The 230,686-nt window shown below is 61.2% G+C and carries 195 protein-coding genes, 1 tRNA gene and 5 pseudogenes (2 of these 201 only partly in view); 94 read left to right on the forward strand and 107 right to left on the reverse strand.

The genetic code is table 11. The features are described from left to right. Together J3Q04_RS05045 and J3Q04_RS05050 are read right to left on the reverse strand one after the other, a co-directional pair. Window positions 1-725: the start of a multidrug efflux RND transporter permease subunit gene (locus J3Q04_RS05045; RefSeq protein WP_434607635.1), read on the reverse strand. Its footprint begins 2,389 nt before the window's first position; 725 of the gene's 3,114 nt are visible here — the first part of the coding sequence; its start codon is at window positions 723-725; the stop codon falls past the left edge of the window. Continuing rightward, on the reverse strand, window positions 722-1,879 hold the full coding sequence (locus J3Q04_RS05050) for an efflux RND transporter periplasmic adaptor subunit (protein ID WP_434560503.1): 1,158 nt from the start codon (window positions 1,877-1,879) through the stop codon (window positions 722-724). Before J3Q04_RS05050 ends, J3Q04_RS05045 begins: the two co-directional genes overlap by 4 nt. Before the next feature lie 230 nt (window positions 1,880-2,109). Between J3Q04_RS05050 and J3Q04_RS05055 the strand changes: the two genes are divergently transcribed. After that, window positions 2,110-2,364: a hypothetical protein gene (locus J3Q04_RS05055; RefSeq protein WP_420765407.1), complete on the forward strand. Its 255-nt coding sequence runs from the start codon at window positions 2,110-2,112 to the stop codon at window positions 2,362-2,364. 27 nt (window positions 2,365-2,391) lie between these two features. Here J3Q04_RS05055 and J3Q04_RS05060 read toward each other — a convergent pair whose 3' ends face one another. After that, window positions 2,392-3,360 carry a LysR family transcriptional regulator gene (locus J3Q04_RS05060; RefSeq protein ID WP_420765406.1) on the reverse strand — a complete coding sequence of 323 codons (969 nt, stop codon included), beginning with the start codon at window positions 3,358-3,360 and terminating at the stop codon, window positions 2,392-2,394. A gap of 319 nt (window positions 3,361-3,679) precedes the next feature. On the opposite strand from J3Q04_RS05060, the gene J3Q04_RS05065 reads away from it, so the two are divergent. From J3Q04_RS05065 to J3Q04_RS05080, 4 genes are read left to right on the forward strand one after another with little or no spacing between them, the layout of a single operon-like run. Then, on the forward strand, window positions 3,680-5,251 hold the full coding sequence (locus J3Q04_RS05065; RefSeq protein WP_434607632.1) for an efflux transporter outer membrane subunit: 1,572 nt from the start codon (window positions 3,680-3,682) through the stop codon (window positions 5,249-5,251). Continuing rightward, window positions 5,245-7,443: an FUSC family protein gene (locus tag J3Q04_RS05070; RefSeq protein ID WP_434607630.1), complete on the forward strand. Its 2,199-nt coding sequence runs from the start codon at window positions 5,245-5,247 to the stop codon at window positions 7,441-7,443. Before J3Q04_RS05065 ends, J3Q04_RS05070 begins: the two co-directional genes overlap by 7 nt. Continuing rightward, window positions 7,433-7,633, forward strand: coding sequence for a DUF1656 domain-containing protein (locus J3Q04_RS05075; protein WP_003205331.1), 201 nt, complete (start codon window positions 7,433-7,435; stop codon window positions 7,631-7,633). The genes J3Q04_RS05070 and J3Q04_RS05075 overlap by 11 nt, the downstream gene beginning before the upstream one ends. Before the next feature lie 10 nt (window positions 7,634-7,643). Beyond that, window positions 7,644-8,507, forward strand: a complete 864-nt coding sequence (locus J3Q04_RS05080; RefSeq protein WP_434607628.1) for an efflux RND transporter periplasmic adaptor subunit — start codon at window positions 7,644-7,646, stop codon at window positions 8,505-8,507. Between the two features lie 35 nt (window positions 8,508-8,542). Here the strand turns inward: J3Q04_RS05080 and J3Q04_RS05085 are convergent, their stop codons facing one another. Both J3Q04_RS05085 and J3Q04_RS05090 read right to left on the reverse strand, forming a co-directional pair. Next, a complete protein-coding gene (locus tag J3Q04_RS05085; protein WP_434607626.1) occupies window positions 8,543-9,367 on the reverse strand; it encodes an SDR family oxidoreductase in 825 nt (274 codons plus the stop codon). Window positions 9,368-9,398: 31 nt separating this feature from the next. Further along, the gene (locus J3Q04_RS05090) at window positions 9,399-9,863 is read right to left on the reverse strand and encodes a multidrug transporter (RefSeq protein WP_434560493.1); all 465 of its coding nucleotides are present in this window, start codon (window positions 9,861-9,863) and stop codon (window positions 9,399-9,401) included. A 166-nt stretch (window positions 9,864-10,029) separates the two neighbouring features. Between J3Q04_RS05090 and J3Q04_RS05095 the strand changes: the two genes are divergently transcribed. Beyond that, window positions 10,030-12,789, forward strand: coding sequence for an RHS repeat domain-containing protein (locus tag J3Q04_RS05095; RefSeq protein WP_434607624.1), 2,760 nt, complete (start codon window positions 10,030-10,032; stop codon window positions 12,787-12,789). A gap of 115 nt (window positions 12,790-12,904) precedes the next feature. Here the strand turns inward: J3Q04_RS05095 and J3Q04_RS05100 are convergent, their stop codons facing one another. The 13 genes from J3Q04_RS05100 to yaaA form a co-directional block, all read right to left on the reverse strand. Further along, window positions 12,905-14,356 carry a mannose-1-phosphate guanylyltransferase/mannose-6-phosphate isomerase gene (locus J3Q04_RS05100; protein WP_420765398.1) on the reverse strand — a complete coding sequence of 484 codons (1,452 nt, stop codon included), beginning with the start codon at window positions 14,354-14,356 and terminating at the stop codon, window positions 12,905-12,907. Between the two features lie 152 nt (window positions 14,357-14,508). Next, the gene (locus J3Q04_RS05105; RefSeq protein WP_420765397.1) at window positions 14,509-15,174 is read right to left on the reverse strand and encodes an alginate O-acetyltransferase AlgF; all 666 of its coding nucleotides are present in this window, start codon (window positions 15,172-15,174) and stop codon (window positions 14,509-14,511) included. 14 nt (window positions 15,175-15,188) lie between these two features. Beyond that, the gene (locus tag J3Q04_RS05110) at window positions 15,189-16,364 is read right to left on the reverse strand and encodes an alginate O-acetyltransferase (protein ID WP_434560489.1); all 1,176 of its coding nucleotides are present in this window, start codon (window positions 16,362-16,364) and stop codon (window positions 15,189-15,191) included. An 11-nt stretch (window positions 16,365-16,375) separates the two neighbouring features. After that, window positions 16,376-17,941 carry an MBOAT family O-acyltransferase gene (locus J3Q04_RS05115; RefSeq protein WP_420765395.1) on the reverse strand — a complete coding sequence of 522 codons (1,566 nt, stop codon included), beginning with the start codon at window positions 17,939-17,941 and terminating at the stop codon, window positions 16,376-16,378. A gap of 213 nt (window positions 17,942-18,154) precedes the next feature. Beyond that, window positions 18,155-19,279 carry a mannuronate-specific alginate lyase gene (locus J3Q04_RS05120; protein WP_420765417.1) on the reverse strand — a complete coding sequence of 375 codons (1,125 nt, stop codon included), beginning with the start codon at window positions 19,277-19,279 and terminating at the stop codon, window positions 18,155-18,157. A gap of 23 nt (window positions 19,280-19,302) precedes the next feature. Next, window positions 19,303-20,754, reverse strand: a complete 1,452-nt coding sequence (locus tag J3Q04_RS05125) for an alginate O-acetyltransferase (RefSeq protein WP_434607621.1) — start codon at window positions 20,752-20,754, stop codon at window positions 19,303-19,305. A gap of 12 nt (window positions 20,755-20,766) precedes the next feature. Continuing rightward, a complete protein-coding gene (algG, locus tag J3Q04_RS05130) occupies window positions 20,767-22,359 on the reverse strand; it encodes a mannuronan 5-epimerase AlgG (RefSeq protein WP_420765393.1) in 1,593 nt (530 codons plus the stop codon). Between the two features lie 26 nt (window positions 22,360-22,385). Then, window positions 22,386-23,870, reverse strand: a complete 1,485-nt coding sequence (locus J3Q04_RS05135) for an alginate export family protein (RefSeq protein WP_434564143.1) — start codon at window positions 23,868-23,870, stop codon at window positions 22,386-22,388. A gap of 5 nt (window positions 23,871-23,875) precedes the next feature. Then, a complete protein-coding gene (algK, locus tag J3Q04_RS05140) occupies window positions 23,876-25,381 on the reverse strand; it encodes an alginate biosynthesis TPR repeat lipoprotein AlgK (RefSeq protein WP_420765392.1) in 1,506 nt (501 codons plus the stop codon). A 15-nt stretch (window positions 25,382-25,396) separates the two neighbouring features. After that, complete coding sequence (locus J3Q04_RS05145; protein WP_420765391.1) at window positions 25,397-26,566, reverse strand: PilZ domain-containing protein; 1,170 nt, start codon at window positions 26,564-26,566, stop codon at window positions 25,397-25,399. A gap of 35 nt (window positions 26,567-26,601) precedes the next feature. Then, window positions 26,602-28,083 carry a mannuronan synthase gene (alg8, locus tag J3Q04_RS05150; protein ID WP_420765390.1) on the reverse strand — a complete coding sequence of 494 codons (1,482 nt, stop codon included), beginning with the start codon at window positions 28,081-28,083 and terminating at the stop codon, window positions 26,602-26,604. A 100-nt stretch (window positions 28,084-28,183) separates the two neighbouring features. Beyond that, entirely contained in the window at window positions 28,184-29,500 is a 1,317-nt protein-coding gene (locus tag J3Q04_RS05155) for a nucleotide sugar dehydrogenase (protein ID WP_434607617.1), read from the reverse strand. 808 nt (window positions 29,501-30,308) lie between these two features. Continuing rightward, window positions 30,309-31,088 carry a peroxide stress protein YaaA gene (gene yaaA, locus J3Q04_RS05160; protein WP_434607615.1) on the reverse strand — a complete coding sequence of 260 codons (780 nt, stop codon included), beginning with the start codon at window positions 31,086-31,088 and terminating at the stop codon, window positions 30,309-30,311. Between the two features lie 190 nt (window positions 31,089-31,278). Here yaaA and J3Q04_RS05165 point away from each other — a divergent pair, with 190 nt between their 5' ends. From J3Q04_RS05165 to J3Q04_RS05190, 6 genes are all read left to right on the forward strand, one after another. Further along, entirely contained in the window at window positions 31,279-32,403 is a 1,125-nt protein-coding gene (locus J3Q04_RS05165) for a polysaccharide deacetylase family protein (RefSeq protein ID WP_434564142.1), read from the forward strand. Between the two features lie 337 nt (window positions 32,404-32,740). After that, on the forward strand, window positions 32,741-34,135 hold the full coding sequence (locus tag J3Q04_RS05170) for a PhoH family protein (RefSeq protein ID WP_030139644.1): 1,395 nt from the start codon (window positions 32,741-32,743) through the stop codon (window positions 34,133-34,135). 185 nt (window positions 34,136-34,320) lie between these two features. Continuing rightward, on the forward strand, window positions 34,321-34,794 hold the full coding sequence (gene moaC, locus J3Q04_RS05175) for a cyclic pyranopterin monophosphate synthase MoaC (protein WP_434607614.1): 474 nt from the start codon (window positions 34,321-34,323) through the stop codon (window positions 34,792-34,794). Beyond that, complete coding sequence (locus J3Q04_RS05180) at window positions 34,791-35,033, forward strand: MoaD/ThiS family protein (RefSeq protein WP_434607612.1); 243 nt, start codon at window positions 34,791-34,793, stop codon at window positions 35,031-35,033. Before moaC ends, J3Q04_RS05180 begins: the two co-directional genes overlap by 4 nt. A gap of 3 nt (window positions 35,034-35,036) precedes the next feature. Beyond that, window positions 35,037-35,489 carry a molybdopterin synthase catalytic subunit MoaE gene (gene moaE / locus J3Q04_RS05185; protein WP_420765385.1) on the forward strand — a complete coding sequence of 151 codons (453 nt, stop codon included), beginning with the start codon at window positions 35,037-35,039 and terminating at the stop codon, window positions 35,487-35,489. Window positions 35,490-35,758: 269 nt separating this feature from the next. Continuing rightward, the gene (locus J3Q04_RS05190; protein ID WP_434607610.1) at window positions 35,759-36,535 is read left to right on the forward strand and encodes an ABC transporter substrate-binding protein; all 777 of its coding nucleotides are present in this window, start codon (window positions 35,759-35,761) and stop codon (window positions 36,533-36,535) included. Window positions 36,536-36,662: 127 nt separating this feature from the next. Here J3Q04_RS05190 and J3Q04_RS05195 read toward each other — a convergent pair whose 3' ends face one another. The 5 genes from J3Q04_RS05195 to J3Q04_RS05215 all read right to left on the reverse strand — a co-directional run bounded on the left by J3Q04_RS05195 (window position 36,663) and on the right by J3Q04_RS05215 (window position 41,994). Further along, complete coding sequence (locus J3Q04_RS05195; RefSeq protein ID WP_420765383.1) at window positions 36,663-37,289, reverse strand: helix-turn-helix transcriptional regulator; 627 nt, start codon at window positions 37,287-37,289, stop codon at window positions 36,663-36,665. Between the two features lie 87 nt (window positions 37,290-37,376). Then, on the reverse strand, window positions 37,377-38,504 hold the full coding sequence (locus tag J3Q04_RS05200; protein WP_434607608.1) for an NAD(P)/FAD-dependent oxidoreductase: 1,128 nt from the start codon (window positions 38,502-38,504) through the stop codon (window positions 37,377-37,379). Window positions 38,505-38,651: 147 nt separating this feature from the next. Further along, entirely contained in the window at window positions 38,652-39,599 is a 948-nt protein-coding gene (locus tag J3Q04_RS05205) for an ornithine cyclodeaminase family protein (protein WP_434607606.1), read from the reverse strand. Between the two features lie 165 nt (window positions 39,600-39,764). After that, window positions 39,765-41,240: an ATP-dependent RNA helicase RhlB gene (gene rhlB, locus J3Q04_RS05210; protein ID WP_420765380.1), complete on the reverse strand. Its 1,476-nt coding sequence runs from the start codon at window positions 41,238-41,240 to the stop codon at window positions 39,765-39,767. A gap of 97 nt (window positions 41,241-41,337) precedes the next feature. Next, window positions 41,338-41,994, reverse strand: a complete 657-nt coding sequence (locus tag J3Q04_RS05215) for an alpha/beta hydrolase (protein ID WP_434607604.1) — start codon at window positions 41,992-41,994, stop codon at window positions 41,338-41,340. A 470-nt stretch (window positions 41,995-42,464) separates the two neighbouring features. Between J3Q04_RS05215 and J3Q04_RS05220 the strand changes: the two genes are divergently transcribed. The 4 genes from J3Q04_RS05220 (at window position 42,465) to J3Q04_RS05235 (ending at window position 46,626) form a co-directional block, all read left to right on the forward strand. Then, the gene (locus tag J3Q04_RS05220) at window positions 42,465-43,496 is read left to right on the forward strand and encodes an amino acid ABC transporter substrate-binding protein (protein ID WP_186610954.1); all 1,032 of its coding nucleotides are present in this window, start codon (window positions 42,465-42,467) and stop codon (window positions 43,494-43,496) included. A gap of 65 nt (window positions 43,497-43,561) precedes the next feature. Further along, on the forward strand, window positions 43,562-44,743 hold the full coding sequence (locus J3Q04_RS05225) for an amino acid ABC transporter permease (protein ID WP_420765378.1): 1,182 nt from the start codon (window positions 43,562-43,564) through the stop codon (window positions 44,741-44,743). Window positions 44,744-44,753: 10 nt separating this feature from the next. Beyond that, window positions 44,754-45,851, forward strand: coding sequence for an amino acid ABC transporter permease (locus J3Q04_RS05230; RefSeq protein ID WP_434607601.1), 1,098 nt, complete (start codon window positions 44,754-44,756; stop codon window positions 45,849-45,851). A 10-nt stretch (window positions 45,852-45,861) separates the two neighbouring features. Further along, the gene (locus J3Q04_RS05235) at window positions 45,862-46,626 is read left to right on the forward strand and encodes an amino acid ABC transporter ATP-binding protein (protein WP_003178331.1); all 765 of its coding nucleotides are present in this window, start codon (window positions 45,862-45,864) and stop codon (window positions 46,624-46,626) included. A gap of 40 nt (window positions 46,627-46,666) precedes the next feature. Here the strand turns inward: J3Q04_RS05235 and J3Q04_RS05240 are convergent, their stop codons facing one another. Both J3Q04_RS05240 and J3Q04_RS05245 read right to left on the reverse strand, forming a co-directional pair. Next, a complete protein-coding gene (locus J3Q04_RS05240) occupies window positions 46,667-47,167 on the reverse strand; it encodes a type II toxin-antitoxin system MqsA family antitoxin (protein ID WP_434607599.1) in 501 nt (166 codons plus the stop codon). Continuing rightward, complete coding sequence (locus J3Q04_RS05245; RefSeq protein WP_434607597.1) at window positions 47,164-47,484, reverse strand: type II toxin-antitoxin system MqsR family toxin; 321 nt, start codon at window positions 47,482-47,484, stop codon at window positions 47,164-47,166. Before J3Q04_RS05245 ends, J3Q04_RS05240 begins: the two co-directional genes overlap by 4 nt. Window positions 47,485-47,640: 156 nt before the next feature. Between J3Q04_RS05245 and J3Q04_RS05250 the strand changes: the two genes are divergently transcribed. The 5 genes from J3Q04_RS05250 (at window position 47,641) to J3Q04_RS05270 (ending at window position 51,556) form a co-directional block, all read left to right on the forward strand. Beyond that, complete coding sequence (locus tag J3Q04_RS05250; protein ID WP_434607595.1) at window positions 47,641-48,300, forward strand: FadR/GntR family transcriptional regulator; 660 nt, start codon at window positions 47,641-47,643, stop codon at window positions 48,298-48,300. Beyond that, window positions 48,290-49,606 (forward strand): CynX/NimT family MFS transporter, encoded by a 1,317-nt coding sequence (locus J3Q04_RS05255; protein ID WP_434607593.1) that lies wholly within the window; start codon window positions 48,290-48,292, stop codon window positions 49,604-49,606. The genes J3Q04_RS05250 and J3Q04_RS05255 overlap by 11 nt, the downstream gene beginning before the upstream one ends. Before the next feature lie 97 nt (window positions 49,607-49,703). Beyond that, window positions 49,704-50,174, forward strand: coding sequence for a nuclear transport factor 2 family protein (locus J3Q04_RS05260; RefSeq protein WP_434607591.1), 471 nt, complete (start codon window positions 49,704-49,706; stop codon window positions 50,172-50,174). 40 nt (window positions 50,175-50,214) lie between these two features. Then, a complete protein-coding gene (locus tag J3Q04_RS05265) occupies window positions 50,215-50,538 on the forward strand; it encodes a GIY-YIG nuclease family protein (RefSeq protein ID WP_434607589.1) in 324 nt (107 codons plus the stop codon). 79 nt (window positions 50,539-50,617) lie between these two features. Continuing rightward, the gene (locus tag J3Q04_RS05270; protein ID WP_434607587.1) at window positions 50,618-51,556 is read left to right on the forward strand and encodes a glutathione S-transferase family protein; all 939 of its coding nucleotides are present in this window, start codon (window positions 50,618-50,620) and stop codon (window positions 51,554-51,556) included. A gap of 775 nt (window positions 51,557-52,331) precedes the next feature. Here the strand turns inward: J3Q04_RS05270 and yejK are convergent. Further along, on the reverse strand, window positions 52,332-53,336 hold the full coding sequence (yejK, locus tag J3Q04_RS05275; protein ID WP_030139623.1) for a nucleoid-associated protein YejK: 1,005 nt from the start codon (window positions 53,334-53,336) through the stop codon (window positions 52,332-52,334). Between the two features lie 395 nt (window positions 53,337-53,731). On the opposite strand from yejK, the gene J3Q04_RS05280 reads away from it, so the two are divergent. Then, complete coding sequence (locus tag J3Q04_RS05280) at window positions 53,732-54,013, forward strand: HU family DNA-binding protein (protein WP_030139622.1); 282 nt, start codon at window positions 53,732-53,734, stop codon at window positions 54,011-54,013. Window positions 54,014-54,184: 171 nt separating this feature from the next. On the opposite strand, the gene rlmF is transcribed toward J3Q04_RS05280, so the two are convergent. Then, entirely contained in the window at window positions 54,185-55,210 is a 1,026-nt protein-coding gene (gene rlmF, locus J3Q04_RS05285; RefSeq protein WP_434607585.1) for a 23S rRNA (adenine(1618)-N(6))-methyltransferase RlmF, read from the reverse strand. 253 nt (window positions 55,211-55,463) lie between these two features. Here rlmF and J3Q04_RS05290 point away from each other — a divergent pair, with 253 nt between their 5' ends. Further along, a complete protein-coding gene (locus J3Q04_RS05290; RefSeq protein ID WP_434607583.1) occupies window positions 55,464-55,853 on the forward strand; it encodes a hypothetical protein in 390 nt (129 codons plus the stop codon). Window positions 55,854-55,897: 44 nt separating this feature from the next. Here the strand turns inward: J3Q04_RS05290 and J3Q04_RS05295 are convergent, their stop codons facing one another. From J3Q04_RS05295 to J3Q04_RS05310, 4 genes are all read right to left on the reverse strand, one after another. Further along, window positions 55,898-58,744, reverse strand: coding sequence for a valine--tRNA ligase (locus J3Q04_RS05295; protein WP_434607581.1), 2,847 nt, complete (start codon window positions 58,742-58,744; stop codon window positions 55,898-55,900). Between the two features lie 221 nt (window positions 58,745-58,965). Then, the gene (locus J3Q04_RS05300) at window positions 58,966-59,331 is read right to left on the reverse strand and encodes a DNA polymerase III subunit chi (protein ID WP_434607579.1); all 366 of its coding nucleotides are present in this window, start codon (window positions 59,329-59,331) and stop codon (window positions 58,966-58,968) included. 7 nt (window positions 59,332-59,338) lie between these two features. Then, complete coding sequence (locus J3Q04_RS05305; RefSeq protein WP_420765365.1) at window positions 59,339-59,767, reverse strand: DNA polymerase III subunit chi; 429 nt, start codon at window positions 59,765-59,767, stop codon at window positions 59,339-59,341. A gap of 58 nt (window positions 59,768-59,825) precedes the next feature. Beyond that, window positions 59,826-61,316, reverse strand: coding sequence for a leucyl aminopeptidase (locus tag J3Q04_RS05310; RefSeq protein ID WP_420765364.1), 1,491 nt, complete (start codon window positions 61,314-61,316; stop codon window positions 59,826-59,828). 361 nt (window positions 61,317-61,677) lie between these two features. On the opposite strand from J3Q04_RS05310, the gene lptF reads away from it, so the two are divergent. The 8 genes from lptF (at window position 61,678) to pdxJ (ending at window position 70,127) form a co-directional block, all read left to right on the forward strand. Beyond that, on the forward strand, window positions 61,678-62,799 hold the full coding sequence (lptF, locus tag J3Q04_RS05315) for an LPS export ABC transporter permease LptF (protein ID WP_434560445.1): 1,122 nt from the start codon (window positions 61,678-61,680) through the stop codon (window positions 62,797-62,799). Further along, window positions 62,792-63,853 carry an LPS export ABC transporter permease LptG gene (lptG, locus tag J3Q04_RS05320; protein ID WP_420765362.1) on the forward strand — a complete coding sequence of 354 codons (1,062 nt, stop codon included), beginning with the start codon at window positions 62,792-62,794 and terminating at the stop codon, window positions 63,851-63,853. Before lptF ends, lptG begins: the two co-directional genes overlap by 8 nt. Window positions 63,854-63,994: 141 nt before the next feature. After that, the gene (gene lepA, locus J3Q04_RS05325; protein WP_245142437.1) at window positions 63,995-65,794 is read left to right on the forward strand and encodes a translation elongation factor 4; all 1,800 of its coding nucleotides are present in this window, start codon (window positions 63,995-63,997) and stop codon (window positions 65,792-65,794) included. 5 nt (window positions 65,795-65,799) lie between these two features. Further along, a complete protein-coding gene (gene lepB / locus J3Q04_RS05330) occupies window positions 65,800-66,654 on the forward strand; it encodes a signal peptidase I (RefSeq protein ID WP_420765361.1) in 855 nt (284 codons plus the stop codon). 184 nt (window positions 66,655-66,838) lie between these two features. Continuing rightward, window positions 66,839-67,528: a ribonuclease III gene (gene rnc, locus J3Q04_RS05335; RefSeq protein ID WP_245142433.1), complete on the forward strand. Its 690-nt coding sequence runs from the start codon at window positions 66,839-66,841 to the stop codon at window positions 67,526-67,528. Further along, window positions 67,521-68,423, forward strand: a complete 903-nt coding sequence (gene era, locus J3Q04_RS05340) for a GTPase Era (RefSeq protein ID WP_039591481.1) — start codon at window positions 67,521-67,523, stop codon at window positions 68,421-68,423. Before rnc ends, era begins: the two co-directional genes overlap by 8 nt. 220 nt (window positions 68,424-68,643) lie before the next feature. Continuing rightward, a complete protein-coding gene (gene recO, locus J3Q04_RS05345) occupies window positions 68,644-69,333 on the forward strand; it encodes a DNA repair protein RecO (RefSeq protein ID WP_420765360.1) in 690 nt (229 codons plus the stop codon). Between the two features lie 50 nt (window positions 69,334-69,383). Next, window positions 69,384-70,127: a pyridoxine 5'-phosphate synthase gene (pdxJ, locus tag J3Q04_RS05350; protein ID WP_434560439.1), complete on the forward strand. Its 744-nt coding sequence runs from the start codon at window positions 69,384-69,386 to the stop codon at window positions 70,125-70,127. 123 nt (window positions 70,128-70,250) lie between these two features. Here the strand turns inward: pdxJ and mltF are convergent, their stop codons facing one another. Then, window positions 70,251-71,711, reverse strand: a complete 1,461-nt coding sequence (gene mltF, locus J3Q04_RS05355) for a membrane-bound lytic murein transglycosylase MltF (protein WP_420765358.1) — start codon at window positions 71,709-71,711, stop codon at window positions 70,251-70,253. 288 nt (window positions 71,712-71,999) lie between these two features. Between mltF and purL the strand changes: the two genes are divergently transcribed. Beyond that, window positions 72,000-75,896: a phosphoribosylformylglycinamidine synthase gene (gene purL, locus J3Q04_RS05360; RefSeq protein WP_434607573.1), complete on the forward strand. Its 3,897-nt coding sequence runs from the start codon at window positions 72,000-72,002 to the stop codon at window positions 75,894-75,896. 4 nt (window positions 75,897-75,900) lie between these two features. Next, a complete protein-coding gene (locus tag J3Q04_RS05365; RefSeq protein WP_434560437.1) occupies window positions 75,901-76,212 on the forward strand; it encodes an NGG1p interacting factor NIF3 in 312 nt (103 codons plus the stop codon). Window positions 76,213-76,418: 206 nt separating this feature from the next. On the opposite strand, the gene nagE is transcribed toward J3Q04_RS05365, so the two are convergent. The 7 genes from nagE to J3Q04_RS05400 all read right to left on the reverse strand — a co-directional run bounded on the left by nagE (window position 76,419) and on the right by J3Q04_RS05400 (window position 85,482). Continuing rightward, entirely contained in the window at window positions 76,419-78,134 is a 1,716-nt protein-coding gene (gene nagE / locus J3Q04_RS05370; RefSeq protein ID WP_434607571.1) for an N-acetylglucosamine-specific PTS transporter subunit IIBC, read from the reverse strand. Between the two features lie 32 nt (window positions 78,135-78,166). Continuing rightward, window positions 78,167-80,680 carry a phosphoenolpyruvate--protein phosphotransferase gene (gene ptsP, locus J3Q04_RS05375; RefSeq protein ID WP_434607570.1) on the reverse strand — a complete coding sequence of 838 codons (2,514 nt, stop codon included), beginning with the start codon at window positions 80,678-80,680 and terminating at the stop codon, window positions 78,167-78,169. 49 nt (window positions 80,681-80,729) lie between these two features. After that, the gene (locus J3Q04_RS05380) at window positions 80,730-81,752 is read right to left on the reverse strand and encodes an SIS domain-containing protein (protein ID WP_434607568.1); all 1,023 of its coding nucleotides are present in this window, start codon (window positions 81,750-81,752) and stop codon (window positions 80,730-80,732) included. After that, the gene (nagA, locus tag J3Q04_RS05385; RefSeq protein ID WP_434560431.1) at window positions 81,733-82,839 is read right to left on the reverse strand and encodes an N-acetylglucosamine-6-phosphate deacetylase; all 1,107 of its coding nucleotides are present in this window, start codon (window positions 82,837-82,839) and stop codon (window positions 81,733-81,735) included. The genes J3Q04_RS05380 and nagA overlap by 20 nt, the downstream gene beginning before the upstream one ends. A gap of 16 nt (window positions 82,840-82,855) precedes the next feature. Beyond that, window positions 82,856-83,584, reverse strand: a complete 729-nt coding sequence (locus J3Q04_RS05390) for a GntR family transcriptional regulator (RefSeq protein WP_420765351.1) — start codon at window positions 83,582-83,584, stop codon at window positions 82,856-82,858. Between the two features lie 655 nt (window positions 83,585-84,239). Continuing rightward, a complete protein-coding gene (locus tag J3Q04_RS05395) occupies window positions 84,240-84,746 on the reverse strand; it encodes a L,D-transpeptidase family protein (protein ID WP_420765350.1) in 507 nt (168 codons plus the stop codon). A 184-nt stretch (window positions 84,747-84,930) separates the two neighbouring features. Continuing rightward, complete coding sequence (locus J3Q04_RS05400; RefSeq protein ID WP_434607565.1) at window positions 84,931-85,482, reverse strand: NUDIX hydrolase; 552 nt, start codon at window positions 85,480-85,482, stop codon at window positions 84,931-84,933. A gap of 146 nt (window positions 85,483-85,628) precedes the next feature. Here J3Q04_RS05400 and J3Q04_RS05405 point away from each other — a divergent pair, with 146 nt between their 5' ends. From J3Q04_RS05405 to J3Q04_RS05415, 3 genes are read left to right on the forward strand one after another with little or no spacing between them, the layout of a single operon-like run. Then, window positions 85,629-86,228 carry a CoA pyrophosphatase gene (locus J3Q04_RS05405; RefSeq protein ID WP_420765348.1) on the forward strand — a complete coding sequence of 200 codons (600 nt, stop codon included), beginning with the start codon at window positions 85,629-85,631 and terminating at the stop codon, window positions 86,226-86,228. 16 nt (window positions 86,229-86,244) lie between these two features. Next, the gene (locus J3Q04_RS05410; protein ID WP_434607563.1) at window positions 86,245-86,769 is read left to right on the forward strand and encodes a gamma carbonic anhydrase family protein; all 525 of its coding nucleotides are present in this window, start codon (window positions 86,245-86,247) and stop codon (window positions 86,767-86,769) included. Continuing rightward, complete coding sequence (locus J3Q04_RS05415; RefSeq protein ID WP_420765346.1) at window positions 86,766-86,975, forward strand: DUF1289 domain-containing protein; 210 nt, start codon at window positions 86,766-86,768, stop codon at window positions 86,973-86,975. Before J3Q04_RS05410 ends, J3Q04_RS05415 begins: the two co-directional genes overlap by 4 nt. A gap of 63 nt (window positions 86,976-87,038) precedes the next feature. Here the strand turns inward: J3Q04_RS05415 and J3Q04_RS05420 are convergent, their stop codons facing one another. Together J3Q04_RS05420 and J3Q04_RS05425 are read right to left on the reverse strand one after the other, a co-directional pair. Beyond that, window positions 87,039-87,683 (reverse strand): Pr6Pr family membrane protein, encoded by a 645-nt coding sequence (locus tag J3Q04_RS05420; protein WP_434560425.1) that lies wholly within the window; start codon window positions 87,681-87,683, stop codon window positions 87,039-87,041. A gap of 3 nt (window positions 87,684-87,686) precedes the next feature. Beyond that, entirely contained in the window at window positions 87,687-87,917 is a 231-nt protein-coding gene (locus tag J3Q04_RS05425; RefSeq protein ID WP_434607560.1) for a VF530 family DNA-binding protein, read from the reverse strand. Window positions 87,918-88,411: 494 nt separating this feature from the next. Here J3Q04_RS05425 and J3Q04_RS05430 point away from each other — a divergent pair, with 494 nt between their 5' ends. Further along, window positions 88,412-90,826 (forward strand): glucose/quinate/shikimate family membrane-bound PQQ-dependent dehydrogenase, encoded by a 2,415-nt coding sequence (locus J3Q04_RS05430; protein WP_434560423.1) that lies wholly within the window; start codon window positions 88,412-88,414, stop codon window positions 90,824-90,826. Window positions 90,827-91,121: 295 nt separating this feature from the next. Here J3Q04_RS05430 and purT read toward each other — a convergent pair whose 3' ends face one another. The 4 genes from purT to J3Q04_RS05450 form a co-directional block, all read right to left on the reverse strand. After that, window positions 91,122-92,303 carry a formate-dependent phosphoribosylglycinamide formyltransferase gene (gene purT / locus J3Q04_RS05435; RefSeq protein ID WP_434560421.1) on the reverse strand — a complete coding sequence of 394 codons (1,182 nt, stop codon included), beginning with the start codon at window positions 92,301-92,303 and terminating at the stop codon, window positions 91,122-91,124. Between the two features lie 92 nt (window positions 92,304-92,395). Further along, window positions 92,396-92,863, reverse strand: a complete 468-nt coding sequence (locus tag J3Q04_RS05440; protein WP_434607558.1) for a preQ0 transporter — start codon at window positions 92,861-92,863, stop codon at window positions 92,396-92,398. Window positions 92,864-93,103: 240 nt separating this feature from the next. Beyond that, window positions 93,104-93,889, reverse strand: coding sequence for a siderophore-interacting protein (locus J3Q04_RS05445; protein ID WP_434560419.1), 786 nt, complete (start codon window positions 93,887-93,889; stop codon window positions 93,104-93,106). A gap of 4 nt (window positions 93,890-93,893) precedes the next feature. Beyond that, window positions 93,894-94,463 (reverse strand): helix-turn-helix transcriptional regulator, encoded by a 570-nt coding sequence (locus J3Q04_RS05450; RefSeq protein ID WP_434607556.1) that lies wholly within the window; start codon window positions 94,461-94,463, stop codon window positions 93,894-93,896. Between the two features lie 419 nt (window positions 94,464-94,882). Between J3Q04_RS05450 and J3Q04_RS05455 the strand changes: the two genes are divergently transcribed. The 5 genes from J3Q04_RS05455 (at window position 94,883) to J3Q04_RS05475 (ending at window position 100,664) form a co-directional block, all read left to right on the forward strand. Then, window positions 94,883-95,374, forward strand: a complete 492-nt coding sequence (locus J3Q04_RS05455) for a CS1 type fimbrial major subunit (protein WP_434607554.1) — start codon at window positions 94,883-94,885, stop codon at window positions 95,372-95,374. Window positions 95,375-95,498: 124 nt separating this feature from the next. Next, complete coding sequence (locus tag J3Q04_RS05460; RefSeq protein WP_434607552.1) at window positions 95,499-98,033, forward strand: CS1-pili formation C-terminal domain-containing protein; 2,535 nt, start codon at window positions 95,499-95,501, stop codon at window positions 98,031-98,033. Window positions 98,034-98,110: 77 nt separating this feature from the next. Beyond that, window positions 98,111-99,346 carry a hypothetical protein gene (locus J3Q04_RS05465; RefSeq protein WP_434607550.1) on the forward strand — a complete coding sequence of 412 codons (1,236 nt, stop codon included), beginning with the start codon at window positions 98,111-98,113 and terminating at the stop codon, window positions 99,344-99,346. Window positions 99,347-99,405: 59 nt separating this feature from the next. Further along, window positions 99,406-100,149 (forward strand): molecular chaperone, encoded by a 744-nt coding sequence (locus J3Q04_RS05470; protein ID WP_434607548.1) that lies wholly within the window; start codon window positions 99,406-99,408, stop codon window positions 100,147-100,149. 32 nt (window positions 100,150-100,181) lie between these two features. Next, complete coding sequence (locus tag J3Q04_RS05475) at window positions 100,182-100,664, forward strand: CS1 type fimbrial major subunit (RefSeq protein WP_434607546.1); 483 nt, start codon at window positions 100,182-100,184, stop codon at window positions 100,662-100,664. A gap of 45 nt (window positions 100,665-100,709) precedes the next feature. Here J3Q04_RS05475 and J3Q04_RS05480 read toward each other — a convergent pair whose 3' ends face one another. After that, window positions 100,710-103,817 carry a transglycosylase domain-containing protein gene (locus tag J3Q04_RS05480; RefSeq protein ID WP_434607544.1) on the reverse strand — a complete coding sequence of 1,036 codons (3,108 nt, stop codon included), beginning with the start codon at window positions 103,815-103,817 and terminating at the stop codon, window positions 100,710-100,712. Window positions 103,818-103,965: 148 nt separating this feature from the next. After that, window positions 103,966-104,427, reverse strand: a complete 462-nt coding sequence (locus tag J3Q04_RS05485; RefSeq protein ID WP_420765337.1) for an REP-associated tyrosine transposase — start codon at window positions 104,425-104,427, stop codon at window positions 103,966-103,968. A gap of 559 nt (window positions 104,428-104,986) precedes the next feature. On the opposite strand from J3Q04_RS05485, the gene J3Q04_RS05490 reads away from it, so the two are divergent. The 4 genes and pseudogenes from J3Q04_RS05490 to J3Q04_RS05505 form a co-directional block, all read left to right on the forward strand. Beyond that, entirely contained in the window at window positions 104,987-106,408 is a 1,422-nt protein-coding gene (locus tag J3Q04_RS05490; protein WP_420765336.1) for an amino acid permease, read from the forward strand. A 172-nt stretch (window positions 106,409-106,580) separates the two neighbouring features. Further along, window positions 106,581-106,946 carry a GtrA family protein gene (locus tag J3Q04_RS05495; protein WP_434607541.1) on the forward strand — a complete coding sequence of 122 codons (366 nt, stop codon included), beginning with the start codon at window positions 106,581-106,583 and terminating at the stop codon, window positions 106,944-106,946. Then, window positions 106,943-107,329 (forward strand): GtrA family protein, encoded by a 387-nt coding sequence (locus J3Q04_RS05500; RefSeq protein ID WP_434607539.1) that lies wholly within the window; start codon window positions 106,943-106,945, stop codon window positions 107,327-107,329. Before J3Q04_RS05495 ends, J3Q04_RS05500 begins: the two co-directional genes overlap by 4 nt. Beyond that, window positions 107,326-107,690, forward strand: a pseudogene (locus tag J3Q04_RS05505) (glycosyltransferase); the annotation flags it as partial. The gene J3Q04_RS05500 and the pseudogene J3Q04_RS05505, both read left to right, overlap by 4 nt. 146 nt (window positions 107,691-107,836) lie before the next feature. Here J3Q04_RS05505 and J3Q04_RS05510 read toward each other — a convergent pair. The 7 genes and pseudogenes from J3Q04_RS05510 to J3Q04_RS05540 form a co-directional block, all read right to left on the reverse strand. After that, window positions 107,837-109,456 (reverse strand): FMN-binding glutamate synthase family protein, encoded by a 1,620-nt coding sequence (locus J3Q04_RS05510; protein WP_434607538.1) that lies wholly within the window; start codon window positions 109,454-109,456, stop codon window positions 107,837-107,839. Between the two features lie 225 nt (window positions 109,457-109,681). Then, window positions 109,682-110,350: an ATP-binding protein gene (locus J3Q04_RS05515; RefSeq protein WP_434635630.1), complete on the reverse strand. Its 669-nt coding sequence runs from the start codon at window positions 110,348-110,350 to the stop codon at window positions 109,682-109,684. A 57-nt stretch (window positions 110,351-110,407) separates the two neighbouring features. Continuing rightward, window positions 110,408-110,494 (reverse strand): annotated as a pseudogene (locus J3Q04_RS05520) (hypothetical protein); the annotation flags it as partial. A gap of 590 nt (window positions 110,495-111,084) precedes the next feature. After that, window positions 111,085-112,884 carry a DAHL domain-containing protein gene (locus J3Q04_RS05525; protein ID WP_434607536.1) on the reverse strand — a complete coding sequence of 600 codons (1,800 nt, stop codon included), beginning with the start codon at window positions 112,882-112,884 and terminating at the stop codon, window positions 111,085-111,087. Continuing rightward, entirely contained in the window at window positions 112,881-113,840 is a 960-nt protein-coding gene (locus J3Q04_RS05530; protein ID WP_420765327.1) for a cytochrome-c peroxidase, read from the reverse strand. The genes J3Q04_RS05525 and J3Q04_RS05530 overlap by 4 nt, the downstream gene beginning before the upstream one ends. A 57-nt stretch (window positions 113,841-113,897) precedes the next feature. Beyond that, window positions 113,898-115,772 (reverse strand): EAL domain-containing protein, encoded by a 1,875-nt coding sequence (locus tag J3Q04_RS05535; RefSeq protein WP_420765326.1) that lies wholly within the window; start codon window positions 115,770-115,772, stop codon window positions 113,898-113,900. Next, window positions 115,769-118,060, reverse strand: coding sequence for a GGDEF/EAL domain-containing response regulator (locus tag J3Q04_RS05540; RefSeq protein WP_420765325.1), 2,292 nt, complete (start codon window positions 118,058-118,060; stop codon window positions 115,769-115,771). Before J3Q04_RS05540 ends, J3Q04_RS05535 begins: the two co-directional genes overlap by 4 nt. Before the next feature lie 226 nt (window positions 118,061-118,286). Here J3Q04_RS05540 and J3Q04_RS05545 point away from each other — a divergent pair, with 226 nt between their 5' ends. The 4 genes from J3Q04_RS05545 to J3Q04_RS05560 all read left to right on the forward strand — a co-directional run bounded on the left by J3Q04_RS05545 (window position 118,287) and on the right by J3Q04_RS05560 (window position 121,434). Beyond that, the gene (locus J3Q04_RS05545) at window positions 118,287-119,654 is read left to right on the forward strand and encodes an HD domain-containing phosphohydrolase (protein ID WP_434607533.1); all 1,368 of its coding nucleotides are present in this window, start codon (window positions 118,287-118,289) and stop codon (window positions 119,652-119,654) included. A gap of 211 nt (window positions 119,655-119,865) precedes the next feature. Continuing rightward, window positions 119,866-120,282, forward strand: a complete 417-nt coding sequence (locus J3Q04_RS05550) for an NUDIX hydrolase (protein ID WP_434607531.1) — start codon at window positions 119,866-119,868, stop codon at window positions 120,280-120,282. A 19-nt stretch (window positions 120,283-120,301) separates the two neighbouring features. Further along, complete coding sequence (locus J3Q04_RS05555) at window positions 120,302-120,940, forward strand: LysE family translocator (RefSeq protein ID WP_434607529.1); 639 nt, start codon at window positions 120,302-120,304, stop codon at window positions 120,938-120,940. Next, a complete protein-coding gene (locus tag J3Q04_RS05560) occupies window positions 120,937-121,434 on the forward strand; it encodes a GNAT family N-acetyltransferase (protein ID WP_434607527.1) in 498 nt (165 codons plus the stop codon). The genes J3Q04_RS05555 and J3Q04_RS05560 overlap by 4 nt, the downstream gene beginning before the upstream one ends. Before the next feature lie 37 nt (window positions 121,435-121,471). On the opposite strand, the gene metR is transcribed toward J3Q04_RS05560, so the two are convergent. After that, window positions 121,472-122,389, reverse strand: a complete 918-nt coding sequence (gene metR, locus J3Q04_RS05565) for a transcriptional regulator MetR (protein WP_434607525.1) — start codon at window positions 122,387-122,389, stop codon at window positions 121,472-121,474. 193 nt (window positions 122,390-122,582) lie between these two features. On the opposite strand from metR, the pseudogene J3Q04_RS05570 reads away from it, so the two are divergent. Further along, window positions 122,583-123,140: pseudogene (locus J3Q04_RS05570) on the forward strand (5-methyltetrahydropteroyltriglutamate--homocysteine S-methyltransferase); the annotation flags it as partial. 150 nt (window positions 123,141-123,290) lie between these two features. Further along, a complete protein-coding gene (locus tag J3Q04_RS05575; protein ID WP_434607523.1) occupies window positions 123,291-124,310 on the forward strand; it encodes an alpha/beta fold hydrolase in 1,020 nt (339 codons plus the stop codon). A 30-nt stretch (window positions 124,311-124,340) separates the two neighbouring features. Here J3Q04_RS05575 and J3Q04_RS05580 read toward each other — a convergent pair whose 3' ends face one another. Then, entirely contained in the window at window positions 124,341-125,222 is an 882-nt protein-coding gene (locus J3Q04_RS05580) for a LysR substrate-binding domain-containing protein (protein WP_434607521.1), read from the reverse strand. A 157-nt stretch (window positions 125,223-125,379) separates the two neighbouring features. On the opposite strand from J3Q04_RS05580, the gene J3Q04_RS05585 reads away from it, so the two are divergent. Both J3Q04_RS05585 and J3Q04_RS05590 read left to right on the forward strand, forming a co-directional pair. Continuing rightward, window positions 125,380-127,017 (forward strand): 5-guanidino-2-oxopentanoate decarboxylase, encoded by a 1,638-nt coding sequence (locus J3Q04_RS05585; RefSeq protein ID WP_434607519.1) that lies wholly within the window; start codon window positions 125,380-125,382, stop codon window positions 127,015-127,017. Then, window positions 127,014-128,462, forward strand: a complete 1,449-nt coding sequence (locus J3Q04_RS05590; RefSeq protein ID WP_434607517.1) for an aldehyde dehydrogenase family protein — start codon at window positions 127,014-127,016, stop codon at window positions 128,460-128,462. Before J3Q04_RS05585 ends, J3Q04_RS05590 begins: the two co-directional genes overlap by 4 nt. Window positions 128,463-128,504: 42 nt before the next feature. Here J3Q04_RS05590 and J3Q04_RS05595 read toward each other — a convergent pair whose 3' ends face one another. After that, entirely contained in the window at window positions 128,505-129,434 is a 930-nt protein-coding gene (locus J3Q04_RS05595; protein WP_420765315.1) for an AraC family transcriptional regulator, read from the reverse strand. A gap of 327 nt (window positions 129,435-129,761) precedes the next feature. Here J3Q04_RS05595 and J3Q04_RS05600 point away from each other — a divergent pair, with 327 nt between their 5' ends. Both J3Q04_RS05600 and J3Q04_RS05605 read left to right on the forward strand, forming a co-directional pair. Beyond that, window positions 129,762-130,115: a putative quinol monooxygenase gene (locus J3Q04_RS05600; protein ID WP_420765314.1), complete on the forward strand. Its 354-nt coding sequence runs from the start codon at window positions 129,762-129,764 to the stop codon at window positions 130,113-130,115. A 41-nt stretch (window positions 130,116-130,156) separates the two neighbouring features. Continuing rightward, window positions 130,157-130,390: a hypothetical protein gene (locus J3Q04_RS05605; RefSeq protein ID WP_434560385.1), complete on the forward strand. Its 234-nt coding sequence runs from the start codon at window positions 130,157-130,159 to the stop codon at window positions 130,388-130,390. A gap of 43 nt (window positions 130,391-130,433) precedes the next feature. On the opposite strand, the gene J3Q04_RS05610 is transcribed toward J3Q04_RS05605, so the two are convergent. The 8 genes from J3Q04_RS05610 to J3Q04_RS05645 form a co-directional block, all read right to left on the reverse strand. Next, a complete protein-coding gene (locus tag J3Q04_RS05610) occupies window positions 130,434-131,054 on the reverse strand; it encodes a flavin reductase family protein (protein WP_434607514.1) in 621 nt (206 codons plus the stop codon). A 129-nt stretch (window positions 131,055-131,183) separates the two neighbouring features. Further along, window positions 131,184-131,402: a hypothetical protein gene (locus J3Q04_RS05615; protein ID WP_434607512.1), complete on the reverse strand. Its 219-nt coding sequence runs from the start codon at window positions 131,400-131,402 to the stop codon at window positions 131,184-131,186. Between the two features lie 147 nt (window positions 131,403-131,549). Then, on the reverse strand, window positions 131,550-132,869 hold the full coding sequence (locus tag J3Q04_RS05620; RefSeq protein WP_420765310.1) for an MFS transporter: 1,320 nt from the start codon (window positions 132,867-132,869) through the stop codon (window positions 131,550-131,552). 287 nt (window positions 132,870-133,156) lie between these two features. Then, a complete protein-coding gene (locus J3Q04_RS05625; protein ID WP_434607510.1) occupies window positions 133,157-134,302 on the reverse strand; it encodes a CfaE/CblD family pilus tip adhesin in 1,146 nt (381 codons plus the stop codon). Window positions 134,303-134,461: 159 nt separating this feature from the next. Further along, window positions 134,462-135,607, reverse strand: coding sequence for a CfaE/CblD family pilus tip adhesin (locus tag J3Q04_RS05630; RefSeq protein ID WP_434607508.1), 1,146 nt, complete (start codon window positions 135,605-135,607; stop codon window positions 134,462-134,464). Continuing rightward, window positions 135,604-138,291: a TcfC E-set like domain-containing protein gene (locus J3Q04_RS05635; protein WP_434607506.1), complete on the reverse strand. Its 2,688-nt coding sequence runs from the start codon at window positions 138,289-138,291 to the stop codon at window positions 135,604-135,606. Before J3Q04_RS05635 ends, J3Q04_RS05630 begins: the two co-directional genes overlap by 4 nt. Window positions 138,292-138,363: 72 nt before the next feature. Next, window positions 138,364-138,861, reverse strand: coding sequence for a CS1 type fimbrial major subunit (locus J3Q04_RS05640; protein WP_434607504.1), 498 nt, complete (start codon window positions 138,859-138,861; stop codon window positions 138,364-138,366). Between the two features lie 78 nt (window positions 138,862-138,939). Continuing rightward, on the reverse strand, window positions 138,940-139,695 hold the full coding sequence (locus tag J3Q04_RS05645; protein WP_434607502.1) for a hypothetical protein: 756 nt from the start codon (window positions 139,693-139,695) through the stop codon (window positions 138,940-138,942). Between the two features lie 326 nt (window positions 139,696-140,021). Here J3Q04_RS05645 and J3Q04_RS05650 point away from each other — a divergent pair, with 326 nt between their 5' ends. Next, window positions 140,022-140,348 carry a hypothetical protein gene (locus J3Q04_RS05650; RefSeq protein WP_434607500.1) on the forward strand — a complete coding sequence of 109 codons (327 nt, stop codon included), beginning with the start codon at window positions 140,022-140,024 and terminating at the stop codon, window positions 140,346-140,348. A gap of 63 nt (window positions 140,349-140,411) precedes the next feature. Here the strand turns inward: J3Q04_RS05650 and J3Q04_RS05655 are convergent, their stop codons facing one another. Further along, entirely contained in the window at window positions 140,412-141,746 is a 1,335-nt protein-coding gene (locus J3Q04_RS05655; RefSeq protein ID WP_434607498.1) for a sigma-54-dependent transcriptional regulator, read from the reverse strand. Next, window positions 141,739-143,505, reverse strand: a complete 1,767-nt coding sequence (locus J3Q04_RS05660) for a sensor histidine kinase (protein WP_434607495.1) — start codon at window positions 143,503-143,505, stop codon at window positions 141,739-141,741. Before J3Q04_RS05660 ends, J3Q04_RS05655 begins: the two co-directional genes overlap by 8 nt. A 204-nt stretch (window positions 143,506-143,709) precedes the next feature. On the opposite strand from J3Q04_RS05660, the gene J3Q04_RS05665 reads away from it, so the two are divergent. Beyond that, window positions 143,710-148,203 carry an NEL-type E3 ubiquitin ligase domain-containing protein gene (locus tag J3Q04_RS05665; RefSeq protein ID WP_434607493.1) on the forward strand — a complete coding sequence of 1,498 codons (4,494 nt, stop codon included), beginning with the start codon at window positions 143,710-143,712 and terminating at the stop codon, window positions 148,201-148,203. Here J3Q04_RS05665 and J3Q04_RS05670 read toward each other — a convergent pair. The 5 genes and pseudogenes from J3Q04_RS05670 to J3Q04_RS05690 all read right to left on the reverse strand — a co-directional run bounded on the left by J3Q04_RS05670 (window position 148,196) and on the right by J3Q04_RS05690 (window position 157,285). After that, the gene (locus J3Q04_RS05670) at window positions 148,196-149,971 is read right to left on the reverse strand and encodes an RHS repeat-associated core domain-containing protein (RefSeq protein WP_434635631.1); all 1,776 of its coding nucleotides are present in this window, start codon (window positions 149,969-149,971) and stop codon (window positions 148,196-148,198) included. The two genes, J3Q04_RS05665 and J3Q04_RS05670, sit on opposite strands and share 8 nt — an antisense overlap. A gap of 701 nt (window positions 149,972-150,672) precedes the next feature. Then, entirely contained in the window at window positions 150,673-152,532 is a 1,860-nt protein-coding gene (locus tag J3Q04_RS05675; protein ID WP_434607491.1) for a hypothetical protein, read from the reverse strand. Between the two features lie 6 nt (window positions 152,533-152,538). Next, window positions 152,539-152,649: pseudogene (locus J3Q04_RS05680) on the reverse strand (hypothetical protein); the annotation flags it as partial. Next, window positions 152,610-155,459, reverse strand: coding sequence for a SpvB/TcaC N-terminal domain-containing protein (locus J3Q04_RS05685; RefSeq protein WP_434607489.1), 2,850 nt, complete (start codon window positions 155,457-155,459; stop codon window positions 152,610-152,612). The gene J3Q04_RS05685 and the pseudogene J3Q04_RS05680, both read right to left, overlap by 40 nt. A 302-nt stretch (window positions 155,460-155,761) precedes the next feature. Then, window positions 155,762-157,285, reverse strand: coding sequence for a fumarate hydratase (locus J3Q04_RS05690; protein WP_434607486.1), 1,524 nt, complete (start codon window positions 157,283-157,285; stop codon window positions 155,762-155,764). Window positions 157,286-157,751: 466 nt separating this feature from the next. Here J3Q04_RS05690 and J3Q04_RS05695 point away from each other — a divergent pair, with 466 nt between their 5' ends. Together J3Q04_RS05695 and J3Q04_RS05700 are read left to right on the forward strand one after the other, a co-directional pair. Continuing rightward, window positions 157,752-158,858 carry a GGDEF domain-containing protein gene (locus tag J3Q04_RS05695; RefSeq protein WP_420765296.1) on the forward strand — a complete coding sequence of 369 codons (1,107 nt, stop codon included), beginning with the start codon at window positions 157,752-157,754 and terminating at the stop codon, window positions 158,856-158,858. Further along, entirely contained in the window at window positions 158,851-159,798 is a 948-nt protein-coding gene (locus J3Q04_RS05700; protein ID WP_434607483.1) for an iron-sulfur-binding ferredoxin reductase, read from the forward strand. The genes J3Q04_RS05695 and J3Q04_RS05700 overlap by 8 nt, the downstream gene beginning before the upstream one ends. A 174-nt stretch (window positions 159,799-159,972) precedes the next feature. On the opposite strand, the gene pyk is transcribed toward J3Q04_RS05700, so the two are convergent. After that, the gene (gene pyk, locus J3Q04_RS05705; RefSeq protein ID WP_039591415.1) at window positions 159,973-161,424 is read right to left on the reverse strand and encodes a pyruvate kinase; all 1,452 of its coding nucleotides are present in this window, start codon (window positions 161,422-161,424) and stop codon (window positions 159,973-159,975) included. 326 nt (window positions 161,425-161,750) lie between these two features. Here pyk and J3Q04_RS05710 point away from each other — a divergent pair, with 326 nt between their 5' ends. Together J3Q04_RS05710 and J3Q04_RS05715 are read left to right on the forward strand one after the other, a co-directional pair. Beyond that, on the forward strand, window positions 161,751-162,125 hold the full coding sequence (locus J3Q04_RS05710; protein WP_420765293.1) for a tetratricopeptide repeat protein: 375 nt from the start codon (window positions 161,751-161,753) through the stop codon (window positions 162,123-162,125). A 267-nt stretch (window positions 162,126-162,392) separates the two neighbouring features. Continuing rightward, complete coding sequence (locus J3Q04_RS05715; RefSeq protein WP_420765292.1) at window positions 162,393-162,752, forward strand: PilZ domain-containing protein; 360 nt, start codon at window positions 162,393-162,395, stop codon at window positions 162,750-162,752. A 164-nt stretch (window positions 162,753-162,916) separates the two neighbouring features. Here the strand turns inward: J3Q04_RS05715 and J3Q04_RS05720 are convergent, their stop codons facing one another. The 7 genes from J3Q04_RS05720 to J3Q04_RS05750 form a co-directional block, all read right to left on the reverse strand. Beyond that, window positions 162,917-163,273, reverse strand: coding sequence for a DUF6124 family protein (locus J3Q04_RS05720; protein WP_434607478.1), 357 nt, complete (start codon window positions 163,271-163,273; stop codon window positions 162,917-162,919). A 579-nt stretch (window positions 163,274-163,852) separates the two neighbouring features. Continuing rightward, complete coding sequence (locus J3Q04_RS05725) at window positions 163,853-165,184, reverse strand: DUF58 domain-containing protein (RefSeq protein WP_434607476.1); 1,332 nt, start codon at window positions 165,182-165,184, stop codon at window positions 163,853-163,855. Between the two features lie 289 nt (window positions 165,185-165,473). Next, complete coding sequence (locus tag J3Q04_RS05730; RefSeq protein WP_434607474.1) at window positions 165,474-166,481, reverse strand: AAA family ATPase; 1,008 nt, start codon at window positions 166,479-166,481, stop codon at window positions 165,474-165,476. 21 nt (window positions 166,482-166,502) lie between these two features. Continuing rightward, a complete protein-coding gene (locus J3Q04_RS05735) occupies window positions 166,503-167,666 on the reverse strand; it encodes a DUF4350 domain-containing protein (protein WP_434607471.1) in 1,164 nt (387 codons plus the stop codon). After that, window positions 167,663-169,198, reverse strand: a complete 1,536-nt coding sequence (locus J3Q04_RS05740) for a DUF4129 domain-containing protein (protein WP_434607468.1) — start codon at window positions 169,196-169,198, stop codon at window positions 167,663-167,665. The genes J3Q04_RS05735 and J3Q04_RS05740 overlap by 4 nt, the downstream gene beginning before the upstream one ends. Further along, window positions 169,185-170,159: a stage II sporulation protein M gene (locus J3Q04_RS05745; protein WP_434607466.1), complete on the reverse strand. Its 975-nt coding sequence runs from the start codon at window positions 170,157-170,159 to the stop codon at window positions 169,185-169,187. Before J3Q04_RS05745 ends, J3Q04_RS05740 begins: the two co-directional genes overlap by 14 nt. Beyond that, window positions 170,156-170,881, reverse strand: a complete 726-nt coding sequence (locus J3Q04_RS05750) for an RDD family protein (RefSeq protein ID WP_420765279.1) — start codon at window positions 170,879-170,881, stop codon at window positions 170,156-170,158. The genes J3Q04_RS05745 and J3Q04_RS05750 overlap by 4 nt, the downstream gene beginning before the upstream one ends. Window positions 170,882-171,203: 322 nt before the next feature. Between J3Q04_RS05750 and sbcB the strand changes: the two genes are divergently transcribed. Further along, complete coding sequence (gene sbcB, locus J3Q04_RS05755; RefSeq protein WP_434607463.1) at window positions 171,204-172,631, forward strand: exodeoxyribonuclease I; 1,428 nt, start codon at window positions 171,204-171,206, stop codon at window positions 172,629-172,631. Window positions 172,632-172,749: 118 nt separating this feature from the next. Here the strand turns inward: sbcB and mvaT are convergent, their stop codons facing one another. Next, a complete protein-coding gene (mvaT, locus tag J3Q04_RS05760) occupies window positions 172,750-173,127 on the reverse strand; it encodes a histone-like nucleoid-structuring protein MvaT (RefSeq protein WP_420765277.1) in 378 nt (125 codons plus the stop codon). A 307-nt stretch (window positions 173,128-173,434) separates the two neighbouring features. Between mvaT and purU the strand changes: the two genes are divergently transcribed. Then, window positions 173,435-174,283 (forward strand): formyltetrahydrofolate deformylase, encoded by an 849-nt coding sequence (gene purU / locus J3Q04_RS05765; protein ID WP_420765276.1) that lies wholly within the window; start codon window positions 173,435-173,437, stop codon window positions 174,281-174,283. 69 nt (window positions 174,284-174,352) lie between these two features. Continuing rightward, window positions 174,353-174,532, forward strand: a complete 180-nt coding sequence (locus J3Q04_RS05770; RefSeq protein ID WP_420765275.1) for a hypothetical protein — start codon at window positions 174,353-174,355, stop codon at window positions 174,530-174,532. A 4-nt stretch (window positions 174,533-174,536) separates the two neighbouring features. On the opposite strand, the gene J3Q04_RS05775 is transcribed toward J3Q04_RS05770, so the two are convergent. From J3Q04_RS05775 to J3Q04_RS05785, 3 genes are read right to left on the reverse strand one after another with little or no spacing between them, the layout of a single operon-like run. Next, the gene (locus J3Q04_RS05775) at window positions 174,537-175,532 is read right to left on the reverse strand and encodes a lysylphosphatidylglycerol synthase transmembrane domain-containing protein (protein WP_420765274.1); all 996 of its coding nucleotides are present in this window, start codon (window positions 175,530-175,532) and stop codon (window positions 174,537-174,539) included. Further along, window positions 175,529-176,302: a DUF2334 domain-containing protein gene (locus tag J3Q04_RS05780; RefSeq protein ID WP_434607460.1), complete on the reverse strand. Its 774-nt coding sequence runs from the start codon at window positions 176,300-176,302 to the stop codon at window positions 175,529-175,531. The genes J3Q04_RS05775 and J3Q04_RS05780 overlap by 4 nt, the downstream gene beginning before the upstream one ends. Before the next feature lie 10 nt (window positions 176,303-176,312). Next, window positions 176,313-177,404, reverse strand: coding sequence for a glycosyltransferase family 4 protein (locus J3Q04_RS05785; protein WP_420765272.1), 1,092 nt, complete (start codon window positions 177,402-177,404; stop codon window positions 176,313-176,315). Window positions 177,405-177,723: 319 nt separating this feature from the next. Here J3Q04_RS05785 and J3Q04_RS05790 point away from each other — a divergent pair, with 319 nt between their 5' ends. Further along, a complete protein-coding gene (locus J3Q04_RS05790) occupies window positions 177,724-179,211 on the forward strand; it encodes a helicase HerA-like domain-containing protein (protein WP_420765271.1) in 1,488 nt (495 codons plus the stop codon). 137 nt (window positions 179,212-179,348) lie between these two features. Here J3Q04_RS05790 and J3Q04_RS05795 read toward each other — a convergent pair whose 3' ends face one another. Further along, window positions 179,349-179,804, reverse strand: coding sequence for a DUF721 domain-containing protein (locus tag J3Q04_RS05795; RefSeq protein ID WP_434607456.1), 456 nt, complete (start codon window positions 179,802-179,804; stop codon window positions 179,349-179,351). Window positions 179,805-180,112: 308 nt separating this feature from the next. On the opposite strand from J3Q04_RS05795, the gene secA reads away from it, so the two are divergent. The 3 genes from secA to J3Q04_RS05810 all read left to right on the forward strand — a co-directional run bounded on the left by secA (window position 180,113) and on the right by J3Q04_RS05810 (window position 185,255). After that, the gene (secA, locus tag J3Q04_RS05800; protein WP_420765269.1) at window positions 180,113-182,854 is read left to right on the forward strand and encodes a preprotein translocase subunit SecA; all 2,742 of its coding nucleotides are present in this window, start codon (window positions 180,113-180,115) and stop codon (window positions 182,852-182,854) included. 118 nt (window positions 182,855-182,972) lie between these two features. Then, window positions 182,973-184,190, forward strand: coding sequence for a bifunctional glutamate N-acetyltransferase/amino-acid acetyltransferase ArgJ (gene argJ, locus J3Q04_RS05805; RefSeq protein ID WP_434607452.1), 1,218 nt, complete (start codon window positions 182,973-182,975; stop codon window positions 184,188-184,190). A gap of 120 nt (window positions 184,191-184,310) precedes the next feature. Next, the gene (locus tag J3Q04_RS05810) at window positions 184,311-185,255 is read left to right on the forward strand and encodes a Nudix family hydrolase (RefSeq protein WP_420765267.1); all 945 of its coding nucleotides are present in this window, start codon (window positions 184,311-184,313) and stop codon (window positions 185,253-185,255) included. A gap of 113 nt (window positions 185,256-185,368) precedes the next feature. Here J3Q04_RS05810 and J3Q04_RS05815 read toward each other — a convergent pair whose 3' ends face one another. Genes J3Q04_RS05815 through J3Q04_RS05825 form a run of 3 tightly spaced genes read right to left on the reverse strand, consistent with a single transcriptional unit; the run spans window position 185,369 to window position 188,954 of the window. Next, on the reverse strand, window positions 185,369-185,950 hold the full coding sequence (locus tag J3Q04_RS05815) for a cob(I)yrinic acid a,c-diamide adenosyltransferase (protein ID WP_420765266.1): 582 nt from the start codon (window positions 185,948-185,950) through the stop codon (window positions 185,369-185,371). 3 nt (window positions 185,951-185,953) lie between these two features. Further along, window positions 185,954-187,990, reverse strand: coding sequence for a sensor histidine kinase (locus J3Q04_RS05820; protein WP_434607450.1), 2,037 nt, complete (start codon window positions 187,988-187,990; stop codon window positions 185,954-185,956). A gap of 46 nt (window positions 187,991-188,036) precedes the next feature. Continuing rightward, a complete protein-coding gene (locus J3Q04_RS05825) occupies window positions 188,037-188,954 on the reverse strand; it encodes a putative 2-dehydropantoate 2-reductase (RefSeq protein WP_420765264.1) in 918 nt (305 codons plus the stop codon). Between the two features lie 143 nt (window positions 188,955-189,097). Between J3Q04_RS05825 and J3Q04_RS05830 the strand changes: the two genes are divergently transcribed. Both J3Q04_RS05830 and J3Q04_RS05835 read left to right on the forward strand, forming a co-directional pair. Then, entirely contained in the window at window positions 189,098-189,583 is a 486-nt protein-coding gene (locus J3Q04_RS05830; RefSeq protein ID WP_003205057.1) for a YajQ family cyclic di-GMP-binding protein, read from the forward strand. Between the two features lie 154 nt (window positions 189,584-189,737). After that, window positions 189,738-190,580: a mechanosensitive ion channel family protein gene (locus J3Q04_RS05835; protein ID WP_420765263.1), complete on the forward strand. Its 843-nt coding sequence runs from the start codon at window positions 189,738-189,740 to the stop codon at window positions 190,578-190,580. Between the two features lie 106 nt (window positions 190,581-190,686). Here J3Q04_RS05835 and J3Q04_RS05840 read toward each other — a convergent pair whose 3' ends face one another. Then, window positions 190,687-192,030, reverse strand: coding sequence for an OprD family porin (locus tag J3Q04_RS05840; RefSeq protein WP_420765262.1), 1,344 nt, complete (start codon window positions 192,028-192,030; stop codon window positions 190,687-190,689). 801 nt (window positions 192,031-192,831) lie between these two features. On the opposite strand from J3Q04_RS05840, the gene J3Q04_RS05845 reads away from it, so the two are divergent. Then, entirely contained in the window at window positions 192,832-193,257 is a 426-nt protein-coding gene (locus J3Q04_RS05845) for an HIT family protein (protein WP_420765261.1), read from the forward strand. 4 nt (window positions 193,258-193,261) lie between these two features. After that, window positions 193,262-193,468: a SlyX family protein gene (locus tag J3Q04_RS05850; protein WP_420765260.1), complete on the forward strand. Its 207-nt coding sequence runs from the start codon at window positions 193,262-193,264 to the stop codon at window positions 193,466-193,468. Between the two features lie 69 nt (window positions 193,469-193,537). On the opposite strand, the gene J3Q04_RS05855 is transcribed toward J3Q04_RS05850, so the two are convergent. Then, a complete protein-coding gene (locus J3Q04_RS05855; protein ID WP_420765259.1) occupies window positions 193,538-194,143 on the reverse strand; it encodes a cold shock domain-containing protein membrane protein in 606 nt (201 codons plus the stop codon). A gap of 379 nt (window positions 194,144-194,522) precedes the next feature. Between J3Q04_RS05855 and J3Q04_RS05860 the strand changes: the two genes are divergently transcribed. The 18 genes and pseudogenes from J3Q04_RS05860 to J3Q04_RS05945 all read left to right on the forward strand — a co-directional run bounded on the left by J3Q04_RS05860 (window position 194,523) and on the right by J3Q04_RS05945 (window position 208,279). Then, complete coding sequence (locus tag J3Q04_RS05860; protein WP_039591690.1) at window positions 194,523-194,996, forward strand: Dps family protein; 474 nt, start codon at window positions 194,523-194,525, stop codon at window positions 194,994-194,996. A 204-nt stretch (window positions 194,997-195,200) separates the two neighbouring features. After that, on the forward strand, window positions 195,201-195,545 hold the full coding sequence (locus tag J3Q04_RS05865; RefSeq protein WP_434560329.1) for a ribbon-helix-helix domain-containing protein: 345 nt from the start codon (window positions 195,201-195,203) through the stop codon (window positions 195,543-195,545). Between the two features lie 124 nt (window positions 195,546-195,669). Continuing rightward, a pseudogene (locus J3Q04_RS05870) lies at window positions 195,670-195,890 on the forward strand (FmdB family zinc ribbon protein). 75 nt (window positions 195,891-195,965) lie between these two features. Then, window positions 195,966-197,741, forward strand: coding sequence for an aspartate--tRNA ligase (aspS, locus tag J3Q04_RS05875; RefSeq protein WP_420765257.1), 1,776 nt, complete (start codon window positions 195,966-195,968; stop codon window positions 197,739-197,741). 122 nt (window positions 197,742-197,863) lie between these two features. After that, window positions 197,864-198,610: a YebC/PmpR family DNA-binding transcriptional regulator gene (locus J3Q04_RS05880; RefSeq protein ID WP_434560327.1), complete on the forward strand. Its 747-nt coding sequence runs from the start codon at window positions 197,864-197,866 to the stop codon at window positions 198,608-198,610. A gap of 190 nt (window positions 198,611-198,800) precedes the next feature. Further along, complete coding sequence (gene ruvC / locus J3Q04_RS05885; protein WP_024776477.1) at window positions 198,801-199,325, forward strand: crossover junction endodeoxyribonuclease RuvC; 525 nt, start codon at window positions 198,801-198,803, stop codon at window positions 199,323-199,325. A gap of 112 nt (window positions 199,326-199,437) precedes the next feature. Further along, complete coding sequence (gene ruvA, locus J3Q04_RS05890) at window positions 199,438-200,046, forward strand: Holliday junction branch migration protein RuvA (RefSeq protein WP_039591695.1); 609 nt, start codon at window positions 199,438-199,440, stop codon at window positions 200,044-200,046. After that, window positions 200,047-201,108 (forward strand): Holliday junction branch migration DNA helicase RuvB, encoded by a 1,062-nt coding sequence (gene ruvB / locus J3Q04_RS05895; RefSeq protein ID WP_175363048.1) that lies wholly within the window; start codon window positions 200,047-200,049, stop codon window positions 201,106-201,108. Window positions 201,109-201,236: 128 nt separating this feature from the next. Next, entirely contained in the window at window positions 201,237-201,704 is a 468-nt protein-coding gene (gene ybgC / locus J3Q04_RS05900) for a tol-pal system-associated acyl-CoA thioesterase (protein ID WP_030140799.1), read from the forward strand. Next, window positions 201,694-202,389, forward strand: a complete 696-nt coding sequence (gene tolQ, locus J3Q04_RS05905; protein WP_030140798.1) for a protein TolQ — start codon at window positions 201,694-201,696, stop codon at window positions 202,387-202,389. Before ybgC ends, tolQ begins: the two co-directional genes overlap by 11 nt. 23 nt (window positions 202,390-202,412) lie before the next feature. Next, complete coding sequence (tolR, locus tag J3Q04_RS05910; protein WP_162254906.1) at window positions 202,413-202,865, forward strand: protein TolR; 453 nt, start codon at window positions 202,413-202,415, stop codon at window positions 202,863-202,865. Beyond that, window positions 202,865-203,944 (forward strand): cell envelope integrity protein TolA, encoded by a 1,080-nt coding sequence (gene tolA, locus J3Q04_RS05915; protein WP_045156747.1) that lies wholly within the window; start codon window positions 202,865-202,867, stop codon window positions 203,942-203,944. The genes tolR and tolA overlap by 1 nt, the downstream gene beginning before the upstream one ends. Continuing rightward, a complete protein-coding gene (gene tolB, locus J3Q04_RS05920; protein WP_039591701.1) occupies window positions 203,941-205,242 on the forward strand; it encodes a Tol-Pal system beta propeller repeat protein TolB in 1,302 nt (433 codons plus the stop codon). Before tolA ends, tolB begins: the two co-directional genes overlap by 4 nt. A gap of 52 nt (window positions 205,243-205,294) precedes the next feature. Then, window positions 205,295-205,792 (forward strand): peptidoglycan-associated lipoprotein Pal, encoded by a 498-nt coding sequence (gene pal / locus J3Q04_RS05925; protein WP_042121796.1) that lies wholly within the window; start codon window positions 205,295-205,297, stop codon window positions 205,790-205,792. Window positions 205,793-205,798: 6 nt separating this feature from the next. Then, on the forward strand, window positions 205,799-206,632 hold the full coding sequence (gene ybgF / locus J3Q04_RS05930; RefSeq protein ID WP_420765254.1) for a tol-pal system protein YbgF: 834 nt from the start codon (window positions 205,799-205,801) through the stop codon (window positions 206,630-206,632). 166 nt (window positions 206,633-206,798) lie between these two features. Next, window positions 206,799-207,446: a 7-carboxy-7-deazaguanine synthase QueE gene (gene queE, locus J3Q04_RS05935; RefSeq protein ID WP_420765253.1), complete on the forward strand. Its 648-nt coding sequence runs from the start codon at window positions 206,799-206,801 to the stop codon at window positions 207,444-207,446. Between the two features lies 1 nt (window position 207,447). Next, entirely contained in the window at window positions 207,448-208,140 is a 693-nt protein-coding gene (gene queC, locus J3Q04_RS05940; protein WP_420765252.1) for a 7-cyano-7-deazaguanine synthase QueC, read from the forward strand. Between the two features lie 63 nt (window positions 208,141-208,203). Then, window positions 208,204-208,279: transfer RNA gene (locus J3Q04_RS05945), tRNA-Lys, on the forward strand. 91 nt (window positions 208,280-208,370) lie between these two features. On the opposite strand, the gene J3Q04_RS05950 is transcribed toward J3Q04_RS05945, so the two are convergent. Then, window positions 208,371-209,306, reverse strand: a complete 936-nt coding sequence (locus J3Q04_RS05950) for a LysR family transcriptional regulator (RefSeq protein WP_434607440.1) — start codon at window positions 209,304-209,306, stop codon at window positions 208,371-208,373. 117 nt (window positions 209,307-209,423) lie between these two features. Next, a complete protein-coding gene (locus J3Q04_RS05955) occupies window positions 209,424-210,611 on the reverse strand; it encodes a cyanate transporter (protein WP_434607438.1) in 1,188 nt (395 codons plus the stop codon). 306 nt (window positions 210,612-210,917) lie between these two features. Between J3Q04_RS05955 and nadA the strand changes: the two genes are divergently transcribed. Beyond that, window positions 210,918-211,976: a quinolinate synthase NadA gene (gene nadA, locus J3Q04_RS05960; RefSeq protein ID WP_434607436.1), complete on the forward strand. Its 1,059-nt coding sequence runs from the start codon at window positions 210,918-210,920 to the stop codon at window positions 211,974-211,976. Window positions 211,977-212,157: 181 nt separating this feature from the next. Here the strand turns inward: nadA and J3Q04_RS05965 are convergent, their stop codons facing one another. From J3Q04_RS05965 to J3Q04_RS06000, 8 genes are all read right to left on the reverse strand, one after another. After that, complete coding sequence (locus tag J3Q04_RS05965) at window positions 212,158-212,646, reverse strand: RDD family protein (RefSeq protein WP_434607434.1); 489 nt, start codon at window positions 212,644-212,646, stop codon at window positions 212,158-212,160. A 93-nt stretch (window positions 212,647-212,739) separates the two neighbouring features. Further along, complete coding sequence (locus J3Q04_RS05970; protein ID WP_027902257.1) at window positions 212,740-212,952, reverse strand: cold-shock protein; 213 nt, start codon at window positions 212,950-212,952, stop codon at window positions 212,740-212,742. Window positions 212,953-213,345: 393 nt separating this feature from the next. Then, on the reverse strand, window positions 213,346-214,470 hold the full coding sequence (gene gcvT, locus J3Q04_RS05975) for a glycine cleavage system aminomethyltransferase GcvT (RefSeq protein ID WP_434607432.1): 1,125 nt from the start codon (window positions 214,468-214,470) through the stop codon (window positions 213,346-213,348). A gap of 31 nt (window positions 214,471-214,501) precedes the next feature. Then, window positions 214,502-215,878, reverse strand: coding sequence for an L-serine ammonia-lyase (locus J3Q04_RS05980; RefSeq protein ID WP_434607430.1), 1,377 nt, complete (start codon window positions 215,876-215,878; stop codon window positions 214,502-214,504). Between the two features lie 189 nt (window positions 215,879-216,067). After that, window positions 216,068-218,917: an aminomethyl-transferring glycine dehydrogenase gene (gene gcvP, locus J3Q04_RS05985; RefSeq protein ID WP_434607428.1), complete on the reverse strand. Its 2,850-nt coding sequence runs from the start codon at window positions 218,915-218,917 to the stop codon at window positions 216,068-216,070. Window positions 218,918-218,927: 10 nt separating this feature from the next. Continuing rightward, window positions 218,928-219,311 carry a glycine cleavage system protein GcvH gene (gcvH, locus tag J3Q04_RS05990; RefSeq protein ID WP_420765244.1) on the reverse strand — a complete coding sequence of 128 codons (384 nt, stop codon included), beginning with the start codon at window positions 219,309-219,311 and terminating at the stop codon, window positions 218,928-218,930. Between the two features lie 427 nt (window positions 219,312-219,738). Continuing rightward, window positions 219,739-221,247, reverse strand: a complete 1,509-nt coding sequence (locus J3Q04_RS05995) for a sigma-54-dependent transcriptional regulator (RefSeq protein ID WP_420765243.1) — start codon at window positions 221,245-221,247, stop codon at window positions 219,739-219,741. 210 nt (window positions 221,248-221,457) lie between these two features. Beyond that, window positions 221,458-222,363, reverse strand: a complete 906-nt coding sequence (locus J3Q04_RS06000) for a LysR family transcriptional regulator (RefSeq protein WP_420765242.1) — start codon at window positions 222,361-222,363, stop codon at window positions 221,458-221,460. Window positions 222,364-222,475: 112 nt separating this feature from the next. Between J3Q04_RS06000 and J3Q04_RS06005 the strand changes: the two genes are divergently transcribed. Together J3Q04_RS06005 and J3Q04_RS06010 are read left to right on the forward strand one after the other, a co-directional pair. Further along, complete coding sequence (locus J3Q04_RS06005) at window positions 222,476-223,354, forward strand: MBL fold metallo-hydrolase (protein ID WP_434607424.1); 879 nt, start codon at window positions 222,476-222,478, stop codon at window positions 223,352-223,354. A 183-nt stretch (window positions 223,355-223,537) separates the two neighbouring features. After that, window positions 223,538-224,152, forward strand: coding sequence for an NAD(P)-dependent oxidoreductase (locus tag J3Q04_RS06010; RefSeq protein WP_420765240.1), 615 nt, complete (start codon window positions 223,538-223,540; stop codon window positions 224,150-224,152). A gap of 21 nt (window positions 224,153-224,173) precedes the next feature. On the opposite strand, the gene J3Q04_RS06015 is transcribed toward J3Q04_RS06010, so the two are convergent. The 7 genes from J3Q04_RS06015 to J3Q04_RS06045 form a co-directional block, all read right to left on the reverse strand. Next, a complete protein-coding gene (locus J3Q04_RS06015) occupies window positions 224,174-224,503 on the reverse strand; it encodes a GlpM family protein (protein ID WP_212800569.1) in 330 nt (109 codons plus the stop codon). A gap of 25 nt (window positions 224,504-224,528) precedes the next feature. Then, window positions 224,529-225,809, reverse strand: a complete 1,281-nt coding sequence (locus J3Q04_RS06020) for a sigma-54-dependent transcriptional regulator (RefSeq protein WP_434628593.1) — start codon at window positions 225,807-225,809, stop codon at window positions 224,529-224,531. Between the two features lie 44 nt (window positions 225,810-225,853). Next, window positions 225,854-227,755 carry a sensor histidine kinase gene (locus J3Q04_RS06025; protein ID WP_434560307.1) on the reverse strand — a complete coding sequence of 634 codons (1,902 nt, stop codon included), beginning with the start codon at window positions 227,753-227,755 and terminating at the stop codon, window positions 225,854-225,856. Window positions 227,756-227,968: 213 nt separating this feature from the next. Next, on the reverse strand, window positions 227,969-228,703 hold the full coding sequence (locus J3Q04_RS06030) for an amino acid ABC transporter ATP-binding protein (protein WP_018614195.1): 735 nt from the start codon (window positions 228,701-228,703) through the stop codon (window positions 227,969-227,971). Further along, window positions 228,700-229,371 carry an amino acid ABC transporter permease gene (locus J3Q04_RS06035; protein ID WP_030140772.1) on the reverse strand — a complete coding sequence of 224 codons (672 nt, stop codon included), beginning with the start codon at window positions 229,369-229,371 and terminating at the stop codon, window positions 228,700-228,702. The genes J3Q04_RS06030 and J3Q04_RS06035 overlap by 4 nt, the downstream gene beginning before the upstream one ends. After that, window positions 229,371-230,117 (reverse strand): amino acid ABC transporter permease, encoded by a 747-nt coding sequence (locus J3Q04_RS06040; RefSeq protein WP_053124568.1) that lies wholly within the window; start codon window positions 230,115-230,117, stop codon window positions 229,371-229,373. The genes J3Q04_RS06035 and J3Q04_RS06040 overlap by 1 nt, the downstream gene beginning before the upstream one ends. Window positions 230,118-230,306: 189 nt before the next feature. Then, window positions 230,307-230,686: the final stretch of a glutamate/aspartate ABC transporter substrate-binding protein gene (locus J3Q04_RS06045; RefSeq protein WP_420765237.1), read on the reverse strand. 535 nt of this gene lie beyond the right edge of the window; 380 of the gene's 915 nt are visible here — the last part of the coding sequence; its start codon lies off the right edge, out of view; its stop codon occupies window positions 230,307-230,309.

Below are 230,686 nucleotides of genomic sequence, written 5' to 3' on the forward strand. Positions count from 1 at the left end.
GGCTTGAACAACTGATCGTTCGTGGACAGCGTAGAGATGCTCGACTCGCCGTACAGCGCACCCTTGGCCAGGTTGAGGCTGGCCTGCTGGAGGGATAGGCGAACGTCGGCCAAGGTCAGGCCAATGGCCGCGAGTCGGTCGGCCGAGGCCTGGACCCGGATCGCCGGGCGCTGCTGGCCGGTGATGTAGATTTGCCCGACGCCATCGATCTGGCTGATCTGGCGGGCGAGCAGGGTCTCGACGTAGTCACTCAGTTCGGTGCCGGGCATCAGGTTGGAGCTGATGCTGTAAATCAGCACCGGGCTGTCCGCCGGGTTGACCTTGCGCCAGGTCGGCAGGTTCGGCATGTCGTTGGGCAGCTTGCCCGCGGCGGTGTTGATGGCGGCCTGGACTTCCTGGGCGGCGGTGTCGATGCTCTTGTCGAGACTGAATTGCAGGGTCAGGTTGGTCGAGCCCAACGCGCTGCTGGAGGTCATTTGGGTAATGCCGGGGATGGCGCTGAATTGCACCTCCAGCGGGGTCGCCACCGACGAAGCCATGGTCTCGGGGCTGGCACCGGGCAGTTGCGCATTGACCTGGATGGTCGGGAATTCCGCTTCGGGCAAGGGCGCGACAGGCAAGCGAGGAAAGGCGATGAGCCCCAGCAGCACCAGGGCGAACGTCAACAGCACCGTGGCGATGGGATGGTCGATGCACCACGCCGATACCGAACCACGCCCCTTCATGGTTGCGCCTGCCCGGTCTTCGCCACGGCGGGCGGGTCGCCGATCACCTGGACGCTGGCGCCTGGCTTGAGCCGTGACTGGCCGTCGCTCACCAGTTGGTCACCCGCGTTCACGCCGTTGATGATGTGCATGTCGCTGTCCTGGTAAACCATTTCAACCGGCACGCTCTCCACCTTGTCGCCGTTGACCCGGTAGACGAAAGGTTGCTCCAGCCCACGCTGGACGACGGTCGGCGGCACCACCAGCGCACCCTTGTCGACGGCGGTCTGGATTTTCAGCGTGACCAACTGCCCCGGCCACAACCGTTGTGCGGCGTTATTGAATTCGGCCTTGGCCCGCAGGGTTCCGGTGCTGGTATTGACCTGGTTGTCGATGAGGCTGAGTCGGCCTTCGCCGAGCAATTGCCCGGTGGCCCCGTCGGCGCCGATGTAGGCCTTGACCAGTGCCTGGTCCGGGGCAGCGATCAGTCGCTGCAGCGTCGGGAGCATCTGTTGCGGGAGGGAAAACTCCACGGCGATCGGGTCGATCTGGGTCACGGTGAACAACCCTTCGGTGTCGCTGGTGCGCAGGAAATTGCCTTCATCCACATTGCGAATGCCGACACGGCCAGTCACCGGCGAGCGGATTTGGGTGTAGGACAGTTGCACCTGCGCCGAGTCGATGGCCGCCTGGTTACCCTGGGCGGTGGCCTTGAGTTGGTTGACCAGCGCCTGTTGCTGGTCGTAGGTCTGCCTGGATACGCCATCATCGACACTCAGCACTTTGTAGCGCTTGAGGTTGACCTGGGCCACCGCCAGTTGTGCCTGGCTTTCACCGAGTTGGGCGCGGGCCTGGTCGAGGCTGGCGCGGATGGAACGGTCGTCGATGGTTGCCAGCAGATCGCCTTTCTTGACCAATTGTCCTTCCTTGACCAGCAGCTTGGTAAGGATGCCGTCGACCTGCGGACGGATCACCACGCTGTGCAGCGACAACACCGTGCCGATCCCACTGGCAAAGCGCGGCACGTCCTTTTCCACCACGCTCACGACCTTTACCGGTACGGCGCTGGCAGCACTAGGTTTGGTGGCGGCGGGTTTCATCGAGAACCACAGGACCAGTGCGCCCAAGGCGACCAACAGCGCGACGAGCAGGACGGTTTTTTTCTGAATGTGCATGGATGCGAAGAGCCGGTTCGGGACGGTGGGATTTCTATCTGTCTTATATAGCGTTGCGAGGCGGTCAGGAAGGTGACGGCTAGCTGTCAGGGCTGTCAGTTTCGTCCCGGTTTTCCGTCGGACGGAGCGCCGCTATGGAATCTGCTTCGTGGCACCGCGATTCCGGGCGGGTATACTGCTGCGTTTCGCGGCTCACCTAGCGAGCCCGGCATACCCGCCCGGAGCCTTACATGACTTCCCCGACACCATCGTCCGCGGACGAACGCTTGCAAGGCGAACCGTCTGCCCAGACGGACAGCGATGTTTCCAGCGCTGAAGAAAAACCGGCGATCCCGGCGTTCAAGTTTCCCTTCAAGCCCGGCGAACTGGCGGCCGCCAAGGGGGCCGGGCAACAGCCTTGGTACAAGAATGGCGCAAAGAACGGCCATACCAAGACCCCCGGCGCCGCGCCTCCCGGTACGCGTCGCTCGATGGGCAAACGCTGATATTGTCCCCCGGCGCCGGTCGCGGATTCAGTTAGCGACCCGTGGCCCCGTCAGGCTTCCACTCAATTCATAAGCCGTCAATTCGGCCTGGTGCGCCGCCAGAATCTCCGGCAACGATCCCCTCAGGTACTCGACCCACGTCTTGATCTTCGCATCCAGGTACTGGCGCGATGGGTAGATGGCGTAGAGGTTCAGTTCCTGGGAACGGTAGTTGGGCATGACCCGCACCAGCGTGCCGTTGCGCAGACCCTCGATGGCGGCGTACACCGGCAGCACACCCACGCCCATGCCGCTGGTGATGGCGGTTTTCATGGCATCGGCGGAATTCACCAGGAACGGTGAATTGTTGACGGTGACCATTTCCTGGCCTTCCGGGCCGTCGAACACCCATTTCTCCAGCGGAATGACCGGACTGACCAGGCGCAGGCAGGCATGGTTGAGCAGGTCGGCGGGTTTCTGCGGGCAGCCGCTGGCCTTCACGTAGGCGGGCGATGCGCAGACGATGCTGTAGGTGATTCCCAGGCGCTGGGAGACGAAGCCTGAATCGGGCAGTTCGCTGGCGAGCACGATCGAGACGTCGTAACCCTCGTCGAGGATGTCCGGCACGCGGTTGGCCAGGGTCAGGTCGAAGGTGACATCCGGATGGGTCTTGCGATACCGGGCGATGGCGTCGATCACGAAATGCTGGCCGATGCCGGTCATGGTGTGCACTTTCAATTGCCCGGCCGGACGCGCATGGGCGTCGCTGGCCTCCGCTTCCGCTTCTTCGACGTACGCCAGGATCTGCTCGCAACGCAGCAAGTAGCGCTTGCCGGCCTCGGTCAGGGCGATGCGTCGGGTGGTGCGATTGAGCAGGCGGGTTTGCAGATGGGCTTCCAGGTTGGAAACCGCACGCGAGACATTGGCCGTGGTGGTGTCGAGCTGCGCGGCGGCGGCGGTGAAGCTGCCGGCTTCGGCAACACAGCTGAACGCACGCATGTTTTGCAAGGTGTCCATGGAGGGCTCTCTTGGGAGGTGTCAAATTGTGACATGAAGTTACAGCGTGACGGGACCCGACTTATTGATTATCGCGTTTACGGTAACAAAGATTCACAGAAAGGTCGGCTTATCGCTATCGGGGGCGGTCCCTAGAATTGCTGCCAATGCAGAGCGATCTGGTGTCAAGGACCTGTGGGAGCGAGCTTGCTCGCGATGGCGTCTGTGCATTCACTTCAGTGTTGTATGCGAGGACCCCATCGCGAGCAAGCTCGCTCCCACAGGCCTTGCAGTCATCCGCAGACCGTCGTCAGCCCCTTCTTTTAGGAATATTGCGCCCGTGCCGCGTTGCATCAGCAGAGAGCTGAAGACTCTCAGTGTTTGGGTTTTGACGTTAACCATCAGTGGTTGCATCGGCACGGGAGCAATTGCGCCGCAAGGCAAGGCGTTGTCGCCCGACCAATTGGCGACCGACGAGGCGATTCGCGAGGCTGCCCACGACGCTCATTGGCCCAACCGCCAGTGGTGGAAAGCCTATGGCGACCCGCAACTCGATCGTTGGATCGATTTGGCCGTGCCAGACAACCCGAGCCTGGCCATGGCCGCCGCGCGGGTCCGCCAGGCCAGGGCCATGGCCGGAATCGCCGAGGCCGCCGAGTCACTGCAGATCAATGGCGAGTCCACACTCAAGCGCCACAACTGGCCCACCGACCAGTTCTACGGCCCTGGCGAGCTGGCCGATACCACTACTTGGGACAATAACGCCGCCCTGGGGTTGAGCTACGCCCTGGACTTGTGGGGTCGCGAGCGCAATGCCAGCGAGCGGGCCGTCGACGTGGCCCATGTCAGCGTCGCCGAGGCGCGCCAGGCGCAGTTGGAATTGCAGAACAACATCGTGCGCGCCTATATCCAGTTATCGCTGCACTATGCCCAGCGCGACATAGTCGCTGCGACCCTAGGTCAGCAAGAGCAGATCCTCGAACTCGCACAGAAACGCCTGGATGGTGGCATCGGCACGCACTTCGAAGTCAGCCAAGCCCAAGGGCCATTGCCCGAAACCCATCGTCAACTCGACGCCCTCGACGAAGCTATCGCCTTGAGCCGCAATCAACTGGCCGCGCTGGCGGGAAAGGGACCGGGAGACGGTGCGCGCTTGCACCGTCCGACCCTGGCCTTGGGTGCTGCCTTGAAGCTGCCGTCCACGTTGCCCGCCGAACTGCTCGGCCAACGCCCGGATGTGGTTGCCGGACGCTGGCAAGTGGCAGCCCAGGCACGGGGTATCGATGTGGCCCGGGCCGGCTTTTACCCCAACGTCGATCTGGTAGGCAGCCTGGGCTACATGGCCACCGGCGGCGGGGCGCTGGAGTTCCTGACCGGCAAGAAACTCACCTACAACGTCGGCCCGGCGATCTCGTTGCCAATCTTCGACGGCGGTCGCCTGCGTTCGCAATTGGGCGAGGCGACCGCCGGCTACGATATTGCCGTGGCGCACTACAACCAGACGTTGGTGAACGCACTCAAGAGCATTTCCGACCAGTTGATCCGCCGCGAGTCGATGGACAAACAACAGGCTTTCGCCGCCGAGTCCGTTGCCGCGGCACAGCGCACCTATGACATTGCGCTGGTCGCGTTCCAGCGTGGGCTCACCGATTACCTCAACGTGCTCAATGCCCAAAGCCTGTTGTTCAAGCGACAACAGGTGCAACAACGGGTGGAGGCGGCGCGCCTGAGTGCCCATGCCGATCTGGTCACCGCGTTGGGCGGCGGGCTGGAGGCTGGCAGTGACATGCCTGTTGCAAGCAATGGCCCATGGCGAGGGAGCTTGCTCCCGCTGGGCTGCGAAGCGGCCCCGGTTTCCGCCCATGGGTGTTGCACACCCAAGCGCGAGCAAGCTCCCTCGCCACGATGCTGAGTGCTCCTTCCGTGACGTATTTACTCATGCTGTATCGCCTCGAATGGCGCCGTGGTTTCTTCGACTGGGCCCGCAGCGACGGCGTGACCTGGGTCTACATCTTCAAGGTCTTGCTGGCCGCGTTCCTCACGTTGTGGCTGGCGATGCGCCTGGAGCTGCCGCAGCCGCGCACGGCGATGATCACGGTGTTCATCGTCATGCAACCGCAGAGCGGGCAGGTGTTCGCCAAAAGTTTCTATCGCTTGCTCGGCACGTTGGCCGGCTCGGCGGTGATGGTTGCGTTGATCGCCTTGTTCGCCCAGGACACCGAGCTGTTCCTCGGGTGCCTGGCGATCTGGGTGGGCATCTGTTCGGCGGGGGCGGCGCGTTATCGCAACTTTCGCGCCTATGGTTTCGTGCTGGCCGGCTACACCGCGGCGATGATCGGCCTGCCGGCCCTGGCCCATCCCGAGGGTGCCTTCATGGCGGCGGTCTGGCGGCTGTTGGAAATTTCCCTGGGGATCCTCTGTTCCACCGCGGTCAGCGCCGCGATCCTGCCGCAAACCGCCAGTGCCGCCATGCGCAACGCGCTTTACCAGCGCTTTGGTGTGTTCGCCCTGTTCGTCACCGACGGCTTGCGCGGGCGCAGCCAACCCGAGGCATTCGAGGCGCGTAACGTCGGTTTCATCGCCGAAGCGGTGGGCCTGGAGGGCCTGCGCAGCGTGACGGTGTTCGAAGACCCGCACATGCGCCGGCGCAACGGCCGGCTCAGCCGCTTGAACAGCGAATTCATGGGCATCACTACCCGATTCAACGCCTTGCACCAATTGCTCGAAAGATTGCGCACTGGCACGGCGGACTCGGTGGCGAGCGCCATCGAGCCCGGATTGCAAACCCTCGCCGAACTGCTCGATGGTTTCAGCGCACGGCCCTTGATTGATGCTGATGCGGCGCGCTTGGCGGCCGCGTTGGCAGACTACAAGGCCGACTTGCCGGCCCAGGTCCGTCGACTGCGCGCGCAGTTTTTGGAGACGGATCCCAGTGACGCGCAGCAGTTGGATTTTCATACCGCCTACGAGCTGTTATATCGGTTTGTCGAAGACCTGCACGGCTACGCCCAGACCCACGCATCCCTGGCCGACAACCGCCACGAACGCGAACGCTGGGACGAGCCCTTCGTGTCGCAGACCAACGGGTTGGCGGCAGCCGCTTCCGGTTTTCGCGCTGCGTTCATCCTCTTGGTGCTGGGCAGCTATTGGGTCGCCACCGCCTGGCCGAGCGGCGCGACCATGACGATGATTGCCGCTGCCACCGTCGGGCTGTCCGCCGCCACGCCGAACCCCAAGCGCATGGCGTTCCAGATGGCCTGCGGCACGTTGTTAGGGGCGCTGATCGGCTTCGTCGAAATGTTTTTCGTCTTTCCATTGATCGACGGTTTTCCCTTGCTCTGCGTGATGCTGACGCCGGTGATCGTCGTGGGCTCGTTCCTCAGTTCCCGCCCGCAATACGCCGGAGTCGGGCTGGGGTTGCTGATCTTTTTCTGCACCGGCTCGGTGCCGGACAACCTGACGGTCTACAACCCGTACACCTTCATCAACGATTACATTGCAATGATCCTCGGCATGCTCGTATGTGCCGCCGCCGGCGCGATTATCCTGCCGCCAAACAGCCGCTGGCTGTGGCGTCGGCTTGAACAGGACCTGCGCGAACAGGTGGTGTTCGCCATCAGCGGCAAGCTCAAGGGCTTGGCCTCGGGTTTCGAGAGCCGCAGCCGGGACTTGCTGCACCAAGCCTACGGACTGGCGGCGGGGCAACCCCGAGTGCAAAGGGATTTGCTGCGCTGGATGTTCGTAGTGCTGGAAATCGGCCACGCCATCATCGAGTTGCGCAAGGAGCAGGCGACGCTACCGGTGCATCCGGCCTACGCCGAGAGCCAGCCATGGCGCCAGGCGATTCGGGGGATGGGGCGTGCGCTGGTGCGGCTGTTCCGCCAGCCCGGCCAGAACAATCTGGAGCGTGCGCTGGTGGCGGTGGACCACGCCATCAGCCGCGTGCAGGCCACCGACGAACCTTTCGCCCCGCATTTCGACACCTCGGCCCTGCGCCGGGTGAAAAGCTACCTGCACTTCATACGTACCTCTTTGCTAGACCCGCAATCGCCATTGGCCGGCCATGCCATGCCGCTTTCCCAGGAACCTGAACATGCCCCGTGAAATCGCCTTCCACGGCGTCTACATGCCCACCATGACCTTGATGTTCTTTATCGCCGCCGGCCTGGCCTGGGCGTTGGATCGGTTCCTGTCGGGGTTGGACCTGTACCGTTTTTTCTGGCACCCGGCGCTGCTGCGCCTGAGTCTGTTTACTTGTCTGTTCGGCGCGCTGGCGCTGACGGTCTACCGTTGAGATCGATGCGATGAAAAAGTTTTTCAGCCTGCTGGCGACGTTGTTGATCGTGGCCCTGGCGCTGTGGATCGGCCGGACATTGTGGGTGCATTACATGAACACGCCCTGGACCCGCGACGGCCGGGTACGGGCCGACATCATCAATGTCGCTGCCGATGTCAGCGGGGAGGTGGTCGAGGTGCCGGTGCGCGACAATCAGTTGGTGAAAAAAGGCGACCTGTTGATGCGCATCGACCCCGAGCACTACCGCATCGCGGTGAAGCAGGCGCGCTCCCTGGTGGCGTCACGCAAGGCCACCTGGGAGATGCGCAAGGTCAATGCCCATCGGCGCGCCGATCTGGACAGCCTGGTGATCTCAAGGGAGAACCGTGACGACGCCAGCAACATCGCCGATTCAGCCCAGGCTGACTACCAGCACGCCCAGGCGCAGCTGGAGGCGGCCGAGCTGAACCTGGCCCGCACCGAGGTTCGCGCGGCGGTCGACGGATACGTCACCAACCTCAACGTGCACCGTGGCGACTACGCGGGCATCGGCGAGGCAAAAATGGCCGTGGTGGATATGAATTCGTTCTGGGTCTATGGCTTCTTCGAAGAGACCAAGCTGCCCAAGGTGCGGGTCGGGGATTCCGCGCAATTGCAGTTGATGAGTGGCGAGGTGCTCAAGGGCCACGTGGAAAGTATTTCCCGGGGGATCTACGACCGTGACAATCCCCAGAGCCGTGAGTTGATCGCCGACGTGAACCCCACGTTCAACTGGGTACGCCTGGCCCAACGGGTGCCGGTGCGCATTCATCTGGACGAAGTGCCGGATGACGTGCTGCTGGCGGCGGGGATGACCTGCACCGTGGTGGTGGAGCCATACAGTCACCGCTAATTCCCTCGCCACAACGGCAAATAAGACCGGAACGATTACAGTAACCGACCCAAACCGAACCGCTTCATCAAGCCTTTCTCCAGTAACCCCTTGGGCAGCAGGCCGGCCATCAGCGGCAATGCACGACTGCCATTGCCCAGGCGCAGCAGGCGGGGTGGCTTGGGCTGTTGGATAGCCTTGAGCAGCGCGGCGGCGAATTCGCTGGCCGGGGTCGGGTTGTCCTGGGATGCCTTGGCGCGGGCACGAATGCCGTCGCGCAGCGGCCACCAGGGCGATTGCTCACTGATCAACTGTTCGGCCTCGTGCCCGGCGTTCTTGGCGAAGCTGGATGCGATGGCGCCGGGCTGGACTTCCATCACGCGGATGCCGAACGGCGCCAGTTCCATGCGCAACGCATCGCTCAGGGCGTGTACCGCTGCCTTGGAGGCGCAGTAGGCGCCGGCGAATGGAGTGACCAGCACACCGGACACGCTGCCGATATTGACCACCAACCCATTGGCCTGGCGCAGCACGGGGAACAATGCGCGGGTCACGCCGACGATGGCGAACACGTTGGTTTCGAACTGGCGCTGCATGGCCGGCACGCCGCCGTCCAGCAGCGGGCCCATGGCGCCATAGCCGGCATTGTTCACCAGCACGTCGAGGCCGCCGTGTTGCTGGTTGATCCGCTCGCTCAACTGCTCCAATGCCTGGCCGTCGTTGACGTCCAGTTGCACCGCTGTGAAGCCGGCAGCGCTTAGCTGCGCCACGTCTTCGGTCTTGCGCGCGCTGGCCCAGACCTGGTAACCGCCGGCCTTGAACGCGTCGGCGAGGGCGCGGCCGATGCCGCTGGAACATCCGGTGATCAACGCAACGGGCATGGCGCTTTCCTTGGGTAACGTTGTGATGGAATCAGTTGGAAAAACTACCCTGCAACCGCTCGGCGCGAAACTCCAAGGTTTGCGGGCGATAGCCGGGGCGCAACGGCGGCAACGGCAGGCAGTCTTGCCAGTCGGCGCCTGGTTGCAGTTCGCCAGGGCCGCGATAGCGGGGTGAGCTGTAGACGTTTTCGGCCAGGTTGATGGTGTCGCCGGGCGCATAGGCCGCTATACGCCAGTGCAGCTCGGTCAACGGCACGTCGTTGCCATTTTTCAGGCTCAACGACAGCGGACGATCAGCAGGGCAGCGCTCAGGCGCATAGGCAATGCGCACATCCAGGCGATCCAGTTGCCGGGTTTCGCGGTTTTCCTGCCAAAGCACCCACGCCGCGACCAGCCCCAGCCCGACGAACGCCGCCAGGGAAACCGGCAAGGCCTTGGCCGGGTAGCGTAATAGCAGGATGAGCCAGGTGATGACCAGCGCGACGCCGATAAGCATGTTGAAGCCTCCGTTCCTATCGCCACATCCTACCGAAGGGCGCGGGCGATGGATATTCATCTGCCCTGCACCGTCCGTCGTCACTGTCATACATGACAGTAGGCAGCCTTGCGCGACCGTTGGTTAGATGTGCCGGGTTACCTGGCACTTTACGGAGCTGCTGCTGATGGGCATGGATCATCGAACGCCGACGTTAATCGCTGTCGACTCGCGTAGCTTGCCGGTTCGTTCGATTGGCTATTGCCGCAGCCGTGCGGATAGCCCCGCGCAGCGGCGCATCAACCGCAGCCTCTTTGACGTGGCTGGGCACGCGGTGAAACAGTGGGATCCGCGTTTATGGATCTTGCAGGAAAACGACGAATCGACGCCCGCCAATCTCTCAATGCTTTATTCACTGTCCGGCACGACGCTGCGGGCAGACAGCGTTGATGCCGGTCGGCAGACCGATCTGCCGGGTTTCGCCGGTGAAGTTCTGCTGGGTTGGGACAGCCGAGGGACGCAGCGCGACCTGCTCCATGACGAACTGCTTCGCCCCGTGGCGGTGTTCGAACAAGGCAGCGGGCAGCCGCGCCGGTGTACCGAACGCCTGACGTATGGCTATCCGGGCCAAGGCGATCAAGCCCACAACCAGTATGGGCAATTGATCCGCCACGACGACACGGCGGGCACCTTGTCACTGGCATCCTTTGCCTTGACCGGGCAAAACCTCATGCAGGATCGCCGCTTCATCCTCGATGCGGCTCTGCCCGATTGGCCGGAAGCCGAGGGCGATCGCGAGCACCTGCTGGAGCCTGGAGACGGCGCCGTTTCGACGTGGCGCGTTGGGCCGTTGGGTGATGTGCTGGAGCGGGTCGACGCCAGGGGCAATCGACAACGGCAAGGCCTTACGCTCGATGGCCGGCTGTCCGGCAGTCAATTGCTATTGGAGGGGCAAGACGATTGGCAGGCGTTGGTGAGCGACATTCGCTACGACGCCCAAGGACAAATCGAGCAGGAAACAGCCGGCAACGGCGTGCAGACCTCACTTACGTATGACCCAGAGGACGGACGCTTGTCGGAACGTCAAGCCAAGCGTACCGCCCAGGTGTTGCAACATTTGCGCTACGACTACGACCCCATGGGCAATGTGTTGAGCATCGAAGACCAAATCCTGCCGATCCGCTACTTCGCCAACCAGCGCATCGATCCGATCAGCCGCTTCACGTACGACAGTCTTTACCAACTGATCGAAGCCACGGGTTGGGAGGCGGGAACGGTCAACCAGGGCCCGGATTCGGTGGGACGCAACGACCCGGCGGCGGTCAGCAATTACCGACAGGCCTACCGCTACGACGAGGCCGGCAACCTGTTGGAGCTGACTCACGTCGGCGCCCAAAGCCATGGCCGGGAAATCAAAGCAGCTCGCCACAGCAATCGCTGCCTGCCTTACCGCAACGGCGTGCCGCCCACCGAGGATGAAATCGCCGCCGCGTTCGATGCACGGGGCAATTGCCTGGAGCTGGACGCCGGTCGGTTCTTGGCCTGGGATCTGCGCAACCAGTTGAGGTCGGTCACGCCCATCGAGCGCGACTCGGGGCTCAACGACAGCGAAGCGTATGTCTACGACGGCGGCGGACAACGGGCGCGCAAACTTCGCACCTTGCAGACCGGCACCCGCACGCTGGCTGCCGAGGTGCGATATCTGCCGGGGCTGGAGTTGCGTGCCGAGAGCGGCACGGGCGAGGCATTGCAAGTGATCGTCGCCCAGGGCGGGCTCAGCGAGGTTCGGGTGTTGCATTGGGAAAGCACGCCGCCCACCGGGAAGAATGATTGCTACCGATACAGCGTCGCCGATCATCTGGGTTCGGTGAGCCTGGAGCTGGCCGAGGACGGGCGGATCATCAGCCAGGAGCATTTTTATCCGTTTGGCGAAACCGCGTATCTGGTTGGGGAAAATGCAATCGAGGTGGGTTACAAGACGGTGCGTTATTCGGGCAAGGAACGGGATGCAACGGGGCTTTATTACTATGGCTTTCGTTATTACATCCCATGGTTGCAGCGCTGGCTGAATCCGGACCCGGCTGGCGCGGTCGATGGTTTGAATATGTATCGTATGGTCAAAAACACTCCCGTGACTTTCGTTGACGGTGACGGGCTCATGCCTGAGAAGCAGAACAGAGGAGATGTCAGTAAAATAAGAAGTCTGTTTGAACCTGCCCGCACGACTCGAGACGCTCCAACGACCCTTGCCAAGGGAGGGACCGAGAACCGCGCATTTACGGCGAAACAAAATCCGCCTCCCTTTACGCTGGGGCTAGTGTCTGAGCGGTCGGTGAGACCGCCACTAGAAAGCACCAGTTCGGCAGAGATGTATGAGGCTGCGCAAACTCCCTCGATTGAGGGAGGAAAGATGCTGGTCGGCCCGCATACCCTAACACTTACCCCGTCCGGCAAAGTTTTGGCAATGAGAGGCGATGACCGTTCTCCTGAACAAATATTGAAAGCCGGCGGCTTTTATCCCAGAGATAACCGAGGCCTGGAAATCAAGAAGGATTTTCGGAACGCAGTGGTGAGCAAAGGTTTCAATACGCTCGCCAGTGAACATGTAAGAAGTCCGGTCCCAGGTTATGTGTCTTTGGGAATGGACGAGGATTCTGGCGGGTATGGCGACACCAGAAATTATCTGTATCGAATGGAAATTCCTGGGCTAAAAGAGCGCGAGATCAACAATCGGACCTTAGGTCTTCAACAACCGTTTGAGTTCAAACCGAAAGGACGGCTGAGTGCTCGCCTTCTGATGAGCGATGACTCGCTTGAGAACGCCGACTTTGTTGCGATGATTCCGCCTGTAACAGTAGAACTCACTTTCATCACGCCAATTCCGGCCGCTTATATAGTTTCTTACCGGAAAAGAGGCACTAAAGAATGGATTCCCTTCCCTGGATGATATTGGGGTTCGTCTTGATTGACAGGAACATAAAAAAGCCCCCACCCAGCCCGCTGCGGATAGGGGACGCAGTGGGCTGGATGAGGGCTTCTTGTCTGGCTGATCGTTGCTGATCTTATTGGGCGATAGTCTTCACCGACACGCCGCGCTCCAGTGGGGTGGAACGACCGTAGATATCTTCGAAGCGCTCGATGTCGTCTTCGCCCAGGTAGCTACCGGACTGCACTTCGATGATTTCCAGCGGGATCTTGCCCGGGTTGCGCAGGCGGTGAACCGACGCGATCGGGATGTAGGTCGACTGGTTTTCGGTCAGCAGGAACACGTTCTCGTCGCAGGTCACTTCAGCGGTGCCGCTGACCACGATCCAGTGTTCGGCGCGATGGTGGTGCATCTGCAGCGACAGGCACGCGCCCGGCTTGACCGAGATGTGCTTGACCTGGAAGCGACCGCCCATGTCCACCGAGTCATAGGAACCCCACGGACGATAGACCTCGCAGTGGTTCTGGGTTTCGGTGCGGCCCTGGGCATTGAGGGTGTTGACCAGCTGCTTGACGCCTTGGACCTTGTCCTTGTGGGCGATCATCATGGCGTCCTTGGTCTCGACCACGACGATGTTGTCCAGCCCGATCACCGACACCAGCTTGCCGTTCCCGTGGATCATGCAGTTGCGGCTGTCCTGGACCACGACGTCGCCCTTGGTGACGTTGCCGTTGGTGTCTTTGGCATTGACTTCCCACAGCGATGCCCAGCAACCGACGTCGCTCCAGCCCGCCGACAGCGGCACCACGCAGGCGCGCTGGGTTTTTTCCATCACCGCGTAGTCGATGGAGTTGTCCGGGCAGCAGGCGAAGGTGGCGTCGTCGAAGGTGATGGTGTCGGCGGTCTGCTCGCTGCGCTCAAGGGTCAGCAGGCAGGTGTCGTAGATGTCCGGATCGTGTTTCTTCAGCTCTTCGAGGAAGCGACTGGCGCGGAACAGGAACATGCCGCTGTTCCAGAAGTAACCGCCGGCTTGGACGAACTCGGTAGCGCGCTTGACGTCGGGTTTTTCGACGAAGTGGGACACGCGGCTCACGCCTTCAGGCAGCAAGGCGTCGTTGGTCGACTTGATGTAGCCGTAGCCGGTTTCCGGCTTGGTGGCCGGGACGCCGAACAGCACCATTTCGCCACGCTCGGCCGCCACGGTGGCCAGGGCCAATGCGCGTTGCAGGGCTTTCTGATCCTCGATGACGTGGTCCGCCGGCAGTACCAGCATCAGTTCGTCGCGGCCTTCGTTGACCAGCATCATCGCGGTCAGGGCCACGGCCGGCGCGGTGTTGCGACCGAACGGTTCCATCAGGATGCGCTGGGCTTCCAGATTCTGGGCGGACAGCTGCTCGTTGACGATGAAACGGTGCTCCTTGTTGCAGACCACGATCGGCGTGTCCATGCCTTCGAACACCAGGCGCTCGAGGGTCTGTTGGAACAGGGTGTGTTCGCCGGTCAGGGCCAGGAACTGTTTAGGGAATTGCTTGCGCGAAAGCGGCCAAAGACGTGAGCCACTACCACCTGACAAGATCACCGGAATCATGTTTGTTACTCCTTTGAAGCAAAAATGGTTTTAGAGCTACTGCGTTCTGTCGTTTCACTCTCTTGTTTTTGTTCCGTATCCGAATGACACCTGTGTCCTGTGGGAGCGAGCTTGCTCGTTCCCACAGGTGAAGCGTCAGTCAGAAAAACTCATCAGCGGGTGGACACCGGGCGCTTGACCCAGACAGGCGACAGGCTGCTGCCGGAACCAGTCACGTACAGTACGGCCGCTTCGCCGCGCTCAAGGGCTACTGGCTTCACATCGCCGACTTTCTTGTCGCCTTCGTACAGAGCCAGGGACACTTTCACCGGGTTGATTTCACGTTCGCCACGGCCCTTGGCCGCTACCTCCTTAACCACATCGGTCTTGCCGTCGGCGGTCTTGAGGGTCAGCTTCTTGTCGCTGAGGTTCTGTACGCGGACCAGGGATTTCTGCTTGTTCTTGAACGGTGGTTCTTCGATCAGTTGTGGCTGGCCGCTGGCGTTGTTGACCAGGGTGTAATAGTGATCGGAGGCCAGTTTAACCGGTACGGTCTGGCTGCCTACCTTGGCGCTGTAGTCGCCGCCAGGCATGAAGCTGAAGTCGCTGCTGGCCAAGGGGGCCACGTCGCTGATGTTGGTGCTGCCGACGGTGGCGCTGACTTCGGCGTTGCTGGCGTTGTAGACCCGCACGAAGCTCGAGCCTTTCGGCGCGACAGGGCCATACAGGGCCGAGTCACCGGCGAAGGCTGAGAAGGAAAGGGCGCTCATGCTGGCGACCAGGGCAACGGCCTTGAAGGAGCGAGCAGCGAGACGACGAGGAGTAGTGTTGAAAGTCATGATGGACCTCTCTTTCAGTTTTGCGCCCGGTCGGGCGTCTCGGATTGTGTGTTAGCAGCTACGTTCTGTTGGCGGGTGCCGGCTTGCTTGAGTTCGGCGACCCATTGCGGATCGGCGTCGCCGATCTCGTTGTTCACGGGCAGATAACGTTCAGGAAACTCCCAGATCAGCACCTGTGGCGGGCTGTTCTTGAAGGCGTCGCTCTTGAGGTAGCTGAGCATCGGCAGAATCGGGCCATGGCCGTCTTCGGCGTAGTTGACGACGTCGCTGTGCAGCGCTTGCTTGAGAGCACCGACGAAGTTCCAGTTGGGGTTGGCGCTGTAGCTGGTGCCGATCAGGGCCACGGGCACCTGGGCATCGGCGAACAACGCGTCATCGCTGGCCGGCTGGTCGTCGGCTTCGCGGGTGTTGCGCTTGACTAGCGGCTCCTGGGCCGGCATCAGGTTTTCGAACAGGGGATCGAGCGGCAGGAACTGGCGCAGGTCGCCCTTGTGGATGATCTTCTCCGCAGGCTCGGTGACAAAACGCTGTGGTTCGCCATTCAGTGGTGTGCGTTCGGCAATGGCTTTGGCCAGATGTTCCGCGGCAATTTGCGCGCCTTCCGGCGTCCAGTGAGTGTCGGTGCGCAGGAACACTTGCTGGCCGCTCTGCTTGGCCTGTTGCAGCGGGCCGAGCAGATCAGGAGCGAGGATCTTGTCCGTCGCCACGCGGGCGTGGAAGTCCTGGTACAGGTTGGCGTGGATGCTCGACGGCTTCACTTCACCCAGGTGCTCGGGATACAGCCGCGCCTTGGCGGGCACGATCGCCATGACCAGGGTGATGCCTTGTTCCTTGAGCTTCTGGCGCACGCCTTCGATCAGCGCGTAGTTGCCTTGCAGGTTCTGCTCTTCGTTGACGATCGGGTTGAACTCTTCGTCGCTGAACAGCCACTGGTCGCGGCCCAGGACCACGCCCTTGCGGCCTTCGTTGAACAGTTTGTAGTCCAGCGCGGCCCAGATGTTGGTGCCCAGGCGCTTGATCGGGAATTCATCGTCGTAATGCGTTTCCACGGCCTTGGCCCAGCGACCGTTGAGCACGGTCGCATCGGGGTTGGTGCTGAAGCCTAGGAAGCTGCGCATCGACCAGATACCCAGCGCCGTCAGGATCAACATAAACAGCGCGACGTAGAAGATGCGTAATGAGCGGGTCATGTCCGGATCCCTCAGAACTGGAAGTAAAGGAACGGCGAGAAGCTTTGCGCCGACAGTTTGAGAATCGAGGCGATGAACAACAGCAGTACCAGGGCGCGCATCACATAGCGTGACCAGTCCACGGTCCAGTAGGCCGGTTGCACCTGGGCTTCGACGCCCACGGTGTAGCCGGGTTCATGGATGGTCGACGGGTTGTCGCCGGGTACGGCTTTGATCAGCCCCGGTTGCGCGGTGGCCGGGCCATTGGCTTCGGCGCTCACCTCAGGCTTGGCCTTGACCGGCGGACGGTTGGTGTAGAAGTCCCGCAGGCCGAAGAAGGCGAGGGTGATGTAGGCCACCGCCAGCGTGGCGATCTGCAAACCGGTGAGGTTGGCGCGGGTCAGTTCCGACAGCGACCAGTCGTTGAAGCTGAACATCGCGCCGTACATGCGGCCGGCGACGTGCAGGTTCTCGGCGCGGAAGATCACCCAGCCCATCACCACCAGCAGGAACGTCAGTGCCCAGCGGATCGGGTTGATGCTGCGCGGGTTGGTGTCGATGCCCACGGCTTTTTCGATCGCCAGCCAGATCCCGTGCCACGCGCCCCAGATCACGTAGGTGATGTTCGCGCCGTGCCACAGACCACCGAGCAGCATGGTCAGGAACAGGTTGCGATAGGTCATCAGCGTGCCTTTGCGGTTCCCGCCCAGGGTGATGTAGAGGTAATCGCGCAGCCAGGTCGACAGGCTGATGTGCCAGCGACGCCAGAACTCGGTAATCGATTGGCTGATGTAGGGCTGCTTGAAGTTTTCCATGAAGCGGAAACCCATCATCAGGCCCAGGCCGATGGCCATGTCACTGTAGCCGGAGAAGTCGAAGTACAGCTGCGCCGTGTACGCCAGGGCGCCAAGCCAGGCATCGCCCGTGGTCGGGTTCTGCAGAGCGAAGCAGTGGTCCGCCACCACCGCCAGGGTATCGGCGATGAAGACTTTCTTGATGAAGCCCTGCATGAAGCGCGTGCAGCCTTCGGAGAATTTGTCCAGCGTATGGGTGCGGTTGTTGAACTGATCGGCCAGGTCACGGAAACGCAGCACGGGGCCTGCGATCAAGTGCGGGAAGATCGCCACGAATGCCGCGAAGTCGATCAGGTTGCGCGTGGCCGGCGTATCACCGCGATACACGTCGATGATGTAGCTGATGGACTCGAAAATGTAGAACGAGATGCCGATCGGCAGCAGCACGTGGGTCAGGATGAACGGGTTGAGCCCGAAGCTGGTGATGATCGCGTTGAGGCTGTCCACGCCGAAGTTGGCGTACTTGAAGTAGCCCAGGATGGCCAAGTCCACGCCCACGCCGAGCAGCAGCCAGCGCTGGGCCGGTTTGGTGCGCACGCCGGCGGCACCGACTTTCAGGCCGATCCAGTAGTTCCACAGGGTGACACCGGCGAAAAGGGCCAGGAAGTCCACGCGCCACCAGGCATAGAACACATAGCTGGCGATGAGCAGCAGCAGGTTGCGATAGCGTTGCCCGCTCAGGTAGTACAAGCCGAGAAAGATCGGCAGGAACAGGAACAGGAACACATTGGATGAAAATACCATCCCGATCTCTCCTTGTTGAATCAACAGTCAAGGGCCAGAGCCCCCCCAAACCCCCCCATGAAAACCGGGGAGTTATTGCATTTCGAACGCTTGCTTACCTGTGGCGAGGGAGCTTGCTCCCGCTCGGCTGCGAAGCAGTCGCATCGTCAGGCTTGGGGGCGCTATGCACCCCAGCGGGAGCAAGCTCCCTCGCCACAGCAAATGTGTTGAGTCTTAACTACCTTTCTCGCCTTTCTCCCGCGAAGGGTCATACACCCGGGTCAGGTCCCCGCCGAGGCGGAAGGTCTTGAACGGTTGCATTTCGTGCTTGCGTTCCAGCACGTCCTCGGAGCAGGTGTAGAGGCTGCAGAACGGTTCGAGCCAGGCGAATTTCGAATCGATCTTCAGATCCTTCATGTCCTGTTCTTCGCCGTTTTTCTCTTCGAAGATGTCCGGGTCTTTCACCCCGGCGAGCACTCGTTCACCCAGTCGCTTGAGGGCACCGTTGTTTTCCTGGCGCAGGTCCACGCCGTTGACCTGGGCGAAGCTGGCGATCATCGCCAGCGGTGGCAGGGCGTAGTTGTGGTAGGACAGGGCGCGTTGCTTGCGCTTGAGTTCGTTGGGCAGATAGCCCTCGGCATCAACCTGATTGGCGCCGACCTTGTATTCTTTGACGGCCCAGTCGAACAGGTCGCGACGGTTGGTCGCCACGGACGTGGCCATGACCGACCAGGCGGCCCAGTACGAATGGTTGTTGATTTTCTCCAGCGGCAGGTTGTCCCAATCGCTGACCACCTGGTCGGCCATCTTGCTGAACCAGGCTTCGATCAGTTGCGCCTGTTCTTGATGGTTCGCCAGCGGGCGCGACTCGGAGAACTTCAGGCGCACATAGGCCGAAGCCATGCTGCCCAAGGCCCATTTGCGCATGGACTTGCCGGTGTGGTTGAAGTCCTTGGACATCAGCGCATCGGCCTTGGCCCAAGCGGTCAGCCAGTTCAGCGTGCATTCAAGCTGCTCGGGACGACCGTCGCGCATGAACTGCATGACCTGTTTGCTCACGCCGCGCTCGATCCTGGTGATGTCGGCGGTGCTGTCGCGGAAGGCTTTTTCCGATTGCAGGTTCAGCGTTGCGCGAGCTTTGTCGGAGCCCTCGTATTTGCTGCGAAACTGCAGCGAGCCCGTGTATGGCGTCGGCACTGCCTCGCAGCCCTTGCCGCCGTCGCCTTCCTTGACCTTTTCAATCGGTGCGAAGTAGCCCTGTGGCGGGCGCAGTGGCGCCGCGGCCTGCGTGGCCCCGGCGAACATCGCCAAGGTCAGCAGGGACGGAGCCAGCAGCGTTTTCAACGTTCGGGTGCGCATGGTTCTGGTCATGAGACGAGACCTCATTGTCCGATTTGAGCCGTTTGTTGCTCGGCTTGCGGAGATGCGTTGCGTTTGCAGACTTTCGCTTCCACTTGCAGGGGTTCTTTCCCGGCTTCAGGCCCTTGGACTTCCAGAGCCAGGAGGTTCTGGGAAGCCCAGTCTTCGTCGGTGCGCAATTGGAAGGCGAAACGTCCGTCGGTTTCGGAGGTGTTCGGTTTTTCGATCTTGATGTCCTCGTGGCGCCCATTCATGTACCAGAGGGTGGCTTGCAAGGTTTTCACCGAGGTGTCGGCGAAGCGGATGTCGATCTGGTGACTGCCGTTACGCAGGTCCATATTCTTGCTGTTGACCATCAATTCGTTCTTGCCCGGCTTGAGCTTGGCCTTGCTGCTCATCAATGCCGGCTTGCCTTCGCAACCGTTGTTGTCCAGCAGCGCCATCATCTGGCGGTAGATGGTTTCCTGGTCCAGGCGATACAGCGGCGAGAACTCCCAGATGAGAATTTTCGGTGGGCTCTTCTGGAACTCTTCGCTGCCCAGGTACTGGATCATCGCGCCCTCGAAACCGCCGCCCGGGAAGGCTACGTTGAGGATGTCGGCGCCGATGGCTTCTTGCAGGAACCCGGCGAAGTTGTAGTTTTTGCCGCTGTGGCTGGTGCCCACCAGCGTGATTTGCGGATCGCCCGCATCGCCGAACAGGTCGCCATCGCCCGCCTCGCCCTTGGGCTCGGTGGTGAACTGGTCCATGTACTGGATCGCATAGCTGGTGCCACACAGTTGCCCGGCCATGTTGTGCAGGGTGCCGGTCTTGCCCATGCGGCCGGACTTCTTGGTCTCGAATTCACGCTTGGGAATGTCGGCGAATGCCGGGATCTGCTTGACCTTCTCGGCCACGATCTTCGCCGTGCGCTGGGCGCCGTACGGGGTCCAATGCTGGTCGCCACGGAAGTAGAAATCATGGGCCGGCAGGGTTTCGGGCAGGTTTTCGTTGGTCAGCGGCGACAGGTCCGGCACCACGTAACCCATCTGGGCGAAACGGCCGAGCATGGTTTTGTAGTTGGTCAGCGCCTTCTCGTAGTCGAAGGCGGCCTTTTCCTGCGGGTTGAGTTTGTTGCGGTTCACCAGGCCCCGGGTCGGCTGGTAGACAAGCACCAGTTCTACGCCTTTTTTCTTGAACGCATCGTGCAACTGCTGCATGCGCTTGTAGCCGGCCGGCGTGGTGTTGAACTCCGTGCGCAGGTCTTCCTGGGTACGGAACAGCCAATCGCCCTGGGCCTGGACCAGCGTGGTGAAGTTCTGCTGGTAGCGCGTGGTGTAGTTTTTCGCGTCATGGGCAGCCGGGCACAGGTTGCAGCAAGGTTCGGCGGTAAAGGTCGGTGCTTTGACTTCATCGGCGCGCGCGCCGCTTGCGGCGGCGAGAATGCCGGCGGTCAGGGCGGACAGGCCCAGAAGTTTGATCATGCGTGGGTTCATAAAGGTCATTCCTCAGTCCCGCAATTCGGTCTGGCTTTCAACAGGGTCGATCAGCACGGCTTTTTGCTGGCGCACCAGCAGGTCGAGGATTTCGTCCTGGCGTTCGCCCAGGATCCCCGTGAAGCTGATGCCGCTGGATTTGGTCGGCGCAAGCATGGACACGCGGTACAGCTCGACGCTCAACGGCGAGTCGATGGACAGCGGGCCGCTGCCGTTGCCGGCCAGTTCGCCGCCGACCACGATCAGCGACACCTCGGTGTCGAACGGGTCGAGCTTGATGTCCCGGTCGGTGTCGGACAGGTCTTTGATGTGGCCATACAGACCGGTCAGGCCATTGGCCATGGACAGGTTTTCGTACAGTCGGATGTTTACGCTGTTACGAATCCGGATGCCGTGGCGCTGGTTGCTGATCACCTTGTTGCCCCACAACAGGTTGTCACCACTCTCATAAAGCGTGATGCCGTCGGTGTGGTTCTTGTAGATCTCGTTGTAGGCGATCACGTTGTTCACACTGTTGCGGTCGATCACCACGCCCGAGAGCTTGTTGTCGTAGCTGCGGTTGTTGAAGATGAAGCTGTCATTGACCTCACGGGAAATAATGATCCCGTGCTTCTTCTTGGTTCCGTAAACGGTGTTGTCGGCGATGATCAGCCGATGGGAACGGTCGTGGGGGTCGATGCCGTAGACGATGTTGTCTTTGTAGGTGTTGCCCTTGATCACAAAGTCTTCCGTTTCGTAGCAGTAGAAGCCGTACCACATGTCCGAGAACTCGGAACCGATGATCCAGCCGGTCGGTTCCGGGCGCTTGAGGACCTTGGCCATGTTCGGCGTGTACTGGGAAATACTCACGCCGTACGACTTACTGTTGGCGTAGCCGAAGCTGGCCATCTTGGTATTGACGATGTAGGTCTCGGTACCACCCCAGGACAGCAGGAACGGACGGAACTCGTTGGGCGAACGGAACGTGGCGGGGCCGTTGTCCTTTTCGCGCCAGCCGGTGACCTTGGTGTCGCGGATGAACATGTGCCCATCGTTGACCAGGAACGAGCCGCCCTCCTGGGACAGGCGCAGTTCCTGGGTCTGCTTGTCGATTTCCAGGATGCCTTTTTCGCCCACGACAATCGGAATTCGCGCCAGGAACACCCCTGGCGACGTTTCCTTGAGGTACTGCTTAGGCACTTTCTTGACCAGGTCCTTGAGGTTCATGTAACCGTCGTCGATGAAGATGGCCTGCGGGATGCCGTGCTGACGCACCACCCACTCGGCCATCTTGTTGTCGCCGCCGATGAAGTCCTTCAAGGCGTTTTCCTGCATCATCCGGCGCACGCTGACTTTGCCGGGCTTGCTGCGCACGATCTTCGCCGCGACCGCTTCGGCGGTATAACCCTTGAGGTCGGGCAGGGTTGGCGCGGCCAGTTCCAGCGGCGCGGTCGGCGCGCTGCTGACGGTGTAGGTCTTGGCTCGTTGCAGCTCCTTGACCACGTTGCCCGGCTTGACCGCCGGTTCAACGTTGGCGAACGCCGATGAGCCGGCCAGCAGCATCGCTGCGGCCAACAGGCTGATCGAACCCTTCATCGCCTGGCTGTTCCTGAGGTAGCGGTTCATATCGGGCACTCCCATGGCCGTTCGCATCAGAAGCGCCAGATCACGTCGACAAAGGCACGATGCATGTACGAATCGACCTCTTTGCCGTAGGCGTCGCCTGGCTTGAACACGCCGCCACGCAAGCGCACCAGCGCCGACGGCTCATCTATGGATTGACTCAGCGCAGCCGGCAACAGGCCTTGCTTGAAGTACTTGGTGACCACCAGATCGACTTCCTGGCCCAGGTCCTTCTCGCCGTCGCGCAGCGGCAGGGTCGAGGTGGACAAGATGGCGCCGGTCACGTCGTCGGTGTTGTTTTGCACGGCATTGATGCCGTTGCTGCCCACCGCCTTGTTGCCGTCCACGCGCCAGAACTTGTGGTACACGAGGCTGGCGTCGTATTCGTCGCGCAGTTGCCAGGAGCCGAACAGGCTGGCGCTCTGGGTGTTGGCCATTTCGCCACGGAAGGCCTCGCCGAAACGGTGGACGCGCGAGCGGGTGCCGGTGAAGTTCGAGCGGTTACTCTGCAGGCCGTTCTGCTCGTAGTCCTCGCTGGCGCGGGCGTAGGCCGCACCGACTTGCCATTGCGGATCCAGACGCAGGCGGATACCCAGGTCGGTGGCCCAGCCGTCAACGTCGTCGCTGCGCTTGAGCTGCGCGGGGCGGGTGCCGTCGGCGTCGAGCGGGTTGACGGTGTCGCGGTCGCCGGTCATGCCGGTGATGCTTGCCCAGTAATTGACGGTGTTGGTGTTGCGCCAGTTGTAGGCATCGCTGTTGGCTTCCAGGCCGAGCCAGGTCAGGTCACCATTCTGGGTCTTGTCCAGGGTGTCGGTGGCTTCGCCCGGGGTCGGGTAGTCCAGGCTGCCGTTGTCATGGGTGTGGTGCGCGCGGATCCCGGCCCATTGGCCTGGCATCCATTGGTACGCCACGTCACCGTAGACGTGCAGGCGATCCTCGTCCTGGGGCGACAGTTCCTTGAGGTCGGTGCGGTATTCGCTGAAACGCTCGGCCACGCCCAGGTTGGCGCGCAGCAGGGTGGTGTCGAAGGTCCAGTTCAGGGCCTCGATGTTGGTGTCGCGCCATTGCCCGTCGTCGTTGCGCAGGCGCTGGCGACCGAACTTCAACAGTTCGCCCGGATAAGGCGTGAGGCCGCTGTAGCCAATCCAGAATTCGCGCATTGCCAGGTAGCTTTTTTTGGCTTCGCGATCACCGCTGTCGGTTTGCTGGGTCGCGTCATCCGACTGCTGCAGCGTGTCGGTCTCAATGATGTCGGTGGATGTCACGGCCTGGGCCATGGCGTAGCCGCTCCAGTTACCGCTTTCGCCATAGATCCAAGGGCGCAGGTCCAGGCCGATACCGTTGACGTCGCCACCGCTCTGGGTGCCGAGGTCGCGGTCATCTTCGGACTGGCCGGTGATCTTCACTTCCAGGCCGAAATTCTTGCTTTCGGTCAGCGCCGCCAGGGTCGGGCAGGACCACAGCAGGGCAAACGACAGGCCAATACCAGCCTGTACAAAAGGGTTGAGCTTCAAAAGCTTCATAGAGGTTCCTCGCCGTCATCTTCTTTTAGGGCTTGCAGTTCAAGCGTATCGGGGCTCATGGCGCCGCGAATGGCCTGCTCTTGTTGTAGCAGGCGTTGCGCTTGTGCAAGTTGTTCCGGCGGTAATTGTGCTTCGAGGGTCTGGGCAAGCTCGGTGGCCTGCGGGGTGTTTTGTGCCTTGGCCAACTGGCTGAACACGTAAGCGTTGACCGGGTTGGGCTTGGTGCCCTTGCCTTGGGAGAACAGCTGGGCAATGGCGTAATCGGCGCTGTTCTGGCCGTTGCGGGCGGCCTTGAGCAGGTGATCCAGAGCCTTTTGCGAGTACACCTGGCCCAGATAACCACGGCGATAGATCTGGCCGAGGTAATAATCGGCCGCCACTTCACGGCCCACGGCTTTCTGGAAGTGCGCCTCGGCGACCTTGGCGTCGGCGGGCACCCACTTGCCTTCGTAATACAGCTTGCCCAGCAACAGCTCGGCGCGCGGCTGGTCGGCGGCGCGGCCGTTTTCCAGGTACTGCATCATCTTGTCGACGTCACCCAACTCGGGGAAATCGTAAAGCAGCTGCGCCAGGCTGACCCAGGAAGCGGGGTAGCCGGGGGCGATGCCTTCGAGCAACGACTGGGCGGTTTTCTCGTCGGTCTTGCCCAGACTCTGATCGGCCAGGACGCGGGCGACGCTGTCTACACGCTGGGCCGAGACCACACCGCGGGCGTGACCGGCTTGCATCTGCTTGATCAGCTCGGCCTGTTGTTCCGGCTGGCCGCGTTTCTGGTAGACCGTGGCCAATTCGACGTAGCAGATGTCGGTGGTCGCCAGGGCGGCCTTGCAGACCTTTTCCACTTCGTCCAGGTGCTGGTCGTACGTGCCCTGGGTGCGGTAGAGCAGGATCTGCGCCAGGCCGGCTTCCGGGTAGCCGGCGCTGCGCCATTGGCTGATCTGCTGCTGGGCGTTGACGTTCGGGAAGCTGTGGGGGTATTGCAGGTACAGCATCGCCAGCGGGATCAAGGTATTGCCTTCACCGTTGGCGAAGGCTTTTTTCAACAGGCCTTCGGCTTCGTGTCTTTCAGCCTCGGTGGATCCGGGCTTGGCCACCAGCAGGCGACCCAGGCGAGCCTGGGCGCGCGGCGAGATATCGGCGGCGGCGCGGTAGGTCGCCTCGGCCTTTCTCATCTGCTCGGGGTCGCGGCTGTCCACCTGGATATCGGCCAGGCCCACCTGGGCCTCGCTGTAGCCCAGGTCTGCCAGTTGCTGATAGTTCTGCTGCGCCAACGCCGTGTCGCCGCGCTTGAGGGCTTCGTTGGCCAGGCGCTGGTCGGGCAGGCCGGCGCAACCGGCCAGGCTGACGGCCAGTGCCAAGGCACACAACGCATAGCCTGTGTGGGAGCGAGCCTGCTCGCGATGCAGGCTGCTCGGAGTCTCAGACAGACCGCGTCGATCCCATCGCGAGCAAGCTCGCTCCCACAGGGAACGCGGCGCATTGTTGTTTTGTGGAGTGATCACGGGCATATCCTCGACTTAAAGACCAACGGCCATGGCTTTGTCGATCAGCCAGTTCAGGCTTGGGCCACGATCGCTGACGACTTCTACCGGACGGCCGGCCAGCGCGCTGTCGAGGGCTTCGTCGGGCTGGATCAGCACGCGGATATCGGAAGACAGGTCGGCGCTTTTCAGGCTGGTGCTGCTGACGATCTTGCCGGTACGGGTGGTGTCTTCGCCGGCCACCTGGAAGCTGACCGGTGTACCTGGGCGCACGTCGCCGAACTGGCGATAGGAGAAACGCGCTTCAACGTTGGCTTCGGCGCCACGTGGAACCAGTTGGAAGATCACGTCGCCCTTGCTGGCGTACTGGCCGTTGGAAACCAGTTGCTGGGCCACGATGCAGTCGCATGGCGAGGTGAGGGTGCCGGTCATTTGCTTGCCGAACAGCTCTTCAACCTTGGCCGGCTGCAGCTGGTTGTCGTCCAGGTGACCCTTGAGTACGTCCAGCATGCTGGTGCTGAAAGTCGCCAGCGGAGCGCCTTTGGCGGCCAGGCCGTCGGCCTTGACCAGGCTCTGCACGGTGCCGTCGCGCGGCATGGTGATGGCCATGCCCGGTACGTTGACGATGCCGGCCTGGGCGTGGCTGACGAAGTACATGCCGTATACCGACTTGAAGATGAAACCGAACGCCGCCAGGCCGACAATGAAGATGCCCAGGCTGAAGGTCACGGCGCGCAGGCGGCCGAAGGCGCTCATGCCACCGTTGTCATCTTTCTGTTTGCGGGCCTTGGTGAAGTTGTCGCGTTGCAACGTCGCCAGCACGTCGCCGACGCCTACGATGTCGCCGGCCAGGTGCGAGGTGATGATATGGCGCAGTGTCGAGATGTCACGCGGCTCTAGGTTCTGGAACTGGCAACCGGTGCGGCCGGTCTGGCGGTCGTGGGAACGGATTTGCAGCTCCACGTCCATGGCCAGGCCAAGGTTGTCGATCACGAACTGCAGGCGGGCCTTGTACGTCTCGCCAACCTTGAGCGGCATCTGGCCGGCGTTGAAGCACAGCCCACCGGCCGACAGGTCCAGGACCTTGACTTCCATGGGCGTACGGTCTGGGCCGAAGAAGCGCAACTTGGCCGGGATTTTGACCCGGGCGTGTTGGCGTTGGGCTTCGGATTCATGCACTACGTTGACATTCACGGCGGTGTTCATAGGGGCGATTTCCTAGTTAATTCAGGCAAGTTCGGTCAGACCATCGTCAGCAGCACGGCGACAAAGATGCTGCCGGCGGAGAAGGTCATGGTCCGAGACGACCAGGTGTTGAACCAACGTTGAAAGCTGGCGAGATCACGGGTCAGGTGGGTGGGCTGGCGGGTCCAGGACTGTTGATCGAGGCGGAAGAACACATAGATCTTCACCATCGCGCCGACGATCTGGTTGTAATAGAGAATCGCCGGGTAGGCCGGGCCGATCCGGTGTCCGGAGCACGACAGCAACAGGGTCAGTAGCAGCCGCGTGATGCCGATCCACAGCAGGTACACCAGGATGAACGCGGTGCCGTACTTGATGCTGGCGATGATCGCCACGGTCAAGCCCAGCAGCGAAGTCCACATCGAGACGCGCTGGTCGAACAGCACCACCGACGTGAACAGGCCCAGACGCCGCAGACCCAGGCCCAGGGCCCGGGAGTTCTGCCGCAGGTTGTTGCCGTACCAACGGAACATCAACTTGCGACTCGCCTTGATGAAGCTTTTTTCCGGCGGATGCTCAACCGTGTTGATGGCCGCGTCTGGCACGTAGAACGTGTCGTAGCCCAGGCGCATCAGGCTGAACCAACTCGATTTGTCATCGCCGGTGAGGAACTTGAAGCGGCCCAGGCGCCAGTGTTGCAGCGAGTCGCTTTCCACGTCGGCGATGAAGTCCGGGTTGGTGACCACGGTCGCGCGGAATACGGACATGCGTCCGGTCATGGTCAACACGCGCTTGGACAGGGCCATGGAGCACATGTTGATGTGACGCTGGGCGAAACGCAGCTTGTGCCACTCGCTCATGATGTAGCCGCCGCGTACTTCGCAATATTCGTTGGTGGTCAGGCCGCCGACATTGCCGAACAGTTGGAACCACGGCACGGTCTTGCGCACCACGCCCTCGGCGAGGACGGTGTCGCCATCGATCACCGCGACCACCGCGCGATCGTCTGGCAGGTGGCGGGAGATGGCGCGAAAGCCGTAGGCCAGGCCGTCACGCTTGCCGGTGCCAGGGATGCGCACGAAGTCCAGCTTGACGTGCTCGGGCGGGTTCATGCGGGCCCAGAGGCTCTTGACCAGCAACTCGTCGGACATTTCCACGATGGAGCAGACCACGGTGGTGGGCAGCCCGCACTCGATGGCTTCGCGAATTACCGAGCCATAGACCTGGGCGGTGGTCAGCGCATCGATGCGAAAGCTGGTCACCATCAGGTACACATGGGACGGGTCCGCCGCCTTGCCCAACTTGCGAACCTTGCGGCGCAGGTGTGGGTAGACGATGTACAGGAAGATCATGCCGCGCACGAAATGCGTTGCTCCCATGGAGTAACGCCAAATGCCCACGGCGCCGATCAGGAAGATGAAGTCCTTGGATTCGGCGTCGAACGTGGACGTGGGCAACGCCGTGGCGATGCCCATCAGTAAACTCAAGTAAAACAGCCAACCGGCGGCCTGAAGCAGGCCGTGCTTTAGCCTGTGCATAATCTGCATCCGTCTCTATCTCGGGCGGGCCCTGGGGGCGGCCCGATGGGTTAAGGCAGGCGAAAGGCCGGCCGGGGCGAGCCCCGGCCGGCTAACAGACTTACCAGCAGATGCCTTCGGTCCGGCCATTCGCAGAGGTGGCCTTGGACATGAACCCAACCAGGTCGATGACCTGCTTGCCTTCCGGTACGTTCTCGGTCAGCGCGCGGAACTTCTCGTCGCGGTTGCCGAGGATGATGATGTCGGAGCTGTCGATCACCGCGTCGAAGTCGGAGTTGAGCAAGGACGAGACGTGAGGGATCTTCGACTCGATGTAATCCTTGTTCGCACCGTGGACACGGGCGTATTCGACGTTGCTGTCGTAGATGCGCAGGTCGTAGCCCTTGCCGATCAGCATTTCCGCCAGCTCTACCAGCGGGCTCTCACGCAGGTCATCGGTGCCGGCCTTGAAGCTCAGGCCCAGCAGGGCGACTTTGCGCTTGTCATGGCTGGATACGATGTTGAATGCGTTCTGAACCTGGGATTCGTTGCTGCGCATCAGCGAGTTCAGCAGCGGTGCTTCCACGTCCAGGGAGCCTGCACGGTAGGTCAGGGCGCGCACGTCCTTGGGCAGGCACGAGCCGCCGAAGGCGAAGCCTGGGCGCATGTAGTACTGGGACAGGTTCAGGGCCTTGTCCTGGCAGACCACGTCCATTACTTCACGGCCATCGACGCCGACAGCCTTGGCGATGTTGCCGATCTCGTTGGCGAAGGTGACCTTGGTGGCGTGCCACACGTTGCAGGTGTACTTGATCATCTCGGCGACGGCGATGTCCTTGCGGATGATCGGCGCATCGAGTTCTTCGTACAGCGATTGCAGGACGTCGCCCGAGGCTTTGTCGAACTCGCCGATGACGGTCATTGGCGGCTGGTCGTAATCCTTGATCGCGGTGCTTTCGCGCAGGAACTCAGGGTTGACCGCAACGCCGAAATCAACGCCGGCTTTCTTGCCGGAGCAATCTTCGAGGATCGGGATAACGACGTTGGCCACGGTGCCTGGCAGTACGGTACTGCGGACCACGATGGTATGGCGGGTGGTTTTCTCGCGCAGTACAAAACCGATTTCACGGCACACTGCTTCGATGTAGTTCAGTTCCAGGTCGCCATTCTTCTTACTTGGCGTGCCGACGCAAATCATCGACAGATCGGTATCACGAATTGCTTCGGCGAAGTTGGTAGTACCACGCAACCGACCTGTTTGAATGCCTTGCGCCAACAGCTCGCCAAGACCCGGTTCAACGATCGGGGATTTACCCGCGTTGATCATGTCGATTTTGTCTTTGGCGACATCTACGCCAACTACGTCATGGCCCCGTGCAGACAGGCAACCGGCACATACTGCACCGACGTAACCCAAACCAAATATGCTAATGCGCATCGCATTTACCTCTGTTTTCACGCCATTAAATGGCCGGAGTTAATAGTGTTCAGCGGTCATCGTGCACTCGGAAGTGTGGAATGCAGGCGCCACAGTGCCGTGTGCAGGCATACAAAGTTCCGAGTGTCTAAATAATTGCACTCAAGTTGTGCGCAAAGCGGCCTAGTTGTTATGACCTGCCCTGTTATGCAGCCAGTCCTCGTTGGCGGGACGTCGGTGCAAAAGATCCTTCACTTCAGACTCCTGGCAAAAAGCCCACAAAATCAGAAGCTTGTGTGCTCGGGGGAGCACGTTAATAGGGGCGCGGCCTTGGCCTTGTAGGGGATACTAATGGTGCATTATCTCCCGTCCTTCAGGGTGGATCCAATTAGACGACCGTTTCGCTAAGTTGTCGTTACAACTCTGTTACTCCGGACGACGTGCCACGTAAGTTATCTCGTACATCCTCGGCGAGAATCGTTACGGGTGGTATGAGCCGTGCGTTTTGACATAGTTCCGATCCGCTCATCGCCATTTTCGAAATTTTTCGAAATATCTGCCTAGATGGCACTGCCCTCATAGTGATAGCACTCGCGTTTTTAGCCTTTAGTTTCGGGGAGTTGAGGGGGGTAGATAGTTTTGTGCCACTACTGATGAAAAATTTCCGTGCCACTACGGAAAAATCTGACATTTGTCGAGTGAAAGAAAAGTTAGCGCGGTGTGTGTTTGTTTTATTGGCGCCAAGAAAGTGGCAAGTAGGGAGGGGAATCGGGATGACATCTAGCGAAGTGATCGAGGCCCCTTATCGGGGCCTGAAAGAGGTATTGCGTTATTGCGGGGCGTGGTCGCGCAAGAAGACCAGTTTTTCCGGGGTGGATTGTTCGGGGTTGTAGCGATAACCCTGCACATCAAACTCCCTTAGTGCAGTGGGATTATTAATGCGTTGTTTGATGACAAATCGGCTCATCAGGCCCCGGGCTTTTTTCGCGTAGAAGCTGATGATCTTGTACTGGCCGTTCTTGAGGTCCTTGAATTCGGTATCGATCACCCGTGCCTTCAGGGCACTGCGTTTAACCGCCGAGAAGTATTCATTGGAGGCCAGGTTCAACAACACGTCGTCACCCTGTTCGGCCAAGGCTTCGTTCAACCATTCGCTGATGCGGGTGCCCCAGAAGGCGTAAAGATCCTTGCCCCGGGCATTGGCCAGTTTCGTGCCCATCTCCAAGCGATAAGGTTGCATCAGGTCCAGGGGGCGCAGCAGGCCATATAAACCGGACAGCATGCGCAGGTGCTGTTGGGCGAAATCGAAATCGGCGTCACCGAGGCTTTGCGCATCGAGGCCGGTATAGACGTCGCCTTTGAAGGCCAGCAATGCCTGTTTGGCGTTGGCGGGGGTGAACGCCGGGTTCCAACTGCCGAACCGTGCTGCGTTGAGGCCGCCGATCTTATCGGAAACGTGCATCAGTTCGCTGATCTGGGCCGGCGAAAGTTCGCGTAGTTGCTCGACCAGCTCCTGGGAGTGGTCAAGGTATTGCGGCAGGGTGAAGCGCTCGATGGCCGGCGGTGTTTCGAAATCGAGGGTCTTGGCGGGGGAAATCACCATCAGCATGCAGACGTCTCCTTTGAGGGTGCGGCGATTCTAGGGGGTTGTCCGGGTGGACTCCAGCTATTGGGGTGATAGGGGATGGATGGTGGTGGTGCCTTTGTGGCGAGCAAGCAAGCTCCCTCGCCACAAAGGCAGGTTCTCCAAGAAGGATCAGCTATCATGCCGCGCGGGTTTCGTTATGGAGACATCCCCTTTGCGTATCGCCCTTCTATTGTCGGCCTGGTTGTTGAGTTTCGCTGCGATCGCCGCACCCAACGACGTCGCCACCTTGGACCGCAGCACCTGGCCTGAGCAACTCACCAATCCGACGCTGTTCGATGTTGCCTCGCGCGCCGAGATCCTGATGTTCGCCCGGGTATTGCTGGACGTCGATGCCATGGATGAAGTGGCGCTCAAGCAGTACCTTGGGCTGCGCTCGGTCAATATGGCGGCGGTCGACGCGCTGCGCACACGGCTGTGGCAGCGTCTGCTATCGAGTTACAACTTTGCCCAGCGAAGCTGTGAATTGGATGCCTCCTTCTGCTATCTGGTGGAAAACATGGCGACCCTGCGAGAAGAAGCGGGCAGGTTCCAACTCGATGATAATTCCTACTACATCAAGTGGGCCGAGCCGAGCCGGACCTTCCATACCCACTATCGGGACGAGTTGTTGCGCAAGGCGGCGCTGTTTCCCCAGGTCAGCAGTGAAATCGAGCGTTTCGGCGATTACGAGCGCAACGGCGAGCAGATGAACGACCGGCTGTTCTTGCTGACCTTCGACAGCGGCGCCAACATCGCGCCGGATAACACCCCGTGGCTGACCGAATACCTGCGAAAATCGAACATGAACGGTACGTTCTTCGTTCTCGGCAAGGATATCCAGGCGCGGCTGGCGGATCGCTCGGTCAATGATCTGCAGAGCCTCTATTCCAGGCAATGCGTCGGTGTGCAGGGCTGGGAGTTTCGCTCTCACAGCTATTGGCAGGATTGGCAAGACTCGGTGCGGCGCAGTGTCGACCTGGTCAAGGGCAAGCTGCCGGAGAATTTCGTGCCGCTGTTCCGCCCGCCCCAAGGCCAACGCCGGGGCGATGCGCAATCATTCTTCCAGGCACAGGGCCTGCAAGTGGCGCTGTGGGATATCGATCCTCAGGACAGCACCAACCGCCTCAAGCCCGAACAGAGTGCCCAGCGGGCGCTGACCTTGATGCTGTTGTGGCGCCATGGCGTGATCAACTTCAACGCCAAGCAGGATGCGGTGAAAATCGCACTGCCCTGGCTCGTAGCGCAAACGGCGCAGAGCGGGATCGGCTGGGAGGAATGTCAGGACGCGTTTCGCTGAAAGATGGGAAAGGCCCGGAAACATTGGGCGGGGCGGGTTTTTTGGCATGCATTCGGTGCGACCCGACTTCCGACTTTAACGGTGCGACAGCGGTACGCCAAGGGTTATTCGTCACTCTGAAAAATAAACTTCAAAAAAGCGTCAAAGTGCTTTTTCCTGTCATGTGTTTTGGAGTATCAAGAAGTCAGACCGCCGAAACCTGCAACACAGGTGGCGTCTTCCAAGACCCAGATTGTGTGCAGTTCACCTGAATCCTCGCGGGTGAATTCGGTGGCTACCTCGAGGCGCAGCACTGTCACGGTATTGCGTCGAATGGCCCCCACATAGGTGACCGAGTATGGATGACCACGGACGTAGCCCTTCCTCCAACCAGCCAATCCTCTATGTACTCGATACCAACGTATTGATCCACGATCCAAACGCGCTCCTGAACTTCGAAGAACACCACGTAGCCCTCCCGATGACCGTCCTTGAAGAGCTGGACAAGCTCAAGAGTGGGCATCACAGCGTGGCGGCCGAATGTCGCCAGGCGATCCGCCTGATCGACAAGACCCTGGGGGACGCCTCTCCCGAGGACGTCGAACTCGGCGTACCGATCCAACGTGGCAAAAGCGGCCCCAAGGGCCTGCTCTCGATCCTGATGAGCAAGCGCACCGAACCCAACCTGGTGCTGCCTGAACACCTTAACGACAACATCATCATCAACCAATTGATCGACCTGCACGCGCGCAACAAGGATCAGGCCGTGGTGCTGGTGACCAAAGACATCAACATGCGCCTCAAGGCCCGCGCCTGCGGGATCGCGGCCGAGGACTACAGCACCGACCAGCTGGTCGACGACGTGTCGCTGCTGCCCAACGGCTACCACACGATGACCGGCTCTTTCTGGGACCGCGTGAGCAAGGTCGAAACCCGCCAGGACCATGGCCGCACTTGGCACCAGGTGCAATTGATCGACAATCTGCCGGCGGTGCACATCAACGAATTCATCATCGACGAACAAGGCTTCGTCGGCTGGATCAAGGAAATCCAGGTCGACAAACTGCTGATCCTCGACTTGCATCAGGAACCCTTGTTGCATCAGGAGGCGTGGGGCCTCAAGCCTCGTGACATCTACCAGAGCCTGGCGCTGTTCGCCTTGCTCGATCCGGATATCCACCTGGTCAACCTGTCCGGTGCGGCTGGTTCCGGCAAGACCATCCTGGCCCTGGCCGCTGCTATCGAGCAGACCATGGTCAGCAAGCGTTACCGGCGCATCATCGCCACCCGCAGCGTGCAGGGCCTGGACCAGGAGATTGGCTTTTTGCCCGGCACCGAAGCGGAAAAAATGGAGCCGTGGCTGGGCGCGATTACCGACAACCTCGAAGCCTTGCACATGGATGACGAAAGCACCCATGGCAGCGTCGACTACATCCTCAGCAAAGTGCCGTTGCAGTTCAAATCCCTCAACTACATCCGAGGCCGCAGCTTCCAGCAAAGCCTGATCTTGATCGACGAATGCCAGAACCTGACGCCGCACCAGATGAAAACCATCATCACCCGTGCCGGCGCCGGTTCCAAAGTGGTGTGCCTGGGTAACCTGGCACAGATCGACACCCCATACCTGTCCGCGACCAGCTCCGGGCTGACCTACCTGACCGAACGCTTCAAGGATTTCCCCAACGGGGTCCACATCACCCTGCAAGGCGTACCGCGCTCGATCCTGGCCGAATACGCTGAGTCTCATCTGTAACACCAGCCGAACCGGGCGACCTCACCGTCGCCCGGTTCTTCCATGCACCACATAACCCTGTGGGAGCGAGCCTGCTCGCTCCCACCAAGGATCTTCAGTGTCTGCAAATTACGGGCACGACAATCAGCCCTGCCAGAATCTGACCCACGGGTTTACAATCGACGCTCCTGATCAGGAGTAACCCTGTGCTGACTCATCTCGATTCCCAAGGTCGCGCCAATATGGTCGACGTGACCGACAAGGCCGTGACGTTCCGTGAAGCCACGGCTGAAGCCTTTGTGCGAATGCTGCCCGATACCCTGCGGATGATCGTCAGTGGCGGCCATCCCAAGGGCGACGTGTTTGCCGTTGCCCGCATCGCCGGCATCCAGGCTGCGAAGAAAACCAGCGACCTGATTCCGCTCTGCCACCCGCTGATGCTCACCGGCGTCAAGGTCGAGCTCAAATCTGAAGGCGAGGACCGGGTACGTATCGTTGCCCGTTGCAAACTGTCGGGGCAGACCGGAGTGGAAATGGAAGCGCTCACCGCCGCCAGCGTCGCCGCGCTGACTATTTATGACATGTGCAAGGCCGTGGACCGGGGCATGACCATCGAAGGCGTGCGGGTGCTGGAAAAGCTTGGCGGCAAGAGTGGTCATTTCCAGGCGGATGCATCATGAAAATCACTGTGAAGTTTTTTGCTCGCTACCGCGAAGCGCTCGGCGTGGACTCGGTTAAGGTGGAAGGCGGTTTCGCCACGATTGACGACGTGCGCGCCTTGCTCGCGCAGCGTGACGGCGCCGAAGTGCTGAGAGAGCAAAACCTGATGTGTGCCCGCAACGAGGATCTCTGTCAACTCGACGAGCCAGTGGCGGACGGCGATGAGGTGGCGTTCTTTCCCACCGTGACCGGAGGCTGAGCCATGGCGATTCGGGTACAGGTGGAACCGTTCGACCCGGGCAGCGAAGTCAACGCGATGCACGCGGCCAATGTCGGCGTGGGTGCTGTGGTCAGTTTTGTCGGCTACGTGCGCGACTTCAATGACGGCCTCGATGTGTCCGGGATGTTCCTGGAGCATTATCCGGGCATGACCGAGAAAGCGCTGGGCAAGATCGCCATCGAGGCCGAGCAGCGCTGGCCATTGCTCAAGCTTGAAGTGCTGCACCGCATCGGCGCCTTGGAGCCGGGTGAGCCGATCGTTTTTGTCGGCGCCGCCAGCGCCCACCGCCAGGCGGCGTTCGACGCCTGCGCCTTTGTCATGGACTACCTCAAGACCCGCGCGCCGTTCTGGAAAAAAGAAAACACCGTCGATGGCCCGCGCTGGGTCGAAGGGCGGGACAGTGATCATGCGGCGGCGGATCGCTGGAAGCAGTAGTCCACGTCGTTTCTTCGCAATACTTATGCCCGCATCGCGAGCAAGCTCGCTCCCACAGTGGCGCTTCGTTGCACACAATGTTTGTGTCTGACACAGATCCCCCTGTGGGAGCGAGCCTGTTCGCGATGAGGCCGGTAGCCTCCCATCACTTTCGCCTGTTTCCCCAATTGACGATGTGTACATTAAAGTCCAGTATGGATTTATCAGTACAAAATCAGTCGCACCTGCCTTTCTCTGCCAAACCAACAACAACCCGCGAGAGAACGATTATGAAGAAACTCCCCCTCATCACTGGTCTGGCCTTGAGTCTGTTGGCCTCCAGTAGCCTGTTCGCCGCCGATAAAACCTTGCGCATCGGTATCGAGGCGGCTTATCCGCCGTTTGCTTCGAAAACCTCGGAGGGGAAAATCGAGGGGTTTGACTACGACATCGGCAATGCCTTGTGCGCACAGATGCAGGTGAAGTGCGAGTGGGTCGAGGGTGAGTTCGATGGGCTGATCCCGTCGCTCAAAGTGAAGAAGATCGACTTGGCCCTGTCGTCCATGACCATCACCGAAGAGCGCAAGAAGTCGGTGGATTTTACCCACAAGTACTACTTCACCTCATCGCGCCTGGTCATGAAGGAAGGGGCGTCGGTCGATGACCAGTACGCCAGCCTCAAGGGCAAGACCGTCGGCGTGCAGCGCGCCACCACCACGGACCGTTTCGCCACGGAGGTCTTTGAGCCCAAGGGCGTTACGGTCAAGCGCTACAGCAATAACGAAGAAATCTACATGGACCTGGCGTCGGGTCGCCTGGATGCGATTTTTGCCGACACCATTCCTTTGGAAGACTTCCTGTCGATGCCTCGTGGCAAGGGCTATGCCTTCGTCGGGCCGGAGCTCAAGGACCCGAAATACGTCGGCGAGGGCGCCGGGATTGCGGTGCGCAAGGGCAACACCCAATTGGTGGCGGATTTGAACAAGGCCATCGATGGGATTCGGGCCAATGGCGAGTATCAGAAAATCCAGGCCAAGTATTTCAAGTCGGATATCTACGGCGATTGATCGATAGCCTTCGCGAGCAGGCTCGCTCCCACAGAGGATTTGTGTCGTGCACGAGATATGTGTGCAAAGCGATTCAATGGGGGAGCGAGCTTGCTCGCGATGGCGTCAGGCCAGGCAACCCAAAACCTCAGCCCTTCAATTCCTTCAGATGCTTGTACACCGTCGCCCGCCCCATGTTCAGCACATTGGCCACATAGTTGGACGCGCTCTTGCCCTTGAACGCGCCTTCGGCATGCAGCGCCAACACCAGCTCGCGTTTGTGGTCGCGGGTCAGCAGGTTCAGGCTCAGTTGACGCTCGCGCATCCAGGCGTGCAGGAAAGTGTTGATCCGCTCCTGCCAGTCATCACGAAACAGTGAATCCGGCTGGGGAATCAATTTGCCTGGCGACAGGAACAGATCCAGCGCGGCCTTGGCATTCTCGAACAGCGAAATATTAAGGTTGATGCACAGCACCGCCAGCGGATGACCGTTGGCATCACGCAGGACGCTGCTGAGGCTGCGAATCTTCTGTCCGTCCCAGTTCAGTTTTTCGTACGGCCCGATGTTACGTTCGCTGACGTCCTCACTGAGCATGTCTTCCAGGGACGAGTCATCGCCGATTTCGCGCTTGGACAGGTTATTGGCGATGTAGTCGACCTTCTGGGTGCGCAGGTCATGCAACACCACTTCCGCGTGGGGGTAGAACAGTGTGGCGATGGCATCGGCGATAGTGCGGAAGTTATCGAGTGTCGGATTGGCTTGCGGGGCATTCATGACAGGACTCCAGACGGTCAGCGCCCCGTGGAACAGGGGCGCGGGGGAGTGTGCCGCAATCGTGGCGATGCGTCACCTCACCGAAGGTCAACCCAGGCGAGTGGGCGATAGCATCGCGGCGTTCAGGCCGAAACGGGTCAAAGGCTCAGGCAGTGGTTCACCGCGCGCCAGTGCCGCGCTTGCCTGGCCCATGGCAGGGGAGGTCTGGATGCCATAGCCCCCCTGGGCCGCGACCCAGAAAAGGCCGGGCACTTGTGGGTCGAAGCCGGCCAGCAGATCACCGTCAGGCACGAAGCTACGCAATCCGGCCCAGGTGCGGGTCGGACGGCGAATGGTCAGGGTGGTGGCCTCTTCGATCTGGTAGATGCCCATGGCGATGTCCAGCTCTTCGGGCTGTACGTCGTGTGGTTCGACCGGGTCGGCATTGGCCGGAGAGCCGAGGAACATGCCAGCGTCGGGCTTCATATAGGAAGATTCGTCGAGGCTCACCAGCATCGGCCAGTCGTGGATATTCACACCCTCGGGGCCGGCGAAAATGAACGCCGCCCGCCGCTTGGGTTGCAGGCCCAGCTTGCGCGCGCCGGCCATTTCGGCCACTTGATCGGCCCAGGCGCCGGCCGCGTTGATCAGCACCGGCGCGTAGAACGTCTGGCTGGCGGTCCTGACCTGCCATCGCCCTTGGTCGTCGCGGATCAAGTCCAGCACTTCGCTGTCGGTGTGTACCTCACCGCCGCTGCGACGGATACCGCGCAGATAGCCTTGGTGCAGCGCATCGGTATCGATATCGCAAGCCGTGGGGTCGTAGATCGCGCCGTGGACTTTTTCCCGTCGCAGGATCGGCAGGCGCAGGCAGGCCTCTTCGGCGCTGAGCAATTGCATTTGCGGCACCGTGGCCTTGGCGCTGAGGTATTGGTTACCAAGCTCGGCCGGGTCGCCGATGAAGTCCACCGTCATTTCGCCGCGCGGGGTGAGCAACGGGTGTACGCAGAACCCGGCTGGTGGTGCGTCGAAGAAATCCCGGCTGGCCTGGGTCAATGCCCGTACCTGAGGGGTGCCGTAGGCTGCGGTGTACAACGCCGCCGAGCGTCCGGTGGAGTGATAGGCCGGATGGGATTCGCGTTCAAGCACAATGACCCGGCCGTGGGGTGCGAGCCAGTAGCCGGTGGAAGCACCGGCGATGCCGCCGCCGATGATGATGAAGTCTGCTGAGATCATAAAGTTCTCCTGTCGAGCACATTGCCGGGAGTTTCCGTGAACCTGTGGGAGCGAGCCTGCTCGCGAAAGCGGTGTGTCAGTCACGCGTATTTATCTGATAAACCGCTTTCGCGAGCAGGCTCGCTCCCACAAGGGAAAATGGGTGTGTCAGTCGAGAAGTTGGTAAAGCGCATTCACCAGCGCAACATCCTCCAGCCCCAACCCAATGGAACGGAAAAACACATGGCGCTCATAGTTTGGTCGCGCCGCACGTTCGCTCAGCAGATCGGGCAAGTCACCCACAATGCTTGAAGGCTCCCAGCCATGCTGTTCAGCGGCGATCAACATCTCGCCAGCCGAGCCCGGAGTGGTCTGACGATAGTCGCAGAACACATCCATGTCGTTGAGGCTCTGGGGCGGTACTTCATGCGCGCGCGGGGCATTGGTGCTGATGGATGTGATCAACGTCGGTTTGCCGAGGGTCTGCGGGTCTAGCACTGCCCGGGCGGAGGAGGTGCAGAGCATCACCACATCGGCGTCGTGCAGTGCCGCTTCAAGGGTGTCGGCGATTTGCAGGCGCGGGTCGAGCCCGGTGATTTGCGCGAGATCCTGGGTTGAGCGCTCTTTGAGGCTTGGCGAATAGAGACTGATGCCTTGCCAATCCCGCAGTCCCTTGACGTACTGCACATGGGCGCGCGCCAGCGCGCCACTGCCGATCACCGCCAGGCGCCTGGCGTTGTGCGGGGCGAGGGCATCGATGGCGACGGCGGTGGTGGCGGCGGTGCGGACGGTCGTCAGCTCGGCGGCATCGCACAGCATCAACGGCTGGCCGGTCTGCATCGACATCAGCAAAGTCCAGGCGGTGATGAGTGGCCCTTGCTCGCGCACGATGTAGGGCGAGGTCTTGACCCCATAGACCTGGTCTTGAGCCAGCACACCGAGGAAGTTGATGAAGTCCCCGGCGCCCTCGGGAAACACCACCCTTTGCTGGGGCGGCTGCACCGCTTGCCCGGCCGCAAGATCGCGGAACAGCTTGCGCAGGACTGCCAGCACATCGACGTGCCCGAGCAGTTCTCGGGCCTGGGCTTGGGTCATGACATGAGGCGTATTGGTCATCGTAGACTCCGGGTGTCTCGAGTAAACTAATTTGTCCATTATGGACTTTTAGTTTATCCGAGCAATATCCCCGGGCAAAAAAAACGCAGCCTGTGTTGGCTGCGCTGATCGTTCCCACGCGCTGCGTGGGAATGCCTCAGTGGACGCGTTGCGTCCGTCTCGACGTTAGGGCCGCTTGCGCTCAACCGGCCGCAACAGATGAGTCGGTGGCATCTCGCAACTGATCTTGCGACCCAGCAGCGCTTCGATCGACGGCAACTGGTAAGAGTCGTCTTCGCCGGCAAAGCTGATCGATACACCTGCTGCCCCGGCACGACCCGTGCGACCAATGCGATGCACATAGTCGTCCGGTACTTCAGGCAAGGTGAAGTTGATCACATGGCTGATGCCGTCGATGTGAATGCCCCGACCCGCCACATCGGTGGCGACCAGCACGCGGATCTTGCCTTCGCGGAAACCTTCCAGTGTCTTGATCCGCTTGTGCTGCGGCACGTCGCCCGAGAGCTGGGCGGCGTTGACGCCGTCGCGCACCAGGCGTTCCTCGATGCGGCGCACTTCGTCCTTGCGGTTGGCAAATACCATCACCCGCTCCCAGCCATTGTCGTTGACCAGGTTGTAGAGCAGCTTGTACTTGTCGGCACCGGCGACGGCGTAGATGTGCTGCTCCACATTTTCACTGGCGACGTTCTCGGCTTCGATCTCGACGATGGCCGGGTCAGTCGTCCACTGTTTGGCGAGATTCATCACATCGTCGGTGAAGGTGGCGGAGAACAGCAGGGTCTGGCGTTCGCTTTTCGGCGGGGTCTGGCGAATGATCTGGCGGACCTGGGGAATGAAGCCCATGTCGAGCATGCGGTCGGCTTCGTCCAGCACCATCACTTCGACCATGTCCAGGTGCACGTCGCCGCGCTGGTTGAAATCCAGCAGGCGGCCCGGCGTGGCCACGAGGATGTCGCAGTGGCGGGCTTCGAGGTGCTTGAGCTGCTTGTCGAAATCCATGCCGCCCACGAACGTCATCACGTTCAGACCGGTGTACTTGGTCAGGTCGGCGGCGTCCTTGGCGATTTGCACCACCAGTTCGCGGGTCGGCGCAATGATCAGCGCGCGCGGTTCGCCCATATAGCGTTCCTTGGGCGGTGGGGTCTGAAGCAATTGGGTAATGATGGAAATCAGGAATGCGGCGGTCTTGCCGGTGCCGGTCTGGGCACGGCCGATGGCGTCTTTGCCAGCGAGGGTGTAACCGAGCACCTGCGCCTGGATCGGCGTGCAATAGGGAAAGCCCAGGTCCTGGATGGCATGCATCAATTCAGGGGCGAGCTTGAAATCGTGGAAGCGGGTCTTGCCTTCCTGGGGCTCTACGACAAAGTCCTCGAGCTTCCAGGCGACGACGGACGGTTTTGGTGCGCGTTCGCGGCGCGGCCTTGGCGCTTCGCTGCGTGGCTTTTCCTGGGCAGGGGCCGCGACAGGCTGGGCTGCGGTGGCGGTTGGCGGCGTTGTTTTCGCCTCCGCAACCGGCGGTGCGGTCCGGCGCGACTGCTGCGCATCGGCGCGGTTCGGGGCCTGGGGCGCGCTGGCGACAGGCGCGAGCTGCTCGGCCTCGCTTTTACCGAACATCTTCTTGAGTGCTTTGAGCACGGTCATCTCATCGATTGGTTAAGGAATGTACGCCGGCCAGTGTAATGCAAGAAACGGGCGCGGCGTAGTGTGTTCATCAAAGCGCTGGCGTGCGATAGGCCTCTTAGCGCAACTGCTTATCCAGCCAGGCGCCGATGTCGCGGATCTCCTCGGGTAACACTTCGTGGCCCATTGGGTATTCCTGCCATGTCACGGTGACACCATGCTGCTTCAGATACTCTTTCGCCGTCCGGCCCATCGGGTTGAGCACCACCTCGTCGTATTGTCCGTGCAACGCCAGTACCGGGATGCGCTGCTGGCTGGCAGAGAGTTGCAATTGCTCGCTGAAAGTTGGCGCATATGTGGACAGCGCGATAACGCCCCCCAGGGGCCCCTGCCATTTGACGAATGCGGTGTGATAGACCACCGCGCCACCTTGGGAAAAACCCGCGAGGAAGATTCGCGAAGCGTCTATTCCGCTGGATCGCTGGGTTTCCATCAGGTCGATGACCCGCTGGGCAGAGGTTTCGAGTTGATCTTCGTCAATGGCTCGAGCCGGGCTCAGGGCGCGGATGTCGTACCAGCTTGGCATGGCATAGCCACCATTGATGGTGACGGGCTGAGTGGGTGCTTGAGGCAGGACGAAACGTGTGGTGAGCAGGCTTTGCTGCAACATTTCGGCTACCGGCATGAAGTCGTAGCGATCGGCGCCCAGGCCGTGGAGCCAGATAATGCAGGCATCGGCGGTGCCAGAAGGCTCGAGAATCAAGGGGTCGGTCATGGTGTGCTCCAAAAATGTGCGGGCGCGCTCGATCAGTGCATGGTTACGGTGCGCGCTTGGTGCCTCAGTTAATTACATGTCGCAATGCTACAACTTTTTGTCTTGACGTACCCGGTATGGGGTAAGCGCAGCGGTATGGTACGGGCTTTGCTATGGGGTAGCTGAGTGATGATTCTTACGCTGCGCGGTAACACTATCAGCTAGACGCGACGCATGGGATATCAGAAATCCGGTGATGGATGTTCGCCAATAGCCGCTACGGGCTTCGCGAACGTGAAGGGCTACAGCCCGTTCGGCCGATTGGTGAGAAGTGAGCAGGCCGCTGTTGATGGGCGCTCTCATTAATAGACTCATAGCGAAGGCCCAGACGTCGGTCGACCCTAAAAAAAGCCAACAGGGGTCGGCAATGCCTCAAAAGGGCGCGACAGGGCTCAAGCTCCGACACAACAAGAGCAAAACTGGAGGTTTGAATGAAGTTACTGAAATCCACCCTGGCAGTCGTGACTGCAGCAGCAGTCCTCGGCGTCAGCGGGTTCGCTCAGGCGGGTGCAACCCTGGATGCCGTGCAGAAGAAAGGTTTTGTGCAATGTGGTGTAAGTGATGGCTTGCCGGGCTTCTCGGTGCCAGATTCCACCGGCAAGATCGTCGGTATCGACGCTGACTTCTGCCGTGCCGTTGCCGCTGCGGTATTTGGCGATGCGACCAAGGTCAAGTTCAGCCAGTTGAACGCCAAGGAGCGCTTCACCGCGCTGCAATCGGGCGAAATCGACGTGCTGTCGCGCAACTCCACCATGACCAGCTCCCGTGATGCGGGCATGGGCCTGAAGTTTCCTGGCTTCATCACCTACTATGACGGCATCGGTTTCCTGGCCAACAGCAAACTGGGCGTCAAGAGCGCCAAAGAACTGGACGGTGCAACCATCTGCATCCAGGCCGGTACCACCACCGAACTGAACGTATCCGACTACTTCCGCGCCAACGGCCTGAAGTACACCCCGATCACCTTCGACACCTCCGATGAAAGCGCCAAGTCGCTGGAATCCGGTCGTTGCGACGTGCTGACCTCCGACAAGTCCCAGCTGTTCGCCCAGCGCAGCAAGCTGGCCTCGCCAAAGGACTACGTGGTTCTGCCGGAAACCATTTCCAAGGAGCCTCTGGGCCCGGTCGTGCGTAACGGCGACGACGAGTGGCTGGCTATCGTGCGTTGGACTGGCTTCGCCATGCTCAATGCCGAAGAAGCAGGCGTGACTTCGAAGAACGTCGAAGCCGAAGCCAAGTCCACCAAGAACCCTGACGTCGCTCGTATGCTGGGCGCTGACGGTGAATACGGTAAAGACCTGAAGCTGCCTAAGGACTGGGTCGTGCAGATCGTCAAGCAAGTCGGCAACTACGGCGAAATGTTCGAGCGCAACCTCGGCAAAGACACCCCGCTGCAAATCGATCGCGGTCTGAACGCTCTGTGGAACGCAGGCGGCATCCAATACGCACCACCAGTGCGCTGATGGTTCTATCACCCGGTGGGCCAACCACCGGGTGATGTTCTGTTCCATTCTTTGCGGGGCACTTCATGCAAAATTCAATCGGCGCACCTAAGCAGAGGTTCAGCCTCAGCGATCCACGAGTGCGTGCGTGGGTATTTCAGATCGTCACCATCGTGGCGGTCATCTCGCTGGGCTGGTTTCTGTTCGATAACACACAAACCAACCTGGAACACCGGGGCATCACGTCCGGTTTCGGTTTTCTGGAGCGCAGTGCCGGGTTCGGCATCGCCCAACATCTGATCGACTACACCGAAGCGGACAGTTATGCCCGCGTCTTTGTCATCGGTCTGCTCAACACCCTCCTGGTGACCTTCATTGGCGTGATCCTGGCGACCATCCTGGGGTTCATCATCGGCGTCGCACGCTTGTCGCAGAACTGGATCATCTCCAAGCTGGCGACCGTCTATGTGGAGGTTTTCCGTAACATCCCACCGCTGTTGCAAATCCTGTTCTGGTACTTCGCCGTATTCCTGACCATGCCGGGACCACGGGCTGCCCACAATTTCGGTGACACGTTCTTCGTCAGCAGCCGGGGCCTGAACATGCCGGCGGCGCTGGTGGCCGATGGGTTCTGGCCGTTCGTGATCAGCATCGTGCTGGCGATTGTCGCGATCGTGCTGATGACGCGCTGGGCCAACAAGCGCTTCGAAGCGACGGGCGAGCCGTTTCACAAATTCTGGGTCGGCCTGGCGCTGTTCCTGGTGATCCCGGCAATCTGCGCTTTGGTCTTCGGGGCGCCTGTGCATTGGGAAATGCCACAGCTCAAGGGCTTCAACTTCGTCGGCGGCTGGGTGTTGATCCCGGAGCTGCTTGCGTTGACCCTGGCCTTGACCGTGTACACCGCGGCGTTCATCGCCGAGATCGTGCGCTCGGGCATCAAGTCGGTCAGCCATGGCCAGACCGAGGCTGCCCGTTCCCTGGGGCTGCGCAACGGTCCGACCTTGCGCAAAGTCATCATCCCGCAAGCCCTGCGTGTGATCATTCCGCCGTTGACCAGCCAATACCTGAACCTGGCGAAGAACTCTTCCCTGGCGGCTGGTATCGGTTACCCGGAAATGGTTTCGCTGTTTGCCGGCACGGTGTTGAACCAGACCGGCCAGGCCATCGAGGTGATTGCGATCACCATGAGCGTGTACCTGGCGATCAGTATCAGCATTTCCTTGCTGATGAACTGGTACAACAAGCGCATTGCGCTGATCGAGCGGTGAGGAAACGCGCATGACATCTCATACTTTCAAACCCGACATGCCACCGCCGAGCAGCAGCATCGGCGTGGTGGCATGGATGCGCGCCAACATGTTCTCCAGCTGGCTCAACACGCTGTTGACGTTGTTTGCGTTCTACCTGATCTACCTGATCATTCCGCCGATCCTGCAATGGGCGATCCTGGATGCCAACTGGGTCGGCACCACCCAGGCCGACTGCACCAAGGAAGGCGCTTGCTGGGTGTTCATCCAGCAGCGTTTCGGCCAGTTCATGTACGGCTATTACCCGACGGGCCTGCGCTGGCGCGTGGACCTGACCGTGTGGCTGGCCGTGATCGGCGTGGCGCCACTGTTCATCTCGCGCTTCCCGCGCAAGGCGATCTACGGCCTGAGCTTCCTGGTGCTGTACCCGATCATCGCCTGGTGCCTGTTGCACGGCGGCGTGCTGGGCCTGGATACCGTGGCGACCAGCCAGTGGGGCGGCCTGATGCTGACTCTGGTGATTGCCACCGTCGGCATCGCCGGAGCCTTGCCGCTGGGTATCGTCCTTGCGCTTGGCCGTCGCTCCAACCTGCCGGCGATCCGCGTGGTCTGCGTGACGTTCATCGAGTTCTGGCGCGGCGTGCCGTTGATCACAGTGCTGTTCATGTCCTCGGTCATGCTGCCGTTGTTCCTGCCTGAAGGCATGAACTTCGACAAGCTGCTGCGGGCGCTGATCGGCGTGATCCTGTTCCAGTCGGCCTACGTGGCCGAAGTGGTTCGCGGTGGCCTGCAAGCGATTCCCAAGGGGCAATACGAAGCGGCCGCGGCGATGGGCCTGGGTTACTGGCGCAGCATGGGCCTGGTGATCCTGCCACAAGCCTTGAAGCTGGTGATCCCGGGTATCGTCAACACCTTCATTGCGTTGTTCAAGGACACGAGCCTGGTGATCATCATCGGCCTGTTCGACTTGCTCAACAGCGTGAAACAAGCTGCCGCCGACCCGAAATGGCTGGGCATGGCCACCGAAGGCTATGTATTCGCCGCCCTGGTGTTCTGGATTTTCTGTTTTGGTATGTCCCGCTATTCCATGCATTTGGAACGCAAGCTGGACACTGGCCACAAGCGTTAGGAGTTGACTCATGAGTGAAGCGATCAAACAGCCTGTGAGCCCTGAAGGCATTATTCAGATGCAGGGCGTGAACAAGTGGTACGGCCAGTTCCACGTGTTGAAAGACATCAACCTGAACGTCAAGCAGGGCGAGCGCATCGTGCTGTGCGGCCCGTCGGGTTCTGGCAAGTCCACGACTATCCGCTGCCTCAACCGCCTGGAAGAGCACCAGCAGGGTCGCATCGTAGTCGATGGCGTGGAACTGACCAACGACCTCAAGCAGATCGAAGCGATCCGCCGTGAAGTCGGCATGGTGTTCCAGCACTTCAACCTGTTCCCGCACCTGACCATCCTGCAGAACTGCACCCTGGCGCCGATGTGGGTGCGCAAGATGCCCAAGCGCAAGGCCGAGGAAATCGCCATGCATTACCTGGAACGCGTTCGCATTCCAGAGCAGGCGCACAAGTACCCGGGCCAGCTCTCTGGCGGTCAGCAACAGCGCGTGGCGATCGCCCGTGCCCTGTGCATGAAACCGAAAATCATGCTGTTCGACGAACCGACCTCGGCCCTCGACCCGGAAATGGTGAAAGAGGTGCTCGACACCATGATCGGCCTGGCCGAAGACGGCATGACCATGCTCTGCGTGACCCACGAAATGGGCTTCGCCCGCACCGTGGCCAATCGCGTGATCTTCATGGACAAGGGTGAAATCGTCGAACAGGCCGCGCCGAACGACTTCTTCGATAACCCGCAGAACGACCGCACCAAGCTGTTCCTGAGCCAGATCCTGCATTGATCGGCGTCAGGCAGTGAAATAAGCCCGGACTTGTCCGGGTTTATTTTTGTCCGTAGGTCAGATCCTCCGTGTCGCGTTCGGGATGACGACTCGACAACAGTTGCTGCAAATCGGCTCCGTCACTCAATGCATGGACCTCGGCCATCAAATGCGGATGACGATCAAGCAGCCGCATCAACACGAATAGCGATTGAGCCGGGGCGACTTCGCCGCGTTCATAGCGGGAAAAAGCGTTATGTCCGCCTCCGGACAGCAGCTTCACTGCGTCTTTTTGCGTCAGGTGCAGTTTGCGCCGGATGCGTTTGATCTCAGCACCTGTTGCCAGCGCGTAATCTTCGAGCAACTGGTCGCTGGCTTTGGAATAACGCTCGGCGCTATCAGTGCCATGATCGAATTCGATCTCACCGCAGATCCGGCATTCCCATCCGCAGATATCGTGTACTTCCCGAGCCACCTGCTTATAGTCGACCGTAAAGGTACGACCGCTGAAGTGGTGCATCGCTTCGTGGCTGCCGCAGCTGACACATTGCTGGGTTTTCACTGAATCTTCTCCTTGAAGGAGACCACCGGATGCCCACCGCCGGGACGGTAGGACACTTTGAGGTAAATCTCCCTATCTTGAAATGTAGTGTGATAGACGTCTTGCCAGATTCGGTGATCGGCATAGGTAGTCATCGATTTATGCAACATCCTGTATTCGAGCAAGTGAATGACCCGTAGCATCTGGGCAAGACTCAGCGACATCTTTCGTCCTCCCTCTCGCGCACTCAGCGTGAACGCCTTGCTTCCTAGCCTGCGAGTTTCGGCCTTGACCACTGCCAGGTCGTAATGGGCTGCTCTTTTCCATAGAGAAGTCATTTACTCCGTTTTTAAAACTACCCTAAAAGGGTAATTTCATCCAATCAAAAATTCAGATTTCTTGTCTCCAATACAACGTAGGCGGTTGCCGTCCTACACGAAGCTGACTAACATGTCAGAAAATTCATCCTATGATTGGATGAAAAGGCGAACCTCATGTCCGATATTTCTCCATTGATAAAGCGCTCCCTCGTCGACCAAGCGCTGGAGCAATTGCGCCAACGCATCAGCGACGGGGTATGGGCTGTCGACCAGCGCCTGCCCACCGAGCCGGAGCTGGTGGCTGAGCTTGGTATCAGTCGTAACACGGTGCGCGAAGCCATGCGCGTGCTGGCGTTTTCCGGGTTGATCGAGATCCGCCAGGGCGATGGCAGTTACGTGCGGGCAGTGGTCGATCCGCTGGACACGCTCAAGGCGTTGTCGCGCTGTTCGCTGGAGCAGGCTCGGGAAACCCGCCACATCCTGGAGGTGGAGGCCATCGGCCTGGCGGCGCTGCGGCGAACCGATGAGGATTTGCTTGCGTTGCGCCAAGCGCTGAAAACCAGCGGCGAGCATTACCACGGCGACCTGGAGCACTACATCGCCTGCGACCTGATTTTCCATCGTCTGTTGGTAGACGCCGCGCACAACCCGGCCCTCAGCGAGCTGTATCGCTATTTTTCCAGCGTGATCGGCGCGCAATTGCGCCAGAGCCTCAATATCATTCCCCGCCATCAACACGTATTCGATCTGCACATCGAGATTCTCGAAGCCGTCGAGCGCCAGGATCCGGAGCGGGCCAAGGCTCTGTGCCGGCAGTTGATCAATGAACCCTGAACCCGAGCTTTCCATGTCCCGCGATCCGCTTGACCGTACCACCGCGACGACGCACAAACGCGCCGCCGAACTTGAAGAACTGCTGATCGACGCCGAAGCCGACGACGAGCAGGCCCAGCAGAGCCATCCTCTGGTGCGCCGGCCCTGGCTGTTGTTGCTCGGGCTGATTCTGGTGGCGCTGAACCTGCGTCCGGCTCTGTCGAGCATGGCGCCGCTGCTCAGCGATGTTTCAAAAAGCCTGGGCCTGTCGGCTGCGCAAGCCGGGCTTTTGACCACGCTGCCGGTGCTTTGCCTGGGCCTGTTCGCGCCGCTGGCGCCGGTGTTGGCCCGGCGTTTCGGTGCCGAGCGCGTGGTGTTGGGGATCTTGCTGACGCTGGCTGGCGGAATCGTCCTGCGCAGTTCGCTCGGCCAGCTCGGCTTGTTCGCCGGCAGCATCCTGGCGGGCGCGAGTATTGGAATCATTGGCGTGCTGTTGCCGGGTATCGTCAAGCGCGACTTTGCCAAACAGGCCGGCACCATGACCGGCGTCTACACCATGGCCCTTTGCCTGGGCGCCGCGATGGCGGCAGGGGCGACGGTGCCGCTGAGCGAACACCTTGGCAACAGTTGGGCGTTGGGATTGGGGTTCTGGGTGGTCCCGGCGTTGGTGGCTGCAGTGTTCTGGCTGCCACAAGTGGGCCAGAAACATGGCGCCCATCAAGTGGCGTACCGGGTCCGTGGCTTGCTGCGTGACCCCTTGGCCTGGCAAGTGACCTTGTACATGGGGCTGCAATCGTCCCTGGCCTATATTGTGTTCGGCTGGCTGCCCTCGATTCTTATCGGCCGGGGGCTGAGCCCGACCCAGGCCGGGCTCGTGCTGTCCGGCTCGGTCATCGTGCAGTTGATCAGCTCTCTCGCGGCGCCCTGGCTGGCAACGCGCGGCAAGGACCAGCGCCCGGCCATCCTGATTGTCATGCTCATGACGTTGGGCGGGTTGTTCGGTTGCCTCTACGCGCCGATCGATGGTTTGTGGGGTTGGGCGATCCTGTTGGGGTTGGGGCAGGGCGCGACGTTCAGCCTGGCGCTCACGCTGATCGTGTTGCGTTCGCGGGACGCCCATGTCGCCGCTAACCTGTCCGGCATGGCCCAGGGCTTTGGTTATACGCTGGCGTCGCTGGGGCCTTTCGCGGTGGGCGTGGTCCACGACTTGACCGGCGGCTGGAATGCCCTGGGCTGGATCTTCGGCCTGATTGGCCTGGGGGCGATCATTGCGGGCATCGGCGCGGGCCGGGCATTGTATGTCGGCGTCTGCAGCGAAAGGGTCTGACCTTCGTTGATATCATTTTCATGGCGAATGACGATGGTCTTCCCCACGGCGGCAGATTATCGTGCAGGCCTACTGAACCGTTTTTCGGAGCCCGTCCATGAGTGATGCCCACAACGCCTTGATCACCCGTTTTTACCAGGCCTTCCAACGCCTGGACGCCGACGCCATGAGCGCCTGCTACACCGATGATGTGGTGTTCAGCGATCCAGCGTTCGGCGAACTGCGCGGGGGTGATGCCGGTGACATGTGGCGCATGTTGACGACCCGGGCCAAGGACTTCTCCCTGACCTTCGATAACGTGCGCAGCGACGAACGTACCGGCGGTGCGCACTGGGTGGCGACGTATCTGTTCAGCCAGACCGGCAACATCGTGATCAACGACATCCAGGCGCGCTTCGTGTTTCGCGATGGCAAGATCTGCGAGCACCACGACAGCTTCGATCTGTGGCGCTGGTCTCGCCAGGCGCTGGGCACCAAGGGCCTGTTGCTGGGCTGGACGCCGCTAGTGCGCAACGCCGTCAGGGCCCAGGCGCTCAAGGGGCTGCGGGCGTTCCAGGCCAGTCGCTGATAAGATCGCGGTTTGTCCTGGCTCACCTGTTGAACATTTTGTGACGACCGTCGACTTATCCTCCGATCTGCCTGCACAAGGCGCCGCCGAACCGGACAAACCCTGGTTCGTCTACCTGGTGCGGGCCGCCAACGGCTCGCTGTACTGCGGCATCAGTGATGACCCGGTGCGGCGCTTCGCCAAGCATCAAAGCGGGAAGGGCGCGCGCTTCTTCCTGTCCAGCCCGGCAGTGGCCCTGGTGTACACCGAGGCCTGCCGCGACAAGGGCGAGGCCTTGCGTCAGGAGCGGCTGATCAAAAAGCTCAGGAAAAGCGCCAAGGAATGTCTGGTGGCCAGTGCGCTGTCCCTTCATCAGCCGGGCTGATAGGCCTTTATCAGGCCGGTAGGCTGGCCCGGTCAGGCGCGCTAAGCTGCAAGACTTCATTCCTGCAGTGGCGAATCTCATGTCAGAGCTGATTCTTCATCATTACCCAACGTCTCCTTTCGCGGAAAAAGCCCGGCTGTTGCTGGGCTTCAAGGGCCTGTCCTGGCGTTCGGTGAGCATCCCGCCAATGATGCCCAAGCCTGATCTGACGGCGCTGACGGGTGGCTATCGCAAGACGCCGGTGTTGCAGATCGGCGCGGATATCTATTGCGATACGTCGCTGATTGCTCGTCGACTGGAGCAGGAGAAAGCCTCGCCGGCGCTGTTTCCCGAAGGACGGGAAATGATTGCCGCGTCCTTTGCGGCCTGGGCCGATTCGGTGGTGTTCCAGCATGCGGTGAGCCTGGTGTTCCAGCCGGAGTCGATGGCGGTGCGTTTCGCCAAGCTATCGCCTGAAGCCATCAAGGCATTCATCAGCGACCGCGCCGGGCTGTTCAGTGGTGGCACGACCACACGCTTGTCCGCCGACCAGGCCAAGCACCAGTGGCCGACGATCATGGCGCGCCTCGAACAACAGTTGCAGCGCGAAGAGGGCGATTTCCTGCTGGGCGATCCGTCGATTGCCGACTTCGCCATGGCTCATCCGCTGTGGTTCCTCAAGGGCACTCCGGTGACCTCGTCGCTGGTGGACGCGTATCCGGCTGTTTCGGCATGGCTGGCGCGGGTGCTGGGTTTCGGCCATGGCGCGTCCAGCCAGATGAGTTCCGAAGAAGCCCTGGAAGTTGCCCGCAATGCGACGCCGGCCGCGCTGCCGGATGAGTCGTTTGAAGAGCCGAACGGGTTCGCGGTTGGGCAGCAGGTGACCATCGCCGCGACGGACTATGGTGTCGATCCGGTGGCTGGGGAGTTGCTGTTTGCCGGTAGCGAGGAATTGATCCTGCGCCGGGAAGATGAGCGTGGCGGGGTGGTGCATGTGCACTTTCCGCGGACGGGTTTCAAAATTAGTAGGAGAATGTGAATGTGGCAAGATTGTAAAGGGTTGCCCTTGTTTCTAAGGGCAACCCAAGATACTTGGATTGTTCAAAGATAGAACATTAAGTCTGTGGCATAACCAGATGAGTCCACGGGATTTGAACACATTCCGCCTATGATTAACACCGCGCCAGAATTTTGGTGGCTTGCTTGAGTAAGGTCTAATGTGGTGGAGAAATTTCCACCTGCGTCGCAAAGAGCGGTTCCGAGTGTGGCTTTGGTGTTGGTTTCCCAAATGATTACTGCACTGCCTGGGTGAGCCTTACCAATGACGTGAGGAGGGTTGTTTCCTCTGCTATTTGATGCAGGGCTAGTAAAGACGGGGGCTTGAAGAGTCATTTTTTTTCTCCGGTTGCTCTGAATTTTAATTAGTAAGAGGGCTGGCACCCTCTTGCTAATAGGTTATGCAGTAGCTTTAGGAGCGGGTACTGTCATAGTTGACAGTTTTTTATGATCGTTCGCTATTTAGATTTTTACTTTCTTACTTCTCGGTGCTTAGAGCCCGGGGGCGGTTAAGGCGCGCTGATCCGCTCTACATGCCATCGATCGTTGGGTAGCGATTTGAAGGCTGCTTTTCATTTTCCTGTTTTTTCAACTTAACCAAGATGAATTTTAGCCCCTAGGGCTTCCCCTGCTGAGAGTCTTATTGCGCCGTCGAGCACCGTATTGTTCAAATACCTCGTTCTGCCTCGATGTCGAAGTTCACATAATGAATAGGATGCGTAGTAGGCCTTGCCCAGCACTTCATTGGCAAAAAAAGCTCAGTTGCGACGCTTGAGCTGATCAGTCAACGAAGTCGGCAACCCCTTGATGATCAACGTCCCAGCCTCTTCGTCATACTCAATCTTCGAGCCCAGCAAGTGCGCTTCGAAGCTGATGGACAAGCCTTCGGCGCGGCCGGTGAAGCGGCGGAACTGGTTGAGGGTGCGTTTATCCGCCGGGATCTCCGGCGACAGGCCGTAGTCTTTGTTGCGGATGTGATCGTAGAAGGCTTTCGGGCGCTCTTCGTCGATCAGCTCGGAGAGCTCTTCCAGGCCCATCGGCTCGCCGAGCTTGGCCTGGCTGCTGGCGTAGTCCACCAGGGTCTTGGTCTTTTCCCGGGCATCGTCTTCCGGCAGATCTTCGCTTTCAACGAAGTCGCTGAAGGCCTTGAGCAAGGTGCGGGTCTCGCCGGGGCCATCCACGCCTTCCTGGCAGCCGATGAAGTCGCGGAAGTACTCCGAGACTTTCTTGCCGTTCTTGCCCTTGATGAACGAGATGTACTGTTTGGATTGCTTGTTGTTCTGCCATTCCGACACGTTGATCCGCGCCGCCAGGTGCAGTTGGCCCAAGTCCAGGTGACGGGACGGGGTCACGTCCAGCTCATCGGTCACCGCCACGCCTTCGCTGTGGTGCAGCAGGGCAATCGCCAGGTAATCCGTCATGCCCTGTTGGTAATGGGCGAACAATACGTGGCCGCCCACCGACAGGTTGGATTCTTCCATCAGTTTTTGCAGGTGTTCCACCGCCACGCGGCTGAAGGCGGTGAAGTCCTTGCCGCCGTCCAGGTACTCCTTCAGCCAGCCACTGAACGGATGCGCGCCGGACTCGGCATGGAAAAATCCCCAGGCCTTGCCTTGCTTGGCGTTATAGCTCTCGTTGAGATCGGCGAGCATGTTCTCGATGGCCGTGGATTCGGCGAGTTCAGAGTCGCGGGCGTGAAGCACAGCAGGCGTGCCGTCGGGTTTTTTGTCGATCAGGTGGACGATGCAATGACGGATCGGCATGGATTTCTCGGCTGGTGAAAGAGAGGAGGGCGCGCTCCCCGAAAAAGGGCTCAGTGTACCGCAATCACTGGTTTTGCAACGCGTCGAAGGCCCTTTCAGACCCTTCCGACACCCTGCGAGCATTTTTTTACCGATTTAGCGCAATAAAGCTGACCAAATGGGTAGGTAGAGGCGGATATTTCACAGGCGTTGTGCTAGTTTTGCCCGGTCTTACGCGATGTCACTGCGTTAAGCGTGCATTCAGCATTTGTCAGGTCGAACCAAACCCGGATTTCGGCATCTATTACCCCGATCCGTCGTGGTGATGACCGAGGGCGGCTGATCAGACAGATCGGGCTCGATGGCTGACACTGCACTCTGCAATCCATATGAATTTGATAGGGAAGGAACACTACATGGCTCTTACTAAAGACCAACTGATCGCTGATTTGGCTGAATCTGTAGACGCACCTAAAGCTACCGTGCGTGCTCTGCTGGACCAACTGGGCCAAGTCGTTGCCGATCAGCTGGAAAACGGCGGCGAACTGACCTTGCCAGGCGTTGGCAAGCTGAAAGTCACCGAGCGTCCTGCCCGTACCGGTCGCAACCCTTCGACTGGCGCAGCCATCGAAATCCCGGCCAAGAAAGTGATCAAGCTGGTTGTGGCCAAAGGCCTGACCGACGCGGTCAACAAGTAAGACCGCCCGATAAAAGCCGTGCCGCGGAGCGATCCGGGCACGGTTTTTTATTGCCTTGGAAAAACCAGTGAGACGGCAATGCTGTCATAGTAAACCCGTGGCGAGGGAGCTTGCTCCCGCTGGGCTGCGCAGCAGCCCCAACTGCGAGTACTTTGTATTGGGTGGCTTCACTCAGCCCTTGCGAACCCAACGCGACTGGCGCCAAGCCTGTTGCTGTGCCTCGGTCTGGAAGGTCCAGGCCACGAAGCGGCTCTGTTTTTGTCCCTGGGACATTTCCACCACCTGACTATGCAAGGCCCCAGCTTTTTTCAGCGCTGTCTCGATGGCCGGCAGGTTCGACGCCTTCGATACCAGGGTGCTGAACCACAACACTTGGCCCGCCACCTGTGCGCTTTCGCTGATCAGTTGCGTGACAAACCGCGCCTCGCCGCCCTCGCACCACAACTCCGCCGCCTGGCCGCCGAAGTTCAGCACCGGTAACTTGCGCTTCGGATCCGCTTTGCCCAGCGCGCGCCATTTGCGCTGGCTGCCCTTGGTCGCTTCTTCCAGGGAGGCGTGAAACGGTGGGTTGCACATCGTCAGGTCGAAGCGTTCGGCGCTTTCCAGAAGACCCAGCAGAATCTGCTTGCGGTTGGTTTGCTGGCGCAACTGGATGGCCTTGTTCAGATCGTTGGACAGCACGATGGCCCGGGCGGCCGCCACGGCTGTCGGGTCGATTTCCGAGCCGAGGAAGTGCCAACGGTATTCGCTGTTGCCGATCAGCGGATAAACGCAATTGGCGCCCATGCCGATGTCCAGCACATTGACGATTGCGCCACGCGGCACCTTGCCGTCGTTCATGCTCGCCAGCAGGTCAGCGAGAAAGTGTACGTAATCGGCGCGGCCTGGAATCGGAGGGCAGAGGTAATCCGCCGGGATGTCCCAATGCTGGATCCCATAGAACGCCTTGAGCAGCGCCCGGTTGAACACCCGCACGGCGTCGGGGTTGGCGAAGTCGATGCTTTCCTTGCCGTACGGGTTGGTGATCACGTACTTCGCCAGTTCGGGCGAGGTCTTGATCAGCGCCGGGAAGTCGTAACGACCCTGATGACGATTGCGTGGGTGCAGGCCGGCCTTCTCGCGCGGCTCGACGGCTTTGCTTGAGGACGCGGCGTCAGGCTTCTTGCGCGCAGGTTTGGAAGTGCGGGGGGCGTTCATGGGCGTGGCCGATTCGGGTATGGCTGAAAATGGCGACTATTGTCCCACATCTACCCTCGGTCCAACTTGCAATGTTCCTTCTCCGTGATTTTTATACGTAATGGATCTAAAAAACTGTTAGTTATTACAGTGGTGGACCCCGCGGCCTCCGAGTGTACTGAAGGGGCTGGGTTCAAGGGGCACGTCGTCTCGACTGCAAGAACTCGGCTTATCAAAAACCGATCGTTATTTTGCAGATTCAGGGAGAACACTTATGGACCAATCTCGCTCTATTACCTTTCCCGGTACCGACCCTACCGGGATTATTTCATGCAGATCGAATCCGATGGAGGGCATCAGTTTCAGGATCGACCTGACGGGAGTACAAGTCGGTGCGGTCGTCCTATTTTCATGGCAAGGATTCCGTGATCAAGCGCTAACGGATCCTATACGAGGAACGCGGACCGTAGGCGAATATGTTGTTGAACAAAGTGATATCGATAAACGATTTTTGGAGGGAAAAATCGGAGAGTATTTTAAACACATCAAACCGATTCGATACGGTTGGGGAAAAGCCTCTTACACGATTGAAGTGATGGCCAAAGTTGAAGTTAATTTGCTCAATAGTTCCGGTCAAACCTGTGATGAGGTAAAGGAGAAATAAAAAAGGAGGCCCTCGCGGCCTCCCTTTCTAACTGCGATCTGCCGTTACAGACTGGCAATCCGCGCATGCTGCTCAGCCAGCTTGCCCAGGGCCAGCTCAGCCTCGGCCAACTTGGCCCGTTCCTTCTCGATGACTTCGGCCGGCGCCTTGTCGACAAAGCCGGCGTTCGACAGCTTGCCGCCAACGCGCTGGACTTCACCCTTCAGGCGCAGGATTTCCTTGTCCAGGCGCGCCAGTTCGGCGGCCTTGTCGATCAGCCCGGCCATCGGCACCAGCACTTCCATCTCGCCAACCAACGCGGTGGCCGACAGCGGCGCCTCTTCGCCAGCAGCCAGCACGGTCACCGATTCAAGCTTCGCCAGCTTCTTGAGCAGCGCTTCGTTCTCATTGAGGCGGCGCAGGTCTTCGGCGCTGGCGTTCTTCAGGAACAGGGTCAGCGGCTTGCCCGGGCCGATGTTCATTTCGGCGCGGATGTTGCGCAGGCCGAGCATGAAGGTCTTCAGCCACTCGATGTCGTCTTCGGCCGCCGGATCGATGCGGCTCTCGTTGGCCACCGGCCACGGTTGCAGCATGATCGTCTTGCCCTGTGCACCAGCCAGCGGCGCGACGCGCTGCCAGATTTCCTCGGTGATGAACGGCATGAACGGATGCGCCAGGCGCAAGGCCACTTCCAATACCCGAACCAAGGTGCGACGGGTGCCGCGCTGGCGCTCGACCGGAGCGTTTTCGTCCCACAAAACCGGCTTGGACAGTTCCAGGTACCAGTCGCAATACTGGTTCCAGATGAACTCGTACAGCGCTTGCGCCGCCAGGTCGAAACGGAACTGGTCGAGCTGGCGGGTTACTTCGGCTTCGGTGCGTTGCAGCTGGGAAATGATCCAGCGATCCGCCAGGGTCAGCTCGTAGGCTTCGCCGTTCTGGCCGCAATCTTCGCCTTTATCCAACACGTAACGCGCGGCGTTCCAGATCTTGTTGCAGAAGTTGCGATAGCCTTCGACGCGGCCCATGTCGAACTTGATGTCGCGACCGGTGGATGCCAGCGAACAGAAAGTGAAACGCAGGGCATCGGTGCCGTAGCTGGCGATGCCGTCGGCGAACTCTTCGCGGGTGGCTTTCTCGATCTTCTTCGCCAGTTTTGGCTGCATCAGGCCGGAGGTGCGTTTCTGCACCAGGGTTTCCAGGTCGATGCCGTCGATGATGTCCAGCGGATCCAGGACGTTGCCCTTGGACTTGGACATCTTCTGGCCCTGGCCGTCGCGCACCAGGCCATGGACGTAAACGGTCTTGAACGGCACCTGCGGGGTACCGTCTTCGTTTTTCATCAAGTGCATGGTCATCATGATCATCCGGGCGACCCAGAAGAAAATGATGTCGAAGCCGGTGACCAGCACGTCGGTGGAGTGGAATTTCTTCAGGAATTCGGTCTGCTGCGGCCAGCCTAGGGTGGAGAAGGTCCACAGGCCGGAGCTGAACCAGGTATCGAGAACGTCGTTGTCCTGTTGCAGGGCAACGTCCGGGCCGAGGTTGTGCTTGGCGCGGACTTCGGCTTCATCGCGGCCAACGTAGACCTTGCCCAACTCGTCGTACCAGGCCGGGATGCGATGACCCCACCACAGCTGACGGCTGATGCACCAATCCTGGATGTCGCGCATCCACGAGAAGTACATGTTTTCGTATTGCTTGGGCACGAACTGGATGCGGCCGTCTTCCACGGCGGCAATCGCCGGCTCGGCCAATGGCTTGGTGGACACGTACCATTGATCGGTCAGCCACGGCTCGATGATGGTGCCGGAACGGTCGCCTTTCGGGACTTTCAGGGCATGATCATCGACGCTCACCAGCAGGCCGGCGGCTTCGAAGGCCGCGACGATCTGCTTGCGTGCCTCGAAGCGCTCCAGGCCGGCGAATTCGGCCGGAATCTGGCCGTCGACGTTCTCGTTCAGCGTGCCATCGAGGTTGAATACCTGGGCTGCTGGCAAGACATTGGCGTTCTTGTCGAAGATGTTCAGCAGCGGCAGGTTGTGGCGCTTACCGACTTCGTAGTCGTTGAAATCGTGGGCCGGGGTGATTTTCACGCAACCGGTGCCGAATTCAGGGTCGCAATAATCGTCGCCGATGATCGGAATACGACGGCCCACCAACGGCAGCTCGACAAACTTGCCGATCAATGCCTTATAGCGCTCGTCGTTCGGGTTCACCGCCACGGCGGCGTCGCCGAGCATGGTTTCCGGACGGGTAGTGGCAACGATCAGGTAATCCTTGCCTTCGGCGGTTTTGGCGCCGTCGGCCAGCGGGTACTTCAGGTTCCACAGGAAACCCTTCTCGTCGTGGTTCTCCACTTCGAGGTCGGAAATCGCCGTGTGCAGCTTGGTGTCCCAGTTGACCAGGCGCTTGCCGCGGTAAATCAGACCGTCTTCATGCAGGCGCACGAAGGCTTCCTTCACCGCTTCCGAGAGGCCGTCGTCCATGGTGAAGCGCTCGCGGCTCCAGTCCACGGACGAACCGAGGCGGCGGATCTGGCGGGTGATGTTGCCGCCGGACTCCTCTTTCCATTCCCAGACTTTCTCCAGGAATTTTTCGCGACCCAGGTCATGACGGTTCTGGCCCTGGGCTTCGAGGCGGCGCTCCACCAACATCTGGGTGGCGATACCGGCGTGGTCGGTGCCCGGTTGCCACAACGTATTACGACCTTGCATGCGACGGAAACGGATCAGGGCGTCCATGATCGCGTTGTTGAAACCGTGGCCCATGTGCAGGCTGCCGGTGACATTCGGCGGCGGGATCATGATGGTGTAGGAATCGCCCGCGCCTTGCGGAGCGAAATAATTCTCGGACTCCCAGGTGTTGTACCAGGAAGTTTCAATGGCGTGCGGCTGGTAGGTCTTATCCATGCGCGGCGGGACCCTATAGGCATTTATTCAGGAAAAGCCGGGAAGTATAGCGGGCAGGGCTGGTGCAAGCCACAAGCTGCGATGAATGCGGAGACAGTTGACCCCTGTGGGCGCGAGCTTGCTCGCGATAAGGCCATCACATTCAACATGGATGGTGACTGACAGCCCGCTATCGCGAGCAGGCTCGCTCCCACAGGATGTTCACAATGAGGCGGAGGACGCTATTGGTACTGGCTCAACAACCGCTCCATCCGCGCATCCAACCGGCGCTTGATCTCGGTCTCGATATGCGGTGCGAAGTCGTCGATGACGTCTTGCATGATCAGCTGCGCGGCGGCACGAAGTTCCCGGTCCAGGTGTAGCAGGGCGTCGGGGCCTTTCGATTCTGCCTTGGGGGCTGGCTGGGGTTCAGGCTGGCCGTTGATCGGGTCGAACAGCAGCGGGATCTGTTCGTCATGCACCGGCTCGTGCTCCACCGTATCGGTCAGCAGCGGCGGTTGCAGGTTGTCATCGCCGAGCAGTTGGCGGATCGACTCGAGGTCATCCAGCAGTTGCGCGGGTTTTTGCGAAGGTTTTGGAGTATCCATCGTAGGCTCAGAGTCGCTGTAAACGGTGGTCTTGCAGAGGATAGCCCTGTTCACGGTAGAAACGGAAACTCTCCCGAGCGGCTTGCCGGATGGCCGGGTCTTCCACCACCACTTCCGCCACGCGGGCGAAGCGCTGGGCGAAGGCCGGCACTTTCAGGTCGAGGTTGACCAGCAGGTCGTGGTGTTGCCCGCAGTCATTCCCAAGCCCGAGTACGATCAAGCCCTCGGGTTCGTTTTCGGCAGGGCCATGGGGCACGAAGCTCTCGCCCTTGAACGCCCACAAGCGCGCATCGAGGTCGTCACGCTGGGCGGCATCGCTGCAATGCAGGTAGATGCGATGGCCCATGCGCCAGGCCTTTTCGGTGAGTTTGCAGGCGAAATCCAGCCGCGCCGAGGGATCGGCGCTGGGCAGGATATAGAAATCGACTTTGGTCATTGCGGTTCCTGGATCGCCGATGCGCCGCCCGAAGGCGACGTACCGGCTATCATCAGTGTCAGGCTTTGGCGCGGTCCAGCAGGTACTGGGTCAACAGGGGGACCGGACGGCCGGTGGCGCCCTTGTCCTTGCCGCCGCTGGTCCAGGCCGTGCCGGCGATGTCCAGGTGCGCCCAATTCAAGTTCTTGGTGAAGCGCGACAGGAAGCACGCCGCCGTGATGGTCCCGGCTTTCGGGCCGCCGATGTTGGCGATGTCGGCGAATGGGCTGTCCAGCTGTTCCTGGTACTCGTCGAACAACGGCAGTTGCCAGGCGCGGTCGTCGGCTTGCTGGCCGGCGCTCAGCAATTGGGCGATCAGCTCGTCATTGTTGCCCAGCAGGCCCGAGGTATGGGCGCCCAAGGCAACCACGCAGGCGCCGGTCAAAGTGGCGATGTCGATCACCGCTTGCGGCTTGAAGCGTTCGGAGTAGGTGAGGGCGTCGCACAGCACCAAGCGGCCTTCGGCGTCGGTGTTGAGGATTTCGACAGTCTGGCCGCTCATGGTGGTGACGATGTCGCCAGGGCGCGACGCCGTGCCGCTGGGCATGTTCTCGGCGCAGGCGAGGATGCACACCAGGTTGATCGGCAATTGCAGTTCGAGCACGGCGCGCAGGGTGCCGAACACGCTGGCGGCGCCGCCCATGTCATATTTCATTTCGTCCATGCCGGCGCCGGGCTTGAGGCTGATGCCGCCGGTGTCAAAGGTGATGCCCTTGCCGACCAGCGCGTACGGCTTCTCGGATTTCTTGCCACCGTTGTATTGCATGACGATCAGGCGCGGCGGCTGGGCGCTGCCCTGGCCGACGGCATAGAACGAGCCCATGCCCAGGTCCTTGATCTTCTTCTCGTCGAAGACCTCGACCTTGAGACCCTTGAATTCCTTGCCAAGCGCCTTGGCCTGTTCGCCCATGAAAGTCGGGTGGCAGATGTTCGGCGGCAGGTTTCCCAGGTCACGGGTGAAAGCCATGCCGTTGGCAATGGCGGTGGCATGGGTCACGGCGCGCTGGACTTCGGCCTGGGCGGCCTTGATGGTCAGCAGGGTGATTTTCTTCAGGGCGCGCGGTTCGGCTTTCTGGCTCTTGAAGCGGTCGAACTGGTACTCGCCGTCAATCAGGGTTTCGGCCAGCAGGCGATTCTTGCCGTAGCTGTCGCGGCCTTTGACTATCAGTTCGTCCAGCGCCAGTGCAGCGTCGCCGCCACCGAGGTTTTTCAGGGTGGCCAGCACGCCGGCGATGATCTTGCGCAACGGACGGTCGCCCAGTTCGGCGTCCTTGCCCACGCCCACCAGCAGCACACGGTCGGCCTTGAGGTTGGGCAGGTTGTGCAGCAACAGGCTCTGGCCGACCTTGCCGGCCAGGTCGCCGCGCTTGAGCACGGCGCTGATTGCACCGCCGCTCAGGGCGTCGAGCTGGCTGGCAACGACGCCGAGCTTGCGGTTTTCACCCACGGCAACCACCAGGGTGGCGGTCTTCAACGTTTCTGGGCTGACGCTTTTTACAACCAGTTCCATGTCCGGATCCTTGAGTCAATGGTCAAGAGGCCAGGCGCCACGACGACATTGGCGCGCTGAACAGCTGTCTTCTATAAAAAGAAGCGCCGGGGCTTGCCGGCGACAAAGGCGGCAGTTTGAACCTCGGCGCCCGAGCCTGACAACCCTGGCAATCGTTAACTTTTTGGCCATGAAGCGTCTGCTTAAAGCGTGCGCAGTGACAGGCGCCTCCAATCACAGGATAATGCGGCTCTTTTTTCGGCGGCTCGCATTGTGGGCCGGCTCGATACGTATGCTAGTTTGGCCGCCTTAGGGTTTGTATGAAAAGTCGCGCAGGCGCTTCTCGTACAAGGCCCAGCCTGACAATCCTGGAGTGTCTGGTTTGATCGTCTTCCGTTACCTATCCCGCGAAGTCCTGTTGACCCTGAGCGCCGTCAGCGCCGTGCTGCTGGTCATCATCATGAGCGGGCGCTTCATCAAATACCTTGCCCAGGCGGCCTCCGGTGCCTTGGACCCGGGCTCCCTGTTCCTGATCATGGGCTTCCGCCTGCCGGGCTTCCTGCAATTGATTCTGCCGCTGGGGCTGTTCCTCGGCATCCTGCTGGCCTATGGGCGCTTGTATCTGGACAGCGAAATGACCGTGCTGTCGGCCACTGGCATGAGCCAGCAACGGCTGTTCCGCATCACCTTGTTCCCGGCAACGCTCGTGGCGCTGGTGGTCGCGTGGCTGAGCTTGAGCCTGTCGCCGCAAGGGGCCAACCAGTTCCAGCTGTTGATCAACCAGCAGGACGCCATGACCGAATTCGACACCTTGGTACCGGGGCGCTTCCAGGCCCTGCGGGACGGGACGCGGGTCACTTATACCGAACAGCTCTCGGACGATCGCATCGACCTGGGCGGCGTCTTCATTACCCAGAAGAATGTGTCTTCGGACACCAAGAAGGATCGGGGCATTTCCGTGCTGGTGGCTGAAAAGGGTCGCCAGGAAATCAACCCCGACGGCAACCGCTACCTGATCCTTGAAAATGGCTATCGCTACGATGGCACGCCAGGCCAGGCCAACTACCGGGCGATCAAGTACGACACCTACGGCGTATTGCTACCCAAGCCGGAGGCCAGCGACGAAGTCACCGATCGTGATGCCATGTCCACGGCCAGCCTGCTGGGCAACGACGACATCCGCGCCCGCACCGAGCTGCAATGGCGCCTGTCGCTGCCGCTGCTGGTATTTATCGTGACGCTCATGGCGGTTCCGCTGTCGCGGGTCAATCCGCGCCAGGGCCGTTTCCTCAAGTTGTTGCCGGCGATTCTTTTGTATATGGCTTACCTGACCATCCTGATTTCCGCCCGCAGCGCCCTGGAGAAAGGCAAGATCCCGCCGACGCTGGGCCTGTGGTGGGTGCATTCGATATTCCTGGCCATTGGCCTGGGGCTGCTCTACTGGGAGCCCCTGCGCCTGAAGCTCGCAAGTCGTCGCAGCGCGCTGGAGGTGGCCCGTGGTTAAGCTCGATCGCTACATCGGCAGCAGCGTATTCATGGCGATCCTCGCCGTATTGGGGATCATTCTTGGCCTGGCGACCTTGTTCGCGTTCATTGATGAAATGGGCGATGTCAGCGATACCTATACGCTGCTGGACGTGGCGAGCTACGTATTGCTGACCGCGCCGCGCCGCTTGTACGACATGCTGCCGATGGCCGCATTGATCGGCTGCCTGATCGGCCTGGGCAGCCTGGCGAGCAACAGCGAACTGACCATCATGCGCGCCGCTGGCGTGTCCATCGGTCGGATCGTCTGGGCGGTGATGAAACCCATGCTGGTGCTGATGCTGGTAGGTGTGCTGATCGGCGAGTACGTCGCCCCGGCCACCGAGAATACCGCCCAGGCCAACCGCTCCCTGGCCCAGGGCGGCGGTGACGCGCAAAGCGCCAAGCACGGTCTGTGGCACCGCCAGGGCGAAGAGTTCATCCATATCAACTCGGTCCAACCCAACGGAACCTTGTATGGCGTGACCCGCTACCGTTTCGACGATCAGCGGCATATGTTGTCCTCCAGCTTCGCCAAGCGGGCCCAATTCGCCGACGATCACTGGCAACTGAGCGATGTCACCACCACGCTGTTCCATGACAAGCGCACCGAAGTCGTCGCCGCACCGCAGGAACGCTGGGACGTGGCGCTCAGCCCGCAGCTGCTCAGCACCGTGGTCATGGCGCCGGACTCGTTGTCCATCACCGGATTGTGGGGGTATATCCATTACCTGGCGGACCAGGGCCTGAACAACGGTCGCTACTGGCTGGCTTTTTGGGTCAAGGTGTTGCAACCCCTGGTGACCGCTGCGCTGGTGTTGATGGCCATCTCCTTCATCTTCGGTCCGCTGCGCTCCGTGACCCTTGGCCAACGGGTATTCACCGGTGTGCTGGTGGGCTTTACTTTCCGCATTGCCCAGGATCTGCTCGGGCCATCGAGCCTGGTGTTCGGCTTCTCGCCATTGTTCGCGGTGCTGGTGCCGGCCGGCGTCTGCGCGTTGGCCGGGCTCTGGCTGTTGCGCCGGGCAGGTTGATTCAACGCTCGATGTGGCGAGCAAGCATCCTCGCCACACATGCTCATCGACAGGCGAGCGTGACGCTTGCGCGGTGTATCGGGTACAATTCCCGGCTATTTTTCGGCGGGCCATGCCTGCAGCCTTTTTGAGTGTTGATCCGTGAGTGATTTGAGTCATATCCGCAATTTCTCCATCATCGCCCACATTGACCATGGCAAGTCGACGCTGGCTGATCGCTTCATCCAGATGTGCGGCGGCCTGGCCGAGCGTGAAATGGAAGCCCAGGTCCTGGACTCCATGGACCTCGAGCGTGAACGCGGGATCACCATCAAGGCCCACAGCGTTACCCTTTACTACAAGGCTCGCGACGGCATTACCTACCAGCTCAACTTCATCGATACCCCGGGACACGTCGACTTCACCTATGAAGTCAGCCGGTCGCTGGCGGCCTGTGAAGGTGCGTTGCTGGTGGTCGATGCCGGCCAGGGCGTCGAGGCCCAGTCGGTCGCCAACTGCTACACGGCCATCGAGCAGGGCCTGGAAGTCATGCCGGTGCTGAACAAGATCGACCTGCCCCAGGCCGATCCGGACCGCGTGAAGGAAGAAATCGAAAAAATCATCGGCATCGATGCCACCGACGCGGTCACGTGCAGCGCCAAGACCGGCCTGGGCGTGGATGAAGTGCTCGAGCGCCTCGTCACCACCATTCCCGCGCCGACCGGCAATATCGAAGATCCGCTGCAAGCGTTGATCATCGACTCCTGGTTCGACAACTACCTGGGCGTGGTTTCCCTGGTTCGCGTGCGCCATGGCCGCGTGAAGAAGGGCGACAAGATCCTGGTCAAGTCCACCGGCAAGATCCACCTGGTGGACAGCGTCGGTGTCTTCAACCCGAAACACACCGCTACCACCGACCTGAAGGCCGGTGAAGTGGGCTTCATCATCGCGGGCATCAAGGACATTCATGGGGCGCCGGTGGGCGATACCCTGACCTTGAGCTCCACCCCGGATGTCGATGTGCTGCCAGGTTTCAAACGCATCCAGCCACAGGTCTACGCCGGCCTGTTCCCGGTCAGTTCCGACGACTTCGAGGACTTCCGCGAAGCCCTGCAAAAGCTGACCCTGAACGACTCGTCCCTGCAGTACACCCCGGAAAGTTCCGACGCCCTGGGCTTCGGCTTCCGTTGCGGGTTCCTCGGCATGCTGCACATGGAAATCATCCAGGAGCGCCTGGAGCGCGAGTACGACCTGGACCTGATCACCACGGCGCCGACGGTAATCTTCGAGCTGCTGCTCAAGAACGGCGAGACTATCTACGTCGACAACCCGTCCAAGCTGCCGGACCTGTCGGCCATCGAAGACATGCGCGAGCCGATCGTGAGGGCCAACATCCTTGTGCCTCAGGAGCACCTGGGCAACGTCATTACCCTGTGCATCGAGAAGCGCGGCGTGCAGCACGACATGCTGTTCCTCGGCTCGCAGGTCCAGGTGACCTACGACCTGCCGATGAACGAAGTGGTGCTGGACTTCTTCGATCGCCTCAAATCCACCAGCCGCGGCTATGCTTCGCTGGACTATCATTTCGATCGTTACCAATCGGCTAATCTGGTGAAACTGGATGTGCTGATCAACGGCGAAAAAGTCGATGCCCTGGCATTGATCGTGCACCGCGACAACGCGCACTACAAAGGTCGTGCGTTGACCGAGAAGATGAAGGAGCTGATTCCGCGGCAGATGTTCGATGTGGCAATCCAGGCCGCCATTGGCGGGCAGATTGTGGCGCGTACAACCGTCAAGGCACTCAGAAAGAACGTATTGGCCAAATGCTACGGCGGCGACGTCAGCCGTAAGCGCAAGCTGTTGGAAAAGCAGAAGGCCGGTAAAAAACGCATGAAGCAGGTCGGCAACGTGGAAATTCCACAGGAAGCCTTCCTCGCGGTGCTCAGGTTGGATAGTTAGGTCCTATGTCGCTAAATTTCCCGCTGTTGCTGGTTATCGCCGTGTTTGTCTGCGGCCTGTTGGCGTTGCTTGATCTGTTGTTCCTGGCGCCTCGGCGCCGGGCCGCCATTGCCTCTTATCAGGGCAGTGTCAGCCAGCCTGACGGCGTGGTCATTGAAAAGCTCAACAAGGAACCGCTGCTTGTCGAGTACGGCAAGTCGTTCTTTCCGGTGCTGTTCATCGTGCTGGTGCTGCGCTCGTTCCTGGTGGAGCCGTTCCAGATTCCGTCCGGTTCGATGAAGCCCACCCTGGATGTGGGCGACTTCATCCTGGTGAACAAGTTTTCCTATGGGATCCGGCTGCCAGTGATCGACAAGAAGGTCATCGAGATCGGCGACCCGCAACGCGGCGACGTGATGGTGTTCCGCTTCCCAAGCGACCCGAACGTCAACTACATCAAGCGTGTGGTGGGTCTGCCGGGCGACAAGATCCGCTATACGGCCGACAAGCGCTTGTTCGTCAATGGCGAGCTGGTTGCCGAGCAGTTGATCGGTTCCGAACCGGGCACGCTGGGCAGTGCCGAGCTCTACAAGGAAAAACTCGGCGAGGCAGAACACCAGATCCGCAAGGAAATGAGCCGCTACCGCGCCACGCCGGACCATTCATGGACCGTGCCGGCCGGGCACTATTTCATGATGGGCGACAACCGCGACAACTCCAACGACAGCCGTTACTGGGATGATCCGAACATACCCAAGGACATGTTGGGCATGGTCCCCGACCGCAATATCGTCGGCAAGGCCTTTGCGGTCTGGATGAGCTGGCCGGAACCCAAACTCAGCCACCTGCCGAACTTCTCGCGGGTAGGGTTGATCAAGTAATCACACACGGCGCTGTTGAACACAGCGCCGAATGCATTTCTGGAGCCTGCACAAGGCTGCCCGAAGGCATGAAGCCAACGATAGTCAGGACGTCATTTTTGAACACAGCGTTAATTGTCCCAAGCCAACGGCGCCTTGCCGCCGTGGCGGTGGAATCCAGCCACGAACTCAGCGTGGGTAAACCGTGAGCGTTTCTCTAAGCCGCCTCGAGCGTCAGCTCGGCTACACCTTCAAGGATCAGGAGCTGATGCTCTTGGCCCTCACTCACCGCAGTTTTGCCGGGCGCAACAACGAGCGCCTGGAATTCCTCGGCGATGCCATCCTCAATTTCGTCGCCGGCGAGGCGTTGTTCGAACGCTTTCCCCTGGCTCGCGAAGGCCAGTTGTCGCGTTTGCGCGCAAGGCTCGTGAAAGGTGAGACCCTGGCCGTATTGGCCCGGGGTTTCGACTTGGGCGAGTACCTGCGCCTGGGTTCCGGCGAACTGAAAAGCGGTGGTTTCCGCCGCGAATCGATCCTCGCCGACGCCCTGGAGGCATTGATTGGCGCGATCTACCTGGACTCGGGCATGGAAATGGCGCGCGAGCGCGTGCTGGCCTGGCTGACTTCCGAGATCGACAGCCTGACGCTGGTGGACACCAACAAGGACCCCAAGACCCGCTTGCAGGAATTTTTGCAATCGCGCAGTTGCGAACTGCCACGCTACGAAGTGGTGGATATCCAGGGGGAACCGCATTGCCGAACCTTTTTCGTCGAATGCGAAGTGGTCTTATTGAATGAAAAAAGCCGTGGCCAGGGCGTGAGCCGTCGTATCGCCGAACAGGTAGCGGCCGCCGCAGCACTGATCGCCTTGGGCGTGGAGAATGGCAATGACTGATACAACCGTCACCCGATGCGGCTATGTCGCCATTGTCGGTCGGCCGAACGTGGGCAAGTCCACGTTGCTGAACCACATCCTGGGCCAGAAGCTGGCGATCACCTCGCGCAAGCCTCAGACCACGCGCCACAACATGCTGGGCATCAAGACCGAAGGCGATGTGCAGGCGATCTACGTCGATACTCCGGGAATGCACAAGGGCGGTGAGAAGGCCCTGAACCGCTACATGAACAAGACTGCCTCGGCAGCGTTGAAAGACGTTGACGTGGTGATCTTCGTGGTCGACCGCACCAAGTGGACCGAAGAAGACCAGATGGTCCTCGAGCGCGTCCAATACGTGACCGGTCCCTTGATCGTGGCGCTGAACAAGACCGACCGCATCGAAGACAAGGCAGAGCTGATGCCGCACCTGACCTGGTTGCAGGAACAGTTGCCGAACGCGCAAATCATCCCGATTTCCGCCCAACACGGTCACAACCTCGACGCGCTGGAGCGGGTGATCGCCGAGCACCTGCCGGAAAACGATCATTTCTTTCCCGAAGACCAGATCACCGACCGCAGCAGCCGTTTCCTCGCCGCCGAGCTGGTGCGCGAGAAAATCATGCGCCAGATGGGCGCCGAGCTGCCGTACCAGATCACGGTGGAGATCGAGGAATTCAAGCAACAGGGCAAGACCCTGCACATCCATGCCTTGATCCTCGTTGAACGTGATGGCCAGAAGAAGATCATCATTGGCGACAAGGGCGAGCGCATCAAGCGCATCGGCACCGAGGCGCGCAAGGACATGGAGCTGCTGTTCGACTCCAAGATCATGCTCAACCTGTGGGTCAAGGTGAAAGGCGGCTGGTCCGATGACGAGCGCGCGTTGCGTTCGCTGGGTTACGGCGACCTGTAATCCTTAATGTGAGTACATGAATGCCACTGTGGGAGCGAGCTTCTGTGGCGAGGGAGCTTGCTCCCGCTGGGCTGCGAAGCAGCCCCCGGATCTGCGATCTCATCTAGCCAAACCCATCGTATGGCCTGGTTTCACGGCTGCTTCGCAGCCGAGCGGGAGCAAGCTCCCTCGCCACAGGATTTCTTCAACCATTGATGTCTTGTTGATATTCAGGCCCCCGATGTCCCCCAACCCACCCACCGCCCAACCCGCCTATGTCCTCCACAGCCGCGCCTACCGCGAAAGCAGCGCCCTGGTGGACTTCCTCACGCCCCAAGGGCGGCTGAGAGCGGTGTTGCGTGGGGCTCGGGGCAAGGCCGGGACGCTGGCGCGGCCGTTCGTCCCATTGGACGTCGAGTTTCGCGGCAGGGGCGAATTGAAGAATGTCGGGCGCATGGAAAGCAACGGCGTCGCTGCCTGGCTCAACGGCGAAGCGCTGTTCAGTGGTTTGTACCTCAATGAACTGCTGATCCGCCTGCTCCCCGCCGAGGATCCTCATCCTGAAGTCTTCGACCACTATGCCGCCACGCTGCTGGCCCTGGCCGAAGGTCGCCCTCTGGAGCCATTGCTGCGCTCTTTCGAATGGCGCCTGCTGGACGATCTGGGCTACGGTTTTTCCCTCGACACCGACCTGCACGGACAACCCATCGCGGCGGACGGCCTCTACCGCTTACAGGTGGACGCGGGCCTGGAGCAGGTCTACCAGTTGCAACCCGGGTTGTTCAATGGCGTTGAGCTTCTTGCCATGGCCGAGGCCGACTGGACCGCGCCCGGTGCATTGGCGGCGGCCAAGCGTTTGATGCGCCAAGCCCTGGCGGTTCATTTGGGCGGCCGGCCGCTGGTCAGTCGCGAGCTGTTTCGCAAGCCCTGATCTACCCGTATGCTGTGGGCCGAATCTCTGTCCATTCAGGAGCGCTTTTCGTGAGCACCAGCAATCGCATTCTTCTCGGCGTGAACATCGACCATGTCGCCACCCTGCGCCAGGCCCGAGGTACTCGCTACCCGGATCCGGTCAAGGCCGCACTGGATGCCGAAGAGGCGGGCGCCGATGGCATTACCGTGCACCTGCGCGAGGACCGTCGCCACATCCAAGAGCGCGATGTGCTGCTGCTCAAGGATGTGCTGCAAACCCGCATGAATTTCGAAATGGGCGTGACCGAAGAAATGATGGCCTTTGCCGAGCGCATCCGCCCTGCGCACATCTGCCTGGTCCCGGAAACCCGTCAGGAGCTGACCACCGAAGGCGGCCTGGACGTGGCGGGGCAGGAGGCGCGGATCAAGGCCGCGGTGGAGCGGCTGTCGAAGATGGGCGCCGAGGTGTCGCTGTTCATCGACGCCGACGAGCGGCAGATCGAAGCCTCCAAGCGGGTCGGGGCGCCGGCCATCGAGCTGCACACCGGGCGCTACGCCGATGCCCAGACCCCCACGGACGTGGCCGATGAGCTGCAACGGGTGGCAGACGGCGTCACCTTTGGCCTGGCCCAGGGCCTGATCGTCAACGCCGGCCACGGCCTGCATTATCACAACGTCGAAGCTGTCGCCGCCATCAAGGGCATCAACGAGCTGAACATCGGCCATGCGCTGGTGGCCCATGCGTTGTTTGTCGGGTTCAAGTCAGCTGTGTCGGAAATGAAGGCGCTGATCCTGGCGGCCGCCAGATCCTGACCCATCACCACACCCTGTGGGAGCGAGCCTGCTCGCGAAAGCGGAGTGTCAGTTAACAATCATGCCGACTGATGCACTACTTTCGCGAGCAGGCTCGCTCCCACATTTAGATGTGTATGGCTGTCAGAGTTGCGGTGATTCCTGGCTCGGCTTGCTCTTGTCGACACCCGGCACGTGCAGGTTGCCCTCGGCCACCTGGTTGCCTTCGAGCTGTGGCTGCGTCACCCAGGTCAAGATGTCGTAGTAGCGACGGATGTTCGCCACGAAATGCACCGGCTCCCCGCCCCGGGCGTAGCCGTAGCGGGTCTTGCTGTACCACTGCTTCTGGGACAGGCGCGGCAGAATTTTTTTCACATCCAGCCACTTGTTCGGATTCAGCCCTTCCTTGGCGGCGAGCTTGCGCGCGTCGTCCAGATGACCACTGCCCACGTTATAGGCGGCGAGGGCGAACCAGGTGCGGTCCGGTTCCTCGATGCTTTCATCCAGTTGTTCCTTCATATAGGCCAGGTACTTGGCGCCGCCCATGATGCTCTGCTTCGGATCGAGGCGGTTGGATACACCCATGGCCTGGGCGGTGTTCTGGGTCAGCATCATCAGGCCGCGCACACCGGTCTTGGAGGTCACCGTCGGTTGCCAGAGCGATTCCTGATAGCCGATGGCAGCCAGCAACCGCCAATCGACTTTTTCCTTCTTGGCGTAGGTCTTGAAATGCTGTTCGTATTTGGGCAGCCGCTGCTGCAGGTGCTGGGCAAACGTCGTTGCGCCCATATAGCCGAGGACGTCAACGTGGCCGTAGTAGCGATCCTTCAATCGCTGCAACGTGCCATTCTTCTGCACCTTGTTCAGGTAGGCGTTGATTTCATTGAGCAGGCTGTTGTCTTCGCCGGGGCCCACTGCCCAGCTCTGGCTGCGGGTGTCGCCCAGGTCGAACGCCACGCGCACGTTGGGGAAGTAGACCTGGTTCATCGCCACTTCGTTGGAGTCCACCAGCGTCAGGTCGATCTGGCCCTCGTCGACCATGCGCAGCAGGTCGACGACTTCAACGGCGTCGGATTCTTCGTATTCGATCCCAGGATATTGCTGCTTCAGCTGTGCCAATTGTTCGGCATGGGAGCTGCCCTTGAGCACCATGATCTTCTTGCCGGCCAGGGCCGCCGCGTCGGTGGGGCGCGACTGACCGTTGCGATAGATGATCTGCGGGGTGACTTCCAGGTAAGGGCTGGAAAAGCGAACCTGTTTTTTGCGCTGTTCGCTGCTGACCAGGCCTGCCGCGGCCAGCACCGGGCCGTTGGGCTTGCCGATCTGGCTGAATAGGTCGTCGAGGTTGTCGGCGGTCTCGATTTTCAGCTCGACCCCCAAATCCTCGGCGAAACGCTTCACCAGCTCGTATTCGAAGCCGGTTTCACCACTGCGATCCTGGAAGTAGGTGGCGGGGCTGTTCCGGGTAACGACCCGCAGCACGCCATCCTCCTTTACGCGCTCCAGTGTGTTGGGTTTCTCAACACAGCCACTGAGCACCAGGAAGAGTCCGGTTGCGATCAGCCATCTGGCGTACCGCGGACGCAAAGCCGTTGGGGAAAACATCTGCGCAGTATACGCAAACGGCCTCGACCGCCATATATCGACAGCAAAAGGCCAGTCTGATAGAGGTTGCAAAACGTGTCCGCAAGCCAAGCGGGCCGGCGCGCGGCAGGGCCCCGCAGGGATAAAAAATATCTCTGTGGCGCGGGCCGGATGGCCGGGTAATCAAGCTATCCGCGCCACGACCGACGTTCGGCTCGCACCTGACGTAGCGTTTCGGGTGCCGTTGGCAGCGGTTTAGGCTAGAATGCACGGCCTCAAAGCACACCCCTTCCCGAGGCTGTCCCGAAGATGTTGATCCTGCGCGGCGCTCCTGCCCTTTCTGCCTTTCGCCACAGCAAACTTCTTGAGCAACTGAGCCAGAAAGTACCGGCTGTCAGTGGCTTGTATGCTGAATTCGCTCACTTCGCCGAAGTTACCGGCGGTTTGACTGGCGACGAACAGCAGGTGCTCGCGCGCCTCCTGAAGTACGGCCCAAGTGTTCCAGTCCAGGAGCCAACCGGCCGCCTGTTCCTGGTGTTGCCGCGTTTCGGCACCATTTCGCCGTGGTCGAGCAAGGCCAGTGACATTGCCCGCAACTGCGGCCTGTCGAAGATCCAGCGCCTGGAGCGCGGCATTGCCTTTTATGTCGCCGGTGAGTTCAGCGAGGCCGAGGCCCAACTGATCGCCGAAGGCCTGCATGACCGCATGACCCAGGTCGTACTGGGCAACCTGGAGCAGGCCGCCGGCCTGTTCAGCCACGCCGAACCCAAGCCGCTGACCGCCATCGACGTATTGGGCGGTGGCCGCGCCGCGCTGGAAAAAGCCAACGCCGAGCTGGGCCTGGCCCTGGCCGAAGACGAGATCGATTACCTGGTCAACGCCTTCCAGGGCTTGAAGCGCAACCCCCACGACATCGAACTGATGATGTTCGCCCAGGCCAACTCCGAGCATTGCCGCCACAAGATCTTCAACGCCAGTTGGGACATTGACGGCCAGAGCCAGGAAAAGAGCCTGTTCGGCATGATCAAGAACACCTACCAGATGCACAACGAAGGTGTGCTGTCGGCCTACAAGGACAACGCCGCGGTGATCGTCGGCAATGTTGCCGGTCGCTTCTACCCGAACCCCGAGACCCGCCAGTACGGTGCGGTCCAGGAGCCGGTGCACATCCTGATGAAAGTCGAGACCCACAACCACCCGACCGCCATTGCCCCGTTCCCGGGCGCGTCCACCGGTTCCGGTGGCGAGATCCGCGACGAAGGCGCCACCGGTCGCGGTGCCAAGCCCAAGGCCGGCCTGACCGGCTTCACCGTGTCGAACCTGCAGATTCCTGGCTTCGAACAGCCGTGGGAAAAGCCGTACGGCAAGCCTGAGCGCATCGTCAACGCCCTCGACATCATGATCGAAGGCCCACTGGGCGGCGCGGCGTTCAACAATGAATTCGGCCGTCCGGCCCTGACCGGTTATTTCCGTACCTTCGAACAGTCCATCACCACCCCTCGCGGTGAAGAGGTTCGCGGTTATCACAAGCCGATCATGCTCGCAGGCGGCATGGGCAACATCCGCGCCGAACACGTGCAGAAAGGCGAGATCGTGGTCGGCTCCAAGCTGATCGTCCTCGGTGGCCCGGCCATGCTGATCGGCCTGGGCGGCGGCGCGGCTTCGTCCATGGCCACCGGCACCAGCTCCGCCGACCTGGATTTCGCGTCGGTCCAGCGGGAAAACCCGGAGATGGAACGCCGTTGCCAGGAAGTCATCGACCGTTGCTGGCAGTTGGGTGAGAACAACCCCATCAGCTTCATCCACGACGTCGGCGCGGGCGGCCTGTCCAACGCCTTCCCGGAACTGGTCAACGACGGTGGCCGTGGTGGCCGCTTCGAATTGCGCAACATTCCGAACGACGAGCCGGGCATGGCCCCGCACGAAATCTGGAGCAACGAATCCCAGGAGCGTTACGTCCTGGCGGTCGGCCCGGCTGACTTCGAGCGCTTCCAGGCCATTTGCGAACGCGAGCGTTGCCCGTTTGCCGTGGTGGGTGAAGCCACCGCCGAGCCGCAACTGACCGTGACCGACAGCCACTTTGGCAACAGCCCGGTGGACATGCCGCTGGAAGTGCTGCTGGGCAAAGCCCCGCGCATGCACCGTTCGGCGGTTCGCGAAACCGAGCTGGGCGACGATTTCGATCCGTCCACCCTCGACATCGCCGATTCCATCGAGCGCGTGCTGCATCACCCGGCCGTGGCGAGCAAGAGCTTCCTGATCACCATCGGCGACCGCACCATCACCGGCCTCGTGGCACGTGATCAGATGGTCGGCCCATGGCAGGTGCCGGTGGCCGACGTGGCCGTGACCGCCACCAGCTTCGACGTCTACACTGGCGAAGCGATGGCCATGGGCGAGCGCACGCCGCTGGCGCTGCTGGACGCCCCGGCGTCGGGCCGCATGGCGATCGGTGAGACCCTGACCAACATCGCGGCCTCGCGCATCGGCAAGATTTCCGACATCAAGCTGTCGGCCAACTGGATGTCCGCCGCCGGTCACCCCGGTGAAGACGCGCGCTTGTACGACACCGTCAAGGCCGTCGGCATGGAACTGTGCCCTGAACTGGGCATCACCATTCCGGTGGGCAAGGACTCCATGTCCATGGCCACGCGCTGGAACGACGAAGGCGTGGACAAGAGCGTGACCTCGCCACTGTCGCTGATCGTGACCGGTTTCGCCCCGGTCACCGACATCCGCCAGACCCTGACCCCGCAACTGCGCATGGACAAGGGCACCACCGATCTGATCCTGATCGACCTGGGCCGTGGCCAGAACCGCATGGGCGCCTCGATCCTGGCCCAGGTGCACGGCAAGCTCGGCTCGCAAGCACCGGACGTCGACGATGCCGAAGACCTGAAGGCGTTCTTCGCCGTGATCCAGGGCCTGAACGCCGACGGTCACCTGTTGGCCTACCACGACCGTTCCGATGGCGGCTTGCTGACCACCGTGATGGAAATGGCTTTCGCCGGTCACTGCGGCTTGAACCTGACCCTGGACAGCGTGGCCGAGTCGGCCAGTGAGATCCCGGCGATCCTGTTCAACGAAGAGTTGGGTGCGGTGATCCAGGTTCGCCAGGACGCCACCCCGGACATCCTCGCCCAGTTCAGCGCCGCCGGCCTGGCCGAGTGCGTCTCGGTCATCGGCCAGCCGATCAACAACGCCCACATCAATATCACCTTCAACGGCGACACCGTCTTCGAAGGCCAGCGTCGCTTGTTGCAGCGCCAGTGGGCCGAGACCAGCTACCAGATCCAGCGCCTGCGCGACAACGCTGAATGCGCCGAGCAGGAATTCGACGCGCTGCTGGAAGAAGACAACCCGGGCCTCAGCGCCAAGCTCAGCTACGACGTCAACGAAAACGTGGCCGCGCCTTACATCAAGAAAGGCATTCGCCCGCAAGTGGCGGTCCTGCGCGAGCAGGGCGTCAACGGCCAGGTGGAGATGGCGGCGGCGTTCGACCGCGCCGGTTTCAGCGCGATCGACGTGCACATGAGTGACATCCTCGCCGGACGTGTCGACCTGAACGATTTCAAAGGCATGGTTGCCTGCGGCGGCTTCTCCTACGGCGACGTGCTGGGCGCCGGTGAAGGCTGGGCCAAGTCGGCACTGTTCAACAGCCGCGCCCGCGATGCGTTCCAGGGCTTCTTCGAGCGCAACGACAGCTTCACCCTCGGTGTGTGCAACGGTTGCCAGATGATGTCCAACCTGCACGAGCTGATCCCGGGCAGCGAGTTCTGGCCGCACTTCGTGCGTAACCGTTCCGAGCAGTTCGAAGCCCGCGTCGCGATGGTCCAGGTGCAGGAGTCGAACTCGATCTTCCTGCAGGGCATGGCCGGTTCGCGCATGCCGATCGCCATCGCCCACGGTGAAGGCCATGCGGAGTTCCAGAGCGAGGAAGCGTTGCTTGAAGCCGACCTGTCCGGTTGTGTGTCGCTGCGTTTTGTCGACAACCACGGCAAGGTCACCGAAACCTACCCGGCCAACCCGAACGGCTCGCCGCGCGGGATCACCGGCCTGACCAGCCGCGACGGCCGCGTCACGATCATGATGCCGCACCCGGAGCGGGTGTTCCGCGCGGTGCAGAACTCGTGGCGTTCGGACGACTGGAACGAAGACGCGCCATGGATGCGCATGTTCCGCAACGCGCGCGTCTGGGTGAACTGAGGCGGTGTACAAGCTCTGCTTCTTCGTCCCGGCCAGCCACGTGGACGAGGTCAAAAGCGCCGTATTCGCTGCCGGTGGTGGGCGAATCGGCGACTATGACCACTGCGCCTGGCAAGTGCTGGGCCTGGGCCAGTTTCGCCCGTTGGACGGCAGCCAGCCGTTCATTGGCGAGGCGGGGCAGGTCGAGCAGGTCGAGGAATGGAAGGTTGAGCTTGTTGTCGCCGACGATCTGATTCGCCCCGTGGTGGAGGCATTGAGACAGAGCCATCCCTACGAGACACCGGCGTATGAGGTGTGGCGGTTGGAGGATTTCTGATCCTCCCCGTTTAAATGAAAAACCCGCTGATTGGATCAGCGGGTTTTTTATTGTGGCGAGGGGATTTATCCCCGCTGGGCTGCGCAGCAGCCCCAAATACTGATTCCCCGGTGTGTCAGGCAGATGGGGTTGCTGCTTAGGGGGCTGCTGCGCAGCCCAGCGGGGATAAATCCCCTCGCCACAGGGGCCAGACAGTCGGCGAAGGCCTAGGCTTTGACACCCGCCTGACGACTCGGCACCACCGCCTCCAACGCCCGCCACAACCCCGGCGCTTTCTCCCCCAGCAGCAAATGCCACACGCCATCCTCCAGCGAACTCACCCCCTGGCAACCCAGCGTCTTGAGCTGGCTTTCCGACAACCCCTTGCCATCGGCCAACCGCACGCGCAAACGGCTCATCGCCACGCAATCGAGCTGCAACACATTCCTGCCACCGCCCAGGGCATCGAGCCATTGCTGTGCTTCGGCCTCCGGGACAATTGTCGTTAAGGCCGGGTCGACCACCGCGTTCGCGGGCGTACTGACGGCCTGATCGGAAGAGGGCAACGCCAAGCGAATCTCATCGGCAATGCTATCGGCCATCGGCCCCACCACCACCTGCAAGCTGCCGCCATTGCCGGGGCGGACCACCGCCATGGCGCCAAGGGCCTTGAGCTGGGCGTCGCAGGCCTTGTTGCGATCCACCATGTCCAGGCGCAAGCGCGTGGTGCAGGCGCCGACGGTAATCAAGTTGTCGGCGCCACCCAGGGCCTGGATGTAGGCGGCGGCACGTTGGTTTTCGGCGATGATCGGCTTTTCGCCCATCGCCACGTCTTCACGTCCCGGCGTCTTCAGGTCGAAGCGGCGGATGCAGAAGTCGAACACCAGGAAATAGATCGCCCCATAGACCAGGCCCACCGGTACGACCAGCCACCCGTTGGTGGATTTGCCCCAGCCCAGGACCATGTCGATGAAACCGCCCGAGAAGGTAAAGCCCAGGTGAATATCCAACAGATTGGTCACCGCCATCGACAGGCCGGTGAGCAACGCATGGACCAGATACAGCAGCGGCGCGAGGAACATGAAGGCGAATTCGATCGGCTCGGTGACGCCGGTCAGGAACGAGGTCAACGCCATGGACAACAGAATCCCGCCCATGACCTTGCGCCGCTGGGGCAGGGCATTGCGGTACATCGCCAGGCACGCAGCGGGTAGGCCGAAAAGCATCACCGGGAACATGCCGGTCATGAACTGGCCGCCCTTGGGGTCGCCGGCGAAATAACGGGTCAGGTCACCGGTAACCACGGCGCCGGTGGCGGGGTCAGTGAAGCTGCCGAAAATGAACCACGCCATGTTGTTGAGGATGTGGTGCAGGCCAGTGACGATCAGCAGTCGATTGAACACACCGAAGACGAACGCGCCGAAGCTGCCGCTGGCCATCAACAGCTCGCCGAAGCTGTTGATGCCGTGCTGGATCGGCGGCCAGATCAGGCCGAACATCACGCCAAGGCCCACCGCGCTGAAACCGGTGACAATCGGCACGAAGCGCCGGCCCCCAAAAAACGCCAGGTACTCCGGCAGCTTGATGTCCTTGAAGCGGTTGTACAGCCCGCCGGCCAACAACCCACTGACGATCCCGGCGAGCATGCCCATGTTGATCGTCGCGTCGAGCACCTTCAATGTCGCGACCATTACCAGGTAGCCGATGGCCCCGGCCAGTCCGGCCGTACCGTTATTGTCCCGGGCGAAGCCCACGGCGATGCCGATGGCGAAGATCAGCGCCAGGTTGGCGAAGATCGCCTGGCCGGCATCGTGGATGATCGCGATGTTCAACAGATCCGTGTCACCCAGGCGCAGCAGCAGGCCGGCAATCGGCAAAATCGCGATCGGCAGCATCAGCGCCCTGCCGAGGCGCTGCAGCCCTTCGATGAAATGCTGGTACATGGCGTCTCTCCTTTTATTGTTCTGCGACGGTCTCAGCCCAGGGGCCAATGTTGATGACAGGCCTGGCGCACGGCGGCGGCGCTGGGCAGGTTCAGCAAATCGGTACTGACGCGGCGGCACTGCGCTGTGTCGAGGCGGCGCACGCGGTCCTTGATTTCGCCTACCTGCGGCGGGCTGACCGACAGCTCCCGTACACCCAGCCCGATCAGCACCGGCGTCGCCAGGGGATCGGAGGCCAGGGCCCCGCACACGCCAGCCCAACGCCCATGGCGGGCGGCGCCGGCACAGGTCTGGGCGATCAGCCGCAACAGCGCGGGGTGCAAGGCGTCGACGCGGGCGGCGAGACCGGCGTGGTCGCGGTCCATGGCGAGGGTGTACTGGGAAAGGTCGTTGGTGCCGATGGACAGGAAGTCCGCATGCTCGGCCAGTTGCTCGGCGAGCAATGCGGCGGCTGGCACTTCGATCATCACGCCCACCTGCGGACGCTGCTCCAGGCCCATTTGCGCACCCAGGACGTCAATGCGCTGGCGAATGTGCAGCAGCTCGGCGACCTCGGTGACCATCGGCAACAGGATCCGGCAGCGATGCAACGGACGGATTTGCAACAGCGCGCGCAATTGTTGATCCAGCAGTTCCGGGCGCACCTGGCCCAGGCGAATGCCTCGCAGGCCGAGCACCGGATTGGCTTCGGCCGGAAGCGGCAGGTAGTCCAATTGCTTGTCGCCGCCGACGTCGATGGTGCGGATGATCACCGGCCTGTCGCCCATGGCATCGAGCACGGCTTGATAGGCCTGGCGCTGCTCTTGTTCGTTGGGGGCGGTGTGACGGTCGACGAAAAGGAATTCAGTGCGCAGCAGGCCAACGCCATCGGCGCCGTTGGCAAAGGCCTGGCCGGCTTCGGCGCTGGAGGCCACGTTGGCAGCGACTTCGACATCTACGCCATCGAGGGTTCGCGCCGGGGCGTGGGCGAGGGTTTGCTGCTGGGCCCGCAGCGCTGCGCGTTGGCTTTGTGCTTGCCGCACCTGGGCCAGGCGCTCGGCGCTTGGTGTGAGTTCGAGGCGGCCACCGTCGGCGTCCAGCACCACCGATTGACCGGGCAACTGCTCAAGCAGTGCATCGCCCAACGCAACCAGGCAGGGCAGGCCTTTGCCGCGAGCCAGGATCGCCACGTGGGACGTCGCGCCGCCCTCGGCCATGCATACGCCTGCCACGCCCTGGGCGCAGAGTTGCAACAGGTCCGACGGGGTCAGTTCCTGCGCGACGACAATGGCGCCCGCCGGCACGTCGAATTGCCAGGCTTCGCCCAGCAGTGCCCGCAGGACCCGCTGGCGCAGGTCATGCAAATCATTGGCGCGCTCGGCCAGCAGCGTGCTTTGCAATTGCCGCAGCACTTGGCACTGTACGTCTATCGACCGGCTCCAGGCGTGGGCCGCCGCGCTCCCTTGCTCGATAGACAGGTACGCGGCATCCAACAGGGCCGGATCTTCCAGCAACGCCAAATGAGCGCTGAAGATCGCTTGCTCATCGACGTGGCGCCGGGCCTTGGCGTTTTCGAGTGTCAGCTGGATATCCTGACTGACTTGAGCCAGGGCATCGAGCAGTCGTTGGCGTTGTTCTTCGACATTGTGGCCGCCGGGATCTTTGGGTAATTGAATGCCATCCAATCGAACCAGCGGTCCGCTCGCCAGGCCGGGCGCGGCGCAGACGCCATGCAATACGCCTTCTTCGGCGGCGTGCCGGGTTGTCTGGACCTGCGGCGCCCTGCCGTGAGCCTCTTCGGCCAGAGCGGTGGACAAGCTCGCCAGCAGCGCTTGCAGCGCCGCTTCGGCATCGCTGCCGCGACAGCTGACATGCACTTCGGCCTGTTCGGTGATCGCCAGGCCCATCATGCCCATGACGCTGTCACAGGACGCCGACCGCCCCCCAAAGTGTAACTGCGAGCGGCTTTTGAATCCCCGTGCGGTCTGGCGAACCAAGGCCGCCGGCCGCGCATGCAAGCCGCCTCGATGGGCGATGCGAATCTGGCCGGACACTTCGATGCCGACTTCCAGGTCGTCAAGCTGTCCTGCACCGGGCGCCCTGGCGACGACGTGCAACAGAGGTTCGCCGACCTTGACCCCTTTCAGGGTGATAGGCCGTGCCTGGAATTGTTCGCCATTGGTGATGACCAACAGGCTGACCAGGCTTTTGCAGCGCTGGGCCACTTTGTCCAGGTCGTAGCGCAGCAGCGCTTGCCCGTTGCTGACGCGCGTGCCTTCCTTGACCAGCATGAAAAAGCCGTCGCCCTGCAACTCGACGGTGTCCAGCCCCAGGTGCAGCAGCAATTCGGCGCCGTTGTCGGCCCGCAGGGTCACGGCGTGGCCGGTGCGAGCGACGTGGATCACCTCGCCGTCGCAGGGGGCGTAGAGGGTGTCGTTCAGCGGGTCGATGGCGATCCCGTCGCCCATGGCGCCGCTGGCGAATACGGCGTCCGGAACGTTGGTGAGGGTGAGCACCGGGCCGCTGAGCGGGGCGCTGAGGGTCAGCTCTTTATTGTTGTTGGGCATGGGCTCGCTCTCTGTGTAATTTCATGGGCCTTGCATGAACGCCGTCGGGTCAGTGGGTCCGGGTGACCTTGCTCAAATGCCGTGGTTTGTCCGGATCCAGGCCCCGGGCGAGGGCCAGCCGGGCAGCCATGCCATAAAAGCTCTGGATCGCCAGGATCGGGTCCAGGGCCGGGTGATCGGCGCGGGACAAGGTCAAGTCGCGCTCGACGATGTCATCGGGAGCCGCCAGCAGCACCCGGGCGCCGCGCTGGCGCATATCGGCGGCCAGACCCAACACGCCGGCCTGCTCGGCACCGCGCGGGGCGAACACCAACAGCGGGTAGTTTTCATCGATCAGCGCCATCGGGCCGTGGCGGACCTCGGCGCTGCTGAAGGCCTCGGCCTGGATCGCCGAGGTTTCCTTGAATTTGAGCGCCGCTTCCTGGGCGATGGCGAACCCGGCGCCACGGCCGATCACCATGAGCCGCTGGCAATCACGGAGCGTTTCGACGGCGGCGCCCCAGTCCTGGCCTGCGGCCTCGCGCAAACCTTCAGGCAGCGCAGCGCCGGCATCGAGCAACTCGGCGTCGTCCTTCCAGTGCGCCACCAAACGCGCGCTGGCGCTGAGGGTAGCGATGAAACTCTTGGTGGCGGCAACGCTGCTTTCAACGCCGGCGCACAACGGCACGCTGAATTCACAGGCCGCCTCCAGCGGAGAATCCTCTGCGTTGACCATCGCAACGCTCGACGCGCCGCGTTTGCGCAACAGGCGCAGGCTGTTGACCAGGTCCGGGCTCTGCCCCGACTGGGAGAACGCGAAGGCCACCTGGCCACTGACCTTCAAAGGCGCCTGTTGCAGGGTCACCACCGACATCGGCAGCGACGCCACCGGCAAGCCCAATTGCTGCATGGTCAGGTAGGCGAAATAACTGGCGGCGTGGTCGGAACTGCCCCGAGCGATGGTCATCGCCACTTGCGGCGGTTGACGACGCAGGCGTCCGGCGATTTCCTCCAGCGTTGGGTCCAGCCGCTGCAGTTGGCGCTCGACGGCTTCGGCTGAGGCCTGGGCCTCTTCAAGCATTTTGCAAGTCAATGGCTTCTCCTTCGACCATCACGTCGATCAGGTTCAAGTTACGGTCGAGGCGCACACAGTCGGCCCAGGCGCCGGGTTGCAGGCGTCCGCGCTCGGGCAGGCCGAGGTAGTCGGCGGGAAATTGCGACAGACGTCGCGAAGCTTCGTCGATCGGCAGGCCGATTTTCACCAGGTTGCGCAGGGCCTGGTCCATGGTCAGGGTGCTGCCGGCCAGGGTGCCATCAGCCAGGCGCACGCCGCCCAGGCATTTGGTCACGGTGTGGCTGCCCAGCTTGTATTCGCCGTCGGGCATGCCAGCGGCGGCGGTGGAATCGGTGACGCAATACAGGCACGGGATCGAACGCAACGCCACGCGCATCGCACCGGGGTGCACGTGAAGCAAATCCGGGATCAGTTCGGCGTATTGCGCATGGGCTAGCGCCGCACCGACGATGCCGGGCTCGCGGTGATGCAGTGGGCTCATGGCGTTATACAAATGGGTAAAACTGCTGGCCCCGGCCGCGAGTGCCGCGACGCCTTCTTCATAGCTGCCGAGGGTATGGCCGATCTGCATGCGCACGCCGCGAGCGCTGAGGGCGCCAATCAAGGCATCGTGACCGGCGATTTCCGGTGCAATGGTGATCACGCGGATCGGCGCCAGGGCCAGGTACGTTTCCACCTCGGCCATCAAGGCGGTGTGGGCGAAATTCGGTTGGGCGCCGAGTTTGCCGGGGTTGATGTAAGGGCCTTCCAGGTGAACACCGAGCACCCGTGCGCTGCCGCTGGGCCGCTGTTCGCAGAATTCACCGAGGGCCTTGAGTACGCGGATGATTTCTTCGCTCGGCGCCGTCATCGTCGTGGCGAGCAACGCCGTTGTGCCGAATCGCACATGGGTGCGGGCAATGGTTTCGAACGCCGCCGCGCCTTCCATGATGTCCTTGCCGCCACCGCCGTGCACATGCAGGTCGATGAAGCCGGGCAGCAGGTAGGGCAGGTCGTTGCTCGTCGGGTCGCAGGGCTGGCCTTCGATGGACACGACCCTGCCGCGCTCATGGATCAGGCGGCCGCGTATCCAGCCGTCGGCGGTGAGGATGTTGTTTTCGGACATGGGATTCTCGGGTCGTCTAGCGCCGCAACTCGGCGACGAAGTCGTAATAGTCGTTGCGGCAATAGGTGTCGGTGACTTCGATGGGCGTGTTGTCTTCCAGGTAGCCGACCCGCGTCATCAACAGCATCGCGGTGCCGGGGGCGATGCCCACCAGGGCGGCGAATTCGTCCGAGGCGTTGATGGCCTGGATGTGTTGCAGGGCGCGCACTACCGGTTTGCCGATGCTGTCGAGGAATTCATAAAGCGAATCGCCCACCGCCTGCGGCTTGGCAATGATCGATGCGGGCAGGGTGCTCATCTCGATGGCCATGACCGTGTCGTCGGCCTTGCGCAGCCGTTTGAGCCGGGCGACTTTGTCGGTGGGCGAGAGGCCCAGGCGTATCAATTCCTCATGGGTTGGCGGGGTGATCTCCCGCTCCAGCCATTGGGAGCCGGGCACAAAGCCTTTGAGCCGGAGCATCTCGCTGAAACCGCTAAGGCGTGAGAGCGGTTGTTCCAGGCGTGGGGTGATGAACGTACCCGAGCCTTGGTTGCGGCGGATCAGGCCTTGTTCGAACAGCACTTCCAGCGCCTTGCGCGCGGTGACCCGGGATATCCCCAATTGCTCGCTCAAGCTGCGCTCGGACGGCATCGCTTGTTCGGCTTTCCACTGGCCAGCGTGGATGGCGGCTTCCAGATTGCGGGCCAGTTGCAGGTAGAGCGGGGTGGGTTGGGTGTCGTCGGGGCGCAGGGTCTGGATGTTCATTTGGGTGTCCGATGCGGTTTTTTGTGGGCGTTGTCGCTCGGTGGCTTGGGGTGGAAGCTAATACCACTTGAATACCATGTCAACGCTGCTTTTCTAGGGCTGGCCTGTGTTTTCTGGGTATTCATTCGGGTGTTATTTAAGTGGTATTAGGGTGGTTTTTGTGGGGCGTGGAATTACAGCGTTGGGATGGGTTTTTGAAGGTCAGTGGTATGCACGGAGGGCGGGTTGCGGAGTTTGATATTTATTTTTATGGCGACCGGTGGTAGTGCGTTTTGTGTGTATATCCGCCGGCACATCCAACATTCTCATTGACTGAGCCACCGCTATCGCGAGCAGGCTCGCTCCCACAGGGGAAACGCGAACACCCAGACCCAGGCCGCCTCGGGACGAGCCTTGATCTTCATCGCGAGCAAGCTCCCACAGTGGTTTCGTGTCGTTGACAAATATGCCAATCGACATCGAACCCTGTGGCGAGGGAGCTTGCTCCCGCTGGGCTGCGAAGCGGCCCTGAAACCTGACAGCGCGGTGTGTCAGGCAGATCGAGTTGACTACTTTGGGGTTGCTGCGCCCGAGGCGTCGGACCGTCCCAGCGGGAGCAAGCTCCCTCGCCACAAGAGCTCTTATCCACAGGAACTTCTTGCCGCAAGAAAATGGGCTACGGCCGAATCTCGATCATCGTCCCATCCGGCACCAGGTTCCACACCTCACGCATGTCCACATTGCGCATGGCGATGCAGCCGTCGGTCCAATCCAGGGTATGGAACAACTGCTCAGGGTTCTCCTCCGAGTCCGGCGTGCCATGAATCATGATCATGCCTCCCGGTTCCACGCCTTCGCGGCGGGCGCGGGCGGCGTCGCTGATGTTGGGGTAGGAAATGTGCATCGACAGGTAGAACCGGTCGCTGACCTTGCGCCAGTCGATCCAGTAAAAGCCTTCGGGGGTGCGCTTGTCGCCCTCGATCAGCTTGGGGCCTTTCTTGGCGCCCTTGCCCAAGGAGATGCGATAGGTCTTGAGGGGCTTGCCGTCGTTGATCAATTGCAATTGATGGGCGGACTTGAGCACCAGGACTTTTTCGATGACTTTGCCGTTGTAGGTTCCCACGGCGGCGGCCTGGGACAGGGCGGTGAACGACAAGCAGAACAGCACAAGCAACCAGCGCATTGAAACGATATCCCTAGAGGTGTCGCGGCTATATTGGATTTTCTAGGCTCTGTACGAAATGTATCCGCACTCGCCCATACTGCGTTGAAACGAGGCTCGGAATGCTCATGTACTCCAGTACACTGCGCTTCCTCGCCCCGTTTCGCCTTGTCTGGCCTTCGCGCGAACACATTTCGTACAGAGCCTACGTATTGGCAGGCTGAGTCAGCGGCGGAATCGACTCGGATCGCACCGGGTATTGCTCGGCCCGCCGGTCAGCGTAGAAGTATTCTAGGGTACGGCCCACGGTGCGGAAAGCCAGCTCGTTCCACGGGATGTCAGCTTCTTCGAACAGCTTCACTTCCAGGCTTTCGGGGCCCGCGGCGAAATCCTCGTCCACCAGCTCGGCGCGGAAGAACACATGCACCTGGCTGATGTGCGGAACGTCGATCAGCGTATAGATGCTCAGGTTTCGCACCCGGGCGCAGGCTTCCTCGGCGGTTTCGCGCACGGCGGCTTGCTCGACGGTTTCGCCGTTTTCCATGAAGCCCGCCGGCAAGGTCCAGTAACCACGCCGTGGCTCGATGGCGCGCCGGCACAACAGGACTTTACTGCCCCAGGTCGGTACACATCCGGCAACGATATTGGGGTTTTGGTAATGAATGGTGTGGCAGGTGTCGCAGACAAAACGCAGGCGCGAGTCGCCCTCGGGTATGCGCTGGGTCACCGGGTTACCGCACTGGCTGCAGAATTTCATGCTTGGATTCCTGAAGGCTGCGCCTATCTTGGCGTGTGCGGGCCGGTATCGGCAAGTTGTCGTTTCGCGACATGACGCGGTCCGGGGCTTGGGCCGCTTGCCTGATTGGTGCATGATGCTAGGCAGCGAATAAATCGAGAAGTCTCATGCTGGACGAGCTACTGCATCGAGTAAGCAACCATACGCCGCGCGATCTGGAGACCGATCGGCGTTTTCCTGAAGCGGCGGTGCTGGTGCCGATCACGCGCAGTGATGAACCGGAGCTGGTGCTGACCCTGCGCGCCAGCGGTCTCTCGACCCACGGCGGCGAAGTGGCGTTCCCCGGTGGACGTCGAGACCCGGAAGACCCCGACCTGATCTTCACCGCCCTGCGCGAAGCCGAAGAGGAAATTGGCCTGCCCCCCGGCCTGGTGGAGGTGATTGGTCCCCTCAGTCCACTGATCTCGTTGCACGGTATCAAGGTCACGCCTTACGTCGGCGTGATTCCGGATTACGTCGAATACCAGGCCAACGACGCCGAGATCGCCGCCGTGTTCAGCGTGCCGTTGGAATTTTTCCGCAAGGACCCGCGCGAGCACACCCACCGCATCGACTACCAGGGCCGCAGTTGGTACGTGCCCAGCTACCGTTTCGAGGGGTACAAGATCTGGGGGCTGACGGCGATCATGATCGTGGAGTTGGTCAACCTGCTGTACGACGCCGGCATCGACCTGCACACGCCGCCCAAGACTTTCATCAACACCTGATGCCCCGAGGATTCCCATGAAATACCGCTTGGACGATGCCCGTGTCGAAACCCACCCACAGAGCTGGGTCGCGCCCAACGCCACGCTGGTGGGCAAGGTCCGCCTCGAAGAGGGCGCCAACGTCTGGTTCAACGCGGTGTTGCGTGGCGACAACGAATTGATCCTGATTGGCAAGGACAGCAACGTACAGGACGGCACGGTGATGCACACCGACATGGGTTATCCGCTGACCATCGGCACTGGCGTGACCATCGGCCACAACGCCATGCTTCACGGCTGCACAGTCGGGGACTACAGCCTGATCGGCATCAACGCGGTAATTCTCAACGGCGCGAAGATCGGCAAGAACTGCATCATCGGCGCCAACTCGCTGATCGGCGAAGGCAAGGAAATACCCGATGGTTCGCTGGTCATGGGCTCGCCGGGCAAGGTCGTGCGAGAACTGACCGAGGCCCAGAAAAAAATGCTCGAAGCCAGTGCGGCGCACTACGTTCACAACTCGCAGCGCTACGCACGCGACCTGATCGAGCAGGAACAATGAACACACCTGAACGCCCGATTCCGTCGCCCTGCGTAAACATCTGCTCGCTGGACGATGACGACGTCTGCACCGGTTGCCAGCGCACCGTCTCCGAGATCACCCAATGGCGCAAGATGAGCAACGATGAACGGCGCAGCGTTCTGGCGTTGTGTCATGAACGGGCCAAGGCCAATGGATTGGTGTGGATGCTGCCGGCAAGGCGTTGATGTCCACTTGTGAATACAAAATCCCTGCGGAGAGGGAGCAAGCTCCCTCTCCGCAGGGGCGTCTCACAAGGCTTTAATCGATCGTCGTCCCAACCACCGATCCAACCCCACCACCCCCAGCGCAATCCCGACAAACCCGGCCAACACGCCCCCGGCATTGATGAACACCTGTGGATAACCCAGGCTCGTCACGTCGATGAAAGGGTAGGGATAGGCCGCCAGCAGATCACCCCGTAGCAGGATGTAGGCGAAGTACACCAGCGGGTAAATCATCCACAGCCCGACGTGGCCCAGGCGCAACGTGCCTTTGGGCACCCAGAGCCCCCAATAGATGATGAACAGCACCGGCATGATGTCGTGCAGCAGTTCGTCGGCGATAAATTGCCAGCCTTCCGGTTGCCAGAGATGGCGCAGCAATACGTTATAGGCCAGGCCGACCAAGGCGATGCTCACCGCGATGCCGCTGCGTACCGCTGGACGCAGGAACCAACGCCTCACCGCTGATTCACGGCGGGTCACTTCCCAGGTCAATACCACGGCGGCCAAGGTATTGGTCAATACGGTGAAGAAACTGAAGAAGTTGACCAGGCCGCCCAACAGGCTCGCGCCCAGTTCCCATCGGCCCAGCAGGATCAGGTAGAGCTGAATGCTCAATCCCACCCAGCCGAGCAATGCCAGCATCGACACGAAACCGGTTCGCACGTTCATGGTTCAGATAGGCCGCTTGGTGCGCATCAACTTGACGTACAAGCGCTCGACTTTCTCCCGTGCCCATGGCGTCTTGCGCAGGAAGGTCAGGCTCGACTTGATGCTCGGGTCGCTCTTGAAGCAACGGATATCGATGCGTTCCGCCAGGCCTGACCATTGGTAATGCTGCACCAGGGCATTGAGGATCTGCTCCAGGGTCACGCCGTGCAGTGGGTTGTTGTTCGGTTCGGTCATGGCAAGCCTTGCATGATGAGCTGTGAAGCCGCGCACCTTAGCCGAGGCGCTCTGCGGGGGGAAGTGCCGCCGTTATCAGGGCTTGTATCCCCGGCACACTGTTACCGAATTCGAGATGATCCATGTCAACAAAAGCGCTTTCGCTATTTGTAACAGGACATTATCCTTGCGCCGCTTGCTGAAACGCTTCTTCTGGCGTACCAGAGCCTCTGCGTCCAGCTACTCCTGTTGAAAGGTCTAAAGAATGCCGAATGTCGCGATCCTGAGAGACAGCGCTGTCTTGGTAAATTCCGGTGGGAACGAGCTTACTCACCATAGCGATTGCACATTCAACATTCGAGTCGACTGACACGCCTTGATCGCGAGCAAGTCCGTTCCTACAGCGACCGCGTCATCGAATTTGCCTTTTTCCAACTGAACCATGCCCCCTCAAGATCGTCATCTAAAGTGACTACTTGCGCGGGACTCTTTAAAACGTCACGGAGATACACACTATGAGCGCTGAGGGTGCTTTGAGTCGAAGCCGTCTGCTACCGAGCTTGCTCGGCATTCTGCTTCTATTGATGGGGCTGGCCTTGTTGGCCGGTGGGATCAAACTGAGCACGCTCGGCGGCTCGCTGTATTATCTGCTGGCGGGCATCGGCCTGGCGATTACTGGTGTACTGCTGATTCTGGCGCGCCGTGCAGCGCTGGGGATGTACGCGCTGGTTTTATTCGCCAGTACGGTGTGGGCGTTATGGGAAGTGGGCCTGGATTGGTGGCAATTGGTGCCGCGCCTGGCCATGCTGTTCGCCTTGGGCATCGTCATGCTGCTGCCGTGGTTCCGGCGCCCGTTGCTGACCGCCGATGCATCGCCGATGGGCACCCGAGCGCTGGGTGCGGCCGTTGTCATCGCGGGTATCGCCGCCCTCGCCAGCCAATTCACCAACCCTGGTGAGATCAAGGGCCAACTGGACCGCGACAGCGTACCGGGCGTGACCAACACCGCACCGGCCATGCCGGACGGGGATTGGAACTCCTACGGCCGCAGCGCCCATGGCGACCGTTATTCGCCACTGGCGCAGATCACCCCTGAAAACGTCAGCAAGCTGAAGGAAGCCTGGACGTTCCGCACCGGTGACCTGCCAGGGCCGAACGACCCAGGCGAGACCACCGCGGAAAATACCCCGCTGAAGGTCAACGGCATGCTTTATGTGTGCACGCCCCACAGCCAGGTCATCGCTCTGGAGCCAGAAACCGGCAAGGAAATCTGGCGCTTCGATCCGAAGCTTTCTACGCAGAACGCGGAAAACTTCAAGGGCTGGGCCCACATGACCTGCCGTGGCGTGAGCTATCACGATGACGCCGTCTACGCCTCGGCCGAGCAGAGCCCGACCGGCGCCGCCAGCACTACGCCGGCCAGCACCGTTTGCCCACGGCGGATCTTCCTGCCGACGGCCGACACCCGCCTGATCGCCCTCAACGCCGATACCGGCAAGATGTGCGAAGACTTCGGCGACAAAGGCCAGGTCGACTTGAGCGCCAACATCGGTGGTTTCACGGCCGGCGGTTACTACTCCACTTCGCCACCGGCGGTCACCCAGAATCTGGTCGTTATCGGCGGCCATGTCACCGATAACGTCTCCACCGACGAGCCAAGCGGCGTGATCCGCGCCTATGACGTGCACACCGGCAAGCTGGTGTGGAACTGGGACAGCGGCAACCCGGACGACACCACGCCGATTGCCGAAGGCCAGACCTACACCCGCAACTCGCCGAACATGTGGTCCATGTTCAGCGTCGATGAAAAACTCGGCATGCTTTACCTGCCGATGGGCAACCAGACCCCCGACCAGTTTGGTGGTTTCCGTACCCCTGAATCGGAAAAATACGCCGCTGGCCTGACCGCCCTGGACATCGCCACCGGCAAGGTGCGCTGGTACTTCCAGTTCACTCACCACGATCTGTGGGACATGGACGTTGGTGGTCAACCGACCCTGATGGACATGAAAACCGCCGATGGCGTGAAGCCGGCTGTGCTGGCATCGACCAAGCAGGGCAGCATCTACGTGCTGGACCGCAGTAACGGCCAGCCGATCGTGCCGATCAAGGAGGTCCCGGTGCCCCAAGGCGCGGTGGAAGGCGACTTCACCTCGCCGACCCAGCCGATGTCCGACCTGAACTTCGTGCCGCCGGTCCTCAAGGAGCGGGACATGTGGGGCGTCACGCCGTTCGACCAGATGCTGTGCCGGATCGACTTCAAGTCGCTGCGCTATGACGGTATGTTCACACCGCCTTCGTTGCAGGGCTCGATTGTTTATCCTGGCAACTTCGGTGTGTTCGACTGGGGCGGCATTTCTGTCGATCCGGTGCGCCAGATCGCCTTCGTCAACCCGAGCTACATGGCGTTCAAATCGAAGTTGGTACCGGCGGCGGAAGTGGCCGGTGGCCCGGGTCGCAAGAGCGAGACCGAAGGCGTGCAGCCAAACAAAGGCGCGCCATATGGCGTGATCCTCGAAGCGCTGCTCTCGCCCATGGGGCTGCCGTGCCAGGCGCCTGCGTGGGGTTATGTCGCGGCCGTGGACCTGACCAACAACAAGACCCTGTGGATGCACAAGAACGGCACGGTGCGCGACAGCTCGCCGGTTCCGATCCCGCTGAGCATGGGTGTTCCAAGCCTGGGCGGCACATTCACCACCGCCAGTGGCCTGGCATTCCTCAGCGGCACGCTTGACCAGTACCTGCGCGCTTATGACGTGAAGAACGGCAAGCAATTGTGGGAAGGCCGCCTGCCTGCTGGCGCTCAGACCACGCCGATGACCTACACCGGCAAGGACGGTAAGCAATACGTGCTGGTCGTTGCAGGGGGGCACGGTTCCCTGGGCACCAAGCAGGGTGACTATGTGATTGCCTACAAACTGCCGGATTAAGCCCTACCGGCGCTCATGAAAAAGGCGACACCCTTGCGGGTGTCGCCTTTTTTAATCCCTCGATTTCACGCTGGCTTTTGTGAACACGCCAAGCCTTGGCCTTTGTGAACACAACACGCTTTTGTGGCGAGGGGATTTATCCCCGCTGGGCTGCGCAGCAGCCCCAAAGCAGCAAACCCAATCTGCCTGACACCCCGAGTTGTTGGGTTTAGGGCTGCTGCGCAACCCAGCGGGGATAAATCCCCTCGCCACAGATAAATCCCTTCACCACAAGGACTGTGTTCAGCCCTGGGCTTTACAACTCGATCTTGACGGCCTGGGAAGCCCGGGTCGCCTTGGCGCGGGCGGCTTCGATGGATTCGTCGCGGGCCAGGGCCACGCCCAGGCGGCGCTGACCGTTGACTTCCGGCTTGCCGAATAGACGCAGCGCCGTGTCCGGCTCGCTCAGGGCGGCGCCGAGGTTGGCAAACGCGGTCTGGGTCGATTGGCCTTCCACGAGGATTACCGCCGAAGCCGATGGGCCGAACTGGCGGATCAACGGAATCGGCAGGCCGAGGATGGCCCGGGCGTGCAGGGCGAACTGAGACAGGTCCTGGGAGATCAGCGTGACCAGGCCGGTATCGTGGGGGCGCGGGGAGACTTCGCTGAACCACACTTGGTCGCCCTTGATGAACAGCTCGACGCCAAACAGGCCGCGGCCACCCAGGGCCTCGGTCACTGCCTTGGCTACGCGCTCGGATTCGGCCAGCGCCGCCGGGCTCATGGCCTGTGGTTGCCAGGATTCCTGGTAGTCGCCCTTTTCCTGACGGTGGCCGACCGGTGCGCAGAACGTGGTGCCGCCGACATGGCGCACGGTGAGTAGGGTGATTTCGTAATCGAAATCGATGAAGCCTTCGATGATCACCCGGCCCTTGCCAGCGCGGCCGCCTTCCTGAGCGTAGTCCCAGGCTTTCTGCACGTCTTCAACGCCGCGCAGCAGGCTCTGGCCCTTGCCCGAGGAACTCATCACCGGCTTGACCACGCAGGGGAAACCCAGGGTCTCGACGGCCTTGCGGTAGTCTTCCACGGTGTCGGCGAAGAAATACGGGGAAGTCGGAAGGCCCAGCTCTTCGGCGGCCAGGCGACGGATGCCTTCACGGTTCATGGTCAGTTGCGCGGCGCGGGCCGTAGGAATCACCGTGAAACCTTCGGCTTCCAGCTCCACCAGGGTGGCGGTGGCGATGGCTTCGATCTCCGGCACGATGTAGTGCGGCTTCTCGGCCTCGATCACCGCACGCAGGGCGGCGCCATCGAGCATGTTGATCACGTGGCTGCGATGGGCCACTTGCATCGCCGGCGCGTTGGCGTAGCGATCCACGGCAATCACTTCAACGCCCAGTCGCTGCAGTTCGATTACCACTTCCTTGCCCAGCTCACCGCTGCCACACAACAAAACGCGGGTCGCGGTGGGCGACAATGGAGTTCCGATACGGGTCATCTGAAGGTCCTCAAAACAGGAGCGGATCATCGGGGGCGCGCGCCGGGCGAGCTTCCCATGGGGAGAAAACGCGGCATTTTACATGAACCGCGTCAGCCGGCGACGGCCTGTTTGCGCAAACGCCAGGCCATGATCAGCCAGACGGCCGTGACCCCGGCGAATTTCGAGAGCAGCGCGGTGATTATCACGGCGGGCTTCAGGGCGTCGATCAGGCCGAAGAAAATGAATGTATCGAGAGGGATGCTCAGTGCCGAACTGATCCACAACCGGTCATGCAGCGGACGCTTGGTGACCGTGAACACCAGCCAGTCGATGCACTCGGAGACGGCAAACGCCGTGGCGCTGGCCAGGGCGATGGTTGGGTCGGAGGTGACGTAGGACAGCACCAGCGCCACCAGCATCGCCACGATGGCGCCATGGCCGAAGCGGGTCTGCACCATGTCCCGCAAGATAAACACCAGGCCCCCCCAGGCCGACCAGATGATGTCCAGGTGCGGCGCGGCTGAAAATGCAAAGTTGATCAGCACGACGCTGCCGATGTAGGCGATCAGGAAAAGCATGGGACCGGGTACCTGGTGGGGATGGAATGTCGGGTGAACCCTCAAGGACAACGAAGCCCCCTGTGGCGAGGGAGCTTGCTCCCGCTGGGCTGCGAAGCAGACCCAAAACCTGACAACTCGGAGGATCAGATAGATCGAGGTGACTGTTTTTTGGGGGGCTGCTGCGCAGCCAGCGGGAGCAAGCTCCCTCGCCACAAGGGCCATTAGTGTCAGAAGGTTACTTCAGCAGCAAGCCATCCCTCAATCTTCCTCACTGTCATCCAGCTTCCAATACCCCACGGCCTTCACAAAATCCTGGTCCAGGCCTTTCTCTTCCAGCAATACCTTACGGATCTGCCGGGACACCTTGCTCTCGGTCGCGACCCAGGCGTACAGCTTGCCGCCGGGCATTTCCAACTGCTGCACGGTGCGTAGCAGGCTGTCCTGGCGCCCCTCACGCAATACCCAGATCACATGCACCTGCGCGGGGCTGTGGAGCACCTGCTGTTCGGCGCCATTTTCCACTTCCACCACCACCAAGGCCTTCCGGTTGGGGGCAAGGCCTTCGAGACGGCGAGCGATGGCGGGCAAGGCGGTTTCGTCGCCGATCAACAGGTAGCTGTCGAAGACGTCCGGCACAATCATCGACCCCCGTGGCCCGGCGATGTTGAGGTATTGGCCGGGCGCGGCCTGGGCCGCCCAGGTCGAAGCGGGGCCGTCGCCATGGAGCACGAAATCGATGTCCAGCTCCAGGGCGTCTAGGTCATAGCGGCGCGGGGTGTAGTCGCGCATTTCTGGCATCGGACCCTGCGCCTTGCCCGCACCGGGCGCGAAGTTTTCCAGGGCGGCGTGTTCCTCGGCGTTCTGGGGGAACAACAGTTTTATGTGATCGTCGGTGCCCAGGCTGACGAATCCGGCCAGTTCCGGCCCGCCGACGGTAATGCGGCGCATGCGCGGTGTCAGGTCGACCACGCGCAGCACTTGCAGGCGGCGGCGTTTGATCTCGTGGCTGACGCGGTGGATGGTGTTTGGATCAACTCCAGTCATGCTTTTACTCCGAAACGGTTGGACTGCCAGGGCCGTCGACAATGGCTTTGGCGGTGTCGTTGAGCAGGTCGCGTACCCGCAGGATTTCATCAGGGCTCCAACGGCCATGGTGCGTTTGCAGGGCATGCCGCAGGTTATACACCGCTTCGCGGATTTCCGGGGGGCGGTCATGGCCGCGCAATGTGCGCTTGCTGATTTCGATGCGCGAGCGCACTTCATCCAGCGCTTGGGCCTGGTTCTCCAGTGATAGACGTCCGGCATCGGTCACGCTGTAGCTTTTTTTCCCATTTTCGACGCTGCAGCTGACCAAAGCGTTCATTTCCAGAAAGGTGAGGGTCGGGTAGACCACGCCCGGGCTGGGGCTGTAGGCGCCCTCGAACAGGTGCTCGATCCGGCGGATCAGGTCATAGCCGTGGCAAGGCTGTTCGGCAATCAGCGCCAGCAGCAACACTTTTAAATCACCCGAGGCGAAGACCCGTGGGGCCCGGTTGCCTCGCGAGGCGGTCGGGCGCGGTTCGAAACGGTCGTATTCTAGTTCGAAGGCGGGAGTGGGGTGAGAATAGAGGTTCTTCATATGCTGTCTCCGTTCTGCATATAAATAAAAAAGATATATCTCGGACAAAGATATATCTTTCGTCTTGTTAAGTTTCTGGAACTAAGATATATCTTGTCGGCGAGAAGGATAAGTTGTTCTCAGGAGCGGACCTTACAGCAATGCTCAATGCGCACGGGAGCGCTAATAGGCTTTTGCCATGACAAAAAGGGTGTAGGTCCGGATTGTGGTCTGTTTCTGACAGATGAACTTGTTTTTTATAGATTTTTGCGTTTTTTTCCCTGTTGCGTTTGCCGGATTTATTACAAGTTTGTGGGAAATGCCCTGCTTTTTTTTAGTTGAAGAGAGTCCATCATGCTCGGCGTTGGACAGGCAGGCAAAGTTGCTCTTTGTCTGCCGTTGCAACCATTCTCTTTATGCTAAGAACAGGTGTTAACAACATGCTTAAGCAATTCGTAACCGCTGCCTCCCTGACTGCCGCCGCGCTGAGTTCGTCGTTGGCATTCGCTGCTGATGATGCGCGCTCGGCCATCCATATCACTGCGGACATCCCGACCAATTCGTTCCACGTCCTGCCGCGCAACCCAAACTTCGGTAAGGACGAATACATGGGCTACAACCCGGCGAGCAGCACCTTGAATCCATTGCGACAGGTTTTCGACGTGAAGAACACCGATGGTTCGGTCCATGCCTACATCGACGGCGGTCCGCAGTCGCTCTCCAATGGCAGCAACGACATCGCCCTGACCACCACATTCAACGGTGTCACTTTGACCGCCACGCCTCAAGAAGTGGTGGACGACGCATCGTCGAACGGGGGTACCGCAGCTGACATGCTTATCTCCGCGGCCAAGCCCTTGGCCAACCAGACTGGCCGGTACGTCGCTGACATGACGGTCATCTTCGATGCGGTACCTCGCGCTCCGCGTTGATGCCACTCAGTGCCTGATGGAACTCATCCATTCCATGGCATGACCGCAGGCCGGCCGGTCCTCCCCAACCGACCGGCCTGTACCTGAAACGCCCTGATCACTCGTTGATTATGAGAGTCCGTTGATGTTTTCGATGACACCCATCGCGGGTGCGCTCGCGCTATTGTTGTGCGCGACCGCATTGGCCGCGCCGACTGCCCCCGGTACGACGCCGACAAGTCTGTTATCCCAGGCCAAGGGACTGCCGGCGGAGTTCGAATCGCATTTCTTTGACGTGCCCTTGGCGGTTCGTGTTGAACTCAATCAACACTATCTCGGTGAAGCCATGGTGGTCTTGACTCGGGATGATCGGGTCACCCTGCTCGAATTCACCGACACCCAGGACAGCCTGATAAAACCGGTCGAGCGTGATCAATGGGAGCAATTACTCAAGCAAGGGCAGCCGCTGGGCGCATGCGAAGCCAACTGCGCATCTGGGTTGCTCGCCGTGCATTATAGTCTTGAAAACTCCTTGGTCTCGATCCTCACCCGAGACGTGGAGCGAACCAGCGAAACCAAGCGTTATTACGATCAACCGCAAGACGGTAGCTTCGGGCTGATCTTAAATAACCAACTCAATATCAATGGCGGCCAGGAACAGGACACCGGTGGGCGTTATGGCCTCAACGCCAGTTCCAGTATCGGTAACTGGAGCCAATCGCTCGACCTCCAGCTGTCTCGTCTTGGTGGCCCGGACGACAAGCTGTACCACGCCGTCCACGAGCTTTATACCCAGCGAGAGCTGGAAGGCAGTTTTTTTCGCCTGGGTTATTTCACCCCCGGCTCCGATGGCTTAAATCGCCAGATTCGCGCGTTCGGCGCCAACCCCGACACCGCGCTGGGCGTGATGTATGGCAGCTCCGACAGCCTGGCCATCGACAATCCCAAGCCCAGTGTCTACCCCATTTACGTCACCGCCAGTCGTCAGGCATCGGTGGAGATCTATCGCAACGGCCTGTTGATCAACACCCAAGCGGTCGGCGCTGGCTTGCAGAGCCTCGACACCCGGTCCTTGCCCGGCGGGATTTATGAAGTGGAAGTCCGTCTGGTCGAGGACGGGCAAACCACCGCCACCAGCCAGGAGCTGGTCTACAAGCCCAACAACTGGACCAATGTCGAGGACCGCTGGCGCTACAACCTGTTCGCCGGACGCGAGACCCGGCTGTGGAGCAACTGGGAAGACCAGCCCTCGGGTTTCAACACCGCGGGGCTAGGGCTCAATTACTTGCTCCATCCCCGGGTGATCCTGGGCGCCTCCACGCGCCAGGTGCAGGATAAATTGCAAGTCGGCACGTCGGTGGACTGGACCCTGGGCAGTAGCACCAGCCTGTACGCCAATGTCTATCAGACCCAGCAGTACGGCACCGGAATGGATGTGCAGGGCTTGTACAGTTACGGCAATGGCAGCGTGGTCGCCAGCCACAACCGCAGTTGGCTGGATACCCGCAAAACCTACGAGACCTTGCCCGACGGCACCCGTATCCGCCAGCGCAATGTGTTCATCGGCCAGACCAGCAACTCTTCGTTGTCGGTCAATCATCGGCTGAGCAACAAGAGCTCGTTAAATGGCCGGATCGCTTACAGCGAAGGCAATGTCCAGGGTACGGGCCTTGACTTGGGCTGGACCCAGCGCGGCAAGCTGCGTGGCAGCGACGCCAACTGGCGTTTTTCGGTGTTTGACCGCCCCGGGACGTCGAGCACTGGCGACAAACGTAATCGTGGCATCGACCTAAGTGTCAGCGTTGCGCTGGGCGGGCGGGGCGAGTACTGGTCGGGCAGCGTGGGCACCCGCACTTCGCGCGACGGCGAGCGGGACAACAATGCCTCGCTGTCCTATCGGCGCAGCCTGGAGGACCACGTCTTGCAAAGTGTCTCCGGCACGGTGCTGGCTGACACCTATGGCGTGGGCCTGTCCGGTCTCGCCAGTTTCCAGACCGACTCTCTTTACGGCGACGGGTTCGTCCAGCGCTCGTCCTATAACGACAACCTGGCCGGTGGCTTGAACCTGAGCAGCACCGTGGCCGTCGGCGGCAGCAAGGCCGCATTCACCGGCGAGCCCCAGGGGCGCGGCGCGGGGATGATCGTCGACGTGGAAACCGACCTGGACCACGTTGTCCTGCGCGCCGATGACTTGACCGGTGGCAGCACCGTGTTGCATCCAGGCCGAAATTTTGTGCCGATCACCGCCTATCAGAACAGCATGGTGACCTTCGACTTCGACGGCGTGCATCCCCCGGCGGCGAACATCGCGCCGTCGCGCACCCGTTATCACCTGAACAAGGGCGGTGTGGATTATCGCCGGATCAGCGTGATGAGAACCGTGACCGTGCTCGGTCGCTTGCTCGACGAACAGGGGCAACCGCTCAAGGGCCACCACGTCATCAACCATGCCAGCCGCGGGGTGAGCGAGGTGGACGGGTTCTTCTCCATGGAAATGAATGCCGGCTCGCCGACGCTGGAAGTGCGCCACGGCAACCAGTTGCTCTGCCAGTTCCGTTTCGATCCGAACAACGCCAGCGACGAGGGGGATGTGCTGATGATCGGTGACTTGCGTTGTACGCCGGACACCTTGGCCGATACCACGATTACCGATGCCGGCGCGGCCAAACGGCCTTCATGAGCCGCTTGAATGCTGGGATTGCGCTGCTTTCCCGCGATGGCTCGCAACGATTCGCTTTGATGCATGAGGTTGTATAGATGAAGTTTTTAAGGAGACTGGCAAGCGGCGCGGCTGCGGTGGCCTGGTTGGCCGGCCTGCCGCTTGTTCATGCCGCCACGCTGGACATCACCGCGCAATTCAGGGCGGATAGCGGGAAACCCAACGAGAATACGTTCGTCAACACCACGCGAAACAGCGGCTATTGCGCGCAATTTCCCGCGTACTGCGAGTCGGCGGGTATCTTCAGCCTGGGGTGGGCCGGTGTGGCTTCAGGCGGGCCTATTCAAGCCAACCATCAAAATCCCCGGCAAGGTCCGATGGTTAAAGCACCGGCCATCTGGCGTACGGTGCAGGTCACCCACGCCGGTACAGGCCATACAGAGAACCTTCAATTCCGCGTGGTCGGATTAGGCGCAGGCGTTGGGCTCACTCCCCGGGCGAGCGAGATAGTGGGTGGCGGCGTTGACGAGTCTACCGCCGTCCAGATGATTTTTGGCTCTACTTGGCGGGACGCACCTTCGCCCTGCATCACGCCGAACGGGAGCGGGTTCCATCCGTCCCCCTTGTGGTTCTTCTGGAAAACCCCGACAGAAGCCACATGTGCCAAACCGGCCCGATATTCGATTAATCGGTTCGAGTTCGCGGCTTTAAGTCTTGCCTATGAGCTGCGTACCCCCAACCCCATCGGAATGGCCGGCGGCCGTTACCAGGGCTCGCTTACGTTAACCCTGGGGCCGGGGCAGGATTTCGATTTCGGTGATGTGGTGATCCCCAATGATCCGGTGCTGACCGTCAATTTCACACTGGATGTCGAGCATGTTCTCAAGATTGAAGTGCCACCGGGCGGAAACCGGGTTGTGCTGGAACCACGGCAGGGCTGGCAAGCCTGGCTGGACAGCGGAGTCAAGCCGACCGAATTGTTTCGAGACCAGACATTCCTTATCTCGGCGTCTTCACCTTTCACGGTGAATCTTGAGTGCCAGTACAACATGAACGGTGATTGCGGGATAGACCGCCCAGGCATTTCTACTGTCCCGGTGTATATCTATATGACGCTACCTGACGGTTTTACCAATAGCACCGGCCAACCGATCAACCGTATACGTCTGTTTTCGGGGACGAATAATCAAAAAATTTCCGTGGATAGGTTTGTCGATCGTAAACCCGGAACTCTGCACTTTGTTATCAACAGCGCCAACTTCGCGAACATGATCGATCGGGGCCCTGGTACGTATGCCGGCACCGTCACGGTGATATGGAATTCAGAAATTTAAATAGCCCGACTACCGGCAGTATTCGGTGAGTTGCGTTTAATACATGAGGTTAAGAAGTAATGAAGCATTTATTGGCATGGGTCGGGCTCTCGATGTTTTGCAGCGTGGCCGTGGCTGGGCCGCAGATCAGTGTCGGCGTGGTCTATGACTATCTTCAGGGCGACAAGAGCACCTACATGAAACGGGTGTTCAACGGCGGGACGTCTACTGCATTCGTCAAGGTCAGTGTCCTGGAAATTATTTACAACGACGACGGCAGCTATCAAGAAGTGCCCGTTGAGAACCAGGCCGGTGTCATCGCCCGTGATGGCCTGATGGCGAGCCCGGCGCGCCTGATCGTGCCGGCCAATGGCGTGCAGGGCACCCGCTTGTTGTTCATGGGCGATCGGAGCGAGGAACGCTACTTCCGGCTGCGTTTCGTGCCGGTGGTGCCCGAGGCCGAGGATGAGTTCGCCATCAGCGCCGAGGAGCGCGAGGAATATAAACAAGAACGCATGGCGGCCGGCGTCAAGGTCCTGGCCGGCTACGGCACGGTGTTTTTCGTTCGCCCCAAGGACACCCGTTTCGAGACCGTCATCGATCACACCGGCAGTCGCTATTCGTTGCGCAATAACGGCAACAGCGTGGTGGTGATCGACGAGTTCAAGGACTGTTCGGTCCAAAAAACGAACGACTGCGAGCCGACCCTCAAGCATCACGTCATGGCCGGGAAGACATTCTCCATCGACAAGCAGCCAGGGCGTGAATACCGCTTCACCCTGATCGAGGGTGATCAACAGAAAGAAATCGAGATCAAGGGCTGATGGCTCGACGCCGTTCGCCACAGGTAATCATTATGTCCGAGACATTGGCACGTACGCTCCTTTCCATTTTTTTGATGGTCTCAAGTTTTACGGCTTGGGGAGCGGTTGAACGGGAAACCTTTGAGGTTTCCGTCGTCATCCCGACGCGTAGCTTCTATGTGCATCCGGTTCAGACGGGCTGGATCCACTTGGAACAGAGGCTGCCCTACAATTCCATCACCGGAGAGCTAGGAGCGCTGTCGAAGCATTATCGAGTAAAGAACACTAACGGCGCCGTTGGCGCCCGCCTTGCGGAGCCGGCATACCTGTCCAACGGTCACGAGCGCATTGACCTGCGTGTGATGTTCCATAACGTGCAGTTGAATCTTCAGACCCAACAGGTGGCGACAGCCTCCGAAGCGGGCGGTTGGTTGCAAGTAGACCTGGACATCGCCGCCATCAAGCCGGACGGTGGTTATAGGCCTGGCCAGTACCACGGCACTGTCAATATTGTGTTCGAGGCCCTTGCGCCGTAGAGCGCAGCTCAATGACGGGGACACCGTGTGGTATGGCGTCCTGGCCTAACGGCTCGTCACCAACGGCTGGCACTGGGTATGCGTGCCCGGTTGCAAGTACGGCGAGAGAAACGGCGCCATGCCTTTGAGCACCTGGACCGGCAAGGCGGAGGTGAACTTGAAGTTCTGCGCCGACACGCCGGGTACGTAAGCGGTGAGCGTGCCGAAATGGCTGTCACCGATGTAGAACACGAACGTCGCGGTGCGGTTGATGGATTTGGAGCTGATGACCCGTCCACCGGAGCCGACGGCTTCGATACGGTTGTCGCCGGTGCCCGTCTTGCCGCCCATGGCCAGTGGCGTGCCATCGGCCAGTTTGAAGCTTCCAGCCACCCGTTTCGCGGTGCCGGCATCCACCACTTGGGATAATGCACCGCGCAACGCACGGGCCACTTCGAGCGGCATCACGCGCTTGCCGTTGTCCGGGTCGCTGACCACTCGCGTTTCATAGGGCGTGTCGACGGCGAACTGCAGTCTGTCGACCCGCAGCGCAGGCTGGCGGACGCCGTCGTTGAGAATCGTCCCCACCAGCTCCGCAAGCGCGGCGGGGCGATCCCCAGAGCTGCCGATCGCGGTGGCAAGGGACGGCACGAGATGGTCGAACGGGTAGCCGACCTTCTGCCAGCGTTGGTGAATATCCAGGAACGCTTCGATTTCGAGCATGGTGCGGATACGGCTGTCCCGGGCGCTCTTGTGCCGGCTTTTGAATAACCAGCTATAGACTTCCTGGCGCTCGAACCGGCTGGCCTTGACGATCTGGCTGAACTTAGCGTCGGGGTTGTTCAACAGATAGCCCATCAGCCACAGGTCCAGCGGATGGACCTTGGCGATGAAGCCTTGGTCCGGCAAGTCATAGGCGCCGGGGCCGTAGCTCTGGTAGAGCCGTTCCAGGCGTTCATCGGTGAGTTTTTCAGCACTCTTGGCCGACTTCAAATGAGCGCGCACGAAGCGGTTGAAGCTTTCCTGGCTGTCGCTGGGAAAGAAATAGCGGTGTACGGCGGCCAGGCGGATGGCGGTGGGGCGCATGCCGTCGAGGAAGGTCTCGAGGCGCTGGCCGGTGTCCTTTTTCTGGTACTTCTTCCAGAACCTGAGCAGGAACGAAGTGCCTTCACGATCAGCAAACTGGGCCAGGTATTCCTGGCGACGCGGGTCTTTGTCGTCCTTGAGCAGTTCGGAACTGTTATTCGGGCCGGCGTAGGTGGCGTAGCGCACCAGGTCGCGCATCAGGCGAATGAAAGGCAGGTTGATGGATTCGCGCAAGGCGTCGCGCAGCGTGGGGTTGCGACCGTCGTCCTCCTTGCGAAAGTTATGAAAAGTGTGCAGCCCGCCGCCGGTGAAAAACGCCTCGCCGGGGCTGGCTGAATACGTGCGGTCCAGCGCCGCTTCGAGCATTTTCGGCAGGCTGCGGTCGGTGTTTTCGATCAGGTAGTCCACGGCCCAGCGGGACAGGCGGTCCTGGTCGGTAATCTCGGTTTTCTTCAGGATAGTCGGGGCCTGTTGCGCATAACGCTCGTGGAGTTCGGCGATGATCTGCAAGTACGTGGTCAGCACCCGCAACTTGGCGGTGGAGCCCAGTTCCAGTTTGCTGCCCTCATTGATGTCGAAGGGTTGGTCGGTGCTGTCGGTCTGGATCCGCACTCGCGAGCCGTCCGGGGTCAGTTCCAGCAAGGTGAAGCTGTAGCGCACCTGCGTGGTGCTGGTGGGGGTCAACAGGCGTTCTCCCATCAGGCCGATCTCGGCGGCGAATGCCGGGTCGGCCAATCGCTTGAGGTACTCGGTGGCCTGGGCCTGCAAATCGCTTTGCAACGTGCTGGTGGCGGAGAGGTCGAGGCGATCGAGGTCGTACAGCGGACGATTGAGCAGCGCGGCGATGCGACTGCGGGCGGCACTGATGCCCTTGTTGGTTTCGATAGGCTGGACGGTCGGGTCCTGGACCCAATCGCGGTAGCTGACCTTACTGGCCAGTGCGGCATCTGCCAGCGCGGCATCGATCACGCCGTTCTGGGCCAGCAGCCGGATGTGGCTGTCGGTGAGACGGGCGAGTTCGTCGTGCCCCTTCGAGAGATAGTGCGACGGGCGTCGCTGGGCGATCATCAACGACAACATTTCCCGCAGGGCCAGGCCTTTTTCCGCAAGGCTCTTGGGGTCGGTGGCGGTGCTGGACAACCGTTCGTTGGCCCGTCTGAAATCCGCGCCATACCAGACCCTCAGCCCTTCCGCCATGCCGTGGACCTCGCCATGCCCCGGCACGGCGGAAAGCGGCACGCTGTTAAGGTAGTCACGAATGACCCGTTGGCGGGCCTCGAGGGTTTGCGGGCCGGCCTGATAGGCGCGCACGCTAGCGGAAATCATCTGACGGATCTTCTCCGCGCCCGACACGGTCAGGCCCTCGGGGGAATGCCGGTATTTCTCCAACTGCGTCGCGAGCGTGCTGCCGCCGGCGGATTGCCCTGGCAGGCTCAACAATTTGGCGACCTGGGACCACGCCGCCATGCCGAAGCGTGGCCAGTCCACCGCGGGGTTGGCCAATGGTTGCTTGGGGTCGAGCAGGAAGCGGTTCTCGATGAACAAAAGGCTTTGCACCACGACCGGAGGAATGTCATCGAAACTGGCGTAAAGCTGTTGCGGATACTTGAACTGATAGACCGGCGCGGCGCGGCAATCGGTAATGGTCAAGCCAGCCTGGATCTTTTCCGCGTAGGGCACGAACAGGCCTTTGTCGACATAGTCCATCAAGGCCGGAGAAAAACGCGCCTGGGCCTCGATCACGTAGTCACGCTTGAGCAAACGAGGCAGGAATTCCCCCAGAGAGCTGTAGCCCAATCGCTGATCGAACGGGCCCGCACCGGGGTAGACAATGGCGTCGCTGGGGCCGGGTTGCACCGCATAGGTCAGGGACGCCGCGTATTTGCTGAGCTCCTGGGCCTGGAACCGGGACGTGCGCATCTCCTTGGCCACGGCCAGGCCGACCACCACCACGATAATCAGCAACAACAACCAGAACGCCCGCCAGCCATGCCGGGCGCGGCGAGTTTTTTTGGGTAAAGGCGCTTCTTCCATACGTTCAGTCGGGGCCACAGGTTTATTCGAATCGGTTTGCCACAAAGCGCCCATAGTCGATTGATCCATTCACGCAGATTGATCGGACTTGCTTGAAGCTTAGACGGTGGTTGGCGTGGGGGGAGGGGAAATTGTGGACACCGAAATCATGAGCGCTGAGGTTCCTGTGGCGAGGGAGCTTGCTCCCTCGCCACAAAAGCACTCAGAGCCAAATGACATCCCAGAGCGGGTAATCGCCAATGCGATCTACCAGGCCAGCGCGAAGGGGGTTGGCGATAATGTAGCGAGCGCAGGGCTGCAAATCCTGATTGTCGCGGATTGCCCTGTCGTGGAACCCGTTTTGCCAGATGGCGCCCGTCCGGCCCATGGCTCGATTGATCGCAAGGGTGCTGCGAGACTTGACCCCTTGCATCACTTCAGACAGTCGAGGTTGTTCCAGCTGCACCAACCAATGAAGGTGGTCCGGCATCACAACCCAGGCAAGCGAATTGACCTGATATCGCTCATGAGCCAGACGCATTTCTGCAACCAGCAAACGGCCTAGCTGAAAATCTTTGAAGATAGGTACGCGTCGGTGGATTACCGTGGTGACAAGATAACCTCGCCCCGGTTCTGATGAACGTCCATGACGTAGCCGATGAGAGTTTGGACGTAGAGGATGCATTCCGTGCTTCCTTTGGCTGAGTTAACCGTAACGGTAGCCGTGCTTGTTCCGACCCGGCGCGTTGATGGTTGAACGACTTTTCCGAAAACAACGTAGTCATCGTGGCGAGGGAGCTTGCTCCCGCTCGGTCGCGCAGCGGCCGCCTGCAGTTGAAAGCTGAAAAGCGAGGGCGGCTTCGCCCCCCAGCGGGAGCAAGCTCCCTCGCCACGGGCTGGTTGGGTCTGAAAGCCTTGAACCAGAGCCATCGACCCATGCCAGCGCATGACGCTGCACCATCACTGTGCAATACTCGGCGCAGCTTCTCAAAGATCGTCAGCTCAGATAATGCCTCTCCAGAAAGTCATTTTCGGCTGAGGAACTACCTGAATTAACCTGCTTTTATAGTGAAACTTTCTGATCCGAGCTTTTTATACTGCACGACCCGCTGATCTTGAGGAATTTTCCTACAGGACGGTCTGCCCACAAGGCAGGCCCGGTTTCGGCAATGCCCGCAGGCCCATCCGCCCGCGGCTTTGGAGACTCGGTGGTCAATCCAATAACAAGACGAGGTTGTATCCCTATGCCAGTCGGCAATCCTCTGCCCCATGGCGAGACCGCGCAGGGTGGTCCGCTCAAACGTGAGCTCGGCGAGCGGCATATCCGCTTGATGGCGCTTGGCGCCTGCATCGGTGTCGGGCTGTTCCTAGGTTCGGCCAAGGCGATCGAGATGGCCGGGCCGGCGATCATGCTGTCCTACATCATCGGTGGCCTGGCGATTCTGGTGATCATGCGCGCCCTCGGCGAAATGGCCGTGCACAACCCGGTGGCCGGTTCGTTCAGCCGCTACGCCCAGGATTACCTCGGCCCGCTCGCCGGTTTCCTGACCGGTTGGAACTACTGGTTCCTGTGGCTGGTGACCTGCGTGGCCGAGATCACCGCGGTGGCGGTGTACATGGGCATCTGGTTCCCCGACGTGCCCCGCTGGATCTGGGCCCTGGCCGCATTGGTCAGCATGGGCTCGATCAACCTGATCGCGGTCAAGGCCTTCGGTGAATTCGAATTCTGGTTCGCCCTGATCAAGATCGTGACCATCATCGCCATGGTCATCGGCGGCGTCGGCATCATCGCCTTCGGTTTCGGCAACGACGGCGTGGCACTGGGTATTTCCAATCTGTGGACCCACGGCGGTTTCATGCCCAACGGCGTGTCCGGCGTGTTGATGTCCCTGCAAATGGTCATGTTCGCCTACCTGGGCGTGGAAATGATCGGCCTGACCGCCGGTGAAGCACGCAACCCACAGAAAACCATCCCCAACGCCATCGGCTCGGTGTTCTGGCGGATCCTGCTGTTCTACGTCGGCGCGTTGTTCGTGATCCTGTCGATCTATCCGTGGAACGAAATCGGCACCCAGGGCAGCCCGTTCGTGATGACCTTCGAGCGCCTGGGCATCAAGACCGCCGCCGGCATCATCAACTTCGTGGTGATCACCGCCGCGCTGTCGTCCTGCAATGGTGGAATCTTCAGCACGGGTCGCATGCTCTACAGCCTGGCGCAAAATGGCCAGGCCCCGGCCGGCTTCGCCAAGACCTCAAGCAACGGCGTACCACGCCGCGCACTGCTGCTGTCCATCGCCGCCTTGCTGCTGGGGGTGCTGCTCAACTACCTGGTGCCGGAAAAAGTCTTCGTCTGGGTGACCTCCATCGCCACTTTCGGCGCGATCTGGACCTGGGTCATGATCCTGCTGGCCCAGCTCAAGTTCCGCAAAGGCCTGAGCGCTTCCGAGCGTGCCACGCTGAAATATCGCATGTGGCTGTACCCGGTCAGCTCCTATCTTGCGCTGGCATTCCTGGTGCTGGTGGTGGGCCTGATGGCGTACTTCCCCGATACGCGCGTGGCGTTGTATATCGGCCCGGCGTTCCTGGTGTTGCTGACGGTGCTGTTCTACACCTTCAAGTTGCAGCCGACAGCAGAGGCACCGGGTTCGGTGCGTTCGGTGTCGTAAGATAAGGCACGGTATAAACGAGAGCCCCGGTCAGACGACCGGGGTTTTTTTGGTGCGTGAGCCTGACCGTCCGTCGAAATCGGTGCTCGACCTGTAAGATCTGACAGTAGACCGCCGCAGAACCGTCGCCTAGCTTGGACGCACGCCAATAGGGGAGTGGCAAGGTACCAAGATGAACGGGTCTTCTGCGTTGATGGTTATCGCACTGGTCAATGGACTGATCCATGGCCAGGTTTTTTTTCTGTTGCATGACGCCGTTGGACTGGTCCAGGCGACTAGCAACTTGGCTGCGTTCGGCGTGGCTGCGGTGTTTTCGTTTTATGTGAGTGGGCTTTACATCTTCCGGCCCGGGGAGTCATGGCGCGGCTATCTGCTGTGCAATGGTCTGATGGGGATTTCGAGTTACGCGGTCGGCTCGATGGGCGACGCCCTGTATTCGCCTGGATGGGTGACGGTGGCTTTCTATTGCCTGTTGAACCTGGCGATGGGGTACAGCTTGTTCCGGTTCAAATCGCTTCGTGCCTCTCAGCAGCCATGAACGAATTCCGAAAAGCAAGATGGAGCACTTTTTTTACTTATTCACTGGTCGGCCTCGCCAATACATTGCTTCATTGGCAAATATTCTTTGTGCTGCGCGTGGCGGTCGGTCTCGATCAGTCGATCAGTAATTTGGCTGCGTTTTGCGTGGCGGCTTCGTTTTCCTATTACCTCAATGCGCTCTTTACCTTCGATGCCAAACTATCGGTAACGGGTTATGTCACTTTCCTGTGTGTTATGGGAGCGTTCAGTTATGTCGTGGGTTATCTGGGAGACCGCTGGCGGCTCCACGGATTGCTGACGGTGGCGGTATTTTCGCTGCTGAGTCTGGTGTTCGGATTTCTCCTCTCCCGGTTCGTGGTGTTTCGTGGGCAACGTCCATGAAGATCTCGCTGATTGTTCCGGTGTTCAATGAAGAGCAGACCCTGGGACTGTTCTACAAGAGTGTCCGTCAGCACCCGGCGTTGGCCGGTTATAGCGTGGAAATCATCTTCATTAATGATGGCAGCACTGACCAGACGGATGCGCTTGTCCGTGATATCGCGCTGGTTGATAACCTGGTTGTGTTGATCAATTTTTCCCGAAACTTCGGCAAGGAGCCCGCCCTGTTTGCGGGGATTGAGCACGCCAGCGGGGACGTGGTTATTCCGATGGAGACCCCATCGAGATTATTCCCGAGCTTGTTGCCGAATGGGAAAAGGGCGCCGAAGTGGTGCTGGCCAAGCGTCGTGATCGCTCGTCCGAATGAGCACCTTCCGTGACGAGTGAGCCATTTGGGGTGGATGGTCAATCGCATGGAAGGTGACGTCTACTGTCAGAACTTACAGGTAGGGCGTGAACGCGGGGCATTCGAGAAAAACGATGCACCCGTGGCGAGGGAGCGGGTGCGAATTATGCGGCGACGATTTCCCGCGGCTCAAAACTGTCCGCCCGCGCCAGTTGCCACATCCGCGAATAGAACTGTCCGTTCACTTCACCGGTCAGCAATTCCCCAGGTTTCAGGAACACATGCAGCTGTGAAAACAGCTTGATCTCGGTCGCCGACATCCGCCGCACCAAATGCTTGGGCTGCAATTGCGAGGGGTGGTCGAGGCCGGCGGCGGCGAGCATTTCGGCGAGGGCCTTGGGGGTGTTGCGGTGGAAGTTGTAGACCCGCTGGGCCTTGTCCGGGACGACCAGGGCGCGTTGGCGCAGGGTGTCCTGGGTGGCGACGCCGGTGGGGCATTTGTTGGTGTGGCAGCTTTGGGACTGAATGCAACCGATGGCGAACATGAAGCCGCGAGCGGCGTTGGCCCAGTCGGCGCCGATGGCCAGGACGCTGGCGATGTCGAAGGCGCTGACGATCTTGCCGCTGGCGCCGAGCTTGATCTTGTCCCGCAGGTTCAGCCCCACCAAGGTATTGTGCACGAACAACAGGCCTTCGCGCAGCGGCACGCCGATGTGGTCGGTGAACTCAACCGGTGCCGCGCCGGTGCCGCCTTCCTTGCCGTCCACTACGATGAAATCGGGCAGGATGCCGGTTTCCAGCATGGCCTTGGCGATGCCCATGAATTCCCACGGATGCCCCAGGCAGAACTTGAAGCCCACCGGCTTACCGCCAGACAGTTCGCGCAATTGCTGGACGAACTGCATCAGCTCGATTGGCGTGGAGAACGCGCTGTGGCGGGACGGCGAAATACAATCCTCGCCCATGAGGATGCCACGGGTCTCGGCGATTTCCCGGGTGACCTTGTGCTTGGGCAGGATCCCGCCGTGGCCGGGCTTGGCGCCTTGGCTCATCTTGATTTCGATCATCCGCACCTGCGGGTTCCGGGCCTGGGCGGCGAAACGCTCGGGGTCGAAGCGCCCGTCACTGCTGCGGCAACCGAAATAGCCGCTGCCCAATTCCCAGGTCAGGTCGCCGCCGTGTTCGCGGTGGTAGGGGCTGATGCTGCCTTCACCGGTGTCATGGGCGAAGTTGCCGAGCTTGGCGCCCTGGTTCAACGCCCGGATGGCGTTGGCGCTCAGGGAGCCGAAGCTCATGGCCGAGATGTTGAACACCGAGGCCGAATAGGGCTGGGTGCATTGCGGGCCGCCGACCGTGACGCGAAAGCCGCTGGGGTCGCTCAACGGCGCCGGGCGCATGGAGTGGCCGATGAATTCGAAGCCGGCCTGGTAGACGTCGATCAAGGTGCCGAACGGTTTGTCGGCGCTTTCGTTCTTGGCCCGTGAATACACCAGCGAGCGCTGGGCACGGGAGAAGGGCAGGGCATCGCTGTCGGATTCGAGCAGGTACTGGCGGATCTCCGGGCGGATGCCTTCGACCAGGTAACGGATATTGCCCAGGATCGGATAGTTGCGGCGCACGGCATGGCGGGTTTGCAGCAGGTCGAACAACCCCAGCAGGCTCAGCAGCCCCGTCACCAGCGCTATCGGCCAGAGCCAGTCATGTTGCAGGAACGGCAAGCTGGCGAGGGTGAAGATCACGCAGCCAGCGAAGAAGGCGTAGCGGCTCAGCAAAGACAGGCTCATGCGGGTTCCTTGGGGGCGAGCGATGGGTGGGGCGAAGCAGAGATTCTGCGCTTGCTGTGAAACGGCAGGCAACAAGAACCCTGTGGCGAGGGGATTTATCCCCGCTGGGGCGCGAAGCGGCCCTGAAATTCTTGGGGCCGCTGCGCAGCCCAGCGGGGCGGTGCGACGTTTCGCTAAATCCCCTCGCCACAGAGCCCTCTCGCTGAAATTGGAAACTGCGGTCGCTCACCCCGCCAATTTCATCTGCCGCACCGGCAACTCCACCCGAAAGATCGTTCCCACCCCCACTTCACTGCTCACCGTGATGTCGCCGTTGTGTTTTTTCACGATGCCGTAGGACAGCGACAACCCAAGTCCCGTGCCTTGGCCGATGGGCTTGGTGGTGAAGAACGGGTCGAAGATTTTCTGCAGGGTTTCCGGCGGGATGCCGGAGCCGTTGTCGGCGACTTCGATCCAGACGTTGTCGCCTTCCACCCCGTTGCGCAGGGTGATGGTGCCGCGTTCCGGGCCGATGGCCTGGGCGGCATTGACGATCAGGTTCATGATCACCTGGTTGATTTGCGACGGCAGGCACTCGACCTCCGGCAACGGGCTGTATTGCTTGACCACGTCGGCCTTGTACTTGATCTCGTTGGCGACGATGTTGAGGGTCGATTCGATACCTTGCTGCAAATTGGCCATCTGCCATTCCTGGCTGGAGTCGACGCGGGAGAAGTCCTTGAGGTCCTTGACGATCTGCCCGACGCGGGCGATGCCGTCCTTGGATTCCTTGATCAGCACCGGGATGTCTTCCACCAGGAAGTCCAGTTCCACCTGCTCGCGCAGGCTTTTCAAATTCAGCACCAATTCCGGCGAGGCGATGGCTTGCTCGGCACTGCCGTAGGCCTGGAGCATTTCCTCCAGTTTGCTGAAGTAGCCGCCGAGGGCGCCGAGGTTGGAGGAAATGAAGCCGATCGGGTTGTTGATTTCATGGGCGACGCCGGCGGCCAGTTGGCCCAGGGAGGCGAGTTTTTCCGATTGCACCAGCTGGCTCTCGAGCATCTTGCGTTCGTCGATTTCCATCTGTAGCAACTCGCTGGCCTGTTTGAACGCCAGGGTGCGTTGTTCCACCAGGTCTTCGAGCTTGTTCATTTTCAAACGGGCGCGGGAGGTCATTTCCCATTTGGTGGTCAAGGTGTTGGCCATCTGCTGAACTTCGATGTTGTCGAAGGGCTTTTTCAGAATCAGCAGACGATCGTGGCCGTTGAGACGGTCGAGCAGCTCATCCCAGGAATAATCCGAGTACGCGGTGCAGACCACCACTTGCAGTTGCGGATCGACTTTCCACAGTTCCTCGATGGTCTTGGCGCCGTCCCAGCCTTCGGGCATGCGCATGTCGACGAAGGCCAGGGCATAGGGATGCTCCTTGGCCAGCGCCTGCTGCAATTTGGCCAGGCCTTCCTGGCCACCGTAGGCGGAGTCAAGTTCGAAAACGGTGGCGGCCACTTTCGGCGCTTCGCCGAACAGTGCGCTTTCCATGTCCTGTAGTTCAGCGTTGCTCTCATCCTCAGGCGTCAGGATCTTTCGGAAGTCGTCATGGATGGCTGGCGTATCGTCGATCAAGAGGATGCGCCGGTTACTCAGGCTATTCATGGCTCACCTTCTGCGAGTTTCAGGGGCAGTTGCAATACAAATGTCGCCCCGGTCCCTGGCCCCTCGCTGTGCGCGGTGAGGTGGCCGTTCATTTCAATCGCCGCCAGTGCGCAGCTGTGCAGGCCAAACCCGTGACCGTCCTTACGGGTGGTAAAACCGTGGGCGAAGATGCGCGTCATGTTTTCCTCCGGGATTCCTTCGCCTTCGTCCTTCACGCTGATTTGCAACTCTTGATCTACGACCCTGGCTTTGAGCGTCATGTTCCGCGCGTGGTTAGAAACCCCTGCCATGGCGTATTTGGCATTGCTGATCAGGTTGATCAGGATCAGCAGCATGCGGTGTTTGTCGCCCATGATCCGTGGCACTTCGCCGTACTCCTTGATCACCGTCACATGGTGGCGGGTCAGGGCCCCTGAGTTCATGCGCAGGGCATCTTCGAGCAGTTCGCTTACCACCAGCGGTTCCATCAGGCTATTGGCGCCGGCGTAGGATTGCTGCGTGGAAACGATGTCCTTGATGTGGTCGACACTCTTGCTCAGTTGCGCCAGTTCATCGGTCAGGCCTTGTTGTTCCACCGCGATGGCTTCCACCAATTGGTTGAGGTAGCCGGGCAGCAGCTTGCCTTTTTCGTCCTCGGTGAGGAAATGCCCCAGGTCGTGGCTGTGCTCGTTGATCAGGTTCATCGCCTTGCCCAGGCCCAGGGCCTTGCTGCTGCGCAGCTTGCGGCTGACCAGGTCGGCGGAAATGTTCACGCTGTTGAGCACGTTGCCGACGTTGTGCAGCACGTTGGTGGCGATCTCCGCCATGCCGGCCTGGCGGGCGGTGTCCATCAGTTCGCTCTGGGTGTCCTTGAGCTGGCGGGTGCGTTCCTCGACCCGGTGTTCGAGCTCGTCGTTGGCGGTTTGCAGGGCGCTGTTGACCCGCTTGATCTCGCCGAAACTGCGCACCAGCCGAACCGCCAGCCAAATCAATATCAGCACCAGGAAGGTGGCGAACACCAGCAGCAGGGTATGGTTGCGCTGATGTTCGGCGGCGGCGTGCTCCTGATCCTTTTCCAGCAGGCCGGTGATGGTGTCCAGCCGGTCAGCCAGGGGGACCGCTTCGAAGTCACGCAGCAGCTGGTTGACCAGCGGCTGCTCGCGCAGGATCAGCGCGATGTGCCTGCGCAGAATATCGACGGAGCCGACAAGCCCCGCCGGCAGCCGGTCCTTGTTGACGTCCAGTTGGTTGAGGCCCAGCAAGACTTCGGCGGCCTGCTCGCGGGTGGTGATCTGGGCGAACTCCATCGTGCTGAGCAGCAGGTCGTAGGTGTCGATGGCAACGTTTTGCAGTTCCAGTTTTTCACCGTCGGACAGTTGGGCGAACTGACGCTGGATGTCGTCCTCGGCGGTGGGCAGGAATGCCAGGGAGTTGCGCAGTACCGCGTTATGGGACTTGAACTGCTCCACCAGGCGAGTTTTTTCCTTGATCGCCTTCAGGTATTCGTCGCGCTGGGTTGACCAAAGCGCAGGCGCGTGGCGGCCGGGCTCCGACTCGATGTCGTCGAGGCGCTGCCACAGGCGCGTCATTTCATGCAATGGCGAAACCAGTGGGTCGTAATTGTGGCTCAGGGCGATCCGGGACTTGAGCACTTCGTTGTCCCAGATGCCGTCCTGCTGCTTGAGCTGGCGGATCAGGTCGCGCGATTCAATGTATGAAGCGGCTTGGTGGGCACTCGATTGGATGTACATGATCAACAGCATCGAAGCCAGCAATACGCCGATGAAAACCAGGCCGAGGCGGCGTGCGAGAGTCATAGCGGCTTGCCCTCCCATTCGCCGGTGAGGGTCTTGAGGAATTCGACGATCAGTTCGGTATCGTTCTTCTGGGGTTCGCGGCCCAATTGATACTTGAACATCACTTTCACTGCCTGCTCCAGAGTCTGTGCCGATCCTCCATGGAAATACGGCGCGGTGACGGCCACGTTGCGCAGGCTCGGCACCTTGAAGACCTGGCGGTCGGCTTCGTCGCCGGTGACGTTGAAGCGTCCTTCGTCGGCTCGGGTCGGATTGCCCCGGTCCTGGATGTAGTCGCCCATCACGCCGAATTTCTGGAACATATTGCCGCCGATGTTCACGCCTTGATGGCAAGCGATGCAGCCGTACTCCTTGAAGCGCTGGTAGCCGAACTTTTCCCGAGGCGTGAGGATGTCGGTATCGCCCAGCAGGTATTTATCGAAGCGCGAGTTGGGTGTCCGCAGGGTGCGCTCGTAATCGGCAAGCGCCCCCTGGATATTAGGTTGGGTCACGCCGTCTGGGTACGCGTCGGCAAAATCCCTGGCATAGCCCGTATCGCCCGCGATGCGCTTGACCACCGTTTCCCAATTACTGCCCATTTCACCGGGGCTGGTGACGACGATATGCACCTGTTCTTCCAGGGTGTCGACGCGACCGTCCCAGAACTGGTGGAAATTCAGGCTGGCATTGAACACCGTGGGCGTATTGACCTCCACCGGCTTGCCGTCGAAACCCAGGGATAAGGCTTTGTCGTCGGCGCCGCCCTTGTCCAGGCGATGGCAACTGGCGCAGGACAGGGTGTTGTTGACCGACAGCCGTGGGTCATTGAACAGCCGCTGGCCCAACTGGACTCGCTTGGGGTCCAGGGCGGGAGCGGGAGGCAGGGGTTTGAGCGGTTCGTCCAATGGCTCGGCGCGAGCGGTCACGCTCAGTCCCACCAGCAAGCCGAGAGCCAGAATCAGTCCGTGTGACGCCATGGGGTGCTTTCCTTTGAAATGCTGTCCCTTGAAACAAGGGGGTTATGACGCTGGCGCTCACGAAAACGGGTTCGGGCGTTGTTCCCATTCAGCCATCCATTGGCTGAAGGCTTGCGGTGCCACGGCCTTGCTGAAGTAGTAGCCCTGGGCTTCCTCGCACTGGTGGATCTTGAGGAATTCCAGCTGCTCCCGGGTTTCCACGCCTTCGGCAATGATGTGCAGGTTCAAACTCTTGCCCAGGCTGATGATGGTGCTCACCAGTTTCGCGTCGTTGCTGTCGATGCTCAGGTCACCGACGAACGACTGGTCGATCTTCAACACATCCACCGGAAATTTCTGCAGGTAGCTCAGGCTCGAATAGCCGGTGCCGAAGTCATCGATGGCCAGCCGTATGCCCAGATGCTTGATGGCATTGAGCGTGGCGACGGTGGTGTCGATGTTCTGCATGAGCACGCTTTCAGTGATCTCCAGTTCTAACTGTGTCGGGTCCAGACCGGTTTCCTTTAGGGTGCGCGCGATGCCATCGACGAAACCGCGCTGGCGGAAATCGATCGCCGAGACGTTGACCGACAGGTACAGCGGCCGCATGCCCTCGGCCTGCCAGCGACAGGCCTGCTGGCAGGCCTCTTGGAGCACCCACTGGCTCAGCGGGACGATCAGGCCGCTGTCCTCGGCCACGGGGATGAAATCCGACGGATAGACGAGCCCCTGATCGGGGCGATTCCAGCGCACCAACGCCTCGGCACCGACCACTTTACCGCTCGTCAGGTCGAGCTTGGGCTGGTAATGCAGCACGAACTCCTTACGCTGCAAGGCCAGGCGCAAGCCAGATTCGATGGTCTGCTGCTGACGGGCGCGGCGATTCATGTCCTCGGTGAAAAAACGGAAATCGTTGGGGCCGTTTTCCTTGACGTTGCGCATTGCCGTCTCGGCCTTTTTGATCAGCGCCACGGCATCGAAACCATCGGCCGGATACACGCTGATGCCCAGGCTCGCTGTCACCGTCAGGTCGTGACCGTCGATGGGGTGCGGGGAGTTGATAGCCCCCAGCAGCTTTTCCGCCACACCCTTGGTCAATTGTGGGTCGGCGATGTCGCCGAGGATCACCACGAACTCATCGGAGCCGTAGCGAAACACCGAGTCGGACTCGCGCACCACGGCCGCCAACGCCCGCGCCACGCGCTTGAGCATCTCGTCGCCCACCGGGTGCCCCAGCGCATTGTTGATGCGCTTGAAGCGGTCCAGGCCGATGAACATCACCGCCAACTGTCGGTCATGCCGGCGGCACTGGGCCAAGGCCTGGGTCAGGCGGTCGCCGAGCAGCATGCTGTTGGGCAGCTCGGTGAGCACGTCATATTGCAGCAGGTGGGAGACCTTGAGCAGCTCCTGGACCCGCTCTTCGATGGTGCGTTCCAGGCTGCGCATCTTGCGTGCGGCGTCCTGGGCCAGTTGCCATTTCCAGGTCATGGCGCTGGCCATCTGGCGGATTTCCAGGGTGTCGAACGGCTTCTTGAGGATCAACAACTGATCGTCGAATTCGATGCGTTCCGACATGGTCTCCCAGGAGTAATCCGAATGCGCGGTGCACAGGGCGATCTGCAGGCGCGGGTCGGCTTTCCACAGTTGTTCGATGGTCTGCAGGCCGTCCCAGCCGGGCGGCATGCGCATGTCGGCGAACACCAGGGCATAGGGCTGGCCTTCGGCCTGGGCGCGCTTGACCAGTTCCAGCGCTTCCTCGCCCTGGTAGGCCGAGTCGATCTGGAATTGCACCCGGTTCACCTGCGGCGTGCCGAACAACAGGCTCTCTGTGTCGTCCAGCGAGTCATCGTTGCCTGCGCTGGGGCTGAGGATCTTTCGAAAGTCGTGGTGAATGGCGGGCGTGTCGTCCACCACCAGGATGCGCCTGTTTGCCGGTACGGACATGGGGTTCATGGGCTGCTCTCCGATAGCTGGCTCGCCGGCCGGGTCCAGTGGTCCGCCACCGGAACGATGGCGCCCGCCTTGAGCAGGGCGGCGGCCTGCTCACTGTCCACCACAGTGCTGAAATAGTGCCCCTGGGCTTGTATCGACCCGCCGCTGGACATCAGCGTCGTGCGTTGCTCCTGGGTCTCGACCCCTTCGGCGATGATGCCGATGCCCACGTCCCGGGCGAAGTTGATGATTGCCCGCAGGGTCGTGGCGTTCTCCGGATCGGCGTTGGCGCTGTCGAGGAAGCGCTGGGCGAGCTTGAGGTGGTTCACGCGGTAAGTCTTGAGGTAATCGAAGGATGAGTACTCGGTGCCGAAGTCGTCGATGGCGACCTGCACGCCCAATTCGCACAGGCGCGGCAGCACGTCGTTATGGGTCCATTTGGTCTGGGCCAGGGTCGCTTCGGTGACGTCGAAACGCAGGTCCCAGGGCGCCAGCTCCCAGCGCGCGGTGGTACGCAGCACGTCGTAGATCAGTTCCGGGCCGGTCTTGAGCTGGGTCAGGGACAGGTCGATGGCGATCACCGGTGGCGCCATTCCCTGGTCTCGCCATTGGCGCATCTGCTGGCAGGCCTGGTCCAGGACCCAATGGCCCAGGCCGATGATGATTCCGGTTTTTTCCGCGGCCGGCATGAAGGCGGCCGGTTCCAGCCAGCCGCGCGCGGGATGGTTCCAGCGCACCTGCACGCCCATGCCGAGAATCCGGCCGGTGCCAAGGTCGACTTCCGGCAGGTAGTGCAAGTGCAACTCGTTGTTTTCGATGGCCAGGCGCAGGTCATTGGCGAGGGCGACCCGATCCGTGACCTCCTGGTTAATTTCCTCGTTGTGGAAGTGATACTGGTTGCGGCCCTTTTCCTTGGAGCGGTACAGGGCCATGTCGGATTGGGCCATCAGGCTGTCGGCGCTTGGGCTCTGCGGGGAATAGAGGCTGATGCCGATGCTCACGGAAATGCGTACGTCGTTGCCATCCAGGGAATAGGGCGCCACCAGCGTGTCGCGAATCTTGGCCGCCAGCGCGGCGCAGTGGGTCGCTTCGTGGACGTCCAGTTGCAGGATGGCGAATTCGTCGCCACCCAGGCGCGCCACCACGTCGTTTTCCCGGGTGCAGCCCTTGAGCCGCGCTGCGACTTGTTGCAACAGCAGGTCACCGATGGGGTGCCCGAGGGTGTCGTTGATCCGCTTGAAGTGGTCCAGGTCCAGGTAAAACATTGCGAAGGGCGCCGCCCCCCGACGGGCGGCCGCAAAGGCCTGGTGCAGCCGCTCGATCATGGTGGCGCGGTTGGCGAGCCCGGTCAGGCCATCGGTGCGGGCCAGCAAGGCGATCTTTTCCTCGGCCAGCTTGCGCTCGGTAATGTCGAGGATGATGCCTTCAACTTCCAGCAGCAGGCCTTGCTCGTTGCGCACCGGGATGTAGCGGTTCTCTACCCAGCGGAACGTGTCGTCGCCAGTGCGCATGCGAAATTCGATGGAGGCACCCGCGGTGTCGCGGTCCAGGACGCGCACCATGGCTTCGTCGACCTTGGCCTGGTCGTCGGGGTGGATCAAGGTTTGCGCCCAGTCCGGCGAGCTGATCAGGCGCGCCGCGACATGGCCGAACTTGGTGATGTTGTGGGAGATGTACATCAATGGAAAAGGCGGCTCGCCGCGCAGGCGATAAAGGATGGTCGGGCTGTTCTGCACGATGATGTTGGCGTCGGCCAGCTCCCGGGTGCGTTCTTCCACTGCCCGTTCGAGCATGTCCATTTTCAACGCGGCGTCTTCGGTCATCTGCCATTTGACGGTCAAGGTGCTCGCCATCTGGCGAATCTCGATCGCATCGAAAGGTTTCTTCAGGATCAGCAGGCGGTCGCCCAGTTCGAGACGGTCGGCGATGTCCTCCCAGGAATAATCCGAGTAGGCCGTGCACAACGCCACCTGCAACTTGGGGTCGGCGCGCCACAGCCGCTCGATGGTTTCCAGGCCGTCCCAACCCGGCGGCATGCGCATGTCGATGAAAGCCATGGCGAACGGTTTGCCCTGGGCAAGGGCGGTTTCGACCTTGTTCAGGGCTTCCATGCCCTGGAACGCCGATTCGAGCTCGAAGCTCTGGGCGCAAACCACCACGGGGGCGCCGAACAAGGCTTCTTCAGCATTGCTCAGGCTGTCTTCGGGCGCTGCGTGGGGGCTGAGAATCTTTCGAAAATCCTCATGGATCGTCGGCGTGTCATCAACGATCAGTATCCGCCGATTGGATCTTTCCATCGGCAGGCTCATGGCCGTGCACCGTCGAGATGCTGACTACGGAACCGTGGGTACATCTGATATCCCTTTCGCTGGCATGAGTATTCGGCCTGTACTTGGCCCTTCATGGGGTACAGCATAGTCGGCTCGTCGGAAGCGCGAGGTGAGTGATGGCGAATTGTGTCTAAATTTTCGCAATCTACTAGCCTGTTTTTTGGGGCTAAGGTAGAACGGTTGTCGATGACAGGAGGGGGTTCCAATGGAAGATCAAGCGCCGGGCGTTCCGGCAACAAAGCCGACGGTGTTGTTGGTAGATGACGAAGAATCGATCCTCAACAGCCTGCGTCGGCTGTTGCGCAGCCAGCCGTACGAAATCCTGGTGGCCGACAGTGGCGCCAAGGCCCTGGGAATTCTCAAGGAGCGGCCGGTCGATCTGGTGATGACCGATGCGCGCATGCCCAACATGGACGGCGCCACGCTGCTGGCGGAAATTCGCAAGCTTTATCCTTCGACATTGCGCATCCTGCTCACCGGTTATGCCGACGTGGACATGATGACCAAGGCTATCAATGAGGGGCAGCTCTACCGCTACCTCAGCAAGCCCTGGAATGACGAGGAGTTGGTGCAGGCCCTGCGCCAAGCCCTGGCCCACCAACATTCGGAGAGCGAGCGTCAGCGCCTCGAAGCCCTGAATCGTGAGCAGAACCAGCAACTCAAGACCCTCAACGCCACCCTGGAAAAACGCGTGGCGTCGCGGACCGCCGAGCTGCAGCAGACCGCCGACATGCTCGACCTGGCCTATGAAGAGCTCAAGCGCAGCTACGTGACCGGCACCGAGGTGTTCTCGCTGATCGCCAACCTGCGCCTGCCCAAGGCCAAGCAGACCAACCGGCAGATCATCGAACTCATCCGGGTCTATAGCCGGCTCAATTTCCTCGACGAGTCCACCGACCGCGACCTGACCATGGCCGCCGCGCTCTACAACATCGGCAAGCTGAGCTGGACCGATAACATGATGGTCACGCCGGCGGACATGCTGCATCACAGCGAACTGGAGCTGTACCGCGCCTATCCGAAGCAGAGCGAATCGCTGCTGATGACCCTGGACCCGATGAAGGACGCGGCGCGGATCATCCTTCATCACCAGGAACGTTGGGACGGCAGCGGATTCCCCGATCACTTGAAGGGCGAGGCGATTCCGTTCGGCTCGCGCCTGTTGAAACTGGCGGTGGATTTCATCGAGTTGCAGCGCGGGTTGATCCTGGAGCGGCAGATGAACAGCGACGAAGCGCTGGTCTACATCCGCAAATACGCCGGCAAGCTGTACGACCCGAACATGGTCGAAGACTTCATCAAGGCCTGTGGCGAATACCTGGAAGACGTGACGCTGTCCGACCCGACCGTGAAAGTCACCAGCACTCGTGAACTGGAGGCAGGCATGGTTCTGGCGCGCAACCTCAATGCCGACAATGGCATGCTGCTGCTCAACGCCGGAAAGGTCATGAGCGGCCCGCTGATCGAAAAGCTCATCGCCTTCGAAGCAATGGAAGGGGCGCGGTACAGCGTGTTCGTCAAGATCCCAGAGGAGGAGGCGGATCCTTCGGCGCCGAAGCCTATCTTGGGGTGACCGGGGTCTGACAGACCCGCTATCCCTTGTGGGAGCGAGCTTGCTCGCGATAGCTGAGTATCAGTCGAATATTTCTCGACCGACATACCGCAATCGCGAGCAAGCTCGCTCCCACAGAGGCACTGCGTCGATTTTCAGTCCGGCGCCAGGCTTTGCTCCCGCCGCTTTGATCTGTAACCTGCCCGGCATTTTCCGCCCGAGGCCCTTGTACATGACCACCCCTCTGATCCGCATCGCCGCCGCCCTGCTCATCGGCCCGGACGGCCGGACCCTGCTGGTGCGCAAGCGCGGCACCCAGGCCTTCATGCAACCCGGCGGCAAGATCGAAGCCCATGAGCAACCGATCCAGGCCCTGGCTCGGGAATTGGACGAGGAACTCGGGCTCAGGATCGATCCGGCCCAGGCCCGTCATCTGGGGCAATTCAGCGCGCCGGCCGCCAATGAGCCGGGATTTATCGTGCAGGCCGAGGTGTTTTTGCTGGAGACCGATGCAGCGGTTTCCCCGGCTGCCGAAATTGAAGAGGTGCGTTGGATCGACCCTTGCCGCGACAGCGAATTACTGCTGGCGCCGTTGACAGGCGAAGTGATCCTGCCGTTTTATCGAACCCACTGCCTCTCGACCTGCTGATTCAAGGAGCGACGCCTTCATGATCCCCTTGCCGGACCTGCTGATTTTCGCCGCCGCCGCGTTGCTGATGGTGCTCACGCCCGGCCCGAACATGATCTACCTGATTTCCCGCTCGATCTGTCAGGGGCGCAAGGCCGGCGTCACTTCTTTGTTGGGCGTGGTGGCGGGGTTCTTCGTGCACATGTTCGCGGCGGCGGCGGGGCTGACGGCGGTGTTCCTCGCGGTGCCCATGGCCTATGAAGTCCTCAAGTGGGCCGGTGCGCTGTACCTGCTGTGGCTGGCCTGGCAAGCGGTGAAACCCGGCGCCCGCTCGCCGTTCCAGGCCCAGCAATTGCCAGCGGATTCGACCCGCAAGCTGATCACCATGGGCTTTCTCACCAGCGCCCTGAACCCGAAGATCGCGGTGTTCTACCTCTCGGTGTTCCCGCAGTTCATCAGCCCGGAGCACGGTTCACTGTTCACCCAGAGCATCATCCTCGGGCTGACCCAGATCAGCGTCAGTTTCAGTGTCAATCTGCTGATCGCACTGTTCGCCGCCGGCATCGCCTCATGGTTCGTCCACAACCCGACCTGGCTGGCGGCGCAACGGTATTTCATGGGCTTCATGCTCGGTGCGCTGGCCCTGCGGTTGATGCTTGAGCAACGGCGTTCGGCGTGAGCATCCGACGGCTGAAGGCGGGTGACGCCCAGAACTATCGGGAGTTGATGCTCCAGGCCTATGAATTCCATCCACAGGCCTTCACTTCCAGCGCCAGCGAACGGGCGACGCTGCCCATCAATTGGTGGGAGTCGCGCCTGACCAGCCGGCTCGAAGTGATCCTCGGCGCGTTCATCGCGCACGAGCTGGTGGGTATCGTCGGCCTGGCCCTGGAGCCTCGGCTGAAGGCGCGGCACAAGGCGACGCTGTTCGGCATGTACGTCGTCGAGGCCCATCGTCACGCCGGGCTCGGCGAACAGTTGATGCGGGCCGCCCTCGACGAAGCCCGTCGCCATCCCTTCCTGCGCCTTGTGCAATTGACCGTCACCGCCGGCAACGACCCGGCCATTGAGCTTTACCAGCGCTGCGGCTTTCTGTTGTATGGCCTAGAGCCGATGGCGATTCGCGTGGGGGACGAGTACCTCGACAAGATCCATATGTGGCTTGAACTCTGATCTCACCGCAAGTTTGAGTGATGGAGCTTTGTAGCAATTACCGCACCGCGCTGACACCGTCGAGTGTGGAAAACGACGTGTCCTTTGCCGTCAGCAGAAAGTCGCGCATATACGGCGCGTCGAGCATGTCGGTGCGCACCGCCGCGTAGAGCGTGGCGAACAAACCTTTTTCCCCCAGCCGCTTGGCCTTCACGTAGCCCCGTGAGCTGTATTCATGCAGCGCCCAATGGGGCATGCCGCAGACGCCACGGCCACTGGCGACCAGTTGCATCATCATCACCGTCAGCTCGGACGTGCGCACCTGGGCCGGTTCGGTGTCGGCCGGTTCGAGGAAGCGGGTGAAGATGTCCAGGCGATCGCGTTCCACCGGATACGTGATCAGGGTTTCGCTGATCAGGTCTTCGGGCACGATGTAGGCCTTGCCCGCCAGCCGATGCTGGTTGGCCACCGCCAGCATCGCCTCGTAGGTGAACAGCGGCACGTAGGTTATGCCCGCCAGTTCAAGGGGATCGGAGGTGACGACCAGGTCCAGGTCGCCACGGGCCAGGGCCGGCAGTGGGGCGAAGGCGAAGCCCGAGGCCAGGTCCAGCTCGACTTCCGGCCAGGCATCGCGGAACTGGTCGATGGTGGGCATCAACCACTGGAAGCAGCTGTGACATTCGATGGCCATGTGCAAACGCCCGGCGGTGCCGCCCGCGAGCCGCGCGATGTCCCGTTCGGCGCTGCGCAGCAACGGCAGGGTGGCGTCGGCCAGTTGCAGCAAGCGCAGGCCGGCGCTGGTGAAACGGACCGGTTTGGTCTTGCGCACGAACAACTGCATACCCAGGCGTTCTTCCAATTCCTTGAACTGGTGGGAGAGGGCGGACTGGGTCAGGTGCAGGCGTTCGGCGGCTTCGACCAAGCTGTCGGCTTCGCGCAGGGCGTGCAGCGTTTTGAGGTGACGGAGTTCAAGCACCGGATTTGCTCCATGAGTAAAACTTGTGATCAACACGAAAAGATTGAGTTTGTCTCATGTGGGGCTGGCTGTCGACAATGGCGTCATCTTTTACAAGGAGGACATTCCCATGGCCATGGCCCATACCCTCGGTTTTCCCCGCATCGGCGCCGACCGCGAATTGAACGACCTGGAAGCTGATTGGAAAGGTACGCTGGGCTGGGAGCGGCTGTTCGACGAAATCGACGAAGCCCACGCCCAGGGCCATCGGGTCAAGCCTGCAGTCATCGGCCCGCTGACGTACCTCTGGCAGGGCAAGGCCAATGACGGCGACATTGACAAGCTCGACCTGCTGGAGCGCCTGCTGCCGGTCTACGGTGACGTCCTCAATCGTCTCAAGGCCCAAGGCGTGGAGTGGGTGCAGATCGATGAACCGATCCTCACGCTCGACCTGCCCCTGGCCTGGCGAAGCGCCTTCGAGCGGGCCTATCACATCCTTCAGTACTCGCCGCTGAAAAAGTTGGTGGCGACCTGCTTCAATGGCCTGGACGACAACCTCGGCCTGGCGGTTAGCCTGCCGGTGGATGGCCTGCACATCGACGCCGTGCCCGCCCCAGACCAACTGGGCCGGGTGCTGGATCGCCTGCCGACCTACAAGATCCTCTCGGTGGGCCTGGTCAATGACCGCGATGCCTGGCGTTGCGAATTCGAGCAGGCGCTAGCGCAGTTGCGCCCGGCCCAGGAACGGTTCGGCGACAACCTTTGGGTCAGCGTCGCCAATGGGCTTGAACCATCGTCGGCCTATGGCTTTACACAACCACTCGGCAATCTTCATCAAACTGTCACGCAACTGTGGCAGCGCGCTTGAACGAACTTCATCAGACTCGCGCTCTACTGGGGTTCTGCGTTTTGGTGTTTGTTCATGCGTGTATTCATTTTCCTGGCCGCCTTGTTGTGCGGCTTGCCGTCGTTGGCGGCTTCTCGTTGTGATGTCAATGTCGCGACCCAGCGGGTCGACCTGGATCAGGTAAGCCTGGCGTACCAGAGCATCGGGCGGGCGTCCGACCCTGCGTTGCTGCTGGTGATGGGCTTGGGTGGGCAGTTGATTCACTGGCCGGATGAAGTGGTGGTGGCGCTGTGCGAACAGGGTTTTCGGGTGATCCGCTACGACAACCGGGACGTCGGTTTATCCACCTGGCGCCAGGCGCCCGGCAGCGCCAACCTGACATTCGAGGCGTTGCGCTACAAGCTCGGCCTGCCCGTGGCGGCACCTTATGCGTTGACGGACATGGCCGCCGATGGCCTGGGCTTGATGGACGCCTTGCAGGTGCAAAGCTTCCATGTGTTGGGCGTCAGCATGGGCGGGATGATCGCCCAGCACATGGCCGCCATGGCGCCTCAGCGGGTCGAGAGCCTGACATTGCTCATGACCAGCTCCGGCGCCGCGGGCTTGCCGGCACCCAGTGAAACGCTGGTGCAACTGTTGTCGCGGCGCAGTGCGCCGAATCGTGAAGTGGCGCTCGAACAGCAGGCCGACCTGCTGGCCGCGCTGGGCAGCCCGATGGTGGTCGACGATCGACAGGCTCTGCTGCACCAGGCTGCGGTGGCCTACGACCGGGCCTTCAACCCCGAGGGTGTGAAGCGCCAGATCATGGCGATCATGGCCGAGCCAAGCCGGGTGGCGCTGCTCAATCAGCTGCAGGTGCCGACCTTGGTGGTCCACGGCACCGCTGATCCCTTGTTGCCGGTGATGCATGGGGTGCATCTCGCGGCGCATATTCGCGGTAGCCGGTTGAAGCTGATCCCGGGCCTCGCCCATCGCTTTCAAGAGGCCTTCAAGGAACCATTGCTGGGGGCGGTGCTGCCCTATTTGCAGCAACACCGCGAAGACACCTCGCACTGGGCGCAGATCGAGCCGGCGCAGGCGCCGAATGTGCTCTAACTGACACCGGGTGGGGCTTTTGTGGCGCTACTACCGTGCTTGGGCCTGCTCCACCAACCAGTCCATCAGCTCCCGCAACTGGCCCGACACCTGCGGCCGGCGCGGATAGACCAAGTGATAACCCAGCCCGGTCCTGACCTTCAGTTCGAACGGCATCACCAGCCGACCGGCGCTGAGGTCTTCGCCGATCAGCGACCAGTCGCCAATCGCCACGCCGGTGCCTTGGGAGGCCATGGACATCGCCAGGTCCAGGGTTTCGAAATGCTGGCCTTTGCTGACGTTGCTCAACCGCACGTCGGCCGCGGCCAGCCAGGCGTTCCAGTCGCGCTCGTCGGTGGTGGGATGCAGCAGCAGGTGTTGTTGCAGATCGAGGGGTGAATTCAACGGGACCGGACCTTCCAGCAAGGGGCGCGAGCACACCGGTGTAAGCTGTTCGTCGAACAAGTGCAGGCAGTCAAGCGAGGCGTCGGGCGGCGGGCCGTAAACCACCGCCGCGTCGAATGCCTCACGCTGGAAATCCACGCCGTGCCGGACCGTGGTGGTCAGCTCCACCGGCACGTCCGGACGCTCTTTCTGCCATTGCAACAGGCGCGGCAGCAGCCAGCGCATCACACAGGTCGGGGCCTTGAGCTTCAGGGTCTGGCGCTTCTCGCCGATCTGCTCGACCGCCTCGCCGATCAGGCCGAACACCTGCTGCACCCGGGGCAGCCACGCCTGGCCCTCGGCGGTCAGGCTCAACCCGCGTGCCTGGCGCTGGAACAACGCATAACCCAGATGATCCTCCAGCCCTGCGATCTGCCGGCTCACCGCGCCCTGGGTGATGTGCAGCTGTTCGGCGGCGCGAGTGAAGTTGCAGCACTGGGCCGTGATCAAGAAAGTATGCAACGTCGGCAGCGGTGGGAGTCGTTTCATCTGGATCCAAGCCATGACGTGAGGACATGGCTAGTATGACTTTTTATCCATTGTTGCCGCTACGGCCTGGCCGTCCAATAACGCCATTCCCTCAGAGCAAAAGCGGCCCGCAGGTGTCGTGCGGGGTCCTTTTCAAGACAACAAAAAGGCAATGGCAATGGCGACGTGCGGCGAAGTATTGGTCAAGTTACTGGAAGGCTATGGCGTGGAGCAGGTGTTCGGCATTCCTGGCGTACACACCGTGGAGTTGTATCGCGGGCTGGCCCGTTCAAGCATCCGCCATGTGACGCCGCGCCATGAACAGGGCGCCGGTTTCATGGCCGACGGCTACGCCCGTGTCAGCGGCAAGCCGGGCGTGTGCTTCATCATCACCGGCCCGGGCATGACCAACATCACCACTGCCATGGGCCAGGCCTATGCCGATTCGATTCCGATGCTGGTGATCTCCAGCGTACAGTCGCGCAGCCAGTTGGGCGGTGGGCGCGGCAAGCTGCATGAGCTGCCGAACCAGAGCGCGCTGGTGGGCGGGGTCGCGGCGTTTTCCCACACGCTGATGTCGGCCGCCGAATTGCCGGGTGTGCTGGCCCGGGCCTTTGCCTTGTTCCAGGCCGGGCGTCCGCGGCCGGTGCACATCGAGATTCCGTTGGATGTGCTCGTTGAACAAGCCGATGACCTGCTCGCCAGCACGCCAGTGAGCATCAATCGCGCCGGGGCCGCGCCCAGTGCCGTGGAGCAAATGGCAGCCTTGCTGGCGGCGGCCCGGCGGCCGTTGGTGCTTGCCGGAGGGGGGGCGCTGGACGCCGGGACTGAATTGACCGAACTGGCCGAACGCCTCGGCGCCCCCGTGGCGCTGACCATCAATGCCAAGGGCCTGCTGCCGTCCCGTCATCCGTTGCTGATCGGTTCCACCCAGAGCCTGGTGGCCACCCGTGCCCTGGTGGCCGAAGCGGATGTAGTACTGGCGATCGGCACCGAGCTGGCCGAGACCGATTACGACGTCACCTTTGCCGGTGGCTTCGAGATTCCCGGTGCGTTGTTGCGCATCGACATCGACCCCGACCAGACCGTGCGCAACTACGCGCCAAGACTGGCGCTGGTGGCCGACGCACAAAGTGCCGCGCGGGCATTGCTCGATGCGTTGAAGCGCGGCGTGCCCGGCGCGAGAGACGACAGTTGGGGAGCGATTCGTGTCGAACGGCTGCGGACCGAACTCGATCAGCAATGGGACGTCCCGACCCGCGCCCAGACGGTGTTCCTCGATACGGTATTGCAGGCCTTGCCCGACGCGGTTTTCGTTGGCGATTCCACCCAGCCGGTCTACACCGGCAACCTCACCTTCAATCCCGAACGCCCGCGCCGCTGGTTCAATTCGTCCACCGGCTACGGCACCCTCGGCTACGCGTTGCCGGCGGCCATTGGTGCCTGGCTGGGTGGTGTCGACAACGGCCATGGCCGCCCGCCCGTGGTGTGCCTGATCGGCGACGGTGGGTTGCAGTTCACCCTGCCGGAACTGGCCAGCGCGGTGGAAGCGCGCACGCCGGTGATCGTGCTGCTGTGGAATAACCAGGGCTACGAAGAGATCAAGAAATACATGGTCAACCGCGCCATCGAACCGGTGGGCGTGGACATCTACACGCCGGATTTCATCGGCGTTGCCAAAGCCCTGGGGTGCGGCGCCGAGACGATCGACGGCGTGCATTCCCTGCGCAGAGCATTGCTGGCCGCCAGTCACCGCCAGGGGCCGACGTTGCTCGAGATTGACCAGGCGCGCTGGATGGCGGAGGTGGCTGAATGAATTTCCCGACGACGCAAGACGGCCTGTACATCAACGGCGAGTGGTTGGCGGGCGATCACCCGCTGCGGGTGATCAACCCGGCGAACGAGGCGCTGCTGACCACTGTTTACGGCGGCGAGAAACCCGCCGTGGATCAAGCCTTGGAGGCCGCTACCCAGGCTTTCGGCCCGTGGTCGAACACCTCGGGTGCCGAGCGCGGCGCGGTGCTTCGGCGTATTGCTGCCAGCGTGCGGGATGCTCGTGAGCGGCTGATGCATTTGCAATCGAGCAACAACGGCAAACCGTTGTTCGAAGCGGCCATCGACGTCGACGACGTGGTCGCGACCTTCGAGTACTACGCCGGGTTGGCCGAAGAACTGGACGTTCGTCAGGACGGTCCGCTGGCGTTACCCAGCGATGATTTCAGCGCACGTCTACGCCGCGAACCTTGTGGGGTGGTCGGCTTGATCGTGCCGTGGAATTTCCCGATGGTCACCACCGCCTGGAAACTTGCCCCGGCCTTGGCCGCCGGCTGCTGCGTGGTGCTCAAGCCTTCGGAAGTCACGCCGCTGCCGGAGCTGGCGCTGGCCTCGATCATCGCCGAATGCGGCTTGCCCGATGGCGTGTTCAACCTGGTCTGCGGCACGGGGTTGGCGGTCGGGGCGCCGCTGGCGTCCGACCCGCGCGTGGCGAAGATTTCCTTCACCGGCAGCAACGCGGTGGGGGTGCAAGTGATGCAACGGGCGGCGGAAACCGTGAAGGGCGTGAGCCTGGAGCTGGGCGGCAAATCGTCCTTGCTGGTGCTGGCCGACGCCGACCTGGACCTGGCGGTGGAGCTGGCCTGTGGCGGCGGTTTCTTCAACGCGGGGCAGATGTGTTCGGCCACCACTCGGGTGTTGATCGCCGATGAGCTGGCCGATGAATTCATGCGACGGCTCAAGGCGCGGGCCGAGGCGATCCGCGTGGCCGATCCATTCGATCCGGACGTGGAGATGGGCTCGCTGGTCAACCAGGCGCAATACCAACGGGTGCTCGGGCACATCGATCGAGGCGTGAGCGACGGCGCAACGTTGGTGTGCGGCGGTCAACGACCTGCGCATCTGCAACGCGGCTTTTTTTTACAGCCAACGATCTTCACCGACGTGCCCCTCGACAGTGCGCTGTGGTGCGAGGAGATCTTCGGGCCGGTGTTGTGCGTGCGTCGTTTCGGCCACCCGGAAGAGGCGATTGCCCTGGCCAATGACAGCCGTTTCGGCCTGGTGGCGAGCGTGGTCAGCCGCGATGCCGAGGCGGCCGGGAAGGTCGCCGACGCCTTGCAGGCGGGGCTGGTGTGGATCAACGCACCGCAAGTGATTTTCCCCCAGGCCGCTTGGGGCGGCTACAAGCAGAGCAGCCTGGGTCGTGAATTGGGACCTTGGGGACTGGCCGCGTTCCAGGAAATCAAACACGTGATCCGGGCGGTCTGAAGGCTGCGAAGCCGAGGCGGCGAATGCCGTGCAAGTCCAGGATCAGACGGTCATCCGCAACCGCGCCAGATCCCGCAACGGCGGCGCGCCAAACAAGCGGCTGTACTCCCGGCTGAACTGCGACGGGCTTTCATACCCCACTCGATACCCCGCCGCCGACGCTTCCAGCCCTTCGGCCAGCATCAACCGTCGAGCCTCCTGCAAGCGCAATTGTTTTTGGTATTGCAATGGGCTCATGGCCGTCATGGCCTTGAAGCGGTGATGCAAGGTCGAAACGCTGAGGTTGACCTCCCGAGCGAGGTCATCGATGCGCAACGGTTGTTCGAAATGGCCGTTGAGCCATTTGATCGCCTGGCTGATGCGATGGCTCTGGCTATTGGCAATGGCGATTTCATACAACCGATAGCCTTGCGGGCTGCGTAGCAGGCGGTAAAGGATTTCCCGGCGCACCAGGGGCGCGAGCATGGCGATGTCTTTTGGCGTATCGAGCAGGCGCGTCAGGCGTAGCACCGCGTCGAGCATCGGCGTGTCCAGGCGTTCCACATACAGGCCACGGCCGGCCGGGCGAGTCGGCACGCCCAGGGGGCCGGCATCGGCGATCAGCGCGGTGATTTCCGCCGGGTCGATGTCCAGGCGCAGCGCCAGGATCGGCTGCTCGGGCGAGACGTCGGCGATGCAACCGCTCAATGGCATCGAGACCGAGACCACCAGGTAATGCAGCGGGTCATAGTTGAAAAATTCGTCCGCCAGGCGCACCTGCTTGCTGCCCTGGGCCATGATGCACAGCGCCGGTTGCGCCAGCACCGGGGCAAACTTGTGTGGCTGGCTGTGGCGCGACAGGTTCAGCGAGCCGATGGCCGTGGCGTAGCTCCCGTCCTCGCTGGTGTTGCGGTCGATGATCGAAGCCAGCTCGGCGCGCTGCTGTTCCAGGTACGTGTCCAGCGGGGCGTGGGCGTGATCGAGTGGCGACATGCCGGGATCCTCATGGCGAAGGGAGCGATAGGACAAAGCATATGTTTGTGCAAGGCATGGCGGTAGTCACATCCTGTTGAAAGCTTGCCTGATCCTGCAAGGCGGGGGGGTGAAGGGCTGTGCAGCCTGGCCGAAACTTGCTTGAAACCTTTTGTTTCAACTCCCGGCAATTCCCACCCATCAGGCACGGATGGGTGAATTCCCAGCCGCAGAATCGTGCAATGAGTCGGCAGGAATCGACTAACGAAGCTGGCGGCAGCCCGCTTAACCTTTGATCCTGTCGCAGCCTGTCCCCGGCTGCCAACGGATGACCTGGGAGGGTTGAACATGACTACACAGATCCCCGTCAGTCACATGGCTTTTGTCCGGGCCCGCGCCGGTTGCTCCAAGCCATTGGGCGCACGCCTCAGCAGCTTGATCGTACCTTCGCGCCAGGCGCCCGGTTGCCTGCACTTTGCCTTGCAACAATCGCAATGCGACGCCGATTTGTGGCTGGTGTCCGGGCTGTGGGTCAACCAACAGGCGATGGACGCTTATTTCAACTCACCGGCCATGGCGATCTTCGCCCAATTGGTGCAAGACCTGGTGGTCAGCAGCCTGGACTTCCACACCTTTCGGGAAGTGTCCGCCGCCCAGGCGACCGAAGGGTGCATGGCGAAGGTACACAAACTGGCCGGTTGAAGGTTTAATGACAGGCATTTCCCACCGCCAGGATGCGAAGTATGGCACGCAAAGCCTTTGAAACTTTTGAAGCTGTTTCCGCTGTTGTTCCCAAGGAAGGTGGCGGCTACTACGCAGCCATCGCCACCAAGGCCATCGGCAGTGCCGAGAAGCCGCGTTTCAATAAAGTGCTCGAAGAGCAGACCTTCGAGACCGCTTTCAAAGCCGATGAAGCGGCTGCCCAGCAGTTGACTCACCTCAAGGGTGTCGACGACGAAGGCGGATTGGTCTGGTAAGCAGCATTTCAAGGATTGCCACAAGTGATCTCATCGCCCATCCTTATCGCGGGCGATGCATCTTGAACAACGCCTCCGGCCCCAGCTGGAAATAATCCGCCGGCCCGCCGCCGCGCAAGATCGGCTCGGCGGCGGCGGTGTCGTAGACCCCGTCCTTCAACAGCCACTTGGCGATGTGAACGGCGACCACTTCGCCCAGAATCAACCAGCTCGGCACAGGCGCCTTGTCCGCTCGCTGCAACTGGATGATCTGCGTGACCTTGCATTCGAAGGACACTGGACTCTCGGCGACGCGCGGCACCTGGATGATCCGCGATGCCGCCGGCGTCAGGCCCGCCAGCTCGAATTCGTTGACCTGCGGCGCGACCATCGCGCAGCTCTGGTTCATCTGCTCGGCCAGTGGGCGCGTGGCCAGGTTCCAGGCAAATTCCCCGGTCTGTTCGATGTTGTTGAGGCTGTCTTTGCGACCGACGCTGGAGAACCCAATGATCGGCGGAACGTAGTTGAAGGCGTTGAAAAAACTGTAGGGCGCCAGGTTCAGGCGGCCTTCTGCATCTTGTGAAGAAATCCAGCCAATGGGCCGTGGGCCGACAATGGCATTGAACGGGTCGTGGGGCAGGCCATGGCCTTGGGCGGGTTCGTAGTAGTGAATGTCGTCGGGCATGAAGGATGTAGGTCCGGTGCGTGTCAGAAGGATCCGACGATAGTGCAGCGCCCTGACCCTTTTGTCAGCACCACAAAAAACCGGTGGGAGGTTGCTCGCTCCCACAGGTCTTGGTGTTGCCGGTTGGGATCAGTTGGTCGACGCCGCATCGCTAGGGTCGGAGCCGTCGGCAGCCACGGTGGGCTCGATGGCGTGGTTCTCGTCCTTCTTGGCAACGACGGCGGAACCGGCGCGCTCATGGCTGCTGGCGATGAAAACGGCCGTGCCGGTACGCTCGAAGCCGTCGTCGGCGAACGCGCTACTGGCCAGTGCGGTGAGGGTCAGGGCGAAGATCAGTTTGGTTTTCATGGTCATACTCCAGGCATCGATAGTTGATGAGCGCAAGGGTGGAGTGCAGCCATTAAGTGGAAATTAATGTAGGAAATGACGCCGGCCCGGAACGACGAAAGGGGCGAACCCGTGCAGGTTCGCCCCTTTTTTTGTACGACTGGCCTGTCAGTCAGTCACGATCCGCGAGTGTTTACGGGTGTCCTTCATGGTGATGTACACCAGCAGCGACACGGCGATGCACGCCGTCACGTACCAGTAGTAGCCGGTCTCCATGCCGATGCTCTTGAACCACAGCGCGATGTATTCAGCGGTGCCGCCGAAGATCGATACGGTCAGTGCGTAGGGCAGGCCGACGCCCAGGGCGCGGATTTCGGTAGGGAACAGCTCGGCTTTCACCACCGCGTTGATCGAGGTGTAGCCGCTGACGATGATCAGCGCGGCCATGATCAGGAAGAACGCGCCCCACCAGGTCTCGATGGTGTGCAGGGTGGTGAGGATCGGCACGGTGAACAGCGTGCCGAGGATGCCGAAGGCAATCAGGATCGGCCGACGACCGATCTTGTCCGAGAGCCCGCCGATGACGGGTTGCAGGCACATGAACAGGAACAGCGTGGCGGCGGAAATGGTGGTGGAGTCGGAGATGCTCATGCCCACCGTGTTCACCAGGTATTTCTGCATGTAAGTGGTGTAGGTGTAGAAGGCCAGGGTGCCGCCCATGGTCAGGCCGACCACGGTCAACAGCTCCTTGGGGTGGCGCATCAGGGTGCGCATGGCGCTTTCCTTGGCCTTTTCCTTTTTGGTGAACGACTCGGTTTCTTCCATGCCGCGACGCAGGTACAGCGCAACGATTGCACACAGCGCGCCGATGGCGAACGGGATGCGCCAGCCCCAGGCGTACAGCTGCTCGGTAGTCAGCAATTGTTGCAGCACGATCAGCACGCCGAGGGCGATGAGCTGGCCGGAAATCAGCGTCACGTATTGGAAGCTGGAGAAGAAACCGCGACGTTCCTTGGTCGCCATCTCGCTCAGGTACGTTGCCGAGGTGCCGTACTCGCCACCCACCGACAGGCCCTGGAGCAAGCGGGCGAACACCAGCAGGATCGGCGCGCCGACGCCGATGGTTTCGTAACCGGGGCTCAGGGCGATGATCAGCGAGCCAAAGCACATCAAGTACACCGAGGCCATCAACGCGCGTTTGCGACCGGCGCGGTCAGCGTACAGGCCCATCAGCCAGCCACCGATCGGGCGCATCAGGAAGCCGACGGCGAAGATCGCGGCGGTGTTGAGCAACTGGGCGGTGGTGTCGCCCTTGGGGAAGAAGGCTTTGGCGAAGTACAGCGAGAACGCGGCGTAGACGTACCAGTCGTACCACTCGACCATGTTGCCGACCGAGCCACTGAAGATCGACTTGATCCGGCTGGCGGTGGTTCTTTCACGGGCGGGCGCGGCAGCCGACCCAATGGGAAGGGCGTTTGAGTTATCCATTGAAGGATCCTTCGTTTAATTGTTTTTGTGGAGCGCGTAGGAACGCAGCCTGCCAGGGCTATAGCAGGAGCTGTGCCAGGTGGAAGAAGGCCGGTCTAGAGGGGATGTGGCTGTTTAGTGAGCGGAAATCCGCTTATTGCAGCTAGGGGTGTGGGCGGGGATCCGCTTATCAACAAGAAATGGTTTGGCCTCATCGCGAGCAGGCTCGCTCCCACCTTTTCCTGTATTCACAGGTCCATTGTGGGAGCGAGCCTGATCGCGATGGGGCCAGTCCTGGCACCAAAAAATCAGGGCGACGAAGTCGAAGGCGTAAACTCCAGCTTCAGCTCCCCCCGGTACTGCCCGGAGTTCTTGTCGATCTGATTGAACGGTGGCGTGTCCAAGGTGATGGGCCACGGCGTACACACCACCGGGAAAGGCACGTTGGGCAGGCGCACGGCGCGAATATCGGCATTGTTGATGCCGTTGAAACTCACCGGTTGTCCGGACACATGCTGCGTCTCGCCCAGGTTGGCGGTACGGGTGCGCACCGTGTATTCGATGCGGTTGCGCTCGCCGCTGCCACCGGACGCGTGGCGGACGAAGAAGCGACCCTCCATGCCGGGCACGGGGTTGGTGCCGGTGACACGGATCTCATAACTTTGGCTGTTGGCGTTGTAGCCGTCGTAGAGGCAGGCGTCGACCACGGACCGGCCGGAGACGATACCGCCCGGGGCGGTGCTCAACGGGCGGGTGCGCAGGTTGAGGTCGACCTGAGGGGTGGTCATGCCGTAGGCGGGGAGGTAGATCTGCATGTTGTCGCGGTCCGTGACGTCCAGCTTGAAGTCGACGGTGAAGGTTCTGGCGGCGCCAATCGGCTCCGAGTAATAGCGCTTGAGCTTGATGATCAACTTCGCCGACCAAATACCACCTGAAGGTAGCTTGGCGAGTTCCGATTGCGGAATCCAGACAGTCGACGCGGTGCCCGTGGTTCTGACCTCGTCGCACCAGCCTGACCCGGTTGCGTTCAGTACGTAGTCCTTCTCCCAGATCCCGCAACTGCTGTTCAGCGCATGCATGCGGGTGACGTAACCCTTGACCGACAAGACAGTCGACAGGCCGCTACGTCTCTCGGTAAACCGCAGCGGAATGTCTGTGATGCCATACCTCCCTGTATCGCCTCTGGTCTGACACTGGCCGTTGGCTGGGTTCGTATCGGACAAACAAACGAAGTGCATGGTCGTATAGCCTGCGCCAGGCAAATCTTGCTCTTTCCAGCCATGGACCATTCGGGTCCAAAGGTAGTGATCGGCCGGTGGCGCCGAACGGTCAAAGTTGAGTATCACGGACTGATGATGGTCGCTGGGGATGCTGTCCCCAAGCGTCGGCAATGCGGTGGCTGCAACGATGAGCGCGCTCAGCCGGTGGGCCCAACGGATAAAGAATGTGTTCATTGCGGGTTCTTATGACTGCATTTTTTGAATGGGAAAAAAATCGGCGGCTCCACCGGCCCCATCGCGAGCAGGCTCGCTCCCACATTCGCCCGGTATCCACAAATTCAGTGTGGGAGCGAGCCTGCTCGCGATGAGGCCAGTCCAGACACCACCGATGCCTCAGGGCGAAGAGGTTGAGGGCGTAAACTCCAACTTCAGCTCCCCCCGGTACTGCCCGGTGTTCTTGTCGATCTGATTGAACGGCGGCGTGTCCAAGGTGATGGGCCAGGGCGTACACACCACTGGATACGGCACATTGGGCAGCTTCACGGCGCGGATTTCCGCATTGTTGATGCCGTTGAAACTCACTGGTTGCCCGGACACATGCTGCGTCTCGCCGAGGTTGGCGGTGCGGGTGCGCACCTTGTATTCGATGCGGTCACGCTCGCCGCTGCCGCCGGACGTATGGCGGACGAAGAAGCGACCCTCCATGCCGGGCACGGGGTTGGTGCCGGTGACACGGATTTCATAACTCTGGCTGTTGGCGTTGTAGCCGTCGTAGAGGCATGCATCGACCGCGGACCGCCCGGAGACGATACCGCCCGGGGCGGTACTCAACGGGCGGGTGCGCAGGTTGAGGTCCACCTGCGGCGTGCTGACGCCGTAGGCGGGCAGGTAGATCTGCATGTTGTTCTGGTCGGTGACGTCCAGCTTGAAGTCGACGGTGAAGGTCTTGGCGGCACTGATTGGCTGTGAATGAGTCCGCTTGAGTTTCATGATCAACTGCGCGGTCCAGATGCCACCTGAGGGTAACTTGGCGAGCTCTGATTGAGGGATCCATAGGGTGGAGGCCGTGCCGGTCGCATCCACGCCATTACAGGACGCCGCCGCTGTGGAAGAAAGCAGGTATTCATAAGGTGCCCAGGTTCCGCAACTGCTGCCATCTGAGCGCTTGCGCGAGAGATAACCCCTGACCTGCAACACGGTAGAGAGACGGCTGCGTCTCTCGGTGAAGCGCAGTGGCACGCTGGACGTGCCGGTTATTCCTCCGCTGGTCGTACGGCACTGACCCGTCGCGGGATCGGAGTTGGACAGACAGACAAAGTGCATGGTCGTGTAACCCGCTCCCGACACCGGCTGTTCATGCCAGCCATGCAGCATCCGATCCCAGAGCTGATGATCCCCAGGTGGCGCCGCCCGGTCGTAATTGAGCGCCACCATCTGGTAATGATCGCTGGGATGAACATCGGCAAGCACCGGTAGCGTTGCAACCGAGCAAACCAGCGCTAACAGGCGACGGCTCCAACGGATGAAGGTTTCGCTCATGGCTGGTTCCTCTTGTCTGGCGAGAGTGCGGCGCTGCGGCGCGCGGTCCAGCGCCCCAGGCGGTCGGGATCGTTCAGGTCCTTGGGCAAGGCGTCCAGGGTGGTGCTTTCACAGGTGAGAGTGCCGACCCGGCGCAGGCTGCTGTGGGCGGTGCGGTTTTGTACCGTGCAGGCGTGTACGCCGTTGAGGTCCAGGGCGAACAAGGGGTCGGGGTGATGGTTGAGGTCGACGACGAAGCTGCCGTCCTCGCCGGTTTCCATCATCGATGCATTGAGAATGGCGGCCTGCACCAGTGGCTCTCCCTGTGCATCCACCAGGCGGCCGACGTAGGTGTAGCTGACAGTGGACTCGATCCGTTGCACCGCCAGCTTGCCCGGTTGCAGGAACCACTCGCGGTTGCCGTTGCCGACGTTCACCGAACTGAGGTTCTGGCGCGAGGCGTCGGCGTCGCTGATCCGGGTGTGCGTGGCCTCGAAACCGTTGACCGGGATCAGCCGCTTCTCACCGAAGCCGATGCTGGTCTGGGCACCGTAGCCGCCGCTGACCTTGGCCGCCGCGCCCGTGGCGTTTTCCACCGGCGCCGCGATGATCCCTACCGCCGCGCCCGGGCCTGTGCCGCCCTGGCCCTGGCCCCAGAAGAAGCCGTCCCGGCCCAGCGCCAAGGACGAGGAATGATTGCCGCTAAAACCCGGTCGAGAGTCTTGCTGGTCACCGCCACGCTGGGCCACCGCCAGGCTGCTCTCGCCCCAGCTGCGCTCGATCCGTCCGGCCAGTTCAGCGTCCCAGCGGCCCAGGTCGTCGTAGCCGACCCCGGTGTTCACTTCGTTCCTGCCCTGGTCGCCGTCCCAGGCACGGGTATGGCCCATGCTGGTGCGCAGGCTGTCGGGCGCATTCTGCTCGCGGCGCGCATCCAGGCCGATGTTGCTCTGGCGGTAGCCGCCGGTGGGCGAGCGTTCGTTGTGGGACAGGCTCAGGCTCAGGTACAGGCCATGATCGGTCTCGCGGTTGCCGCTTGCATTGCGGAACGCGCCGACGCGATGGATGAGCTGGAACGGTCCCAGGGCATGGCCTCGGGAAAAACCGACCTGGAAGGTCCGGGCCCATGTCGAGGTGGTCAGGTCGCGGGTCGGGTCGTCTTCTTCGGGAAAGTCGTTCCAGTAGGAAAACGGATTCACCTGGGCGTAGCGGTTGTAGTTGTAGCCGGCACTGAGGGTGCCACCGGCCAGCGGCAACGAGGCGCTGGCGGTCAATGATTCGTTGCAGCCGCTCTGCTGGTAGGCGCGGGTGGTGCGCTCGCAGGATGGGCTCTTCAGCGAGTAGCGGTACACACTCCAGGAGATCCCGTGGGTAAAGGTCATTTGTTGGCTGTTGCCGCTCGCGCCGTCGTTGCCGCGCAACAGGGCGCCGGACAACGACCAACTGCTGGCGCCCAGCGTGCCGGCCCAGTCCAGGCGGCTTTCGTTGTAGAACGCCGAGTCCAGCCAGGTGATCGCGCTGGTGAGCGCCAGGTCATCGCGCAACGGAATGCGCAGGCCGGTCTGGGCCACGCCGGAAGGGTCTTGTTCGTACAGTGAATGCTCCGCCGTGCGTCCGCCTTGCAGGAACCATTGCACGGTGTCGTCACCCAGGCCATTGCCGTCGGTACGGCTGAAAGGCACGGTTTCGGTACGGGTCACCTGACCGTTTTCGATCACCCGCAAGGTCACCGGATAGCTGCCGTTGGGGAAGGTCCGGGTGTCGACATTCTGCACGCCGGCATCCAGGTAGGACGTCGACAACAGCTCCTCGCCACGGAACGCATCGACGCGCGAGCGTTGGGTCAGGATCAGCGAGATGGGCGTGCCTTGGCCGACGACCTCGCGGTTGAGGTAGGCCAGGGTAGTGCCGACTCGGGCACCGTCGATTCGCCCCAGGGGCAACAGGCTGAAGCTGAAGTTGCCGCCCTCGGCGCTGGACAGGTTGCTCATGTCCATGCGCCCGGCCTGGGCGTAGTGTTCGCGCTCGAAATCCTGGCGGTAGTAGGCGTTGTTGAATTCCAGGCTGCTGTCGCTGCCGCGCTTGTTCTGGTAGGCCTGGTAGTTCCAGGTAAAGCCAAAATGGCTGCTTTCACCCAGGCCTACCGCGCCCAGGCCGCTGGCGCCCAGAGCGCGGTAACTGTCGGCCTGGGCGATATTGATGTTCTGTCGATGGACCAAGGCGTTCGCGGCCTCGGTCGGAGTGTGCAGGCGCAGCGCCGCCGTATCGCTGGCCGGCAGCCAATCCTTGCGCATGAGTATTTGCAGGCGCGCGCCGGCCTCGTCGAGAATCACTGCCACCGCGTCGGTGTCCAGGTAACCGCAGCTCGCTTCGCTGGCCAGGCCGTAGGAGCACGCCAACTGGCTGTTGCTGGGCAACGGTTCGGACAGCAGCGGCAGCAACTCTTCGGATGACGCCGATGCCCCTGCCTCGATCAGCAGGGCTGCGATTCGCTCGGGTTGTTGGAATTCGATACGGCCGGGGCGCACCACGACAGGGTGCAGGCCGAGGTTGCGGTTGAGCAGTTGAAGTTCGAGTTGTTCCACCTGACCCTCGACCAGGGCCTCGAAACCGGCCGGCACCTGGGGCAGATCGGTGGACGCGACCGATACGGCATCGGCCAGCGCCCAGGTCAGGGAGATGGAGAGTGCGGTGAAGTGGCGTTTCATACAGGGCCTTGACGAAGGAAAAGGGAAGCACGACGGCGCCGTACTTCCCTCTTGAGGAAAAACCGGCGGTGCTTACGGCTGCTGGGTCAGTACCAGGCTCACGATGCCTTCGTAGCGACCGGCATTGGTGATTGCGCCAGCTGTTGTCTGACGGATGTCCAGAAGTTGCTCGACCGAGCCGCCGGTGGCGTCACCGCCAGGGAACAGGTCGGCGGCGGGCAGCGTGACGCCAGTGGTGTTCAGCGCTCGTCCGCCATAGCTGACGCTCAGCGGGATGCCGGTAGCGGCGGGGTTGGTCATGTTGGCCAGGACCGGATTGGTGATCAGGCGCAAGGTCATGTCGTTGTCGGTGTCATTGCTGTAGATGCGCGTACCCAGCCGAGTCGGTTGCAGACCGGCACCTGGCAGATAAGCCATCTCCATGGACGCCGGCAGCGGGCTGCCGTCCGACTGGAGGATCTCCAGGGTCGGGTCGACATCGGCGTAGACCAGCAGGCTCTTTTCCACCGCCATGGCGGGCAGCGAGGTCAGGGCGGCCAGTGCCAATGGGGCGAATTTCATCAATTTCATGGGTGTTCCTCTTTTGCTGTGGGTGAGCGGGGGCCCAACCACGTGCGCTGCACGTAGCTCGGGTCAATAACGTTGGGGTTACGGCTGAATGGCGAGGGTGCGCGGACGCCTGTCGTCGCTGGTCACGAAACGTACGATGACATTGCCGTTCGAACCGGGGGCGGAGACAGGCAGGGTGTTGCCGGGATACAGGCTGCGGTTGATATCATTCCAGATACAATCCTTCTCACCCGCCATGTCGGTGCAGCGACCGACCTGCAACACTCCGACGCGAAGAGTGCCGTCGTTGCGCAGCTCATTGCCCTTGGGTTGCAGCTTGATGCTGGTGCGGCGCTCGTCGGGTAGTAGCCGTACCAGGGCGCCCCAAACCAGGTTGACGCCGACTTTCGGCTGCACGCCTGACTGTTCCAGGACGTCTTCGTCGATCAGGTCGGGCGCTCCCACCGGCTCGAAATAGACTCGGTAGACAGTTTCCTCGGTGGGCATCGATTGGGCGATGATCCGGACCGTGCGACTGGCGCCGGGAGCCAGTACCGTGCGTTGCGGCGAAACCACGATGCCCAGCGCATCCGCCGGCGACAGCGGGCTTTCATGTTCGTCCGGCGTGCCGGGGCGCTGGATCTGGGTGACGCTGACCTTGATGTACTGCACCTTGTCGGACTTGGAATGGAGTTGGATCTGGCCAATGCCGTCCTGCTCGGTCCCGATGGTACTGTTCATCGGGTAGACCACCATATTCGCGACTGCCGGAAACGACAGGGTGACAGCGAGTGTCATGAGCGCCAACTTGCCCAGCACAGTCCAGCGACGGGTAAACGTTTGATTCGAATGCATTTCAGACCTCAAACAGCGAAGATGTACGGTCAACGTTTCACTGCACTGAGTGCAGCGCGCCTGTTTCAACCAGACCTGTAGAAAAACCGGCGCCTCGACAACGACGCACAGGAACACGCGTCTTGTTTCTTTTCATTTTCAGGCTCCTGCTATTTCCTGTAGGAAATTTCCGGAGTAGATTCATGCTCAATGCACCCAGCGTGCGTGCTACTGCGAAATGGATAGGATTCCGAGTGCGCGCAGTCTCAGCACGGCCAAGGTGCCGATTCCTGTGAGGCGATGATGGTCGTGGTTTATGTCGGCGATTTTGGTGGGATATATCCACCATGTCAATAGTTTTGGTGGAATATATCCACATTCGCCTGCGCGAAGAGATTGACCGTTGTGGTGTTTCGTTGGCTGCCGCCTCCCGGGCGGCGGGCGAAGCGAGCCCGCAGCGCTTGAAGGAAGTGGTTTGCGGGCGGCAGAAATGCCCGGCCGATCTGGTGGCGAAACTGGCGGCTATCGGAGTGGACGTCCGATACGTCCTGACGGGCGAACGCGTCCAGGCCGCGCCGGCACTGGCGCCTGATGAAGAGCTGTTGTTGGAAAGCTATCGCGCGCTGGATGTGGCGGGGCGCAAGCGCATGATCGCCCGTCTGATCTCGGGTTAGCCGACGGCGCTGGAGGTTCGTGCAAGGCTTGGCGATGGCTTCGCGGCCAGCCGCCACGCCTCCTTAGATGTCCCGCACAAACATTTCCCGACTCAAACCATGCCGCTGCATCTTTTCATTAAAGGTGCGGCGCGGCAGTTGCAGTTCCTCGAGCACGGCTTTTACGTCGCCTTTATGCCGCGTCAGCGCGGCGCGCAGGCATTGGGCTTCGAACGCTTCCTGCTGGGCCGCGAGGGACTGGCCCGGTTCGGTGTCCAGGGCAGGCGGCCGGTCGAGTCCCAGCACTTGGCGTTCGGCGACGTTGGCCAGTTCGCGCACGTTGCCCGGCCAATCGTGGCTGAGCAGATGGCTCAGTTGCGGGCCGTTCAAGGGCACGGCGGGGCGGCCGAGGCGTTCGGCGGCGCCGTGGGTGAAATGCTCGAACAGCAATGGAATGTCTTCGCGCCGTTCACGCAAGGGCGGCAGGCGCAGCTCGGCGATGTTCAAGCGGTAGGCCAGATCCTCGCGAAATCGCCCGGCCCGGGCTTCGTCCAGCAAGTCTGGCTTGGTCGCGGCGATGATGCGCAGGTCCACGTGGATGCTCTGGTTGGAACCCAGGCGTTCGAGCTTCTTCTCCTGCAGGACTCTCAGCAACTTGGCCTGCTGGGCCAGCGGCATGCTTTCGATTTCATCGAGAAACAGCGTGCCGCCGTCGGCGTATTCGAGCTTGCCGATGCGTTTGCCTTGGGCGCCGGTAAAGGCGCCGCTTTCATGACCGAACAGTTCAGCCTCGAACAGCGGTTCGGGGATGGCCGCGCAGTTCAGCGCAACGAAGGGTTTGCTCGCTCTCGGGCCGAAGTCGTGCAGGCAGCGGGCGACCAATTCCTTGCCACTGCCGGTTTCGCCGCGGATCAACACGTTGACCGGCAATGTCGCCAGGTCCAGCACGTGGCGCCGCAGGTTCTGCAAGGCGCGGGAGACGCCCAGCAGCGTGGTGTCGAGCCTGGCCCGAGCGTCGGCCTGCTCGTGCAGGCGGCGGTTTTCCAACACCAGGAAGCGCTTGTCCAAGGCCCGACGCAGGCTGCTTAGCAGCGCTTCGGGGCTGAACGGTTTTTCGAGAAAGTCATAGGCGCCGTCGCGCATGGCTTCCACGGCCATCGGCACGTCGCCGTGGCCGGTCAACAGGATCACCGGCAGGTCCGCGTCGCGCTTGCGCACTTGCGCAAGCAATTGGAGACCACTGAGACCGGGCATGCGTACGTCGCTGAGGATCACGCCAGCGAAGTTGTCCGGTAACCGCGCCAGGCAGTCTTCGGCGCGGCTGAACAACTGCACCTGGAACCCCGACAGGCTCAGCCATTGCTCCACGGCCGTGCGGATGCTGTTTTCGTCATCGACGACTATGACCGAATCAAGCATGCAGCTGCGCCTCCTGATCGATGGGCAAGGTCACGCAGAATACCGCGCCGTTGTCATGATTGTCCGCTGTCAGCCGCCCGCCGGATTCGTGGATGATCGCAAATGAAACCGCGAGCCCCAGGCCGAGGCCATCGCCCACCGCCTTGGTGGTGAAGAACGGGTCGAACACCTGGGCCAGATGTTCTACGGCGATCCCGGTGCCGCTGTCGCTGACGGTCAGGCGCCACAGTTGTTCATCGGCTTGCAGGCGCACTTCAAGGCGCTTGAGGGGCTGTTCGACCATGGCGTCGAGGGCGTTGCGCAGCAGGTTGATCAACACCTGTTCGAGACGGATGGCATCGCCGCGCACCCACGCCGGACGCGTCAGGTGCAAGACGGTACTGACGTTTTCGTCCCGCAGGCGTGTGTCGAGCAATTGCAGGGCCTGGTCGACTACCGCCGCCAGGTCAAGGCGTTCGCGAAGGCCGCTGGGGCTCTTGCGGGCGAAGGTCTTCAGGTGGCCGGTCAGGGCCGCCATGCGGGTCAGCATGTCGTCCACCGGCTTGAGGGCTTTATAGGCATCGTCGACGCGGCCGTGCTCCAGCAGCAGGCGCAGGGTCGCCAGTTGCATGCGCTGGGCGGTCAACGGCTGGTTGATCTCGTGGGCCAGCGCCGCCGACATCTGCCCCAGCGCCGCCAGCTTGGCCGATTGCACCAGGCCGTCCTGGGCGGTGCGCAATTCTCGGGTGCGTTCGTCCACCAGTCGTTCGAGTTCCTGGCGGCTGCGCTGGCGCAGTTTCGCCAGGCGCCAACGCTGGTTCAGAAACAGCAACAGAAACACCAGCGCCAGCCACAACCCGGCGGCGGCGAGCCCGGCGTTGCGCAGGTCTTCGAAGGCGATCTGTGGTCGACGCAGCAAATGCAGGGTCCAGCCTTCGCCGGCCAACGGCAGGGATTCCCAGAGGTACTGCGCCGTACCCTCGGGCGCCTCGACCCGGGTCAGGTGGCTGTTGTCGTCAAAGCGTCGCAGCGGATCGAAGGCCAGGGGTTGCAACGGTTGCTTGTCGTACTGGCGCGTGGCCTTGAGCTCGGCGCGGTCGCTGTCGGTCAAGGGATGCAGATGGCGATAGCGCCAACCGGGGCGATTGGCGATGAAAATGACCCCGCGCGCATCACTGACCAACAGGGTGTCGCTGCCCTGGCGCCATTCGCGCTCAAGCTCGGGAAACTCGAGCTTCACCACCATCGCGCCGAGGAACTCGCCGCTATCGCCAGTGACCGCGCTGGACAGAAAATAGCCCGGGATGCCGCTGGTCACACCCACCGCATAGAAGCGCCCGGTGCCTTGGGTGCGGGTCTGGAGGAAATAGGGACGAAAGCCATAGTTGTGGCCGACGTAGCTGCTGGGCAACTGCCAGTTGCTGGCGGCGATCGCCAGGCCGGTGTGGTCCAGCAGCTCCAGGGTCGAGGACTGCGCGGCGCCGTTGATTTTTTCCAGCTTGCGGTTCAAGGCATCCTGTTGCGCCGCGCTGACCGGCCCCTTGAGGGCGTCACGCAACTGCGGGTCCAGCGCCAGCACGGCGGGCAGGGCGCGGTAGCGTTCGATCAAGGTGTGCAATGAGTTGGCGTACAGCGCCAATTGCTGGCTCGCGCGGCTGGCGTCTTCTTCCAGGGCCACGCGCTCGGCGTGGCGCACGGCCAGGGTGGCGGCCAGGGCGGCGCCGATGAGGATCAGGGCGATGGCAAGTAACAGGCGCAAGGTACGGGGAGTCGGCAGCATGCAGGCGCGAACCGGTAGAAGTCGGGGCCGAACCATACCATGTTGCTTGCGTGCGCCAAACAGGCTTGGCGTGCTGGCTCCCGATGGTTTTTGTAGCCCGATTGTCCGCGCCGCCGTGTTGTGTCCAGACACAAGTTTCGGCTGGTTCCGACGGGCCGCATCGTTTAGCTTCCCGGGCTCACTTGTCACGGACGACGGCAATACATGACTACCCTGCAAACATTGGTCACGAAGACCTCCCTACTGACCAACCCCCAGCAATGGCTCGTCCATTCGATGCCCGATTGGCTGTCCGGGCTTTCATCACAACAACGCACGGCACTGGCAAAAGCCGTAGGCCCGATACCACCGGGGCTCGCCCAGGCCAGCGCCGCGGATCGGGATCACCTTAAAAGCGCGTTGCAAGCCAGTTGGACATCCCACGGCAAACTGACGCAAATGCTCGGCCGGCTCCGGTCGATCGAGGCATTCGCCGAGCCGCTGTTGGTCGCCGCGTTGAAAAAGCGTTGCAACCTGACGCTGGACGTCAGGCAAACCTATGTGCGGCTCTACATTCCCGAGGGGGTGGCCGTCGCCTACAGGATCCGCACGATTTCCCTGCTGGATGCTGCCCTGCAAAATTTCGAGGCAAAAGAGGCGCGCCCGGGCTACTTCGACGAAGCGTCCTGCTTCATTAGCCAACCCACCGCGAGTGGACAGTTCGATATCTTGTCTGTTGGCTCCACCTTGACCTTGCCGGTGTTCGTCGCGCTTTGCCGGGACTTGGACATTGGCGGGCGCTATCAGGCGTACCTGAAGAGCCTTCTGATTGACGAGCCTGTCGGCAGTGCCGTGGCGCAGGAGTGTTTCCAGAACGATGACAGGGATGCCTTCCGGACGGCCGCGACGTTGGCGCGAATCAAAGGCGATATAAGCCCGCAGGTTTACCAAGCTTTGCAAGGCTTGATGACTGGCCAGCGAAGTGTCAGCCATGGCGGCAAGACGCAGTATTGCCACGACCTTTACCTACTCGACACTCGCCTGACCGGCATCGTGATGATCGCCCCGGATCTTGAGCAGAGCCGGCAAGTCGAACCGGTCGTGGTCTATATCCCTCACGATCCCGAGCATCCGCTAAAACAGTACAGCTCCACGGCGGCGTTCCTGGCAGCGCTGGCCGTTCGATTGCGCGCGCAACGTTACCAGCAGTTTTTCAGCCGCTTCATTTCCCTGGCCCACCGCGAACGTTTTTTCGCCGCGCTGGATGCCCGGTTGTTCAAGGCCCGGCGTGAGCCGGTGGAAAATCCCACGCTGCGGATGACTTGCCGGCGGGTAAAGGACGATCTTTGGGACCATGGGTTCGAACAACGACTCAACCAGATCTTCCAGGACGCTCGCCTGATAGCCGTGCCGACGGGGGACGAAGATCTCAAGTCCCGGTGGGCTCGCTGGGACAGTTTCATGCAGGTGGCCGAGACGGTGCTGGAAATGGCCGCTTTTACGGCAGCGTCGTTTGTGCCGGTACTGGGCGAAGCATTGATGGCCTATACCGCCTATCAACTCCTCGATGACACGTTTGAAGGCATCGTCGATTGGTCCCAAGGCCGACGTGCCGAAGCGGCCGCGCATTTGCTCGGGGTGGCCGAAAACATGGCGCTCATGGGGCTTTTCGTGGCGGGGGGGAAAGTGGTGGGGGCTGTGCGTTCCACGCGGCCTTCATCGTTTGTCGAGCAGATGAAAGTGGTCCAGAGCCACGATGGGCAGTCGCGTCTATGGCACCCCGATCTCGCGCCCTACGAGCAGTCGTTGGACCTCAAGACGAACGCTCGGCCACAAGCCAATGGCCTTTATCTTCATCAGGGACAAGAGGTGCTGTTGCTCGGCGACCGGCCGTTCGTGGTCGAGCAGGCCGCGGACACTGGGCAGTATCGGATTCAACATCCCGTGCGCGTCGATGCGTATGCGCCAAAGCTCGCCCATAACGAGGCGGGTGCCTGGGTTCATGAGGGCGAACGCCCGCTGAGCTGGCAAGGGCCAACACTGATGCGGCGCCTGGGGCACAGCGTCGAGTCTTTTTCGGATGAAACCCTGGAGCAGATCCGTATCGTCAGCGGCGTCGAAGAGGCAAGCCTGCGTCAACTCCACGTCGAACATGCCCGACCTCCGGTGTTGCTGGCCGAAACCGTCAAGCGCTTCCGGGCCGCGCAGGGCAGTCCAACCGGTATCGAGCCGGTCGACGAGGCGGGCAGTGCTGGCGCCCAGGTCTTGCGCAGCGAGTTTCCCCAGTTGCCCCGCGCGGTGGCGGACGAGCTGCTGGTTGACGTCACCGAGGTGGAGCGCCGGCAGATGAGTGAGCGAGGGTACTTGCCTCTGCGCCTGCGCCAGGCGGCCCGTACGGCCATGGGCGAATGGCGAATTGTCCAGGCCTACGAAGGCTTGTATTTGCCCACGAAGGGCAACCCCGACACCTGGCGGTTGGCGTTGCACAGCCTGGAGCATCTGCCGGGTTGGCCGGCGCAGGTGCGTATCGAGATTCGCGACGGGGCGCTGGAGGGGCCGCTGCTCGACAGCGTCGGACCGTCGTCATCGGTGGTGCGCAAGGTGCTCGTGCCGGTGGAAGAAGCGACGCCTGGGTTGTTTGGCGAGCAAGGTAACTCGGTGGACAGTGCCGACGATTTCTATACCGAAATCCTGAGCGCCTTGACCGAGGCCGAGCGTCGGGCGTTGGGTTACAAGCTCGGCGATGGGTCCTTGCTGGGGAAGGCTGTTCAACAAGCGCCGCTAGACCGGACGACGTTTCGCAAAGTCCTTCTGAACGCTGCCGGGACGGCGGAGGATCCACCGATAGTCGCACGTTTGCTCGGGGAGCAACCGGGCTATGGGCGGCTCGATGAGCAATTGCTTGGAACCGGTGATGCGTTGAGTCTGGAGGCGCGGTTCAAGGTGCTGTATCCGGAAGCGTCGACTCAGAGTTTTGCCCGGTTTGTTGAGTCATTCCACTCTGAACAGTTGGCAATACAAAACCTCGTGGGTCGCGAATTGGAGCTTGAGGGGCTGAGCAACTCGCTGGAAAACTGGGTGGCGATCAAGAGGGGCGATGTGGTTGCCATTGATCAGCTCTACCACAAGGGAAAACTCGCTTCGGCGCTCAAGCAGTGTTGGCGGGCTGGAGTGGATACGCCGCCTCAGGGGTATATTCTGAATCTGGATTACTTCTGGTCAAGTAACACTTTCGATTGCTTTCCAACCCTGGAAACGGCGTTCCCCCATGTGAGCGAACTGAAGTGGCGCCATGGCGCGCTGGATACTGATCTGACAGCGTTTCTCGGTTATTTCCCCAATCTCAAGACGCTGGACCTGAGTCATAACGATCTGACGGTGTTACCACGGCTAGAGCCCCATCTTGCAGATTTGCGGGTGTTGGACCTCGCACATAATCAATTGAGTCTCACCGCTCAAAACGTCGCTGACCTGGGAGGCTTGAGTCGCCTTGAGGTGTTGAAGTTGGGCAACAACCCCGCCTTGAACCTGCTGCCCGACATCACTCGCATGTCGGAGCTCGCCATGCTTGACTTGCAACAGACTGGTGTTACTGAGTGGCCGCCAGGTTTACTGACTGTCACACGACCCCGCTCCTTCGAGCTGAATCTGGAGGGTAATTCCATAGACCGTATTCCAGAGGTCACGCCCGGCTCCGAACAGGCCCGGTTGATCGCCCGGACTCGCTTGAGTCGCGACCAGCTTCCAGAAGACAGTTTGCGCCAATTCCAAGGCTATATGCGTTCGGTGGGTTATGACCCGGCGCGCAGCTATCCACCCAAGGGCGAGGAAACCAGCCAATACTGGCTTGAGAGCCTTGCCGATGACGCGCGAGTTTCCCGTCAGCGTACCTGGGACGAGCTTGAGCGCGAACCTGGCGCCCAGGGTTTTTTTGAGATGTTGGAGCAACTGACAGAGGCCGCCGATTACGTCGAAGAGGACTATCGTCCTCAATTGATAGGGCGAGTCTGGAGAATGCTCGACGCCGTGTCCGAAGACGCGACATTGCGCGAGGAGCTGTTCCGCATGGCGATCAACCCGGATTCCTGTGCCGACGCCGGGGCGCAGTTGTTCAACGAAATGGGCATCAAGGTTTTGGTCCATGAAGCGTATCGGGCGAGCGATGCTACTCAGGTCGAGGCCAAGCTGCTGGCGCTGGCCAAGGGCAAGTCGCGGTTGGATCAGGTCAATGAAATTGCCCGCGCGACGATTCAGAATCGATTGCAGGCGGGTGAGACGTTTATCACCCTGGACGAGGACGGGGAGTTCTCGGGAAGCATCGATGAGGTGGAGGTCTACCTGGCGTTCCAGACCGGATTAGCGGAGCGTCTGGGTTTGCCATGGCAATCGCAAGGGATGTTGTTCAGAGGTGTTTCCGGCGTGGATGACGCTGCCATGGACCTGGCTTATCAATCGGTCCTGGAACTGGAAACCGGCGACGGATTGGTGGACCAAATCATTGGGCAGCGGTTTTGGCGGACCTATCTTAAAGGTCGGCACCCACACGCCTTTGAGCGCAATGCCTCGGTGTATCAGCAGAAAGCCGAGGCCCTGTTGGATCAGCAAGTCGCGGGCTCGCTTTCGCAAGCCGACTACGAACGAGGCATGAGTGAACTGGCCCATGAACGGAAGGCCTTGTTACGGCAACTGACATTAGATGCGATGGCAGGGCCTAGTTGATGTACGGCCTGGCCAGGTCATTCCACTGTGAATGAGTTGTCTGCACCCATTCGGTCACGATGTCAAATTTCAGCAGATCGTCTGCGGCGTCCGAGGGGCCTCTAAGGATATTGGTGCAGTTGAAGCAGGCGGGAAAGCCTCGACCCAGTTCTCGCTTGCTGCCGGCAATCTTTTGGGTGACGACAATTATCTGCGATGGATCCGTCGCCCCGGTGATGTTCTGCTGGATATTCAGCGCGACGTTCGCGCCGATGCTTTCAGCATGCAGGCCGGGAAGTCCTGCGACCTTAGGAAGGTAGTTGTTGCCCGCACTGATGTGATTTTCGAGCCGCTGTTTGACCAAGGGATGCAACACCGGGGCTTCGTGTTCAATCCCCGTCAAGTTCGTCGGCGTTGGGTTTGATCCCGTGTAGAGTTTCATGGGGCGTTTGGCGTCCCTGAACGTTTCAATGAGCTTGTTTTCCAGGAAAGCTTCGTAACGGGTGATATCTCCAAACTGGAATATGCCCCCCGAGGTCAGGAAATCTTCCTCGGTGTTCTGAACGGGATCACGGGACACCCGAACCCCCTCGGACATAAGTTCCAATGAGTCGGGTAGTGGAATGTTGTAGAGGTCAGTCAAGTAACGGGTTTCGTCAGGGTTATTGCCAGGAATTTCAAAGCCAGCATGGGCACTCAGTATGTCTCTACTGGTTTTAGCGAATAACTCTGCCTCTGGATGTTTTTGGTAATGCTGTTCCCGCGCCTTGAGTTTTTTGGCATTTGAACCCTTGATCTGGTTCTCATCAAACGGGGCATCTCCGCCTTTCAAGATGTGCTGAGTGCGCCGGGTCATCTTGTCCATGAGCTGCTCTCCTTTTATCAGCCCCAGGTTGTCGCTATAGCGAACAGGGTTATTCCCCACCATCGCATACAAATTCAACCCATCCACCGGCCCCGCCGGGTCCGGGTTGATCCAACGCATCATCCATGCTGCGTAATAACGAAACCCGTAGTAATAGAGCCCACTGGCATCGCGCTCCTTGCCGGAATAACGAACGGTCTTGTAACTGGCCTGCACTTGGGAATCCGCCGCCCACCACGCCGTGCCGCCGAAGGGGTAGTAACCTTCATGGCTGATGAGTTGCGCATCCTGGTCCAGTTCCATGACCAACGAGCCCAGATGATCTTCAAGGCAATAGCGCAGTTGGCCTTGTTCGATTTCAGCCGGCCGGCCTTTGACCCAATACAATCCGCGCACGTTGGAGGCAGGGCCTTGGAATGTGCAGACGTGCAGTTCTTCGCTGTCATCCAGGATGCGGATTTCCAGGCCAGGCAAATAACGCACGTCCCGCACATGGACGACGGATGCGGCCTGGGTGGTCTGCCGCTTGTGCATGCGAATGCCCTGAGCGTCGTAGCTGTAGTATTCGGCGTCGTCCTCGGCGTTGTGACGGTGGACCTGGGTCACCTTCTGCAATTGATTGCGCCAGTTCCAGGTCAAGCGTGGTCTGGAGGAGGGCAGGCTCAGTTGATTGCCACCGGCATCGAAGTCCAGATTGTCGCCGGGAGCTGCGTCGCCCTTTTGCCATTGCCGGCAGCGGTTGCTTGACGGGTCCATGGTCAGGCGCAATGTGTGCGCCTGCCCCGGCGTGGCGCTGCTGTGGATCAGTTTCTCCAGATTGCCGCCGTGGTCATACTCGTAGTGTTGGGTGTACGGAGTTCGCAGGGTCAGGTCTGAGGGCGGGACGAGCCCCGGCAATTGCGGTTGCGTACCTGCCCCGGACATTTCCAGTCCCGTGGCGCTTTCCAGGCGATAGAGGCTGTCATACACAAAGGTCCGAACGCCTTCGCTGCGCTGGTTGGCGTGGTAACGCACGACATGGGTGTGATCGGTAATGGAGGTGACATTGCCGACGAGGTCGTAGAGGTAACTCAAGTGTTGGTGGATATCGCTGCCTTTCGTGGCCTTGAGCTCAATCAGATGTCCGCCGGCCGGGTCGTAGGCAAAGGTTGTCTTGCTGCCGTTACCGGCTGTATATGCTTGACGCTGGCCCTCGGCACTGTGTTGGAATTCATGAGCAATCAGCTCTTCAGTCGGGCTGCCGGCCCATTGCAAATGCACGCGCTTGGGTTGGCCGGCCACATCGAACTCGATGCTTTGCTTATGCCCCTTGGCATCCGTCTGGTTCAGGGCTCCCCCCACGGCGTCGTAGCGCCAGCGTGTGTCGTAGCGGGCAGGCTCCAGCAAACGCTCGCGGCCTGCTTCATCGTCCGGCCAGTCGGGTAGCTCCAGCGTGTCCAGGAACCGTTGCCCTTGATCCAGCGGCAAGCCTGCCAGCGAAAAGTCGTCAACGGTGACCAGCCCGGCCGTGTCGTAGTGCTCCACCAATTGACCGCATCGATTGTGCAGGGCGTCTTCGGTCGAACGACTGGCGTAGCGCAGGCGGCCAACCGTGGCCCAGGCTTGGTCCGGGCCGCGCTCGCGGATCAGCGTGGGCCGCAATTGCGAGTCGTATTCGGTTTGCTGCTCGCTGCCACGGGCATCCCAGCTGTGCAGGCGCTGGCCGGCCAGGCCAGGCAGTTCGCAACGCAGCCCAGCATCGATGTTTTCAGTGCGCAGCGGTGTGCCCGACAGACTGTAAATGCTGTGGAGGTTGACGGTTTTCGTGCCGTGGAAGCGAGGGTCCCATTGGTCAACGATGCGTCCGGCGAGGTCATATGCCTGGGCCGTGACCAGCCGTTGGGTTTCGTCGCTGGTCGAACCGCGCAGGTAATCCACCCGCCGTACCGGCCCAGCCCAGCCGTTGAACACCGCCACGACCGGCGTCTTTCGATGAACCTGGGGGGGCATTGGGCTGGCCCCGGATCGGTATCGTTGTAATCGTGATCACACCGGTACCACGGATGGTAGACATGCCAAGCCTCGTGCCCCTTGGCATTGATGACCTTGACCAAGCGTCCGGTCGGGTCATAGAACTGCTGGTCGTGATAGCCGTGCTCGCGCAGCGAGGCGTCCTTGATGTAGCGCCAGGCATCGGCGAAGTAGGGGCGATAGACACGGGTCACCAGCCCCTTGTTGTTGTACTCGACCCGTTCGCTGACGCGCCAGCGCGGGTCGGCCTCGTGCTGTATCGGTTTGTCATCGGGGCCCAACAGCAGCGTGCCGTTCTCGGCGACGGCGTAGGCGACGCCGGGCTCCACCAGTTGTTTGGTTTGCAAAGCGCGTCCGAATCCATCGACGGCGCTCAGGGCGATGCGGATTTGTTGCAAGGGGTCGTCCGGGTAGCGATCGGCGCTGAGCACGACACTGTGGGCCGGCTCTTGGGTGGTGGCCTGGATCAGCGCCCACAGCAGTTCTTCGCCGGCGGTGCGGGTTTTAAGCCGGGCCAGGCGCACCCGCGCCGAGGCTCGGATGTGGCCGCTGGGCAGCAGATATCGGGCATTGATCCATTCGTCGCGCTGCGCCGGCAGGACCAGCGACAAATCGAGCTCGCCCATCCAGCTCAGGTTGTCGATGCGCGCTGCGCTGGCGATATCACCCAGGGTGGCTTCGGGGTCCTCGATGGCGTGGCCGGGCGACAAATCATCGGGTGGCTCATAGCCATCGATGGGATAAAAACCTGCGGGGATGCCGTTCTCGGTCCCATGGAAACTGACGCCCAAGGGTAGGCCGGCGGGACCGTAAAGCGCCTCGTGAACGTTGTCGTTGGCGTCAATGATGCGGCAGGGCAACAGCGAGTGATAGTCGTACTCGACGTGGGTCGCGCAGCCGTCCGGCACAGTGACGGTGATGGGCATCAAGTGAAAAGAGTCGTATTCGGTGCTTGTCAGGCCATGACTCTGGGTTTCTTGCAACGCGCTGATATGGAAGAAGCCTGCGAGTGGCCGGTAGGTGGCGAAACCGACTTTCTTCGACCAGAGATTCCGGGCCTCGTCCTCTTCTGGGTCTTCAGGCAGGAACAGCCTCATCGGCTCGTAGCCGACCATTTCCAGTTGTTCACGGATATCGAACGGTTCGGGCACGACGTCGTAGGCCTCCAGCGCCTGCTTGTCGAACTCGGCCACTTCCAACGGACCGCGCAAGGCTTGGAACGGTGCGTCACTCAAGTAGGTTTGCTCCTCGAGAGCGATCAGCACGCGGGCCGTGTTCCAGTGCTCGCTCTCGTGGTGTTCGAGGAAACACTCGTAGCTGACCTGCTGCGGGTTCAGCCCTGCGGGGAGTGAGCCTTTTGGCAATTGGAACCCATTGGTCCGAGCGCGCCAGGGCAGGCCCAGCCGTTGACGCGGCGGTCTTTCTTTCTCGAAAAAGTGCTTATAGGCGGCCAGGCTTTCGGTCAGGTGATACACCTGTTGCTGATCGTCGTGGGCGTCGCGCCACCAGATATCCTGGTCTTCGTCCCCGAAGGGTGGATCGTCCGCCGCGCTCAGGCGCCGCGCGTAGTGGACGACGAAGCCGTGCTCCAGCTGACCGTAGCGGTTCCAGCCGAGGTTGACGATGTGCTGGGTTTGGGGGTCGTTGATAAACCATCGTATTGATGGCTGACCATTTCCAGTTCCTGTACCTGAAGGCTCTTCTGGCGGTCGTGGGGGGAACGCAGTAAATAACGTCGCCGGGCCACTGTTTGGGGCTTGGTCATGTCGGGCGACTCGCCCTCGTGGGTCTCGCTGCGCAGTACGTGACCGCCCAGCGCGTAGGCCATGTCACGAGCGGTGTCCGGGTCGGAAAAGATAACTTCGTCAGCCTTGTCCTGTTCGTGGAGCCGGGTCAGCAATGTGCGGCCCAGGGGCGGCGCGTCGGGGTCGGCGTCGAAACAGTCCTTCAGGGGTTGGTCGACGGTGCGACCGGTGTGGAACCAGGTCTTGACCAGCACCGGTGCGGTGAAACCGCTGTCGCGCTCAACCGAAGGCAACTCGCTGTCGAGCTGGTACAACCGGCCAAATCCCCGGAACTCACGGTGATAGCCGTCGTAGTCGCCTTCGTAGTAGGTGAAGCGTTGGGTCAGGCAATTTCCAGTGATTTCGTCCTCCTGTTGTTGCCGGGCCACCAGTGGCAAAGCCATGGGCAGGTAGCAGTCCAGCGCTTCGCCCTTCGCCGCGCGCTGAGCTTTTTCGTCCAACCAGAACTGCGCGCTGCTGCGGTGGGCGAGGGTGCTGTTGCAGCCCATGTTGTTGTTGATGGCGTTAAGCAGGTAGGGCCGCGCGGCGACAAAATCGTAGCGCCAATGGCGCGGTTTCATGTCCGCGCTGTGATGGGGAATACTCAGGAGCAGGCTGGCGCAGCCCAAACCTTGCAGATCGGCCAGGGTGACCTGGCAGAGGTTGTCGTAGCGCATGCCTTGCGGCCAGGGCACCCGCACGGGTGTCTGTTCAAGGCAATTGCCGCCATGGTTCAAGTAGATTTCGAAACAGTCGCTGCGCAGGTAGATCAGCGCCGGCGCGCCGGAACCGTCCAGGTCGGCGATCCGCACCCGTTCGGCGTTGAACTCGGTGTAGGTGAAGGGCAGCGCGCTCATCACAAAGCCCTTGCCGAAACGCCCATGGCCCAGGTTCGGCCAGCACTTGATTTCATTGGAGCGGATACGGCACAGCTCGCTGCTGTCGCTCCCCAGCATGTTGGCGAACAGCACCAGTTCGCTGCGTACATCGCTGAACAAGGGCAGGGTGCTGTCGGGTTCATGGGGAACGTCCACGCCGGCGGCGAACCCGTCCTGGCGCAGGTTGGCGTACAGCCGCACGCTTTTGGGGCCGACCATCGCCAGGGAGCGCAGGCCGTCGCCCGTCAGGTCGCCCAATTGCGCGGCGGGGTGCAGGAACTCCGTGGGGAAGCGCTTGAAGTCGGTGAAGGTCGACCAACTGCGGTCCGGGTTGAGCGTATAGAAGCCACTCATGCCGGGCTGGGCGATGACCCAGTTGAGGCGGCCATCGCCGCATAGATCGGTCAGCACCTGCATCACCAGTGTGTTGTCGGCGGCGATTGGGCTGGTTGGCAGAAGGGTCCACGGGGCGTACTCGATTTTATCAGGATCGTCCCCCGGGGCGCGCTGGGGCTCGCGGTAATACCAGCCGTTGCTGTAGCGGCACAGGAAACCAGGAACGCCTTCGCCATAAAGGTCGACGCATTGATAACGGCGGCTGTCTTCCAGGGCCGGCATGGTCTCCAGGGCAAAAAAAGCTTCAGGTTCGTAGTTGGGTTTGAAGTCGGTGTACTGGAGTTCGATCGGCGGCGTGTATTCGACCCGATCCTCGGCGTCCCAATGCTGGTAATGAGCGGCGGTCAACAGACTGTAGCTACATTGAGTGTCGCTGTATTCGAGCAGTAGCCGTCGTACCAGCGCGGGTTCGTTTCCGTTTTCGGCTTCGGCGGGAAACTGGTGAAACATCAGCACTTGGTGGCAGAGGCGCCGCGTGCCCACTTCGAAGCCGTATCGGTACGCGTGGATCGGATCGCTACGGAGTCTCCAGACATCTTCGTCGGAGGCCGACCAAGTGGGTTTTTCCGCCAGTTCACAGGTGCGCTGGCCATAGTCGAACAGCAAGTGAAAGTGCCAGGGGAGGCTGGCCGGGTCTTCTTGTTCCATGCAGTACAAGGTTTCGCTGGCCGTGGCGTTGCCGTAGCACAACCGTCGTAGGTAACGCTGGGTGCTGTAGTCGTGGGGGCCGCCGGAAGGGCCGGGGTCGGCCTGGTACTCGTAGTAGATGTGTTCGCCCAGGGGGCTGACCTCTTCCAGCAACAGCCACTCGGCGATACGCGAGGGGACTTGCGGGTCGGCAATGCGCGAGTTCGGGCTTTTCCCATAGCAATACACGTGGCCGTTGCTGCCCTGAACTCGCCAAAACGGTGGGATGTTGAAGCTCGTACACAGTTCATAGATGTCGAAGGTGCTTTCGATTCTGGGGTAATAACGCACGACCTCAAAAATATCGTCGCGGACTTTGCGGCTGGTCTGTGCTTCAAGATCCGGCCAAAGATCCACCCCGTCCGGGCCGACCATGACGTCGTCTTGGCTGTAATGCGGGACGCCTTTGCTGGTCTTGCGCCGAATGCTGGGGATCGACAGTTGCATGCCGATGCCGAACACACCGTTGCCGCCCTGGCTGTTGTAATGCAGGGCCAGCGCCGGCGTCAGGTGACGGGCACTCGATATCGGCAGGGGCAACTCGAAGGAAGCGGCGCCCCGCGTGCCGACCGGGCCGAGGCTGTTGCCGAAGGTGGCGATTGACGCACTACCGGCGATTGTTGGCGTGATGATTTGAAGGGGGGCTTGTTCGGCCATTTGTCGTTCATCCCTTTGACCTTGGCCGGGGGCGATTCCCGGCCAGGATGAGGATGCCAAGGGAGAGCGGGGGTGTAACCTGTCAGATCTGACAGGTCGGTGGGTTTGCCCGATGAATGGTGTGCTCAATGACTTTGTGGGAGCGAGCCTGCTCGCGAAAGCGGCGGTACAGCCAACATCTTCACCAACTGACCCACCGCCATCGCGAGCAGGTTCGCTCCCACAGGGGGTTGTTGTGCGCCTATAAAAAAGGCCGATGAGCGTGTCGCTCACCGGCCTTCTTCAGCGCGAGAAAGTGCGTGTTACTGCACTTCCACCGCCAGGCTTTCGCTGATCTTCTGCTGCCAGATCGCCGGGCCTGTGATGTGTACCGACTCGCCTTTGCTGTCCACGGCGACAGTCACCGGCATGTCCTTGACCTCGAACTCGTAGATCGCTTCCATCCCCAGTTCGGCGAAGGCCAGGACTTGGGATTTCTTGATCGCCTGGGCCACCAGATAAGCGGCACCGCCAACGGCCATCAGGTAGACGGCCTTGTTGTCCTTGATCGCTTCGATGGCGGTCGGGCCGCGCTCGGATTTGCCGATCATGCCCAGCAGGCCGGTTTGTTCGAGGATCTGGCGGGTGAACTTGTCCATCCGCGTGGCCGTGGTCGGGCCGGCCGGGCCAACCACTTCGTCGCCCACCGGATCGACCGGGCCGACGTAGTAGATGAAGCGCCCCTTGAGGTCCACCGGCAGGGTTTCACCCTTGTTCAGCATCTCGACCATGCGCTTGTGCGCCGCATCGCGACCGGTGAGCATCTTGCCGTTGAGCAGCACGGTTTCGCCCGGTTTCCAGCTTTGCACGTCTTCCGGGGTCAGGGTGTCGAGGTTCACGCGACGTGCCGACGGGCCGGCTTCCCAGACGATTTCCGGGTAGGCGTCCAACGGTGGCGCTTCCAGCGAGGCCGGGCCAGTGCCGTCCAGCACGAAGTGGGCGTGGCGGGTGGCGGCGCAGTTGGGGATCATGCACACCGGCAGGGAGGCGGCGTGGGTCGGGTAGTCCATGATCTTCACGTCGAGCACGGTGGTCAGGCCACCGAGGCCCTGGGCGCCGATGCCCAACTGGTTGACCTTCTCGAACAGCTCCAGGCGCATCTCTTCGATGCGGTTTTGCGGGCCGCGGGCCTTGAGCTCGTGGATGTCGATGGATTCCATCAACACTTCCTTGGCCATCACCGCGGCTTTCTCGGCGGTGCCGCCGATGCCGATGCCGAGCATGCCCGGTGGGCACCAGCCGGCGCCCATGGTCGGAACGGTCTTCAGGACCCAGTCGACGATGGAGTCGGACGGGTTGAGCATGGCCATCTTCGACTTGTTCTCTGAACCGCCGCCCTTGGCCGCCACGTCCACTTCCACGGTGTTGCCCGGGACGATGGAGTAGTGAATGACCGCCGGGGTGTTGTCCTTGGTGTTTTTGCGCGCGCCTGCCGGGTCGGCGAGGATCGATGCGCGCAGGACGTTTTCCGGCAGGTTGTAGGCGCGACGCACGCCCTCGTTGATCATGTCGTCCAGGCTCATGGTCGCGCCATCCCAACGCACGTCCATGCCCACGCGCACGAACACGGTCACGATGCCGGTGTCCTGGCAGATCGGCCGGTGGCCGGTGGCGCACATGCGCGAGTTGATCAGGATCTGCGCCATGGAGTCACGGGCCGCCGGCGATTCTTCGCGCAGGTAGGCCTCGTGCATCGCCTGGATGAAATCCACGGGGTGGTAATAGGAAATGAACTGCAGGGCGTCGGCAACGCTCTGAATCAGGTCGTCTTGCTTGATCACGGTCATGAGTCGCGCTCCTCTCTAAGACGGGAACATTCAATAAGGTGCCGCCCGCTTGGGTGCATCGGTCGACGGACGGCACCTCTTAAGGCACGCCGGGCATGCTGGCGCGACGCTAAAAAGGCGCGGCAGTATATCGCAGGCTGGGGGCCTGTGGGAGCGAGCTGCCTTTGTGGCGAGGGGATTTATCCCCGCTGGGCTGCGGAGCAGCCCCAAAATGACTGAAGGCGAACAACCTGACACACCGAGGTGACTGGTTTTCAGGGCTGCTCCGCAGCCCAGCGGGGATAAATCCCCTCGCCACAGGGGATATCGGCGGAGCCGGCAGATGCGTCAATCTGGGCCATTGCTTTGACGCCATTTTTCTGAGCCAGAATTGAATGGTCATTTGTCGAACACGCCACTAAAGTGGCGTCTGGCCTGTAGCGTAGGACAGCTCTATCAGTTCCTCTTTTCCATGGTGAGTCACCGATTGACCCATAACGCCATTCAACGTCTTTTGCTCAAACGCTTCGCCCTGGCCGCCACGACTTATGCGCTGGCACTGGTGTTGCTGTGGTTGGCGTTTTTCAGTGGCCATTACCTCGACTCGTTGCGTGGCGCCATCATCGGCACGCTGTTGGTGGTGCTGTGCCAGGCTGGTTTGTTCGCGCTGTTCATCACCGATCGCAACCTGCGCTTCGCCGACCCCAGCCTGACGGAAATACAGGTCTGGATCGGCCTGGGCTGGCAGACCTGGATGATGGCGCACCTGGACCAGGCCCGCGGCGTGTTCCTGGTGTTCTATGTGCTGATCCTCTTGTTCGGGCTGTTCCACCTGACGCGGCGGGCCTTTGTGCGCTGCGCCACGCTGGTGTTCATCAGCTTTACCGGCATCACGCTGTGGGACGGTTACTTCTTTCGGCTGCCCGATCCGACGCTGGCCGGTCTGCAGGTGTCCGTGCTGTTCATCGTGCTGGTGTGGCTGGTGTTGTATGCCCGCTATGTCCAGACCTCACGCCAACGCATGCGCCAGCGCCGGTTTGCCTTGCAGGCGCACCAGGATACCCTGCGCGGCATGATGCGCCAGCTCGAAGACCTGGTCGCCACCGACGAACTGACCGGGCTGTTCAATCGCCGGCATTTCCTGCGCCTGGCGAGCCGCGAACTCAATACCCTCAGGCCCGGCGTCGCCCATGGCCTGGCCTTGATCGACCTGGACCATTTCAAGCGCATCAACGATTTGCACGGCCATGCGGCAGGCGACCAGGTGCTCCAGGCGTTTGCCGGTGTCGCCACGGCGTGCCTGCGTGAAGGCGACGTATTGGCCCGCTACGGTGGCGAAGAATTCGTAATGTTGCTGCCCGCCTGCGACCCCGCGCGCCTGACGGCCTGTTGCGAGCGCTTGCGGCTGGCGTTCACCCAAGTGGAATTGACCGACCTGCGGGTGGGCACTCTCAGCCTGTCTGTGGGCATGACGATGCTGGAAATGGGCGATGACCTGGACAGCGCCTTGCAGCGCGCCGACCAGGCCTTGTACCGTGCCAAGCGAGACGGCCGCAACCGTTGTGCCGCCGCCTGGGAGAACGTCGATGCCTGAGTTGAAAGTCGCCGGCCGGCAATGGTCGGTGGCGGCGGGCAGTAACCTGCTGGATGCGTTGAACCAGGCAGGCGTGGCCGTGCCCTACAGTTGCCGCGCCGGCAGTTGCCATGCGTGCCTGGTGCAATGCCTGAGCGGCGACGTGCGCGACAGTCGCCCCGATGCCCTGGCCCCGGCGCAGCGTGATCAAGGCTGGCGACTGGCGTGCCAATGCCAGGTGGTGGAGGACGTGCAAATCCACACCTTCGACCCACAACGCGACGGCCAAGCCGCCAAAGTGGCGGCGGTGGATTGGCTGGGCTCCGACGTGCTGCGCCTGCGCATTACCCCGGAGCGACCGCTGCGCTATCGCGCCGGACAACACCTGGTGCTGTGGGCTGGTGACGTCGCCCGGCCATATTCCCTGGCGAGCCTGCCCGAGGAAGACCGCTTCCTGGAGTTTCACCTCGATTGCCGCGCGCCCGGGCAATTCATCGACGCGGCGCGACAATTGAACAGTGGTGACCCGATCCGTCTCGGGGAACTGCGCGGCGGCGCGTTGCACTACGACCCCGACTGGCATGAAAAACCCCTATGGCTGCTGGCCTCCGGCACGGGCTTGGGGCCGCTGTTCGGCATCTTGCGCGAAGCGTTGCGCCAACAGCATCGGGGCGCGATCCGGTTGGTTCATGTGGCCCGCGATGCCGCCGGGCATTATCTGGACAAACCCCTGGCGGCACTGGCGGCCAAGCATCCGAACCTGAGCATCGAGCTGTTGACCGCAGCCGAGGCGCCAGCGACGCTCGCACAGCTGCGCCTGGCGTCGCGCCAGACCCAGGCGTTGGTTTGCGGCCATCCGGATTGGGTCGAGGCGTTTGCCAAGCGCTTGTACCTGGCGGGGTTGCCGAGGAATCAATTGTTGGCGGATGTGTTTGTTACCCGTGACAATGGCGGCGTCTGACCGATCGCCATCGCGAGCAAGCTCGCTCCCACATAGGATTTGCGGCGCACACAGAACCCCTGTGGGAGCGAGCCTGCTCGCGATAGCGCCCGTCCAGACACCCAACGTCCAAAGGCAAAAACAAAAAGCCCCGCCATTCACATGGCGGGGCTTTTTGTGTTCAGCGACCGATCATCAAACCATCGGGTCGCCAACGTGCAGGATCTTCATCCCGTTGGTGCCGCCGGTGGTGTGGTAGCTGTCACCCTTGGTTAGGATGACCCAGTCGCCTTTTTCCACGACGCCGCGTTTGGTCAGTTCGTCGATGGCTTTCTGGCTGACTTCGTGCGGCTCCAGCGAAGCCGGGTCGAACGGAATGGTGTACACGCCACGGAACATCGCGGCGCGCGCCTGGGCTTCGCGGTGCGGGGTGAAGGCGTAGATCGGCACCGAGGAGCGGATGCGCGACATGATCAACGGCGTGTAGCCACTTTCGGTGAGGGCGATGATCGCCTTGACGCCCGGGAAGTGGTTGGCCGTGTACATGGTCGCCAGGGCGATGCTTTCGTCGCAGCGGGTGAATTCCTTGCCGATGCGGTGGCTGGAGGTCTTACCGGTCGGGTGCTTCTCGGCGCCGATGCAGATACGCGCCATGGCCTGCACCGCTTCGAGCGGGTAGAGGCCGGCGGCGCTTTCGGCCGACAGCATCACCGCGTCGGTGTAGTCCAGCACGGCGTTGGCTACGTCGGACACTTCGGCGCGGGTCGGCATCGGGTTCTGGATCATCGACTCCATCATCTGGGTCGCGACGATCACCGCTTTGTTGTGGCGGCGTGCGTGCAGGATGATCTTCTTCTGGATGCCCACCAGCTCGGCGTCGCCGATCTCCACGCCCAGGTCGCCACGGGCCACCATTACGGCGTCGGACGCCTTGATCAGGCCGTCCAGCGTCTCGTCGTCGGCCACGGCTTCGGCGCGTTCGATCTTCGCCACCAGCCAGGCGGTGCCGCCGGCTTCGTCGCGCAGTTGACGGGCGTATTCCATGTCCGCCGCGTCACGGGGGAAGGACACGGCGAGGTAGTCGACTTCCATTTCCGCGGCCAGCTTGATGTCGGCCTTGTCTTTATCGGTCAGGGCCGGTGCCGTCAGGCCGCCGCCGCGACGGTTGATGCCTTTGTGGTCCGACAGCGGGCCACCGATGGTCACGACGCAGTTCAGTTCGGTGGCGGTGGCGGTCTCGACGCGCATCACCACGCGCCCGTCGTCGAGCAGCAGTTCGTCGCCCACGCCGCAATCCTTGACCAGGTCCGGGTAGTCGATGCCGACCACCTGCTGGTTGCCTTCGGTCAGCGGATGGCTGGTGGAGAAGGTGAATTTGTCACCTATCTTCAGCTCGATGCGCTTGTTGGCGAATTTGGCGATACGGATCTTCGGGCCTTGCAAGTCGCCCAGCAGGGCAACGAAACGGCCGTGCTTGGCGGCCAGGTCACGCACCAGCTTGGCGCGAGCCTTGTGCTCGTCGGGGGTGCCGTGGGAGAAGTTCAGACGGGCAACGTCCAGGCCAGCCAGAATCAGCTGTTCGAGAACTTCCGGCGAGTTACTGGCCGGGCCAAGGGTAGCGACGATTTTGGTGCGACGGACGGACATGCAAGACTCCTCAAGTTCAAGCGCCAGCGAAGGCTACTATGGTCTTTGGGTGTAGTCATTGTTCATATGCACTACTTATTCGTTTCTTTTTCGAAATGAACATTCCTGAAAATTTTTGCGCCTTTAACTGCTTAAGCCGAACATCGCTCTTGTGGCGAGGGAGCTTGCTCCCGCTCGGTTGCGTAGCGACCGCAAAAATCCGGGGCTGCTCTGCAGCCCAGCGGGAGCAAGCTCCCTCGCCACACACGTGTTCACCGTGGAGGTTTTTCGTGCTGAAGATTTTCCCCGCCAGGTCGATACAGAGCTCAAGACAGGAGAACCTCCCCATGCGATTCGTGCTTTTTATTGCCCTGGCCCTGAGTATCACGGGCTGCACCCGTTGGTCGATGAACCACCACATGAACCTGGCCTACAAGGCCTATGAGCGGGGCAACTGCGAGCAGGTGATGCTCGAGCTGTCCAAAGTCGACCGCGCCAGCCGTGCCCGTCGCTACATGCAGCCGGAAGTCTCGATGATGCGCGGCCAGTGCCTGGAGCGGCAGAAGCTCTACGTCGACGCGGCGCAAACCTACCAGTTCATCCTCACCCAATACCCCAACAGCGAGTACGCCTACCGCGCCCGCGCACGGCTCGAAACCCTGCAGAGCCTGGGTCATTACCCCACCCGCAGCGCCTCGGCGATCCGTCCCACGTCGTTCTGAATTTGATTTATTCGAAACCCTTCCGCGAGCCAGTTGTCGACCGATGACTGGTATCGAATCCGGCTGGCCGATGCTCGCGCTTGGACTATAGTTGTACAAAACGTGGCTAGAGCCAGAACTCTAATTTCGAAGCGTCACCTGTCACCGGTAGCATTTGGCCGGCCAGAGGGTGTCTGGCATCGGAGTCGGGGAGAGCGGGCAGGGATGAGCCCGTTCCGAAGCACTGGATTGGCCGGGTTATCGGCTACTCAAAAAGTGATACAAGACATGTACAAAGAGCGGCAGATTGCACGACATCAGCTGGCGTATTTCCTTGAGGTGTTCAACGGCATAAACGGCAAACCCATTGGTTTTTTGGGCAACGTTTCGGAAAACGGCCTGATGCTCATCAGCCATTTGCCCTTGATGATCGGTGCGGATTTCGACCTGCGCCTGAAACTGCCCGCCGAGGAAGGACCGCAGCAGCAGATCCGTTTGAAAGCCCATTGCCTGTGGTGCCGCGAGGACGTGACACCGCAACATTTCGACGCGGGCTTCAGCCTGCAGTGGGCACCGCCTGAATACGGACAACTGGTGAGCGCATTGCGGCAGTACTTCAGCTTCTATCAGCTACCAGAATCGGCGTGAGCCCTACCGCGTTGCGATAACCCCGTGGCGAGGGAGCTTGCTCCCGCTGGGGTGCGTAGCAGCCCCCTGGTTATCAACTGACACACCGCATGGGACGCTTCGCGTCCAGCGGGAGCAAGCTCCCTCGCCACGGGGACTTCATCGCCCGATGTATCGCGTTGCTATCAGCGCAGCACCTTCGCCTCGCCATCCAACAACTTCTCCAGCAACAACACCCCCATCTCGCCCATCTGATGAATCGCCAACGCCAGGTTGCGCGGGGCGCCTTCCAGTTCTTCCGATAAATCCAGAATCAGCGTGCTCACCGAGCAGAAGGTTTCGTAGCTGTGTACCAGCAAGCCTTCCGGGTCGGCATCGGGGGCGACGATGAAACAGTCCAGTTGTCGTTGGTTTTTGGCTGGTTGGGTGGGGTTGGGTTTCAGGTAGTGGTCGAGGGCTTTTTTCGCGGCTTTGTCGAGCTTTTGCTCGTCGACGGTTTTACGGGGAGCGGGTTTTGGGGGATTGGGGGTTGGTTTGATCATGAACGTTTTTCCGTAATTAAGGCTGCCACCCGTTTCGCGACTAAACGAGGGGTGGCGGCTGGACGCAGGTTAGTCGACCGGTGGAAAAACGAAGCCCGGCGCGCCCAAGGGCGCCCTGCGAACAGCCACCATCAAGTGCGGGACTTTGGCCCGACTGGATGACGCTTGTGCACACGCGTTTTTCATAGCCGAGCGACTATCCGCTCCCGTCGAGATCACGATAGAGCTGGAATACGGCGACAGTTTTTTAGCGGGTGCTCCGGATGCCCAGGTCTGTCTTAAATACGTGCGGGGGAGTGAGTCCGAGAACCTGGTGTTTGATCCGCCGTTGGGAGAACTTTTGGTAATGGAGCGGGGGAGCAGTCCGTTGAGGTGGACTGTTTCAACCAACACGGTGCGAGACTATTCGTTTGCGTTGCAATTCTTGATGCCCTTGTTCAGAGAGATTTCCCCGTCTCCCCCAGTTTCTGGCACTGTCTTGCGTAAGATCTGACGTTATGTTCGATCACTTCCATTGGCTTTGGGCAACGGCTACCGGGACAGTGCTTTGTTTTTTATGACGACTGAATCGTCTGTTGCCTACAAATCCCCACCCTTCTTCCACCCCAGATACAACGTCACCAGCTCGGCCCCCAACTCCCCGGGCCGAGCTTGCAACACCGCCATCCCATGGGCACTCAACCGTTCATGCAACGTCGCCCGCGCACTCAAATATTCCACCGTCCCGCAATAAGCCAGCGCGTCAGACACGGTGTGCACCGGCGCTTGGCGCAGGCGGTCGAGGGCTTCTTCGCGCAGGCTTGCCACCAGCACGCGATGGCTTTGGCCCAGGCGTTTGACGGCGGCCAGCAATTCTTCGTCGTCCTCGTCCCGCAGGTTGGTCACCAGCACTACCAAAGCCCGGCGTTTCTGCCGGGCGAGCAGTTGGGTGACGGCGGCCTGGTAGTCGGCGGGGTGTTGGCTGCTGTCCAGGTCGTAGACGCTATTGAGCAGGACGTTGAGTTGATCGCTGCCCTTGACCGGGGCGAGGTAGCGGGGTTGTTCGCTGGCGAAAGTGCTCAGGCCCACCGCATCGCCCTGGCGCAGGGCGGTGTAGCTGAGCAGCAGGCAGGCGTTGAGGGCGTGATCGAAATGCGACAACTCGCCGTCCTGGCTGCGCATGCGCCGGCCGCAGTCGAGCATGAAGATGATTTGCTGGTCGCGTTCGTCTTCGTATTCCCGGGCGATGGGCGTGCGGTGGCGGGCGGTGGCTTTCCAGTCGATCTGGCGCAGGCTGTCGCCTTCGCGGAATTCGCGCAATTGATGGAATTCCTGGCCCTGGCCGCGCCGCTGCCGCTGGCGGATGCCGAGGTGGCTGAGCCAGTTGTCCACCGCCAGCAGTTCGCCGTCGTACAGACGGGCGAAGTCCGGGTAGACGCGGGTGCTGTCGAGCGCGTCGATCAGGCGTTTGTCGCTCCACAGGCCCATTGGGCTGGGCAGGTTGATTTCGCAATGTTCGAAGGTGAAGTGCCCGCGCTTGAGCGGGCGGACGCGGTAGCCGAGCTGGGTGAGCCGGCCGGGTTGTAGTTGTGCTGAAACAGGCAGTTGTTCGAAGTCCAGGCCATTGGGCACGTGATCGAAAATCTCGATTTCCAATGGCTGGGGCAGGTCGTGGCGGATGTCCAGGCGCACTTCGCTCCATCGGCCCAGGGCCAGGCTGCCGGGCAAATGGCGTTGGACTCGGGGCGAGGGCAGGCGCCGGACGCGCACCGCGTCGAGTATCGACAGGGCCAGCAGCGCCAACAGTAAGCCCCAGTGGATCGACAGCAAAGTCGAGGGCACCGCGATGCCCAGCGCGCGCAGTGCACCCAGCACAATGCCGACGGTCAGCAGGATCGCGAGCCAGGCGAGCAGCAGGCGGGAGGGTTTCATGGGGGCGTGCCCTTGCAGGAGATGTTGGCCTTGGCAAAGAAATTTACTGCAGTGAGGTTTCCTGTGGCGAGGGAGCTTGCTCCCGCTGGACGCGCAGCGTCCCCTTGCGGTGTGTCAGATAGAACTTGGGGGCTGCTTCGCAGCCCAGCGGGAGCAAGCTCCCTCGCCACAAAAAGCATGCCTGCCACAAAGAATTTTCCTGGCACAAAAAGCATTCCTGGTACAGAAGACATTCCTGCCATAGAAGGTATTCCTGGCATAAAAAGCACGCCTGGCACAGACGCCTTCATCACAACCTTGGCGCCGACACTTGATCGAGCAACTGCCCCAGCACCTGGTCCACCGAAAGCCCTTCGATGTCCAGCTCCGGCGCCAGCCGTACGCGGTGGCGCAGCACGGCCAGGGCGCAGCCCTTGATGTCGTCCGGCACCACGAATTCGCCGCCGCGCAACATCGCGCGCGCGCGGGCGCAACGCACCAGGGCAATCGAAGCCCGAGGCCCGGCCCCCAGGGTCAGGCCCGGCCAGGTGCGGGTGGCGCGGGCCAGGCGCACGGCGTAGTCGAGCACCTGGTCGTCCATCGGCAGCTCGCTGGCGATGCGTTGCAGCGCTTGCACGTCCTTGGCTTGCAACACCGTGCGCAACGGCTGAACGTCGAGCATGTCGGCGCGGGTCGAGCGGCTGACCTGGCGCACCATGTTCAATTCCTGATCGGCGTCGGGGTAGTCCATGCGCACCTTGAGCATGAAACGGTCGAGCTCGGCCTCCGGCAACGGGTAGGTGCCTTCCTGTTCGATCGGGTTCTGGGTCGCGAGCACCATGAATGGCTGGGCGATCGGCAGCGCGCGGCCTTCGAGGGTGACCTGGCGCTCCTGCATGGCTTCGAGCAACGCCGCCTGGGTCTTGGCCGGTGCGCGGTTGATTTCGTCGGCGAGCAGCAGGTGGGTGAACACCGGCCCCTTGCGCAACTTGAACTGCTCGCTCTGCAAGTCGTACACCGCATGTCCGGTGACGTCGCTGGGCATCAAGTCCGGGGTGAACTGGATACGCGCGAACTCCCCGCCAAAACAGCGGGCCAGGGCGCGCACCAGCAACGTCTTGCCCAGCCCGGGAACGCCTTCGAGCAGGACATGACCGCCGGCGATCAGCGCCGTGAGCACATCATCGATCACGGCTGCCTGGCCGACCACGGCCTTATGCAGCTCGGTGCGGATCGCCTGGGCCAGTTGACTGGCGCGCTGGCGTTGCTGGGCGGCGTGGGCCTGGCTGTCTGAGGGCTCGTTCTGTTCAGTCGTCAATTCTGGCGTTCTCCTAACGGTTTATAAGGCATTCCTAAGGGTTTGCAAAAGGCCGACCTGACGGCAGAAGTCGGCGCTGGACAGGCGTCGTTTCGGCCGGGGGCTGAGGGCCTGGCTGATGGTTCGCGTGGGTTGGCGCGTCAGACGTGCTAGCACTTGCCATTGTTCGGCGACCACCAGTTGTTCGAAACCCGGATGAAGCTGGCGCGCCCGGCGCAGCACGTCCTGTTGCAGGCTGTGCAACAGGTGTTGCTGGCCGTTGTGGCGCAACTGGAAGGCGGCGCTGGCTTGCAGGTGTTCTTGCAGTTGGCGTCGCGCCTTGGGCGCCGGTTGTTGCAGCGGGCCATGGCGCACCGCCGACCGCCACAGCCAAAGGGCGATCAAGGCCAGCAGCGCCACGATGGCCTGAGGGAAGTAGCGCAGCAGCAGGGTCAGCAGGTTGTCGTGGTCGGTATTGAACAGCAGCGTGACGTCGGTATCGGCGCTCAGGTACCAGAGCAGCCAGGCGTTGTCGTACTGGTCGATCTGGTCGTTCTTCCACAGCTCGGCGTCGGTCAGCACGGTGATCGTGCCCAGACCGTGGTTCAGTTGCATCAGGTGAGTCGCCGCCGCGCTGTTGGCCCAGGCCTGGGCGAGGTTCAGCGGGTCTTCGAGGTGAAAGTCGGTGTCGAAGCCGATGTAGGCCGGCGCCTCTTCGTCTTCCAGGTACAGTTTGGTCAATTCGGGGTAGGGATCCTTGATCAGCTCCGGCTCCGGTGCCTTGAGGTCCTTGCTCAAAAGTTGGCGCAGGCGCACGCGGTCCAGCAGCAGGTCGCCGCTGCTGTTCGTGCTGTCGTCCCACAAGGCCTCGGCGACGAACAGCAGGCGCCCGCCGGCGCGGGTCCAGTTCATCAACTGGTCGACGTCCCGTGGCGTCATGTTGCTGCGTTCGCCCAACAGCAACAGGCTGCGTTGGTGCGGTTCGAGCGTGGGCAGCACGTCCAGGCTGTTGGCGTGTTCAACATTGATGCCTTGCTGGCGCAAGAATCGTTCGGCGGCCAGGTACGGGTTGGCCTGGGCTTCGGGGGAGGGGCCGTGCTCGATGGTTTCCTGATAGGGCACGGCCTTGAGGTACAGGTACACCGCCAACGCACAGGTCAACGCGGCACCGACTGCGCCGATCACCCACCCCGTGCGCTGGCTCATCGGGACGCTCCGGGGCCGAACAATTCGCGCCAGCCATTGCACAACTGCTGTTGCAGATGGGCGGGCGGAGGGCGGTGTCCATAGGCAATGTTCTGCCAATGCAGGGTCAGGTGCCTGCTGAAGGCCATCAGCGGTTCGTGCTGGAGCTGTTCAACCCGTTGCAACACCTGGCCTTCGGTGTCGGCCGGCTTGAGGGGCATGTTGAACTCATGGTGCAAGCGGCTGAGCAGCGCTCGATACAACAGGCCCAACGCCTCGCGTGGCGAGTCGGACCACAACTGCTCGGCGCTGGCCGCGACATCGTTTGGCAAGCTCTCTTCGCGGATATCCAGGTCAAACATGCGTGCCGGCGCGGGGCGCTCCGCCGGCAGGCGTTTCGTTGGCCGGTAGTTGGCGAGCGCCTTGAGCCGTTCACGATAGCGCCAGGCCAGCCAGACGATCGCGCCCACCAGCGTGGCCCAGAGCAGCGCCTGGATCAGCGCAGCGATCGTTTCGAAGCGTTTGGCGCTCCAGTTGAGCATCGATTTCAGCCAGCCGGGGGCTTCATCGGTTTCGGCCGATTCGGTGGCTTCTTTGCCGAATCGATAGCGCGTCACGGTTTCCGGATTCTTGAAAGGGGGTGCGTCAAGGATTGCCTTGATGCTCTCGCGGGAGGCTTGGCTGGTGACGGGTTGGTTGAGCAGGCGAGGGCTCTGGGGTGCGTTGCTGTTGTCATCGGCCCATGCGGGTGGCGCCAGCGGCAGGAGGGTCAGGGCGAGCAGCGCCAGGGCAGGCGCTACGGTGCCCAGGCGTTGGCGCAGGCGGCGGAACACCAGCTCGATGTCCCAGGCTTCCAGCAGGGTGCGTCGATTCAGGTAGAGGCTGAAGCCGCAGGCGACGTAGATCGGCTCCCAGACAATCAGCAGCAGCGGATAGAGGACATTGAGCAGGTGTTCGAGCCACAGCCAATCGTGTTCGGCGACGGCGATCAGGGTTTGCCAGTCCCATTCCAGTTCGACTTGTTGCGGCACGAATAGATAGAACAAGGCCATCAGGCCGAACCACAAGACGGTCTCCAGGTGCACGCCGAGGATGGTCAACCATTGCGCGGCGCCGCCGTTGCGTTGCAGCAGCACGCGCAAGCGCTGCTCTCGTGCCTCGCCGGCGAGCCCTTCGAGTTGTACGACGGGCATCAGGAAGCTGCGACTCAGGCTCAGCCGGCGCCAGGTCAGGCTGGCCAGCAATTGTGGCTTGAGCAGCGTCGGCCATTGGCGCAAGGCCTGTTTCAAGGTCGGCGTCTCGCCAAACAGCGCCTTGGACAAGATGTACAGGGGCAGGCGTTCGAAGGCCGGTTTCAGCCACCAGAATATAAACACCACCAAGGAGGGCGAGTCCCACAGCAACAAGGTCAGTAGCGCATACACCGGCAGTGTGACGATGGCCCAGCTGGCCATCAGCAGCCGCCGGTGCTGCTGGGTCATCAGTACGCCGAGGTCCATGGCTTCCCAGGTGGTGCGTGGGCGGATCGCTACCGTGACGTCACTCAGGCGCATGCTGGCCTCGCCCGGCGAACAGCAGGTAACCGATCACCAGCAGCCACAGTAGCGCGCCGATGGTGTATTTGGTGGAGGGTGTCGCGGCGCTGGAGGACCAATAGGCCTCGACGAACGCTGCAATGAGCAGGAAGAGGATCACCCCGGCGATGATCAGCACGCTTTTGCCGGCGGCCAGTCGCAAGGCTTCGCCCCGCGTGAGGCGTCCCGGCGCAATCAGCGCCCAGCCCAGTTGCAGGCCCGCGGCACCGGCCAGGGTGATGGCAGTCAATTCGAAAGCGCCATGGCCAATGACGAACGACCAGAACGTTGCGCCCGAGCCGATCTGGGTCAGGTGCCCGGCCACCGCGCCAATGGTCAGGCCATTGAAGAACAGGAAGAACGCGCTGCCCAGGCCGAACAGCAAACCACTGGCGAATGTCTGAAAGGCAATCCCGATGTTGTGCATGATGTAGTAGCCGAACATCACCCAATCCTCGCTGGCGGCCCGCTCGATCGAGCGCCCCAGGTGCCCCGCCGCCGGGTCGTACATGCCGCGGATCTGGCTGACTTCCTCGACGCTCAGCAAGCTGTAGACCAGCTCGGGGAACAGGTACACCAGCAAGCCGACGCCGACGAGGCTGCCGATGAACATCAGGCCCGCCGCCAGGACGAATCGCCATTGTTCGCGCACCAGGCGGGGGAAGCCGGCCAGGATAAAAGTCGACAGGCCGGTCGAGGGGTGGCTGCGGTCCCGGTAGAGTTGCTGGTGTCCGCGCAGCGCCAGTTGCTGCAAGGTATCCACCAGCAAGCTGCTGTAGCCCCGGGCCTGGGCCAGCGCCAGGTGTTGGCAGAGCTGTCGATAGGCGTGGGGAAAGTCGCTGCTCTGGGGGACATTGCGGCGGCGCTCCAGTTGGTCGAGCAGGCGGGACAGGTGTTCCCATTCCCCTTGGTGGCAGCTTTCGAACAGGCTTTGCTTCATGTCGGCCCCAACAGGCCGCGGGCGATGCCATTGAGTTCAGCCACGGCCCCGGTGGGGTGCACCTTCAATGGCGCGGCCAGGATTGCCGCCAGTTCGGTGACCCTGGCGTCGGACAATTGTGCCTGGCGCTCGGCGAAACCCAGCACGGCGCGTTGTTCCACCAGGGCCAGGGCAAAGGGCGGGCGTAGCGGCCGGGCCATTGGCAGTTCGGGACGCTTGACCGGTTGCTCGCGATAAACCACCAGCGTGCCAGCGGCCAGGTCGCCCAAGCGCTTGAAGGTCGGGTGTTGCAGGCAGCAGAGCGCTCCAAAGGTGTAGCCGAACGGCAACATATCGACGAAGCGCAGCAGGTTGCGGATCAACGAGGCAGACCAGCCGATCGGCCGACCATCATCCTGCACCACGCGCAACCCCATGATCTGCTTGCCGGGGGAGCGGCCCTGGTTCAGCACCTCGAACAACACCATGTACCACCAGCTGACGATGAACAGCAGGATCGAGCCCAGGCCGATCCCCAGTTCGCCGAAGAACGCCAGGACGACAAAGAACAGGCCGAGCACCAGCCCGCGTATCACCAGGTCGATGGCGAAGGCCAGCGCACGAGGCATCAGCCCCGCCGGGCGCAGTGGCAGGTCGATGCCTTCGGGCGTTTCGACCTGGTAACGTGTGTCCAGTGGCGGCGGTAGCGGCGCGTTCCTTTGCAGTGCTGGTGTCTCGAGCATGGGCAACCTGTGATGGCCGTTCGAACGTTCGATCTCGGCGCAGATGCTAGGGTCTGTATGAATGTGTTCGCGGAAGGCCAGACAAGGCGAAACGGGGGAGGAAGTGGAATGTACAGGAGTACATGAGCATTCCGAGCCCCGTTTCAACGCAGTATGGGCGAGTGCGGATACATTTCGTACAGAGCCTATCAGTCTTCGGGCGGGCGCACGATATGGCCGTGTATGTCATTTCATGGCCTGCAACAGGATTAAAGGCGCGAAGGCTGGCGGGCGCAGGGTACGAACGCCTAGACTTCGCCAGTCCTCAGCCCAGGAACACCCCGTGACTTCCATCTTCTGGTACGACTACGAAACCACCGGCATCAACCCACGATGCGACCGCCCCTTGCAGGTGGCGGGAATACGTACCGATTTCGACCTCAACGAAATCGACGAGCCGGTGAACCTGTATTGCCGGCCCAGCGATGACATCCTGCCCCACCCGGCGGCCTGTGCCATCACCGGCATTACGCCCGCGTGCCTGGCGGAAAAGGGCTTGAGCGAAGCCAACTTCATGACACGCGTCCATGCGCAATTGGCTGCGCCTGGGACCTGTGGTGCCGGCTACAACACCTTGCGCTTCGACGACGAAATGACTCGCTACAGCCTGTATCGCAATTTCTTCGATCCGTATGCTCGGGAATGGCAGGGGGGCAATAGCCGCTGGGACCTCATCGACCTGGTGCGCGCCGCCTATGCGCTGCGTCCCGAGGGCATCGTCTGGCCGCAGGAGGATGGCCGCGTCACCCTCAAGCTCGAACGCCTGACGGCCGCCAACGGCATCGATCATGGCCAGGCCCATGACGCGCTGTCGGACGTGCGCGCGACCATCGCCCTGGCCCGGTTGATCCGCGAAAAACAACCCCGGCTCTACGACTGGTTGTTCCAGTTGCGCGGCAAGCAGAAGGTGATGGACCAGATCCGCCTGTTGCAGCCGATGGTGCATATATCCGGGCGCTTCTCGGCGGCGCGAAACTACATTGGCGTCGTGCTGCCGCTGGCCTGGCACCCGAAGAACCGCAACGCCTTGATCGTCTGTGACTTACACCTGGACCCCCAGGGCTTGCTTGACCATGACGCGCAGCTTTTGCGCCAGCGGTTGTACACCCGCCGCGAAGACTTGCTCGACGGTGAGCTGCCGGTCCCCCTTAAACTCATCCACATCAACAAATGCCCGGTGGTTGCGCCGCTGGCTGTCTTGCGCGCCGAGGACCAACTACGGCTGCAGCTGGACATGGAGGGCGTGCATCAGCGGGCGCTGCGGCTAAGTGACGCACAACACGTCTGGCAAGACAAACTCCAGGCTATTTACGGGCAAGAAGACTTCACTGCCAGCGAAGATCCCGAGCAGCAATTATATGCAGGGTTTCTCGGTGATCGAGATCGCCGTTTATGTGAACAAGTTCGCATGGCGGATCCGTCTGATTTGGCCCAACAGCAGTGGCCATTCGATGATGAACGCCTGCCGGAATTATTGTTTCGATATCGTGCGCGCAACTTTCCGGAGACCTTGGATCCAGCGGAACAACAGCGTTGGACACTTTTTTGCCAGCAACGCCTGTCTTTCCCTGAATGGGGCGCGCCGAATACGCTGAGCAATTTTGATGAGGCGATGACAGAGTGGATGGACCAATCTTCGCCGTTGCAGCGCGATGTGCTGATGCAATGGCAGGGCTACAGCCAACAATTGCGCAAACGTTTTAGCCTCTAAACTGCCACGCAGCTATTGAAAGCCAGGGTAAAAACCCAGGCATAAAAAAACGCCAGCAAATCGCTGGCGTTTCTGCTTGCAGGCTCCACCTCTTAACGCGCGGCGCCGCTGGCGAGGCTTAGCCCAGCAGGGTTGCCCAGCCTTCTACCACGTCACCGCCCCACTTGGCTTTCCACTCTTTCAACGTCTTGTGGTTGCCACCTTTTGTTTCGATGACTTCGCCATTGTGCGGGTTTTTGTATTGCTTAACTTTACGAGCACGTTTGGTGCCGGTCGTTTTTACCGCGCCGCGGGGTGCTTTACCCGACTTGGCTTCTGGATCCAGCAGGGCAATGATATCGCGCAGGGACTTGGAATATTCGCCCATCAGCGTGCGCAGTTTGCCTTCGAATTCCAATTCTTTTTGCAGTTTGTCGTCTTTGGAGAGGTCGGCCAGACGTTGTTGCAATTCTTCAATAGCTTGTTTTGTGGCGTTGTATTCGGTGATCAGAGACATGGGGACTACCTTATGTAGGACGCTGGTGACAAGGAGACAGTGAAGCAATAGTAATCAGACAGTTTCATCAAGTAAACATTTAAGCCGTGTTTATTTAGTTAAATAGTGCGGGTGCCATGGAAATGGGCATCGCAAATAAATACTCGATGCTGTCTTCATATCCGTTCACACAATTGCGGCGCAGCCACAGGCCACGTCGCGCGCAGCCTCGGTGGTCCCGGGCGGGCAGGGTGTGCGATCGATACTGCAGTTTTGCTACGCAATGGCTAGAATGGCCACCTTTTTGCGAAGTTCTGGAGTTCCCCTCATGCGCACTTTTCGGCTGGTGATCGCTTGCCCGGACCGCGTCGGTATCGTTGCTAAAGTCAGTAACTTTCTGGCGTCCCATAATGGCTGGATCACTGAAGCGAGCCATCACTCGGACAACCAAAGTGGCTGGTTCTTCATGCGCCACGAGATCCGCGCCGACTCGCTGCCCTTTGGCCTCGAAGCCTTTCGCGAGGCATTCGCCCCGATTGCTGAAGAGTTCTCGATGGATTGGCGTATCACCGATACCGCGCAGAAAAAGCGCGTGGTGCTGATGGCCAGCCGCGAGTCTCATTGCCTGGCTGACTTGCTGCACCGCTGGCACAGCGATGAGCTGGATTGCGACATCGCGTGCGTCATTTCCAACCATGACGACTTGCGCAGCATGGTGGAGTGGCACGGCATTCCTTATTACCACGTCCCCGTCAATCCGCAGGACAAGCAGCCGGCGTTCGCTGAAGTCTCGCGGCTGGTCAAGCAGCATGACGCTGAAGTGGTGGTGCTGGCCCGCTACATGCAAATCCTGCCGCCATCGCTGTGCAGCGAATACGCGCACAAGGTCATCAATATCCACCACAGCTTCCTGCCGTCTTTCGTCGGCGCGAAGCCGTACCACCAGGCATCGATGCGCGGCGTGAAACTGATCGGCGCAACGTGCCACTACGTGACCGAAGAGCTGGACGCCGGTCCGATCATCGAGCAGGACGTGGTGCGTGTCAGCCACAGCGACAGCATTGAAGACATGGTGCGATTCGGTCGCGACGTGGAGAAGATGGTGCTGGCGCGCGGCTTGCGTTATCACCTGGAAGACCGCGTGTTGGTACACGGCAACAAGACCGTCGTATTCTGATCCAACGCAGAACCCGGTGGTGAGGGAGCAAGCTCCCTCGCCACGATTAGCCTTGAGAGGGCATGGACCATGACCGATCCCTTGGACAAAGCCACCGCCAAAGCTCCGCCAACCGTGGGCGAGGGCTGCCTGAGCCGCTACGATCCCGACGCGTTGAGCCCCGAGGACGGCACTGAGTTTCCCGACGCCGCGAAGCTCTGGGACGAGTTGAACGACAAGCCTCAGGGCGACTCCGAACCCAATCAATAAAGGGTCAGGCCTGCCTGAGCCTGATCAGCTTCTTGATCAATGGTCGCCCGACCATCAGGAAAAACACTGGCCCTCCGGCCAGCAGATAGAAGTAATAGGTCACCGCTCGCCAGATCAGAATCGCCGCCGCCGCGGTGGATTTTCCTACCATGGGCGCCAGTAGCGCCGCCGAGGTCAACTCCGCCGCTCCGGCGCCGCCCGGCAGCAGGCTGAACTGCCCCGCGCTCAGAGAGAGCATTTGGATCAGGAAACTCCACGCCCATTGCAAATCCGCCCCCAGCCCTTTCAATGCCAGATAAAGCACGCTGTAGCGCAGCGCCCAGTGCAGGCAGGTCAAGCCGAACACTTGGAAAAGTGTCATTCGGGGCAACTTCAACGTATCGGTGAACGCCGCCAGGAAATTGAGGATCTTGCGCCCCCAACGCCGGCGAGTGCTGGTTTTCACCCGTAGATGGCGCAACACTCGGGCACCCAGCAGAATCAGCCGGCGATGGTAGCGCGCGACCAGGGCGCAGCAGGCCAGGCCGCCGAACATCGAAATCGCGCTCAACGCCAGCATCCATTCCATGCGCTGGCTGAGGTTCTGGAACAGCGCGTAGAACAGGATGCCCAGCAACGCACACAGGAAAAACAGCAGATCGCTCAACTGATCCATCGCGAATACGGCGCTGCCATGGGCCGGGCGCACGCCGTTGCGCGCCAGCAGGGCCATCAGCGTCAAGGGGCCGCCGCTGCCGCCGGGCGTCGCGCACATGGCGAACTCGGTGGACATCACCACGCCCATGCTTTTGACCGCGCCGATGCGCCCACGGTGCTCGCCCAGCAGCAAACGCAGGCGCATCGAGTTCAGCGCCCAGCACAGCACAATCATGCCGAGCATGACCAACAGCAGCGACAACGGAAAGCGCTGCACCCGCGACCACATTTCCCCACCGCCCACCAGCATCGGCACCACAAGCGCGATGAGCAGGGCGGCGACCAGCCAGATCAATCGCTTCATGCGGCGTTATTGACCCGCAGGCCCTGGGTTGCCAGCCAGCCGGCCTTGGTCATCGGCACACGTCCGTCCTCAAGCAGGCGCTGCAGGGTGCGTAGCCAATAATCCCGGGAAAAACCGTGGCGCATGTCCACCGGGTGCAGCCCCAGGCGAATCACAGGTGCCTGGCGCCAGCGCTGTTTGCGCTGGTCGCTGATGATTTTCGACAGGCCCCGGCGCCAGGCGCTGCGCGCGCTCCAGACCAGGCCCGGCGCATCGATCTGGGTGAACTCTGGCAAACGGTAAAGGTGTTGGGTATCGCTGGTGTAGCTCAGAGGCAGCTGGCGCAAGGCTTGCCGGGTGCCTTCGCTCATCAGCCAGGCGGGCGCGACGAAACCTTGGAGCGGCCATTGGTACCGCTGGAAGATTTCGATACCGGCTCGTAGGCGAGCGAGGGCGGCCTCTTCGGACAATCCATAGAACTCGCCTTCGTGGGTGTAGACCCGCCGCATGAAAAAGTCCTTGGGATGAAGGGCGGGCGGGCCGTCGTCGCAATGGTAGTAACCGTGCAAGACCAATTCATCGCCGCGCTCGACCCGGCCGTCCAGCAAGCGCCTGAAGCCGGGGTGATCGTCCAGCGCATTGGCATGATGGAAATCCGGTACCACCAGCCAGGTCATCGGCACCTGGCCAAGGGCGTCGACGGCTTCAACGAAGGGCTGGTAGTCGGGCCAGGTCTGGGGCGCGACGTCATGGAGCACCAACAGCAGGCTGGGGGTGGGATTCATTGCCATCGACGTCGCCTCAACCATTGGCCAGCAGCGGCATCTCTGCGCCGAGCACACTGTAGTAATGGCCCAACAGGCTATTGACCACCGTGTCCCAGGCGTAATGACGCTCTACGTGTCGCCGAGCCCTGGCGCCACGTTGCTCGCAACCTTCGGCGAACAGCTGTCGAACGGCATTGGCCATGGCCTGCGGATTGTCAGGTGTGCACAGCAGACCGCAGTCCTCCTGGACGATTTCGCTGAACGCGCCGGCGGCGACCGCTACCACCGGGATGCCGCTGGCCATCGCTTCGAGGATCACCAGGCCAAAGGTTTCCTGGTCGCCAGCATGTAGCAACGCGTCGGCGCTGGCCATCAGCCGGGCGACCTGGGGCGCCGGGCAGAATTCGTCGATGACGGTGACATTGTCCGGCACCAGGGCGGGCATCGAAGAACCGACCAACAACAAGTGGTAGCGCTCGCCCAGGCGTTTCATGCACTTGAGCAGCACCGGCAGGTTTTTTTCCTTGGAGCCGCGACCGGCGAAGATCAGCAATCGCGCGTCTTCGGCGATGCCCAGCTCCGCCCGCAATTCGGGGTCGCGGGCGGCGGGGTTGAAGGTCTGGAGGTCTACCCCCAAGGGCTGTACATAGACGTTCTTGACGCCCAGCCCGGTCAGTTTGTCGGCCATGACCTGGCTGGGGGCCAGGACTCGGTCGAAGTTGCCGTACAACTTGCTGACGTAGGCCTCGATGTTGGGCGTGAACCAGCTTCCCATGCGGTTGCTGACCAGCAGCGGCAAGTCTGAATGATAAAAACCGATGACAGGCACATCGAGCTGGCGCCGGGCATCGAGGGCCGCCCAGGCGGTGAGATAGGGATCGCCTACTTCAATGAGATCAGGCTGCAAGTCGCGCAGGACATTACGCCAGGGCGCCAGGCGAAGCGGGAAGCGATAACCCTTGCCAAAGGGAAGCGGAGGGGCTGGAACTTTATAGATTCCGTCCTGCTCACTCAGGTGAGCGCCAGGAATCAAGAGGCTATGGCGGATACCGGGCCGATTGCCCAGGCGCCGGTGCTTGGCATCCAGATAAGTGCGCACGCCACCGCTGGCGGGGGCGTAGAACATGGTTATGTCCGCTATATGCACGATGAACGTCCCTCCGGTCTGTGTTCTCCTGTGTTGACCTTTAGTAAGAATAGATGTTCGGTTGGGGTTGTGAGGGCGGGTTGTCAGTGGAGTATTGCTGGGTTTGACAAGGCCTCATCCCGAGCAAGCTCGCTGCCACATGGGACCTGTGCGTACCACAACCCTGTGCGAGCTTGCTCGCGATAGGGCCCGCCCTGATTCGCAGCTATTATTCCTGCTGCCAACGCCTTAATGCCCAGGCATGCTTTTATTTAAGCGCGCAGAATGGCGTCATATCGCAAACACCACGGGTGACGAAATGCCTGACTCATCGCAACTGATCATCGGGGCCGATCTTGCCGGCCAACCTGTCGCCCAGGCCATGCGCCTGGCGAACCGCCATGGACTGGTGGCGGGTGCCACCGGCACGGGCAAGACCGTTACTCTGCAGCGCCTGGCCGAGATGTTCAGCGATGCCGGCGTGGCCGTCTTCGCGGCAGACATCAAGGGCGACTTGTGCGGCCTCGGTGCTGCCGGCGCTCCCCAGGGCAAGATCGCCGAGCGTATCGCCGGCATGCCTTGGCTTGGCCACAAGCCCCAGGCTTATCCGGTGACGCTGTGGGACATTCACGGCCAATCGGGTCATCCGCTGCGCACTACCTTGAGTGAAATGGGCCCGTTGTTGCTCGGCAGCCTTTTGGAACTGACGGACAGCCAGCAATCGGCGTTGTACGCGGCGTTCAAGGTCGCTGATCGGGAAGGCCTGCTGCTGCTGGACCTCAAGGACTTGAAGGCGCTGCTCAACCACCTCAAGGACAACCCCGAATTGCTAGGGGACGATGCCGCCTTGATGACCACGGGTTCCAGCCAGGCGCTGATGCGACGCTTGTCCACGCTGGAACAGCAAGGGGCCGACGCCTTGTTCGGTGAGCCGGCGTTGCAGTTGGAGGACATTCTGCAACCGGCGAGCGATGGTCGCGGCCGTATTCATCTGCTGGACGCCAGCCGCCTGGTCCATGAAGCGCCGAAGGTCTACGCGACATTCCTGCTGTGGCTGCTGGCCGAGCTGTTCGAGCAACTGCCCGAGCGCGGCGACGCGGACAAACCCTTGCTCGCGCTGTTCTTCGACGAGGCGCACCTGTTGTTTGCCGGCACGCCCAAGGCGCTGCAGGATCGCTTGGAACAAGTGGTGCGACTGATCCGCTCCAAGGGCGTCGGGGTGTATTTCGTGACCCAGTCGCCGGGGGATCTGCCGGACGATGTGCTGGCACAGTTGGGATTGCGCATCCAGCACGGCCTGAGGGCTTTTACCGCCAAGGAACAGAAGTCCTTGCGGGCGGTGGCGGAGGGTTTCCGACCGAACCCGCAATTCGATGCCTTGGCGGTACTCACCGAACTGGGCATCGGTGAAGCCCTGGTCGGCACCCTGCAAGAAAAAGGCACGCCGGAAATCGTCCAGCGCGTGCTGGTGGCGCCGCCGCAGTCGCGTATCGGGCCGCTGAGCGAAGCCGAGCGGGCCGGGTTGATTGCCAGTTCACCGTTGCAGGGACGTTACGACAAGCCTATTGATCGCGAGTCGGCCTATGAAGTGCTGATGGGCCGCAAGGGGCTGGAACCGCAAGCCGAAGCGACACCGGGCAAGCCCACCGCTGAAGAGCCAAGCTTTACCGAAAAGGCCGGGGAGTTCCTTGGCACCGCGGCGGGCCAGGCCTTGAAATCAGCGATGCGCCAGGCGGCCAATCAACTGGGTCGGCAGTTGGTGCGGGGGTTGATGGGGTCGTTGTTGGGTGGCAGTAAGCGGCGGTAGATCGAAGAACGAGTCGCGCCCATCGCGAGCAGGCTCGCTCCCACAGTAGGTTTCTGCCAGATACAAAATTTGTGTTCGCCAGATCCCCTGTGGGAGCGAGCTTGCTCGCGATAGCTATCTAACAGGCGCCGGAAATCTCAATCCTTGGGCCGCGCATGTGCCGCCAACCGCTCCAGCGCCGCCTTCAGGTTAGGGTCGCTGATGCCCTCGGCGGTGGCCTGGATGGTCGCGGCCGCGTCGGTGGACAGGTCCAGGGTATGTCCCTTGGCGCCGGCCTGTATGGTCGGCGGCTGGACCTTGAACAGGATCCGCGTCAGGTTGGCGAATTCATCGAATGCCTGCAATTGACGCAGCAGGCGCTTCTGTTGGTAGCGCAGGCGCGTGGCCCAATGGCCGTCAGTGACGATCAGCAACAAGCTGCCTTCGCGCCAGGACGCTACGTGGCAATGCTCACGCGCGGCGGGCTGCAACTGGCTGTCCACCAGCCGTTGCAGATGACCGAGGCGCCTGGCGTGGCCGAAAATGGCTTTCAGCGGCTTGGCTTCGCGCAGCAGAACGGCGGGCGCCTTGGCTGGAAGAGGGCGGAAGGCCATGGTTGAATACCGCAAAATGACAGAGGCGCCATGGTAGCAGAAGCACCGGTCGCCCCGCCGCCCTGTCGCCCAGCGGCTTTAATCCCACACAATCAATAAGTAACTTATGCGCTTTGTGGGTTGAAGTTCGCGCAAAAGCCCTTATTTTAGGGAGGCCCCGTCACAGCGCTGTGCCAGCATCGTGGAATAACGCCACTTTCCTCACCATCGTTTCCGGGTAGAATGCTCGTTCGCATGCGGCCATGAGGGCTGCACGGGCGACTCACGGGGCCGCCCTCCATCCCTTTAGTGTGGAAGATCCTGCCGATATGTTTGCGCCTTTGTTAAAGAAACTTTTTGGAAGCAAGAATGAGCGTGAAGTCAAGCGCATGCTCAAGACGGTACAGATCGTCAATGCCTTCGAAGAGCAAATGGTGGCCCTTTCGGACGATCAGTTACGCGCCAAGACCGCCGAATTCAAGGACCGCATCGCCAAGGGTGAGACCCTTGACCAGATCCTGCCCGAAGCCTTTGCGGTCTGCCGCGAAGCCGGCAAGCGGGTCATGGGCATGCGTCACTTCGACGTCCAGTTGATCGGCGGCATGACCTTGCACGAAGGCAAGATCGCCGAAATGCGTACCGGTGAGGGCAAGACCCTCGTGGCGACCCTGGCGGTGTATCTCAATGCATTGTCCGGCAAGGGCGTACACGTGGTCACGGTCAACGATTACCTGGCCCGCCGCGACGCCAACTGGATGCGCCCGCTCTACGAGTTCCTCGGCCTGACCGTCGGCGTCGTCACGCCGTTCCAGCCGCCGGAAGAGAAACGCGCCGCCTACGCCTCGGACATCACCTACGGCACCAACAACGAATTCGGCTTCGATTACCTGCGCGACAACATGGCGTTCAGCATGGAAGAAAAATTCCAGCGTGAACTCAACTTTGCCGTCATCGACGAAGTCGACTCCATCCTCATCGACGAAGCCCGTACCCCGCTGATCATTTCCGGTCAGGCCGAGGACAGCTCCAAGCTGTACATCGAGATCAACAAGTTGATCCCGCAGCTCAAGCTGCACGTGGAAGAGGTCGAGGGCGAAGTCACTCAGGCCGGTCACTACACCGTCGACGAGAAGACCCGCCAGGTCGAGCTCAACGAATCCGGCCACCAGTTCATCGAAGAGATGCTGACCCGCGTCGGCCTGCTGGCAGAAGGCGAAAGCCTGTACTCGGCCCATAACCTGGGCCTGCTGACCCACGTCTATGCCGGCTTGCGTGCCCACAAGCTTTTCCACCGCAATGTCGAATACATCGTGCAGGACGGCCAGGTCGTGCTGGTGGACGAGCACACCGGCCGCACCATGCCGGGCCGTCGCCTGTCCGAAGGCCTGCACCAGGCCATCGAGGCCAAGGAAGGTCTGAACATCCAGGCCGAGAGCCAGACCCTGGCCTCCACCACCTTCCAGAACTACTTCCGCCTGTACAACAAGCTGTCCGGCATGACCGGTACCGCTGACACCGAAGCGTTCGAGTTCCACCAGATCTACGGCCTGCAAGTGGTGGTGATTCCGCCGAACAAGCCGCTGGCGCGCAAAGACTATAACGACCTTGTGTTCCTGACCGCCGAAGAGAAATACGCGGCGATCATCAATGACATCAAGGAAGGCATGGCCCAGGGCCGTCCTATCCTGGTGGGCACCGCCACCATCGAGACCTCCGAGCACATGTCCAACCTGCTCACCAAGGAAGGCATCGAGCACAAGGTCCTGAACGCCAAGTTCCACGAGAAGGAAGCCGAGATCATCGCCCAGGCCGGTCGCCCGGGTGCGTTGACCATCGCCACCAACATGGCCGGCCGTGGTACCGACATCCTGCTGGGCGGCAACTGGGAAGTGGAAGTCGCTTCCCTGGAAAACCCGACCCCCGAGCAGATCGCGCAGATCAAGGCCGACTGGCAGAAGCGTCACCAGCAAGTGCTCGAATCCGGCGGCTTGCAGGTGATCGCTTCCGAGCGTCACGAATCCCGCCGTATCGACAACCAGCTGCGTGGCCGTGCCGGTCGCCAGGGTGACGCAGGCTCCAGCCGCTTCTACCTGTCCCTGGAAGACAGCCTGATGCGCATCTTCGCCTCTGACCGGGTGAAGAACTTCATGAAGGCCCTGGGCATGCAGCCAGGCGAGGCGATCGAGCACCGCATGGTGACCAACGCCATCGAAAAGGCCCAGCGCAAGGTCGAAGGCCGCAACTTCGATATCCGCAAGCAATTGCTGGAGTTCGACGACGTCAACAACGAGCAGCGTAAAGTGATCTATCACATGCGCAACAGCTTGTTGGCCGCCGACGACATTGGCGAAACCATCGCCGATTTCCGTCGTGAGGTGCTCGACGCGACCATCAGCGCCCACATCCCGCCGCAATCGTTGCCGGAACAGTGGGACGTCGCAGGGTTGGAAGCCTCCCTGCGCAGCGATTTTGGCGTGTCGTTGCCGATCCAGCAGTGGCTCGACGAAGACGATCACCTGTACGAGGAAACCCTGCGCGAGAAGCTGCTGGCCGAACTGATCGCCGCGTACAACGAAAAAGAAGACCAGGCCGGCGCCGAGGCGCTGCGTTCCTTCGAGAAGCAGATCGTTCTGCGCGTGCTGGACGACCTGTGGAAAGACCACTTGTCGACCATGGATCACCTGCGCCACGGTATTCACTTGCGCGGCTACGCCCAGAAGAACCCGAAGCAGGAATACAAGCGCGAGTCCTTCACGCTGTTCTCCGAGCTGCTGGATTCCATCAAGCGCGACTCGATTCGTGTGCTGTCCCACGTTCAGGTTCGCCGCGAAGACCCGGTTGAAGAAGAAGCTCGCCTGCGCCAGGAAGCCGAAGCCTTGGCTGCCCGCATGCAGTTCGAACACGCCGAAGCGCCAGGGCTGGAAGTGGCCCAGGCGATGGAAGAAGGTGTCGACGTGGATGTTGCACTGGCCACCGCGCCGGTGCGCAACGAGCAGAAGCTGGGCCGTAACGAGCTGTGCTATTGCGGCTCGGGCAAGAAATACAAGCATTGCCACGGGCAGATTCAATAATCCCGTTTCAACGCTGAACGACCCGCGCCGCGACAGGTAACCCCTGTCGCGGCGTTTTGCCATTTGATTCGCCGTTTCGATGAAGACGGCGTCGATTTATCTATTAAGGAGCGCATTCATGGCTGTTGGTCTTGGTCCGTTGCCAACGTTGCACCCGGTTGCCGGTTTTGAACTCGGTATCGCCTCGGCGGGCATCAAGCGCCCCGGGCGCAAGGATGTGGTGGTGATGCGTTGCGCCGAGGGTTCGACGGTCGCGGGCGTGTTTACCCTCAATGCGTTCTGCGCCGCGCCGGTGATCCTGGCCAAGCAACGCGTGCAGGGACCGGTGCGTTACCTGCTGACCAACACCGGTAACGCCAATGCCGGCACCGGCGCGCCAGGCCTGGCCGCCGCCGAGCGCACCTGCGCCAAGCTGGCTGAACTGACGGGCGTCGACGCCAACCAGGTACTGCCTTACTCCACCGGTGTAATCGGCGAACCACTGCCGGTCGAGAAAATCGAAGGCGCGTTGCAAGCCGCCCTTGATGACCTCTCGGAAAACAACTGGGCCGCCGCCGCCAGCGGCATCATGACCACTGACACCCTGCCCAAGGGCGCGAGCCGCCAGTTCCAGCACGACGGCGTCACCGTCACGGTCACCGGCATCAGCAAAGGCGCCGGCATGATCCGCCCGAACATGGCGACCATGCTAGGCTACATCGCCACCGACGCCAAGGTTTCGCGCCAGGTGCTGCAAGACCTGATGCTCGACGGCGCCAACAAGTCGTTCAACCGCATCACCATCGACGGCGACACGTCTACCAATGACTGCTGCATGCTGATCGCCACTGGCAAGGCCAACCTGCCGCAGATCACCGAGGCCAGCGGCCCGCTGTTCATGGCCCTCAAGCAGGCGGTGTTCGAAGTGTGCATGGAAGTGGCCCAGGCCATCGTCCGTGACGGCGAAGGCGCGACCAAGTTCGTGACCGTGCAGGTCAATGGTGGGGGCAATCACCAGGAATGTCTGGACGTCGGCTACACCGTGGCGCACTCGCCACTGATCAAGACCGCATTGTTCGCCTCCGACCCGAACTGGGGCCGTATCCTCGCCGCTGTCGGCCGTGCCGGCGTGCCTGAGCTGGACGTGAGCAAGATCGACGTGTTCCTTGGCGAAGTGTGCATCGCCAGCCAGGGCGCCCGCGCCGCAACCTACACCGAAGCCCAGGGCGCGGCCGTGATGCAGCAGGAAGAGATCACTATCCGCATCGAGCTGGGACGGGGTGATTGCAGCGAAACCATCTGGACCACTGACCTGTCCCACGAGTACGTAAAGATCAACGCTGAGTATCGGACTTAAGACCGAGGCGCTCCTATCGCGAGCAAGCTCGCTCCCACAGGGCAACAGTGTCGTTCGTGTGGGAGCGAGCTTGCTCGCGATGGGCCGGAACCGACTCCATCAACGCTGAGGAATAGCGCGGTGAAACGAATCCACGTAGCGGCGGCGGTCATTCGCGATGCCGCCAGCAGAATCCTGATCGCCCGGCGGGCCGATACCCAGCACCAAGGTGGCCTGTGGGAGTTTCCTGGCGGCAAGGTCGAGGCGGATGAATCCGTCGAGATCGCCCTGGCCCGGGAGCTTCATGAAGAATTGGGCATCGTTGTCGGCGCCGCTCGGCCGCTGATCAAGGTGCGTCATGACTACCCGGACAAGCAGGTGTTGCTGGACGTCTGGGAAGTCTCGGCGTTCAGTGGCGAGCCCCACGGTGCCGAAGGCCAGCCGTTGGCCTGGGTGACGGCCCGTGAGTTGACGAATTATGAATTTCCGGCGGCCAATCAGCCGATCGTCGCGGCGGCCCGTTTGCCGGGCGAGTACCTGATTACGCCCGAAGGCCTCGAAACGCCGGCCTTGCTGCGCGGCTTGCAGAAGGCGATCGGGGGTGGGATCAAGCTGGTCCAACTGCGCGCGCCCAACGGCTACGATCCGCAATACCGTGATCTGGCGGTGGACGCGGTGGGGTTGTGTGCCGGCAAGGCCCAGCTGATGCTCAAGGGGCCGTTCGAATGGCTGGGGGATTTCCCGTCGGCCGGCTGGCACATCACCGCCGCACAACTGCGCAAGCATGCGGCGGCCGGTCGACCGTTCGGCAAGGATCGCTGGCTGGCAGCCTCGTGCCATAACGCAGAAGAGCTGTCCCTGGCGCAGCAGATGGACGTGGATTTCGTGACGCTCTCGCCGGTGCAGCCGACCCAGACCCATCCCGATGCCAAGCCGCTGGGATGGGACGAAGCGGCGCGGTTGATCGAGGGCTTCGACAGGCCGGTCTACCTGTTGGGCGGAGTAGGGCCGGATGAGCGGCAAAAGGCATGGGACGCCGGGGCTCAGGGCGTGGCGGGGATTCGGGCGTTTTGGCCTGAGGCGTGAGAGTGTGGTGCAACAACTGACGCCATCGCGAGCAAGCTCGCTCCCACATTGGATTTTTGGCGGTCACAAAACCCCTGTGGGAGCGAGCTTGCTCGCGATGGCGGACTGACAGATCAGCTTCCAGGCTTGGTCGCCGCCTCCCAAAGTACCTCAGCCACCCCTTGGCGCCGGGCAATGAGCCGCGCGGCCACGAACAACAGATCCGACAACCGATTGATGTAGGCCAGCCCCGGCCCGGCCAGCGGCTCCACTGCGTTCAATTGCTGGCAACGACGCTCGGCGCTGCGGGCCATGCTTCGGCAGACGTGGGCTTGGGCGATCAGGGAAGAGCCGCCGGGCAGGATGAAATTTTCCAGCGGCCCGAGCTCTTCATTCCATACGTCGATAGCCGCTTCCAGCCGTTCGACTTCCGCGTTGTCCAAAGCCTGGTAAGCCGGCATCGCCAATTCACCGCCCAGGTCGAACAAGCGGTGCTGACATGGCGCCAACACGGTGATGACGTCTTCCAGCGCGGGATGCCGGGCCGTTTCCTCGGCCAGACCGGCCAGCAACAGGCCCAACTGGCTGTTCAACGTATCCACTTCGCCGATCGCCTCGACCCGCGGGTGGTCCTTCGCCACGCGGCGACCATCCCCCAGCCCGGTTTCACCTTTGTCACCGGTGCGGGTGTAAATCTTCGACAGGCGAAAACCCATTGTTCAGCGCTCCACTTGCTTGTGTTCCTGGGCCACGATCGAAGTGCCCGCCAGCGGCAGGCGCAGGGTGAAGCAAGTGCCCTGGCCTGGCGCGGATTGCACTTCCATCTGGCCCTTGTGGTTGTTGGTGATGATGAAATACGAGACCGACAGCCCGAGGCCCGTGCCCTGGCCGATTTCCTTGGTGGTAAAGAACGGTTCGAAGGTGCGTTTGCGCACGTTCTCGCTCATGCCGATGCCGTTGTCCTCGATCTGGATTTCCGCCCACGGTGGATTCAGCCGGGTACGCAGGATAATACGGCCGGGCTCGCCGTCGTCCTGGCGCTGATGGATGGCCTGGGCAGCGTTTTTCAGCAGGTTGAGCAGCACCTGCTCCAGTTCGTTGGCGGTGCCGGGCACCGGCCCCAGGTTCGGGTCGAACTGACGGATGATGGCCTGGCCCTTGAAGTCGAAACCGATCGCCAGGTCGAAATCGTTGCCGGCAATCTCCACGGCCTGGTCGATCAAAGCGGGCAAGTCGCAGGGGGCCATCTGCCGGGTGCTGCGTCGACTGAAGCTGAGCATGTGGGTGACGATCTTCGCGGCCCGGGCACCGGCCTGCTGGATGCCGTCGAGCAGTTGCGGGATTTCCCGGCTCTCCAGGTAACGGTAGATCACCGGCAACTCGATGCCCAACTGCTCGGCCTGTTCGAGGTTCTTCGGCAGTTCCGCCGACAGGCGTCGGCGGATGTTCTGCACGTTGTGCAGGATCGCTCCAAGCGGATTATTGATCTCATGGGCCATGCCCGCCGCGAGGCCACCGACCGAGAGCATCTTCTCCGATTGCACCATCATTTCTTCCAGCGACAAGCGCTGGGTAATGTCATCGATACGGATCACCACGCCCCGCCCGGCACCGCCCATCAACGGATAGAACGTGAGGGCGTAGTGCCGGGCTTCGTCGTCCTTGGTCCAGGTGACACGCTCGATCTTGGCCACGGTGTGCTGCTCGACCGTCTGCTTGAGCTGTGGCAGATAGGGCTTGAGCGGTTCGAAGGCGAGGAAGATCGGCTGGTTCAGCGCTTCGTCCAATCGTGTGCCGGAGAGCGCGCTGGCTTCCTGGTTCCATTGGGTGACGTAGAGCTGTTCGTCGAGGGCGATCAGGGCCGACGGCATGGAGTCGATGATGCTGTTGAGGTAGTTTTGGAAGCCGGTGAGTTTTTTCTCGATCTTGCTGCGCACCTGGACTTCCAGTTCCAGCTTGCGGTTGGTGTGGCGGGTTTCCTCCGCCAGCCCCTGGGCTTGGTCATAGGCGGCCTGGGAATCGTCACGGGCTCGCTTGAGTTGCTGTTCGCGGGCTTCGATGCGCGACAGCATGGTGTTGAACGCCTCGGCCAGGCTGCCGATTTCGTCGTGGTTGCCCCGGGCGGCGCGCAGGGAATAGTTTTCCTCGCGGGTCACCTGGCGCGACAACTCTTCGAGCTGGTGGATCGGTTGGGTGATCAGCCGCTTGATCTGCTGGGCAATGACCAGCCACAGCAGCACGCTGAAGATGAGGATGCCGAGGCTGGCGGTCAACGTGCCGGTGTAGAACGCGGTGGGCAATTCGCTGCTGGCGACCAGCAAGAGATGGCCCGGCGTGGTGCCGGGACGGGGCAGGGTAATGACCTGGTTGCTGCGAAACTCGCCGGCCTGCCAGGTTTGCATGTGGCGGAAATGTTCCGGCAGCCTGAGTTTTTCGCCCTGTTGCAGCTGGGCCAGCCGTTCGCCTTGTCCATCGTAGAGTGCCGCTGCTCGCAGCGGGGCGTAGCTGTTGAGCTCATCGAGCAGGCGTTGCGCGCTTTGCGGCGATTGCAGCGCGTCGGCGATCAGGCTCGGGTTGGCCACCAGCCGGCCAATGGTCTGCAACGCCTGGGGGGCCATGCTTTCCTGGGAAATGTAATAGGCCGCGCTGATGAAGGTCAGGTTGGCCACCAGCAAAACGGTGGTCAACAACACCAACAGGGCCGCCAGCAGTTTCTGGCCGACCGGTAGATTTTCAAGGCGCTGGCGCAATGGCATCGGACTCGTCGCTAACAAGGAATACGAGGGCCAGCGTAGCCGCTGCTCAGTCGCTGGGCAATCCAAGGTTGTGCAGGTGGGCGATCAGTCGCTCGCGCATTTGTCCGAGATGCGGCACCGCCACGCCATGCCGCTGGGCGACCGCGCAGGCATGGCCGAGCAGGTAGCTGATTTCGGTGCGCCGCTGGTTGGCGACGTCCTGGTACATCGAGGAATAATTGGCGGCGGTGGCCTGGATCACCCGTTCGACTTCCGTCTGCAAGTCTTCGGCCGCCGCAGGCTGGCCGCAGCGTTCAAGCAGGTCGGTGAGTTCGGCGCAAAGGGTCGCCACTTCGCAGCGGTGGTCCTGCAGGCCACCGTTCTTACAATGGTGCAGTACCGTGAGTGGGTTGATCGCACAGTTGAGGGCCAGTTTGCGCCAAAGGCGGGTGAGGATATCGGCGCTCCATTCATGGGGGATGCCGGCGGCGGCCAAGTCATCCAGCCAGACCGGTGCCACCGGCTGGGCCGGATCGCCCAGCCAGGTGAAGCCGTGGCCGGCGAACACCACGCGCCAATCGCCATCGCGAAACGCGCCTTCGGTGCTGGAAGCGCTGATGCAGCGGGCCTGGGGCACGCGGTTCGCCACGGCGTCCTGGCTGCCGAGGCCGTTCTGCAACAGGATCAGTTCCGACTCGGCGCCCAGTCGATGGGCAATCGAAGCCACGGCTGCTTCCGCGTCGTAGGCCTTGCACGCCAGGAGCAGCCGCTGAACAGGCTCGGTGCCTTGCGCGGTTTCGCCGGGCACCGGGTAGCACTGCGCCTGGCCTTGTTCCACCAAGGTCAGGCCGCCGGCCTCGCGGTAAGCCTGCAACCGCTTTTCATTGCGCAGCACCAGCCGCACCGGCAGGCCGGCCCGGGCCAGGCGCGTCGCCCATAACGTGCCGAGGCTGCCGGCTCCCAGGACATGCCAGGTGGTGGACATCAGTTTTTTACTCGGTTTGGCGCAGGCATCTGAAGGGCTCGCGGTAACGGCGGGAAAAGACCCGTTATAATGAGCCCGATTTTAACCACAAGCCAAGTGCGCGCCTTTGTCATGAGCGCGCCTTTTTATTTGGAGAACACTACATGCCGTCATTCGACGTGGTATCCGAACTGGACAAGCACGAAGTCACCAACGCCGTTGAAAACGCCGTCAAGGAACTCGACCGTCGGTATGACCTCAAGGGCAAGGGCAGCTTCGAGTTCAAGGAAAAGGATCTGACTGTCAACCTGACCGCCGAGGCCGACTTCCAGCTTGAGGCGATGATCGAAATCCTCAAGCTGGCGCTGGTCAAGCGCAAGATCGATGTGCAGTGCCTTGAAGTCAAGGACGCCTATGCGTCGGGCAAGCTGATGAAGCAGGAAGCCGTGCTCAAGGAAGGCATCGACAAGGAACTGGCAAAGAAGATCGTTGCCCACATCAAGGACGCCAAGCTCAAGGTCCAGGCCGCCATCCAGGGCGAGCAGGTGCGGGTGACCGGCAAGAAGCGTGACGACTTGCAGGAAGCCATCGCCGCGCTGCGCGGCAAGGAGTTCGGCATGCCGCTACAGTTCAATAACTTCCGCGACTGACACCAGGCTGTTCGCAATGACAGTGGCCAGATGCTGCTCCCGCCGGTAAGGCAGCGACCCATCAAAAAGGCGCTGCTGGATAACCAGCGGAGGCGATGTTTGGCCACACAGTGTTTGCACGGGTGTTGCGTGCAACGGGAAAAAGGAGAACACGATGGACTTGAACGCTGAAGTGGACCACCTGGTCAAGGCTTCCCAGGCTTGGATACCGATGATCATGGAGTACGGCAGTCGTGTACTGCTGGCAATCGTTACCCTGGCCATCGGTTGGTGGCTGATCAACAAGGTTACGCAGAAACTCGGGGCGCTTTTGGCTTTGCGCAACGCCGACCTCGCCTTGCAAGGGTTCATCGGTACCCTGGCAAACATCATCCTCAAGATATTGCTGATCGTCAGCGTCGCGTCGATGATTGGCGTGGAAACCACGTCGTTCGTAGCGGCCATTGGTGCGGCAGGCCTGGCGATTGGCCTGGCCTTGCAGGGCAGCCTGGCGAACTTCGCCGGCGGCGTGCTGATTTTGCTGTTCCGTCCGTTCCGCATTGGCGATTGGATCGAAGCCCAAGGCGTGGCCGGCACGGTCGACAGTATCCAGATCTTCCACACGGTGCTGCGTACCGGTGACAACAAGACAGTTATCGTGCCGAACGGCAACCTGTCGAACGGCATCATCACCAACACCAATCGCCAGCCCACCCGCAAAGTCGTGTTCGACGTGGGCGTGGATTATCAGGCCGACCTGCAAAAGGCTCGGGAAGTATTGCTGGAGTTGGCCAAGGACGAGCGCGTATTGGCTGATCCTGCGCCAGAAGCGGTGATTTCGACCTTGGGCGATAGCTCGATCACGGTTTCCCTGCGTATCTGGGTCAAGACCGCGGATTACTGGAACGTGATGTTCATGCTTAACGAACAGGCGCGGGACCGCTTGAAGGAGGCGGGCATTGATATTCCGTTTCCGCAGCGGGTGATTCGGATGGTTCATGAATCCACGTCGGCGTAACCGCTTCGCTTGTCGGACCCGACCAGGCATCCAAAAGTAGCGAGCATAAAAAAGGCCCATCCGAAGATGGGCCTTTTTTTGATTACCGCAAACTGACTTTCGGCAATTACAGAACCGAAATCGGGTAGTCAACGATCAGGCGGAACTCTTTCACGTCGCCTTCGCCTTCGTCTTCGTTAGCGTAGTGCCAAGCTTGACGAATGCGGAAGGAGAGGTCTTTCGCTGGGCCAGACTGGACAACGTACTTGGCTTCGAAGTTGGTTTCGTTGTGCTTGCCGTTATTGCCGTACAGAGGGTTGCCGTCCTCGTCGCGGTATACGCTGTTAGCAGGCAGATCGGTACCATCAATGTCCCAACCCTTAACGTAGCGGGTCATGAAGCTCAGACCAGGAACGCCGTACTCAGCCATTTTCAGGTCATAACGGATCTGGGCAGATTTCTCGTTAGGCGCGTTGAAGTCGGAGTACTGGATGGAGTTGGCGAGGAAGATCGAGTCGCCGCCGCGGTTGTTCTTGCCCACGCCGATGTAGTCGAACGGCGTGTCGCCGTTGACCTTCTGGAAGGCCACGGTGATGGTGTGTGCTTTCAGGAACGAGAAAGCAGCTGCCAGGGAGAACGTCGTGTTGCTGATGTCACCGGCTTCGGCGCTGCCGGCATCGGTGGTGCGGTAGATGTTACCGTCCAGGTTCAACGACTGATCGCCACCCATTGGGATGGTGTAGTTCAGGTTGGCGTAGTACTGGTTCCAGATGTCTTCCAGCTTGGCGCCGTACAGCGATGCGCTCAGGTTGTCGCTGATCGCGTATTTGCCGCCCAGGTAGTCGATGGTGTTGGCTTCGACGCCAGCGTAGGTTGCGTACAGGCCGCCATTGCGGGAGTTACGATCCTGGCTGGTACCCGAGTAGAAGTGACCGGCTTCGAGGTCAAGGTCTTTGACTTCGCTGCTCTGCAGTTGGAAACCGCTGGCAGTTTGAGGAAGGATACGGGAACCGCCAACGGCAAACACTGGAGCAGTGCTTGGCTGCATGTCACCGACTTTCAGCTCGGTCTTGGAGACGCGGAATTTGATCGCTGCGCCGGCCTTGCCCTGGCTGTCGTTTACATCGCCATCGGCGTCGCGGCTCATGTTGCCGGTGCCGCCGGTGCCGTCGCCACCGTCCAGTTTCAACGCCAGGTAACCGAATGCATCGACGCCGACGCCAACAGTACCTTGGGTGTAGCCGGAGCTGAAGTTGCCCCAGATACCCTGGGTCCAGTCTTTCTGGTCGTTGCCACCGTTTTTGTTATCACGGTTGAAGTAATAGTTGCGCAGCAGCAAGTCGAACTTTGCGTCTTCGACAAAGCCTTTGGCTTCAGACTGGTCACTTACGAAAGGTGCGGCCGTAGCCATTTGAGTACTGGCTGCTGCAGCAACGGCCAGTGCGATCATGCTCCACTTCATCACGCGCATCGTGATTTGCTCCTTTGGTTTTAAGAGTACTGCCGTCCCACCTGTTTTATTATCTGGGCGGCTCTTTCTTTTTGTGTCGGCGCAAACTTATATCACGCCGACATTCTTTGGCGATACTTGCCCATTCAACCTTTCAGCTTCTTTACGACCATGTCGCCAATGGCTCGATCCATGTCGTAATTCAGCTGCTCCGAGGTAGGTGGAAGACAACTTCAAGTTGCTCTTTTTTCCACCATCGGCGTAAAGAGTCCATAAGTACAACGCTTGAAGCTCCTGAGGGCAGCCTTGCCACTTTAATTCTCATGCCTGCAGGTTTCGCGTCCGGCGATGCCCTGTAGGCGATATGGGCATGAATGCAACAAGCATGCACAAACCCGGTTTTCGTTCACATTTTTTTCACATTTTAGCTGCGGTTGCGGCGAAACCTCATGAAACCGGGCTCCAAAGGCCTTGTTTTAAATGGGGTTGACTGCTGGGCAGCTGACATGTTTGAAGCCGATAAACCTCGCGGGACAACCAAAAACGTTACCGGTTCACCCCGTCAGTGGGTAAAACACGGATGCCACGAACACAAAGCGTAGACGCATTGTGCTGTTTTGGTGCAAAAAATTCTCAACGCTGGACGAAAAGAGAACAGCGCTTGTGCCAGCTAGCTGCAAAATGCGCTTTTACGATTCCGGGCGCCCGGTATTGGTGCGCAGTGAACGTTGCGCCGTTCACAGGTATGCTGGCGGCCTGCGTCCGGTGGCAGCCCGAAGGGCGTCGCATCGGGCCATCGATCAACGAGCGAGGAGTACGCCGGTGTTTGCCTTAGATCCACGATTGCAACAAGACACATTGCCCATCGGCGATTTCCCGCTGTGCCGCTTGCTCTTGTCCAATGACTCGAACTACCCGTGGTTCATCCTCGTGCCGCGACGGGAAAATATCAGTGAATTGTTTCAATTGGATGACGCTGATCAATCGCAGTTGTGGAAAGAAACCACGGCACTGGCTGAAACGCTCAAGGACTCGTTCGATGCCGACAAGCTGAATGTTGCAACCTTGGGTAACGTCGTCAGTCAATTGCACATGCACGTGATCGTACGCAAGCGAGAGGATGCCGCCTGGCCGGCGCCGGTCTGGGGCAAGCACCCGGCCCAGCCTTATGATGCCGGGCAGGTAGCGGCCATCCGCGAACGGTTGCGAGCGGTGTTGACCGATGATTTCAAGTTTCTGGAGGGCTGAGACCATGAATCTTGAAGAGCGCGTAACAGACCTGGAAAGCCGCCTGGCGTTTCAGGATGACACTATCCAGGCATTAAATGACGTGCTGGTGGAGCAGCAACGAGTCGTTGAGCGTTTGCAGCTGCAGATGGCGGCGCTACTCAAGCGCCAGGAGGAAATGGCCGGGCAGTTCGAATCCTTCGAGGAAGACGCGCCACCGCCGCATTACTGATCGGTCCGAACGGCAGTCGATAAAAAACCGCGAGCAGCCAGGCTGCGTCGCGGTTTTTATACGCCCGGATCAGCGGCGCGGCAGCGCGGCGATCACGTCTTCGGCCTGTAGGCCCTTGTCGCGATGCATCACCGAGAACTCCACGCGCTGGCCTTCGACCAGAACGCGGTGGCCTTCGCCACGAATGGCCCGGAAATGCACAAAAATGTCATCGCCGGAGTCGCGGGAAATGAAGCCGAACCCCTTGGAAGTGTTGAACCACTTCACGGTGCCGGTATCGCGGTTGGACATGTCGTAGTTCTGTGATGCGGCCGCTGGCGACGACTTCTTGTAGAAGCTGACGGCTAGGTGCAGCAAGACAGCGAGCAATGCCGCGGCCAGGCTGGACAGGATGGCGGGTTGGCCGCCGATTTCCGGCATGGGCGCCAGCAGGGACAGGGTTTGCAAGGCAACAGCCAGTACCAGCAAGCCGCTGACAAGGTTTTGCAGTTGATGACGTGGACCTTTGTTCCAGTAAGGGATGACGGGTGCCAGGGTCAGGTTGAGCAGGCCGAAAAAGGCCAGGTACAGCGCGTCGGGATGTTGCAGGTAAGGTGTGGCTTCGGAACCCAGGCTAGGGATGAAGGACAGCAGCAGGGCAGCTGCGCCCATTAGCAAGTGGACGATTTTCAACATTTTGATTGGCTCACGGTTAAGACAGATCACAAGGAAGAGCTGGTCGGGGGCGGTTCGCTCCAGAAATGAGAGGCGTAGGAACACGCACCCGGATCAGCCTATGCGCGACGCCCGGAAAAATAGGCGTAGCGACACACTGCCTATTTAACAGCAAAGCCGGGGCCTTCTCAAACGTGTTACAGAGGCGCGGCACGCTGTTCGTCGGCCAGGGGCATGGGAGGGACGCTTGCCGGCGACGGGCAATGGATGTTGAATTTTCACCGTCTTGCCGGAACCGTCCGACGTCCCAGCTTGTCGGTTCAGGATGGCTGGCGATTTGTCGCAGGATATCGACCGCGACACCCGCTAGAGTGAATTCACCATCGTCAGGAGATCAACCATGGCAATTGATATCGGTATCAGCGAAGAAGATCGCAAGTCCATCGTCGACGGACTTTCGCGGCTGCTGTCGGACACCTACGTGCTGTACCTCAAGACCCACAACTTCCACTGGAACGTTACCGGGCCGATGTTCCGCACCTTGCACCTGATGTTCGAAGAACAATACAACGAGCTGGCGCTGGCGGTGGATTCGATCGCCGAGCGAATCCGTGCGCTCGGCTTCCCGGCGCCTGGCGCTTATTCGGTGTATGCGCGTTTGTCTTCCATCAAGGAGGAAGAGGGCGTACCGGCGGCAGAGGATATGATCCGGCAATTGGTCGAGGGGCAGGAAGCGGTGACGCGCACCGCCCGCGGTATCTTTCCTTTATTGGACAAGGTCAGCGACGAGCCCACCGCCGACCTGTTGACGCAGCGTATGCAGGTTCACGAAAAAACCGCGTGGATGTTGCGTTCGTTGCTGGAAGATCGCTAAGCCCCGGGCCGGCGATGGTGCTGCCGTTGGTGTCATCGCCCGCCACTGCGTGTAGGAACGCATGATTCATCGCCAGCGCCCTGTTGGCTTGTCCTACGTTGATGGTCAAAAAGTCATCTGGAACTGGCGATCCAGTTGAGCTTCCATAGCACCACAGATCGGTTGTTCCGACTGAGGTTCGTATGGCAAAGGAGTGTCAACGGTATGATCCAAGGAAAAGACCCCAGGGAAAGTGTGCGCGGACGACCGCAGTCCGTGAAGATCGACCCGTTCGTCAGTGGTTTTGACATGCAACTGGCGCGGCCGCTGGCCCGCTCCATCCGACTCAACGGATTCGCCACCTGCCTGCGGCTGGAGCAGGTCTATTGGGATATTCTCGGTGACCTGGCGCAGCTCAACAGCTGCTCCGTCAGCACCTTGCTGTCCCATGTGGACAGGGAGGTCCACCTGCGTCATGGCGGCGTGCGTAATTTCAGCGGGCTGGTGCGCGTTGTCTGCGTGGTTCACAGCCTGAAGGAAATGCACGGGAGTGATCCAGGTCTTGGCTGAACGATATTATCGGCAATGACTGTGCGGTCTTACGGCTGCACAGGCCGCGTTTAATGGATATAATCCCGCTCTTTGCCGCAAAGCCGGGCTTTGCGTGAATAACCTGATCGCCGAGACAACCCCCATGCCGATGTACGACTATCAATGTGCTTCCTGTGGTCATCAGATGGAAGCCATTCAAAAATCAGCGCGGCACCGCTGGTCGATTGCCCCGCCTGCCAGGCGCCGGAGCTGAAAAAGATGCTGTCCATGCCTGGTTTCCGCCTCGGCGGCACGGGCTGGTATGAAACCGACTTCAAGACCGGCGCCAAGAAGAACCTGGCCGGTGGCGACAAGGCTGACTGAGTTGAACACGCGCGGGTTCTTGCACGGGCAGGGCCTCCAACCGAATTTCGAATTACGAGAAGTGAAACCACTACCATGATGCGCAGCCATTATTGCGGCCAACTGAACGAAAGCCTGGAAGGTCAGGAAGTTACTCTTTGCGGATGGGTCCATCGTCGCCGTGACCATGGCGGGGTGATTTTCCTCGATATCCGTGATCGTGAAGGCCTGGCCCAGGTAGTGTTCGATCCTGACCGCGCCGAAACCTTCGCCACCGCCGACCGCGTGCGCAGCGAATACGTCGTCAAGATCACCGGCAAGGTGCGCCTGCGCCCGGCTGGCGCTGGCAACGCCAACATGGCGTCCGGCATGATCGAAGTGCTGGGCTACGAGCTGGAAGTGCTCAACGAGGCGGAAACCCCGCCGTTCCCGCTCAACGAATATTCCGACGTAGGCGAGGAAACCCGCCTGCGCTATCGTTTCATCGACCTGCGTCGTCCGGAAATGGCCGAGAAGCTGCGTCTGCGTTCGCGCATGACCACCAGCATCCGTCGTTACCTGGACGAGAACGGCTTCCTCGACGTCGAGACGCCGATCCTGACCCGCGCCACGCCGGAAGGCGCCCGCGATTACCTGGTGCCGAGCCGTACCCACCCCGGCAGCTTCTTCGCCTTGCCGCAATCGCCACAGCTGTTCAAGCAACTGCTGATGGTGGCCGGGTTCGATCGCTACTACCAGATCGCCAAGTGCTTCCGCGACGAAGACCTGCGTGCCGACCGTCAGCCTGAGTTCACCCAGATCGACATCGAGACCAGCTTCCTCGATGAAAAAGACATCATGGGCCTGACCGAAGGCATGATCCGCAACCTGTTCAAGGAAGTGCTGGACCTGGAATTCGGCGATTTCCCGCACATGACCTTCGAAGAAGCCATGCGCCGCTACGGTTCCGACAAGCCAGACCTGCGTATTCCGCTGGAGCTGGTGGACGTGGCCGATCAGCTCAAGGAAGTGGAGTTCAAGGTATTCAGCGGCCCGGCCAACGATCCGAAATGCCGTATCGCTGCCCTGCGCGTTCCCGGTGGCGCGAGCATGCCGCGCAAGCAGATCGACGACTACACCAAGTTCGTCGGCATCTACGGTGCCAAGGGCCTGGCCTACATCAAGGTCAACGAGCGCGCGGCGGGTGTCGATGGCCTGCAATCGCCGATCGTGAAAAACATCCCGCAGGACAACCTCAACGTGATCCTCGATCGCGTGGGCGCGGTCGATGGCGACATCGTGTTCTTCGGCGCCGACAAGGCCAAGATCGTCAGCGAAGCCTTGGGCGCATTGCGCATCAAGCTGGGTCACGACCTGAAGCTGCTGACCTGTGAGTGGGCTCCGCTGTGGGTCGTTGATTTCCCGATGTTCGAAGAAAACGACGACGGCAGCTTCTCCGCGCTGCACCACCCGTTCACCGCGCCGAAGTGCTCGCCACAAGAGCTGGAGGCCAACCCGGCCACCGCCCTGTCGCGTGCCTACGACATGGTCCTTAACGGCACCGAGCTGGGTGGCGGTTCGATCCGTATCCACCGCAAGGAAATGCAGCAGGCCGTGTTCCGCCTGTTGGGTATCGATGAAGCGGAACAGGAAGAGAAGTTCGGCTTCCTGCTGGACGCCTTGAAGTACGGCGCGCCGCCCCATGGTGGCCTGGCCTTCGGCCTGGATCGCCTGGTGATGCTGATGACCGGCGCCCAGTCGATCCGCGAAGTCATCGCGTTCCCGAAAACCCAGAGCGCGGCGGATGTCATGACCCAGGCGCCTGGCGTCGTGGATGCCAAGGCATTGCGCGAGTTGCACATTCGTCTGCGTGAACAGCCAAAGGCTGAGTAAGGCTGGCTCTTGAGAGGGCGCATCTTCGGATGCGCCTTTTCATTGGGGTCGATATTTTTGCTTGTCGGCTACCGCGCATGCGCGGGGGCGGGCAATGTTCCAGAGAAAAACCGGAGCGAGTTATGGCAGGTCATTCCAAGTGGGCGAACATCAAGCACCGCAAAGAACGTCAGGATGCCAAGAGAGGCAAGATCTTCACCAAGTGGATCCGTGAATTGACAGTCGCGGCCCGCCAGGGTGGCGGCGATCCGGGCTCCAACCCGCGCTTGCGCCTGGCATTGGACAAGGCCTTGGGCGCGAACATGAGTCGCGACATCATCGACCGAGCGATCGCCCGTGGCGCCGGTGCGACCGAGGCCGACAATGTCGAGGAGCTGACTTATGAAGGCTACGGCCCGGGCGGCGTGGCGGTGATGGTCGAATGCATGACCGACAACCGCAACCGCACCGCCGCGGCCGTGCGCCACGCATTCAGCAAATGCGGCGGCAACCTGGGCACTGACGGTTCGGTGGCTTATCTGTTCGAGCGCAAGGGGCAGATCAGCTTCGCGCCGGGTATTGATGAGGATGCCCTGACCGAAGCGGCCCTGGAGGCCGATGCCGATGATGTGGTCGGTCACGAGGACGGTTCGTTCGACGTGTTCACGTCGTTCGCCAGCTTCTATGCCGTGCGCAACGCCCTTGAGGCGGCCGGTTTCAAGCCTGCCGACGCGGAAATCGTGATGCAACCGACCACCAGCGCCGAACTCGACCTGGAAGGCGCCGAGAAAGTGCTCAAGCTGATCGACATGCTGGAAGACCTGGATGACGTGCAGAACGTTTATTCCAACGCTGATATTCCTGAGTCGGTGGCTGAACAACTCGGCTGATAGGCGTAATGCTGCATGAGGTTTGTTTGAAATCATCGTGGCGAGGGAGCTTGCTCCCGCTGGGCTGCGCAGCAGACCTTTTTTGTGAGCGCTTCGCACTCAAGCGGGAGCAAGCTCCCTCGCCACGGATTCACTGAAAGCCTTTGATGAGCTGTATCCTTTTGCAACCGCATTACCTTTCGCAGGCGTTATGACTTTAATCCTTGGAATCGACCCTGGTTCGCGCATCACCGGCTATGGCGTGGTTCGCGACACCGGTCGCGGCTGCGTGTACGTCGCCTCTGGTTGCATCCGCACCGGCGCGGGCGAGCTGCACGAGCGCTTGCAGATTGTTTATCGCGGCGTGCGCGAAGTCATCCAGACCTACGGTCCGGTGACGATGGGCATCGAAAAGGTTTTCATGGCCCGCAATGCCGACTCCGCCCTGAAGTTGGGGCAGGCCCGGGGGGCGGCCATTGTGGCGGGCGCCGAGGAAAGCCTGGAGATTGCCGAATACACGGCGACCCAGGTCAAGCAGGCGGTCGTCGGCACTGGCGCGGCGAACAAGGAGCAGGTGCAGATGATGGTGATGCACTTGTTGAAACTGGTCAGCAAGCCGCAGATAGACGCCTCTGACGCCCTGGCCATCGCCATTTGCCATGCCCACACCCGTTCCAGCCTGTTGCCCCATGGCCTGGGAACCGCACGCAGTCGTGGCGGGCGCCTGCGTCTCTGATAGCATCAGCGCTTCATTCATGAGCCCGAGCGAATTGCGCCTGTGTCGTCGGCCTTCTGCTCGTGTTGTTATTCGCCAGCCAGTGGCTGGCCAACGCCCAAGGATCTGAAACGTGATTGGACGCTTGCGCGGCACCCTGGCTGAAAAACAGCCGCCGCACCTGATTCTGGATGTAAACGGCCTGGGCTATGAGCTCGAGGTGCCGATGACCACGCTGTATCGCTTGCCGTCGGTCGGTGAGCCGCTGACGCTGCACACTCATCTGGTCGTGCGCGAGGATGCGCAGTTACTCTATGGCTTCGTCGGCAAGCGCGAGCGCGATTTCTTCCGCGAGTTGATCCGTCTCAATGGTGTTGGCCCGAAACTGGCCCTGGCCTTGATGTCGAGCCTGGAAGTCGACGAGCTGATTCGTTGCGTGCAGTCCCAGGACACCTCGGCCTTGACCAAGGTGCCAGGGGTCGGCAAGAAAACCGCCGAGCGTTTATTGGTGGAGCTCAAGGACCGCTTCAAGGCCTGGGAAGCCGTGCCGGCAATGTTCGCGCTCGTTCCGAACCAGCCGGATGCGCCCGCACCGGCAGCCAGTGCTGAAAACGATGCGGTCACCGCGCTGATATCCCTGGGCTACAAGCCTCAAGAAGCCAGCAAGGCGATTTCCGCGATCAAGGAAAAAGGCTTGAGTACCGAAGACATGATTCGCCGCGCCCTGAAGGGAATGATTTAAGTGATTGAAGCCGATCGTCTGATTGCCGCCACGGGCGCGCCCCGAGACCGCGAGGAAGTCCAGGACCGCGCGATTCGCCCCGTCAGCCTGGCCGACTATATCGGCCAACCGACCGTGCGCGAGCAGATGGAACTGTTCATCCAGGCAGCCCGTGGACGCAGCGAATCGCTGGACCACACCCTGATCTTCGGCCCGCCGGGCCTGGGCAAGACCACCCTGGCCAATATCATTGCCCAGGAGATGGGCGTGTCGATCAAGAGCACGTCCGGGCCGGTGCTCGAGCGGCCAGGCGACCTTGCGGCGCTGCTGACCAATCTGGAGCCCCATGACGTGCTGTTCATCGACGAAATCCACCGGCTGTCGCCGATCGTCGAGGAAGTGCTGTACCCGGCCATGGAAGATTTTCAGCTCGACATCATGATCGGCGAGGGGCCTGCGGCGCGCTCCATCAAGCTCGACTTGCCACCTTTTACCCTGGTGGGCGCCACCACCCGCGCCGGCATGCTGACCAATCCGTTGCGGGACCGTTTCGGCATCGTCCAGCGCCTGGAGTTCTACAGCAACGCCGACCTGGCAACGATTGTCAGCCGCTCGGCCGGCATCCTCGGGTTACCGCTGGACCCGGACGGTGCGTACGAAGTCGCCCGGCGCGCCCGGGGTACACCGCGTATCGCCAACCGCCTGCTGCGTCGGGTCCGGGACTTTGCCGAAGTCCGGGCCAAGGGCCACATCACCAAGCCGATCGCGGACCTGGCCTTGAACCTGCTGGACATCGACGAGCGCGGTTTCGATCATCAGGACCGGCGCCTGCTGTTGACCATGATCGAGAAATTCGACGGTGGCCCGGTGGGCGTGGACAGCCTGGCGGCCGCCATCAGCGAAGAGCGTCACACCATTGAAGACGTGCTGGAACCCTACCTGATCCAACAGGGCTATATCATGCGCACCCCACGCGGGCGCGTGGTGACGCGTCATGCTTATCTGCACTTCGGCTTAAACATCCCGACACGAATGGGGGAGATGCCGGTGGTAGACGAGTTCCTCGATGCGGTAGACGATTGAGCGCGCGCTGTACGACGACTTTTTTTCAGTTCGTGCTGTCCCAGACCACGCCTGGAGCGTCAATGCGTTCGAGAATGAAAAAACAGTTGCCTGGCCGGATTGGCAACCTGAGGAGTAAGCACTAGAGTATGCGCGCGCAAAACGGGCTGGAGTCGTTCGCACATCGCTGTCGCGTTTATTACGAGGACACCGATGCCGGCGGCATCGTTTACTACGTCAATTACCTCAAGTTTATGGAACGGGCTCGAACCGAACGGCTGCGGGAACTGGGTTTCGCCCAATCCGCGCTGGCAGGGGAGGACCTGTTATTCGTCGTGCATTCCAGCGAAGCGCGCTACCACGCGCCGGCGCGACTGGACGACGAGCTTGTGGTGACTGCCGATGTCATCGAATTGAACCGCGTCAGCCTGCGCTTCAAGCAGCAGGTCAGGCGCGCTGCGGATAATGTGCTGCTCTGCGAAGGGCAGTTTTTGGTGGCCTGTGTGCGCACCCATAGTTTGAAACCCCGGGCCATTCCCGAAGCTCTACGCGCGGCCTTTGCCGGCGTGAGCGGCGCGGGTACACACTCAGAGCAGGAGATAAAGCGTGGAAGCTAACGTCGTCGACCATTCCTCCATGTGGAGCCTGGTCAGCAATGCCAGCGTCGTGGTGCAACTGGTAATGCTGACCCTGGTAGCCGCATCGGTGACCTCATGGATCATGATTTTTCAGCGCAGCAACATGCTGCGCGCCGGTCGCCGTGCCTTGGAGAGCTTCGAAGAGCGCTTCTGGTCCGGTATCGACCTGTCCAAGCTGTACCGCCAGGCCGGCAGCAACCCGGACCCGGATTCGGGCGTCGAGCAGATCTTCCGCGCCGGCTTCAAGGAGTTCTCCCGTCTGCGCCAGCAACCGGGCGTCGACCCTGAAGCGGTGATGGAAGGCGTGGCCCGTGCGATGCGCGTGGCCATCTCCCGCGAAGAAGAAAAGCTCGAACAAGGTTTGCCGTTCCTGGCGACCGTCGGTTCGGTCAGCCCGTACATCGGCCTGTTCGGTACCGTCTGGGGGATCATGAACTCCTTCCGTGGCCTGGCATCCGCCCAGCAAGCGACCCTGGCCACCGTGGCCCCGGGCATCGCCGAGGCACTGATCGCCACCGCCATCGGCCTGTTCGCGGCGATCCCGGCCGTTATCGCCTACAACCGTTTCGCTGCCCGCAGCGAAACGCTGACCAGCCGCTACTACACCTTCGCCGATGAATTCCAGGCGATCCTGCACCGCAAAGTGCACACCAGCGAAGAATAAGCAGGTATTTCCCGATGGCTTTAATCGCTCGAGCCCGAAACAAGCGCAAGCCGGTTGCCGAGATGAACGTAGTGCCCTACATCGACGTGATGCTGGTGCTGCTGGTCATCTTCATGGTGACCGCGCCCATGCTCAATCAGGGCGTGAAGGTCGATCTGCCCAAGGTTTCCAGCGAAGCCTTGCCGCAGGACAACAACACCCAGGTACTGACCATTTCGATCAAGGCTGACAAGACCTACTACTGGAATCTTGGCAGTGAAGTGGACACCGAGAAGCAGCAGGACCGGGCCATGACCTTGCCGCAGATGACCGACGCGGTGACCAAGATCATCAATGCCGGCAACAGCAATGGCAAGCGTACCCAGGTCTTCATTCGTGGCGACAAGACCGTCGACTACGGCGCCGTGATGGGCGCCATGGGCGGCCTGCAGAAAGCCGGGGTCGGTAATGTTGGCTTGATCACCGAGGCCCCCTGATGCAGCAACAGCGAGAGCCGTCCGCCTCGGAAAGCTACTTCTGGCCCAGTGTTCTGGCAATCGGCCTGCATGTGCTGGTGTTCGGCATGCTGTTTGTCAGCTTTGCCATGACCCCGGAGCTGCCGCCGGCCAAGCCGATCGTGCAGGCGACCCTGTACCAGCTCAAGTCCAAAAGCCAGGCCACCACGCAGACCAACCAGAAGCTTGCCGGCGAGGCGAAGAAATCCGCTGCGCGCCAGACCGAAGTCGAGCAGATGGAGCAGAAAAAGGTCGAGCAGGAAGCCGTAAGGGCAGCGGAACAAAAGAAAGAGGAAGCTGCTCAAAAGGCCGAAGAAGCGAAAAAGGCCGATGAGGCAAAAAAAGCGGACGAGGCTAAAAAGGCAGACGAAGCCAAGAAAGCCGATGACGCGAAGAAAGCCGCCGAGGCCAAGAAGGCAGAAGAGAAACAATTGGCTGATATAGCCAAGAAGAAAGCCGAAGAAGAAGCCAAGAAAGCCGCTGAAGAAGAGGCCAAGAAAGCGGCCGCTGAAGAAGCGAAGAAAAAGATTGTCGAGGACGCGAAGAAAAAAGCGGCCGAGGACGCCAAGAAGAAAGCTGAAGCTGAAGAGGCGAAGAAGAAAGTCGCCGAAGACGCGAAGAAGAAAGCCGCCGCCGACGCCGCCAAGAAAAAGGCCCAGGACGCAGCGCGTAAATCCGCCGAAGAGAAAAAGGCCCAGGCCCTGGCAGATTTGCTTTCCGACACGCCGGAACGCGAGCAGGCGTTGGCCGACGAGCAGGGCGATGAAGTCGCCGGTAGCTTCGACGATCTGATTCGCGCCCGGGCGGCGGAAGGCTGGGCTCGTCCACCTTCGGCGCGCAAAGGCATGACAGTTGTATTGCAAATTGGCATGTTGCCCGACGGTACGGTTACCTCGGTCAGCGTAGCCAAGTCCAGTGGCGATGGTCCGTTCGACGCTTCGGCGGTCGCGGCGGTCAAGAACATTGGGCGATTGACGGAAATGCAAGGGATGAAGCCGAGCGATTTTGCTCCGTATCGTTCGTTCAAGATGACATTCACACCTGAGGATCTAGCCTTGTGAGAAACCTTCTTCGATCAATGCTCGTCGTTATCTGCTGCTTGGCAGGGATAGCGGTAGCAGAGGAAAAGAACATCCTGGTCACCAGCGGCAGCGACCGGGCGACGCCGATCGCCGTCGTTCCGTTCGGTTGGCAGGGCGGCAGTGTCTTGCCGGATGACATGGCTGAGATCATCGGCAACGACCTGCGTAACTCCGGTTACTACGCGCCGATTCCGAAGCAGAACATGATCAGCCTGCCGACCCAGGCCAGCGAAGTCATCTACCGTGACTGGAAGGCGCTGGGCGCCCAGTACATCATGGTCGGCAGCATCGTTCCGGCGGGCGGTCGCCTGCAGGTGCAGTACGCCTTGTTCAACGTCGCCACCGAGCAGCAAGTGCTGACCGGCAGCGTATCGGGCAGTGTCGACCAACTGCGCGACATGGCCCACTACATCTCCGACCAGTCGTTCGAAAAACTCACCGGCATCAAGGGCGCGTTCTCTACCCGCATGCTTTACGTGACGGCCGAGCGCTTCTCCGAGAACAACACCCGCTACACCCTGCAACGCTCCGACTATGACGGCGCGCGCGCGGTGACCTTGCTGCAATCGCGCGAGCCGATCCTGTCGCCGCGTTTTGCCCCCGATGGCAAGCGCATCGCCTACGTATCGTTCGAGCAGAAGCGTCCGCGTATCTTCGTGCAACACATCGACACCGGTCGCCGTGAGCAGATCACCAACTTCGAAGGCCTGAACGGCGCGCCAGCCTGGTCGCCGGACGGTTCGCGCCTGGCGTTCGTACTGTCCAAGGACGGCAACCCGGACGTCTACGTGATGAACCTGGCTTCGCGCTCGATCTCGCGCGTGACCAATGGCCCTGGCATCAACACCGAACCGTTCTGGGGCAAGGATGGTTCGACCATCTACTTCACCTCCGACCGCGGTGGCAAGCCACAGATCTACAAGACCAGCGCCGGTGGCGGTGGTGCCGAGCGCGTGACTTTCGTCGGCAACTACAACGCCAACCCTAAATTGTCGGCGGACGAAAAGACCCTGGTGATGATCCATCGCCAGGACGGTTTCACCAATTTCAAGGTGGCGGCCCAGGATTTGCAGCGCGGTAGCGTAAAAATCCTAACTGATAGCACTCTGGACGAGTCACCTACTGTTGCGCCCAACGGCACCATGGTAATCTACGCCACCCGCCAGCAGGGCCGGGGAGTCTTGATGCTCGTGTCCATTAATGGACGCGTGAGGCTCCCGCTTCCTACCGCTCAAGGCGAAGTCAGAGAACCGTCCTGGTCCCCTTACCTGAACTGACGCGGCGCAATACGTTTTACTTAACACACTGGGGTTCATTAGGAGTTTCACGATGGAAATGCTGAAGTTTGGTAAATTTGCTGCGCTGGCTCTGGCCATGGCTGTAGCTGTAGGTTGCTCGTCCAAAGGCGGCGACAACGCCGGTGAAGGCGCTGTTGATCCAAACGCTGGTTACGGCGCTAACACTGGTGCAGTTGACGGCTCCCTGAGCGAAGAAGCTGCTCTGCGCGCAATCACCACCTTCTACTTCGAATACGACAGCTCGGACCTGAAGCCAGAAGCCATGCGCGCTCTGGACGTTCACGCCAAAGACCTGAAAGGTAACGGCGCTCGCGTTGTTCTGGAAGGCAACACCGACGAACGTGGTACTCGTGAGTACAACATGGCACTGGGCGAGCGTCGTGCGAAAGCCGTTCAACGCTACCTGGTTCTGCAAGGTGTTTCCCCAGCTCAGCTGGAACTGGTTTCCTACGGCGAAGAGCGTCCAGTTGCTACCGGCAACGACGAGCAGTCCTGGGCTCAAAACCGTCGCGTCGAACTGCGTAAGTAATTCGTCATGCGAACGTGCCGTCGTGCTGTAACTGTCCTGGCTCTCAGCCTCGCGCCGCTTGCGGCGTGGGCTGCGGTTCCTGTGGTCGATAACGACTCCGGCTATAACAATAGCGGGAGCAGCTATCCGCCTGCGGGTTACGGTACGAACGGCGCCTATGCCGGGGGAGGGGTTTCGGCCCCTGTCTCGGCACAGGGCGAGCTGTTCAACCAACTGCAGCAAATGCAGGATCAACTGTCACGCCAGCAAGGCGCGATTGAAGTTCTGCAAAATGAAGTGTCGCGCATGAAGCAGGAAAGCCTGGAGCGATACCAGGATCTTGATCGGCGCATAGGAACCGGCGTTGCACCTGCCGCGACTCCTGAGAATTCTCCAGCCGGTGGCGACTTGAACGCCCCCGGTGCAGCCGCAGGCGCTGGGGCTAGCGCTCCAGCAGCACCTGCAGCCGGTGGCGAACCGGCGGATCCGGCGAAGGAAAAGCTTTATTACGATGCTGCCTTCGACCTGATCAAGGCCAAGGATTTCGACAAGGCCAGCCAGGCCTTTACCGCTTTCCTGCGCAAATACCCCAACAGTCAATATTCGGGTAACGCCCAATACTGGCTGGGCGAAGTGAACCTGGCCAAGGGCGACCTGCAAGGCGCCGGCCAGGCGTTCGCCAAGGTTTCGCAGCTGTATCCCAAGCACGCCAAGGTGCCGGATTCGCTGTACAAGCTCGCTGACGTAGAACGCCGCCTTGGTCACACCGACAAGGTCAAGGGCATTTTGCAGCAGGTGGTGGCCCAGTATCCGGGGACTTCCGCCGCCCAGTTGGCCCAGCGTGATCTGCAACGCATGTAAGGTAGTTTTAACTGCTTTGAAGAAACCCGCGCCTGTCGCGGGTTTTTTCGTTAGAATTCACGCCCTTTTTATGAAACACGCTTCCTGGGATCTACGCGTTGGCGGGGTTCCTCGAAGTGCCTGACGGAGGCGGACAGCCTGTTTAGCTGTTACGCCCGTGGCGACTATGCAAGACACATTGAGAATTACCGAAGTTTTTTACTCTTTGCAGGGTGAAACGCGAACGGCCGGGCTGCCCACTGTTTTTGTGCGCCTCACCGGCTGCCCGTTGCGTTGCCAGTACTGCGACAGCGCCTATGCCTTCAGCGGCGGCACAATGCGAACCCTCGACGATCTTCTCGAACAAGTGGCTGGCTTCCGTCCGCGCTATGTTTGCGTCACTGGGGGCGAGCCATTGGCGCAGCCCAATGCCATCCCTTTGCTCAAGCAGCTGTGCGACGCCGGCTATGAGGTCTCCCTGGAAACAAGCGGTGCGCTGGATATCTCGGCGGTCGATCCCCGCGTCAGTCGCGTCGTGGACCTCAAGACGCCTGGTTCCAAGGAAGCCCATCGCAACCGCTACGAGAACATTGAACTGTTGACCCGCAACGACCAGGTCAAGTTTGTCATCTGCTCCCGGGAAGACTATGACTGGGCGGTGTCCAAGCTGATCCAGCATGGACTCGACCAGCGAGCCGGCGAGGTGTTGTTTTCGCCAAGTCATCACGACCTCAATGCGCGGGATCTGGCGGATTGGGTGGTGGCGGACAATTTGCCGGTGCGCCTGCAATTGCAGTTGCATAAATATCTTTGGAACGACGAGCCGGGGCGCTGACATGACTGAACATTCAACCACTGCTGAAAAACGCGCGGTCATCCTGCTGTCGGGCGGCCTGGACTCGGCAACCGTCGTGGCCATGGCTCGTGCCGAAGGTTATCGCTGCTACACCATGAGTTTCGATTACGGCCAGCGCCACCGTGCAGAATTGCAGGCCGCTGAACGGGTCGCCCGGGATCTGGGCGTGGTCGAGCACAAAGTCATCGGCCTGAACCTCAACGGCATTGGCGGTTCGGCCCTGACCGACAGCGCCATCGACGTTCCCGAAGCGCCGAGCGAAGGTATCCCGGTGACGTACGTGCCGGCGCGCAACACCGTGTTTCTGTCCCTCGCGCTGGGCTGGGCCGAGGTGCTGGAGGCGCGGGATATTTTCATCGGCGTCAATGCGGTGGACTATTCCGGTTATCCGGATTGTCGACCGGAGTTCGTCGAGGCGTTCGAGCGCATGGCCAACCTGGCGACGAAGGCCGGTGTAGAGGGACAGGGTTTCCGCATCCTGGCGCCGCTGCAAAACCTCAGCAAGGCCGAAATCGTCAAGGCGGGCGTGAGCCTTGGCGTCGACTATGGGCTTACCGTTTCGTGCTATCAGGCCGACGATCAAGGGCGCGCTTGCGGCAAGTGCGACAGCTGCCGGCTGCGTGCCGAAGGCTTCGCTGCGGCGGGTGTGAGCGATCCAACACCTTATTTTTGATTTTTTTGAAATTAGGTGTTGAATAGTCCTTAAAAATCAGTATTATACGCGCCACCACACAGAGGGTCGTTAGCTCAGTTGGTAGAGCAGTTGGCTTTTAACCAATTGGTCGTAGGTTCGAATCCCACACGACCCACCATTTTCTGTAGTTTTAAAAGTCTGGAAGGCCCACGAAAGTGAGGATTTCCGGATTTTTTTTTGCCCGCGAAAAAGTCGGATCGATGCCGTGGTCAGCGCTGGCCGACCTCGGCGCAAACGTCCATGACCTGCTGGCGCAACCAGGTGTTCCGGTTGTCCTGGCTCGCTTTTTCGCTCCACATCATCTCAAGCGTAAAGCCCGGCAGCCCTGGTGGCGGCTGGCGCTCGCCGAATCGTTGGTCGTCGCAAAGCAATGCCTGGATGCGTTTGGGCAGGGTCAGGATATAGTCGGTTCCAGTGACCAGGGCCAAGGCTGTCACGTAGCTATTGGCGCGCGCGACGATCTGTCGCCTGGAGCCCTGGCGAGCGAGCCAGCCATCGATCATGTTGGTGTCGGATGTCCAAGGGGTCGGAAATACATGCTGCCCCGCGACAAATGCGTCGAGGCTGAACGCTTGCCCAGGGCCGGGGAAATGTTTATCCACCACGCACACCAGCTCATCCGTCAGCAATACCCGTGATTGCAGGCCGTTGGTATCGCCATGGAAATGCGGGCCGAAACCCACTGCAAGATCGAAGCGATCGTCCCTCAGCGCGTCGACCGGAATATCGCGCTGGAACTTCGTGGTGTTGATCACCACCGGAACACGGTTGCCGATGAAGCGCTTGACCAGGTTCGGAAGGATCAGGAGTTCGAAGTATTCCGGCGCGCAGAGGTTGAATGTGATCTCTTCCTGACGTGGATCGAATGGCTGGATGCCGGAGTGGCATTGGTTGATCGTGTTAAGCACCCCCAGCACCTGGCCATACATGACGATGGCCTTCTGAGTGGGGCTCATGCCTGCGCGTGTCACGGTGAACAGTTCGTCTTCGAAGCTGGTGCGCAGTTTTTTCAGGCAATAGCTGACGGTCGACTGGCTGACACACAGGGCTTCGGAAACCTGGGTGACGCTGCGCTGTTCGAACACGGCGACGAACACCATCAGGTCTTGCATATCCAGCTTTCGAAGCAGGTTACTAATGAGCATCAGCTAATCTCGGCGCCATCCTTGCGTAACATCCTGTTCCCACGAAGGTCTCCTTTATACAGGAGCCTTGGCCGTTTATCTTTCGGCAGGGTAGATGTTTTGCTACGACAGCGACGACTAGCCAATATGCCGCGCGTATTGCCTGGGGTTGAAGCGCAACACCATCAGGATCATCAGCCCCATCACCACCGCAAGCGACCACCACGCCCATTCGAAACTGCCCGATTGGTCACGGATCACTCCGGCAATCAATGGCGACAGGCCGGCGATCAGGTAACCGATGCCTTGCACGAATGCCGTCAACGCGCCGGCCCGGCGCGGGTCGTCCAGGTGGTCGAGGGAGACGATCAGGCTCATCGGGAACAGACCGCCGATACCGAGCCCCAGCAAGCATGGCCACAGCAGGCTGAAGCGATCCGGGCTGAGGATCAAGCCGCAGAAGCCAGCCATGATCAATGTCAGCAGTACCGTCAGTATCGGGCGTTTGTCTTGGCTGCGGTTGGCGATTGCCGGGGTGACCAGGCCGGACAACACTTCCATCGCTGTGAGGAACCCCAAGACCAGGCCGGCCTGCTGTTCGCTCCAGCCTTTTTCCAGGTAATACGGCGCCAGCCAGGCCAGTACGCACGTATAGGACGCGGTGCCCAGGCCGAAGAACAGGGCCAGCAGCCAAGCCCGGCGGTTGGCAAAGAACGAGCCCTGTTGTCGTCCCGGTGCTCTGGGTAATGGCATGACGACCGAGCGTTGAGCGTGCCAGCAGCCCAGCGCGACCAGCACCAGCAATGCCCAGATCGCCAGGCCGATGCGCCAGCTGCCCGTCTGCGCCAGGACGAACGGGGAAAATGACGCCGCGATGGCCGCGCCACCCATGATCGACGTGACGTACAGCCCCATGAACAACGAGACGTTATCGCCAAGCCGCGACTTGATCAGGGCTGGCAGCACCGCCTGGATCAGGGCGATGCCGATGCCGGCCAAAACGGCGCTGATGATCAGCGCTTCGGCGCTATCCAGGTACAGGCGCGAGACCGTGGCAAGGCCGATGACTACCAGCGACAGGGCAATGGTGCGGTGTTCGCCAATGCGCAGGGCGACTCGCAGGCCCAGGAACATTGCCAAGCCCATGGCCATGACCGGCAACATCGTCAGCAACGATGCCATGCTGAACGTCAGGGGCACTTCGCCCCGAATGGCGGATAGCAAAGGCCCGACCGCCGCCATCGAAGGGCGCAGATTCAGCGCCACGCATACGATGCTGGTCATCAGCCAGAATACGCGGGTACTTGAGGCTTGAACGTTTTCCATGACAAGGCCTTGGCGGGGAAGAAAGCGCCATTTAGGCCCGGCCGCGTTGGGCTCGGCAAACTGAAAACTGGCTGGGGGAATTGAATAATTAAATACGTCACGCTCAGAACCACAGGCGCAGGCGCAAAGTCGTCTGCCGGGGCACAGGTCAGAATGATCTTTTGCAACGGCGGGATATTCTGTAGCCTTGCCGGCTTCACGCTGTCCCGTGCCTGATGACACTCACTTTCCCAGCGGTACCCGAGTGGTCCGGAGCCGGGTGTATACTCGACTTTCGCGCTAAACGCGCCTATAGGTCTTGCGAACATGACGCAGATTTCCGAACGCCTTCTGGTCCAGGCTCACCTCGATGCCAAGCAGCCCAAGCCGCTGTCCGCCGAGCAAGAGGCCTGGTACCGCGCCGCCATTGCCGCCGAGCTCAAGGCTCAGGACGCGGTGCTGGTTGCGCATTTCTACTGTGACCCGGTTATTCAGGCCCTGGCCGAGGAGACTGGGGGCTGTGTCTCCGACTCCCTGGAAATGGCCCGCTTTGGCAACGCCCATCCGGCCAAGACCGTGGTGGTGGCCGGGGTCAAATTCATGGGCGAGACCGCCAAGATCCTCAACCCAGAAAAACGCGTGCTGATGCCGACTCTGGAAGCCACTTGCTCCCTCGATCTGGGTTGCCCGGTGGATGAATTCTCGGCGTTCTGCGACCAGCATCCGGAGCGCACCGTGGTGGTGTATGCCAACACTTCGGCGGCCGTGAAGGCCCGTGCGGACTGGGTGGTGACGTCCAGCTGTGCCCTGGAAATCGTCGAGAGCCTGATGGACAACGGCGAGACGATCATCTGGGGTCCGGACAAGCACTTGGGCACTTACATCCAGCGCAAGACCGGCGCCGACATGTTGCTCTGGGACGGCGCCTGCATCGTCCACGAAGAGTTCAAGTCCAAGCAGTTGGAAGATATGAAGGCGCTGTACCCGGACGCCGCCATCCTGGTGCACCCGGAGTCACCGACGTCGGTGATCGAACTGGCGGATGCCGTGGGTTCCACCAGCCAGTTGATTGCCGCCGCCCAGACTTTGCCGAACAAGACGCTGATCGTCGCCACCGACCGCGGCATTTTCTACAAAATGCAGCAGCTGTGCCCGGACAAGGTCTTCATCGAAGCCCCTACCGCCGGCAACGGCGCGGCATGCCGCAGTTGCGCGCACTGCCCATGGATGGCGATGAACACGCTGGAGCGCACGCTTCAGGCGCTCAAGGAAGGCAGCAACGAAATATTCGTCGACCCGGCATTGATCCCCCAGGCGATTCGCCCGCTCAAGCGCATGCTGGACTTCACCCAGGCGGCGCGGATGAAGTTGGCGGGTAATGCCTGACGCTGAACAGATTTGAGGCCTGCCGGGCTTTTTGTGGCGAGGGAGCTTGCTCCCGCTGGGCTGCGAAGCAGCCCCAAACGAGACACTGCGGGGTTATTCAGTCATACCGCATTGGCTGGATTACGACTGCTGCGCAGCCGAGCGGGAGCAAGCTCCCTCGCCACGGGGTTGTAGTGAGTTCCTACTTGGTCTTCTTGGGAATCCGCACCAACTGCGTATCCGAATAGATGTCATGCCAGCCCCGCTTGCGCTTGTCGAAAAGCGCCCAGATGAAGCCCAGCCCCACCAGCAGCAATGACGCAATCGACACCACGAATCGCAACAACGCCTGCCACAAGCTAATGGCGGTGCCATCGGTGTTCTGCACGCGGATGCACCAGACCTGCATGCCCAGGGTCTGGCCGTTGTGGGTCCAGAACTTGGCGAAGAAGCCGAACAGCACGAACAGCAACACCGTGGACAGCAGCGGATCGCCATCCAGCGCGCCGGCGTCGGTAAGGGCACGCATCTTTTCTTCGCCGATGATCATCATCTGGATCATCTTGTACACGCCACCGGTGACGATCAGCAGCGCCGTGCACAGCAAAAAATCATAGAACATCGCGGCCAGGCGACGGCCCAGGCCGGCGGGAGGGAAGTCACCCTGTGGGGTGAGCAGGTGTTTGGACATGACGGCCTCGAACCAAAAAGAAGCCATTTTACGGATTTACGCCCATAAAAAAGCCCCTGATATCAATCAGGGGCTTTTTAGTTTGCGAAAGCCTTAGGCTTCGGCTTGAACCTCGTCAGCCTGCATGCCTTTCTGGCCTTGCACGGCAACGAAAGTGACTTTCTGGCCTTCTTTCAGGCTCTTGAAGCCGTTGCCCTGGATGGCGCGGAAGTGCACGAACAGATCCGGACCGCTTTCAGGAGTGATGAAACCAAAACCTTTTTCGTCGTTGAACCACTTGACGGTACCGCTCTGACGTTCAGCCATTTTCTTATTTCCTTGACGCTAAATTAATGACAGCCTCTTTCCAGACGAAAGAGTACTGGGGCTGGGTTGCAGGAAAGTAAGATGACGTCGAACGGGTTGTAGCTAACTTCTTAGGCTACTGCCCAGGTCACGATCCAAGCGACCCATGCAAACACAGTGACGAAACTCTACGCCAACTTCCAAGGAAAAAACAACCCCCCTGAAGGCCCCGGATTTGCTCAGCTTGCTGGCGTTTTAGATGTTTTGCGGGAGGGGGCTTATTCAAAAGGCTAGTCCGATAGTTCCGTAGCGTTATAAGCCCGGTTGAATATCACTACATGCACCTTTTTATGGCGGTTGCGTTACACATTAGTGCACGTATAACGAAACCGCGTTACTTATAGAAACAACCAATCAACCACGGTAGTAGCGCTGCGGAACGAATGGCATTTTGCTTACAAGCAAAGGCACTTTTTTCCCACGCACAATGGCCCAGACCGGCGTGTCCAAGGCGACGAAGGCGCTGTCCAGATAACCCATCGCCAATGGACCGCCCAATGTCGGCCCGAACCCGCCGCTGCAAACGGTGCCGATGATCTCGCCGGCTTCGTTGACGATCTCCGCGCCTTCACGCACCGGTGTGCGTTCTTGGGGCAGCAGGCCGACACGTTTGCGCTTCACGCCTTGCTGTTGCTGGGCAAAAACAGTTTCCGCTCCGGGGAAGCCCCCGGCGCGCGCGCCATCGGCGCGGCGGACCTTGGAAATCGCCCACAGCAGGCTGGCTTCAATGGGTGTGGTTTCGGTGTTCATATCGTGGCCGTAGAGGCACAGGCCCGCTTCCAGGCGCAGGGAATCACGGGCGCCAAGGCCGATGGCGGCGACTTCCGGTTCGGCCAGCAGGGCGCGGGCGAGTTTCTCCGCATCGGCGGCTGGCACGGAAATCTCGAAACCGTCTTCACCGGTGTAGCCCGAACGGCTGACAAAGCAATCCACGCCCAGCAGAGTGACGCGCTGGAATTGCATGAAGGTCATCTTCGCCACTTCCGGCGCCAGACGCGCGAGCACGGTCACGGCCGCTGGGCCTTGCAGCGCGAGCAGGGCGCGGGCTTCGAACAGCGGCTCGATGCTGCACTGACCGCCGATGTTCGCTTGCAGGTGGGCCAGGTCCTGATCCTTGCACGCCGCGTTGACCACCAAAAACAGCTCATCATTGCCCAGGTTGGCGACCATCAAATCGTCGAGGATGCCGCCGTTGTCGTTGGTGAACATGGCGTAGCGCTGCATGCCCACGGGCAAGTCGATGATGTCCACCGGCACCAGCGTCTCCAGTGCCTTGGCCGCACCCGCGCCGGTCAGGCGGATCTGGCCCATGTGGGACACATCGAACAGCCCGGCCTGATCCCGGGTGTGCTGGTGTTCTTTCATCACGCCCAAGGGGTATTGCACCGGCATGTCGTAGCCGGCGAATGGCACCATGCGGGCGCCGAGTTCGAGGTGCAGCGCGTGCAGCGGGGTTTTCAACAGTTGTTCGGTGGACATATCAGCTCCTGGAAAATGAAAGGGGCACGCATCAGCATTCGATGATGTTGACCGCCAGACCGCCGCGGGCGGTCTCCTTGTATTTGCTTTTCATGTCGGCGCCGGTCTGGCGCATGGTGCGGATGACTTTGTCGAGGGAGACGAAGTGATGACCATCGCCGCGCATGGCCATGCGCACCGCATTGATGGCCTTTACCGAGCCCATGGCATTGCGTTCGATGCAGGGCACCTGGACGAGGCCACCGATGGGGTCGCAGGTGAGCCCGAGGTTGTGTTCCATGCCGATTTCGGCGGCGTTTTCCACTTGTTGCACGGTACCGCCCAGCACTTCGCAAAGCGCACCGGCGGCCATGGAGCAGGCCACGCCAACTTCACCCTGGCAGCCGACTTCAGCACCGGAGATGGAGGCGTTTTCCTTGTAGAGGATGCCGATGGCGGCGGCGGTCAGCAGGAATCGCACCACGCCATCTTCGTTGGCCCCGGGAATGAAGCGCATGTAGTAGTGGAGCACGGCCGGAATGATGCCCGCCGCACCGTTGGTGGGCGCGGTGACGACACGGCCGCCGAAGGCGTTTTCTTCGTTGACGGCCAGGGCATACAGGTTGACCCAGTCCAGCACGGACAGCGGATCGCGCAAGGCCGCTTCAGGGTTCTTGCACAACTGGCGATGCAACGCCGCAGCCCGGCGCTTGACCTTGAGGCCGCCCGGCAAGATCCCCTCGTTGCGACAGCCCGCCGCCACGCAATCCTGCATGACCTGCCAGATCTTCAGCAGGCCGGCGCGGGTCTCGGCTTCGGGGCGCCAGGCGCTTTCGTTGGTCAGCATGACCTGGCTGATGGACAGACCGTAGGTGCTGCAGTGGGCCAGCAGATCTTTTGCGCTCTTGAACGGGAAGGTCAGGGGCGTGGCATCTTCGACGATACGGTCGGCGCCGGCGGCGTCTTCATCCACGACGAAGCCGCCGCCCACCGAGTAGTACTCGCGGCTGCGCACTTGCAGGCCGGCGGCGTCGAAGGCGCGGAAGATCATGCCGTTGGGGTGGTAGGCCAACGGTTTGCGGATCATCGCCAGGTGCAGTTTTTCATTGAATTCGATGGTGTGCTCGCCGAGCAGGTTCAGGCGACCGCTGCTGCGGATCTCCTGGAGCCGGGCGGTCACTGTTTCGGTGTCCACGGTGTCCGGATGCTCGCCTTCCAGGCCCAGCAGCACGGCCTTGTCACTGCCGTGGCCCTTGCCGGTGGCACCGAGCGAGCCGTACAGCTCGACTTTGACGCTGGCAGTGGTATTGAGCAACTCATCACGACGCAACCCTTCGACGAAACGGGCCGCGGCACGCATCGGACCGACCGTGTGGGAGCTGGAAGGACCGATGCCGATCTTGAACAGGTCGAACACGCTTAACGACATGGTGTTTCTCCGGTTTCTTTTTATGGGATCGACGGTTTACAAGATTTGAAAACAGATTCCCTGTGGGAGCGAGCCTGCTCGCGAAGGCGGCGTGTCAGTTGACATCTGATTGGCTGACATATCGCCTTCGCGAGCAGGCTCGCTCCCACAAGGGAAGTCGGAGGGCGGATGGACCGCCCTCCACTTACCTTAAGCGTAGCTTTCGATCGACGGGCAGGCGCAGACCAGGTTGCGGTCGCCGAACACGTTGTCGACCCGGCCTACGGGCGGCCAGTATTTGCCTTCGATCAACGACGCCACCGGGTACACCGCCTGCTCGCGGCTGTAGGGGTGAGTCCAGTCGCCGACGAGTTCCGCCGCGGTGTGCGGGGCGTTCTTCAGCGGGTTGTCGTCTTTGTCCAGGCTGCCGTTTTCCACCGCGCGGATTTCTTCGCGGATGCAGATCATGGCGTCGCAGAAGCGGTCCAGCTCTTCCTTGGATTCGCTTTCGGTCGGCTCGATCATCAACGTGCCGGCCACCGGGAACGACATGGTCGGGGCGTGGAAACCGAAGTCGATCAGGCGCTTGGCCACGTCATCGACACTGATGCCGCTGCTGTCCTTGAGCGGGCGCAGGTCGAGGATGCATTCGTGGGCCACCAGGCCGTTGCTGCCGGAGTAGAGCACCGGATAATGCTCTTCCAGGCGACGGGCGATGTAGTTGGCGTTGAGAATCGCCAGCTGCGAAGCGCGCTTGAGGCCCGCGCCGCCCATCATGCGGATGTACATCCAGGTGATCGGCAGGATGCTCGCACTGCCGAACGGCGCCGCGCACACCGCGCCTTCCTTGCGTTCCATGTTGGCGTGGCCCGGCAGGAACGGCGCCAGGTGCGACTTGACGCCAATCGGGCCGACGCCCGGGCCGCCACCGCCGTGGGGAATGCAGAAGGTCTTGTGCAGGTTCAGGTGCGAGACGTCGCCGCCGAATTTGCCTGGGGCGCAGAGGCCGACCATCGCGTTCATGTTGGCGCCGTCGATGTACACCTGGCCGCCGTTGTCATGAATGATGCCGCAAATCTCGCGGATGCCTTCCTCGAACACGCCGTGGGTGGACGGGTAGGTGATCATCAGCGCGGCGAGGTGCTCGCGGTGCTCGATGGCCTTGGCCCGCAGGTCTTCGATGTCGACGTTGCCACGGGCATCGCAGGCGGTCACGACCACGCGCATGCCGGCCATGTTGGCGGTGGCCGGGTTGGTGCCGTGGGCCGAAGACGGGATCAGGCAGATGTCGCGACGGTCTTCGCCACGGCTCTGGTGATAGGCGCGGATCGCCAGCAGGCCGGCGTATTCGCCCTGGGAACCGGCGTTGGGTTGCAGCGACACCGCGTCATAGCCGGTGGCGGCGCAGAGCATGGCTTCGAGCTCGTCGGTCAGTTGCTGATAGCCGGCGCTTTGCTCGGCCGGGGCGAACGGGTGCAGGGCGCCGAACTCTGCCCAGGTCACCGGGATCATTTCGCTGGCGGCGTTGAGTTTCATGGTGCAGGAACCCAGCGGGATCATGGTGCGATCCAGTGCCAGGTCCTTGTCGGCGAGCTTGCGCAGGTAGCGCATCAGCTCGGTTTCGGAGTGGTAGCGGTTGAACACCGGGTGGCTGAGGATCGCCGATTGGCGCACCAGCTCGGCCGGGATGCGGCTTTGCATGCTGGTGGCCAGTGCGGTGAAGTCCGGCAGAGGCTTGCCGTCGGCCAACAGGCTCCACAGTGCTTCGATGTCAGCCTGGTTGGTGGTTTCGTCCAGGGACAGGCCCAGGCGTTCGGCGTCCACTGCACGCAGGTTGATGCGCTGGGCGCGGGCCTTGTCGTGCAGCGCGGCGGTTTGCGCGCCAGTGTGCAGCGTCAGGGTGTCGAAGAAGCTTTCTTGCTCGACCTTCAGACCCAGCGCGCCCAGCCCCTTGGCAAGGATCGCGGTCAGGTGATGGATGCGGTTGGCAATTTGCACCAGGCCCTTGGGACCGTGGTACACAGCGTACATGCTGGCGATGTTGGCGAGCAGAACCTGGGCGGTGCAGATGTTGCTGGTGGCTTTCTCGCGGCGGATGTGTTGCTCGCGGGTCTGCATCGCCAAGCGCAGGGCCGGCTTGCCGAAACGGTCCACGGAAACGCCGACCAGCCGGCCCGGCATGTCGCGCTTGAACGCATCCTTGGTGGAGAAAAAGGCCGCGTGCGGACCGCCGAAACCCAGGGGAACGCCGAAGCGCTGGGCGCTGCCGATGGCAACGTCGGCACCGAACTCACCCGGAGGGGTCAGCAGGGTCAGGGCCAGCAGGTCGGCGGCCACGGCCACCAGAGCATTGGCGACGTGGAAGCGTTCGGTCAGCTCGCGGTAGTCGAACAGGTCGCCATTGCTGGCCGGGTACTGCAAGAGTGCGCCGAAGAAGCTGCTGACGTCGCTCAGTTCGCGCTCATCGCCCACGACCACGTCGATGCCCAGGGGCTCGGCACGGGTGCGCAGCACGTCGAGGGTCTGCGGGTGGCTGTGCACGGAGGCGAAGAACGCATTGCTGCCCTTGTTCTTGCTCAAGCGCTTGCAGAAGGTCATGGCTTCGGCGGCGGCGGTGGCTTCGTCCAGCAGGGAGGCGTTGGCGATCGGCAGGCCGGTGAGGTCGCTGATCAAGGTCTGGAAGTTCAGCAGTGCTTCGAGACGGCCCTGGGAGATTTCCGGCTGGTAAGGGGTGTAGGCGGTGTACCAGGCCGGATTTTCCAGCAGGTTGCGCAGGATCGGTGCCGGCGTATGGCAGTTGTAGTAGCCCTGGCCGATGTAGGTCTTGAACAGTTGGTTCTTGCCGGCGATGGCCTTGATCGAGGCCAGTGCATCGGCTTCGCTCTGGCCGTCGCCCATGTCCAGGACGCTGGTGCCTTTGATGCTTTCCGGGATCACGCTGGCGCTCAGGGCTTCCAGGGAGTCGTAGCCCAGGCGTTCGAGCATGGCTTGCTCGTCGCCTGCACGCGGGCCGATGTGGCGGGCGATGAATTCGTTGGCGGTGCCGAGATTAACGGTCATGGTGCGCTCCTCAGGCTTCGGCGTTGGCTTTGATCAGGCGGTCGTAGGCGTCTTGATCCAACAGCTTAGCCACTGCATCGGCGTCGGTCGGTTTAAAACGGAAGAACCAGCCTTCGCCCATCGGATCTTCGTTGACCAGCTCCGGGCTGTCGCCGAGTGCTTCATTCACTTCCAGCACTTCACCGTCCAGTGGCATGTACACGCCGCTGGCGGCCTTGACGGATTCCACGGTGGAGGCCTCGTCGCCTTTGGCGTAGGCCTGCAATTCAGGCAGTTGCACAAAAACCACGTCGCCCAACGCGTTCTGCGCGAAAGCGGTAATGCCTACGGTGACGCTGCCGTCGGTTTCGGCGCGCAGCCATTCGTGATCTTCAGTGAAACGCAACTCGCTCATGGAAACTCCTGGGGCCAGACTCGTCTGGTGGACGCGAAGAAAGGCGCGGGGCTTGGCCCGGCCGAATGGTTAAACCTTTAGCAAGAACGTGGCCAATGTTTAAAAGTCTTTGTTTATCAATGCATTGGATGGTTTTCCAGCGCGCTCGCTATTACAAGCTGTAGCGAAAACGCTACAGCTAGGCGCCTGGAAAAAATCGTTGCGGGATCAAAGCCTTGCGCAGAGCAGGTCAGCGAGGGGTGTAGCGATATCGTTCCGCTGTAGCGCTTTCAGTACAGGTGGAGGTCGTTTTTGACTAACTTTCAAATACGCCTCAGACCAATGTGGAAGCGAGCCTGCTCGCGAAAGCAGTTTTTCAGTCAATGATGATGTTGGCTGATATACCGCTTTCGCGAGCAGGCTCGCTCCCACAGGTAGCCGAGTAAAGCTAAGGCTTCCCGGAAATCCCGTACTTGCGCAACCGATGGGCAATTGCGGTATGGGAGGTCTGCAGTCGGCTGGCGAGCTGGCGAGTAGAAGGGTAATTGGCGTAGAGGCTTTCGAGCAGATGCTTCTCGAAGCTTTCCACCGCCTGCTCCAGGCTTTCGACTTCGACGTCGCCCTGACGCGCCACGGAGGTGCCGGCGATGTCCAGGTCGCCGATATCCACGAGGCTGCTTTCGCAGATGGCGGCGGCGCGGAAGATCACGTTCTGCAATTGCCGCACGTTGCCCGGCCAGCGGTTGCCCAGCAAGGCCGGATAAGTGCCAGGGGCCAGGCGGCAGACCGGGCGCTGGATCTGCGCGCAGGCCTGCTGCATGAAATACCGCGCCAGCAGCAGGATGTCCTGGCCGCGTTCACGCAGCGGCGGGACTTCGACATTGAGCACGTTCAAGCGATAGAACAAGTCTTCGCGGAACGAGCCTTCGTTGACCATTTTCTCCAGGTTACGGTGGGTCGCGCTGAGAATCCGCACGTTGACCTTGATTTCCCGGTCGCCGCCGACCCGGCGGAAGCTGCCATCGTTCAGGAAACGCAGCAGCTTGGCTTGCAAGTACGGCGACATTTCGCCGATTTCATCGAGGAATACCGTGCCCTGGTTCGCCAGCTCCATCAGCCCGGGCTTGCCGCCCCGTTGCGCGCCAGTGAAGGCGCCCGGGGCGTAGCCGAACAGTTCACTTTCGGCCAGGTTTTCTGGCAGTGCCGCACAGTTGAGGGCCAGGAACGGTGCGCTGTGTCGGGCACTGATGGCGTGGCAGGCGCGGGCCACCAGTTCCTTGCCGGTGCCCGTCTCGCCTTGGATCAGCAGCGGTGCATCCAGGGCCGCGACCCGTTGGGCGCGGGCCTTGAGGGTGCGTATCGCCGGGGATTCGCCCAGCAGCGCGTCGAAGCCTTCGGCGTGATCGTGGTGCAGCGCCGACAGGCGTTCACCGATACGGTTGGGCTGATAAAGCGTCAGCAGCGCCCCGGCATCGGTGATGGGCGTGGCATCGAGGAGCAGCGTCTGGCCGTTGACGGTGATTTCCCGCAGCGGCAAGCGAAAACCGTTTTCCAACAGCGCGTCCAGCAGCGCCGCGTCATCGAACAGCTCCGCGACGCTTTCACCGGCCGGTTCGCGACCGTACAGGGCGATCAGCGCCGGGTTGGCGAGCAACACCTTGCCGGCGCTGTCCAGGGCGAGCACCGGGTCGGTCATGGCGGCGAGCAAGGCATCGAGCTGCAAGTGCCGGCGCTGGCCCGGCAGGATGTCCACCACCGTGACCGCCTGCACGCCGCGCACGCTGAACAGCGCCTCGCGCAACTCATCCAGCACCTGTGGGCTGAGAGTCGGGGCGTCGATGTAGACGTTGGGCGGGACCATTTCCACCGCATCCAGGTTGAGATTGCGCCCACCAAGCAAGGCCAGGACTTCCTGGGTGATGCCGACGCGGTCGATGAAACTGACGTGGATACGCATGGGGCGGCTTTGGGTTCTGGAATGCGGAGGGTGGCAAGTATGCCTTGGGGCGGGCTAATGGTGAAATCCTGGCGCAAGGCTTAAGGCTGTACAGAGATCCCTTGTGGGAGCGAGCTTGCTCGCGATGGCTGAGTGTCAGCCACCCTTTTATTGACTGATACACCGCTATCGCGAGCAAGCTCGCTCCCACAAAGGTTCCCGCAGAGGTAGCTACAACCCCACATCCCACTCCGGTGTTTCGGGAAACCTGAGCACCAGAAAATCCAGCAGGCTGCGCAACGCCGAGGGCATGTGCTTGCGTGAGGCATACACCGCATACATGTTCATCCGGCGCGGTTCGGCGTGGGGCAGCAGGCGCACCAGTTCGCCGTTCTGGATATGAGGGCCGACCTGGTAGCTGGGCAGCATCGCCACACCGGCGCCGGCTATCGTTGCCTGGAGCAAGGTGCTGGCTTCGTTGGCGCTGATGTTGCCCTGTACCGGCACCGACAGCTGTTCGCCGTCCTGCTCGAAATGCCACAGGCTTTTGCCTACGTAGGAATGGGTCAGGCAGTTGTGCTGGCTCAGGTCTTCCACCCGTTGCGGTGTCGAATGTTCGCGCAGGTAGCGGGGGGAGGCGCAGATGACCGAACGGCAGACCGTGAGACGCCGGGCGATCAGGTTCGGATCGAGATCGTTGCTCATGCGGATCGCCAGGTCGATGCGTTCGTCCACCAGGTTGACGGTGCGATCGAGCATTTGCAGGTCAACGCTCACGCCCGGGTAGCGCTGGACGTATTCGGCCATCGCACTCGCCAATTGCGACTGGCCGAACGAGGGGCTGGCGCTGATGCGCAGCATGCCCCGTGGCGCGTCTTCGGGCGTGCTGACGGCCGCTTGCATGTCGCCGCACAGCTCCAGCATCTGCCGGCAGCGGGGCAGGGTCTCCGTGCCTGCGGCCGTCAGGCTCAGCTTGCGCGTGGTGCGGTGCATCAGCCGGGCACCGACCCAATCTTCCAGCTCCGCCAGATAGCGCGATACCACCGGCCGCGACAGGTCCAGGTGCTCGGCCGCCGCCGACTGGCTGCCCAGGTCCACCACGGTGACGAACACTCGCATTGCTTGTAGACGATCCATGATCTGCCCGATTTTAGAAACAAACTATGTCCCAGCATCGCATTTTTTGTACTGAGTCTGGCAACTAAGCTCCGTTCATTCCCTTGCGGGCCATTGCACAACGGAGCACCTCATGACCGGTTTCACTCTTCTAAAACGCTTGTCGCTGGCGACCGCAGCGCTGGCCATCACGGCCCAGGCCTGGGCCGCCGACTTGACGCTCGACGTCTACAACCCCGGCGCGGCGGCGATTTTCCCGGTGACTTCGGTATTGGTCAGCGGTGAAAAAGAGGCGATCCTGGTGGACGCCCAATTTGGCAAAACCCAGGCCGAGCAGGTCGTGGAAAAAATCCGCGCCAGTGGCAAGGGGTTGACCACGATCTACATCAGCCACGGCGACCCCGACTACTATTTTGGCCTGCAAACCCTGGTAGCCGCTTTCCCGGAAGCCAAAGTCCTCGCATCCGCGCCAACCGTGGAGCACATCAAGGCCACTGCCGATGGCAAGTTGAAATATTGGGGGCCGATCCTGAAGACCGACGCGCCGTCCAAGACGCTGGTGCCCCAAGTGCTCAAGGGCGACAGCTTGACGCTGGAAGGCAAGCGCTTGCAGGTCATCGGCCTTGACGGCCCTCAGCCGGACCGCAGTTTCGTGTGGATTCCGTCGATCAAGGCGGTGGTGGGAGGTGTGGTGGTGGCGGAGAACATTCACGTCTGGATGGCCGATACCCAGACGCCGCAATCCCACCAGGATTGGCTGGCGACGCTGGATAACATGCAAAAGCTGCAACCGACCACCGTGATCCCCGGCCATTACCTGGGCGAAAGCGCTCGTTCCCTGGCGCCAGTGCGCTTCACCGCCGATTACATCAAGGCCTTCGACGAAGAAACCGCCAAGGCCAAGAATTCCGCCGCACTGATCGCCGCCATGAAACTACGCTATCCACAGCTGGGGGAGGACAGTTCCCTGGAGCTGAGCGCCAAGGTGGCGAAGGGCGAAATGAGGTGGTGAAACCCGAACTTTGATCTGGACGCTTTTGTGGCGAGGGAGCTTGCTCCCGCTCGGCTGCGAAGCCGTCGCAAAAATACTGGGTCTGCTGCGCAGCCCAGCGGGAGCAAGCTCCCTCGCCACGAACGTGTTCATGGTTCTAGAACGCGTTGAAGTAATCACTACGAATAACCATAGGAGAATCCCATGAGCACCATCGCAATCATCGGCGCTACAGGCCGGGCCGGCAGCCAACTGCTGGAAGAAGCCTTGCGCCGTGGTCACAGCGTGACGGCCATTGCCCGCAACACCGGAAAAATCGGCACACGGGCGGGAGTGGTCAGCAAGCAGTTGGACGTACTGGACAGCGAGGCACTGACCGCAGCGGTAGCAGGCCACGACGTGGTCATCAGTGCCGCGCATTTCGCTACGGTGCCAGCCGACAAGGTTGTCGCACCGGTGAAGGCCGCCGGAGTCAAGCGCCTGCTGGTTGTGGGCGGTGCCGGTTCGTTGTTGTTGCCGGATAACAGCCGCGTGATCGACAGCAAGGGCTTCCCGGAGGAATACCTGGCCGAAGCCACGGCCGGAGCGTTGTTCCTGGACGTGCTGGGAAAGGAGCAGGACCTCGATTGGACCTTCCTTTCGCCCTCGGCGGAGTTCGTCGAAACCGAACGCACCGGCCAGTTCCGCGTCGGCAAGGATCACTTGCTGTTCGATAACGCCGGGCGCAGTTGGATCGGCTTCGCCGACTACGCCATTGCGATGATCGATGAGGTCCAGGCGCCGCAGTTTTCGCGGACGCGGTTCACTGTCGGCTATTGAGCCATCGATCCGTGCAGCGAATCACCCGTGGATCCTCACCCAGACACTGACCAGCACCGTCGCCGCCATCAACCAGGCGACGGCAGCCACGGCCAATGACGCTTCGAGGCGCATCCGGTCGACCATCACGTACAGCGTCGCGAGATAGACGAAATACGGAATGATCGACCACATGCCGAACACGATGGTGGTCTTCAGGTCATCCACCGAGCGGCCCTTGCCGACGATGTAGTGGGCAATCAGCGCAAAGGTCGGAAACAGCGGCACCAGCCCGGCAATGTAATAGTTCTTGGTCTTGGCGAGCATCGCCAGGATGACGACAACGGCTGCGCCGAGCGCGGCCTTGAAAATAAGATCCACAGGTTCATGTCCCAGGTCAGTGGCTCAGGCCATATTTTTTGACTTTGTCGAAGAGCGTGGTCTTGGCCATGCCCAGTTCCTGGCTGGCCTGGGTCAGGTTGCCGCCGCTGCGTTGCAACGCATCCACCAGCAGGTTGCGCTCGAAGGCTTCAACCGCTTCGGCGAAGGCCAGGCCTTGGCTACCGGTGCTGGTGCCGGCTTTCTTGAACGCCGGCAAGCCCAGGGCGTAACGTTCGGCGACGTTGCGCAGCTCGCGCACGTTGCCCGGCCAATCGTGGCTCATCAGGTTCGACAGAGTGTGGTTGTCCAGCTCCGGCACGGTACGGTCGAAGCGCAGGGACGATTGCTGGAGAAAATGTTCGAACAGTTGCAGGATGTCTTCGCGCCGCTCCCGCAGGGGCGGCAGCTCCAGCGTCACCACATTGAGGCGGTAATACAGGTCGCTGCGGAACTGCCCGGTCCGACCCATTTCGTCCAGGTCGGACTTGGTGGCGGCAATCACCCGGCAATCCACGGACACGCTCTGGTTCGACCCCAGGCGTTCGAGGGTGCGTTCCTGCAACACGCGCAATAGCTTGATCTGCAAGGGCAGGGGCATGCTCTCCACTTCATCGAGAAACAGCGTGCCGCCATCGGCGTGCTCGATCTTGCCGATCCGGCGCTTGCCCGCGCCAGTGAAAGCGTTGGCCTCGTGGCCGAAAATCTCGCTTTCGAACAGGTTCTCCGGCAGGCCACCGCAGTTCAGCGCGACGAACTGCTTGTCGTGGCGCCGGCTGAAATCATGCAGGCAACGGGCGACCAATTCCTTGCCGGTGCCGGTTTCGCCTTCGATCAACACGTTGGCCGAGGTGTCGGCGACGTTGGCGATCAGCTCGCGCAGGTGCTGCATGGCCGGCGAGCGGCCGATGATGCGGCCTTCCAGGGAATCACGCTCGGCCAGTTGCCTGCGCAGCGAAGAAACTTCCCGGGCCAGGCTGCGCTGTTCCAGGGCGCGGCGTGCAACGTCCACCAGGCGCTCGGGGGAGAACGGTTTTTCCATGAAATCGTAGGCGCCTTTCTGCATCGCGCCTACGGCCATGGAAATATCGCCGTGGCCGGTGATCAACACCACCGGCAGGCTGCGGTCCCGGGCTTTGAGGCGGGTCAGCAGCTCCAGGCCGTCGATGCCCGGCAGGCGGATGTCGCTGATGACGATGCCGGCAAAATCATCGCCGACCCGCTCAAGGGCCTCTTCGGCGCTGCCCACGCCAATGCAGGGAATATCTTCCAGGCTCAAGGCCTGCTGGCAGCCCAGCAGGACGTGGGGGTCGTCTTCGACGATCAATACGCTCAGGTCGTTGTTCATAGCGGCTCGGCAGGTAAAAGGCTTACCAACGGTAAACTGAGGATAAACGTGGTGCCACCATCCTCCGGATGCTCGACTCCCAAATGTCCGCCGGCGGCGGCACACAGGCTTGCCGAAAGCGTCAAGCCAAGGCCCAGGCCTTGTTCGCCGGGTTTGGTGGTGAAGAACGGTTCGAACAGATGCTTGCGAGCCTCCGGGTCGATGCCGTGGCCATTATCCCGCACCCGCAGACGATATTTGCCATCGCTGCCTTGGCCTTCGAGCCACAGCTTCGGCGCGGGTTGTAGCTGCATGGCGTCAAGGGCATTGCCGATCAGGTTCACCAGGATCTGTTCCAGGCGCGTCTGGTCGATCTGGACCTGAACGTCTTCGAATGCCGTGTGGATCTGGATGTCGAGTTTTTCAAGGCGCGCGCCCAGCAATTGCAGCGCGGCCCCGACAGCCTTGCCCAGGCTCGCCCGGCCCTTGTCGTCGCCGCGCCGGGCGAAGGCGCGCAGGCTGGCGGTGATCCGACCCATGCGATCGATCAGGTCGTTGATGGTCCTGAGATTGGCGCTGGCGATATCCAGCTGGCCCCTTTCCAAAAAGCGCACGGTATTGCCCGACAGGGTGCGCAGGGCGGCCAAAGGCTGGTTGAGTTCATGGGCGATGCTGGTGGACATCTGGCCGATGGCCGCCAGCTTGCCGGCTTGCACTAGTTCGTCCTGGGCGCGCCGCAAGGTCTCTTCGGCCTGCCGTCGTTCGCGAATCTGGCCCTTGAGCCGTTCGTTGCTGGCCCGCAGGTCGGTGGTGCGTTCGGTAATCCGACGTTCGAGCTGATTGTTGGCCTCTTGCAACGCTTCGCGAGCGGCGAGGCGGGTCGCGATGACTTTGCGACGTTCGTTCCAGGCGATCAGCAGGAAAGCCACCAGGGCAAACGCCACGGCCACCAGGATGCCTTGGTTGATCGCTTGGCGGCGCAGGTCTTCGAGCGGGGTCAGTAACGTGAAATTCCACGGTGTGTCGCTCAGCGGCCGGGTCTGGGAAAGGTAGCTGGTGGCGCGCTGGTCAGCCGCGATTTCGGTGTTGGCGGGGAAAGTCAGCTTCTCCATGCCCTCGGCCAGCCGTTCCCGCGCCAGAGGGATCAGCTCGTTGAGCGGGAACCAGTAATATTGCAGGCTGCGGGCCAGGCGCTCCTTGGTTTCGTCGCTCAGCGGACGCACCGATTTGAGCCGCCGCGCCGGATCGCTGGAGAGGATGATGATGCCGTTCTCATCGCTGACGAAGGCTTCCAGGCGGGCCCGCTGCCAGCGCTCCTCCATGGCTTCGAGGCGGACCTTGACCACGGCCACGCCGATGATCTTGCCTTGTTGCTCCAGGCCATGGGCCAGGTAATAGCCGGGTTCGCCGCTGGTGCTGCCGATGCCATAGAAGCGCCCCGGCTGGCCGCGCACGGCGTTCTGGAAATAGGCGCGGAAAGACAAGTCTTCCCCCAGGTAGCTGTCGACGTCGCGCCAGTTGCTGGTGGCCATGACGCGGCCGGTGGTGTCCATGACGTAGATGGCCCGGCTGCGACTGCGCCGGTTCAGGCCCTCAAGGTATTCGTTGACGGTCTTGCGATGCTCGGGCGTCGGGTCGTCGAGCAATTTCGAGACGCTGGATTCAAGTTCCAGCAGGCTGGGCAAATAGGTGTATTTGCTGATTTCGCTCTCCACCGCGCGGGCGTGCAGCTCCAACTGACGCTCGCCATTCTCGGCGAGGCCGCGAATGCCATAGTGCTCGCTGATCCAGAAGCCGAGGTAACCCAGGCCGATCATCAACGCTATGACCAGCGGCGGCAGGAACAGATGGCGGATCAGGCGGGGTTTCACGGCGAGTGATGGCGGCGCGGCGCGATAAAGAGTGGGGTCGCATTTCATCACAGAAGCCTTGGGTCAACCAGTGTGGCGGCGGTCGTCCTTCGAACGCGGTCCTGTGGCGAGGGAGCTTGCTCCCGCTCGGCTGCAAAGCAGCCGCAAAACGGTTCATGCGGTATGCCAGAGACATTGCATTTCCGGTTTAGGGCCGCTGCGCGACCCAGCGGGAGCAAGCTCCCTCGCCACAAGGACAAGCGCGCCTAGAAAAGGCGATGCTTAGTGCTGCAGAATCTTCTCAAGGAAATGCTGTGCACGTTCGGAGCGGGCGCTGATGTCGCCGAAGAACTCTTCTTTCGGGCAGTCTTCGATGATCTGGCCCTGATCCATGAAGATCACCCGGTTCGCCACTTTGCGGGCGAAGCCCATTTCGTGGGTCACGCACATCATGGTCATGCCTTCGTGGGCCAGTTGCACCATCACATCGAGCACTTCGTTGACCATTTCCGGGTCAAGCGCCGAGGTCGGTTCGTCGAACAGCATTACCACCGGGTCCATCGCCAGCGCACGGGCGATCGCCACGCGCTGCTGCTGGCCGCCGGAGAGCTGGCCCGGGTGCTTGTGGGCGTGGGCCGACAGACCGACGCGCTCTAGCAGTTGCAGGCCTTTCTTGGTGGCTTCTTCCTTGCTGCGGCCCAGCACCTTGATCTGCGCGATGGTCAGGTTTTCGGTGATGGTCAGGTGCGGGAACAGTTCGAAGTGCTGGAACACCATGCCCACCCGCGAACGCAGTTTTGGCAGGTTGGTCTTCGGGTCGGCGATGGACGTGCCATCGACCACGATGTCGCCTTTCTGGAAGGGCTCAAGGGCATTCACGCACTTGATCAGCGTGGACTTGCCCGAACCCGACGGCCCGCACACCACCACAACCTCGCCTTTGCTGACCTCGGTGCTGCAATTGGTCAGTACCTGGAAGTCCCCATACCACTTGTTGATGTTTTTGATAGAGATCATACGGCGAACCTTTTTTGCAGACGCTTGACCAGCAGCGAGGCGGCAAAGCTGATTGTGAAGTACACGAGACCTGCGATGATCAGGAACTCATTGGAGCGGCCGATGATGTCGCCATTGGCTCGCGAAGCATTGAGGAAGTCCACCAGACCGACCGTGTAGACCAGCGAGGTGTCCTGAAACAGGATGATGCTCTGTTGCAGCAACAGCGGGGTCATCTTGCGGAACGCCTGGGGCAGGATGATCAGGCGCATGACCTGGCCATAATTCATGCCCAGTGCCTGTGCCGCGCCCATCTGGCCCTTGGGGATCGACTGCACGCCGGCCCGGACGATTTCGCAGAAGTACGCCGCCTCGAACATCATGAACGCCACGACGCAGGAGCCGAACGCGCCGATCGGCGTGTCTTCGCCAGTGATCCAGCGCAGCACGAACGGGACCGCCAGGTAGAACCAGGTGATGACCAGCAGCAGCGGGATCGAGCGGAAGTAGTTGACGTAGGCGCCAGCGATGTTGGAGATCAGCTTGTTGTGGGACAGGCGCATCAGCGCCAGGATCGTCCCCAGGATAATCCCACCGACGACACCCAGGGCCATCAGCTTGAGGGTCATCACCATGCCGTTCCACAAGCCGGGAATGGCCGGGATGATGCCTGTGAAGTCGAATTCCATTATTTACCCCCCACGGAGATCAGGCCGGGCACCGCGACTTTCTTCTCGACCATGCGCATGAGCAGCATCAGGCTCATGTTCAACGTGAAGTAGATCAGCGTCGCCAGGGTAAAGGCTTCGAACAGGTTGGCCGAAAATTCGGCGGTCTGCTTGGTCTGCGCGAGCAGCTCCATCAGGCCGATCAACGACGCCACGGAGGAGTTCTTGAAGACGTTGAGGAATTCCGAGGTGAGCGGCGGAATGATGATCCGGTAAGCCTGGGGCAGCAGCACGTTCCAATAGATCTGCGGCAGTTTGAAGCCCATGGCCCGGGCAGCGGATTCCTGGCCGCGCGGCAGCGCCTGGATGCCGGTGCGCACCTGTTCGCAGACCCGCGCGGCGGTGAACAGGCCCAGGCACACGACAACGCTCAGGTAGGCCGAGGTGGTCGGGTTCAGGTCCTGCTTGTACCATTCCTGCATGTCGGCTGGCAGCAGGTCCGGCACCAGGAAGTACCAGATGAACAGTTGAACCAGCAGTGGCACGTTACGAAAGAGTTCCACGTAGCAAGTCGCGATGCCCGATACCAGCCGGTTCGGCACGGTACGCATCACACCCAGGATCGAGCCCAGCAGCAGGGCAATGATCCAGGCGACGACGGCGATGGCGATGGTCCAGCCCAGGCCGGCCACGTACCAGTCGAGATAAATCTCGCTGCCCACGCCGGTGGACTTGAAGAACACGCCCCAGTCCCAGTTGTAATTCATTAGGGTCTCCCCTCAGATCGTTCGATGTACAAGTATCTGCAGGGGGAAATCCTTTCCCGCCCAATCTTGAGGATCGGGCACACACTCACGGCTCGACTTACCGTTGCGAGTGTTTCCTTTGGTTCCAGCAGGGAATGACACACTCCTGGAAAGGGCCGGGCCCTTCCAGGAGGTAAGGTTAGTCAGAAATCAGGATTTCTTATCGTCAGCCGCTTTATCGGTCGGGTTGGCGATCAAAGCCTTGAGCTCGTCGCTCATCGGGAAGTTCAGGTTCAGATTTTTAGGCGGGATAGGCTGGGTGAACCATTTGTCGTAGATCTTGTTGATCTCGCCAGACTTGTAGCTGGCGACAATGGCGTCATCGACAACCTTTTTGAACGGCTCGTCGCCCTTACGCATCATGCAGCCATAGATTTCGTAGGATTGGGGAGTACCGGTTACTTCCCAGTCGGTCGCCCTCTTGGCCTTGGCGGCTTCGCCGGCCAGCAGGGCGTCATCCATCATGAACGCGACGGCACGGCCCGATTCCAGCATCTGGAAGGATTCGCCGTGGTCCTTGGCGGAGATGA

This window comes from Pseudomonas sp. D4-21 (assembly GCF_051132125.1).
Classification (GTDB): Bacteria; Pseudomonadota; Gammaproteobacteria; order Pseudomonadales; family Pseudomonadaceae; genus Aquipseudomonas.

Bases quoted from the DNA above. Each gene is read 5' to 3' on its own strand.
- J3Q04_RS05500 (WP_434607539.1), top strand. From the start codon at position 106,943: ATGAACGAATTCCGAAAAGCAAGATGGAGCACTTTTTTTACTTATTCA.
- J3Q04_RS05515 (WP_434635630.1), bottom strand. From the start codon at position 110,350: ATGCTCCAGGCCTACGGCAGTGCCGAGCAAGCCATCGCCTCGCCGGAA.
- ybgF (WP_420765254.1), top strand. From the start codon at position 205,799: ATGCGAACGTGCCGTCGTGCTGTAACTGTCCTGGCTCTCAGCCTCGCG.
- yejK (WP_030139623.1), bottom strand. From the start codon at position 53,336: ATGCCGATCCGTCATTGCATCGTCCACCTGATCGACAAAAAACCCGAC.
- rhlB (WP_420765380.1), bottom strand. From the start codon at position 41,240: ATGACCGTGCTCAAAGCACTCAAGAAGATGTTCGGTAAAAGCGAGGCC.
- J3Q04_RS05575 (WP_434607523.1), top strand. From the start codon at position 123,291: ATGCGTGTATTCATTTTCCTGGCCGCCTTGTTGTGCGGCTTGCCGTCG.
- J3Q04_RS06040 (WP_053124568.1), bottom strand. From the start codon at position 230,117: ATGAATTACAACTGGGACTGGGGCGTGTTCTTCAAGTCCACCGGCGTG.
- J3Q04_RS05305 (WP_420765365.1), bottom strand. From the start codon at position 59,767: ATGACCAAAGTCGATTTCTATATCCTGCCCAGCGCCGATCCCTCGGCG.
- J3Q04_RS05585 (WP_434607519.1), top strand. From the start codon at position 125,380: ATGGCGACGTGCGGCGAAGTATTGGTCAAGTTACTGGAAGGCTATGGC.
- J3Q04_RS05430 (WP_434560423.1), top strand. From the start codon at position 88,412: ATGAGCGCTGAGGGTGCTTTGAGTCGAAGCCGTCTGCTACCGAGCTTG.
- J3Q04_RS05110 (WP_434560489.1), bottom strand. From the start codon at position 16,364: ATGACCCGCTCATTACGCATCTTCTACGTCGCGCTGTTTATGTTGATC.
- J3Q04_RS05995 (WP_420765243.1), bottom strand. From the start codon at position 221,247: ATGCGTATCCACGTCAGTTTCATCGACCGCGTCGGCATCACCCAGGAA.
- queE (WP_420765253.1), top strand. From the start codon at position 206,799: ATGCAAGACACATTGAGAATTACCGAAGTTTTTTACTCTTTGCAGGGT.
- J3Q04_RS05750 (WP_420765279.1), bottom strand. From the start codon at position 170,881: ATGCTCGAGACACCAGCACTGCAAAGGAACGCGCCGCTACCGCCGCCA.
- J3Q04_RS05480 (WP_434607544.1), bottom strand. From the start codon at position 103,817: ATGGGCGCTTTGTGGCAAACCGATTCGAATAAACCTGTGGCCCCGACT.
- J3Q04_RS05715 (WP_420765292.1), top strand. From the start codon at position 162,393: ATGTACAAAGAGCGGCAGATTGCACGACATCAGCTGGCGTATTTCCTT.
- J3Q04_RS05605 (WP_434560385.1), top strand. From the start codon at position 130,157: ATGGCACGCAAAGCCTTTGAAACTTTTGAAGCTGTTTCCGCTGTTGTT.
- J3Q04_RS05615 (WP_434607512.1), bottom strand. From the start codon at position 131,402: ATGAAAACCAAACTGATCTTCGCCCTGACCCTCACCGCACTGGCCAGT.
- alg8 (WP_420765390.1), bottom strand. From the start codon at position 28,083: ATGCACAGGCTAAAGCACGGCCTGCTTCAGGCCGCCGGTTGGCTGTTT.
- J3Q04_RS05600 (WP_420765314.1), top strand. From the start codon at position 129,762: ATGACTACACAGATCCCCGTCAGTCACATGGCTTTTGTCCGGGCCCGC.
- J3Q04_RS05490 (WP_420765336.1), top strand. From the start codon at position 104,987: ATGCCAGTCGGCAATCCTCTGCCCCATGGCGAGACCGCGCAGGGTGGT.
- J3Q04_RS05200 (WP_434607608.1), bottom strand. From the start codon at position 38,504: ATGATCTCAGCAGACTTCATCATCATCGGCGGCGGCATCGCCGGTGCT.
- J3Q04_RS05450 (WP_434607556.1), bottom strand. From the start codon at position 94,463: ATGAAGAACCTCTATTCTCACCCCACTCCCGCCTTCGAACTAGAATAC.
- nadA (WP_434607436.1), top strand. From the start codon at position 210,918: ATGACGCAGATTTCCGAACGCCTTCTGGTCCAGGCTCACCTCGATGCC.
- nagA (WP_434560431.1), bottom strand. From the start codon at position 82,839: ATGTCCGAAAACAACATCCTCACCGCCGACGGCTGGATACGCGGCCGC.
- J3Q04_RS05225 (WP_420765378.1), top strand. From the start codon at position 43,562: ATGCAAAATTCAATCGGCGCACCTAAGCAGAGGTTCAGCCTCAGCGAT.
- J3Q04_RS05410 (WP_434607563.1), top strand. From the start codon at position 86,245: ATGAAATACCGCTTGGACGATGCCCGTGTCGAAACCCACCCACAGAGC.
- argJ (WP_434607452.1), top strand. From the start codon at position 182,973: ATGGCTGTTGGTCTTGGTCCGTTGCCAACGTTGCACCCGGTTGCCGGT.
- J3Q04_RS05640 (WP_434607504.1), bottom strand. From the start codon at position 138,861: ATGAAATTGATGAAATTCGCCCCATTGGCACTGGCCGCCCTGACCTCG.
- J3Q04_RS06030 (WP_018614195.1), bottom strand. From the start codon at position 228,703: ATGATCTCTATCAAAAACATCAACAAGTGGTATGGGGACTTCCAGGTA.
- J3Q04_RS05965 (WP_434607434.1), bottom strand. From the start codon at position 212,646: ATGTCCAAACACCTGCTCACCCCACAGGGTGACTTCCCTCCCGCCGGC.
- J3Q04_RS05280 (WP_030139622.1), top strand. From the start codon at position 53,732: ATGGCTCTTACTAAAGACCAACTGATCGCTGATTTGGCTGAATCTGTA.
- J3Q04_RS05590 (WP_434607517.1), top strand. From the start codon at position 127,014: ATGAATTTCCCGACGACGCAAGACGGCCTGTACATCAACGGCGAGTGG.
- J3Q04_RS05630 (WP_434607508.1), bottom strand. From the start codon at position 135,607: ATGAGCGAAACCTTCATCCGTTGGAGCCGTCGCCTGTTAGCGCTGGTT.
- J3Q04_RS05400 (WP_434607565.1), bottom strand. From the start codon at position 85,482: ATGAAATTCTGCAGCCAGTGCGGTAACCCGGTGACCCAGCGCATACCC.
- J3Q04_RS05190 (WP_434607610.1), top strand. From the start codon at position 35,759: ATGAAGAAACTCCCCCTCATCACTGGTCTGGCCTTGAGTCTGTTGGCC.
- J3Q04_RS05595 (WP_420765315.1), bottom strand. From the start codon at position 129,434: ATGTCGCCACTCGATCACGCCCACGCCCCGCTGGACACGTACCTGGAA.
- J3Q04_RS05785 (WP_420765272.1), bottom strand. From the start codon at position 177,404: ATGTTCTACGCCCCCGCCAGCGGTGGCGTGCGCACTTATCTGGATGCC.
- J3Q04_RS05125 (WP_434607621.1), bottom strand. From the start codon at position 20,754: ATGAACCCACGCATGATCAAACTTCTGGGCCTGTCCGCCCTGACCGCC.
- J3Q04_RS05670 (WP_434635631.1), bottom strand. From the start codon at position 149,971: ATGTCCGGGGCAGGTACGCAACCGCAATTGCCGGGGCTCGTCCCGCCC.
- J3Q04_RS05180 (WP_434607612.1), top strand. From the start codon at position 34,791: ATGAAAATCACTGTGAAGTTTTTTGCTCGCTACCGCGAAGCGCTCGGC.
- algG (WP_420765393.1), bottom strand. From the start codon at position 22,359: ATGAACCGCTACCTCAGGAACAGCCAGGCGATGAAGGGTTCGATCAGC.
- J3Q04_RS05070 (WP_434607630.1), top strand. From the start codon at position 5,245: ATGCTGAGTGCTCCTTCCGTGACGTATTTACTCATGCTGTATCGCCTC.
- tolA (WP_045156747.1), top strand. From the start codon at position 202,865: ATGCAGCAACAGCGAGAGCCGTCCGCCTCGGAAAGCTACTTCTGGCCC.
- J3Q04_RS05540 (WP_420765325.1), bottom strand. From the start codon at position 118,060: ATGAGCCTGCCGATGGAAAGATCCAATCGGCGGATACTGATCGTTGAT.
- J3Q04_RS05830 (WP_003205057.1), top strand. From the start codon at position 189,098: ATGCCGTCATTCGACGTGGTATCCGAACTGGACAAGCACGAAGTCACC.
- J3Q04_RS06005 (WP_434607424.1), top strand. From the start codon at position 222,476: ATGACCGGTTTCACTCTTCTAAAACGCTTGTCGCTGGCGACCGCAGCG.
- pal (WP_042121796.1), top strand. From the start codon at position 205,295: ATGGAAATGCTGAAGTTTGGTAAATTTGCTGCGCTGGCTCTGGCCATG.
- purU (WP_420765276.1), top strand. From the start codon at position 173,435: ATGCGCACTTTTCGGCTGGTGATCGCTTGCCCGGACCGCGTCGGTATC.
- J3Q04_RS05550 (WP_434607531.1), top strand. From the start codon at position 119,866: ATGACCACCCCTCTGATCCGCATCGCCGCCGCCCTGCTCATCGGCCCG.
- J3Q04_RS05815 (WP_420765266.1), bottom strand. From the start codon at position 185,950: ATGGGTTTTCGCCTGTCGAAGATTTACACCCGCACCGGTGACAAAGGT.
- gcvT (WP_434607432.1), bottom strand. From the start codon at position 214,470: ATGTCCACCGAACAACTGTTGAAAACCCCGCTGCACGCGCTGCACCTC.
- J3Q04_RS05050 (WP_434560503.1), bottom strand. From the start codon at position 1,879: ATGCACATTCAGAAAAAAACCGTCCTGCTCGTCGCGCTGTTGGTCGCC.
- recO (WP_420765360.1), top strand. From the start codon at position 68,644: ATGTCCCCCAACCCACCCACCGCCCAACCCGCCTATGTCCTCCACAGC.
- J3Q04_RS06035 (WP_030140772.1), bottom strand. From the start codon at position 229,371: ATGGAATTCGACTTCACAGGCATCATCCCGGCCATTCCCGGCTTGTGG.
- queC (WP_420765252.1), top strand. From the start codon at position 207,448: ATGACTGAACATTCAACCACTGCTGAAAAACGCGCGGTCATCCTGCTG.
- gcvP (WP_434607428.1), bottom strand. From the start codon at position 218,917: ATGACCGTTAATCTCGGCACCGCCAACGAATTCATCGCCCGCCACATC.
- J3Q04_RS05690 (WP_434607486.1), bottom strand. From the start codon at position 157,285: ATGACCGTGATCAAGCAAGACGACCTGATTCAGAGCGTTGCCGACGCC.
- mvaT (WP_420765277.1), bottom strand. From the start codon at position 173,127: ATGTCTCTGATCACCGAATACAACGCCACAAAACAAGCTATTGAAGAA.
- J3Q04_RS05720 (WP_434607478.1), bottom strand. From the start codon at position 163,273: ATGATCAAACCAACCCCCAATCCCCCAAAACCCGCTCCCCGTAAAACC.
- J3Q04_RS05090 (WP_434560493.1), bottom strand. From the start codon at position 9,863: ATGCTTATCGGCGTCGCGCTGGTCATCACCTGGCTCATCCTGCTATTA.
- J3Q04_RS05475 (WP_434607546.1), top strand. From the start codon at position 100,182: ATGTCCGAGACATTGGCACGTACGCTCCTTTCCATTTTTTTGATGGTC.
- yaaA (WP_434607615.1), bottom strand. From the start codon at position 31,088: ATGCTGATGGTGATTTCCCCCGCCAAGACCCTCGATTTCGAAACACCG.
- J3Q04_RS05855 (WP_420765259.1), bottom strand. From the start codon at position 194,143: ATGTTGAAAATCGTCCACTTGCTAATGGGCGCAGCTGCCCTGCTGCTG.
- J3Q04_RS05465 (WP_434607550.1), top strand. From the start codon at position 98,111: ATGAAGTTTTTAAGGAGACTGGCAAGCGGCGCGGCTGCGGTGGCCTGG.
- J3Q04_RS05775 (WP_420765274.1), bottom strand. From the start codon at position 175,532: ATGAAGCGATTGATCTGGCTGGTCGCCGCCCTGCTCATCGCGCTTGTG.
- J3Q04_RS05525 (WP_434607536.1), bottom strand. From the start codon at position 112,884: ATGACTCTCGCACGCCGCCTCGGCCTGGTTTTCATCGGCGTATTGCTG.
- J3Q04_RS05510 (WP_434607538.1), bottom strand. From the start codon at position 109,456: ATGAGCCTGTCTTTGCTGAGCCGCTACGCCTTCTTCGCTGGCTGCGTG.
- mltF (WP_420765358.1), bottom strand. From the start codon at position 71,711: ATGTTTTCCCCAACGGCTTTGCGTCCGCGGTACGCCAGATGGCTGATC.
- J3Q04_RS05950 (WP_434607440.1), bottom strand. From the start codon at position 209,306: ATGCTCATTAGTAACCTGCTTCGAAAGCTGGATATGCAAGACCTGATG.
- J3Q04_RS06025 (WP_434560307.1), bottom strand. From the start codon at position 227,755: ATGAAATGCGACCCCACTCTTTATCGCGCCGCGCCGCCATCACTCGCC.
- J3Q04_RS05445 (WP_434560419.1), bottom strand. From the start codon at position 93,889: ATGACTGGAGTTGATCCAAACACCATCCACCGCGTCAGCCACGAGATC.
- J3Q04_RS05290 (WP_434607583.1), top strand. From the start codon at position 55,464: ATGGACCAATCTCGCTCTATTACCTTTCCCGGTACCGACCCTACCGGG.
- J3Q04_RS05405 (WP_420765348.1), top strand. From the start codon at position 85,629: ATGCTGGACGAGCTACTGCATCGAGTAAGCAACCATACGCCGCGCGAT.
- J3Q04_RS05420 (WP_434560425.1), bottom strand. From the start codon at position 87,683: ATGAACGTGCGAACCGGTTTCGTGTCGATGCTGGCATTGCTCGGCTGG.
- J3Q04_RS05545 (WP_434607533.1), top strand. From the start codon at position 118,287: ATGGAAGATCAAGCGCCGGGCGTTCCGGCAACAAAGCCGACGGTGTTG.
- J3Q04_RS05235 (WP_003178331.1), top strand. From the start codon at position 45,862: ATGAGTGAAGCGATCAAACAGCCTGTGAGCCCTGAAGGCATTATTCAG.
- J3Q04_RS05955 (WP_434607438.1), bottom strand. From the start codon at position 210,611: ATGGAAAACGTTCAAGCCTCAAGTACCCGCGTATTCTGGCTGATGACC.
- J3Q04_RS05820 (WP_434607450.1), bottom strand. From the start codon at position 187,990: ATGCCATTGCGCCAGCGCCTTGAAAATCTACCGGTCGGCCAGAAACTG.
- J3Q04_RS05740 (WP_434607468.1), bottom strand. From the start codon at position 169,198: ATGCGCCTGAGTGACGTCACGGTAGCGATCCGCCCACGCACCACCTGG.
- gcvH (WP_420765244.1), bottom strand. From the start codon at position 219,311: ATGAGCGAGTTGCGTTTCACTGAAGATCACGAATGGCTGCGCGCCGAA.
- J3Q04_RS05970 (WP_027902257.1), bottom strand. From the start codon at position 212,952: ATGGCTGAACGTCAGAGCGGTACCGTCAAGTGGTTCAACGACGAAAAA.
- J3Q04_RS05100 (WP_420765398.1), bottom strand. From the start codon at position 14,356: ATGATTCCGGTGATCTTGTCAGGTGGTAGTGGCTCACGTCTTTGGCCG.
- J3Q04_RS05835 (WP_420765263.1), top strand. From the start codon at position 189,738: ATGGACTTGAACGCTGAAGTGGACCACCTGGTCAAGGCTTCCCAGGCT.
- J3Q04_RS05685 (WP_434607489.1), bottom strand. From the start codon at position 155,459: ATGGCCGAACAAGCCCCCCTTCAAATCATCACGCCAACAATCGCCGGT.
- J3Q04_RS05250 (WP_434607595.1), top strand. From the start codon at position 47,641: ATGTCCGATATTTCTCCATTGATAAAGCGCTCCCTCGTCGACCAAGCG.
- J3Q04_RS05230 (WP_434607601.1), top strand. From the start codon at position 44,754: ATGACATCTCATACTTTCAAACCCGACATGCCACCGCCGAGCAGCAGC.
- J3Q04_RS05610 (WP_434607514.1), bottom strand. From the start codon at position 131,054: ATGCCCGACGACATTCACTACTACGAACCCGCCCAAGGCCATGGCCTG.
- ybgC (WP_030140799.1), top strand. From the start codon at position 201,237: ATGCGCGCGCAAAACGGGCTGGAGTCGTTCGCACATCGCTGTCGCGTT.
- J3Q04_RS05780 (WP_434607460.1), bottom strand. From the start codon at position 176,302: ATGGCAATGAATCCCACCCCCAGCCTGCTGTTGGTGCTCCATGACGTC.
- ptsP (WP_434607570.1), bottom strand. From the start codon at position 80,680: ATGCCCAACAACAATAAAGAGCTGACCCTCAGCGCCCCGCTCAGCGGC.
- J3Q04_RS05415 (WP_420765346.1), top strand. From the start codon at position 86,766: ATGAACACACCTGAACGCCCGATTCCGTCGCCCTGCGTAAACATCTGC.
- J3Q04_RS05095 (WP_434607624.1), top strand. From the start codon at position 10,030: ATGGGCATGGATCATCGAACGCCGACGTTAATCGCTGTCGACTCGCGT.
- nagE (WP_434607571.1), bottom strand. From the start codon at position 78,134: ATGTACCAGCATTTCATCGAAGGGCTGCAGCGCCTCGGCAGGGCGCTG.
- J3Q04_RS05455 (WP_434607554.1), top strand. From the start codon at position 94,883: ATGCTTAAGCAATTCGTAACCGCTGCCTCCCTGACTGCCGCCGCGCTG.
- ruvC (WP_024776477.1), top strand. From the start codon at position 198,801: ATGACTTTAATCCTTGGAATCGACCCTGGTTCGCGCATCACCGGCTAT.
- J3Q04_RS05795 (WP_434607456.1), bottom strand. From the start codon at position 179,804: ATGGCCTTCCGCCCTCTTCCAGCCAAGGCGCCCGCCGTTCTGCTGCGC.
- secA (WP_420765269.1), top strand. From the start codon at position 180,113: ATGTTTGCGCCTTTGTTAAAGAAACTTTTTGGAAGCAAGAATGAGCGT.
- J3Q04_RS05620 (WP_420765310.1), bottom strand. From the start codon at position 132,869: ATGGATAACTCAAACGCCCTTCCCATTGGGTCGGCTGCCGCGCCCGCC.
- J3Q04_RS05055 (WP_420765407.1), top strand. From the start codon at position 2,110: ATGACTTCCCCGACACCATCGTCCGCGGACGAACGCTTGCAAGGCGAA.
- J3Q04_RS05580 (WP_434607521.1), bottom strand. From the start codon at position 125,222: ATGAAACGACTCCCACCGCTGCCGACGTTGCATACTTTCTTGATCACG.
- J3Q04_RS05745 (WP_434607466.1), bottom strand. From the start codon at position 170,159: ATGAAGCAAAGCCTGTTCGAAAGCTGCCACCAAGGGGAATGGGAACAC.
- J3Q04_RS05255 (WP_434607593.1), top strand. From the start codon at position 48,290: ATGAACCCTGAACCCGAGCTTTCCATGTCCCGCGATCCGCTTGACCGT.
- J3Q04_RS06010 (WP_420765240.1), top strand. From the start codon at position 223,538: ATGAGCACCATCGCAATCATCGGCGCTACAGGCCGGGCCGGCAGCCAA.
- pyk (WP_039591415.1), bottom strand. From the start codon at position 161,424: ATGTCCGTCCGTCGCACCAAAATCGTCGCTACCCTTGGCCCGGCCAGT.
- J3Q04_RS05205 (WP_434607606.1), bottom strand. From the start codon at position 39,599: ATGACCAATACGCCTCATGTCATGACCCAAGCCCAGGCCCGAGAACTG.
- J3Q04_RS05440 (WP_434607558.1), bottom strand. From the start codon at position 92,863: ATGCTTTTCCTGATCGCCTACATCGGCAGCGTCGTGCTGATCAACTTT.
- moaE (WP_420765385.1), top strand. From the start codon at position 35,037: ATGGCGATTCGGGTACAGGTGGAACCGTTCGACCCGGGCAGCGAAGTC.
- J3Q04_RS05460 (WP_434607552.1), top strand. From the start codon at position 95,499: ATGTTTTCGATGACACCCATCGCGGGTGCGCTCGCGCTATTGTTGTGC.
- J3Q04_RS05105 (WP_420765397.1), bottom strand. From the start codon at position 15,174: ATGACTTTCAACACTACTCCTCGTCGTCTCGCTGCTCGCTCCTTCAAG.
- purL (WP_434607573.1), top strand. From the start codon at position 72,000: ATGTTGATCCTGCGCGGCGCTCCTGCCCTTTCTGCCTTTCGCCACAGC.
- J3Q04_RS06000 (WP_420765242.1), bottom strand. From the start codon at position 222,363: ATGGATCGTCTACAAGCAATGCGAGTGTTCGTCACCGTGGTGGACCTG.
- J3Q04_RS05485 (WP_420765337.1), bottom strand. From the start codon at position 104,427: ATGCATCCTCTACGTCCAAACTCTCATCGGCTACGTCATGGACGTTCA.
- era (WP_039591481.1), top strand. From the start codon at position 67,521: ATGACTGATACAACCGTCACCCGATGCGGCTATGTCGCCATTGTCGGT.
- purT (WP_434560421.1), bottom strand. From the start codon at position 92,303: ATGACCCGTATCGGAACTCCATTGTCGCCCACCGCGACCCGCGTTTTG.
- J3Q04_RS05650 (WP_434607500.1), top strand. From the start codon at position 140,022: ATGTCAATAGTTTTGGTGGAATATATCCACATTCGCCTGCGCGAAGAG.
- J3Q04_RS05710 (WP_420765293.1), top strand. From the start codon at position 161,751: ATGCGATTCGTGCTTTTTATTGCCCTGGCCCTGAGTATCACGGGCTGC.
- J3Q04_RS05555 (WP_434607529.1), top strand. From the start codon at position 120,302: ATGATCCCCTTGCCGGACCTGCTGATTTTCGCCGCCGCCGCGTTGCTG.
- J3Q04_RS05645 (WP_434607502.1), bottom strand. From the start codon at position 139,695: ATGCATTCGAATCAAACGTTTACCCGTCGCTGGACTGTGCTGGGCAAG.
- J3Q04_RS05840 (WP_420765262.1), bottom strand. From the start codon at position 192,030: ATGCGCGTGATGAAGTGGAGCATGATCGCACTGGCCGTTGCTGCAGCA.
- J3Q04_RS05470 (WP_434607548.1), top strand. From the start codon at position 99,406: ATGAAGCATTTATTGGCATGGGTCGGGCTCTCGATGTTTTGCAGCGTG.
- lepB (WP_420765361.1), top strand. From the start codon at position 65,800: ATGTCGCTAAATTTCCCGCTGTTGCTGGTTATCGCCGTGTTTGTCTGC.
- J3Q04_RS05220 (WP_186610954.1), top strand. From the start codon at position 42,465: ATGAAGTTACTGAAATCCACCCTGGCAGTCGTGACTGCAGCAGCAGTC.
- J3Q04_RS05310 (WP_420765364.1), bottom strand. From the start codon at position 61,316: ATGGAACTGGTTGTAAAAAGCGTCAGCCCAGAAACGTTGAAGACCGCC.
- J3Q04_RS05980 (WP_434607430.1), bottom strand. From the start codon at position 215,878: ATGTCGTTAAGCGTGTTCGACCTGTTCAAGATCGGCATCGGTCCTTCC.
- J3Q04_RS05735 (WP_434607471.1), bottom strand. From the start codon at position 167,666: ATGAGCCAGCGCACGGGGTGGGTGATCGGCGCAGTCGGTGCCGCGTTG.
- J3Q04_RS05390 (WP_420765351.1), bottom strand. From the start codon at position 83,584: ATGAACATCCAGACCCTGCGCCCCGACGACACCCAACCCACCCCGCTC.
- J3Q04_RS05865 (WP_434560329.1), top strand. From the start codon at position 195,201: ATGATCCAAGGAAAAGACCCCAGGGAAAGTGTGCGCGGACGACCGCAG.
- J3Q04_RS05655 (WP_434607498.1), bottom strand. From the start codon at position 141,746: ATGCTTGATTCGGTCATAGTCGTCGATGACGAAAACAGCATCCGCACG.
- J3Q04_RS05495 (WP_434607541.1), top strand. From the start codon at position 106,581: ATGAACGGGTCTTCTGCGTTGATGGTTATCGCACTGGTCAATGGACTG.
- aspS (WP_420765257.1), top strand. From the start codon at position 195,966: ATGATGCGCAGCCATTATTGCGGCCAACTGAACGAAAGCCTGGAAGGT.
- J3Q04_RS05660 (WP_434607495.1), bottom strand. From the start codon at position 143,505: ATGCTGCCGACTCCCCGTACCTTGCGCCTGTTACTTGCCATCGCCCTG.
- J3Q04_RS05260 (WP_434607591.1), top strand. From the start codon at position 49,704: ATGAGTGATGCCCACAACGCCTTGATCACCCGTTTTTACCAGGCCTTC.
- J3Q04_RS05145 (WP_420765391.1), bottom strand. From the start codon at position 26,566: ATGAACACCGCCGTGAATGTCAACGTAGTGCATGAATCCGAAGCCCAA.
- J3Q04_RS05850 (WP_420765260.1), top strand. From the start codon at position 193,262: ATGAATCTTGAAGAGCGCGTAACAGACCTGGAAAGCCGCCTGGCGTTT.
- J3Q04_RS05395 (WP_420765350.1), bottom strand. From the start codon at position 84,746: ATGCGCTGGTTGCTTGTGCTGTTCTGCTTGTCGTTCACCGCCCTGTCC.
- J3Q04_RS05860 (WP_039591690.1), top strand. From the start codon at position 194,523: ATGGCAATTGATATCGGTATCAGCGAAGAAGATCGCAAGTCCATCGTC.
- J3Q04_RS05170 (WP_030139644.1), top strand. From the start codon at position 32,741: ATGGATGACCACGGACGTAGCCCTTCCTCCAACCAGCCAATCCTCTAT.
- J3Q04_RS05270 (WP_434607587.1), top strand. From the start codon at position 50,618: ATGTCAGAGCTGATTCTTCATCATTACCCAACGTCTCCTTTCGCGGAA.
- J3Q04_RS05155 (WP_434607617.1), bottom strand. From the start codon at position 29,500: ATGCGCATTAGCATATTTGGTTTGGGTTACGTCGGTGCAGTATGTGCC.
- J3Q04_RS05245 (WP_434607597.1), bottom strand. From the start codon at position 47,484: ATGACTTCTCTATGGAAAAGAGCAGCCCATTACGACCTGGCAGTGGTC.
- J3Q04_RS05635 (WP_434607506.1), bottom strand. From the start codon at position 138,291: ATGAAACGCCACTTCACCGCACTCTCCATCTCCCTGACCTGGGCGCTG.
- J3Q04_RS05060 (WP_420765406.1), bottom strand. From the start codon at position 3,360: ATGGACACCTTGCAAAACATGCGTGCGTTCAGCTGTGTTGCCGAAGCC.
- J3Q04_RS05665 (WP_434607493.1), top strand. From the start codon at position 143,710: ATGACTACCCTGCAAACATTGGTCACGAAGACCTCCCTACTGACCAAC.
- J3Q04_RS05085 (WP_434607626.1), bottom strand. From the start codon at position 9,367: ATGCCCGTTGCGTTGATCACCGGATGTTCCAGCGGCATCGGCCGCGCC.
- J3Q04_RS05530 (WP_420765327.1), bottom strand. From the start codon at position 113,840: ATGGCGTCACACGGACTGATTCTGGCTCTCGGCTTGCTGGTGGGACTG.
- J3Q04_RS05300 (WP_434607579.1), bottom strand. From the start codon at position 59,331: ATGGATACTCCAAAACCTTCGCAAAAACCCGCGCAACTGCTGGATGAC.
- J3Q04_RS05115 (WP_420765395.1), bottom strand. From the start codon at position 17,941: ATGGTATTTTCATCCAATGTGTTCCTGTTCCTGTTCCTGCCGATCTTT.
- J3Q04_RS05425 (WP_434607560.1), bottom strand. From the start codon at position 87,917: ATGACCGAACCGAACAACAACCCACTGCACGGCGTGACCCTGGAGCAG.
- J3Q04_RS05215 (WP_434607604.1), bottom strand. From the start codon at position 41,994: ATGACCGACCCCTTGATTCTCGAGCCTTCTGGCACCGCCGATGCCTGC.
- J3Q04_RS05825 (WP_420765264.1), bottom strand. From the start codon at position 188,954: ATGTCCACCACCTGGCATGTCCTGGGAGCCGGCAGCCTCGGCACGTTA.
- J3Q04_RS05700 (WP_434607483.1), top strand. From the start codon at position 158,851: ATGCCTGAGTTGAAAGTCGCCGGCCGGCAATGGTCGGTGGCGGCGGGC.
- J3Q04_RS05075 (WP_003205331.1), top strand. From the start codon at position 7,433: ATGCCCCGTGAAATCGCCTTCCACGGCGTCTACATGCCCACCATGACC.
- J3Q04_RS05535 (WP_420765326.1), bottom strand. From the start codon at position 115,772: ATGAACCCCATGTCCGTACCGGCAAACAGGCGCATCCTGGTGGTGGAC.
- J3Q04_RS05625 (WP_434607510.1), bottom strand. From the start codon at position 134,302: ATGAACACATTCTTTATCCGTTGGGCCCACCGGCTGAGCGCGCTCATC.
- J3Q04_RS05770 (WP_420765275.1), top strand. From the start codon at position 174,353: ATGACCGATCCCTTGGACAAAGCCACCGCCAAAGCTCCGCCAACCGTG.
- J3Q04_RS05080 (WP_434607628.1), top strand. From the start codon at position 7,644: ATGAAAAAGTTTTTCAGCCTGCTGGCGACGTTGTTGATCGTGGCCCTG.
- J3Q04_RS05725 (WP_434607476.1), bottom strand. From the start codon at position 165,184: ATGAAACCCTCCCGCCTGCTGCTCGCCTGGCTCGCGATCCTGCTGACC.
- J3Q04_RS05195 (WP_420765383.1), bottom strand. From the start codon at position 37,289: ATGAATGCCCCGCAAGCCAATCCGACACTCGATAACTTCCGCACTATC.
- J3Q04_RS05120 (WP_420765417.1), bottom strand. From the start codon at position 19,279: ATGCGCACCCGAACGTTGAAAACGCTGCTGGCTCCGTCCCTGCTGACC.
- rlmF (WP_434607585.1), bottom strand. From the start codon at position 55,210: ATGAACGCCCCCCGCACTTCCAAACCTGCGCGCAAGAAGCCTGACGCC.
- J3Q04_RS05295 (WP_434607581.1), bottom strand. From the start codon at position 58,744: ATGGATAAGACCTACCAGCCGCACGCCATTGAAACTTCCTGGTACAAC.
- J3Q04_RS05880 (WP_434560327.1), top strand. From the start codon at position 197,864: ATGGCAGGTCATTCCAAGTGGGCGAACATCAAGCACCGCAAAGAACGT.
- J3Q04_RS05790 (WP_420765271.1), top strand. From the start codon at position 177,724: ATGCCTGACTCATCGCAACTGATCATCGGGGCCGATCTTGCCGGCCAA.